Source organism: Crossiella sp. CA198, from assembly GCF_052078295.1.
In the GTDB taxonomy this organism is placed as follows: Bacteria; Actinomycetota; Actinomycetes; order Mycobacteriales; family Pseudonocardiaceae; genus Crossiella.
The window spans coordinates 57,221-239,094 of the sequence record NZ_JBQJIM010000018.1 but is presented as its reverse complement, the minus strand read 5'-3'; the positions used below and the strand labels follow the sequence as shown (position 1 = coordinate 239,094).

158 protein-coding genes, 1 pseudogene and 1 riboswitch (1 of these 160 cut by a window edge) are annotated in these 181,874 nt (G+C 71.2%); of the genes and pseudogenes, 99 read left to right on the top strand and 60 right to left on the bottom strand.

Annotated features, from left to right (window positions below; genetic code table 11):
* Positions 1 to 1,039: 1,039 nt before the first annotated feature.
* The 5 genes from ACTOWY_RS29390 to ACTOWY_RS29370 all read right to left on the bottom strand — a co-directional run bounded on the left by ACTOWY_RS29390 (position 1,040) and on the right by ACTOWY_RS29370 (position 7,901).
* Complete coding sequence (locus ACTOWY_RS29390) at positions 1,040 to 1,990, bottom strand: hypothetical protein (RefSeq protein WP_441312844.1); 951 nt, start codon at positions 1,988 to 1,990, stop codon at positions 1,040 to 1,042.
* A gap of 53 nt (positions 1,991 to 2,043) precedes the next feature.
* The gene (locus ACTOWY_RS29385) at positions 2,044 to 2,118 is read right to left on the bottom strand and encodes a putative leader peptide (RefSeq protein ID WP_374205783.1); all 75 of its coding nucleotides are present in this window, start codon (positions 2,116 to 2,118) and stop codon (positions 2,044 to 2,046) included.
* A 254-nt stretch (positions 2,119 to 2,372) separates the two neighbouring features.
* A complete protein-coding gene (locus ACTOWY_RS29380) occupies positions 2,373 to 3,899 on the bottom strand; it encodes an NPCBM/NEW2 domain-containing protein (RefSeq protein ID WP_441312853.1) in 1,527 nt (508 codons plus the stop codon).
* 175 nt (positions 3,900 to 4,074) lie between these two features.
* A complete protein-coding gene (locus ACTOWY_RS29375; RefSeq protein WP_441312843.1) occupies positions 4,075 to 6,381 on the bottom strand; it encodes a glycosyl hydrolase family 95 catalytic domain-containing protein in 2,307 nt (768 codons plus the stop codon).
* A 200-nt stretch (positions 6,382 to 6,581) separates the two neighbouring features.
* Positions 6,582 to 7,901: a DUF349 domain-containing protein gene (locus ACTOWY_RS29370; protein WP_247758751.1), complete on the bottom strand. Its 1,320-nt coding sequence runs from the start codon at positions 7,899 to 7,901 to the stop codon at positions 6,582 to 6,584.
* Positions 7,902 to 8,112: 211 nt separating this feature from the next.
* On the opposite strand from ACTOWY_RS29370, the gene ACTOWY_RS29365 reads away from it, so the two are divergent.
* The 3 genes from ACTOWY_RS29365 (at position 8,113) to dapF (ending at position 10,646) form a co-directional block, all read left to right on the top strand.
* Positions 8,113 to 8,817: a class III extradiol dioxygenase subunit B-like domain-containing protein gene (locus tag ACTOWY_RS29365; protein ID WP_441312842.1), complete on the top strand. Its 705-nt coding sequence runs from the start codon at positions 8,113 to 8,115 to the stop codon at positions 8,815 to 8,817.
* Between the two features lie 88 nt (positions 8,818 to 8,905).
* Positions 8,906 to 9,799 (top strand): tRNA (adenosine(37)-N6)-dimethylallyltransferase MiaA, encoded by an 894-nt coding sequence (gene miaA / locus ACTOWY_RS29360; protein WP_441312852.1) that lies wholly within the window; start codon positions 8,906 to 8,908, stop codon positions 9,797 to 9,799.
* A gap of 4 nt (positions 9,800 to 9,803) precedes the next feature.
* Positions 9,804 to 10,646 (top strand): diaminopimelate epimerase, encoded by an 843-nt coding sequence (dapF, locus tag ACTOWY_RS29355; protein WP_441312841.1) that lies wholly within the window; start codon positions 9,804 to 9,806, stop codon positions 10,644 to 10,646.
* Here the strand turns inward: dapF and ACTOWY_RS29350 are convergent.
* Positions 10,613 to 11,026 (bottom strand): winged helix-turn-helix transcriptional regulator, encoded by a 414-nt coding sequence (locus tag ACTOWY_RS29350; protein ID WP_441312840.1) that lies wholly within the window; start codon positions 11,024 to 11,026, stop codon positions 10,613 to 10,615. The two genes, dapF and ACTOWY_RS29350, sit on opposite strands and share 34 nt — an antisense overlap.
* A gap of 76 nt (positions 11,027 to 11,102) precedes the next feature.
* On the opposite strand from ACTOWY_RS29350, the gene ACTOWY_RS29345 reads away from it, so the two are divergent.
* From ACTOWY_RS29345 to ACTOWY_RS29330, 4 genes are all read left to right on the top strand, one after another.
* Positions 11,103 to 12,017: an NADP-dependent oxidoreductase gene (locus ACTOWY_RS29345; RefSeq protein WP_441312839.1), complete on the top strand. Its 915-nt coding sequence runs from the start codon at positions 11,103 to 11,105 to the stop codon at positions 12,015 to 12,017.
* 138 nt (positions 12,018 to 12,155) lie between these two features.
* Positions 12,156 to 13,580: a GTPase HflX gene (gene hflX, locus ACTOWY_RS29340; protein ID WP_441312838.1), complete on the top strand. Its 1,425-nt coding sequence runs from the start codon at positions 12,156 to 12,158 to the stop codon at positions 13,578 to 13,580.
* Positions 13,581 to 13,585: 5 nt separating this feature from the next.
* The gene (locus ACTOWY_RS29335; protein ID WP_441312851.1) at positions 13,586 to 14,623 is read left to right on the top strand and encodes a hypothetical protein; all 1,038 of its coding nucleotides are present in this window, start codon (positions 13,586 to 13,588) and stop codon (positions 14,621 to 14,623) included.
* Between the two features lie 125 nt (positions 14,624 to 14,748).
* On the top strand, positions 14,749 to 15,459 hold the full coding sequence (locus tag ACTOWY_RS29330) for a dienelactone hydrolase family protein (RefSeq protein ID WP_441312837.1): 711 nt from the start codon (positions 14,749 to 14,751) through the stop codon (positions 15,457 to 15,459).
* On the opposite strand, the gene ACTOWY_RS29325 is transcribed toward ACTOWY_RS29330, so the two are convergent.
* On the bottom strand, positions 15,452 to 17,479 hold the full coding sequence (locus ACTOWY_RS29325) for a neutral/alkaline ceramidase (RefSeq protein WP_441312836.1): 2,028 nt from the start codon (positions 17,477 to 17,479) through the stop codon (positions 15,452 to 15,454). The genes ACTOWY_RS29330 and ACTOWY_RS29325 overlap by 8 nt on opposite strands.
* Before the next feature lie 253 nt (positions 17,480 to 17,732).
* Between ACTOWY_RS29325 and ACTOWY_RS29320 the strand changes: the two genes are divergently transcribed.
* The 19 genes from ACTOWY_RS29320 (at position 17,733) to ACTOWY_RS29230 (ending at position 40,916) form a co-directional block, all read left to right on the top strand.
* Positions 17,733 to 19,244 carry a UDP-N-acetylmuramoyl-L-alanyl-D-glutamate--2,6-diaminopimelate ligase gene (locus ACTOWY_RS29320; RefSeq protein WP_441312850.1) on the top strand — a complete coding sequence of 504 codons (1,512 nt, stop codon included), beginning with the start codon at positions 17,733 to 17,735 and terminating at the stop codon, positions 19,242 to 19,244.
* Positions 19,241 to 20,716 (top strand): UDP-N-acetylmuramoyl-tripeptide--D-alanyl-D-alanine ligase, encoded by a 1,476-nt coding sequence (locus ACTOWY_RS29315; RefSeq protein WP_441312835.1) that lies wholly within the window; start codon positions 19,241 to 19,243, stop codon positions 20,714 to 20,716. The genes ACTOWY_RS29320 and ACTOWY_RS29315 overlap by 4 nt, the downstream gene beginning before the upstream one ends.
* A complete protein-coding gene (mraY, locus tag ACTOWY_RS29310; RefSeq protein ID WP_441312834.1) occupies positions 20,713 to 21,807 on the top strand; it encodes a phospho-N-acetylmuramoyl-pentapeptide-transferase in 1,095 nt (364 codons plus the stop codon). Before ACTOWY_RS29315 ends, mraY begins: the two co-directional genes overlap by 4 nt.
* Positions 21,804 to 23,171 carry a UDP-N-acetylmuramoyl-L-alanine--D-glutamate ligase gene (gene murD / locus ACTOWY_RS29305; RefSeq protein WP_441312833.1) on the top strand — a complete coding sequence of 456 codons (1,368 nt, stop codon included), beginning with the start codon at positions 21,804 to 21,806 and terminating at the stop codon, positions 23,169 to 23,171. The genes mraY and murD overlap by 4 nt, the downstream gene beginning before the upstream one ends.
* Positions 23,172 to 23,178: 7 nt before the next feature.
* Positions 23,179 to 24,597: a putative lipid II flippase FtsW gene (gene ftsW / locus ACTOWY_RS29300; protein WP_441312832.1), complete on the top strand. Its 1,419-nt coding sequence runs from the start codon at positions 23,179 to 23,181 to the stop codon at positions 24,595 to 24,597.
* Positions 24,598 to 24,691: 94 nt separating this feature from the next.
* Entirely contained in the window at positions 24,692 to 25,828 is a 1,137-nt protein-coding gene (gene murG, locus ACTOWY_RS29295) for an undecaprenyldiphospho-muramoylpentapeptide beta-N-acetylglucosaminyltransferase (RefSeq protein WP_441312849.1), read from the top strand.
* A gap of 71 nt (positions 25,829 to 25,899) precedes the next feature.
* Entirely contained in the window at positions 25,900 to 27,258 is a 1,359-nt protein-coding gene (gene murC, locus ACTOWY_RS29290; protein ID WP_441312848.1) for a UDP-N-acetylmuramate--L-alanine ligase, read from the top strand.
* Entirely contained in the window at positions 27,255 to 28,034 is a 780-nt protein-coding gene (locus ACTOWY_RS29285) for a cell division protein FtsQ/DivIB (protein WP_441312831.1), read from the top strand. Before murC ends, ACTOWY_RS29285 begins: the two co-directional genes overlap by 4 nt.
* Positions 28,034 to 28,549: a DinB family protein gene (locus ACTOWY_RS29280; protein ID WP_441312830.1), complete on the top strand. Its 516-nt coding sequence runs from the start codon at positions 28,034 to 28,036 to the stop codon at positions 28,547 to 28,549. Before ACTOWY_RS29285 ends, ACTOWY_RS29280 begins: the two co-directional genes overlap by 1 nt.
* Positions 28,550 to 28,794: 245 nt before the next feature.
* Positions 28,795 to 30,147: a cell division protein FtsZ gene (gene ftsZ, locus ACTOWY_RS29275; RefSeq protein ID WP_441312829.1), complete on the top strand. Its 1,353-nt coding sequence runs from the start codon at positions 28,795 to 28,797 to the stop codon at positions 30,145 to 30,147.
* 929 nt (positions 30,148 to 31,076) lie between these two features.
* Complete coding sequence (gene pgeF / locus ACTOWY_RS29270) at positions 31,077 to 31,781, top strand: peptidoglycan editing factor PgeF (protein ID WP_441312828.1); 705 nt, start codon at positions 31,077 to 31,079, stop codon at positions 31,779 to 31,781.
* Positions 31,781 to 32,521 carry a YggS family pyridoxal phosphate-dependent enzyme gene (locus tag ACTOWY_RS29265; RefSeq protein ID WP_441312827.1) on the top strand — a complete coding sequence of 247 codons (741 nt, stop codon included), beginning with the start codon at positions 31,781 to 31,783 and terminating at the stop codon, positions 32,519 to 32,521. Before pgeF ends, ACTOWY_RS29265 begins: the two co-directional genes overlap by 1 nt.
* 57 nt (positions 32,522 to 32,578) lie before the next feature.
* Complete coding sequence (locus ACTOWY_RS29260) at positions 32,579 to 33,274, top strand: cell division protein SepF (protein ID WP_441312826.1); 696 nt, start codon at positions 32,579 to 32,581, stop codon at positions 33,272 to 33,274.
* 19 nt (positions 33,275 to 33,293) lie between these two features.
* A complete protein-coding gene (locus ACTOWY_RS29255; RefSeq protein ID WP_247758730.1) occupies positions 33,294 to 33,578 on the top strand; it encodes a YggT family protein in 285 nt (94 codons plus the stop codon).
* 46 nt (positions 33,579 to 33,624) lie between these two features.
* Complete coding sequence (gene wag31 / locus ACTOWY_RS29250; protein WP_185002584.1) at positions 33,625 to 34,452, top strand: DivIVA-like cell division protein Wag31; 828 nt, start codon at positions 33,625 to 33,627, stop codon at positions 34,450 to 34,452.
* A 25-nt stretch (positions 34,453 to 34,477) separates the two neighbouring features.
* A complete protein-coding gene (locus ACTOWY_RS29245; protein WP_441312825.1) occupies positions 34,478 to 35,068 on the top strand; it encodes a hypothetical protein in 591 nt (196 codons plus the stop codon).
* 418 nt (positions 35,069 to 35,486) lie between these two features.
* Positions 35,487 to 38,615, top strand: a complete 3,129-nt coding sequence (gene ileS, locus ACTOWY_RS29240) for an isoleucine--tRNA ligase (protein ID WP_441312824.1) — start codon at positions 35,487 to 35,489, stop codon at positions 38,613 to 38,615.
* A gap of 39 nt (positions 38,616 to 38,654) precedes the next feature.
* Complete coding sequence (locus tag ACTOWY_RS29235) at positions 38,655 to 39,227, top strand: TetR/AcrR family transcriptional regulator (protein WP_441312823.1); 573 nt, start codon at positions 38,655 to 38,657, stop codon at positions 39,225 to 39,227.
* Between the two features lie 207 nt (positions 39,228 to 39,434).
* Positions 39,435 to 40,916: a potassium/proton antiporter gene (locus ACTOWY_RS29230; RefSeq protein WP_441312822.1), complete on the top strand. Its 1,482-nt coding sequence runs from the start codon at positions 39,435 to 39,437 to the stop codon at positions 40,914 to 40,916.
* Here the strand turns inward: ACTOWY_RS29230 and ACTOWY_RS29225 are convergent.
* A complete protein-coding gene (locus ACTOWY_RS29225; protein WP_441312821.1) occupies positions 40,913 to 41,353 on the bottom strand; it encodes a hypothetical protein in 441 nt (146 codons plus the stop codon). The two genes, ACTOWY_RS29230 and ACTOWY_RS29225, sit on opposite strands and share 4 nt — an antisense overlap.
* A 277-nt stretch (positions 41,354 to 41,630) precedes the next feature.
* Between ACTOWY_RS29225 and ACTOWY_RS29220 the strand changes: the two genes are divergently transcribed.
* On the top strand, positions 41,631 to 42,287 hold the full coding sequence (locus ACTOWY_RS29220) for a M23 family metallopeptidase (protein WP_441312820.1): 657 nt from the start codon (positions 41,631 to 41,633) through the stop codon (positions 42,285 to 42,287).
* Between the two features lie 58 nt (positions 42,288 to 42,345).
* Here the strand turns inward: ACTOWY_RS29220 and ACTOWY_RS29215 are convergent, their stop codons facing one another.
* Positions 42,346 to 42,930, bottom strand: a complete 585-nt coding sequence (locus ACTOWY_RS29215) for a hypothetical protein (protein ID WP_441312819.1) — start codon at positions 42,928 to 42,930, stop codon at positions 42,346 to 42,348.
* Between the two features lie 212 nt (positions 42,931 to 43,142).
* Positions 43,143 to 43,257: riboswitch (SAM riboswitch) on the top strand.
* A 35-nt stretch (positions 43,258 to 43,292) separates the two neighbouring features.
* On the opposite strand from ACTOWY_RS29215, the gene ACTOWY_RS29210 reads away from it, so the two are divergent.
* The 3 genes from ACTOWY_RS29210 to ACTOWY_RS29200 are packed head-to-tail and all read left to right on the top strand — an operon-like array spanning position 43,293 to position 46,192.
* Complete coding sequence (locus ACTOWY_RS29210; protein WP_441312818.1) at positions 43,293 to 44,660, top strand: aminotransferase class V-fold PLP-dependent enzyme; 1,368 nt, start codon at positions 43,293 to 43,295, stop codon at positions 44,658 to 44,660.
* A gap of 45 nt (positions 44,661 to 44,705) precedes the next feature.
* Positions 44,706 to 45,269 carry a signal peptidase II gene (lspA, locus tag ACTOWY_RS29205; protein WP_441312817.1) on the top strand — a complete coding sequence of 188 codons (564 nt, stop codon included), beginning with the start codon at positions 44,706 to 44,708 and terminating at the stop codon, positions 45,267 to 45,269.
* Positions 45,270 to 45,310: 41 nt separating this feature from the next.
* On the top strand, positions 45,311 to 46,192 hold the full coding sequence (locus tag ACTOWY_RS29200) for an RluA family pseudouridine synthase (RefSeq protein ID WP_441312847.1): 882 nt from the start codon (positions 45,311 to 45,313) through the stop codon (positions 46,190 to 46,192).
* Positions 46,193 to 46,199: 7 nt separating this feature from the next.
* Here ACTOWY_RS29200 and ACTOWY_RS29195 read toward each other — a convergent pair whose 3' ends face one another.
* Positions 46,200 to 46,832: a LysE family translocator gene (locus ACTOWY_RS29195; protein ID WP_441312816.1), complete on the bottom strand. Its 633-nt coding sequence runs from the start codon at positions 46,830 to 46,832 to the stop codon at positions 46,200 to 46,202.
* Between the two features lies 1 nt (position 46,833).
* Positions 46,834 to 48,339, bottom strand: a complete 1,506-nt coding sequence (locus ACTOWY_RS29190) for a DUF885 family protein (RefSeq protein WP_441312815.1) — start codon at positions 48,337 to 48,339, stop codon at positions 46,834 to 46,836.
* A 107-nt stretch (positions 48,340 to 48,446) separates the two neighbouring features.
* Here ACTOWY_RS29190 and yczR point away from each other — a divergent pair, with 107 nt between their 5' ends.
* Positions 48,447 to 49,919: a MocR-like transcription factor YczR gene (gene yczR / locus ACTOWY_RS29185; protein ID WP_441312814.1), complete on the top strand. Its 1,473-nt coding sequence runs from the start codon at positions 48,447 to 48,449 to the stop codon at positions 49,917 to 49,919.
* Here yczR and ACTOWY_RS29180 read toward each other — a convergent pair.
* The gene (locus ACTOWY_RS29180) at positions 49,916 to 50,509 is read right to left on the bottom strand and encodes a TetR/AcrR family transcriptional regulator (protein WP_441312813.1); all 594 of its coding nucleotides are present in this window, start codon (positions 50,507 to 50,509) and stop codon (positions 49,916 to 49,918) included. The genes yczR and ACTOWY_RS29180 overlap by 4 nt on opposite strands.
* A gap of 73 nt (positions 50,510 to 50,582) precedes the next feature.
* Here ACTOWY_RS29180 and ACTOWY_RS29175 point away from each other — a divergent pair, with 73 nt between their 5' ends.
* On the top strand, positions 50,583 to 51,872 hold the full coding sequence (locus tag ACTOWY_RS29175; RefSeq protein ID WP_441312812.1) for an amidohydrolase family protein: 1,290 nt from the start codon (positions 50,583 to 50,585) through the stop codon (positions 51,870 to 51,872).
* A gap of 5 nt (positions 51,873 to 51,877) precedes the next feature.
* On the opposite strand, the gene ACTOWY_RS29170 is transcribed toward ACTOWY_RS29175, so the two are convergent.
* On the bottom strand, positions 51,878 to 52,954 hold the full coding sequence (locus ACTOWY_RS29170) for an AsnC family protein (protein ID WP_441312811.1): 1,077 nt from the start codon (positions 52,952 to 52,954) through the stop codon (positions 51,878 to 51,880).
* A 156-nt stretch (positions 52,955 to 53,110) separates the two neighbouring features.
* Between ACTOWY_RS29170 and ACTOWY_RS29165 the strand changes: the two genes are divergently transcribed.
* From ACTOWY_RS29165 to ACTOWY_RS29145, 5 genes are read left to right on the top strand one after another with little or no spacing between them, the layout of a single operon-like run.
* Complete coding sequence (locus ACTOWY_RS29165) at positions 53,111 to 54,499, top strand: extracellular solute-binding protein (RefSeq protein ID WP_441312810.1); 1,389 nt, start codon at positions 53,111 to 53,113, stop codon at positions 54,497 to 54,499.
* Positions 54,483 to 55,421 carry a carbohydrate ABC transporter permease gene (locus ACTOWY_RS29160; protein ID WP_441312809.1) on the top strand — a complete coding sequence of 313 codons (939 nt, stop codon included), beginning with the start codon at positions 54,483 to 54,485 and terminating at the stop codon, positions 55,419 to 55,421. Before ACTOWY_RS29165 ends, ACTOWY_RS29160 begins: the two co-directional genes overlap by 17 nt.
* Positions 55,418 to 56,239 carry a carbohydrate ABC transporter permease gene (locus ACTOWY_RS29155; RefSeq protein ID WP_441312808.1) on the top strand — a complete coding sequence of 274 codons (822 nt, stop codon included), beginning with the start codon at positions 55,418 to 55,420 and terminating at the stop codon, positions 56,237 to 56,239. The genes ACTOWY_RS29160 and ACTOWY_RS29155 overlap by 4 nt, the downstream gene beginning before the upstream one ends.
* Positions 56,239 to 57,324 (top strand): ABC transporter ATP-binding protein, encoded by a 1,086-nt coding sequence (locus ACTOWY_RS29150; RefSeq protein WP_441312807.1) that lies wholly within the window; start codon positions 56,239 to 56,241, stop codon positions 57,322 to 57,324. The genes ACTOWY_RS29155 and ACTOWY_RS29150 overlap by 1 nt, the downstream gene beginning before the upstream one ends.
* A complete protein-coding gene (locus ACTOWY_RS29145) occupies positions 57,321 to 58,538 on the top strand; it encodes a CehA/McbA family metallohydrolase (protein WP_441312806.1) in 1,218 nt (405 codons plus the stop codon). The genes ACTOWY_RS29150 and ACTOWY_RS29145 overlap by 4 nt, the downstream gene beginning before the upstream one ends.
* On the opposite strand, the gene ACTOWY_RS29140 is transcribed toward ACTOWY_RS29145, so the two are convergent.
* The gene (locus ACTOWY_RS29140) at positions 58,499 to 61,234 is read right to left on the bottom strand and encodes a hypothetical protein (protein ID WP_441312805.1); all 2,736 of its coding nucleotides are present in this window, start codon (positions 61,232 to 61,234) and stop codon (positions 58,499 to 58,501) included. The two genes, ACTOWY_RS29145 and ACTOWY_RS29140, sit on opposite strands and share 40 nt — an antisense overlap.
* A gap of 191 nt (positions 61,235 to 61,425) precedes the next feature.
* Here ACTOWY_RS29140 and ACTOWY_RS29135 point away from each other — a divergent pair, with 191 nt between their 5' ends.
* Positions 61,426 to 62,667 (top strand): cytochrome P450 family protein, encoded by a 1,242-nt coding sequence (locus ACTOWY_RS29135; protein ID WP_441312804.1) that lies wholly within the window; start codon positions 61,426 to 61,428, stop codon positions 62,665 to 62,667.
* 64 nt (positions 62,668 to 62,731) lie between these two features.
* On the opposite strand, the gene ACTOWY_RS29130 is transcribed toward ACTOWY_RS29135, so the two are convergent.
* Entirely contained in the window at positions 62,732 to 65,371 is a 2,640-nt protein-coding gene (locus tag ACTOWY_RS29130; RefSeq protein WP_441312803.1) for a glycoside hydrolase family 97 catalytic domain-containing protein, read from the bottom strand.
* Positions 65,372 to 65,497: 126 nt separating this feature from the next.
* Here ACTOWY_RS29130 and ACTOWY_RS29125 point away from each other — a divergent pair, with 126 nt between their 5' ends.
* The gene (locus ACTOWY_RS29125; RefSeq protein ID WP_441312802.1) at positions 65,498 to 66,319 is read left to right on the top strand and encodes a hypothetical protein; all 822 of its coding nucleotides are present in this window, start codon (positions 65,498 to 65,500) and stop codon (positions 66,317 to 66,319) included.
* Here ACTOWY_RS29125 and ACTOWY_RS29120 read toward each other — a convergent pair.
* Positions 66,309 to 66,575: a YciI family protein gene (locus ACTOWY_RS29120; protein WP_441312801.1), complete on the bottom strand. Its 267-nt coding sequence runs from the start codon at positions 66,573 to 66,575 to the stop codon at positions 66,309 to 66,311. The genes ACTOWY_RS29125 and ACTOWY_RS29120 overlap by 11 nt on opposite strands.
* Positions 66,576 to 66,631: 56 nt before the next feature.
* On the opposite strand from ACTOWY_RS29120, the gene ACTOWY_RS29115 reads away from it, so the two are divergent.
* The 7 genes from ACTOWY_RS29115 (at position 66,632) to ACTOWY_RS29085 (ending at position 72,188) form a co-directional block, all read left to right on the top strand.
* A complete protein-coding gene (locus ACTOWY_RS29115) occupies positions 66,632 to 67,285 on the top strand; it encodes a Crp/Fnr family transcriptional regulator (protein WP_441312800.1) in 654 nt (217 codons plus the stop codon).
* 9 nt (positions 67,286 to 67,294) lie between these two features.
* The gene (locus ACTOWY_RS29110; protein ID WP_441312799.1) at positions 67,295 to 68,572 is read left to right on the top strand and encodes an adenosylmethionine--8-amino-7-oxononanoate transaminase; all 1,278 of its coding nucleotides are present in this window, start codon (positions 67,295 to 67,297) and stop codon (positions 68,570 to 68,572) included.
* A 48-nt stretch (positions 68,573 to 68,620) separates the two neighbouring features.
* A complete protein-coding gene (gene bioD, locus ACTOWY_RS29105; RefSeq protein WP_441312798.1) occupies positions 68,621 to 69,340 on the top strand; it encodes a dethiobiotin synthase in 720 nt (239 codons plus the stop codon).
* Positions 69,340 to 70,203: a hypothetical protein gene (locus ACTOWY_RS29100; RefSeq protein ID WP_441312797.1), complete on the top strand. Its 864-nt coding sequence runs from the start codon at positions 69,340 to 69,342 to the stop codon at positions 70,201 to 70,203. The genes bioD and ACTOWY_RS29100 overlap by 1 nt, the downstream gene beginning before the upstream one ends.
* Positions 70,204 to 70,277: 74 nt before the next feature.
* Complete coding sequence (gene bioB / locus ACTOWY_RS29095; RefSeq protein ID WP_441312796.1) at positions 70,278 to 71,318, top strand: biotin synthase BioB; 1,041 nt, start codon at positions 70,278 to 70,280, stop codon at positions 71,316 to 71,318.
* Positions 71,319 to 71,370: 52 nt separating this feature from the next.
* On the top strand, positions 71,371 to 71,565 hold the full coding sequence (gene bsaP, locus ACTOWY_RS29090; protein WP_441312795.1) for a biotin synthase auxiliary protein BsaP: 195 nt from the start codon (positions 71,371 to 71,373) through the stop codon (positions 71,563 to 71,565).
* Complete coding sequence (locus ACTOWY_RS29085; RefSeq protein ID WP_441312794.1) at positions 71,565 to 72,188, top strand: DUF2567 domain-containing protein; 624 nt, start codon at positions 71,565 to 71,567, stop codon at positions 72,186 to 72,188. Before bsaP ends, ACTOWY_RS29085 begins: the two co-directional genes overlap by 1 nt.
* 7 nt (positions 72,189 to 72,195) lie before the next feature.
* Here ACTOWY_RS29085 and ACTOWY_RS29080 read toward each other — a convergent pair whose 3' ends face one another.
* A complete protein-coding gene (locus ACTOWY_RS29080; protein ID WP_441312793.1) occupies positions 72,196 to 73,116 on the bottom strand; it encodes a LysR family transcriptional regulator in 921 nt (306 codons plus the stop codon).
* A gap of 9 nt (positions 73,117 to 73,125) precedes the next feature.
* Complete coding sequence (locus ACTOWY_RS29075; RefSeq protein WP_441312792.1) at positions 73,126 to 73,743, bottom strand: TetR/AcrR family transcriptional regulator; 618 nt, start codon at positions 73,741 to 73,743, stop codon at positions 73,126 to 73,128.
* Positions 73,744 to 73,834: 91 nt separating this feature from the next.
* On the opposite strand from ACTOWY_RS29075, the gene abc-f reads away from it, so the two are divergent.
* On the top strand, positions 73,835 to 75,454 hold the full coding sequence (abc-f, locus tag ACTOWY_RS29070; RefSeq protein WP_441312791.1) for a ribosomal protection-like ABC-F family protein: 1,620 nt from the start codon (positions 73,835 to 73,837) through the stop codon (positions 75,452 to 75,454).
* On the opposite strand, the gene ACTOWY_RS29065 is transcribed toward abc-f, so the two are convergent.
* On the bottom strand, positions 75,429 to 75,971 hold the full coding sequence (locus ACTOWY_RS29065; RefSeq protein ID WP_441312790.1) for a CGNR zinc finger domain-containing protein: 543 nt from the start codon (positions 75,969 to 75,971) through the stop codon (positions 75,429 to 75,431). The genes abc-f and ACTOWY_RS29065 overlap by 26 nt on opposite strands.
* 45 nt (positions 75,972 to 76,016) lie before the next feature.
* Here ACTOWY_RS29065 and ACTOWY_RS29060 point away from each other — a divergent pair, with 45 nt between their 5' ends.
* The 4 genes from ACTOWY_RS29060 to ACTOWY_RS29045 all read left to right on the top strand — a co-directional run bounded on the left by ACTOWY_RS29060 (position 76,017) and on the right by ACTOWY_RS29045 (position 81,060).
* Positions 76,017 to 76,640: a maleylpyruvate isomerase family mycothiol-dependent enzyme gene (locus ACTOWY_RS29060; RefSeq protein WP_441312789.1), complete on the top strand. Its 624-nt coding sequence runs from the start codon at positions 76,017 to 76,019 to the stop codon at positions 76,638 to 76,640.
* A 199-nt stretch (positions 76,641 to 76,839) separates the two neighbouring features.
* Positions 76,840 to 78,765, top strand: coding sequence for an alpha/beta fold hydrolase (locus tag ACTOWY_RS29055; RefSeq protein WP_441312788.1), 1,926 nt, complete (start codon positions 76,840 to 76,842; stop codon positions 78,763 to 78,765).
* 111 nt (positions 78,766 to 78,876) lie between these two features.
* Positions 78,877 to 79,758: a spermidine synthase gene (locus ACTOWY_RS29050; protein ID WP_441312787.1), complete on the top strand. Its 882-nt coding sequence runs from the start codon at positions 78,877 to 78,879 to the stop codon at positions 79,756 to 79,758.
* A 33-nt stretch (positions 79,759 to 79,791) separates the two neighbouring features.
* Positions 79,792 to 81,060: a Gfo/Idh/MocA family protein gene (locus tag ACTOWY_RS29045; protein ID WP_441312786.1), complete on the top strand. Its 1,269-nt coding sequence runs from the start codon at positions 79,792 to 79,794 to the stop codon at positions 81,058 to 81,060.
* A gap of 31 nt (positions 81,061 to 81,091) precedes the next feature.
* On the opposite strand, the gene ACTOWY_RS29040 is transcribed toward ACTOWY_RS29045, so the two are convergent.
* Positions 81,092 to 81,586 (bottom strand): TetR/AcrR family transcriptional regulator, encoded by a 495-nt coding sequence (locus ACTOWY_RS29040; protein WP_441312785.1) that lies wholly within the window; start codon positions 81,584 to 81,586, stop codon positions 81,092 to 81,094.
* A gap of 136 nt (positions 81,587 to 81,722) precedes the next feature.
* Between ACTOWY_RS29040 and ACTOWY_RS29035 the strand changes: the two genes are divergently transcribed.
* From ACTOWY_RS29035 to ACTOWY_RS29025, 3 genes are all read left to right on the top strand, one after another.
* Positions 81,723 to 82,766 carry an aldo/keto reductase gene (locus tag ACTOWY_RS29035; protein ID WP_441312784.1) on the top strand — a complete coding sequence of 348 codons (1,044 nt, stop codon included), beginning with the start codon at positions 81,723 to 81,725 and terminating at the stop codon, positions 82,764 to 82,766.
* Between the two features lie 1,269 nt (positions 82,767 to 84,035).
* Positions 84,036 to 85,310 (top strand): glycosyltransferase, encoded by a 1,275-nt coding sequence (locus ACTOWY_RS29030; protein ID WP_441312783.1) that lies wholly within the window; start codon positions 84,036 to 84,038, stop codon positions 85,308 to 85,310.
* Positions 85,311 to 85,343: 33 nt separating this feature from the next.
* The gene (locus ACTOWY_RS29025; RefSeq protein ID WP_441312782.1) at positions 85,344 to 86,318 is read left to right on the top strand and encodes an aldo/keto reductase; all 975 of its coding nucleotides are present in this window, start codon (positions 85,344 to 85,346) and stop codon (positions 86,316 to 86,318) included.
* A gap of 323 nt (positions 86,319 to 86,641) precedes the next feature.
* Here ACTOWY_RS29025 and ACTOWY_RS29020 read toward each other — a convergent pair whose 3' ends face one another.
* The 4 genes from ACTOWY_RS29020 to ACTOWY_RS29005 form a co-directional block, all read right to left on the bottom strand.
* Complete coding sequence (locus tag ACTOWY_RS29020; RefSeq protein WP_441312781.1) at positions 86,642 to 87,379, bottom strand: PadR family transcriptional regulator; 738 nt, start codon at positions 87,377 to 87,379, stop codon at positions 86,642 to 86,644.
* Positions 87,380 to 87,614: 235 nt separating this feature from the next.
* Positions 87,615 to 88,799: a pyridoxal phosphate-dependent aminotransferase gene (locus ACTOWY_RS29015; protein ID WP_441312780.1), complete on the bottom strand. Its 1,185-nt coding sequence runs from the start codon at positions 88,797 to 88,799 to the stop codon at positions 87,615 to 87,617.
* Positions 88,796 to 89,740 carry an agmatinase gene (gene speB / locus ACTOWY_RS29010; protein ID WP_441312846.1) on the bottom strand — a complete coding sequence of 315 codons (945 nt, stop codon included), beginning with the start codon at positions 89,738 to 89,740 and terminating at the stop codon, positions 88,796 to 88,798. The genes ACTOWY_RS29015 and speB overlap by 4 nt, the downstream gene beginning before the upstream one ends.
* A 254-nt stretch (positions 89,741 to 89,994) precedes the next feature.
* Positions 89,995 to 91,434, bottom strand: a complete 1,440-nt coding sequence (locus ACTOWY_RS29005) for a sodium:solute symporter (protein ID WP_441312779.1) — start codon at positions 91,432 to 91,434, stop codon at positions 89,995 to 89,997.
* A gap of 133 nt (positions 91,435 to 91,567) precedes the next feature.
* Here ACTOWY_RS29005 and ACTOWY_RS29000 point away from each other — a divergent pair, with 133 nt between their 5' ends.
* A complete protein-coding gene (locus ACTOWY_RS29000) occupies positions 91,568 to 93,040 on the top strand; it encodes a PucR family transcriptional regulator (RefSeq protein ID WP_441312778.1) in 1,473 nt (490 codons plus the stop codon).
* Positions 93,041 to 93,132: 92 nt separating this feature from the next.
* Positions 93,133 to 93,993, top strand: coding sequence for a class I SAM-dependent methyltransferase (locus ACTOWY_RS28995; protein ID WP_441312777.1), 861 nt, complete (start codon positions 93,133 to 93,135; stop codon positions 93,991 to 93,993).
* A gap of 2 nt (positions 93,994 to 93,995) precedes the next feature.
* Here ACTOWY_RS28995 and ACTOWY_RS28990 read toward each other — a convergent pair whose 3' ends face one another.
* Positions 93,996 to 95,348 carry a CoA transferase gene (locus ACTOWY_RS28990; protein WP_441312776.1) on the bottom strand — a complete coding sequence of 451 codons (1,353 nt, stop codon included), beginning with the start codon at positions 95,346 to 95,348 and terminating at the stop codon, positions 93,996 to 93,998.
* Between the two features lie 82 nt (positions 95,349 to 95,430).
* Between ACTOWY_RS28990 and ACTOWY_RS28985 the strand changes: the two genes are divergently transcribed.
* Positions 95,431 to 96,048: a class I SAM-dependent methyltransferase gene (locus ACTOWY_RS28985; protein ID WP_441312775.1), complete on the top strand. Its 618-nt coding sequence runs from the start codon at positions 95,431 to 95,433 to the stop codon at positions 96,046 to 96,048.
* Positions 96,045 to 96,524: pseudogene (locus ACTOWY_RS28980) on the top strand (DedA family protein); the annotation flags it as partial. The gene ACTOWY_RS28985 and the pseudogene ACTOWY_RS28980, both read left to right, overlap by 4 nt.
* Before the next feature lie 119 nt (positions 96,525 to 96,643).
* Here ACTOWY_RS28980 and ACTOWY_RS28975 read toward each other — a convergent pair.
* From ACTOWY_RS28975 to add, 5 genes are all read right to left on the bottom strand, one after another.
* Positions 96,644 to 97,582 (bottom strand): patatin-like phospholipase family protein, encoded by a 939-nt coding sequence (locus ACTOWY_RS28975; protein WP_441312774.1) that lies wholly within the window; start codon positions 97,580 to 97,582, stop codon positions 96,644 to 96,646.
* Positions 97,579 to 99,951: an FAD-dependent oxidoreductase gene (locus ACTOWY_RS28970; RefSeq protein WP_441312773.1), complete on the bottom strand. Its 2,373-nt coding sequence runs from the start codon at positions 99,949 to 99,951 to the stop codon at positions 97,579 to 97,581. The genes ACTOWY_RS28975 and ACTOWY_RS28970 overlap by 4 nt, the downstream gene beginning before the upstream one ends.
* 1 nt (position 99,952) lies before the next feature.
* A complete protein-coding gene (locus ACTOWY_RS28965; protein WP_441312772.1) occupies positions 99,953 to 101,050 on the bottom strand; it encodes an alpha/beta hydrolase in 1,098 nt (365 codons plus the stop codon).
* A 133-nt stretch (positions 101,051 to 101,183) separates the two neighbouring features.
* A complete protein-coding gene (locus ACTOWY_RS28960; RefSeq protein WP_441312771.1) occupies positions 101,184 to 104,126 on the bottom strand; it encodes a helix-turn-helix transcriptional regulator in 2,943 nt (980 codons plus the stop codon).
* Between the two features lie 102 nt (positions 104,127 to 104,228).
* Positions 104,229 to 105,242 (bottom strand): adenosine deaminase, encoded by a 1,014-nt coding sequence (add, locus tag ACTOWY_RS28955; protein WP_441312770.1) that lies wholly within the window; start codon positions 105,240 to 105,242, stop codon positions 104,229 to 104,231.
* Positions 105,243 to 105,473: 231 nt separating this feature from the next.
* On the opposite strand from add, the gene ACTOWY_RS28950 reads away from it, so the two are divergent.
* The 4 genes from ACTOWY_RS28950 (at position 105,474) to ACTOWY_RS28935 (ending at position 113,242) form a co-directional block, all read left to right on the top strand.
* On the top strand, positions 105,474 to 107,318 hold the full coding sequence (locus ACTOWY_RS28950; protein WP_441312769.1) for a Xaa-Pro dipeptidyl-peptidase: 1,845 nt from the start codon (positions 105,474 to 105,476) through the stop codon (positions 107,316 to 107,318).
* 535 nt (positions 107,319 to 107,853) lie between these two features.
* Positions 107,854 to 108,372, top strand: a complete 519-nt coding sequence (locus ACTOWY_RS28945) for a M23 family metallopeptidase (RefSeq protein WP_441312768.1) — start codon at positions 107,854 to 107,856, stop codon at positions 108,370 to 108,372.
* 206 nt (positions 108,373 to 108,578) lie between these two features.
* A complete protein-coding gene (locus tag ACTOWY_RS28940; RefSeq protein ID WP_441312767.1) occupies positions 108,579 to 111,938 on the top strand; it encodes a phosphodiester glycosidase family protein in 3,360 nt (1,119 codons plus the stop codon).
* Between the two features lie 191 nt (positions 111,939 to 112,129).
* Positions 112,130 to 113,242, top strand: coding sequence for a DUF4192 domain-containing protein (locus ACTOWY_RS28935; protein ID WP_441312766.1), 1,113 nt, complete (start codon positions 112,130 to 112,132; stop codon positions 113,240 to 113,242).
* Between the two features lie 19 nt (positions 113,243 to 113,261).
* Here ACTOWY_RS28935 and ACTOWY_RS28930 read toward each other — a convergent pair whose 3' ends face one another.
* The 3 genes from ACTOWY_RS28930 to ACTOWY_RS28920 all read right to left on the bottom strand — a co-directional run bounded on the left by ACTOWY_RS28930 (position 113,262) and on the right by ACTOWY_RS28920 (position 115,135).
* Positions 113,262 to 113,495, bottom strand: a complete 234-nt coding sequence (locus ACTOWY_RS28930) for a helix-turn-helix domain-containing protein (RefSeq protein ID WP_441312765.1) — start codon at positions 113,493 to 113,495, stop codon at positions 113,262 to 113,264.
* On the bottom strand, positions 113,495 to 114,088 hold the full coding sequence (locus ACTOWY_RS28925; RefSeq protein ID WP_441312764.1) for a DUF2975 domain-containing protein: 594 nt from the start codon (positions 114,086 to 114,088) through the stop codon (positions 113,495 to 113,497). The genes ACTOWY_RS28930 and ACTOWY_RS28925 overlap by 1 nt, the downstream gene beginning before the upstream one ends.
* 75 nt (positions 114,089 to 114,163) lie before the next feature.
* Positions 114,164 to 115,135 (bottom strand): NAD(P)H-binding protein, encoded by a 972-nt coding sequence (locus ACTOWY_RS28920; RefSeq protein ID WP_441312763.1) that lies wholly within the window; start codon positions 115,133 to 115,135, stop codon positions 114,164 to 114,166.
* Between ACTOWY_RS28920 and ACTOWY_RS28915 the strand changes: the two genes are divergently transcribed.
* Both ACTOWY_RS28915 and ACTOWY_RS28910 read left to right on the top strand, forming a co-directional pair.
* Entirely contained in the window at positions 115,121 to 115,543 is a 423-nt protein-coding gene (locus ACTOWY_RS28915; RefSeq protein WP_441312762.1) for a hypothetical protein, read from the top strand. The genes ACTOWY_RS28920 and ACTOWY_RS28915 overlap by 15 nt on opposite strands.
* 16 nt (positions 115,544 to 115,559) lie before the next feature.
* Positions 115,560 to 116,012, top strand: a complete 453-nt coding sequence (locus tag ACTOWY_RS28910) for a helix-turn-helix domain-containing protein (RefSeq protein ID WP_441312761.1) — start codon at positions 115,560 to 115,562, stop codon at positions 116,010 to 116,012.
* Between the two features lie 229 nt (positions 116,013 to 116,241).
* Here the strand turns inward: ACTOWY_RS28910 and ACTOWY_RS28905 are convergent, their stop codons facing one another.
* From ACTOWY_RS28905 to ACTOWY_RS28890, 4 genes are all read right to left on the bottom strand, one after another.
* Entirely contained in the window at positions 116,242 to 116,841 is a 600-nt protein-coding gene (locus ACTOWY_RS28905; RefSeq protein WP_441312760.1) for a flavoprotein, read from the bottom strand.
* 3 nt (positions 116,842 to 116,844) lie between these two features.
* The gene (galE, locus tag ACTOWY_RS28900) at positions 116,845 to 117,804 is read right to left on the bottom strand and encodes a UDP-glucose 4-epimerase GalE (protein WP_441312759.1); all 960 of its coding nucleotides are present in this window, start codon (positions 117,802 to 117,804) and stop codon (positions 116,845 to 116,847) included.
* A gap of 95 nt (positions 117,805 to 117,899) precedes the next feature.
* Positions 117,900 to 119,138, bottom strand: coding sequence for a galactokinase (locus tag ACTOWY_RS28895; protein ID WP_441312758.1), 1,239 nt, complete (start codon positions 119,136 to 119,138; stop codon positions 117,900 to 117,902).
* 256 nt (positions 119,139 to 119,394) lie between these two features.
* Positions 119,395 to 120,087: a metal-dependent transcriptional regulator gene (locus ACTOWY_RS28890; protein ID WP_247758661.1), complete on the bottom strand. Its 693-nt coding sequence runs from the start codon at positions 120,085 to 120,087 to the stop codon at positions 119,395 to 119,397.
* Positions 120,088 to 120,185: 98 nt separating this feature from the next.
* On the opposite strand from ACTOWY_RS28890, the gene ACTOWY_RS28885 reads away from it, so the two are divergent.
* On the top strand, positions 120,186 to 121,037 hold the full coding sequence (locus tag ACTOWY_RS28885; RefSeq protein ID WP_441312757.1) for a sulfurtransferase: 852 nt from the start codon (positions 120,186 to 120,188) through the stop codon (positions 121,035 to 121,037).
* Between the two features lie 419 nt (positions 121,038 to 121,456).
* Positions 121,457 to 122,644: an elongation factor Tu gene (gene tuf, locus ACTOWY_RS28880; RefSeq protein ID WP_441312756.1), complete on the top strand. Its 1,188-nt coding sequence runs from the start codon at positions 121,457 to 121,459 to the stop codon at positions 122,642 to 122,644.
* 36 nt (positions 122,645 to 122,680) lie between these two features.
* On the opposite strand, the gene ACTOWY_RS28875 is transcribed toward tuf, so the two are convergent.
* Both ACTOWY_RS28875 and ACTOWY_RS28870 read right to left on the bottom strand, forming a co-directional pair.
* Positions 122,681 to 124,138: an aldehyde dehydrogenase family protein gene (locus tag ACTOWY_RS28875; RefSeq protein ID WP_441312755.1), complete on the bottom strand. Its 1,458-nt coding sequence runs from the start codon at positions 124,136 to 124,138 to the stop codon at positions 122,681 to 122,683.
* Positions 124,139 to 124,225: 87 nt separating this feature from the next.
* On the bottom strand, positions 124,226 to 124,759 hold the full coding sequence (locus ACTOWY_RS28870; RefSeq protein ID WP_247758657.1) for a MarR family winged helix-turn-helix transcriptional regulator: 534 nt from the start codon (positions 124,757 to 124,759) through the stop codon (positions 124,226 to 124,228).
* 219 nt (positions 124,760 to 124,978) lie between these two features.
* On the opposite strand from ACTOWY_RS28870, the gene ACTOWY_RS28865 reads away from it, so the two are divergent.
* Entirely contained in the window at positions 124,979 to 126,322 is a 1,344-nt protein-coding gene (locus ACTOWY_RS28865) for a glutamine synthetase family protein (protein ID WP_441312754.1), read from the top strand.
* Between the two features lie 10 nt (positions 126,323 to 126,332).
* On the top strand, positions 126,333 to 127,697 hold the full coding sequence (locus tag ACTOWY_RS28860) for a pyridoxal phosphate-dependent decarboxylase family protein (protein ID WP_441312753.1): 1,365 nt from the start codon (positions 126,333 to 126,335) through the stop codon (positions 127,695 to 127,697).
* On the opposite strand, the gene ACTOWY_RS28855 is transcribed toward ACTOWY_RS28860, so the two are convergent.
* Entirely contained in the window at positions 127,647 to 129,173 is a 1,527-nt protein-coding gene (locus tag ACTOWY_RS28855) for an AMP-binding protein (protein WP_441312752.1), read from the bottom strand. The genes ACTOWY_RS28860 and ACTOWY_RS28855 overlap by 51 nt on opposite strands.
* 64 nt (positions 129,174 to 129,237) lie before the next feature.
* Between ACTOWY_RS28855 and ACTOWY_RS28850 the strand changes: the two genes are divergently transcribed.
* Genes ACTOWY_RS28850 through ACTOWY_RS28835 form a run of 4 tightly spaced genes read left to right on the top strand, consistent with a single transcriptional unit; the run spans position 129,238 to position 134,421 of the window.
* Positions 129,238 to 129,681: an ester cyclase gene (locus ACTOWY_RS28850; RefSeq protein ID WP_441312751.1), complete on the top strand. Its 444-nt coding sequence runs from the start codon at positions 129,238 to 129,240 to the stop codon at positions 129,679 to 129,681.
* Positions 129,682 to 129,702: 21 nt separating this feature from the next.
* The gene (locus ACTOWY_RS28845) at positions 129,703 to 130,911 is read left to right on the top strand and encodes an acetoin utilization protein AcuC (protein WP_441312750.1); all 1,209 of its coding nucleotides are present in this window, start codon (positions 129,703 to 129,705) and stop codon (positions 130,909 to 130,911) included.
* Between the two features lie 7 nt (positions 130,912 to 130,918).
* Positions 130,919 to 133,633, top strand: a complete 2,715-nt coding sequence (locus ACTOWY_RS28840) for a bifunctional acetate--CoA ligase family protein/GNAT family N-acetyltransferase (protein WP_441312749.1) — start codon at positions 130,919 to 130,921, stop codon at positions 133,631 to 133,633.
* Between the two features lie 20 nt (positions 133,634 to 133,653).
* Complete coding sequence (locus tag ACTOWY_RS28835; RefSeq protein ID WP_441312748.1) at positions 133,654 to 134,421, top strand: GntR family transcriptional regulator; 768 nt, start codon at positions 133,654 to 133,656, stop codon at positions 134,419 to 134,421.
* On the opposite strand, the gene ACTOWY_RS28830 is transcribed toward ACTOWY_RS28835, so the two are convergent.
* On the bottom strand, positions 134,408 to 135,133 hold the full coding sequence (locus ACTOWY_RS28830; RefSeq protein ID WP_441312747.1) for an alpha/beta fold hydrolase: 726 nt from the start codon (positions 135,131 to 135,133) through the stop codon (positions 134,408 to 134,410). The two genes, ACTOWY_RS28835 and ACTOWY_RS28830, sit on opposite strands and share 14 nt — an antisense overlap.
* A 56-nt stretch (positions 135,134 to 135,189) precedes the next feature.
* Between ACTOWY_RS28830 and ACTOWY_RS28825 the strand changes: the two genes are divergently transcribed.
* The 7 genes from ACTOWY_RS28825 (at position 135,190) to ACTOWY_RS28795 (ending at position 141,340) form a co-directional block, all read left to right on the top strand.
* Positions 135,190 to 135,771, top strand: a complete 582-nt coding sequence (locus ACTOWY_RS28825) for a hypothetical protein (RefSeq protein ID WP_441312746.1) — start codon at positions 135,190 to 135,192, stop codon at positions 135,769 to 135,771.
* Between the two features lie 91 nt (positions 135,772 to 135,862).
* The gene (locus ACTOWY_RS28820; protein ID WP_441312745.1) at positions 135,863 to 136,978 is read left to right on the top strand and encodes a TIGR03364 family FAD-dependent oxidoreductase; all 1,116 of its coding nucleotides are present in this window, start codon (positions 135,863 to 135,865) and stop codon (positions 136,976 to 136,978) included.
* Positions 136,975 to 137,652, top strand: coding sequence for a phosphonatase-like hydrolase (locus tag ACTOWY_RS28815; RefSeq protein ID WP_441312744.1), 678 nt, complete (start codon positions 136,975 to 136,977; stop codon positions 137,650 to 137,652). The genes ACTOWY_RS28820 and ACTOWY_RS28815 overlap by 4 nt, the downstream gene beginning before the upstream one ends.
* A 20-nt stretch (positions 137,653 to 137,672) precedes the next feature.
* Complete coding sequence (locus ACTOWY_RS28810) at positions 137,673 to 138,701, top strand: 2-aminoethylphosphonate ABC transporter substrate-binding protein (RefSeq protein WP_441312743.1); 1,029 nt, start codon at positions 137,673 to 137,675, stop codon at positions 138,699 to 138,701.
* Positions 138,698 to 139,768, top strand: coding sequence for an ABC transporter ATP-binding protein (locus ACTOWY_RS28805; RefSeq protein ID WP_441312742.1), 1,071 nt, complete (start codon positions 138,698 to 138,700; stop codon positions 139,766 to 139,768). Before ACTOWY_RS28810 ends, ACTOWY_RS28805 begins: the two co-directional genes overlap by 4 nt.
* On the top strand, positions 139,765 to 140,565 hold the full coding sequence (locus tag ACTOWY_RS28800) for a 2-aminoethylphosphonate ABC transporter permease subunit (RefSeq protein ID WP_441312741.1): 801 nt from the start codon (positions 139,765 to 139,767) through the stop codon (positions 140,563 to 140,565). Before ACTOWY_RS28805 ends, ACTOWY_RS28800 begins: the two co-directional genes overlap by 4 nt.
* Positions 140,543 to 141,340: an ABC transporter permease gene (locus ACTOWY_RS28795; protein ID WP_441312740.1), complete on the top strand. Its 798-nt coding sequence runs from the start codon at positions 140,543 to 140,545 to the stop codon at positions 141,338 to 141,340. The genes ACTOWY_RS28800 and ACTOWY_RS28795 overlap by 23 nt, the downstream gene beginning before the upstream one ends.
* Here ACTOWY_RS28795 and ACTOWY_RS28790 read toward each other — a convergent pair.
* From ACTOWY_RS28790 to ACTOWY_RS28775, 4 genes are all read right to left on the bottom strand, one after another.
* Complete coding sequence (locus tag ACTOWY_RS28790) at positions 141,306 to 142,454, bottom strand: MFS transporter (protein WP_441312739.1); 1,149 nt, start codon at positions 142,452 to 142,454, stop codon at positions 141,306 to 141,308. The genes ACTOWY_RS28795 and ACTOWY_RS28790 overlap by 35 nt on opposite strands.
* Positions 142,448 to 143,692, bottom strand: a complete 1,245-nt coding sequence (locus tag ACTOWY_RS28785) for an aldehyde dehydrogenase family protein (RefSeq protein WP_441312738.1) — start codon at positions 143,690 to 143,692, stop codon at positions 142,448 to 142,450. The genes ACTOWY_RS28790 and ACTOWY_RS28785 overlap by 7 nt, the downstream gene beginning before the upstream one ends.
* Positions 143,689 to 145,398 (bottom strand): hypothetical protein, encoded by a 1,710-nt coding sequence (locus tag ACTOWY_RS28780; RefSeq protein WP_441312737.1) that lies wholly within the window; start codon positions 145,396 to 145,398, stop codon positions 143,689 to 143,691. The genes ACTOWY_RS28785 and ACTOWY_RS28780 overlap by 4 nt, the downstream gene beginning before the upstream one ends.
* Before the next feature lie 282 nt (positions 145,399 to 145,680).
* Positions 145,681 to 146,097: a hypothetical protein gene (locus tag ACTOWY_RS28775; RefSeq protein WP_441312736.1), complete on the bottom strand. Its 417-nt coding sequence runs from the start codon at positions 146,095 to 146,097 to the stop codon at positions 145,681 to 145,683.
* A gap of 155 nt (positions 146,098 to 146,252) precedes the next feature.
* Between ACTOWY_RS28775 and ACTOWY_RS28770 the strand changes: the two genes are divergently transcribed.
* Genes ACTOWY_RS28770 through ACTOWY_RS28760 form a run of 3 tightly spaced genes read left to right on the top strand, consistent with a single transcriptional unit; the run spans position 146,253 to position 148,922 of the window.
* Positions 146,253 to 147,515, top strand: a complete 1,263-nt coding sequence (locus ACTOWY_RS28770) for a histidine kinase (RefSeq protein WP_441312735.1) — start codon at positions 146,253 to 146,255, stop codon at positions 147,513 to 147,515.
* A complete protein-coding gene (locus ACTOWY_RS28765; RefSeq protein WP_247758638.1) occupies positions 147,512 to 148,159 on the top strand; it encodes a response regulator in 648 nt (215 codons plus the stop codon). Before ACTOWY_RS28770 ends, ACTOWY_RS28765 begins: the two co-directional genes overlap by 4 nt.
* Before the next feature lie 10 nt (positions 148,160 to 148,169).
* Complete coding sequence (locus tag ACTOWY_RS28760) at positions 148,170 to 148,922, top strand: SGNH/GDSL hydrolase family protein (RefSeq protein WP_441312734.1); 753 nt, start codon at positions 148,170 to 148,172, stop codon at positions 148,920 to 148,922.
* 71 nt (positions 148,923 to 148,993) lie between these two features.
* On the opposite strand, the gene ACTOWY_RS28755 is transcribed toward ACTOWY_RS28760, so the two are convergent.
* The 4 genes from ACTOWY_RS28755 to ACTOWY_RS28740 all read right to left on the bottom strand — a co-directional run bounded on the left by ACTOWY_RS28755 (position 148,994) and on the right by ACTOWY_RS28740 (position 153,514).
* Complete coding sequence (locus tag ACTOWY_RS28755) at positions 148,994 to 150,187, bottom strand: RtcB family protein (protein WP_441312733.1); 1,194 nt, start codon at positions 150,185 to 150,187, stop codon at positions 148,994 to 148,996.
* A 117-nt stretch (positions 150,188 to 150,304) separates the two neighbouring features.
* A complete protein-coding gene (locus ACTOWY_RS28750; RefSeq protein ID WP_441312732.1) occupies positions 150,305 to 151,819 on the bottom strand; it encodes an aldehyde dehydrogenase (NADP(+)) in 1,515 nt (504 codons plus the stop codon).
* The gene (locus ACTOWY_RS28745; RefSeq protein WP_441312731.1) at positions 151,816 to 152,640 is read right to left on the bottom strand and encodes an NAD-dependent epimerase/dehydratase family protein; all 825 of its coding nucleotides are present in this window, start codon (positions 152,638 to 152,640) and stop codon (positions 151,816 to 151,818) included. The genes ACTOWY_RS28750 and ACTOWY_RS28745 overlap by 4 nt, the downstream gene beginning before the upstream one ends.
* A 67-nt stretch (positions 152,641 to 152,707) precedes the next feature.
* On the bottom strand, positions 152,708 to 153,514 hold the full coding sequence (locus ACTOWY_RS28740; RefSeq protein ID WP_441312730.1) for an IclR family transcriptional regulator: 807 nt from the start codon (positions 153,512 to 153,514) through the stop codon (positions 152,708 to 152,710).
* 177 nt (positions 153,515 to 153,691) lie between these two features.
* On the opposite strand from ACTOWY_RS28740, the gene ACTOWY_RS28735 reads away from it, so the two are divergent.
* The 7 genes from ACTOWY_RS28735 (at position 153,692) to ACTOWY_RS28705 (ending at position 160,869) form a co-directional block, all read left to right on the top strand.
* Entirely contained in the window at positions 153,692 to 155,023 is a 1,332-nt protein-coding gene (locus tag ACTOWY_RS28735; RefSeq protein ID WP_441312729.1) for an ABC transporter substrate-binding protein, read from the top strand.
* Positions 155,020 to 155,967, top strand: coding sequence for a carbohydrate ABC transporter permease (locus ACTOWY_RS28730; RefSeq protein ID WP_441312728.1), 948 nt, complete (start codon positions 155,020 to 155,022; stop codon positions 155,965 to 155,967). Before ACTOWY_RS28735 ends, ACTOWY_RS28730 begins: the two co-directional genes overlap by 4 nt.
* Positions 155,967 to 156,911, top strand: coding sequence for a carbohydrate ABC transporter permease (locus ACTOWY_RS28725; protein WP_441312727.1), 945 nt, complete (start codon positions 155,967 to 155,969; stop codon positions 156,909 to 156,911). The genes ACTOWY_RS28730 and ACTOWY_RS28725 overlap by 1 nt, the downstream gene beginning before the upstream one ends.
* Positions 156,912 to 156,963: 52 nt before the next feature.
* Complete coding sequence (locus tag ACTOWY_RS28720; protein WP_441312726.1) at positions 156,964 to 157,863, top strand: 5-dehydro-4-deoxyglucarate dehydratase; 900 nt, start codon at positions 156,964 to 156,966, stop codon at positions 157,861 to 157,863.
* On the top strand, positions 157,860 to 159,131 hold the full coding sequence (locus ACTOWY_RS28715; RefSeq protein WP_441312725.1) for a glucarate dehydratase family protein: 1,272 nt from the start codon (positions 157,860 to 157,862) through the stop codon (positions 159,129 to 159,131). The genes ACTOWY_RS28720 and ACTOWY_RS28715 overlap by 4 nt, the downstream gene beginning before the upstream one ends.
* Complete coding sequence (locus ACTOWY_RS28710) at positions 159,125 to 160,276, top strand: hypothetical protein (RefSeq protein WP_441312724.1); 1,152 nt, start codon at positions 159,125 to 159,127, stop codon at positions 160,274 to 160,276. The genes ACTOWY_RS28715 and ACTOWY_RS28710 overlap by 7 nt, the downstream gene beginning before the upstream one ends.
* 125 nt (positions 160,277 to 160,401) lie before the next feature.
* The gene (locus ACTOWY_RS28705) at positions 160,402 to 160,869 is read left to right on the top strand and encodes a hypothetical protein (protein ID WP_247758626.1); all 468 of its coding nucleotides are present in this window, start codon (positions 160,402 to 160,404) and stop codon (positions 160,867 to 160,869) included.
* Between the two features lie 58 nt (positions 160,870 to 160,927).
* Here the strand turns inward: ACTOWY_RS28705 and ACTOWY_RS28700 are convergent, their stop codons facing one another.
* The 3 genes from ACTOWY_RS28700 to ACTOWY_RS28690 form a co-directional block, all read right to left on the bottom strand.
* Entirely contained in the window at positions 160,928 to 162,163 is a 1,236-nt protein-coding gene (locus ACTOWY_RS28700) for a hypothetical protein (protein ID WP_441312723.1), read from the bottom strand.
* Between the two features lie 47 nt (positions 162,164 to 162,210).
* A complete protein-coding gene (locus ACTOWY_RS28695; RefSeq protein ID WP_441312722.1) occupies positions 162,211 to 163,248 on the bottom strand; it encodes a TRM11 family SAM-dependent methyltransferase in 1,038 nt (345 codons plus the stop codon).
* Between the two features lie 191 nt (positions 163,249 to 163,439).
* Positions 163,440 to 165,101, bottom strand: coding sequence for a fumarate hydratase (locus ACTOWY_RS28690; protein ID WP_441312721.1), 1,662 nt, complete (start codon positions 165,099 to 165,101; stop codon positions 163,440 to 163,442).
* A 156-nt stretch (positions 165,102 to 165,257) separates the two neighbouring features.
* Between ACTOWY_RS28690 and ACTOWY_RS28685 the strand changes: the two genes are divergently transcribed.
* On the top strand, positions 165,258 to 165,968 hold the full coding sequence (locus ACTOWY_RS28685; RefSeq protein ID WP_441312720.1) for a tyrosine-protein phosphatase: 711 nt from the start codon (positions 165,258 to 165,260) through the stop codon (positions 165,966 to 165,968).
* A 791-nt stretch (positions 165,969 to 166,759) separates the two neighbouring features.
* Here ACTOWY_RS28685 and ACTOWY_RS28680 read toward each other — a convergent pair.
* From ACTOWY_RS28680 to ACTOWY_RS28670, 3 genes are all read right to left on the bottom strand, one after another.
* Entirely contained in the window at positions 166,760 to 167,749 is a 990-nt protein-coding gene (locus ACTOWY_RS28680) for a sigma-70 family RNA polymerase sigma factor (RefSeq protein WP_246492520.1), read from the bottom strand.
* A 262-nt stretch (positions 167,750 to 168,011) separates the two neighbouring features.
* The gene (gene dtd / locus ACTOWY_RS28675; RefSeq protein WP_441312719.1) at positions 168,012 to 168,437 is read right to left on the bottom strand and encodes a D-aminoacyl-tRNA deacylase; all 426 of its coding nucleotides are present in this window, start codon (positions 168,435 to 168,437) and stop codon (positions 168,012 to 168,014) included.
* Positions 168,434 to 169,942, bottom strand: coding sequence for a DUF7782 domain-containing protein (locus ACTOWY_RS28670; RefSeq protein WP_441312718.1), 1,509 nt, complete (start codon positions 169,940 to 169,942; stop codon positions 168,434 to 168,436). The genes dtd and ACTOWY_RS28670 overlap by 4 nt, the downstream gene beginning before the upstream one ends.
* Positions 169,943 to 170,026: 84 nt before the next feature.
* On the opposite strand from ACTOWY_RS28670, the gene ACTOWY_RS28665 reads away from it, so the two are divergent.
* Positions 170,027 to 171,094, top strand: a complete 1,068-nt coding sequence (locus ACTOWY_RS28665; RefSeq protein WP_441312717.1) for a C45 family autoproteolytic acyltransferase/hydolase — start codon at positions 170,027 to 170,029, stop codon at positions 171,092 to 171,094.
* Between the two features lie 121 nt (positions 171,095 to 171,215).
* Here ACTOWY_RS28665 and ACTOWY_RS28660 read toward each other — a convergent pair whose 3' ends face one another.
* Entirely contained in the window at positions 171,216 to 172,763 is a 1,548-nt protein-coding gene (locus ACTOWY_RS28660; RefSeq protein WP_441312716.1) for a PucR family transcriptional regulator, read from the bottom strand.
* The gene (locus tag ACTOWY_RS28655) at positions 172,750 to 173,337 is read right to left on the bottom strand and encodes a CGNR zinc finger domain-containing protein (protein WP_441312715.1); all 588 of its coding nucleotides are present in this window, start codon (positions 173,335 to 173,337) and stop codon (positions 172,750 to 172,752) included. The genes ACTOWY_RS28660 and ACTOWY_RS28655 overlap by 14 nt, the downstream gene beginning before the upstream one ends.
* Before the next feature lie 40 nt (positions 173,338 to 173,377).
* Between ACTOWY_RS28655 and ACTOWY_RS28650 the strand changes: the two genes are divergently transcribed.
* From ACTOWY_RS28650 to ACTOWY_RS28635, 4 genes are all read left to right on the top strand, one after another.
* Complete coding sequence (locus tag ACTOWY_RS28650; protein ID WP_441312714.1) at positions 173,378 to 174,439, top strand: winged helix DNA-binding domain-containing protein; 1,062 nt, start codon at positions 173,378 to 173,380, stop codon at positions 174,437 to 174,439.
* 46 nt (positions 174,440 to 174,485) lie between these two features.
* Positions 174,486 to 175,043 (top strand): hypothetical protein, encoded by a 558-nt coding sequence (locus tag ACTOWY_RS28645; protein WP_441312713.1) that lies wholly within the window; start codon positions 174,486 to 174,488, stop codon positions 175,041 to 175,043.
* Between the two features lie 19 nt (positions 175,044 to 175,062).
* Positions 175,063 to 175,380: a DUF3099 domain-containing protein gene (locus tag ACTOWY_RS28640; protein WP_441312712.1), complete on the top strand. Its 318-nt coding sequence runs from the start codon at positions 175,063 to 175,065 to the stop codon at positions 175,378 to 175,380.
* 120 nt (positions 175,381 to 175,500) lie between these two features.
* Complete coding sequence (locus ACTOWY_RS28635; protein WP_441312711.1) at positions 175,501 to 176,064, top strand: DUF2017 family protein; 564 nt, start codon at positions 175,501 to 175,503, stop codon at positions 176,062 to 176,064.
* A gap of 140 nt (positions 176,065 to 176,204) precedes the next feature.
* On the opposite strand, the gene ACTOWY_RS28630 is transcribed toward ACTOWY_RS28635, so the two are convergent.
* Positions 176,205 to 177,104, bottom strand: a complete 900-nt coding sequence (locus tag ACTOWY_RS28630) for a carbohydrate kinase family protein (protein ID WP_441312710.1) — start codon at positions 177,102 to 177,104, stop codon at positions 176,205 to 176,207.
* A 1-nt stretch (position 177,105) separates the two neighbouring features.
* Entirely contained in the window at positions 177,106 to 178,017 is a 912-nt protein-coding gene (locus tag ACTOWY_RS28625) for a pseudouridine-5'-phosphate glycosidase (protein ID WP_441312709.1), read from the bottom strand.
* A gap of 52 nt (positions 178,018 to 178,069) precedes the next feature.
* Here ACTOWY_RS28625 and ACTOWY_RS28620 point away from each other — a divergent pair, with 52 nt between their 5' ends.
* Positions 178,070 to 178,318: a DUF3039 domain-containing protein gene (locus tag ACTOWY_RS28620; protein ID WP_441312708.1), complete on the top strand. Its 249-nt coding sequence runs from the start codon at positions 178,070 to 178,072 to the stop codon at positions 178,316 to 178,318.
* Positions 178,319 to 178,508: 190 nt separating this feature from the next.
* Here the strand turns inward: ACTOWY_RS28620 and ACTOWY_RS28615 are convergent, their stop codons facing one another.
* Positions 178,509 to 178,769 carry a hypothetical protein gene (locus ACTOWY_RS28615; RefSeq protein ID WP_441312707.1) on the bottom strand — a complete coding sequence of 87 codons (261 nt, stop codon included), beginning with the start codon at positions 178,767 to 178,769 and terminating at the stop codon, positions 178,509 to 178,511.
* A 149-nt stretch (positions 178,770 to 178,918) separates the two neighbouring features.
* On the opposite strand from ACTOWY_RS28615, the gene ACTOWY_RS28610 reads away from it, so the two are divergent.
* The 3 genes from ACTOWY_RS28610 to ACTOWY_RS28600 form a co-directional block, all read left to right on the top strand.
* Entirely contained in the window at positions 178,919 to 180,439 is a 1,521-nt protein-coding gene (locus tag ACTOWY_RS28610; RefSeq protein ID WP_441312706.1) for a hypothetical protein, read from the top strand.
* A 122-nt stretch (positions 180,440 to 180,561) separates the two neighbouring features.
* Positions 180,562 to 181,485 (top strand): hypothetical protein, encoded by a 924-nt coding sequence (locus tag ACTOWY_RS28605; RefSeq protein ID WP_441312705.1) that lies wholly within the window; start codon positions 180,562 to 180,564, stop codon positions 181,483 to 181,485.
* 31 nt (positions 181,486 to 181,516) lie between these two features.
* On the top strand, positions 181,517 to 181,874 hold the 5' portion of the coding sequence (locus ACTOWY_RS28600; RefSeq protein WP_441312704.1) for a hypothetical protein. The gene runs 41 nt beyond the window's last position; the window shows 358 of its 399 coding nt (coding positions 1–358); it begins with the start codon at positions 181,517 to 181,519; the stop codon falls past the right edge of the window.

Sequence of the window (181,874 nt, the reverse complement as noted above, 5' to 3'; positions counted from 1 at the left end):
GACAGACTGGTTGTCCAACGGAGTTCCTGCCGACAGTGATCTTGGTCGATTTCTGTTCTAGCAGGGACTCCGTTGGCTGTTTCACCAGGCTTGACAACCAGCCCCAAACACTAACTACGCGGCATTGCCCCTAACCCCGTACAACAACGGCCAAACCCCCGTCCCACAACGGCCAACACTCCCGGGAAATTCCTCCTCCCCGGGAGTGTTGGCCGTTGTCGTACGCCGAGTTGGCCGTTATGGACGCCGAGTTGGCCCAAGTCGTACGCCACGTTGGCCGTTGTGGGACGGCGGCGGGGCGGGGCGGAGGGGTGAAACCCCCACGACGAGGGTTCTCGTGTCTTCTCCGTACGGCCTGGAGCATGCAGACCACACCCCGATGAGCGGCCCCTGCAACCTGCGTAACCCTTGCCTCCCAACGTGACGGGGGCCGCTCATCGGGGTGTGGTTGGCTGGCGGAAGGCCGTACGGAGAAGACACGAGCCCTCGGAGCCACGCTGGAACCGGCCCCGGCAGCCCAGACCCCGCCCCGCAACCTGCTCATCCCGGGTGTTGATCTGCCCCACCCCTCCGGTGGTCTGCCCGGCCGGCGAGGCCATCCCTTTTTGATCTTCAGTTTCGTTACGAAGAGGCAAGAGCGAAGATCAAGTGCGTCCTCGCCGGACGGGCAGGAATCAAAGGATGGGGGGAAGAACAAAGTCAAGAGCAGAGAGCAGTGCTCGTGTGCGGTTCCCCATCCCCGTCAGCCCTCCGATACCAAACCACATCTCACCGAGCGGCCCCCGTCACGCTGGCCAGGATTGGCGACGGTTTGTGTTGCAGGGCCACTCGGTGAGATGCGGTGTGTCCTCTCCAGGCTGACGGGGATGGGGAACCGCTCGGGGGAAGTTTTCGAAAAGCCACCCCCGCCACCGGTTTTCGGGCTTCGCCCGGTCGCAGCTGCCTATGGCGTACAACAACGGCCAACGTGCCGTACGACAACGGCCAACTCGGCGTCCGTAACGGCCAACTCGGTGTACGACAACGGCCAACACGCTGGTTAAGGGTGGGGGATGCCGTCCCAGCGGATGGCGAGGGTGCCGGGGCCTACGTCTTGGGCGGTGGCGTGTACTGAGCCGGCGGCGGAGACGGTGAGGGCGCGGCGGCGGGTGCCGGTTGGGGAGGCCAGGGGGCTGGTTACCTGGTAGGCGCGTTGGGGGAGGGCTTCGGGGTGGAAGCGGATTTCGGCCAGGTAGTCGCGGACCGGGCGGCGGAATTTGCGGCAGAACAGGTCGCCATGGCGGGGTGGGGCGCCTGCGGGGCTGATGATCTCGAACTCCATCATCACCGTCTCGCCGCGGCTCAGCGGTTCGTCGAAGAGGAGTTCGGCGGCCATCAGGCCGGTGTCGGGGTGGACGGCGAGGTTGCCCAGGCGGCAGTGTCGCAGGGGGACCAGGTCGGCGGCGGCGCCTCGGGGGTGGCGGGGGTCGTAGACCACCAGCCAGCGGTCGGCGCCGTCGGCGTCGGCGCGCAGGACCTGTTTGACGCGCAGGCTTTGCTGTCTTCCGTCGCGGCCGACCTCGACCAGGTCGTGCTGGCTCAGGCGGGTCAGCAGTTCGTCCGAGCTGGTGTCCACTGTGGACAGTAGGGTGCCCAGGAGGTCTCGGCGGGACCAGAGTTGTTCCACCGTGGGGGTGGCGACCGGGGCCATGGCGTGTCTGCCTCGGGGGCGGGGTGGGCCGACCAGCATCCGCAGCGCCGCTTCGGGCAGGCCGAGCACGGCTTCCAGGTGGCCCAGCACCACGAAGGAGTCGTCGCGTTCTGGCTGGCGGCGGCCGGATTGCCAGTTGCTCAGGGTGGCCACGCTGACGGTGGCGCCGCGGGCGCGTAATCGGTGCTGCACCCGGTCCAGGCTCAGGCCGCTGGCCTGGATCGCGGCGCGCAGGGCGGCCGGGAAAGGGCCGGTGCTCAGCAGGGTGGTCAGGTCGGGGGAGGAGACGGCCAGCGTCATGGAGTTGGTCCCGTTGGTCTCGTAAGGGCAGGGGCGAGACGTGGCGTACGGGATCAGCGACAGGCCGCGGAGGCCACCCGGACAAGGTCGATGTGACCCCGGGTGGTCAGGATTTCCTGCGGTGCCATGGGTTGGACGCTAGGGGCGGTGGTTTCGCGCTGTCAACGGCTCTCACGTGGTGGACAGCCTCGACGCCTGGCCACGCCCCTGCTGGTTCAGGTGCGTAGCCAGGCTCGCCAGATGGCCCAGTGTGTGAGGCCCCGTCACCACTGGGAACCGCTTCAGGATTGCGGTTTCCCGTGGCGGCGGGAGACTGCAATCCTGAGCGAAGGCACCGACGATCGGTGCAGGCCATCAGAGTGATGCGGTTAGGCCATCAGCATCAGGCACAGGTGAGTTTCGCCTCGGCCCAGTCCGCGTGGTCGTAGTTGATGTTGTCGCCGCCGTCGGTGACGACCAGCCGGAGTTGTTCGGCGTCACTGACATCGGCGGTGATCGCGGTGGCGGCCCCGGCTCCGGTCAGCACTCCGGTGGCCGCTTTTCGGGTGCTGTCGGCGTGCACTTCGAAGACCACCGAGCCGTTGGCTCCGGCCACCTCGTCGTCGATGCCGACCTGGGCGGTGAAGGTGGTGCATTTGCGGCCCAGGTACACGGTGATCTCGCTGCGCGCGTGCACGCCGATGCCCTTGGGGTAGGTGACGCCGCCGATGGTCAGCGGCTTGCCGTCACCGGCGGGCTGGTTGCCGTTGCTGCGGTCCTTCTCGGCCGGGCCCCAGCCGTTGGCCACGCCCTGCCAGTCCAGGTCGGAGATCTGCGAGGTGCCCGCGGGCGGCGGGGTCTGCGCGCCGACCCGGCTGACCCGGTACATCACGGTGCCGTGTGCGGGCACCGAGGCGCTGATCGCGCCGGTGCTGGTGCGGGTGGCCTTGGACCACAGGTCCTTGAGCCGGAAGTTGTTGCCGGACAGGCCGATTTCCGCGGCGGTGGTGTTGATGGTGGCGGCCGAGCCGTTCTCGTTGAACAGCGCCACCGCGACATCGCCGTTGGCCAGGGGCTTGGCGATCACGTAGGTGCCGCCGGAGGCTTTGATCTGCTTGCCCTGCACGCCTTTGGCGTCCTGGTCGACGTCGATGACGTCCTTGTTGAGCAGGGTGGTGAAGTTCTCCTGGTTGACCTTGCGCAGGTCGGCGCCGATGAGCAGGGGCGCGGCCATGATGGCCCACAGGCTGAAGTGCGAGCGGTATTCGGTGGGGGTCATGCCGCCGTTGCCGACTTCGAGCATGTCGGGGTCGTTCCACGCGCCGGGTTTGGCGTACTGCGCGAGCGGCAGGTTCTTCTTGAAGATCTGCACCATCTTGGCCCAGGTGTCGTTGATGTCACTGGTGGTGCGCCACAGGTTTCCGGTGTCCTGGGCCCATTCCCACGGCTTGTTCTGACCCCATTCGCAGATGGAGAACACGATGGGGCGGCCGGTGGCCTTGAGCGCGTCGCGCATTTTGCGGTAGCGCATCTTGGCGTCCACGCCCTGGTTGTTGCAGTTGTCATATTTGAGGTAGTCCACGCCCCAGCTGGCGAAGAGCCTGGCGTCCTGTTCCTCGTGGTTGAGTCCGCCGGGGAAACCGGCCGTGTTGCAGGTCTTGGTGCCGGCACTGGTGTAGATGCCGAACTTGAGACCCTTGCTGTGCACGTAGTCGGCGACGAACTTGATGCCGCGCGGGAAGCGTTTGGGGTCGGGTTCCAGGTTGCCCTGGGCGTTGCGGGTGGTCTTGGCCCAGCAGTCGTCGATGTTGACGTATTGGTAGCCAACGTCCTTGAGGCCCTTGGTCACGAAGATGTCGGCCATGTCCATGACCATCTTCTCGTTGAACTCCGCACGGCAGTGCGTGGTGTTCCAGTTGTTGAAGCCCATCGGGGGTGTGCGGGCCAGGCCGTTCTCCAGTGCCTCGGCCTGTGGCGCGGCCACGGTGGTCAGCACGAGTCCGGTCGCGGCGATCACGGTGGATGCCGCGGCCAGTACGGCCGTCAGTCTTCTGCGCACGATAACTCCTTGTCCGGCAACGGGTTTCGCGGCGGCGAGGTGAGTTTTAGGACAGGCCCCATGGCTTGCCGGGGTTGCTGATCCGGACCGGTTCGATGGTCAGCTCGGGCATCGCGCCCTGCGGGTAGATCACCGCGGTGCCGCCGCGGGCCAGGTCGAACTCGGCCACGCCGCCGGGCAGTTCGCGGAAGACGATCGGCGAGCCGTCCGGGCGGCTGACCTGGATCGGCCGCTGGATGCCGTGCCGCACCTTGCACGGCGAACCCGCTTTGCTGTGCACCGACACCCACCGGGTGCGGCCGCCCTTGCGGACCGCGCTGACCTCGAAGGCGCCCTCGGTGAGGAAGCGGTCCACGGTGACATCGGCCCAGCCGCGCGGCACCGCCGGGAAGATCCGGATGAACTCGCCCCAGCTCTGCACGAGCATGTCGTGCAGGGATTGCGCCGCGGACAGCGGGGTTTCCACCACCGGGCTGCCCTCGCGGTACATGGTGTTCTCGGTGACCGGGTACCGGGTGCTGGGGTCGAAGAACTTCAGCAGGTAGGCCAGTGCCTCATCACCGCGGCCGAGTCCGGCCAGCATGGAGGCGGCGCCGGTGTAGCTGTAGCCGCGGTGCGCGCCCTGGATGGCGTGCCAGTGCTTGATCGAGGTGTCGATCAGCGTGCGCTGCGCGGGATCGTCGCCGGTGATCTCATACAGCGGGTAGACCATCAGCAGGTGCGAGTAGTGCCGGTGCGACTTCTCGTACGGCACCCCGGCGCCGATCATGAACCCGTTCTTGTCGGTCGGGTAGGGCACCAGGTCACGCAGCACCTGCCGCCACTTCGCGGCCAGCGGATCGTTCGTGCCGAGTTTCTCGTTGGCGTACAACAGGGTCCGGCAGCCCCAGCGGATCAGCGCGAGGTCGTAGTTGCAGTCCGGCGCGTTGCCGTACTCGGGGGAGTGGGTTTCCGGCAGGTGCAGCTTGCCGTCGCCGCCGGGCTTGAGGAAGTGCAGGTAGTAGTTGATGGACCGGCGCAGGATCGGGAAAATCGTGTCCCGCAGGATGGCGATGTCCATGGTGTGCCGGTAGGTCAGCCACACGTTGTGCAGGGTCCAGGTCAGGTTGCCGGTCTCCGGGCTGCCGCCGCCGTCTCCGGGGCGGGCCACGTAACTGCCCTTGAGCGTGGTCCGGTCGGTGCTGCGGCCCACGCCCGCGGAGTCGTGCTGGTACTCCGGCCGGACATTCTTGATCAGCTGCGCCTGGTTGTCCCGCAGCGTGCTGGTGATCGCGTCCAGTTCGACGTGGTTGCTGCCGTGGATGAGCCAGTATTCGAGCTGCACGTTCAGGTTCCACCACACCGCGGGCCAGCCGGTGGGCTCGAACCAGGGCCCGCAGGTGGCCATCACGGTGCCGCCTGCCCTGGTGCCGGTGGCGGTCTTGTAGAGCTGGATCCACCAGAAGCTCTGCAGCCGCTGGTCCGGCAGCGAGACGAAGCTCTTGCGGTAGAAGGCGTGCCACCACTCGCGGTGGCTGGCCACCAGCGCGGCCACCCCGAGGTCGGCGGCGTCCCGGACCAGTGTCAGCGCCTCGGCTTCGGCGGTGCGGGCCGGGAAGCTGTGCGCCACCGCCAGCAGCAGGGTGTGCTCGCCGGAGGTCCAGGCCGGGTCGCGGTAGGCGGTGGCGGTCTGCCCGCCTGCCAGCATCTCCTGGCGCACCACCTGCTCCGCGCCGTTGGTCCCGCGCACCGGCTCGGGGTTGTGGGTGTAGCCGCTGGGCGGGTCGGGCCGGGTGCTGACCGCGGGTTCGGGGTGGAAGACCCAGCGCACCCGCTCACCGCCGCTGGGGGTCACCTGGGCCAGCAGCACCGAGCGGGTGGTGTGGATGAACGCCCGCACCTTCAGCGTGCCGGCCGAGGTGGTGATGGTGCCGGTGAACTCGCCGTGCCACAGGTCCAGGCGCCAGTCCACGCCGGTGATCGTGCCCGCGGGTTCCAGGGTGAGGTGGCCGACCGGCAACCGGCACACGCCGTGCCCGCTGCCGAACTGCGGCCGGTGGTCCTGCACCTCGGCGTGCTGCACGCTGAACCGGATCGCGTTCTTGCCCGGTTCCTTGCGGATGATCGACCCGAGCCGCCCGTCCCCGAGGAAGGGCCCCTGCCACCACTCGGCGGGCAGCTTCTGCCACACCGGGTCCTGCGCGCCCAGGAACTTCGCCCAGTCCAGCTCGGACCCTCCGGCGATCCCCGGCTCCGGGGCAGGGCTCTCCGCCGGTGCGGCGGTGGCTACCGGCGCGGCGGCGCCTGCCACTCCGGCCGCCGCGGTGGCGGCCAGGAAGGTCCGGCGAGAAAGATCCCATCTCTGCTCATCCATTGATAAGCCTCTTTCGCTTCCATGGATGGGCCGATGGCGGCATTTCGACCCCGATGTCGTGCACGAAGCTAGGAGTGAAGCCCCCGGCGAGTCAATGCTCCGACAAGGTAAGAGATCGGATGTATAGGTTTTCGAACCGGGTCAGCGCGGACAAAAAAGACCCCCGGCGCGCAGTGCACCGGGGGTCTGGTTCTCGCTGGTCAGCGGCTCGCGAGGGACTCCTCGGCGGCGGCCAGCCACTCGCGCCACTGCGCGGCCTGGGCCTCGGCCTCCTTGGCCTTGCGGTCGTTGCCCGCCGAACGCGCCTTGGCCGCCTGCGACTCGAACTGCTCGACCCGCTCGCGGAACTGGGCGACCCTGGCCTCAGCCTCGGGGTCGGAGCGGCGCCACTGCGCGTCGACCGCCCCGCGCACCTTCTCCTCGACCGCGCGCAGCCTGCCCTCCAGCTCGCGCACCCGCTCCCGCGGCACCTTGCCGATCGCGTCCCAGCGTTCCTGCAGCTTGTACAGCGCGCCGCGGGCGGCCTCCAGGCCACCGGCGCCTGCCGGATCGATCTGCTCGGCCTCGGCCAGCAGCTCTTCCTTGAGCTTGGCGTTCTCGCCGAACTCCGCGTCCCGCTCGGAGAAGGCGTCACTGCGACGGGCGAAGAACTTGTCCTGCGCGCCGCGGAAACGCTGCCACAGCGCGTCGTCCGCGTCCTTGGGGGCCCGACCGGCGGCCTTCCACTCGGTCATCAGGTCCTTGTAGCGGGTCGCGGTGTCGCCCCAGTCGCCGGACTCGGCGATCCGCTCGGCCTCCTCCACGATCTCCTGCTTGCGCTGCTTCGCGGTGGACCGCTGCCGGTCCAGGTCCGCGAAGTGCGAGCCGCGCCGCCGGTTGAAGGCGTCCCTGGCCTTGGCGAAGCGCCGCCAGAGTTGCTCGTCGGTCTTGCGGTCGACCCCGCGCACGGCCTTCCACTCGTCCAGCATCTGGCGCAGCCGGTCCCCGGCCACCTTCCACTGCGTGGACTCGTTGGCCAGGCCTTCGGCCTCGTCGACCAGGGCCTGTTTCTTGGCCACCGCCTCGACCCTGGCGGCCTCCTTGGCCACCTTGCCCGCCTCGACCGCGGCCTCAGCCTTGATCACCAGCGCGTCCAGCTTCGTGGCCAGCGCGGCCAGGTCGCCGACCACATGGGCCTCGGCCAGGCTCTCCTTGATGGTGCGCACGCTGGTCAGGGCCTGCTTGGGGTCCCCGGCGCCGGAGGTCAGCCGGGTGTCCAGCAGTTCGACCTCGGTGCGCACGTCATCGAAGCGGCGCGCGAAATGCGCCAGCCCCTCGGCGGGCTCGCCCGCCTGCCATGACCCGATCGACCGCTCGCCGTCCGCGGTGCGCACATATACGGTGCCATCGGCATCGACCCTGCCCCAGCGGCCTGGATCGTCGGACGCGACCGGCACCGTTGGTGCCGGACCCGTTCCGCCTGGGTGCTGCGCCGGTGTGGCCGCAGCTACAGTCGCCAGGTTCGTGTCCTGGTCCGTCATCGCCGGCTCCTCCTTGACTGCCCGCCTCGCTCGCCCGCACCCGATCTGCGGGCGCCCCGCAGCAGCGGGGCCAGTGCACGTCGTCGAGGACCGGCACTCGCGGTCCTCGACGCCGCATTCAAACAGGTCAGGGCCGCCGGTGGTACTCCTGGGCCAGGTTGTGACCTTGCTTTTGCCTACGGTTGCCCCCGAGCGAGCCCCACTAGCCTTGATGCTCGTGATCGCCCGAGTCGCCTTCGCGCCCCATCCACCCCTGTTGGTACCCGAACTGGTGACCGGAGCCGCCACCGAGACGGAACCCCTGCGGCGGGCCTGCCGCGCCGCCGCCGCCACCCTCACCCAGATGGCCGACCACTGGTGGGTGATAGCCGTTGACCAGGCCGGACCCAAGATCATCGGTCCGGAGGCCAGGGGCACCTTCGCCGGGTTCGGTGTGCACCTGGAGGTCGACCTGGGCCGCGGCCAGGGTCCGGCCGACCCGGAGCTGCCGGTCCCGGCGCTGATCGCGGGCTGGCTGCGTGCGCACGCGGGCGCACGTTCGGTGACGGTCCAGCTGCTGCCCGCGGATCTTTCCCCGGCCGAGTGCCTGGAACTGGGGACAGCGCTGGCAACGGGACCCGAGCGCACCGCCCTGCTCGTGCTCGCCGACTCCTCGGCCCGGCTGACCCCGCGCTCCCCGGTGCCCCCGGATCCACGCGCCCCGGAGTTCGACGCCCAGATCTCCAGCGCACTGGCCACCGGCGACCCCGCCCCGCTGACCGCGCTGGACCCGGCCCTGGCCGCCGAGCTGTGGGCACACGGCCGAGCCGCCTACCAGGTCGCCGGAGCCGCCACCGCCGGCCGCGGCTGGCAGGCCGACCTCCTCTACTCCGACTGCCCCTACGGCGTCGGCTACCACGTGGCCACCTGGACCTGACCCCATCGAGTTGGCCCAACTCGTACGGCGAGTTTGCCCAAGTGGGCGTACGAGTTGGGCCAACTCGTACGCTCGGCTGGTGAGTCGTATGTGTCCCCTCGCGATCGTCGGCCCCACCGCTGCCGGTAAGTCCGGGCTTGGCGTGCGACTGGCCCGGCGACTGGGTGGCGAGGTGGTCAACGCCGATGCCGCCCAGCTCTACCGGGGCATGGACATCGGCACCGCCAAGCTCACCGAGGCCGAGCGGGACGGCGTGCCGCACCACCTGCTCGACGTCCTGGAGGTCACCGAGACCGCCGCGGTCGCGGCCTACCAGCGGCAGGCGCGGGCCAAGGTCGAGGAGCTGCTCGCCGCGGGCCGGACACCGATCCTCGTCGGCGGCTCCGGCCTGTACGTGCAGTCCGTGCTGGACGACCTGGAGTTCCCCGGCACCGACCCGGAACTGCGCGCACAACTGGAGGCCGAACTCGCCGAGGCCGGCTCCGCCGTGCTGCACGACCGGCTCGCCGAACAGGATCCCGTCGCGGCCGCCTCGATCCTGCCCAGCAACGGGCGCCGGGTGGTCCGCGCGCTGGAGGTCATCCGGCTCACCGGCCGTCCCTTCTCCGCCACGCTGCCTGTTCCCGGCCCCGCCCGCTACGGCACGGTGATCATCGGCCTGGCTCCTGACCTGCCGCTGCTGGACGCCCGGATCAACGCCAGGGTCACCGAGATGTTCGCCGCCGGACTGGTCGACGAGGTGCGCGAACTGGAGGCGATCGGCCTGCGGGACGGGCTCACCGCGTCCAGGGCCCTGGGCTACCAGCAGGTCCTGGCCGCCTTCGACGGCGCGCACGACCTGGCCACCGCCGCCGAGCTGACCGCGCAGGCCACCCGGCGCTTCGTCCGGCGGCAGCGCTCCTGGTTCCGCAGGGACAAGCGCACGCACTGGTTCGACCCGGCGGACCCCGGCCTGGACCAGGCCGTGCTGGACGTACTCTGAAGCCGTGGCCGGAGTGGAATTCCTCAAGGGACACGGCACGGAGAACGACTTCGTGCTGCTGCCCGACGCGGACGGAGAACTGGACCTGACCGACGCCCTGGTGCGCGCGTTGTGCGATCGCCAGCGCGGACTGGGCGCCGACGGCGTGCTGCGCGTGGTGCGCACCGCCACACTCACCGACGCCCCGGCCGGGGTCGAGGCGGCCGAGTGGTTCATGGACTACCGCAACGCCGACGGCTCCATCGCCGAGATGTGCGGCAACGGCGTCCGGGTCTTCGCGCACTACCTGGTGCGGCAGGGCCTGGCCCAGGCAGGCGAGTTCCCGGTGGGCACCCGGGCTGGGATCCGGCCGGTCATCGCGCACGCCGACGGCACCGTCACCGTGGACATGGGCCCGGTCACCGTCTTCGGCCGCTCCACCGCCACCCTGGGCGGCCGCGAGTACCCCGGCGTCGCGGTCGACGTCGGCAACCCGCACCTGGTCTGCCCCCTGGACGGCGGCCTGGAAGACCTCGACCTGACCAGCCAGCCCGGCTACGACCCCGCGGTGTTCCCGCGCGGGGTCAACATCGAGTTCGTGCGCACCCTGGCCCCCGGCGCGCTGCGCATGCGGGTGCACGAGCGCGGCGTGGGGGAGACCCGCTCCTGCGGCACCGGCACGGTCGCCACCGCGGCCGCCGCCCTGCACCTGACCGGCCACAACACCGGCGAGGTCACCGTGGACATCCTCGGCGGCCAGGTCAGGGTCACCGTGGAGAACCAGCGCGCCACCCTCACCGGGCCCGCCGTGCTGGTCGCCAGTGGCAGGCTGGATCAGGCCTGGTGGGACTCGTTCCGCGCGTCGTAACCGGCGCGGGCCAGGTACACGTGGTCCATGTTGGCCTCGGCCCACAGCTTGAGCTGCTCCACCGTGGCCCGCAGGCTTTTGCCCAGCGGGGTCAGCGCGTAGTCCACCCGCACCGGCACCGAGGGCGTGACCTCGCGGGTGACCAGGCCGTCGCGCTCCAGCGTGCGCAGGGTCTGGGTGAGCATCTTCTGGCTGATCCCGGCGAGCTTGCGGGACAGCTCGTTGTACCGGCGCGGCCCGTTCTGCAGCGCGCAGAGCAGCAGCGTCACCCACTTGTCGCTGATCCGGTCCAGCAGGTTCCTGGTCGGACAGGCGGCCAGGTAGGCGTCGTAGGCGTCCCGCTCGGCGGATCTGCGGTCGGCGGCGGTCTGCGTGGCCATGACTCTCCTCCCGGTGTGGTACGCACTGTGAAGTACGTACTCCCCGAGAGAGAGTAGCTCACCTAATGTCCTCCGCATGCGAGCAATTCTGATCAAGAAGTTCGGCGGCCCCGAGGTGCTGGAGGTCGCGGAGGTGCCCGTGCCCGAGGCAGGCGCGGGCCAGGTGCGGATCAAGGTCGAGGCCGCCGCGCTCAACCCGGTTGACCTGCTCAGCGCGAGCGGCTTCTTCGTGCACCTCGGGCGGCTGGCGCAACTCCCGGCCTACGGCGTGGGCTGGGACGTGGCGGGCGTGGTCGACGCGGTGGGCGCGGATGTCACCGGCTACGCGGTCGGCGACCGGGTGATCGGCATGTCCGACCAGCTGGACCGGACCCCCGACGTGCAGGCCGAGTTCGCGGTGCTGCCCGCGACCGACCTGGCGCCGTTCCCCTCGGGTAAGACCGCGGCGGAGGCGGCCAGCCTGCCGCTCAACTCCCTGACCGCCGACCATGCCATCGACCTGCTGGAACTGCCCGAGGGCGGCACCCTGCTGGTCACCGGCGCGGCCGGTGGCGTCGGCGGTTACGCGGTGGAGCTGGGCAAGCTCCGCGGCCTGCGGGTGATCGCCACCGCGAGCGCGGCCGATGAGGACCTGGTGCGTTCCTTCGGCGCGGCCGAGTTCATCCCGCGCGGCGCCTCGCTGACCACCTTCGGGCAGGTCGACGGCGTGCTCGACGCGGCCAACATCGGCGCGGCCGCGGTGGCCGCGACGCGCCCCGGCGGCGGCTTCGTCGCGGTCAACGGCAGCCAGCCGGAGACCCCCGAGGACGTGCGCGGGATCGCGGTGTTCGTCACGGCGCACGGCCCGCGGCTGGCCGAGCTGTCCGCGCTGGTGGAGAAGGGCGAACTCAGCGTCCGGGTGTCCGAGGAGCTGCCGTTCGAGCAGGTCACGCAGGCCTACACCAAGCTGGCCGCCGGCGGGTTCCGCGGCCGGATCGTGCTGGTCCCGTGAGCACCGGCTCCGGCCGGGGTCAGTCGATCCCGGCCGGAGCGTTCCGGTAGCGCCAGTGTCACCCGTACGGCGGTGGGTCGGCGAAAGTGCCCGGTCACACCGGAAATCGCTGGCGGAACGTGGGACACTGGACCCCGTATGACGGAATTCATGACACAGGCCGACGAGACGGACATCCTCTCGACCGGCGAGATGGAACTGGCCGACCGCGCCGCGCTCCGCAGGGTCGCCGGGCTGTCCACCGAACTCGCGGACATCAGCGAGGTCGAGCAGCGACAGCTCCGGCTCGAGCGGGTGGTGCTGGTCGGCGTGTGGACCGAGGGCGACGCCGAGGAGGCGGAAGCCTCGCTCGCGGAGCTGGCCCGCTTGGCCGAGACCGCGGGCGCCGAGGTCCTGGAAGGCCTCATCCAGCGCCGCCAGAAACCCGACCCGGCCACCTATGTGGGCTCCGGCAAGGTCATCGAGCTGCGCGAGTCGGTCATCGAGACCGGCGCCGACACGGTCATCTGCGACGGTGAGCTGTCCCCTGGGCAGCTCCGGCAGCTGGAGGAGAAACTCAAGGTCAAGGTGGTCGACCGGACCGCGCTGATCCTGGACATCTTCGCCCAGCACGCCAGCTCGCGGGAGGGCAAGGCCCAGGTCGAACTGGCCCAGCTGCAGTACCTGCTGCCACGGCTGCGCGGCTGGGGCGAGTCGCTGTCCCGGCAGGCCGGTGGCCGCGCCGGTGGCAACGCCGGTGTGGGTCTGCGTGGTCCCGGTGAGACCAAGCTGGAGACCGACCGCAGGCGGATCACCAAGCGGATGGCCAAGCTGCGCCGCGAGATCCGCGCGATGGGCACGGTCCGGGAGACCAAACGTGGCATGCGGGTGGCCAACCTGGTGCCGAACGTGGCCATCGCCGGGTACACCAACGCGGGCAAGTCCAGTCTGCTCAACGCCATCACCGGCGCGGGCGTGCTGGTCGAGGACGCGCTGTTCGCGACCCTGGACCCGACCACCCGCCGGGCGCTGACCCCGGACGGCCGCACCTACACCCTGACCGACACCGTCGGCTTCGTCCGGCACCTGCCGCACCAGCTGGTGGAGGCATTCCGCTCCACCCTGGAGGAGGTCGCCGACGCGGACCTCATCCTGCACGTGGTGGACGGTTCGGACCCGCTGCCGGAACGCCAGGTCTCCGCGGTGCGCGAGGTGTTCGCCGAGATCATCCAGGACCGGGACGCGCCGATGCCGCCGGAGGTGCTGGTGGTGAACAAGCTGGACCAGGCCGACGAGCTGACCGCGACCCGGCTGCGGCACCTGTTCCCGGACGCGCTGTTCGTCTCCGCGCAGACCGGCTCGGGCATGGACACGGTGCGCGACCTGCTCGCCGAGCGCATCCCGCGGCCGGACGTGCTGGTGGAGCTGCTCATCCCGTACAGCAGGGGCGAGCTGGTCTCCCGGGTGCACTCCGAGGGCCAGGTGCTCACCGAGAAGCACACCGAGGACGGCACCGAGCTGCGCGCCAGGGTGAAGCCGGAACTGGCCGGACAGCTCGGTGAGTTCGCGGACAACCGGGCGTGAGTTCGCTGACCCGCACGACAGCGCTGCTGGTGACACTGGCAGCGCTGTTGTGTGTGTCCGGGCTGCCCGCGCTGGCCGCCGAACCGCCCGCGCCGGTGGACAAGTGCCGGTACACGGACAAGCGGCTCAAGGAACTCAGCGGCCTGGCCAGTGACGGCAAGCGCTGGTACGCCATGGCCGACGGCGGCTCCCGGTTGCAGGTCCTGGTGCTCACCCCGGAGTGCAAGGTGGAGCGGGTGATCAGCAACGCCACCGACCCCTTCGACGTGGAGGACCTGGCCCGCGCGGCCGACGGCACGCTGTGGCTGGCCGACACCGGCGACAACGGCAAGAAGCGGGACAGCATCGCCCTGCACGCGTTGACGCCCAACGGAAAAGCCACCCTGTACCGGCTGACCTACCCGGACGGCCCGCACGACGCGGAAGCCCTGCTGCTGGACCGCAAGGGCACCCCGTACATCGTCACCAAGGAACCCTTCGCCCCGGCCGGGATCTACCGTCCTGGCAAGGCGCTGACCGCACCGGGCCCGACCGCGCTGGAGAAGGTCGGCTCGATCCGGATCAAGTCCAGCAGCACTCCAGGCGGCCCGGTCGCCGGGTTCGGCTCGGTGCTGGTCACCGGCGGCGCGGTCAGCCAGGACGGCACCGTGGTCGCGCTGCGCACCTACACCGACGCGCTGCTGTTCCCGGCCCCCGACGGCGATATCGCCGAGGCGTTGAAACGGGAACCGGTCCGCGTCCCGCTGCCGAATGAGACCCAGGGCGAGGCCATCGCGTTCGAGCCCGACGGCACCCTGCTGTCCGGTTCCGAGGAGATGGACCCGATCCGCGCGATCCCCGGCGCGGCCAAGCTCGCCGCCGGCGCGACCCCGGCAGGCAACCAGAACCCGGCCACGCCCGCGCCCAACGGCGGCGGCAACCAGGCCTCCGGCCAGCCCGCCGACGCGGAAGGCTCGACCTCCTGGGGCGGGATCCTGCTCGCCGCGGTCGGCGTGCTCGCGGTGATCCTGCTGGTCGGCCGCAGCAGACGGGCCAAGCGCTGAACCAGCTCCGCCGTCGAGTTGGCCAAAGCGGTACGCCCAGTTGGGCCAACTACGTGTACGACTTGGGCCAACTCGGCGTTTGGCGGGGTGCGAAGTCGTGGGTGCCGCGCGCTTAGCATGGCGAGATGACGACGCGTGTGGAGACCGTGACGGTCTCCGATGGCACCTTCGACCTCTCCGTGTGGCTGCCCGAGGCCACCACCCCGCGGCCGGGAATCCTGCTGGTGCAGGAGATCTTCGGCGTCGGCGACTACATCAGCGCGGTGGCCGCCGACCTGGCCGCGCTGGGCTACGTGGTGGCCGCGCCCGACCTGTTCTGGCGGCAGCACCGCAACTGGGCCGCCGACCACGGCGAGGAGGGCCTGAAAGCCTCCATGGAACTCGTCGGCAAGCACGACTTCCCCGGCGGCATCACCGACTCGCTGGCCGCCCTGGAAGTCCTGCGCGGCCTGCCCGAGGTCAGCGGCCGGCCGGTGGGCGCGCTGGGCTTCTGCTTCGGCGGCACGGTCACCTTCTTCCTGGCCGCGCAGGGCGATCCGGACGCGGTGGTCTCCTTCTACGGCTCCGGCGTGCCGGACAACGCCGGGCTGCTGGCCGACATCAGCGCGCCGATCCTGATCCACTTCGGCGGCGCCGACCCCTACATCCCGCGCGCGGAGGTGGCCAAGGTCGAGGCCGCCGCGCAGGGCCGGGCCAACGTCGAACTGCACGTGCAGGAGCAGGCCGGACACGCCTTCCACAACCGCAAGGCCCCGGCGTTCCACCACCCGGAGGCGGCGGCCGAGGCCTGGCGGCTGACGGAGGAGTTCCTGGCGCGGACGCTGCCGGTCAGCTGACCGTGAACTCCGGGGAGGCGCCGGTGAACGGGGTGATCTTGGTGGACAGGGCCTTCGCGTCACCCGAGTACACGATCCGGTACTTCCCCGGCTGCGCGCTCGCCGGCACATCCCAGGTCGCGGTGACCCGGGAGGCCGCGATGCCCCAGCGCGCCCAGTGGAACTTGGTGGACCAGTCGCCGTCGTCGGCGACCCGCTTCCACCGGTCGCCCTCCTGGCGCTGGACCTCCAGGTAGGACCCGCCGTGGTGCAGGTTGTTGTTCGGGTGCGCGCCGGCGAACTCGACCTTCACCTGCTGACCGCGGCTGTAGGCGGCCGCGGGCGGGGTGACGGTGTCGCCGAAGTTGTACCCGATCGGCGGCGCGTCCAGGACCACCCCGGGCTGCACGGTCCACTTCGACCCGGACAGGTCGGGGACCTGCGGACCCGGGTTGGTCGCCCGCCCCGCCTTGAGGTCGCCCGCGACCCTGGCGAACTCCTGCTGGTAGGCGGGCAGCGCCCAGCGGCCGAACATGGTGTGGCCGCCCTCGTAGTCCTGCTGGTCGTACTCCTCCGGTGTGGTCAGGTAACCCGAGTAGTCGTTGGTATAGCCGGAGACCAGCACGTTCTCCAGCGGCGCCCCGGTGGCCGCGGCCACCGTCTGGCGCAGCCGCAGCCCGGCCACGATGGTGGTCTCCTTGGACACGGTGGCCAGGTAGAACTGGCCGATCTTGAGCACCTGCACCGGCAGGATCTTCGGGGTCAGCCCGAGCGCGCCGGTGTCCAGCAGGATGTCCTTGGGGGACTGGCAGGCGCGCAGTTCCGGCGAGGCCTGGTAGCGGGCCTTGGTGACCTGCTCGATCAGCGGGTTGTTGCCGACACCCTCCTTGAAGATGTCCGGCCCCGGCCCGTCCTCGGTGCTGCCCGCGGCGAAACTCGCGCCCATGGCCGCGCCACAGGTCTTGTGCGCCTGGCCGTCCCCGGTGAACCGCTGGTCCACCGTCACGTTGCTGAGGTCCACAAAGGACAGCCGGGAGCCGATGCTGCCCGCCACCGCGGCGCCGCCGTTGTCCAGCAGGCGTTTGGCCGCGGCGAACTGGCGCTCACCGATGATCTTCGTGTTGGCGATGTGGTCCTCGGTCGGGCCGGTGCCCGGCTTCAGCGCCAGGTTCGGGCTCATGTCCCCGGCGCTGGTCTGGGCGAAGGCCGCCACGAAACCCGGTGCGCCACTGAGGTAGTCGACCCCGCTGACATCGCGCTCCCAGTGGTAGGAGGCGTAACCCTTGTTGTCACCGGAGATCAGCTTGTGGTCGCCGCGCAGGCTGGTGCCGTGGGTGGCGAAGAAGTTCAGCGCGCCGATCGGCTTGCCGCCGCGGTCGAAGCGCAGCAACGTGGTCTGTGGGTCGATGCCCTCGGGGAAGTAGGCTTTGTCCGCGGCCGGGTTGCGGTCGAAGGCCCGGCGGGACCGGTTCACGCTGGCATCCCGCAGCTCGCCCTTGCCCAGGGACACCGAGCCCGGCGCCAGGTCCTGGTGGGCCTGCTTCACCGAGGCCACGATGCCGTTGACGATCGCCTTGAAGGTGTCGTCGTGGTAGCCGAAGGTGGTGATGTTGTAGAGCGAGTAGTGCGAGTAGCCGCCCGGCCCGGAATGGGTGTGGGTGGCCGTGATGGCCAGGTTCGCGTCCGTGTAGGCCCCGCCGAGTTCCTGGCCGAGCCGCTTGAGCACGGCCTGCCGGACGCTGGCGAAGATCTGCCCGACGTCCACCGTCACCAGCGCGATCCGTTGCGTGCCAGCGGAATCGGCCACCACGAAGGCCCTGGACCGCTGCCGCTGGTGGATCCCGGCGGTCTGCTGGTCCAGCTTGGCGTAGCCCATCATGCCGCGTTCGGCCGGTTCCCCGGTCACATCGGCGATGCCCCGGCCCACCAGATAGGTGTCCGCCGGCGCGGCCGCGGCCGGGTCGAGCTGGGTGAGCAACCCGGCGCCGAGCAGTGTTGCCAGGGCGAGGGTCAGGGCAGGTCTGATGCGGTTGTGGCGCATGGCGGTAGCCCTTCCGGCCAAGGTCGGCTGTGACCTGGAACACGACAAGCGTTGGCCTGAAGGTAGCGAGACCCGAGACGAATGTGAACCCTTCTCACGTATGGCCCGGGTGGATCACGCCCAGTAGCACAGCCGGGCCGTGCTAGGCCACTCAGCGCACGCCGGTAGCCTCTCGCGCGTGCCATCAGTGGTCGCTACAGCCCCGCCTCGCCCGTCGCTGACCGAGCCGGTCCGACTGGACGAGCTAGCCGGCATGGTCGGCGCCGTTCTCGCTGGTGACAACGGCCGCGAACACGCTGCGGTCCGGGTCACCGGCGCCACCCTGCGCGCGCAGCAGGCCCAGCCAGGCGACCTGTTCGCCGGACTGCCGGGCGCCCGCGCGCACGGTGCCCAGTTCATCGCCCAGGCCGTCGAGGGTGGCGCGATCGCGCTGTTCACCGACGCCGCGGGCGCGGACCTGCCCGAGGTGCGCGCGGCCGGCCTGCCGGTGCTGGTGCACCCGGATCCGCGGGCCGTGCTGGGCGAACTGGCCGCCCGGATCTACGGCAACCCCTCCGACCGGCTCGCCATCATCGGCATCACCGGCACCTCCGGGAAAACCACGGTCAGCACGCTGATCGAGGCCGGCCTGCGGGCCGCGGGCCGCACCACCGGGCTGATCGGCACGGTGGCCACGGTGATCGCCGGGGACCGCCTCGACAGCGCGTTCACCACCCCCGAGGCCCCCGACCTGCAGGCGCTGTTCGCGCTGATGCTGGAACGCGGGGTCAGCGATGTGGCCATGGAGGTCTCCAGCCACGCACTCTCCCTCGGCCGGGTCGCGGGCACCCACTTCACGGTGGGCGCCTTCACCAACCTGTCCCAGGACCACCTGGACTTCCACGCCGACATGGACGACTACTTCGCGGCCAAGGCCAAGCTGTTCGACGGCCGCGCGGACCAGGCCGTGGTGATGGTGGACGGCGAGTGGGGCCGCAAGCTGGTCACCGAGGACACCGTCACCGTCTCCCTGGACGGCGCGGCCACCTGGCGGGCCGCCGACATCAGCACCGAGGCCACCGGCATCCAGCGCTTCCGCGCGCTCGGCCCGGACGGCATCGAGCTGCGACTGGCCATCCGGCTGCCCGGCGACTTCAACGTGGCCAACGCGCTGCTGGCCGCCGCCTGCCTGCACGCGGCCGGGGTCCCGGACGCGGCCATCATCGAGGGCCTCTCCAGCGTGGACGTGCCCGGCCGGATGGAACGGGTGGTGCGCGGCCAAGACTTCACCGCGGTGGTGGACTACTCGCACAAGCCCGGCGCGGTCGCCGCGGTGCTGGACTCGGTGCGGGAACAGGCCAAGGACAGCCGGATCATCGTGGTGCTGGGCTGCGGCGGTGATCGGGACAGCGCCAAACGCGCGCTGATGGGCGAGGCCGCCACTCGCCGGGCCGAGCTGACCATCGTCACCGACGACAACCCGCGCACCGAGGACCCGGCCGCGATCAGGGCCGCCATGCGCGCCGGCGCGCTGGCCGTGCCCGAGGCCGAGCGTGGCGAGGTCATCGAGATCGGCGACCGCGGCGCCGCCATCCGCGAGGCCGTGCGCCGCGCGGGTCCCGGTGACGTGGTGGTCGTGGCGGGCAAGGGCCACGAGACCGGCCAGGAGATCAACGGCGTCGTGCAGCCCTTCGACGACCGGCAGGTGCTGTCCGGGGCGATCGACGCGCAACTGTCCGGCAACCCCGGTGGCGCTCCAGGCGTCCACCACACGGAGGGTTCATGATTCCGCTCAGCCTGGCCGAGATCGCCGCGGCGGTCGGCGGGCGCCTGCACCGCACCGATGGCAGCCCACTGGTCACCGGCAGCGTCGAGTTCGACTCGCGCAACCTGACCGAGGGCGGCCTGTTCCTGGCCCTGCCCGGACTGAAGGTGGACGGCCACGACTACGCCGCCGCCGCGATCCAGGCCGGCGCGGCGGGCGTGCTGGCCGCGCGGGAGGTCGACGCGCCCGCGGTGATCGTGCCGCCGGTCAGTGAGGCCAACCGGGGTTCGGTGGCGCTGACCGGCGACACCGACGGCTCCGGCGCCGCGGTGCTGGCCGCGCTCGGCAAGCTGGCCCGGCTCACCGTGGACACGCTGGCGCCCAAGGGACTCACCGTCGTGGGCATCACCGGGTCCTCCGGCAAGACCTCCACCAAGGACCTCATCGCCCAGGTGGTCGAGCCGATGGGCCCGACGGTCGCGCCGCCCGGCTCGTTCAACAACGAGCTGGGCCACCCGTGGACCGTGCTGCGCGCCGACGCCGACACCCGCTTCCTGGTGCTGGAACTCTCCGCGCGCGGGGTGGGCCACATCGGCCAGCTCTGCCAGACCGCGCCGCCCCGGATCGGGGTGGTGATCAACGTCGGCACCGCGCACCTGGGCGAGTTCGGCTCCCAGGAGGCGGTCGCCCAGACCAAGGGTGAGCTGGCCGAATCCCTGCCCTCGGCGGCGGAGGGCGGCGTGGCCATCCTCAACGCCGACGACCCGCTGGTCGCCGCGATGGCGCGGCGCAGCAAAGCCAAGATCGTCTTCTTCGGGACCGACCCGAAAGCCACCGTGCGCGCCGCGGACGTCGACCTCGACGAGCAGGCCAGGGCCACCTTCCGCCTGGTCACCCCAGCCGGGGAAGCCGAGGTCAAGCTCGGTCTGCACGGCGCGCACCACGTGTCCAACGCGCTGGCCGCGGCCGCGGTCGCGCTGGAACTGGGCGCCACGCCCGCGGAGGTCGCCGACCGGCTCTCCGCGGCGCGACGGGTCTCCGCCCGCCGCATGGAGGTCACCACCCGCGCCGACGGCGTCACGGTGGTCAACGATTCGTACAACGCCAACCCGGAGTCGGTGCGCGCCGCGCTCAAGACCCTGGCCGCCATGAGTCGCACCGAGCCCCGCCGCCGCAGTTGGGCCGTGCTCGGCGTGATGGGGGAGCTGGGCGAGGACAGCATCGCCGCGCACGACTCGATCGGCCGCTACGCGGTCCGGCTCGACGTCAACCGGCTCGTCGTGGTCGGCGAGCAGGCGGGCGCGATGCATCAGGGCGCGTACCTCGAAGGATCATGGGGAGAGGAGTCCGTACTCGTGCCGGACGTCGAAGCCGCCATCGCGCTGCTGCGCGATCAGGTGCGGCCAGGGGACGTCGTGCTGGTCAAGGCCAGCAAGGTGGCCGCGCTGTGGCGGGTCGCCGACGCGTTGCTGCAGGGCGGTGACACCGCGTGAAAGGCATTCTCGTCGCGGGCGCGATCGCGCTCATGGTCTCCATCCTGCTCACCCCCTACCTGGTCAAGGTCTTCTCCCGGCAGGGATTCGGCCAGGAGATCAGGGAGGAGGGTCCCCAGCACCACAAGACCAAGCGCGGCACGCCCACCATGGGCGGCATCGCGATCCTGGTGGCCATGTGGGCCGGTTACGGCACCAGCCACCTGTTCGTCTACCTGACCAGGGGCGCCGGGGACCAGGTCGGTCCGACCGCCTCCGGCATGCTGGTGCTGTTCCTGACCACCGGCCTGGGCCTGGTCGGCTTCCTGGACGACTTCATCAAGATCCGCAAGGCCCGCAACCTGGGCCTGTCCGGCACCGCGAAGATCGTCGGCCAGGTGCTGACCGCGACCATCTTCGGCTACCTGGTGCTGCAGTTCCCGGACGCCAGCGACTACCACCTCACCCCTGCCTCGGTGAACCTGTCCTTCGTCCGGGACATCTCGATCATCTCCTTCGGCGCCATCGGGTTCATCATCTTCTGCAACCTGCTGGTGGCCGGCTGGTCCAACGCGGTCAACCTGACCGACGGCCTGGACGGCCTGGCCGCCGGCACCGCGGCGATGGTGCTGGGCACCTACGTGGTCATCTCGTTCTGGCAGTTCCGGCTGGACTGCTCCGAGCGGCTCAACCCGGCCTGCTACTACGTCCGGGACCCCCTGGACCTGGCGATCGTGGCGGCCGCGGCGATGGCGGGCTGCGTCGGCTTCCTGTGGTGGAACGCGGCCCCGGCCAAGATCTTCATGGGTGACACCGGATCGCTGGCCCTGGGCGGCCTGGTCGCGGGTCTGTCCATCGTGACCCGCACCGAACTGCTGATGTTCGTCGTCGGTGGCCTGTTCGTGGTCGAGGTGCTCTCGGTGAGCCTGCAGATCCTGGTCTTCCGCACCACCAAACGAAGACTGTTCCGGATGGCGCCCTTCCACCACCACTTCGAGCTGGCCGGCTGGGCGGAAACCACGGTGATCATCAGATTCTGGCTGCTCGGCGGCATCTGCTGCATGATCGGCCTGGGTCTGTTCTACAGCGAGTGGCTGGCCTCGGGCGGATGAGCCAGTCCCAGTTCGCCGGCGCCTCGGTCCTCGTCGCGGGGGCCGGGGTGTCCGGTCTGTCCGCCGCCCAGGCCCTGGCCGACCTCGGCGCCAAGGTCACCGTCACCGACGGCAACGAGTCGCGACTGGCCTCGATCACCGAGTACGCCACCGCGCTGTCGCTCACCGAGCCGCCGCCGGGCACCGACCTGGTGGTCACCAGCCCCGGCTGGCGGCCGGAAACCCCGCTGCTGGCCGCCGCGACCGCCGCGGGCATCGAGGTCATCGGCGAGGTCGAACTGGCCTGGCGGCTCGACCAGGAATCGGCGGACGGGCCGAGGGCCTGGCTGGTGGTCACCGGCACCAACGGCAAGACCACCACCATCGGCATGCTGGAACACATCCTGCGCGCCGCCGGGGCCGACGCGGTCGCCTGCGGCAACGTCGGCCTGCCTGTGGTGGACGCGGTCCGCGCCGGGCACCGGGTCCTGGCGGTGGAACTGTCCAGCTTCCAGCTGCACTGGTCGCCCTCGGTGCGGCCCAGCGCGGGCGCGCTGCTCAACATCGCCGAGGACCACCTGGACTGGCACGGCTCCCTGGCGGCCTACGCGCGGGCCAAGGCCGCCGTGCTCACCGGCGAGGTGGCCATCGGCAACCTGGACGACCCCCTCGTCGCCGAGCTGCTGGCCGCGTCCCCGGCGCCGCGCAAGATCGGCGTCACACTGGGCGAACCGCAGCCCGGCCAGTTCGGCATCACCGGCGGCAACCTGGTGGACCGGGTGCGGGAGGCGGTGCTCGCCGAGGCCGCCGCGATCCGTCCCGCCGGACCACCCGGACTCGCCGACGCCCTGGTCGCCGCCGCCCTGGCTCGCGCGCACGGCGTCTCCGCCGACGCCGTCCGGGACGGCCTGGCCAGTTTCCAGCCCATCGCGCACCGGGCCAGCCCGGTCGCCGAGGTCGACGGCGTGCGCTACATCGACGACTCCAAGGCCACCAACCCGCACGCCGCCGCCTCCTCCCTGCGTGCCCACGACCGGGTGATCTGGGTGGCAGGCGGACTGCTCAAGGGCGCCTCGGTGGAGGACCTGGTGGCCGAGGCCGCGCCGCGACTGGCCGGGGTGGTGCTGATCGGCCAGGACAAGGACGTGATCGCCGCCGCGCTGGCGCGACACGCGCCCGAGGTCCCCGTGCACACGGTGCCGGAGGGGGACGATAAGGCCATGGTGTCGGTGGTGAGAGCGGCGAGCGCAATGGCACGACCGGGTGATGTTGTGCTGCTGGCGCCCGCGGCTGCCTCCATGGACATGTTCACCGACTACACCCACCGCGGCCGCGCCTTCGCCCAAGCCGTCCGAGAGGTAACCCAGTCGTCAGAGGCTGGGTGAGGGCGGGATGCCGCGACGGACCCGCAGGACCGCCCGCGTCTCCTGGCGCTCGGCCCTCACCGCCTGGCTGAGCAGGCCACTGGCCGACTTCCACCTGGTGCTCGCGGTCTTCGGCCTGCTCACCATCCTCGGCCTGGTCATGGTGCTCTCCGCCTCGATCCCGGACAGCCTGAACAAGTTCAACTCCTCGTTCGTGATCTTCGCCAAGCAGCTCGTCTACGTCATCGTCGGCCTCGGGCTGTTCTGGATCGCGCTGCGACTACCGGCCAGAACCCTGCGCAGACTCAGCATCCCGGCCATGGTGATCAGCCTGCTGCTGCTCATCCTGGTGCTGGTGCCGGGCATCGGCGCCGAGATCAATAAGGCGCGTAGCTGGTTCAAGATCGGCCCGCTGTCCTTCCAGCCGGTGGAACCGGCCAAGGTCGCGCTGGTGCTCTGGGGCGCGCACGTGCTGGCCACCAAACGCGCCATGCTGCACCAGTGGCGGCACCTGCTGGTGCCACTGGTGCCCGCGGCGCTGATGATGTTCGCCCTGCTCATGCTGCAACCCGACCTGGGCTCCACCATCACCCTCGCGGTGATCGTGCTGTCCCTGCTCTGGTTCGCCGGCGCGCCACTGCGCCTGTTCGGCGTGATCGCCCTTGGCGCGGTCACCGGCGCCATCGTGCTGGCCATGACCGCGGCCTACCGGCTGGAACGGCTGACCTCCTTCTTCAACCCCGACGCCGACCCGACCGCCTCCTACCAGTCCAGGCAGGCGCTCTACGCCCTGGGCGACGGCGGCATCTTCGGCGTGGGGCTCGGCCAGGGCAAGGCCAAGTGGAGCTACCTGCCCAACGTGCACAACGACTTCATCTTCGCCGTGATCGGCGAGGAACTGGGCCTGATCGGCGCGCTGCTGGTGCTGGTGCTCTTCGGCCTGCTCGCCTACGTCGGCCTGCGCATCTCCCAGCGCAACACCGACCCGTGGATCCGGCTGGTCTCCTCCACCCTGACCGTGTGGCTGGTGGCCCAGGCCGCGATCAACATCGGCTACGTGGTCACGCTGCTCCCGGTCACCGGGCTGACGCTGCCGATGATCTCCTCCGGCGGCACCTCAGCCGCGGTGACCATGCTGGTCTTCGGCATCCTGGCCAACAACGCCCGGCACGAGCCGGAGGCCGTGGCCGCGTTGCGCACCCTCGGCCCCGGCCGGGTCGGCAAACTGCTCCGGCTGCCCGCGCCCGAGCCCTACCGGCCACCGGCCAAACGCAAGCCGGTGCGCCCGTCCACCCCACCCCGCCAGGCCGGTCGGCCGGTGCGCGCGGCCGCCCACCAGGCCGCCTCGGCCCAGGACGACCGGCGGCGCACCCGGCGCGGCACCGGCAGCCCCGATCCCCGGCGCCGGGCAGGCTACCCGAACAGCCGCGAGGGCCGGATCCGCTGATCCCCGTGCCTGGGCGCGCTGCGTAGCGCCCCGGGCGCACGCAGTGTCACAGGCGGATTTTGTTACCCTCGCGGCCATCCGATCCCCCATGACGATGCCTGGGAATCCGGGCTGGAGGACTTCCGCAGTGTCTGGTGAAACCGTCCGAAGTGGACCCTGTGTCGTCGTCGCCGGAGGCGGCACCGCCGGGCACATCGAGCCCGCGCTGGCCCTGGCCGACGCGGTGCGCCGGATCCGCCCCGACGCGCGGATCATCGCGCTGGGCACCGAGCGGGGGCTGGAGAGCAAGATCGTGCCTGCCCGCGGCTACCAGCTGGAGCTGATCCCGCCGGTGCCGATGCCGCGCAAGCCCACCCCCGAGCTGCTCCGGCTGCCGCTGAAGGTCAGGGACGCGGTCCGCCGCACCCGCGAGGTCTTCGAGCGGCACGGCGCGGACGTGGTGGTCGGCTTCGGCGGCTACGTGGCCCTGCCCGCCTACCTGGCCGCCCGCGGCCGGGTGCCGATCGTGGTGCACGAGGCCAACGCGCGCACCGGCCTGGCCAACAAGGTCGGCGCCCGCTTCGCCGCCGCGGTGGCCGCCGCCGTGCCCGGCTCCGGCCTGCCCGGCGCCAAGGTCATCGGCATCCCGCTGCGCCAGTCCATCACCACCCTGGACCGGTTCGCGCTGCGCAACGAGGCCCGCCGCTTCTTCGGCCTGCACCCCACCGCCCCCTGCCTGCTGGTGGTCGGCGGCTCGCAGGGCGCGCAGTCGATCAACTCCGCGGTCTCGGCCGCGGCCGGGATGTTCGCCGCCGCGGGCATCGGCGTGCTGCACGCGCACGGGCCCAAGAACACCGTGGCCGTGCAGCAGGTGCCGCACGCCCCGGCCTACGTGCCGGTGCCCTACCTGGAGCGGATGGACCTGGCCTACGCCGCCGCCGACGTGGTGCTCTGCCGCTCCGGCGCGATGACCGTGGCCGAGGTCTCCGCACTGGGCCTGCCCGCGGTGTTCGTGCCGCTGCCGCACGGCAACGGCGAACAGGCGCTCAACGCCAACCCGGTGGTGGACAACGGCGGCGGCATCATCATCGCCGACGGCGAACTGACCGCCCAGCGGATCGGCGAGCAGGTCATCCCGATCCTGCGTGACCCGGAGCGGATGGCCAAGATGGGCGCGGCGGCCCAGTCCGGCGGGCACCGCGAGGCCGATGTGGTGCTGGCCCGCATGGTGCTGGACCTGGTGCGCCGGTGAGCGCCCCCGAGGTCGGCCCGCTGGACGAACGCCTGGCCCGCACCCACCTGGTGGGCATCGGCGGCGCCGGGATGAGCGGCATCGCCCGGATCCTGCTGGCCCGCGGCGCGCGGGTGTCCGGCTCGGACGCCAAGGACTCGCCCACCGTGCTCGCGCTGCGCGCCCAGGGCGCGGAGATCAGCGCCGGGCACGCGGCGGAGAACCTGGACCAGCTCGACGGCGGCCCCACCGCGGTGGTGGTCTCCACCGCGATCCGGCCGGACAACCCGGAGCTGGTGGCCGCGCGGGAACGCGGGATCACCGTGCTGCGCCGGGCCGAGGCGCTGGGCGCGCTGATGGCCGGGCACCGGGTGGCCTGCATCGCGGGCACCCACGGCAAGACCTCCACCACCTCCATGCTCACCGTGGCCCTGCAGCACTGCAGGCTGGACCCCTCCTTCGCCATCGGCGGCGACCTCAACGAGTCCGGCGCCAACGCCCACCATGGCAGCGGCGGCAGTTTTGTGGCCGAGGCCGATGAGTCCGACGGCTCGTTCCTGGTGTTCAGCCCATCGGTCGCGGTGGTCACCAACGTCGAGGCCGACCACCTGGACCACCACGGCACGGTCGAGGCCTACGTGGCGGTCTTCGACGAGTTCGTCGGCCGGATCGAACCCGGCGGCGTGCTCATCGCCAACGCCGACGACCCCGGCTCGGCCGCACTGGCCCAGCGCGCCGCCGCCCAGGGGGTGCGGGTGCTGCGCTACGGCCGCGCCGAGGGCGCCGACGCGCACCTGCTCGCGCACCGGCCCACCGCGGCCGGTGGCGAGGTGGAGCTGGCGCTGAACGGGGAGAAGATCACCGTCACGGTGGCCGTGCCCGGCGAGCACATGGCGGGCAACGCGGTCGCCGCGCTGCTGGCCGGACTCGAACTGGGCGCGCCGCTGGCCGGTCTGCTGGACGGGCTGGCCGCCTTCGGTGGCGTGCGCCGCCGGTTCGAGTTCAAGGGCCAGGCCGCCGGGGTGCGGGTCTACGACGACTACGCGCACCACCCCACCGAGGTCGACGCCCAGCTGCGCGCCGCCCGCCCGGTGGTCGGTGGCGCCGGCAGGCTGATCACCGTGTTCCAGCCGCACCTGTACTCGCGCACCAAGGCCTTCTGCGCCGAGTTCGCCCAGGCGCTGGCCCTGGCCGACGAGGTCGTGGTGCTCGACGTCTACGGGGCACGTGAGGAGCCGCAACCGGGCATCACCGGCGAGCTGGTGGCCGAGAACGTGCCGCTGCCGCCCGGCCGGGTGCACTACGAGTCCTCCTTCAGCCACGCGCCCAAGCTGGTGGCAGGCCTGGTCCGGCCCGGTGACCTGGTGATCACCATGGGCGCGGGCGATGTCACCATGCTCGGCCCGGAGATCCTGAGCGAGCTGGCCGGCGGCGAGGACGCCGGACGATGAGCGCGACGCCGCAGCGCGGCAGGCGGTACAGCGACCCGCGCCGGGCCGCCCGGCCGCGCCCGGCGTCGGTGCGCGGCCGCCGTCCGGCCGCGCGGCGGCGGGTGGCCAAACTCCGCAGGCTGCTGCGGCCCTGGGTGCTCATGTCCGCGGTGACCGTGCTGGTCGGACTCGGGTACGTGCTCTATTACACCGGGCTGTTCGCGGTCAGGGAGGTGCGCTTCGAGGGCCTCAAGGCGCTCAGCGCCGAGGACATCCGCACCGCGGCAGGCGTGCCCGACGGCACCCCGCTGCTGCAGGTGGACACCGAGGAGGTGGCGGCCCGGATCGGCGCCGTGCCCAGGGTGTTCACCGTGCGGGTGGAACGCTCCTTCCCGAGCAGCCTGGTGGTCACCGTGGACGAGCGCAGCCCGGTGGCGGTCTTCGAGGGCGCCGAGGGCCCGCAGCTGGTGGACAGCACCGGCCGGGCCTACGCCACCGTGCCCAAACCACCGGACGGCCTGCCCGCGCTCAAGGTGCGCAGCGCCGCGCCGGACGATCCGGCCGCCAAGGCCGCGGTGGACGTGCTCGCCGCGGTGCCGGAGAAACTGCGGCCGGAGGTGCTGGAGGTCGCCGCCGAGGTGCCCGGCGACGTCCGGCTGAAGCTGACCGGCGGCCGCGAGGTCCGCTGGGGCAGCACCGCCGACTCCGACCGCAAGGCACTGGTCCTGGAGCCGTTGCTGGGCAGGCCAGGGAAAATATTCAACATCTCCAGCCCCGACCTGCCTACTGTCGTCTGATGACCGAGCAGAAGATCGACACCCGGCCCGAGCCACCGCTGGCCGCGGACGAACGCGCCACCCTGTCCGGCTTCCTCGACTTCCTGCGCGCCACCGTGGTCCTCAAGGCCACCGGACTGTCCGAAGTGGACGCTCGAAAGTCGTTGATCCCCAGCTCGCCGCTGATGACCGTGGTCGGACTGCTCAGCCATCTGCGCTGGGTGGAATGGGCCTGGTTCAGCAACCGGGTGGACGAGCAGCCCGGCGAACCGCCCTGGTACGGCGGCGACGAGGAGGCGGAGTTCAAGGTCCCCGCCGAGCAGTCGCTGGCCGATGTCATCGCCGAGTACGAGCGGGAATGCGCGGCCAGCCGGGAGATCCTGGCCCGAAAGGACCTGTCGGCGACATTCGCTCATCCGCGACTCGGTACCGTATCCGTGCGCTGGGTGCTGACCCACATGATCGAGGAGACCGGACGCCATGCCGGTCACCTCGACCTTATCCGCGAGCTGCTCGACGGTGTGACCGGAGAGTGACGGACAGTGGGGACGTGCCCACGGCTTTCCGCCGTGGGTTACGTGTGCGGGTTCACTCGGCGTGGCTGCTGGACGGAGAACACCGACGGTGCATAACGTCCCGTTCGATGGTCAGGGGTTGACATAACTCTCAACCGACAGTTGAGGCTGAGGGTTTCGAGACGGGGCTGGCGCCGGGTGGCGACGGTCCAGACCCGCGAGCCACAGCACTGGAACACACAGCCACGATCAGGAAGGCGGACCCGATGACGCCCCCGCACAACTACCTCGCGGTGATCAAGGTCGTCGGAATCGGCGGCGGCGGCGTCAACGCGGTGAACCGCATGATCGAGGTTGGGCTCAAGGGAGTCGAGTTCATCGCGGTGAACACCGACGCCCAGGCACTGCTGATGTCCGACGCCGACGTGAAGCTCGACATCGGCCGCGAGTTGACCCGCGGTCTCGGCGCCGGCGCGAATCCCGAGGTCGGCCAGCGCGCCGCCGAGGATCACCGCGAAGAGATCGAAGAGGTCATCAAGGGCGCCGACATGGTCTTCGTGACCGCGGGTGAGGGCGGTGGCACGGGCACCGGCGGCGCGCCGGTGGTCGCCTCGATCGCCCGCAAGCTCGGCGCGCTGACCATCGGCGTGGTCACCCGCCCGTTCTCCTTCGAGGGCAAGCGCCGGGCCAAGCAGGCCGAGGACGGCATCCAGGCACTGCGTAACGAGTGCGACACCTTGATCGTCATCCCGAACGACCGGCTGCTCCAGCTCGGTGACATCGGCGTCAGCCTGATGGACGCCTTCCGCTCCGCCGACGAGGTCCTGCTCTCCGGTGTGCAGGGCATCACCGACCTGATCACCACCCCCGGTCTGATCAACCTGGACTTCGCCGACGTCAAGAGCGTCATGTCCGGTGCGGGCAGCGCCCTGATGGGCATCGGCTCGGCCCGCGGCGAGGGCCGCGCGGTCCAGGCAGCGGGCAAGGCGATCAACTCGCCGCTGCTGGAAGCCTCCATGGAAGGCGCGCACGGCGTGCTGCTCTCCATCGCCGGCGGCTCCGACCTGGGCCTGTTCGAGATCAACGAGGCCGCGTCCCTGGTCCAGGAAGCCGCGCACCCCGAAGCCAACATCATCTTCGGCACGGTGATCGACGACTCCCTCGGCGACGAGGTCCGCGTGACGGTAATAGCGGCCGGGTTCGACGCAGGCATCCCCACGCACAAGAAGCTGGAACCGGCCCCGGTCAGCTCCCGCGCCCCGGTCGCCCCCGCCACCGCGGGCCAGCTCGGCGGCGCCCCCCAGCAGCCCGAGCAGCCGCCGCAGCCCGCCCCCCAGCCCCAGCCCACCTACCAGCCCGCGCCGCAGCCGCACACGAGCTACCAGCCCGCCCCGCAGCCGCAGCCCGCGCCCCAGCCGGCCGTCCAGCAACCCCCGGCCCCTCAGCCCCACCAGCAGCAGCCGGCCAACCCCATGAACCCGCTTCCCCCACGCACCGGCGTGCACGGCCTCCCCCCGGTCAACTCCGGCCTCGGCGGCGGCCTCCCGTCCCGCTCAGTCCCGGTAACCGACGAGCCCGACGACGACGAAGTGGACGTCCCCCCCTTCATGCGCCGCTGACCCCCAACCACCGAAAGGGCCGCCCCCCGGGGCGGCCCTTTCGTTTGCCCGCGACCCGCGTGTTGGCCGTTGTCGTACGCCACGTTGGCCGTTGTGGACGGCCCAGGCGGCGACCATCGGGAGCAGGCGGGCAAAGCCCGAGGCCGGGCGGCCGGGCGGTTTCGGGACACCGCGCCCGGGCGAAGCCCGCAACAGGCGGCGGGGCTGGCTTTTCGAAAACCTTCCCTGAGCGGTTCCCCATCCTCGTCAGCCTGGAGAGGACACACCGCATCCCAGCCAGCGGCCCCGCAACCTGCCGCCGCCCTAGCTTCCCAACGCGACCGGGCCGCTGGCTGGGATGTGGTTTGGTATCGGAGGGCTGGCGGGGATGGGGAACCGCACACGAGCACTGCTCTTTGCTCTTCAGTTCTTCCCCCCATCCTTTGATTCCTGCCCGTCCGGCGAGGACGCCCTTGATCTTCGCTCTTGACTTTCAAACCCGAAGATCAAAAAAGGATGGCCTCGCCGGCCGGGCAGACCACCGGAGGGGTGGGGCAGATCAAGAGCCGGGATGAGCGGGTTGCGGGGCGGGGTTTGGGCTGCCGGGGCCGGTTCCAGCGTGGCTCCGAGGGCTCGCGTGTTCTCCGCACGGCCTTCCGCCAGCTAACCACACCCCGATGAGCGGCCCCCGTCGCGTTGGGTTGGCCGGGCGGCGGTTTGTGTTGCGGGGGCCACTCCTCGGGGTGTGGTCTGCATGCTCCAGGCCGTACGGAGAACACGCGAGAGCCTTCGTCGTGGGGTTTTCACCCCCACCCCTTGCCCGCCCGCCCCATAACGGCCAACGTGCCGTCCGCAACGGCCAACACCCCGTACAACAACGGCCAACACACCGCCCACAACGGCCAACACTCCGTGCGGGGTGTGTGGGTGGGCGCGCTAACGTTCGGGACGTGCGCATTCGTCGTGTCATCACCACGCGCGCGGGCGGATCCTCGCGTGCGCCGTACGAGTCGTTCAACCTCGGCGATCATGTTGGGGACGCCGCCGAGGCGGTGAGCGCCAACCGTAAGCGGCTCGCCGAGGGCATCGGGCTTGGCGAGGACCGGCTGGCCTGGATGGAACAGGTGCATGGCCGCACCGTGACCACCGTGGCCGGTCCCCAGGGCAGCCCGGCCGAGGCCACTGACGCCCTTGTCACCGCGGAGCGGGGACTCGCCCTGGTCGCGCTGACCGCGGACTGCGTCCCGGTGTTGCTCGGCGATGCCGAAGCGGGCGTCGTGGCCGCGGTGCACGCGGGCCGGGTCGGCGCTCGGGTCGGCGTGGTGCCTGCCGCGTTGCGGGCCATGGACGCCGCAGGGGCGCGGATCGACCGGGTCGAGGCGTTGCTCGGGCCCTCGGTCTGCGGGGAGTGCTACGAGGTGCCGCAGGCGATGCAGGACGATGTCGGGGCGCACCTGCCCGGTTCGGCCTGCCGGACGCGCAAGGGCACCCCGGGGCTGGACCTGCGTGCGGGGCTCTGGCAGCAGCTCGCCGACGCGGGCGTGGCCAAGATCGGACTCGATCCGCGCTGCACGGTCGAGGACAAGACCCTGTTCAGCCACCGCCGCGACGGCAACACCGGCCGCCTCGCCTCGGTCGTCTGGGTGGAGGCGTGATGACCGGCGAGCTGACCAGGGAGCAGCGGCGGGCCGAGCTGGCCGCCGCGCTGACCGAGATCCGGGAGCGCATCGACGCGGCCTGTGCCAAGGCGGGGCGGGACCCGGACGAGGTCCAGCTGCTGCCGATCACCAAGAACTTCCCGGCCTCGGACGCGGCTCTGCTGGCCGAGCTGGGCCTGACCGAGTTCGGCGAGTCCCGCGAGCAGGAAGCCGCCGCCAAGGCCGCCGAACTCGCCGCGGCGGGCATCCACCCGCGCTGGCACCTCATCGGGCGGCTCCAGCGCAACAAGTCACGCGCTGTGTTGCGCTGGGCCGGCGTAGTCCAGACGGTGGACAGCGTCCGGCTGGCCGAGGCCCTCGCCGGCGCGGTCGCCAAGGCCCGTGCCGAGGGGGAGCGGGAGGCCCCCCTGGACGTGCTCGTGCAACTGAGCCTGGACGGTGATCCACACCGCGGCGGGGTTCCGCAAGATCAACTCGCTGAGTTGGTGGCAAAGATCACGCGATCGGGTGAACTGAGCCTGAAAGGTGTGATGGCCGTCGCACCCCTAGGTAGTAATCCCCATGACGCTTTCGGGGAACTCGCTGAGGTGTCCGCGCGTCTAAGGGACGAGCATCCAGGTGCCGTCATGGTGTCCGCGGGCATGAGCGGGGACTTGGAAGCGGCGATTGACCACGGCTCGACCTGTGTGCGTGTCGGAACCTCGTTGCTCGGCGGACGGCGGCTAACCTCGCCCTAAGCCGTGGAAGCGGAGGCCACGGTGGGTGAGGTCGACCAGAAGTAGGAAGGGCTGGCGATGAGCGCGCTCCAGAAGCTGAAGGCCTACTTCGGAATGGTCCCCGCCGACGAAGTCGACCGGTACGCCGCCGAAGAGGACGACCGCTACCGCGGCCGCAGCCGCGAGTACGCGGACGGATACGGCGACCGGGACTACGACGACCGCCGCTACGCCGACGCCGAGTACGAGTCCTACCCCGAGCGGGGCTCGCGCAGGCGCCGGTTCGGCACCTACCGGCCGGAACTGGTCGAGGACGTCGACGACTACGAGCCAGAGCCGGAGCCCGCGCGCACGCGCAGGCCCTGGGCGGCCGCCACGTCGGCGGCAAGCCTCTCCAGCACCCCCCAGACCCGCGGCGCGCTCGCCGTGGACTCACAGGTCCAGCACGAGCCCGCACCGCGGACCCGTGCGGTCATCGAGCACCCCTCGCACCCGCTCAGCCGGATCACCACCCTGGCCCCGCGCAGCTACCTGGAGGCGCGGACCATCGGCGAGCACTACCGCGAGGGCACCCCGGTGATCATCAATCTGACCGGGATGGCGGACGCCGACGCGCGCCGTCTGGTCGACTTCGCCGCCGGTCTGGCCTTCGCGCTGCGCGGCGACATCGACAAGGTCACGAACAAGGTGTTCCTTCTCTCACCCCCCAACGTCGACGTCACCGCGGAGGACCGCAGGCGCCTGGCGGAGGGTGGCTACTTCAGTCAGAGCTAGAAAGTGGCAGAGTGGAGGCGTGCTACCGGTCTGGGTCGTCGCCTATTACCTGCTGTTCGCCTTCTGGCTGTTCCTGACCGCCAGGGTGATCGTCGAGCTTGTCCGATCGTTCGCCAGGGACTGGCGGCCGGCGGGCGGGGTTGCGGTGACGCTGGAGACCATCTACACAGTGACCGACCCCCCGGTCTCACTGGCCCGTCGGGTGATCCCGATGGTGCGAATCGGGGGCATCGGACTGGACTTGTCGATTATGGTGCTGCTGCTGGTCGTGTTCATCCTGATGCGACTGGTGCCGATCTCGTGACGGGGACCGGGATCGAAAGGCAGCCCCGAGTGCGTGAGGTGATCTGATGGGCTTGACCCCCGCCGACGTTCATAATGTGGCGTTCAGCAAGCCGCCGATAGGCAAGCGGGGCTACAACGAGGACGAGGTTGACGCCTTCCTCGACCTCATCGAGGCCGAGCTGGCAAGGCTGATCGAGGAGAACAACGACCTGCGTCAGCAGGTCGAACAGCTCGACAGTCAACTCGGCAACGCCCGCGTTGAGCTTGAGGACGCACGGAACAAGACTGTCGCGGGCGGGCACTCCCCGGTCCGCGCGGTCGACGAGCCGCGCCGCCTCACCCCCGTGCCCCCGCCCAGCGTGATGGAGCAGACCTCCCCCGGAGGCGACCACCACGTGCAGGCCGCCAAGGTCCTGGGCCTGGCCCAGGAGATGGCCGACCGGCTCACCGGTGAGGCCAAGGCGGAGTCCGACGGCATGCTCTCGGAGGCCCGGACCAAGTCCGAGCAGCTTCTGTCCGAGGCTCGTGCCAAGGCGGACAGCATGGTCAACGAGGCGCGCACGCGTGCCGAGACCATGCTCAACGACGCGCGCACCCGCGCGGAGACCCTGGAGCGTCAGGCCAGGGAGAAGGCCGCGGCCCTGGAACGGGACGCCCAGCGCAAGCACACCGAGGTGATGGGCTCCATCACCCAGGAGAAGAACGCGCTGGAGAAGAAGCTCGACACGCTGCGCACCTTCGAGCGTGAGTACCGCACCAGGTTGAAGACCTTCCTGGAGTCCCGCCTGCAGGAACTGATCGACCAGGGTTCCGCGGCCCCCGCGGCGCCGACGGAGAGCCGGGCCAATCAGTCCGGTTACACCTTCGGCACCCGTGCGGCCGAGGCCGGCTGATCCCGGGCAGTAGGGAGTAGGTCAGGTGCTGTACCTGGTCCTGCTGCTGGTGCTGGCCGCCTTCGGGCTGCTGGTCACCGCCCTGGTCTCCGGGGTGACCGCCTGGGCGTGGGGTTCGGTCGTCGCGAGCGTGGCAGCCGCGCTGCTGCTGTTCGCGGACTGGTTCCTGCGCCGACGACGGGCGCTCGCCGCGGATCCGGACCCGGCTGCTGATGGGGAAGTCGGCCGTCCGGACGCTGGAGAACACACCGGGGCGGCTGGCGCCGCGCGGGAGAAGGTCGTAACCGGGCATGAGGACGACGAGGACGCCGGGGATGCCACTGCGAAGGTGGCATCCCCGGCTGAGCCGTCCACAGGCCCTGGCGCGTCCACGGGCGCGCCGGGCGAGGAGGACACCGACGCGGCCGATCTGCTGATCGTCGCGGCGCTGGAGTCCGAGGTCCGGGTGGTCGACGAGCACCCGCGCTACCACCTGGCCGAGTGCACCTGGCTGACCGGCTCGGCCACCTTGCGGCTGCCCGTGCGCGAAGCCCGCGAACTGGGCTTCACCCCCTGCGGGCGCTGCGGGCCGGACCGCAGCCTGGCGGCAGCACACCGGGCCGATCGCGCCCGCTGAGCCCACCGCATCGTCCAAGTCACACCCGCCTGATCAATCTCAAGTTGCCTAAGTAGTACCAACTCACCCACAGTGACCCCATTCGGGGGAGCACAACGGGTTTGGCAACCTGTATGGCCTAGCGTTCCGGCCCGAGGCGGGTGGCTGGGATCCGATTTGCCCGTCGAGTTACCCTTGACACACAGGCGCCGATCCGGACATCACCGGGGAGCCTCCGGAAGAACGGGCGGTCCGCCGCCTCAGTAGAACCGGACGGGACGGCCCGTCACAGCCGATAACGAGAGGCCGGTTCGCCAGGGAGCAGTCCCCGGTGGCCGGCAAGCGGGGTGGTACCGCGGAGCGCCGGCGACGGCGCGTCGTCCCCGTGTGGGCGTGAGCCCGTACGAGCCGACGACCGCACGCGAGGAGCATCCCCGTCATGGCCTACCCCAAGGTCGAACTCGACAGCGCGGCCGGCGTGCCAGCCCAGCCGTCCTTCCCGGTGCTGGAACAGGACGTGCTGGCCTACTGGGCCGCCGACCGGACCTTCGAGGCGAGCATCGAGAACCGCCCGGCCGGGGACGAGGGCCGCAACGAGTTCGTCTTCTACGACGGCCCGCCCTTCGCCAACGGCCTGCCGCACTACGGCCACCTGCTCACCGGCTACGTCAAGGACGTGGTGCCGCGCTACCAGACCATGCTGGGCCGCCGGGTCGAGCGCCGCTTCGGCTGGGACTGCCACGGCATGCCCGCGGAGTTCGCGGTGGAGAAGGAACTCGGCATCACGCACAAGTCCGAGATCGAGCAGCTCGGCATCGACAAGTTCAACGAGGCCTGCCGCGCCTCGGTGCTGCAGTTCACCGGCGACTGGCGGGACTACGTCACCCGGCAGGCCCGCTGGGTGGACTTCGACAACGACTACAAGACCCTGGACCTCCCCTACATGGAGAGCGTCATGTGGGCCTTCAAGTCGCTGTGGGACAAGGGCCTGGTCTACGAGGGCTTCCGGGTGCTCTGGTACTGCTGGCGCTGCGAGACGCCGCTGTCCAACACCGAGACCAAGATGGACGACGTCTACCGCGACCGGCAGGACCCCGCGGTCACCGTCGGCATGCGGCTGGAGACCGGCGAGCTGGCCCTGGTGTGGACGACCACGCCGTGGACGCTGCCGAGCAACCTGGCCATGGCCGTGCACCCCGAGGTCGACTACGTGACCGTCGAGCACGAGGGCGAGCGGTACCTGCTGGCCGAGGCCCGCTTGGCCGCCTACGCCCGCGAGCTGGGCGAGGACGCGGCCGAGCACGTGGTGGCCCGGTACAAGGGCGCTGACCTGGTCGGCCGGAAGTACACGCCGGTGTTCCCGTTCTTCGCCGGGCGCGAGCGCGCGCACCAGGTGCTGGCCGCCGACTACGTCACCACCGAGGACGGCACCGGCGTCGTGCACATCGCGCCCGCCTTCGGTGAGGAGGACAAGCTCGTCACCGACGCCGCCGGGATCGAGGCGGTGGTGCCGGTGAACAGCCGCGGCGAGTTCACCAGCGAGGTCCCGCCGTATCAGGGCCAGCACGTCTTCGAGTCGAACAAGGCGATCATCCGCGACCTCAAGGCAGCCGGGGTGCTGCTGCGGCACGAGACCTACAACCACCCCTACCCGCACTGCTGGCGCTGCGAGAGCCCGCTCATCCAGCGCGCGGTGTCCTCATGGTTCGTCGCGGTCAGCCAGTTCAAGGACCGGATGGTCGAGCTGAACCAGCAGATCAACTGGGTGCCTGGGCACATCAAGGACGGCCAGTTCGGCAAGTGGCTGGAGAACGCCCGCGACTGGTCGATCTCCCGCAACCGGTTCTGGGGCTCGCCGATCCCGGTGTGGACCTCCGACGACCCGGCCTACCCCCGGGTGGACGTCTACGGCTCGCTGGACGAGCTGGCGCGCGATTTCGGCGTGCGCCCGGACGACCTGCACCGGCCGGTGGTCGACGACCTGGTCCGGCCCAACCCGGACGACCCCACCGGCAAGTCGATGATGCGCCGGGTGCCCGAGGTGCTGGACTGCTGGTTCGAGTCCGGCTCGATGTCCTTCGCCCAGGTGCACTACCCGTTCGAGAACGCCGAGTGGTTCGACAACCACTACCCCGGCGACTTCATCGTCGAGTACACCGCGCAGACCCGCGGCTGGTTCTACACCATGCACGTGCTGGCCACCGCGCTGTTCGACCGGCCGGCCTTCCGCAACTGCCTGGTGCACGGCACCGTGCTGGGCGACGACGGCCAGAAGATGTCCAAGTCGAAGCAGAACTACCCGGACGTCCGGGAGGTCTTCGACCGCGACGGCAGCGACGCCATGCGCTGGTTCCTGCTGGCCAGCCCGGTCTCCCGCGGCGGCGACCTGAGCGTGACCGAACGCGGCATCCGGGACGCGGTCCGCCAGGCCGTGCTGCCGCTGTGGAACTCCTGGTACTTCCTCTCCCTCTACGCCAACGCGGCCGGGGTCGAAGGCACCTGGCGGGTCGACAGCGAGCACGTGCTGGACCGGTACGTGCTGGCCAAGACACACGACCTGGTGCGCTCGGTGCGCGGCGGGCTCGACGGCTACGACCTGTCCACCGCGCACCAGGCGGTCCGGGAATTCCTGGAGGTGCTGACCAACTGGTACGTGCGCCGCTCCCGGGAACGGTTCTGGGCAGGCGAACAGGACGCGGTCGACACCCTGCACACCGTGCTCGAAGTGGTCTGCCGGGTGGTCGCGCCGCTGCTGCCACTGACCAGCGAGGCGGTCTGGCGCGGCCTGACCGGGGACCGCTCGGTACACCTCACCGACTACCCCGCCCTCGCCGACCTGCCAGCCGACGACAAGCTGGTAGCAGCCATGGACGAGGTGCGGCAGGTCTGCTCCACCGCGCTGTCCCTGCGCAAGGCCAACAAGCTGCGGGTCCGGCTGCCGCTGGCCAAGCTCGTGGTGGCCGCGCCCTACGCCGACGACCTGGCCCCGTTCAAGGAACTGATCCGGGACGAGGTCAACGTCAAGGACGTGGTGCTGACCACCGACGTGGCCGCGCACGGCCGGGTCGAACTGGCCGTCAACGCCCGCGTCTGCGGCCCCCGGCTGGGCAAGGACGTGCAGAAGGTGATCAAGGCGGTCAAGGCGGGGGAATGGAGCACCAGTGCGACCGGCGCGGTGATCGCGGCCGGGATCGAACTGCTGCCTGCCGAGTACGAACAGCGGCTGGTCTCCGCCGACCCCGGCGCGGCGGCCGCGCTGCCCGGCGGCTCCGGCCTGGTCGTGCTCGACACCGAGGTGACCGAGGACCTCTCCGCCGAGGGCCTGGCCCGCGACCTGGTCCGGGTGATCCAGCAGGCCCGCCGCGAGGCCGGGCTGGCGGTCTCCGACCGGATCGCGCTGACCGTGGAGGTCCCGGCCGAGGTGATCCCGGCGGTCACCGCGTTCGTCGAGTTCATCACCACGGAGACCCTCGCGCTGTCACTGACCCACGGACCGGCGGGCGACGGCGGATTCGCGGGCAGCGTGGGTGAGGGCACTGCGGTGAAGGTCGCCGTCGCGAAGTCCTGATGGTGCTTGGCAGGCACGGCCATACGCTACCGTATGGTCGTGCCAGCCAAGATCAGGAAGACCCGCGCCGACTGGACCGCCGCCGCGCTCACCGCGCTGGCCGAAGGCGGCCTGGCCGCGGTGGCCATCGAACCCCTGGCCGCCAGGGTCGGCGCCACCAAGGGCAGCGCCTACTGGCACTTCGCCAACCGGGAGGCGCTGCTGGTGGCCACCCTGGCGCGCTGGGAGCAGGAACACACCGAAGCCGTGATCACGTTGGCGGAACAGGAACCTGACCCCGCCCGGCGGCTCCGGCTGCTCTTCGCCAGCGTGCTGGACCACCCGTGCGGCAACGCGGTCGAGCTGGCCCTGCTCGCCGCGGGCGAGGATCCGGTGATCCGGCCGGTGCTGGACCGGGTCACCCAGCGCCGGATCGCTTATCTGACAACACTTTTCGGCCAGTGCGGCTTTGTGAAGGCAGAGGCGCGGCGGCGTGCGGTGCTGGCCTACAGCGCGTACCTGGGGCACGCACACCTGTTCCGGATGGCCCCGGCCGCGATGCCCAGCACGAAACAGCAGCGCCGCGCCCACCTGGACGAGTCGATGGCCGCGTTGCTCAGCAGGCAGAATTAGCCGGAGGTTTCCCGTGGTGTGGCCAAAACCGGCCGCCCGCAAGGGTTCCGGGTCGCCGTGAACCGGCCCAGGGTGATTCCCCAAGCTTATCCCGGCGAGCACCTCCGGGCATAGAGTCATGCATAATTCATCGCAATTACCGAAAAATCGGTGCTGAGCAGCCACAATGGACACAGCAGAGCCATAATCTGAGTCCGGAGGCGCCCTATGACCGACCTGACGACCGTGCTCGGAATCGGCGCCGGGGTACTCCTGGTGGCGGTGCTCGCCGTGCGCGTGTCCGTCCGGCTCGGTCTACCGTCTTTGTTGCTGTACCTGGGAATCGGGCTCGTCATCGGCGAGGCCGGGTTCGGCATCCAGTTCTCCGACGCCGGTCTCACCCAATCCCTCGGCATCGCCGCGCTGGTGCTGATCCTGGCCGAGGGCGGGCTCACCACCCGCTGGTCGGCGGTGAAACCCGCGCTGGGCCTGGGCATCGCACTGTCCACAGTGGCCGTTGGGGTGAGCATCCTGGTCACCGGCGGGCTGCTGCACTACATCCTGGACCTGGAGTGGCGCACCGCGTTGCTGTGGGGCGCGGTGCTTTCCTCCACCGACGCGGCCGCGGTGTTCAGCGTGCTGCGCGGGGTCGGGGTGAGCAAACGGCTCGCGGGCGCGCTGGAGCTGGAATCCGGGCTCAACGACGCGCCGGTGTTCCTGGCGGTGGTGTTGCTGGCGAGCACCGATCCGTTCACCTGGTGGACCCCGGCGCTGATGATCTACGAACTGGCCATGGGCGCGGCGGTGGGCATCGCGCTGGGCTGGCTGGGCGCGTTCGCGTTACGCCGGGCGGCCCTGCCCGCCACCGGTCTCTACCCACTGGCCACGGTCGGGGTGTGCGTGCTGGCCTACGCCGCCGCCCAGGGCGTGCACGGCGCGGGTCTGCTGTCGGCCTACGTGGCCGGGCTGGTGCTCGGCAACGCCCGGCTGCCACACCGCTCGGACACGCTCTCCTTCGCCGAGGGCCTGGGCTGGCTGGCCCAGATCGGCCTGTTCGTCCTGCTCGGCCTGTACGCCTCGCCGTCCCGGCTGCTGCACGTGCTGGTGCCCGCGCTGGTGGCCGGTGGCGTGCTGCTGCTGGTGGCCCGCCCGCTCTCGGTGTTCCTCGCCGCCACCCCGTTCCGGTTGCCCTGGCGGGAACAGACCTTCCTGGCCTGGTCCGGGTTGCGCGGCGCGGTGCCCATCGTGCTGGCCATGATCCCGGTGACCCAGGGCGTGGCGGGCGCGCAGACCCTGGTCGACGTGGTGTTCGTGCTGGTCGTGCTGCTCACCCTGATCCAGGGCAGCACCCTGCCCGCGCTGGCCCGCTGGCTGGGCCTGGTGCGCCGAGGGGAGATGCAGGAGGTCCAGGTCGACGCGGGCCCGCTGGACGAGCTGGGCGCGGAGCTGCTGCAGATCCGCATCCCCGAGGGCTCCAAGCTGCACGGCGTCTACGTCTCCGAACTGCGCCTGCCCGCGGGCGCCACGGTGAGCCTGGTGGTCCGCGCGGGCAAGGGCTTCACCCCGCAACCGGTCACCCGGCTCCAGTTCGACGACCAGCTGCTGGTGGTCAGCACCGAAACGGCCAGGGACGAGGCGGAGAAACGCATCCGCGCCATCGACCGCGCGGGCCGCTACGCCCACTGGCGCGGTGAACGCGGCGAGAGTTAGCCGGTGCAGTCGGTCGGCACCCATTCCGCGGTGACGTCGGCGGCGACCACCACGATCGTGCCGGTCACGCAGCCGAACTCGTGCCGCACGCCGTGCTCGTCGGGGAGCAGCTCGTCCAGCATCAGGTCCTTGGGCAGGGTGCCAGGCGGGTCCACGGTGTACTCGGTGACGCCGGTGTAGCGCAGCACCAGGTCGGCGTCGTGTTTCCAGCAGTTGTGCCGCAGTTCGAGGACGAGGTGGTCGCCTTCGGTGCGCGGTGCGGTGGGTTTGAGGTCCTTCACGCATCGCTTGCCGAAGAAGTCGTAGTGCCCAGGGTCGGTGGCGAAGGCCCGCGCGCCGGGTGGCAGGTCGGCGGCCAGGGTCGGCAGCACGGCCAGGTAGGCCTCCGGGTCGATCCAGGAGGAGCTGTCGTCCACGGGCACGATCACGTATTTCATCGCGTTCGAGTCTGCCACCTGCGCCAACCCGGTTTTCCGCCTAGCCCTCGGCGGGCCGTTCCCGCTCCGCGGCGATCCGCACCGCCCACTCCAGGAAACGGAGCGAGACCTCGCGAGATCGCTGAACTGGATGACCTCGATCTCCCGGCCGTCGAAGGTCGGCATGGCTCTCCTTGCTCCATTTGGCGGACATCGTTTGGGGCCTGACGGTCCGCGCCCAACTGGCTACCTTCATGAACTCCTTCACCCGAAAGGGTGCCCCCTGTAAGGAGTCAACATGTCGGGGAACCGCCGTTCCACCTGGTTGCTGGCCGCGGCCGCACTGCTCTCCGGTGGGCTGCTGCTCGCGCCTGCCGCGGTGGCCGCGCCGCTGGCCGACCCGGTGCTCTCGTTGCCGTTCGCCACCGGCCAGCACACCTATTCGGCCGGGGTGCACTCGGACAACGGGCAGAGCGGGGTCAAGAACGCCATCGACTTCTCGCCCAACGATGGCATCGCCCGGTCCGCCGCGGCGGGCACGGTGCGGATGCAGCGCTGTTCCGGCGGCGACTGGGTGACCGTGGATCACTCGGACGGGTGGCGTACCGGGTACTACCACCTGGAGGGCATCCAGGTTCAGGACGGGCAGTCCGTCTCGGCCGGGACGCCGCTGGGGCGTACGGGCAACGCGTTGCCGTGTGGTGGGTCCAGCTCGGGTGCGCATGTGCACTTCACGCTGTGGCAGCTCAACGCCGCGCCGAGCGTGAGCGCGGACTGGAGCGGGCTGTCCTATGACGAGGTGAGCACCCGGGTCGCGGACGAGGTCGGGGTGCCGGTGGATGGCAAGGTGCTCGGCGCGTGGCGGTTCCGGGCCGGGGCTCAGCAGTACTCCGGGCGCGCGGAGCGGGTCGGCGACGGGTTCAGCGTGACGTTGCCGGGGCGGTTCCAGGTCTGAGCGTGGTGACCGGGACGGCCCGTGGCTGGGCCGTCCCGGTGCTGTGCGTCACTCTGGATCAGACGCGGTGGAACCATTCCTGCACTTCGTAGTCCGGTCGGTTCGGGTCGACGAAATCCGTTCGCCAGACAATCCACAGCTGGCCAGGGCGGTATTGCGACATCTTCGCCCAGACATGTCGCTTGGCGTAGCCGTGGTCGTAGAAAGCGTGGATGTGGCCGGCGGACTGGCGGAATTCGGAATTGCTCCAGCCCCAGTCGCAGTTGGTCGGTGAGCATTTCCCGAACACGCGCATGGTCCAGCCCGCGTCGTGCACGATGCGGCAGATCGAGCCCTCGCAGACGGTGACCGACTGGCAGTCCCGCAGCTCGGCCCTGGCGATGCCGGTGGCGTTCGGATCGGCGTTGTTCCAGTTGCCGTGTTCAACCGCGTGACCACTGCAAAGCAGCGGGGCGGCGACGCCGCCGGGTGCCGCGAGCTTCGCCGTGACCCCCGCCGGCGCGGTCTCGGCCGGGATCGGCTGCTCGGCGGGCGCGGCCTGCGCGGCGGCCGCCGCGCCCAGGATCGCGGTGCTCATCATCATGGTCGCCACGGCTAATCGAACAAAGCCGTGCCGGATTCTGCTTGTGTTGCTTTTCTCCATAACAGCCCCCTGCTGTGGAATTTCCGGTTCTGGTTACCGGTTCAGTCAGGCTAGACCCGGAAGAAATATCAACTCGGTGGGTGGTGGGGAATCGCCCCAACCGGTGCCCGATCAGTTGCCCGTTCGGCGGGGCCGGGCGGATCAGGCGGCTTCCCGGTATCTGGAATGGGGGCTTCCCAAGTCGCCGGGTCGTCGGCTAGCTTCGAGGCCAAGGTCATGAGTACCAGCAACAAGCCCCGGCTCGCTGGTCGGCAACCCTCCTACCGCGGTGGGGTGCTCCGGGTGAGGACCTGGTCCGTCGTGAGGTGCGACGGGCAAGCGCGGGCCTCCCAGCAGGTCCGATCCGGATCCTGGAGGCTTGTATGTCGCTCGCTGTCATCCCGGCGCAGACCACCCCCGCGGTCACCGCACCCACCGCCCCGGTCGTCCCGGCCGTGGTCGGCGCGCACACCACGGTCCCGCTGGTCACCGGGGAACGCGTGACCTACGCCAACCTCGACCACGGGGCCAGCGCGCCGTGTCTGGCCGCGGTCCGCGACGCCGTGGACGAGCTGCTGCCCTACTACGCCAGCGTGCACCGCGGCGCGGGCTTCGCCTCCCAGGTGTGCACCAAGGTCTACGAGCAGGCCAGGGACGTGGTGCGGAAGTTCGTCGGGGCGCACGCCACCGATGTCGTGGTGTTCACCCGCAACAGCACCGACGCGCTGAACCTGCTGGCCCGCAGCGTGCCCAAGGGCGCCAGCGTGGTCACCTTCGACACCGACCACCACGCCGCGCTGCTGCCCTGGCGCGGCCCCCGGGTCACCCGGATCGCCACCCCGGAGACCCCGCAGGGCGCGATCGGCGCGCTGGAGGAGGCGCTCGGGCGCACGCCCGAGGGCGCGCGGCTGGTCGTGCTGACCGGGGCGTCCAACGTCACCGGCGAGCTGTGGCCGGTGCGTGAACTGGCCGCGGTGGCCCGCCGCTTCGGCGCCCGGATCGCCCTGGACGCCGCGCAGCTCGCCCCGCACCGCCCGGTGGACATCCAAGCCCTGGACGTGGACTACGTGGTGCTCTCCGCGCACAAGCTCTACGCGCCCTACGGCAGCGGCGCGCTGGTCGGCCGGGCGGACTGGCTGCACGTGGCCGAGCCGTACCTGGTCGGCGGCGGGGCCACCAAGCACGTGGTGGACTGGGGCGATCACCTCGGCGTCGGCTGGGCGCCCGCGCCCGAGCGGCACGAGGCCGGTTCGCCGAACGTGGTGGGCGTGCACGCCTTCGCCAGCGCCTGCCAGAGCATCACCCAGCACGGCTGGGACGCGGTGATCGCGCACGAGACCGAGCTGTTCACCCGGCTGCGCGCCGGGCTCAACACCCTCCCCGGCTTCCGCGAGCTGTCCATCTTCGGCGCGGCCCAGGAGCGGGTCGGCGTGGTGAGCTTCACCCTCGACGGCCAGGACCCCGGCCTGGTGGCCACGGTGCTCTCGGCCGAACACGGCATCGGGGTGCGCGACGGCGCCTTCTGCGCGCACATCGCCACCCGGCGACTGCTCGGCCAGGCCGGGTCGGGCACCGACCGCGCGGTGCGGATCAGCCTGGGGCTGGGCACCACCGCCGAGCACATCGACCGGGTGCTGGACGCGCTGCGCGACCTGGTCGCGCACGGGCCGGGCTGGAAGTACGAGATCGTGGACGGGCGCTGGGCGCCGGTGAACGACCCGCGCCCGCTGCCGCCCTTCGTGGCGGGCTGAGCTGGCTGAGTAAGCCCTGGTCCCGGAGTGCGGGACAATGGGGCGGTGAGCACGGACGACAAGCCGCCCCGCCGCCTGGTGCCCTTCGCCCTGGTGGCGATCGCGGTCTTCGCGGCGGACCTGAGCACCAAGGACCTCGCGGTCGCCGCGCTCGACGGGCAGCCGCCGGTCCGCCTGGCCGGTGGTGCGCTCTACCTGGTGCTGCTGCACAACCCGGGTGCGGCGTTCTCGCTGTTCCCCGGACAGACCTGGCTGCTGACGATGATCACCGCGCTGGTGGTGCTGGCCATCCTGGCCTTCGCGCCGAGGCTGCGCTCCACCGGCTGGGCGCTGGGCATCGGCCTGGTGCTGGGCGGCGCCACGGGCAACCTGGCCGACCGGCTGACCCGCCCGCCCGGCTTCGGCGAGGGCCATGTGGTGGACTTCCTGTCATTGTTCGCCCCTGATGGCAGTGTGTGGCCGGTGTTCAACATCGCCGACGCGGCCATCGTCAGCGGTGGCGTGCTCCTGGTGGTGCTGGCTCTGTTCGGCGTCGATTACGACGGGCGGGTGGCCAAACACAGGACAGACGAGACGAAGGCCAAGGCCACGGTGGAGGAAAACGCGTGAGTGACCAGAGGACCCTGCCAGTGCCGGACGGCCTGGACGGCATGCGGGTGGACGCGGGCCTGGCCAAGCTGCTGGGACTGTCCCGCACGGTCGCGGCCGGCCTGGCCGAGAACGGCGGGGTCCTGCTCGACGGTGCGCCAGCCGGGAAGTCCGACCGGCTGATCGCGGGCTCGTGGCTGGAGATCACCCTGCCCGAGCCCGAGCACCCCGTCGAGCTGGTCCCGGCGGTGGTGGACGGCATGGTCGTGCTCTACGAGGACGACGACATCGTGGTGATCGACAAGCCGGTCGGCGTCGCGGTGCACCCCAGCCCCGGCTGGACCGGTCCGACCGTGGTGGCCGGGCTGGCAGGCGCCGGGATCCGGATCGCCACCTCCGGCGCGGCCGAGCGGCAGGGCGTGGTGCACCGGCTGGACGTGGGCACCACCGGGGTGATGGTGGTGGCCAAGAGCGAGCACGCCTACTCCTGGCTCAAGCGGGCGTTCAAGGAACGCACCGTGGAGAAGCGTTACCACGCCCTGGTGCAGGGCCACCCGGATCCGAGCCGGGGCACCATCGACGCCCCGATCGACCGGCACCCGCGGCAGGACTACAAGTTCGCCGTGGTCGCCAGCGGCAAGCCCAGCGTCACCCACTACGAGGTCCTCGAAGCCTTCCGGGCCGCCTCGCTGGTGGACGTGAAGCTGGAAACCGGGCGCACGCACCAGATCCGGGTGCACTTCTCCGCGCTGAAGCATCCCTGCGTCGGCGACCTGACCTACGGCGCGGACCCGGTGCTGGCCAAGCGGCTCACGCTGACCCGGCAGTGGCTGCACGCCCGGACCCTGGGCTTCCACCACCCCGCGGACGAGCAGTGGGTGGAGTTCAGCAGCGACTACCCTGCCGACCTGCAGGCCGCGCTGGACCTGCTGCGCGAGGAGTGAGGCAGGGCTACAGCTGCGCGGTGAGCACGGTGAACGCGGCCAGTCCCAAGTAGACGATCACGGCCAGATCCCGTTGCCAGCGCAGGAATCGCGGCCGCCGGGTGAGCAGCCGGTGCAGTGGCGCGCTGAGCTGGACGTAGGCCAGGTCCAGGATCAGCGCGACCACGAAACCGACCGCGCCGAGCACCAGCAGGTGCGTGCGGGTGGTGGCCGGATCGGTCCCGGCCGGCACGAACTGCGGCAGGAACGTGAGGAAGAACAGCATCACCTTGGGGTTGAGCACGTTGATCAGCGCCCCGTCCAGGAACAGCCGGACCGGCCTGGACCTGGCTCCGGTGGCCAGGTCCAGACCGGCTGGCTGGCGGTGGGTGCGCACCGCCAGGTACACCAGGTATGCCGCGCCCGCCAGGCGCACCGCGGTGAAGGCCGTCGGCGAGGCCGCCACCAGCGCGGACACCCCGGCCACGGCCGCGATCACGTGCACCAGGGTGCCCGCCTCCACGCCCAGCGCGGACAGGAATCCGGCTCGCCTGCCCTGGGTGAGCGAGCGGGTCAGGATGTAGATCAGGTTGGGGCCGGGCACCAGCACCAGCGTGACGGTGGCCGCGACGAACCCGAGCAGCACGGCGGGCGTCGGCATCTCAGCCCGCCCGCAGCGCGGTGCCGAGCAGCCCGAGTGGCGGCGAGCCGAGGCCGAGCAGCGCGGTGTGGAAGCGGCGCAACGAGAACCCGGCGCCCCACTCCTGCCGGGCCCGCTCGCGCAGGTCGCGGATGAGCAGCTTGCCCCAGGTGTAACAGATGCCGGTGGGATTCAGCACAACCCGGTTCGCCGCGATCTCCGCGGCCGGACCGGCCAGGAAGGCGTCCGTCTTGAACCGTTGCACGGCCTCCTGCTGAGTCATCGTGCCGGTGTGCAGGCCGATGACGCAGGCCATCCGGGTCACCCGCAGCAGCGCGTCCCTGGCCACCGCCGCGGCGAAGCGCGGATCGCCGCCCCGGAAGCCCTCCTCCAGGGCGAGTTCCTCCACGTAGTGCGCCCAGCCCTCGCTGAACCCGTCGTGGATCAGCGTGCGGCGCACCTCGGTGGTGGCCTCGCGCAGCGCCCGGCCGTGGGTGAAGTGACCGGGGGCGACCTCGTGCAGCGCGATCACCGGCAGCGCGTGCCGGGCGAACATGCTCAGCCAGTCCCGGCGCTGGGCCGCGGACCAGGACGGATCACCGGGGTTGACCCGGAACCAGCTCGGCCCATCCGGTTCGGCGGGGGCGGCGGCGGTCATCGTGGCGACCTGCCACGGCTGCGAGGGCGGCACCAGTCCGACCAGGCAGGTGCCGTCGGTGGGCAGGCCCAGTCCGGCTGCCCACTCCAGCACCTCCAGCACGGTGGCCCTGGTCCAGGCGGGCAGCTGGTCCGGGGTGGGGCGGTCGGCGAGCAGGGTCTTCATGGTGGCCTTGGTGCTGCCGAGCGGGTCGATGCGGCGGCAGGACTCGTCCAGCAGGGCGCGCACCCGGTGACGTTCGGCGTCGGCGCGTTCGGCCAGCTCGGTCAGGTTGACGTCGATGGCCTCATCGGCGGCGAGCAGCCGGGTCAGCGCGGGACCGCCGAGCGCGGCGGCGGGCTCGCCCTGCCCGGCCACCGCGTCCAGGTGCGCGACCAGCCGGGCGATCGCGGCCCGCGCGGGCCCGGCGCCGTGGTCGTCGTCGCGGATCAGGGCGGCCAGGCCGCGGGCGGCGGGGCAGGCGGCGCGGGCGGCGGGAGCGGTGACCCGGTCCAGGGTCTCGATGGCGACGGCCACCGCGTCCGGCCACTGCCACAGGTGGGCCTGCCGGGCGGTCCGCCGCTGCCCGGCCGAGGCGTACTCCCGCTCATATCCGGCGAGGTCGAGGTTGGCCACGTGCAGCAGCGGATCGCTCCGGTGCCGGGCCAGGTCACCGAGACGCACCCGCAGCGACTGCTCGGCCGCGCGCAGCCGGATCTCGTCGTCCGAATCGGCCGCGCGGTCCCCCTGTCCCAGGGTGGTCAGGCCGCGCCGCACCCCGGCCGCGGACAGGTCCTGCGCCCGGCCGTCGTACTCGTGCAGGCCGGCGACCTCCCTGGCCCTTGGCATGCTGAGGTCGTGCACGGCGCGTAGTCGGGCATGGATGTTCATGATCGTGATTCACCTGTCCAGATTCCAGTCCACTTCGGTAGATGGACCACTCAGGGGACTAGTCTTCGCGGCAAGCTCACCGTGTTGACCTGCCAATGGAGGCGAAAGTGGACCGTTTCGCCGATCCGGCCGAACTGGTCCGGCTGCTGGGTGACTGGACTGGCCGGAGCGGGCCGAGGTACCAGCGGCTGGCCGCGGCGATCAGCGACCTGGTGGCCGAGAGCACGCTGCCGCGCGGCACCCGGTTGCCCGCCGAACGCGGACTGGCCGGCGCGCTGGCGGTCAGCCGGGCCACCGTGGTGGCCGCCTACGACCGGCTGCGCGAGCAGGGCGTGCTGTCCAGCAGGCGGGGCAGCGGCACCACGGTCAGCCCGCACACCACCGCCAGGGTGCGGCCGGACGGGCGGGTGCGCGGCGGGCGGTCCGGACCGATGCTGGACCTGCTGGTGGACCGGCCCGGCCAGACGATCTCCCTGGCGCAGGCCATCGAACCGGCCGTGCCCGAACTGGCCGCGGCCCTGCGCGAGCTGGTCGAGGCCGATCTGCCCGCGCTGCTGGCCGACGGCGGCTACCACCCGCGCGGGCTGCCCGCGCTGCGCGAGGCCATCGCCACCCACCTGACCGGCCTCGGCCTGCCCAGCACCGCCGCGGAGATCGTGGTGACCACCGGCGCGCACCAGGCCATCGCGCTGGTCGCCGGGCTGTACCTGGACCGCGGCGCCACCGTGCTGGTCGAATCGCCCGGCTGGCCCGGCTCGGTGGACATCCTGCGGGCAGGCGGCGCGACCGTGGTGGGGGTGCCGATCGACGAGGACGGCCTGCGTCCTGACCTGCTCGCCGCCGCGGCCGCCCGGCACCGGCCGGATCTGCTGTACCTGATGCCCACCTTCCACAACCCGACCGGCGTGCTCACCTCGGCAGGCCGCCGGGCCCGGATCACCGAACTGGCCAGGGCACACGGGTTCGCGGTGCTAGAGGACAACGCCTACGTCACCGCCGGGCACGGCGACCCGTTGCCACCACCAGTGGCCGCCTTCGCACACCCCTCGGTGGAGGTGCTCAGCGTGGGCTCACTGGCCAAACCGGTGTGGGCGGGGCTGCGGATCGGCTGGGTGCGCGGACCGCGCGGCATCATCGACCGGCTCGCCAGGGCCAAGGTGCTCGCCGACATGGGCAGTCCGCTGCTGGACCAGGCCCTGGCCGCCCGCCTGCTGCCCCGGCTGCCCGAGATCGCCCAGGTCCGCGCGGTGATCCTGCGGCAGCGCCTGCGTCACCTCAGCGGCCTGGTGCGCACCCGGCTGCCGGAGTGGCGGTGGCGGGAACCGCGGGCCGGCTCGGCGCTGTGGATCGCGCTGCCAGGGGTGGACGCCGCGGTGTTCGCCCAGGTCGCGTTGCGGCACGGGGTGGAGGTGGTGCCCGGCGCGGCCATGGACCCCGACGGCGGGCACGACCACTACATCCGGCTGCCGTTCACCTTCCCGGAACCGGTGCTGGACGAGCTGGTGGACCGCCTGGAGCGGGCCTGGACCGAACTGCGCAGGCACGGCCCGGCCGACGGCGGCACCCGGCCGGTGGTCTAGGGCCGGGTGATCAGGGCCAGTGCCGCGTCCAGTCCGGCCACGATGTCCGCGGCGGGGGAGTCCGGTGCGCGGGTGAGCAGGGCCAGGCTCACGCCGTCCAGGGCCGAGCTGAACAACCGGGCCAGGGCGGCGTGGTCCTGGCCGGGCGGGATCTCGCCGGACTCCTCGGCAGCCCGGAAACTGGCCGCCAGGATTGCCTGGAACTCCGCGTCCTGGGCCTGGACCAGCCCCGCGAAATCGTTGCGGGTCATGGCTTTCGCGGTGAAGGCGTAGTACACCCGCGCCTCGATGATCCGCTGCTCGTCCAGGGGCAGCAGCTCGTCGGCGATCCGGCGTAGCGTGTCCAGCACCGGGGCGCGCTTCGGGATCCGCCGGATCCGTTCGGCGGTGGCCGCGCCGGTCTGCCGGAGGGCGGAGCGCAGCAGCTCGTCCTTGTCCGCGAACTGCCGCTGCACCATGCCCAGCGAGGTCTCGGCCTCGGTGGCCACCGCGCGCAGGCTGACGCCGTCCAGGCCGTCCCTGGCCACGATCCGGAGCAGGGCGGCGCCGATGGCGTGCCGGCGGGCCTCGGGCACGGTCAGGTTCTCCACCCCGTCAGCATAGCCGACTCTGATACGTTCGAATCGATAGCGAGTCAATTGTATCGGAGGGGTTATGTGCACGGTGGGACGACGAACGTTGCTCAAGGCCGCGGTCGCGGGTGTGGGGGCCGCCGCACTGGCGGTACCGGCCGCCGCCGACCCGGTCCGCACCGCCTTCGCGATCCGGGGCGCCCGGGTCTTCGACGGTGAGCGGGTCCTGGATGGCCTGACGGTGGTCTGCGCGGGCGGCCGGATCGCCAGCGTGACCCGCGGCCCGGCCCCGGCCGCCGGACTGGAGGAGATCGACGGCCGGGGCCGGACCCTGCTGCCAGGACTGATCGACGCGCACATCCACGACCACGGGATCCCGCGGTCGGACTCACCGCGGTTCGGCGTCACCACCGAGCTGGACATGTTCAACCTCATCCCGCGGCTGCGGGCCGACCTCGGCGACTACGTGGCCGCCCGGCAGTCCGACCGGGCCACCACGGCGGCCGATCTGTGGACCGCCGGAGCGATGATCACCGTGCCCGGCGGCCACGGTTCGCAGCTGGGCCTGCCGAAGGACTTTCCCTGGCTGCGGCCGGGAATGTCACCGGCTCAGCACGTCGACGACCGGCTGGCCGAGGGCTCGGACTACATCAAGTTCGTGGTTGAGCCGATGGTGACCAGCGACCCCTGGCCCACGATCTCTCCGGACCAGGGCAGCGCGATCATCCGGCGTGCCAGGGAACGCGGTGTGCTGAGCCTGGCGCACGTGTCCATGGCCGCGGACGCCCGCTGGCTGCTGCGGGCCGGGGTGGACGGACTGATCCACACCCCGCAGGACCGCGGGCTGAACCGGGAGGAGCTGTGGCTGGCGGCCCGCTCCGGCGCGTTCGTCACCAGCACCCTGGCCATCTTCCACTCGCTGCTCAACCAGCCCGCCTACCACCGGCGCTACACCGATCCGCGGGTCACGCCGTACCTCTCCGAGAAGCAGCGGGTCTTCGCCGATCGCCGGTTCCCGAAGGATTTCCCCGGTGACAAGCCGGACCTGGACGCGCTGAACTTCAACATCCGGGCCCTGGCCAAAGCGGGCGTGCCGATCCTGGCCGGCACCGACGGCGCCAATCCGGGCCTGCCCAACGCGATCGGCCTGCTCTTCGAGCTGGAGCTGCTGGTCCAGGCCGGGCTCACCCCGATCGCCGCGCTCACCGCGGCCACCTCGGCGCCCGCCCGGCACTTCGGGCTGCGCGACCGCGGCCGGATCAGGCCCGGCCTGCGCGCGGACCTGGTGCTCGTCGAGGGTGATCCGACCGAGGACATCACCGCGCTGCCGGGCATCGCCGCGGTCTGGCGCAACGGCTTCCGGATCGACCGCAGGCCCTGAGCCGGTCAGTCCTCGATCGCCCAGGTCAGGCTGTGCGCCTCGTCGCCGGGGTGCGGGCTCCACCGGATGTGGGTGAGCCGCAACGACTCCGGCAGCACGTACACCGTGTGCCCGCCCGCGGTCTCGCCCGGCGCCACGCCGATCCGGTGCGGCGGCCGGGAGGACAGCGCCACCGGGGCCTTGGAGATGTGCTGCCCGTCGTCGGTGACCAGCACCAGGTACAGGTCCGGCAGCGAGGCGAAGGGCACCGGGCCGCGGTTGTGCAGCTCGGTGTGCACCACCACCGAACGTTCGCCCTCTTGCAGCCGGTACCCGGCCGCGGTGAACAGGAAGTCGGCCGGATCGACCACCTCGACCAGCTGGATGACCAGGCGTTCGCCTTCCTGGCCCTCGGTTTCCAGCGCGCCGCCGACCACGCCCGTGCGGCTGTTCGCCGCCGGGGCGGTGGTCACCGTCGGCTGGTCGCCGCGGGCCCAGGCCGCCGACTGCGGCGGGCCCCAGGTGCTCATCGGATCCGCGCCGGCGGCCGGGAACGGCTGGGCGAGAGGTGGCTGGGCCGGGAAGCCGCCGCTGGGCGGGTAGGCCGGGGGCGGCGGCGGGTAGGCGCCGGTGCGATTCCCCGGTTGCTGCGCCGGGTACGGGCCGCTCGGGGTGCCGTACGGACCGCTGGGTGTCCCGTGTGGACCGGGGTAGGGGCCGCTCGGCGTGCCGTAGGGGCCGCTGGGGGTGCCGTGCGCCGGGTAGGGACCGCTGGGGGTGCCGTAGGCCGGACCGGGTCCGTTCGGCACGCCGTAACCGGGCGGGCCGTACATCGGCGCGGGCGGTGGTGCGGCGGGCGGTGGTGCGGCAGGCGGGAAACCGGTCCACGCCCCGGCCGCGGCCAGCGCGCCACGCAGGCCGTTCGGATCGAACTCCACGCCGACGATCAGCGGCAACCCGCTGGCCGACAACGCCACCAGCCGGGAGGCGGCCTCCCGCGGATCCAGACCGGCCCTGGCCGCGATCTCGTGCACGGGAGCCGCGCGCCCTGACTCGGCCAGCAGGGCGAGCAGGCGCATGTCCACGGGATCGGGCGACACCACGGACAAAAACCTACCCCGTCCCCGCGATCACCGTCGGGGCGCACCCACCGACGGAAAAACCCGAGATGTGACCCTTGTCATCTTCCGCCCGGTCTGGTGACTATTTCACCCCACGTAGATCAGCCAGGTGAACTACCGGCTCCGAGGAGGTGGCGGATGCGCAAGCTCGCGACTCCGCTCGTTGTGGTCGCGTCACTGGGCTTGCTCGCCGGATGTCTCGGCAGCCCCCAGCAGACCGACACCGCCCGCAACGCCGACGCGAAGGAGCTGACGCTCACCATCACCGGCAACTCCGTGGTCGGCGGCAAGAACGCCGCCCGCGCGGCCTGGGTCACCGAGTGGGTGATCCCGAAGTTCACCGCGGCGCAGCAGGCCAAGGGCGTCACCGTCACGGTGAAGTTCGAGGGCAGCGGCGCCGGTGACGAGGACTACAAGACCAAGGTCGCGCTGGACCTCAAGACCGGCGGCGGCGCGGACGTGCTCACCATCGACGGCATCTGGGTCGGCGAGTTCGCCGAGGCCGGGCAGCTCAAACCCCTCGACGAGCTGCTCGGCAAGGACCGGGTGGACGCCTGGGAGGGCTGGGCGCAGATCCCCAAGTCCGTGCAGGGGCTGGGCAGCTTCGGCGACCGGCGCTACGGCATCCCGGACGGCACCGACGGCCGGGTGCTCTTCTTCAACAAGAAGCTGTTCGCCCAGGCCGGACTGCCCACGGACTGGCAGCCGAAGAGCTGGACCGACCTCCTAGAGGCGGCCGCGGTGCTGAAAAAACTGCCCGGAGTGACCCCATTGCAGGTCAACGCGGGCACCGCGATGGGTGAGGCGACCACCATGCAGGGCGTGCTGCCGATGCTGGCCAGTGCCGGGAAGCCGCTGTACCGGGACGGGAAGTGGCAGGCAGGCCCGGCCATGGGCGAGGTGCTGGAGTTCTACGCCAAGGTCTACCGCGAGGGCCTCGGCGATCCGCTGACCCAGCAGGAGGCCAAGGGCCGGGACAAGTCCTTCGCCCAGTTCGCCGAGGGCAAGCTCGGCATCATGATCGAGAGCGACTACCTGTGGCGCGGGGTGGTCGAACCAACCCGCGGCGTGGCCAAGATGGCCGACCGGGACCAGGTCGTGGGCTGGGCGAAGATCCCGGCCCGGCAGCCCGGCGTGGGCGGCCGGGACTTCGTGAGCATGTCCGGCGGCGCGGTCAACGTGGTCAACCCGGCCACCAAGTACCCGCGGCAGGCCTGGGAGCTGCTGCAGTTCATGAACTCGGCCGAGTCGATCAAGGCGCGGATGGGCGGCGGCGCGCAGGTCACCGCCCGCGCCGATGTCAACGACCAGGTCCTGGCCGGCGACCCGATGCTGTCCTACGTGGCCCGCGAGGTGCTGCCGATCACCCAGTACCGGCCGCCGGTGGCCGGGTACCCGCGGGTGTCCGCGGCCCTGCAACAGGCCACCGCCGACGTCATCGCCGGGCGCAGTGTGGCCGAGGCGCTGTCGAACTACCGGGCCGCGCTGTCCAAGATCGTCGGCGAGTCCAATGTCGACGCCGGTTGACCTCACCCCCGCGGCGGAGTCCACTGTGGACACTCCGTCGCGGAAGGGCGGGATCGCCGACGTGGCCGGGCTCGGCGTGGGCCGCGCGATCGGGTTCGTGCTGCCAGCGCTCGCCCTGATCGCGCTGTTCCTGGTGTTCCCGGCGCTGTGGACGCTCTACATCGGCATCACCGACTACCAGCTCACCGGCCCGGCCGCGGCCAATCCACAGGTCATCGGCATCGACAACTTCCTCACCGCGCTGGGCGACACGCTGTTCCGCAACTCGCTGTGGCTGACCGTGCTGTTCGTGCTCGGCTCCGCGGTGATCGGGCAGAACCTGCTCGGCTTCGGCCTGGCCTGGCTGCTGCGCGGGGCCCGGCCCTGGCTGCGCAGGCTCACCGAGAGCCTGGTGCTGCTGGCCTGGATCCTGCCCAGCACGGTGGTCGCCTTCCTCTGGTTCGCCGTGCTGGACCGGGACGGCGGCACGCTGAACCTGTTGCTGGGCACCGAGGGCACCGCCTGGCTGGTGCGGTACCCGCTGATCTCGATCATCCTGTTCAACATCTGGCGCGGCACCGCGTTCTCCATGCTGCTCTACTCCTCGGCGCTGGCCGCGGTGCCGCCCTCGCAACTGGAGACCGCGAGACTGGTCGGCGCCAGCGGCTGGCAGACCGTGCGGGACGTGGTGTTCCCGCACATCCGAGGGCACGTGCTGACCAACACGCTGCTGATCAGCCTGTGGACCGCCAACGACTTCACCCCGTTCCTGCTCACCGCGGGCGGCCCCAACCACGCCTCGGAGACGTTGCCGGTGTTCATCTACCGACAGGCCCTGGAGGGCGGGCAGCTCGGCTACGCCTCGGCGATCTCGCTGCTGCTGCTGGTGGCCAACCTGGTGGTGGCCGGGCTGTACCTGCGACTGCTGCGGAGGCGCGCATGAGCGTGAAGTTCCTGGTGCGCCGGATCGGTTTCTACACGCTGATCGCGGCGGTGCTGTTCTTCTTCGCGGTGCCGATGCTGTGGCTGGCCAGCGCGCCCTTCGGCGCCCGGCCCGGCCTCGGCCTGCGCTGGCCGGAGTGGACCCTGGACAACATCGGCAAGACCCTGGAGCATCCGTACGCGCTCACCTCGCTGCTGAACTCGTTGCTGCTGTGCGGGATCGCCACCATCGTGACCACGGTGTGCGCCGCGCTGGCCGCCTACGCGCTCTCCAGGGTGCGCATCCCCGGCCGGGACCTGTTGCTGTACCTGCTGTTGCTGCTCTCCAGCGTGGTCACCGGCACCGCCGCGATGGTGCCGATCTTCGTGATGATGTTCCAGCTCGGCCTGATCAACTCCCAGTACGGCACCGCGCTGGTGATCGCAGGCGGCATGCTGCCCGCGGCCATCTTCATCCTCAAGGACTTCATGGACTCGGTGCCGCGCTCCTACGAGGAGTCGGCCAGGGTCTTCGGCGCATCGCCGGGCCAGGTGCTGCGGCACGTGGTGCTGCCGGTGGCCAGGCCCGGCATCGCGACCATCCTGGTGTGGGCCTTCGTCAACGCCTGGGGCAACTTCCTGCTGCCGTTCCTGCTGCTGCGCGAGGTCGAGGCGCAACCGGCCGCGGTGCTGCTGCGCACCCTGCAGGACGAGGGCGGCAGCGCCAACCTCACCGTGATCCCGGTGTTCTCACTGCTGTACTCGATACCGGTGGTGCTGCTGTACCTGATCGTCAGCAAACGCTACGGGTTCCGCTTCCACGGAGGGATCAAGAGCTGATGGCCGGTATCGACATCACCGCACTGTCCACTGTGTACCCCAACGGGGTGCGCGCGGTGGACGATCTCGACCTGCGCATCGCCGACGGCGAGTTCTTCGCGCTGCTCGGTCCTTCCGGCTGCGGCAAGACCACGCTGCTGCGCACCATCGCGGGCCTGGAGCAGGCCAACGCGGGCACGATCACCATTGGGGACAACAACGTCACCGCGGTCGATCCCGGCAAGCGCGGGGTGGCCATGGTGTTCCAGGACTACGCGCTGTTCCCGCACATGACCGTGGCGGAGAACATCGGCTACCCGCTGCGGGTGCGCGGGCAGAGCAAGGCAGCGCAACGCGAGGTCGCCGAGTCCACCTCGGCCGGGCTGAGCCTGGCCGGACTCCTGGAGCGCCGTCCCGCCCAGCTCTCCGGCGGCCAGCAGCAGCGGGTCGCGCTGGCCCGCGCCATCGCGATGGGCGCGGAGGTGCTGCTGCTGGACGAGCCACTGTCCAATCTGGACGCCCGGCTGCGGCTGGAGGCGCGCACCTTCCTCAAGCGACTGCAACGGGAACTGGGCATCACCACGGTCTTCGTCACCCACGACCAGGCCGAGGCCCTTGCCCTGGCCGACCGGATCGCGGTGATGGAGTCCGGGAAGATCCGGCAGCTGGGCAGCCCGCGTGAGGTGTTCCAGCGGCCGGCGAGTGTGTTCGTGGCGAACTTCATCGGGTCCACCCCGATGAACCTGCTCGACGCGGTGGTCGTCGAGGACGAGGTGGAGGTGGCAGATGCGAGGCTGGGTCGGCCCCTGGGTCTGGCCGTGTCCGACGGCGACAAGGTCACGGCGGGCATCCGCCCCGAGTACCTCCGGCTCGCCCCCCAGGGCACAGCCGGCGGGATCTCCGGCGTGGTGTCGACGGTGGAGAACCTCGGGGTGAGTTCCCTGGTGTCCCTGGAATGCGCGGGCGGCGTGCTGGTCGGCGTCACCGTGCCGGAACAGGACGAACCCCCCATCGGCAGCACTGTCACCGCGGTCCCCGAACCCGGCAGACTGCTGCTTTTCGACGCCGAGGGCTCTTTGCTGAGCCCGGAACCGGTGTCCGCATGATCATCCACAGTGGACTGATCACCCGCGAGCAGCGGTCCGCGAACCGATGGCTGGAGCTGCCGTTCGAGGTACCGCCGGGCTGTGCGGGCATCACGGTCGAACTGACCTACGCCGACCCGGCCATCCTGGACATCGGCTGCGCCGGTCCGGCGGGCTGGCGTGGCTGGTCCGGGTCGGCCCGCCGCCGCTTCGCCATCACCGCCGAGACCGCCACCCCCGGCTACCTGCCCGGCGAACCGGAACCGGGGGAGTGGCGGGTTGTCCTTGGCCTGCACCGGATCCCGCCGGAGGGCGCGCACGCCCAGGTCGAGGTCACCCTCGGCCCGGCCTTCGTCGAGGTCGCGCCGCCTGCCCCGCTCGCGCCCGCACCGCGGCCGGTGCGGCAGTTGCCGGCCACCGCGGGCCTGCGCTGGATCCCGGCCGACCTGCACTCGCACACCCTGCACTCCGACGGCAAACTCACCGTGCCGGAGCTGGCCGCGCTGGCGGTGTCCAATGGCCTGTCCGCACTGGCCGTCACCGACCACAACACCGTCGCGCACCACGCCGAACTGGCCGAGGTCGGGGACCGGTACGGCATCGCGCTGATCCCCGGCCAGGAGGTCACCACCGATTCGGGGCACGCCAACGCCTTCGGCGACATCGGCTGGATCGACTTCCGTCGGCCCCCGGCCGAATGGCTGTCCACTGTGGAGGAACGCGGCGGACTGCTGTCCATCAACCACCCGCTTTCCGGCGACTGCTCCTGGCGCGATCCGATGCCCGTCCGCCCACCACTGGCCGAGATCTGGCACTCCAGCTGGTGGAGCCCGACCTGGGGTGGCCCCCTTGCCTTCTGGCGGTCCTGGGGCATGCAGGTCACCCCGGTGGGCGGCAGTGACTTCCACGGCCGCGGTGCGGACGCCGAACCCGGCAACCCGACCACCTGGCTGGCCGTGGACGAGAACGCCTACGGCCCAGGCGAACTGGCCAAGGCCGCCCTGGACGCGTTGCGCGCCGGCCGCACCGCGATCAGCGCCAACCCGGACGCGCCGGTGCTGCTGCCGGTGGACGGCGACCTGATGCTGGTCGGTGCTTCGGGGGCGTTGCTGTACGGTCCGGACGGCAGCCGGTACGAGGCCCGGACCGAGGGCAGGCTGCCCGCCGCCGGTCCGGGCGGTCACGTGCTCACCGATCACGAGGGCGGCATGATCACCCTCTGCGGCAACCCCTGACCCAGCCGGACCGTCGCGATCTCCCAGCCCCGCAACACCAACTCCACGGAGTCGTCTGCCACATCCAGCTTTCCCACCACGTTCCCGGCCAGGTCGGTCACCCGCGCGGTGGCCAGGCCGGGCCAGCGCAGCACGGTCGGCACGGGCTTGTCGGAGTAGGCGACCAGGCGCACCTCCAGTTCGCCTTCCCGTTCCCGCACCCCGCTCACCACCGCGCCCTCGACCGCCAGGCCCACCGCGTCACCCAGGTGGCCGTGCTCCCCGGTGCCCGGCGCGCTGACCAGTGGCAGGGTGAACCGCTCCACCAGTTCCATCGCCTCGGCGTCTGATCGGGCGCCGACCGCGATGCCGAACCGGGCGGTGCGCCAGCCGAGTTCCTGCGCGCCGGGGATCGGCGTGGTCGGCCCGGCCGGTTCGGCCCGCAATGGGTGCAGGTTCCGGCTGATCGCGCCCACCGAACGCAGCAGGGTCAGCGCCAGTTCGCCGCCGGTGATCTCGTACTCGGTGGCCTGCTCCAGCAACACGGTGGCCTGCCCGGCCGTGACGAACCCCGAGGCCGGGAAGGTGGGCAGTGGCGCCTCGCCGTTGCCGCCCTCATTGCTCAACCCCCGTGCCACCACGCCGAACTGCCCCTCGGCCCGCGATCCGGCCACCTCGCCCACCGGCAGGTGCCAGCGCACCCGGTGGTCGCGGCTGCGGTTCTCGAACCGGATCTCTACCCGGACGAACGGCTCCCCGGCCCGCAGTTCCACCGCCATGGACACCTCGGTCGCGGCCGCTTTCCCCGCCCGCGCGGTTCCGGCCGCATCGGCCAGCCCGATCGGCCATTCATAGGTGCGGTACACGGTGTACCCGCCGAGCAGAGGTCCCGGCGCGTCCGGGCAGACCAGGATCGCCACCGGCTCGTGCACGAGCAGGTCGGCCACCGGCGGGCCGTAGTTGTAGCTGTCCCCGGCGTCACCGCCGTCGCAGATCCGGCCGACCCCGTCGAGCACGGCGCCGTCCGCGCCGGTGATCCGCAGGGTGCCGTCGTCCAGCACGGAGACCGAGACCAGGCCGTTGCTCAGCACACCGTCCACAAGGGACACCGGCGCGTCGGCCGGTCCGGTGGCTTCGACCGCCCGGATCCCGGTCCAGCCCAGCGGTGGCACCGGGATCACGGCCAGGAGTTCCCGCCGCGGCTCGTCCACCACCCGCAGTTCCCACACCGGATGTTCCCCGGACCGGGCCGCCGTTTCCGTGGCGAACCGCTCCACGTCGTAGGCCGGATTCCCCAGTCGTCCCACGGCGAACTCCACCACGCCCTCGCCGATCACGGCCTGCCGCACCGCCCGGTCGTACATCACCTGCCCGAAGGTCCGCCGCCGCACCGCTTCCGCGATCTCCGCGGCCGGGAACTCCGCCGACACCAGCACCCGCTCGGGCCGGTCCACCTCCTGGGCCTGCACCCGCCGCCCGTCCGGCAGCTCGAACTCCACCGCCGCCCACGCTTCCTCGGCCACCGGCGAACACCGCACCAGGTCCTGGCGTGGCCACGGACTCGGGTTCACCACCAGCACCGCGTCCCCTGGCACCCGGTTGGCGAGGGCGTCCACCACCCGGTCCCGCACCGCCGAACCGAGCTGCTCGGCCTCCGCGATCCGGCCGGCCACCTGCGCCGCGGTGCTGTCCGCGCCGCAGCCGGTGACCGAATCGTGGCAGGAGGCGTCCACCAGGCGCTGCCAGGCCATCTCCGCGAACGGGCGGGCCGCGGCCGGGAACCACAGTGCGGCAAGGGGTTCGGCGTAACGCTGCACCATCCGCTCGGCCGCGGCCATGGCCTGCTTCACCGGGGCCCGCACCGAGAGCACGCCCGGCAGCAGGTTCGCCCTGGCGTGACTGCGCAGTTCGCCGTGCACCTCAAGGAGTTCCGCGGACAGGTCCCGGCAGGCGAGCGCCTCGGTCAGGGTGGCCAGCCGCAGCATGACCGGGGAGTCGGCGGCGCTGACCGCGCGCACCTGCTCGGTCAGCGAGGGCAGCGGCCCGCCGTGATCCGCGCCGTACATGGCCAGCACCTCGTCCGCGCCGAACCAGGTGCGCATCCGCTCGGCGAAGTCCTCGGCCCGGCCCTGGGTGGCGTCCCGATCACTGAACAGCACGGCCGCGTTGCCGTAGCCGCCGGGCAGGTACTCGGTGCGCACCGCGGACCCGTCCGGGGCCACCCAGGCGAACCCATTACTGTCCACAATGGACGGAACTCCGCGCCACAGACACGCCTGGCGGAAACCGAAGCCGCGCAACACCTGCGGCAACTGGGCGGCGTGCCCGAACTGGTCCGGCAGGTAGGCCACCGGCATCGCGCCACCCAGTTCCGCCGCACGGGCCAGGCCGATCTCCAGGTTGCGCACCAGGTTCTCCCCTGAGCACAGGAAGGAGTCCGCGAGCACCCGCCACGGCCCGACCGCGAGCTGACCGCGTCGCACCAGGTCCCGGACCTGGTCGAATGCCTCGGGCCGGATCTCCAGGTAGTCGTCCACCGCCGCGGTCTGGCCGTCCAGGGTGAAGCGCAGCTCCGGATCGGCCGCCAGCCGGGGCAGCACCTCATCAAGTAGGTCCACCAGCCGCAACCGGAACCGCTGGAACGGCTCGTACCACTCGCGATCCCAGTGCGTGTGCGGGACGACATGGACGAGGCGGCGCTGTGGCGTCGTAGGCACGGTCACACGTTAGTGAGCCACGATGGTTATGTGTATACCGTTGGGAACTTTCCCGACCTGTGGCACGTTGCTCTGAACGGGTGACATTGTGCGGGTCCGGGAGCGGAGTAGGGTCGGAAATCGTTGAGTTAACGATGTTCACAATACGGTGACGTATGTGAATCCGGGACGGATTTGGGGAGAGCACCGGAATGGTCAACGACACCGCCGCGGCGGCCGAGCCGCTGCCGGATCTGGCTATGTTCGATCAGTCGTACATGCGGGATCCGTACCCGATCTACGCGAAGCTGCGCCAGCAGCTGCCCGTGCACAAGACCTCGCTGCCCAATCGCTCCTTCGACATGTGGGTGGTCACCCGCTACGAGGACGTGAAGGTGGCGCTGACCTCTCCTACGGTCAGCAAGGACTCCGCCCGGCTGCGTGAGCTGATCACCAGGACCGCGCCGGAGGGCGCGCCGCAGTTCGCCGAGGCGCTGGGCGGGCACATGCTCAACAGCGACCCGCCGCAGCACACCCGGCTGCGCAAGCTGGTGGCCAAGGCCTTCACCCCGCGCCGGGTGGAGCAGTTGCGGCCGCGGATCGAGCAGATCACCGCTGAGCTGCTGGACCAGGTGGCCGCCGGGGGCGAGGTGGTCGATCTGATGGAGACGATGGCCTTCCCGCTGCCGGTCACCGTGATCTGCGAGCTGCTCGGCGTGCCCGAGCAGGACCAGGCCGACTTCCGCCGCTGGTCCAACTCGTTGCTGGGCAACTCCAACGACCCGCAGGAGCAGGCCAAGGACAGCCAGGACCTGGCCGCCTACCTGGTCCAGCTGATCGAGACCAAGCGCATCACGCCCACCGACGACCTGCTCTCCGACCTGATCCAGGCCAGCGACGACAACGATTCGCTGACCCAGGGCGAGCTGGTCGCGATGGCGTTCCTGCTGCTGGTGGCCGGGCACGAGACCACGGCGAACCTGATCGGCAACGGGGTGCGCGCGCTGCTCACCCATCCCGAGCAGCTGGCCGAGCTGAAGGCCAAGCCCGAGCGCATCCACAACGCGATCGAGGAGCTGCTCCGCTACGACGGCCCGGTGATCACCGGCACCATCCGGATGACCACCGAACCGCTGACCCTGGGCGAGGTGACCGTGCCGGCCGACCAGCTGCTGCTGGTGGGTCTGGGCTCGGCCAACCGGGACAGCAACAAGTTCGAGAACGCGGACGAGCTGGACCTGGACCGGGTGCTGGGCGGTCACTTCGGCTTCGGCCACGGCATCCACTACTGCGTGGGCGCGCCGCTGGCCCGGCTGGAGGCGGCCACCGCGATCGGCGGTCTGCTGGCCCGCTTCCCGGAGGTGTCGCTGGCGGTGCCCGCGGCGGAACTGAACTACCGCAGCAGTGTGCTGATCCGCTCGCTGGTCGAGCTGCCGGTGCGACCGAACGGCTGAACCGCAACCCACCACAGAAGACGGTGGCGTGTCCCAGCGACGCGCCACCGTCCCATGTAGACAGTCAGCAGGACAGCCGGGCGTCGGCCCAGTCGGCGTGGTCGAAGTTCCGGCCGTCGCCGCCGTCGCTGACCCGCAGCGTCAGCGTGCGTGCCCCGGTCAGATCCACCGACAGCGGGGTCGCGGCCTGCCCGGTCCGCAGCACCCCGGTCTCCTGCCGGAGGACACCGTCGGTGAGCACGTGGAAGGCCGCGCTGCCCGGTGAAGTGGTCTCGTCGTCCAGTCCCGCCAAGGCGGTGAACCGGGTGCACCGGCCGCCCAGGTGCACCGAGATCTCACTCGGCGCGTGCGCCCCGAGCCCCCTGGCGTAGCTGATCCCGTTGATGCGCAACGGGTTCCCGTCGCCACCGGCGGAATCGTTGTTGGACCGGTCCCGTTCGACCGGGCCCCAGCCGTTGCTCTCCGCGGTGAACGGCAGTTCGCTCACCCACGGCTGCCCGGTCAGCGCCACCGCGGCCCGGACCGCCTGTCCGACGTGCATCCGCTGCCGTCCTGGCGGCAACGCCGGATCGGTGAACTCGGCGAACACCGGCAACTCCACCGGCCCGAACTTCGCTTCCGCCCCAACGGTGACCCGCCACCGGCCGCGCAACTGCCCGCCCTGGCCCAGCCGGGCGGCGGTCACCGCCGGTCCGCTCACCTGCCAGCCCGCGGGCGCGCTCACCCGCAGCTCAACCTCCCGCAGGGTCCGCGGACTGTCCACAGTGAACTCGGCGGTGACCTCGAAGCTGGTGCCCGCCACCACATCACCGGCATCGGCCGGGGTGATCGCCAGCCGGGTCAGCGGCGGCTGCGGGACCGGCTGGTGGCAGGTGCTGCGACCGGCGGTGGCCGGGCAGGCGATCGCGGCGAACCCGCCGTTACGCGGCACGTCCACCGACAGCCGGTCCCTGGACGTGCGCACCGCGGTGTCCACCAGCACATCGCCGCGGCCACCCGGGGCGTCCCGGACCACCTCGACCAGCCAGCGGCCCGGACCCAGCAGGTCCAGGCCCGCGGTCAGCGTGGCCGGATCACCGGTGGCGATGCCGCCGAAGAACCAGCGGTCGCCACCGCGCCGGGCCAGCACCGCGTCCTGACCAGGGTAGCCACCGCGGAACCGGGTCTCGTCCCACACCGTCGGCACCTGGTTCAGGAACCGCAGTGCGCGCGGGAAGCGCTGGTACGCCTCGGGTTTGTCCGCGAAGTGCTGCCAGCCCGACTCGAACACCACCGGCAGCGCGATCTCGTGCGCGATGGTCGAGGTCCGCGGACCCACCTCCAGGGACACCGGGGTGAAGTCCATCGAGCCGACCACGTTGCGTGCGAACGGATGCACCGGGTTGTCGGTGGGCTGGGGCAGCTGTTCCGCGCCGTGCACGGCTTCCATGGTCATGACGTGCGGCCAGGTGCGGGCCAGGCCGTGCGGGATGGTCGAACCGTGGAAGTTGACCATCAGCCGGTGCCGGGCGGTGTCGGCCAGGGCCTGGTCGTACCACTGGTAGCGGGACTGCGAGTCCGACTCCATGAAGTCGATCTTCACACCCTTGACGCCCCAGCCGGTCACCCGAGCGAACTCGGTGTCCCGTTCCTGCTGGGTGTCGAGGCGCTGCCAGTGGTACCAGAGCAGGATGTCCACGTTGCGGGCCCGCGCGTACCGGGTCAGCTCCGGCACCCACTGCGGGCTCCAGCCCTCATCGACGAGCACGTATGGCCAGCCGTTGCGCGCGGCGAAGTCCACGTACTCCTTTTGCCGGGCGAAGTTCGACGGACTGGAGTGCTCACTCAGCCAGGACCAGGCCACCTTGCCCGGCTTGATCCAGGAGGTGTCGCTGAACCGCGCGGGGTCGGCCAGGTCGTCGACCAGGGTGGACTCGGTCACCGCGCCCAGGTCGCCGATGATCGCGGTCCGCCACGGCGTCGTCGTGCCCGCGCCCAGCCGCACCCGCGCGTCGGCCAGTTCCACCGCGTAGGTGCTTGATCCGGCCGCGTGCGCCAACCGGCTGCCCGCGTACCGGCCGTCCACCCCGGCCTCGGTGAGCAGCACGTAGTCCGCGCCCACCTGGAACAGCGAGGGGTTGCCGAAGATCCCGGCAGGCGCGTCACCCGCCGTGGTGCGCTGCCGCCGGTTCTCGTGCTGCGGGTTGTACGGCATCAGCCAGGCCGGCGAGTCCGCGGGCAGGGTGAACGCGGAGGTCTCGCCGAGCACGATCTCCTCACCCGGCAACACATACCGGTAGGCGATCCCGTCCTCGGCCACCCGCAGCACCAGGTCCATCGCGGCGTCGCCGTTGCCCCGCAAGGAGAACCGGGTCTCGGTCATCCGGGCCACCCGGTCCAGGCGTTTGCCGGTGGTCATCCGGTACCGCTCGGTCACCGCCCGCTGAGTCTGGCTGACCAGCCACAACCCGCGGGTCAGGTCAACCCGTTCGGTGCGCAGTCCCAGCGGCGAGGGCAGGATCAGCTCCCGCCCGTTCCGCCGCACCGACAACAGCACCGATCCGTCCGCGGCGCCGAAGTCCACCCTCGCGGTGATCCCCGCGTCCGGCCCGCGTACCGAGACGCTCCGGCTCCCCTCCGCCGCCAGCGCGGGCACCCCGCCCGCCGCCACCGCGGCGAGCACCGCGACCACCCCACTGGACCATCGTCGACCTAATCGCAGCAACGGTTCTCCCAGGTAGAAGGCTCCCAGCCACTCTGCCGGCTCCCCAGATCGCCGTGTTGGCCGTTGTTGGACACCGGATTGGCCGTTCCGGACGCGCGAGCCTGCCGGGTTTGGTAAACCCATGCCGTGATCTCCACCAAGCCGCCCGGCCCGTCCATCGAGGCCAGCGAGGCCGAGCTGCGCCTGCGCTGGCTGCGTGCCCACCCCCTGCTCGTGCTCGGCTACGTGATCATCCCGGGCTTCGCCGCTGCCCTGGTGCTGACGCTGGTGATCTTCGGGCTCAGCGTCCGGAGCGACTCCGCGGTCGGTCTGGTGATCATCACCGGCGGCCCGCTGTGCGGCTACGTGTGGGGACTGACCCGCAAACCGGAGTGGTGGCTCACCCCGACGGCCTGGGCCCGCCGGGCGTTCTGGATCACCGCGCTGGTCTGCTTCGCGATGCTGCCCGCGACCGGCTACTGGTCGCCGATCCAGTGGTGGGTGTGGCCACTGGTGCTGACCCTGTGCGTGCTGCTGCCCACCCTGTCCGGGGTGCTCGCCGGTCGCGCCCGCCGCGGTTTCCTGCTGCCGTTCTCCCCGGATCTCGGCGAGTGCGGATTCGTGCTGTTCGGCGAACTCAACGGGATCGCCGGCGAGCTGCGCCTGGAACTGACCGAACTGCGCTGGAAGCAGGGCGGCTCCGGCGAGGAGGTCTCCTTGCTGCTCAAGCAGATCGAGCAGGTCACCGTGGGCGCGGTCACCAGGGACAGCACGCCGTCCCCGCGCGCGCTGGGCAAGCCGGACGGCAGCGGGGGAGCGGCCCTGCCGCCGGGCCGGGTGATGGCGGTGCAGGGCCGCAAGGGCACGATCCTGTTCCCGCTCAAGGATCCCGAGGCCTTCGCCGCGATCCTGGAACGCCGGATGGCGGCCCGGCCGCAGCTGATCAAGAACGCCCGCGTCACGATGTGAGTGTCCACAATGGACTGTATTCGCGGCGGACCCTGATGCTGACCCCGGGCGTGCGGTAGTAGGGATCGGCCGCCAGGATCTCCGCCAGCGCGGGCTCGTCGCAGTCGAAGAGCAGCAGGGCACCGGAGTCATCCGCCCACGGTCCGGCCAGCACCAGCACACCCGCCGCCCGCAACTCGGTCAGGCGGGCGCGGTGCGCGGGCCGGGCGGCCAGGCGGCGCGGGTCATCGGTGAAGACGAGTTCGACCACGATCATGGCCGCAGCCTGCGGGACGGGCGGCGTCCGGCGCTGTATCACGTGATACTGCCGCCATGACCGACCCGCTCGCCCAGGTGCCGCTGTTCGCCGGGACCGGCCCGGCCCGGCTGGCCGAGCTGGCCGCCCGCGGCCGGTCCCGCACCGCCGAGGCAGGCGAAACCCTGGCCAGGCACGGCGAACCGGCCACCGCGCTGATCGTGCTGCGCACCGGCACGCTCACCGCCACCAGGGACACCGCCGACGGCCGCCGCCTGCGCCTCGGCGAGTTCCCCGCGCCCTGCGCCGTGGACAAGACCGCGGTCCTGGACGGCGGCGGCCACACCGCCACCTGGACCGCCGCCACCCGGGTCCAGGTGCTGCTGATCCCCGCCACGGACCTGCTGACCCTGCTCGACGACGTGCCCGCGGCCCGGCGGCACGTGCTCGCCCACCTGGCCGCCCAGGTCCGGCAGGGCCAGGACGACCTGGTCCGCACGCACAGCGCCAACGCCGTGGCCCGCATCGCCTGCTGGCTGCTCAGCACCGCCGACGGCGCCACCCGGGTGCTGTTGCCCGGGGCGCAACAGGGCCTCGGTGAACACCTCGGCCTGTCCAGGGTCACCGTCAACCGGGCCCTGCGCGCGCTGGCCGCCGACGGCCTGATCGAGGTCGAACCCGGCGCCGTGCGTTTGCTCGCACCCGAGCTGCTGGCCGCCCGCGCTGGTTAGGGTGCCCGGGTGAGCCAGGAACTCCTCGACCTCGACCGCAGGCACGTGTGGCATCCCTACGGGCCGATGCCCGGCACCCAGGAGCCACTGCTGGTCGAGTCCGCGCGCGGGGTGCGCCTGACCCTGGCCGACGGGCGGGAGCTGATCGACGGCATGTCCTCCTGGTGGGCGGTCATCCATGGCCACCGCCACCCTGTCCTGGACGCCGCCCTGCACGCCCAGGTGGACAAGCTCAGCCACGTCATGTTCGGCGGCCTCACCCACGAGCCCGCGATCCGGCTCGCGCGGAAGCTGGTCGAGATCACCCCGGCCCCGCTGCAGCACGTGTTCCTGTGCGACTCCGGCTCGGTCTCGGTCGAGGTCGCGATCAAGATGTGCCTGCAGTACTGGCGTTCCCTTGGCCGCCAGGACAAACGCCGCCTGCTCACCTGGCGCGGCGGCTACCACGGCGACACCTTCCAGCCGATGAGCGTCTGCGACCCCGACGGCGGCATGCACACACTCTGGCGCGGCATCCTGCCCGAGCAGGTCTTCGTCGACGCCCCGCCGCGCGGCTTCGACGCCGATATCGACCCGGTCTACGTGCAGCACCTGGCCGATGCCATCGAGGACAACGCGGACACCCTGGCCGCGGTCATCGTCGAACCCGTGGTGCAGGGCGCGGGCGGGATGGCCTTCCACAACCCGCGCTACCTGCACGTGCTGCGCGAACTCTGCCTGGCCAACGACGTCCTGCTGATCTTCGACGAGATCGCCACCGGCTTCGGCCGCACCGGCGCGCTCTTCGCCGCCGACCACCCCGGCATCAGCCCGGACGTGCTCTGCCTCGGCAAGGCGCTCACCGGCGGCTACCTCAGCCTGGCCGCCACGCTGTGCACCGAGCGGATCGCCGAGGGCATCTCCAGGGGCGAGCTGCCGGTGCTCGCGCACGGCCCCACCTTCATGGGCAACCCACTGGCCACCGCGGTCGCCGGCGCCTCCCTCGACCTGCTGCTCAGCCAGGACTGGGCGGCCGAGGTCCGGCGGATCGAAACCGGTCTCGGCAAGGGCCTGGCCGCGGCCAGGGCACTACCCGGGGTACGCGATGTGCGGGTGCTCGGCGCCATCGGAGTGATCCAGCTCGACCATCCGGTGGACCTGCGGGCCGCCACCGCCGCCGCGGTCGCCGAGGGCGTGTGGCTGCGCCCGTTCCGCGACCTGGTCTACGCGATGCCGCCGTATGTCAGCACCGACGACGACGTCCAGCGGATCACCACCGCCATGTGCGCCGCGGCGGCCGCCGGGTAGCCCTCCCCCGATCGGGCCCGCCCGAGCGCTTGAGTAGCGTGCACAGACGTGACCGTGCTGGTGATCACTGGAACCGGTACCGAGGTCGGCAAGACGGTCGTCACCGCGGCCGTCGCGGCGCTGGCCAGGGCCGAGGGCAAACGGGTCGCCGTGCTCAAGCCCGCGCAGACCGGGGTCGGGCCGAACGAACCCGGGGACATCGACGAGGTGGTCCGCCTCGCCGGTGGCATCACCGCGCGCGAACTCGCCCGCTACCCGCAACCGCTGGCCCCGGCCACCGCCGCCCGCACGGCCGGGATGCCGCCGGTCCGGCCGGCCCAGATCGCGGCCGCCGCGACCGGGCTGGCCGCCGACCACGACCTGGTGCTGCTGGAAGGCGCCGGTGGGCTGCTGGTCCGCTTCGACACCGCGGGCAGCACCCTGGCCGATGCCGCCTGGGCTCTCGGCGCGCCGGTGCTGCTGGTCGCCTCGGCCGGACTGGGCGTGCTCAACACCGCCACGCTCACCGTGGAGGCGCTGCGCCGCCGCGGCCTGACCTGCCAGGGCCTGGTCGTGGGCAGCTGGCCGCACCAGCCCGACCTGGCCTGCCGGCACAACCTGGCCGACCTGCCCGAGGTCACCGGGGTGCCGCTGCTGGGCGTGCTGCCCGAGGGCGCAGGCAAGTACCACGAGGAGGACTTCCTGCTGCTGGCCCGGCGCTGCCTCGCGCCCGAGCTGGGCGGGGAGTTCGACGCGGCCGAGTTCACGGTCCGGCACGGGCTCACCTGATGCCCCGGCCCCCGGCCCGGAAATCACCCGGCTGCGCGGTCGTCCTGCTGCTCCTGCTCGCCGGGCCCGCCGCCTACCTGATCTGGGCCGCGGTCTTCCACAGCACCGATCCGGCCACCCGGATCTGGCAGGCCATCGGGGCCGCGGTGCTGCTGGTGGCCACGGTGGCCGGCCTGCTGGTCACCCTGGACATCGGCGACGGCAAACGCCCCGGCTACGACCTGGGCTGCGTCGGCCTCGGCCTGCCACTGCTCACCGCCCCCGGCCTGCTGCTCGCCCTGCTCGGCGCGGACACCGGGATCACCGTGGTCGGCTGGATCCTGGTGGTGGCCGGGGTCATGGTCATGTTCGGCGCCATCCTCAACCGCGGTGAGGCCGAGCCGGTCGAGCCGAGCAATGGCCAGGTCAACGGGCTGCCGCCGGGTCCGGCCAAGGCCGAGGAGCCGGTGCCCGCGGCCAACCGGATCGGCTGCTCGCTCGCCGCGATCGGCCTGCTCGCGCTGCCGGGTCTGTCCCTGCTCTGGCTGGCCGCCTTCGACCCCGGCCGCAGCCACACCGGCCGGGTCTGGTGCGCGGTCGGCGGGGCCGCGCTGCTGGCCCTGGCCGCAGCCGGGACCGCAGCCTCGCTCGGCCTCGGCGACTCCGCCCGCCGGCTGGACCTGGGCTGCCTCGGCCTGGTCCTGGTGCTGCTCATCGCGCCGGGCGTGCTGCTGCTGATCGCGGCCGACCCGCCGGGCGGGGTGCGCATCGTCGGCTGGTGCCTGCTCGGACTGGCCCTGTGCGCGCTGCTGGGCACGGCGACCCGCAGTCGGCAGGCCCGGAATCGCGGCTCCGGAACAGGCACGCCGGACCCCGGGACGTGAGGTACGCCGCACCACACCGCCGCCCCGGTAAGGCAGGATGAGCCGACCGAGCGTCCATCGGGAAGGAACACACGGTGACCACAGCCGCCAAACAGGCCACCGCGCGTGACGCGGGCGAGCGGGACATCCTCGACATCGCCCGTGAGCAGGTGCTCGAACGCGGCGAGGGGCTGACCGAATCGCAGATCCTGGCCGCCCTCCAGCTCCCTGACGAGCGCCTGGCCGACCTGCTCCAGGTCGCGCATGAGGTGCGGATGGCCTGGTGCGGGCCGGAGGTCGAGATCGAGGGCATCGTCAGCCTCAAGACCGGCGGCTGCCCAGAGGACTGCCACTTCTGCTCCCAGTCCGGCCGTTTCCCCTCGCCGGTGCGCTCGGCCTGGCTGGACATTCCCGGCCTGGTCAAGGCGGCCGAGCAGACCGCGGCCACCGGCGCCACCGAGTTCTGCATCGTGGCCGCCGTGCGCGGACCGGACAAGCGGCTGCTCGCCCAGGTCAAGGCCGGGATCGAGGCCATCCGCGCGGCAGGCATCGAGATCCAGATCGCCTGCTCGCTGGGCATGCTGACCCAGGAACAGGTCGACGAGCTGGTCGCGATGGGGGTGCACCGGTACAACCACAACCTGGAGACCGCGAAGTCGCACTTCACCAACGTGGTCACCACGCACACCTGGGAGGAGCGCTGGGAGACCCTGCGGATGGTGCGCGAGGCGGGCATGGAGGTCTGCTGCGGCGGCATCATCGGCATGGGCGAGAGCGTTGAGCAGCGCGCCGAGTTCGCCGCCCAGCTCGCCGAGGTCAACCCGGACGAGTGCACGATGAACTTCCTCATCCCGCAGCCGGGCACCCCGTACGAGAACTTCTCCATCGTGGAGGGCTCGGACGCGCTGCGCACCGTGGCCGCCTTCCGGCTGGCCCTGCCCAGGGCCATCCTGCGTTTCTCCGGCGGCCGTGAGCTGACCTTCGGCGACCTGGGCACCCGGCAGGGCATGCTGGGCGGCATCAACGCGATCATCGTCGGCAACTACCTGACCAACCTGGGTAGGCCGGCCAGCAGCGACCTGGACATGCTGGAAGAACTGAACATGCCGATCAAGGCGCTCAATGACACGTTCTGACACGCCCCCGACTGACACGCCTCCCACCACGACGGCGACGACCCCGGCATCCTTGTTCTGCGACATCTGCGGCAAACCCGAGACCGAGGGCGAGCACCGGGTCTGCCAGGCCCGGCGGGCCATCGACCCGCCGCGGTTCTGCCCTCGGTGCGCGCGCCGGATGATCGTGCAGGTCAGCCCGGCGGGCTGGTCGGCGAAGTGCAGCGTGCACGGTTCCACCGAGGGCGGCCAGGGAGGTCGGCTGTGATGAACGAGCCCCCACTGCCCGGACGGGCGGACCCGCTGCGGATCCAGCCCGGCGGCGCGGTCGGTCAGCTGCCGGAAGAGGCGTACCTGCCCTTCCCGATGCCCCGGCCGATCCCGCGGGTGGTGGTCAAGCCTGATCTGCTGCCCGCGATCAGCATGGCCTCGCTGATCTCGCTGATCGGCATCCCGGTGGCGTTGCTGTGGTCGCTGCTGGCCCCGCCGATCCAGCGGCAGGTCGCCACCAACGGCCGCACCCCCGCGCTGCCCGGCGACTCCAACCACCAGTTCGACTCGCTGGCGGTGTTCGTGCTGCTCACCCTGGCCGCGGGCGTGCTCACCGGCGCGGTGGTCTGGCTGCTGCGCCGCCGCCGCGGACCGGTGGTCATGATCGCGGCCACCGCCGGGTCGGCGCTGGCGGCCTACCTGGCCACGCTGATGGGCGGCCTGTTCACCGGCTTCTGGTACGACCTGCCCACCTCGGTGCAGCTCGGCGACGTCTACACGGTGGCGCCCGGCGCGGTGCACCTGACCGCGATCCTGGCCCAGCCACTGGCCTTCATCGTGGTCTACGGCGCGTGCGCGGCCTGGAACGGCATGGACGACCTGGGCCGCAGGCTCGGCTAGCCCCGGTTCAGCCCGCGGGGCGCAGTTCGGCCGCGCTGGCCCGCAGTTCGGCGTGGAAGGCCAGCACCGCGGGGGAGCGGCGGGCGTGCCGCGGCACCGCCAGGCACACCGCACGCCGCGGCGGATCCGGCGTGATCGGCCGCAGCACCACCTCCGCCGGGGTCCGGCCGGCCGCGATGCCGGGCACGATGGTCACCCCGAGCCCCTCGGCGACCAGGCCCAGCTTCGCGGTCCACTCGGCCACCCGCAGCGGGGTGTCCGGGGTGAACCCGGCGCTCGCGCAGGTCGCGTTCAGCGCGCCGAGGGCCTCCGGGGTGTCCGCCACGATCCAGCTCTCCCCGGCCAGCTCGGCCAGCGGCACCCGCCGCCGGCTGGCCAGCCGGTGCGTCACCGGCAACGCGACCAGCAGCGGATCCTCCAGCACCGGCAGCAGCTCCGCGCCGGGCACCTCCAGGCTCGGCCGTTTGTGCGTGCTGACCACGGCCAGGTCCAGGTCACCGGCTTCTACCAGGGGCAGCAGCCGCTCCGTGGTGCCCTCGCGCAGGGTCAGCGTGATCTTGGGATAGGCGGTCCGGAACCGGGCCAGCGCCCCGGGCAGCAGGGCCGCGTTGGCGCTGGCGAACGCGCCGATCCGCAGGCAGCCCGCCTCCAGGGTGCGCATCGCGCCCAGCGCCCTCGCGGTGTCGGTGAGCCGGTCCAGCAGCGACCAGGCATGGGGGAGCAGGTACTCCCCGGCCGGGGTCAGGCGCACACCGCGGGGGATCCGGGCGAACAGCTCCACGCCGCAGAGGTCTTCCAGCGCCGCCATCTGACGGGACACTGCTGACTGGGTGTAGCCACCGGCCGAGGCAGCTCCGGTGAACGACCCGTGCTCGACCACCGACACGAAGGTCCGCAGCGCGATCGGGTCCAACAACTCCGCACGCACTCTCCGAGGTTACGCACCTGCGGCGCTGGTGAACACGCCCGCCCTGGCCGCGGCCAGGGCGGCGGCCACCGCCTGGGCGGTCAGCGGCTCGTCCAGGGGCTCCCTGGTCACGAACAACCGGAAGTACAGCGGCGCGGTCACCGCCCGGACCAGCGCCTCGCCGTCGGTGCCCGCCGGGAGTTCACCCCGCCGGACGGCGCGCGCGACGACCTCGGCGGAGCGGGTGTGCCGGTCGGCGTAGAACCGCCGCAACGCGGCCGCGGCCCGCTCGGAGTCGAAGGCGGCCGCGACGAAGGCCGAGGGCGCGGCGGCCTGCTCCGGGTCGGTGAAGGTGCTGTGGACCTGCCCGGCCAGTTCGGCCAGGTCACCGGCCAGCGTGCCGGTGTCCGGCGGGCGCCAGTCGTCCTCGCCTGCCAGTTCCAGGGCGTCCACCACCAGTCCGTCCGGCCCGCCCCAGCGTCGGTAGAGGGTGGTCTTGTGCACGCCGGAGCGCTCGGCCACGTTCTCCACGGTCAGGCCCTGGTAGCCGTGCCGGGCCAGCTCGGCCAGGGTGGCGTCGCGGACCGCGGCCCTGGTCCGGGCGGTGCGCCCGCCGGGCCGGACAGTGCCGGGGGTGGTCTCGTCCACAGTCAAATGAAACTCCAGTTGCGTTAGTGCTCCGAAGTATGCCACTCTCCATCTAACGCAACAACAGTTGCATTTGACTCGGAGGTACTGCTTGACGAACACGACTCAGCTGACCGCCCGCCGCCTGCGCAAGTCCTACGGCGAGCGGCTGCTGCTGGACGACGTGTCCTTCTCGATCCGGCCCGGCGAGCGGGCGGGCATCGTCGGCGAGAACGGCGCGGGCAAGTCCACCCTGCTCCGCCTGCTGGCCGGCCTGGAAGCCCCCGACGACGGCGAGGTGATCGCGCAGGCCAACGGCATCGGCCACCTCGCCCAGGTCACCACCCTGCCGCCGACCGCCACGGTCGCCGCGGCCATCGACGCGACCCTGGCCGAGTTGCGCGCGATGGAATCCCGCCTCCGTGAACTGGAGTGCGATCTCAGCGCATCCGCCGCACTGGCCGAGTACGGCGACCTGCTCACCGCCTTCGAGCTGCGCGGCGGCTACGAGTCCGACGCCAGGGTGGACAAGGCCATCCACCACCTGGGCCTGGCCCAGCTCGACCGGCACCGCACCCTGGGCAGCCTCTCCGGCGGCGAACTCGCCCGCCTCGGCCTGGCCTGCCTGCTGGCCGCGGCCCCGGAGCTGATGCTGCTGGACGAGCCGACCAGCCACCTCGACGGCCAGGCCCTGGACTGGCTGGAGGACCAGCTCCGCGGCCACCACGGCACGATCGTCGTGGTCTCGCACGACCGGGTGTTCCTGGACCGGGTCGCCACGGTGATCCTGGAGGTCGACGCCGACCAGGCCAAGGTCACCCGCTACGGCCAGGACTACTCCGGCTACCTGGCCGAACGCGCCGCCGCCCGCCGCCGCTGGGAGCAGGACTTCGAGACCTGGTGCGAGGACATCCGGCAGCTCACCGTCGCCGCCACGGTCACCGCGCACCGGGTCGCCCCGGGTCGGGCGATCAAGGACGGCAACAAGATGGCCTACGACCGCGACGCGGGCCGGGTGCAAAGCTCCATCTCCAGCCGGGTCCGCAACGCCCAGGAACGCCTGCGCCGCCTGCACGAGTCCCCGGTGCCCCGCCCGCCAGACCAACTCACCTTCAGCGCCGCCCTGACCGGCGGCACCACCGGCGATCTCCTGTCTCTACAAGGAATCCGCGTCGCCAACCGCCTCCAGATCGACACCCTCACCGTCGCCGCCCAGGACCGCCTGCTGATCCACGGCCCCAACGGAGCGGGCAAATCCACCCTGCTCCGAGTCCTGGCCGCGGACCTGACCCCCGACGCAGGCCAGGTCCACCGCCGAGGCCGAATCGGCTACCTGCCCCAAGAAATCCCCACCCCGAACTCCCAAGCCACCCTGCTCGCCGCCTACGCCCAAGGCCGCCCAGGCCCCACCGAAGACCACGCGGGCCCCCTGCTCGCCCTCGGCCTGTTCCGCTCCCAGGACCTCCACGTCCCGGTGGGCGCCCTCTCCGCGGGTCAACGCCGCCGCCTGGCCCTGTCCAGCCTGCTCACCCAACCCTGGGACCTGCTCCTGCTCGACGAGCCCACCAACCACCTCGCCCTGTCCCTGGTGGAGGACCTCGAACAGGCCCTGGCCCAGTTCCCCGGCGCGGTCGTCATCGTCTCCCACGACCGCCGCCTGCGCGCCAACTTCACCGGCACTCAACGCGAACTGACCGCGGGCCGCCTCACCGCCGGTGGTAGTGCCGGCTGACCCGAGCCCGATTCCCGCAGGCAGGCGAACACCACCCCTGCCGCGGATGCGCCCGCAGGTAGTACTTCACACACCGAGGCCCCCGGCAAACCCGAAGCTCCCACCGCTCCGCGGACCCCAAGAACTCCACCGCCGCCCGCGCAAACCCATCCACCACAACCAAACCCCGCGTAGTCGCGTCCCCCGCGAACTCCACCCGCGCAACGGGTTCATCCCCCCACTCCAGCACAGTCCGGGTCGGCAACACCGCCGCGTTGATCCGCCCCACCGCCTCCGCCACCGGCAACAACCGGCTCGCATCCGGCGCGCTGGGCGGCTCCGGCGCGACCAGCACCGCGAACAGCGACCGCACCGCCCGCCGCAACCCCACCAACGCGAGCCGCCCCAGCTCATCGGCGCCCGGATCCCGCAACCAACGCCGATACCGGTCCAGGTCCCCGAGGTCGTCAGCCACCCCACCCCGCCCGTCATGCCGGATCGTGCTCGCCAGCGCCACAACCACCACACCACTGCCCACCACCCCACCCTAATGGTTAACTATCCAAAACCCATTAGGAGAGCGATGACCCCCGATCTGGTCCAGGCCCTGCACACCGCGAACAACCGCCTCCGCGCCCTGGTACGCACCGGTTTCGACACCACAGCCCCCTCCGCCCTCCCGGGCTGGACCCGCGGCCACGTGGTCGTCCACCTGACCAACCTGGCCGCCGCCTTCACCCGCCAGGCCGAATACGCCTACCGGGACGCCCAGATCGAGGTCTACGACGGCGGCCGCCCAGCCCGGGACGCCGCCATCGAGGCAGGCGCCCACCATCCGCCGGAAGTCCTGCTCCCAGCCCTGCACCAGTCCCTGGACACCCTGGGCGCCACCTGGAACAGATCCACCCCGACTGACTGGCAACGCCCGGTCACCTACCGCGACGGCACCCTGGACGACACGGCCCTGGCCTGGTGGCGCGAAACGGAAATCCACACCACAGACCTACGGCTGGACTACACCCCCACCGACTGGACCCCGGCCTTCACCACCTACCTGACCACCTACCTGCAACCCCGCCTGCCGCACCCGGTCCCCCTGCGCGGCACCCCCACCGCCATCGCGGCCTGGCTGGCCGGCCGAGTCCCACCCACCCCCGTGACCACCACCGACGGCACCCCCTTGCCAACCCTCAACCCCTGGCCCTAACTCCACCCGCTGCCCCCGCTGCCCCCGCTGCCCCCGCTGCCCCGTTGCCCCGTTGCCCCGTTGCCCCGCTGGCCCCCGGCCTGGCTGCAACCCCTGCCCCCGGCTACAACCCAGGTGCCACCCCAGACCTGGCACCCCAGGTTGACGCCCCCGCCCCCTCAGCGTGAATACCTTCCAGCCACACCAAGGGAAGGTCTCCATGCGCCCCAACACAATCCGCACAATCCTGCCCGCCACCCTGCTCGCCCTCACCCTGCCCGCGATCGCCGCAGCCGCACCGCACCCCACCGCCACCACCGTTCCCGGCCCCGCCGCCGCGAACCCCAGCTCACCCACCACCGCGGCCCCTGCCCCGTCCCCACCCACTTCTCCGCCCACCCACCCCTGCGCCACCGCCACCCAGCAGTGCGAAGGCACCCTCGAAGTCCCCCTCAACTGGTCAGACCCCACCGGCGAACGCATCCCCATCCCGTTCACCTACTACCCCCGCACCGACCAGTCCCGACCCGCGGCGGGCACCGTCCTCGCCCTGGGCGGCGGCCCGGCCTCCTCCCTCGGCGGCGCCGTGCAAGGCCACCGCCGGGCCCTGGGCGCCGAATCGGCCAACTTCGACGTCCTCGCCGTGGAACGCCGAGGCTTCGGCCAGGCCGCGCCCTTCGCCTGCCCCGAGCTGGACCTGACCACACCGCAGACCTTCACCGACTGCACCACCCGCATCGGCCCCCGGATCCAGTTCTTCACCACCGACCAGCGCGTCACCGACGTCGAAGCCGTCCGCGCCGCCCTGGGCATCCCGGCCCTGATCCCCTACGGCACCTCCTACGGCACCCGCGACGCCACCGCCTACGCCGCCCGCTTTCCCCAGCGCACCAAGGCGATCATCTCCGACAGCAGCACCCCGGTCGGCCCCGACGGCTACGCGACCGGCGAGACCTTCAACGACCGCCTCAAGATCACCGCGACCCAGCTCACCGCGATCTGCACCCCGTCACCGGCCTGCCGAGCCCTGCCCGGCACCCCCGCGAGCCGCTGGTCCGCCCTGATGACCCGCCTCCGCGCGACCCCCGACCCCAAGCTCCCGCTGTTCGCCCTCAACGACATCATCACCAAACCCGGCGAACCCTCGGTAGGCCGCGAAATCAACGCCGCCATCCACGCCTACCTCACCGACGACCCAGCCCCACTGCACCGCCTGGCCGCCACCGGCCCCACCCTCCCGCCCCGCGGATCCCCTTTCACCGCCCCGTTCTTCGCCTACTGGTGCGCCGACAGCAGCTATCCCTTCTCCCGCAACGCCACCCCGGAAATCCGCCGCGCGGAGTTGGCCCGCTACCGCCAGGCCAACCCGGAACGCCCGGTGACCGCAGCCGAGGTCATGGGCGCCTTCGGCTGGACCGAGGACTGGTGCGCCAACTGGCCCACCCCACGGCCCACCCCGCTGATCCCACCCGGCGCCACCCTCCCCAACGTCCCCCTGCTCGCCATCGGCGGCCAGCTGGACCTGGGCGGAGACCAGGCAGCCCGCACCCTGGCCGCCGCCGTCCCCCAAGGCCGGGCCCTGATCATCCCCTTCGGCCAGCACGTCCCCAGCATCACCAGCTACGCCTACACCCCCTGCGCCGCCCAGGCCGTCCGCACCTTCCTCACCAACCCGGCCAAACCCACCCCCACCTGCACCGCCGAGACCTACCAGGCCCAAGCCCACTTCCCCCACAGCACCCGAACCCTCCCCACCCCCCAAGCCCCTGTCCTCACCCGCCCCCAACGCACCGCCCTCGCGGTCGCCCTGACCACCGCCAACGACGCCCTGTCCCGCCGAAACCCCAACACCGCCCTCCAAGCGGGCCGCACACAACTCCCCGGCGTCCGCGGCGGCACCATCCACTACGAGAACCCGCGGATCCGCTTGGACAACGTCCAGCACGTCACCGACGCCGCCGTCACCGGCACGATCACCATCCCCGCCCTGAACGAAGAAGCGACCGCCACTCTCACCGTCACCCAGGGCGCCATGACCACCCAGCTCACCCTGCGCTGGAACCCCTTCCACCCCAGACTCCTGCTCACAATCTGCGGCGAGATCAACGGAACCAGCTTCACCGCGACCTTCCCGAACGCCACCTAGCCCGCCCAGTCCAGCCCCGCCCGTCTGCGCTTGTGCTCCGCCCTCCACTCCGGCCGGCACCGGAGGTTAGGGTTGGCGGGTTGGCCAGGTGGTAGTCGAGGACGGGGCTGGATGCGGCGCGGGCGGGAATCCAAGGGGCAGCGGAGCGTGGTGCGTGGCCCGGTGCCCGGTCAGTACCCGGTGCGGTTCGGCATGGCCGAGTTGCTCGCTGATCTCGACTGGCCCAATGGCTGGCTGCTCAGTGTCGACGGTGTCGCCCAGTCCTATGTGGACCTCGACGACCCGACCCACCTCGAATTCGATTACGTCCGCCGCATCGGTGACGTCATCGACTGCCTGGGCCAGCCCGAAGCCGCACTGGACGCCCTGCACATCGGCGGCGGTGGCTGCACCGTCCCCCGCTACATCGCGGCCACCCGTCCCGGCTCGCGGCAACTTGTCTTCGACGCCGACGGCGACCTGATCGACCTGGTCCGCGAACACCTCCAGTTGCGCACCGTCCCAGCCCTGCGGGTGCGGGTGTGCGACGGCAGGGAGGGAGTCACCACCCGGCGCGACGACTCGGCGGATCTTGTTGTCCTGGACGCTTTCCAAAGCGCCTCCATGCCAGGCGGCCTGGCCACCCAGGAGTTCCTCGGCGATATCGCCCGGGTGCTCCGGCCGGACGGCACCGTGATCGTCAACGTCACCGACGGCCCCGGCCTGAAGTTCGCCCGCCGCGTCGTGGCCACTCTGCGCCTGGCCTTCCCACAGGTCCTGCTGGTCGCCGAACCCGCGGTGCTGCGTGGTCGCCGCTTCGGCAACCTGGTGCTGGTCGGCTCCACCGCGGACCTCCCGGTGGCGGAGATCACCACCCGGGTGCACTCGGCGGCCTTCCCGGCACGTTGTGTGTCCGATGCCGACCTGACCAAGCTGTGCGCGGGCGCCGAACCCATCACCGACACCGCGCCCATGGTCGCCCCGGTACCGCCCAAACGAGCCTTCGGGGGTTGACCTCCAGCCCACTGGAGGTTTCATGCTGCTTGCATGAGTAGGGCTATGCGAGTTGGGGTGATCGGCGCCGAGCTGGCGCGGGGTTGGGCTACCCGCGCGCATTTCCCCGCGCTGCAAGGACTTCCCGGCATCGACCTGTTCGCGGTGGCCGATCCCGAACAGCCCGCCACCGCCGTCGCCGAGGAGTGGGGCGCCCAGCTCGCCTGCGCCAGCCCCACCGAACTGGCCACCCACCGCCAAGTCGACATCGTCACCATCGCGGGTCCGGTCCCCGGTCACGACGACCTGGTGCGCACCGCGCTGTCCGCCGGGAAGCACGTCTTCTGCGAGTGGCCCCTGACCACCAACGTCCAATCCGCCATCGAACTGCGCACCCTGGCCGCCCAATCCGGCGTCCACCACGTCGTCGGCCTGCGCGGCCGGGCCGACCCGGGCGTGCGCTTTGTCCGGGACCTCCTGGCACACGGCGAGATCGGCGAGGTGCTCGGCGTGACCCTGAGCGCCGCGCCCGCCACCTCGCCGGAATCCGCCGCCGGCAAGTCCCTGCTCACCGGCGATGGCGGCCAGGCCCTGGACATCCTCCGCTTCTGCCTTGGCGAACTCGCCGAACTGTCCGCGACCTTCGCCACCCGCTGCCCCGGCACGATCTCCCCGGACCAGGTCCTCGTCCAAGGGCTCCTGGAATCCGGCGTCGCTCTGTCCGCGCACCTGCAGGCAGGCGCACCCGGTGGCACCGGCTTCCGCATGGAGGTACAGGGCCGTCGCGGAGCACTGATCCTGGCTTGCCCAGGACGTATCGGTGAGCAGGAGTCCACCGTGCTGCTGGCCCGGGGCTCGCGTGGCGGAGCGAGCACGATGGCCAGCCGGGCACCAACCGTCTCGGCGGAGGCAAGGATCGCCTCGCCCGTCACGGCAACGGCCGAGCCGGGGGCAGGCGCGTCGCCGGATGAGAGCGAGGGGTTCGAGGCGGCCGCGTCACGGGTGACCGGAACGCGGGCCGATGGCAGGCCATCGACTGTGCTGGCTGTGCCGGGCCACCTCCCGTCGTGGGAAACGGCCGCAACACTGGAGTTGCGCTCGGCACTGGAGGTGCTTCCGGTGCCGGAGAGCTATCGGAGCGGGGTGGCCGCGGTGCCTGCTGGCCCCGCACAGGGCGTGGCCCGCCTGTACGCGGAACTTGTGCGGGCGGTGCGGACCGGGACACCGCAAGACCCGGACTTCACCACGGCGGTCGGATTGCACTGCCTGCTGGACACGGTAGCCGAAGCGGCGAGCAGCCGCCGGTGCCGCAGCTTCGGCTGACGGCAAGGCTCACTCCCGAGAGGGACCGGGTTCACCTCGCAGCGGGAGGGGTCCCGCCACGCCGATGCGAGAGTGTTGGTGGCAGGGGAGCCTGGGGGTGGGCATCCAGCAGCCCGGCCGCGGCGATCCGCTCGAACAGCGCCTGCGACTTGCCTCGGACCTGTTCCTCCGCCGTCCTCACCCGGGAATCGGCTGGCGCCTGCCTGTTCGGAGTGAACCGCCAGACGCTCCGCACCGTCACCAGGTTCGCGGTCAGCTGGTGCAAGGCGACCAGCGGCGGCGCGGTCTCCGTGCGGGCGGCATTGATCGCGTCCTCGACCTGGGCCATGATGGCGTCAATCATCGCCGCCACCAGGGCCTCCCTGGTGGCGAACCGGCGATGCACGGTCGTGCGGGCCACTCCGGCGGCGTCGGCGATCTGCTGCACCGTGGTCATCGGATCCGCGCTTAGCAAGCGATCGGCCACGCGCAGGATCGCGTGGTGGGTGCGTTCCGCGTCCGCACGTAGCGGCGGCTCCAAAGACATGGGTAGACGATACCCAGCCGTTACATCTCCCCGTGAATACGCAACATGGGTGTTGCGTATTCACGTTAAGCCGATACGGTGATGTCTCGGGTCGAGCAGATCCGCTATCCCACCACAAACTGAGGGACACAAAGACATGCGGCTGCGCACCCTCGGCGGCACCGGAATCAAGGTCAGCCCCTACTGCCTCGGCGCGATGATGTTCGGCGCCATGGGCAACGCCGACCACGACGAATCGGTGCGAATGATCCACACCGCGTTCGACGCGGGAATCAACTTCGTGGACACCGCCGACGTCTACTCCAACGGCGAGTCCGAGGAAATCCTCGGCAAGGCCCTCAAGGGCCGCCGCGACGACATCGTCGTGGCCAGCAAGGCGCACCTGCCGATGGGCGAGGACGCCAACCGACGCGGCGGCTCCCGCCGGTGGCTGGTCCGCGCCGTGGAGGACAGCCTCCGCCGGCTCGGCACCGACCACCTGGACCTGTACCAGCTACACCGGCCCGACGAGGACACCGCCCTGGACGAAACCCTGGGGGCACTGTCGGATCTGGTGCGCTCCGGCAAGGTTCGCGCGGTGGGCACCTCGACCTTCCCGGCCGAACTCATCGTGGAAATGCAGTGGGAGTCGGAACGGCGCGGCCATGTCCGGCTGCGCACCGAGCAACCGCCCTATTCGATTTTCAACCGTGCAGCCGAAACCTCCGTTCTACCGACCTGCGCTCGCTATGGAATGGGCGTGCTGACCTGGGGCCCGCTCAACCGGGGCTGGCTCACCGGCCGCTACCGGCCCGGCTACCAACTGCCCGAAGGCGCGCACCCGGTGCAGCAGCAGATGTTCCACCCGGCGATCCCCGCCAACGCGCGGAAGTACGCCGTGATCGAACAACTGCTCAAACTCGCCGCGGACTCTGGCCATTCGCTGGCCCACCTCGCCGTGGCGTTCGTGCTGTCCCACCCCGCGGTGACCTCGGCGATCATCGGCCCGCGCACCCCGGAGCAGCTCGCGGACCTGTTGGCGGGCAAGGACACCGTGCTCGAGGACGAGGTGCTGAACCGCATCGACGAACTGGTCCCGCCAGGCACGGTCCTGAACCCCGACGACAGCTTCTACCAGCCGCCGGGCATCACCGACCTGACCCAGCGCCGCCGTCCACGGGAGACCAGGGCCGCGGTCTGACCCCGGCGCGCGGCGAGGACCACGCGCCGGGGGACAGACCCGCACCGGCCAGATCGGGCAGTGCCGTGCCAGCCTTGGCCCAGCCCCCGTCCGGTCGGCCTCCACTGGGACCACTCGGGCAACACGGGATGGATCCGCTCCCGTGCTGGCCCGTGCGGTCCAGCGGAAGCCGTCGGCCGGGTTGAGGCAGTCGCGACCATGCCTCAACCCGCAGGGGCTTGCTGGGCAGTCCTCGCGGTTCGCGCCCCGGACGATCTGGCGGCTGAGCCGTCCTAGGCCGGCTCGGTGCCTGGATCGATGGGGTGCCCGCCGCGGGGACCGGCTTGGCTGACCCGGCGCGGACATGTCGTCCTGCCCGGCCTGGCCGGAGCCCGTGTTGCCTCACCTCGGACCCGAGCCCTGACCGCGGCCGCACTGGGTGCCTGACAGCACTGGGTGCCTGGCAGGACTCGCTGCCTGACAACACTGCGTGCCTGCCGGGCAACGTGCCTGGCTGGTAGCCGGAGCCGGCTGACAACTGGACCTGCTCGGACGGTCCAGTGCGCCGATGCCCCGGCGGGCCTGCCGAACCAGCGGGATGGGTTCTCCGGCTTGGCTTGCCTCCGGACTTGCTCGATGATGTCCGGAAGTTGTGCCGCGCCTGGCCGCTGTGGGCTGGTTCAGCGAGGGCCGGGCCTGCCGCGCCGAGGTTGGCCTGAAAGGAATCGACTCGACTGCGGGTGCGTGCCGCGGTGGGGATGACCGGGGTGAGACGGGTCGGGCTGGGGGTGGTGGCCTGGTGGGGATATGGGTGTGGGGACCTCCTGATTCTGGTTGACATGACGGAACCTGGGCGTGGATCGCACACACGCGGGGCAATACCGGGCTGCGTACTCGGCCCGCCTCCGGTTCGGCGGCACGGCGGGGGAGTTGCACAACGCGAACCAGACCCGGAGCTCTCGGGTCACCTGCAGCTGGTCGGCATCAGGAGCCACGCGATGCAGCAGAGGACGGAAGATACCTGGCCACCAGGGAACGTCCTCGCCATGCACAGTAGCGCCTCCGAGGGGAGGTTCCGACCAAGTCCTGGCCAAACGTAGCGAGTTCCCACGACCGTGGGATACCGCCGCCAGGGTCTGGCGGAAATGTCCGCACAATCAGTGACGTCTGGTGGTTTCGAGTACGTGAACTCGGGTCGGACTCCTACTTTGGGGGGTACCGGACAGTAGGGGGCAACCGATTGTGTTCGTCGCATTGACGGAACGACGACGCGCAAACGGGGCAACGACGATGAACGTGCTGCTGCTCGCCTATGGCTCGCTGGGGGACATCCAGCCCTTCGTCGCGCTCGGCCGCGCACTCGATCGGGCTGGTCACAAGGTGGTGCTGGCCGCGCCCGCCCGCTTCGAGTCCTACGTCGGCGAGCACGATTTGCCTTTTGCGCCGATCAGTGATGCCCTTGTCGAGCTGGCCGACAGCGCGGACCTCCGGGCTTCGCGTGAAGGCGGCGCGCTGCAATCCGGGGTGGCCTGGCTCGAAGCCCTCCGGCGCGGCGAGGACGCGGCGACCGCTGTGCTCGAGGACAGCTGGGCGGCCGCGGCGTTCGGGCCCGACCTGGTGGTGCATCATCCGATCACGGCTGGGCAGCACATCGCGGAGAAGCTTCGAGTTCCGTCGGTGCTGGCCTCGCCGCAACCTTCCTACGTGCCGACGGATGCGTTCCCCTGTTCGCTGATCTCGGTGCCGGACTGGCTGCCACCGGCGTTCAACCGGTTCACCTACACACTGCTCGCCTGGTCCGGCCGACTGCTGTCCGGACCGACCGACCGGTGGCGGGAGCAGGTGCTCGGCCTGCCTCGGCGCCGGGGAGCGCACGACCCGCTGCGCCAGTCGGACGGCAGGCACACGACGGTGCTGCACGCGTTCAGCCCGCACGTGTTCCCGCCCGCGCCGGACTGGCCGGATTCCGTGCACAGCATGGGTTACTGGTTCCTGCCCGCGGCCACGGACTGGGCGCCGCCGGGTGAGCTGGTGGAGTTCCTGGACGCCGGTTCACCGCCGGTGTGCGTGACCTTCGGCAGCACTGTCGGCGGCGATCCGCGGCGCTCGGCGCGCACCGTCCTGGACGCGGTGCGGCTGGCGGGCGTGCGGGCGGTGCTGGTGTCCGGGTGGGGCGGCTTGCAGGCGGACGAACTGCCCGCGGAGGTCTTCCAGGCCGAGCACCTGCCGTTCGACTGGCTGTTCCCCAGGGTGTCGGCGGTGGTGCACCACGGTGGCGGTGGCACCAGCGCCGCGGCCATCGCGGCTGGACGGCCGCAGGTGACCTGCCCGTTCGGGGTGGACCAACCGCAGTGGGCACGGCGGATGCATCAGCTCGGTGTGGCGCCGCCGCCGATCCCGCAGCGCACGCTGACCACGGCCGCGCTGGCCGAGGCGATCCACCTCGCCGCAACCGACGCGGCGATGGCGCGGCGTGCGCAGCGGCTCGGCAGGCTGGTGAACGCCGAGCCTGGAGCGGAGGCCGCGGTGGCGTTGCTGGAAAAACTCGTGTCGCGCAAGGGTTGACCTGGAGCGCGCTCCAGCCGACAGGCTCGGCGCATGCGAAAGATCACCCTTGGCGGCCCGGACGGACCGCGGGCCAGCGTGTTGTGCCTTGGCGCGTTGCCGTTCGGGTCCTCAGTGGACCGGGACACCTCCTTCGCCATCCTCGACCGGTTCGTCGAGGCCGGCGGGAACTTCATCGACTCCGCGAACAACTACGTGTTCTGGACCGAGAACGGAAAGGGTGACGAGAGCGAGAACCTGCTCGGCGATTGGTTGCGCACCAGGGGAAACCGGTCCGAGGTGGTGCTGGCGTCCAAGGTGGGCGCGTTGCCGGACCCGGCCAAGTCAGGCGCGTTCCCGGACAACGCGGAGGGCCTGTCCGCCGAGGTGATCAGCACCCAGCTCGACAACAGTCTGCGTCGGCTGGGCACTGACCACCTGGACGTGTACTACGCGCACATGGAGGACCGTTCGGTGCCGCTGGCCGAGACGGTCGGCGCGTTCGGCAAGGCCGTCGCGCAGGGCAAGGTGCGGGTGCCCGGCTGCAGCAATCACCCGACCTGGCGGATCGACCGCGCGCGGGAACTGGCGAAGCAGGACGGGCTCGCGCCGTATGGCGTGCTGCAGTTCCGGCACAGCTACCTCCGGCCGCGGCCGGACATCAAGCTGCCCCAGGCCGGCCACGTCCAGGCCAGCGATGAACTGCTGGACTACGTGCGCACCGAGGACAACCTGGTGCTGACCGCGTACACGACGTTGCTGTTCGGGGCTTACACCCGCCCCGACCGGCCGCTGCACGAGCACTACGACCACCCGGGCACCCAGCGCAAGATCGCCGTGCTCCAGGCGGTGGCCGCTGAACTGGGCGCCACGGTGAACCAGGTGGTGCTGGCGTGGCTGTTGCACGGCAACCCGTTGGTGGTGCCGGTGCTGGGGGTCAGCTCGGTGGCGCAGTTGGCGGAGTCACTGGACGCGGCGGAGCTGGAACTGAGCGCGGACCAGTTGGGCAGGCTGGCCGCGGCCTGCTGACTCCGGTGACTTCGGCCGGATCAAGCGAGGCTGTGCGGCCAGGCTGGGCGATGCGCCACTGGGGTGCGCGGGCCTGTCACGGCGAGCCGCTTGTCCGGCATCGAGTGCACCGCGCTCCGCACCGGTTGCTCCGCGCGAGGCGGTGTGCGCCGGGTGGGGTGAACCTGTTGGTGCGACACGGTTCTGGGGATCGGTCGCGCGAGCCGGTCTTGTGGTCTGGCTGACGCGAACCCCGGGCGACGCGAGGCTGGCTGACGTGCCGCGGTGTGATTGGCGGCGGCGTGGGACGTGACCGGAGTTCGGTCACGCCCCTGCCGGGCCGGTCACTGCTGCTCGTCCTCTTCAGCCAGGATCCGGTACAGATTTCGGCGGACCTCGGCGAGGAGCTGGCGGGCTCGGGCGGTCTGCTCCGGGGTGCCCGCGGCGGCGACCTGGAGGGCGGCCTGGTGGACCTGGCCGAGTAGCTCCTGGAGTTCGACCACCGTGGTGTCGACTCCGCCGCTGACGGTGTCCCAGACCACGGCCAGTTCGGCCTCGTTCTCGGCGACGTAGGCGCGGCCGGCATCGGTCAGTTCGACCATCTGGCGGCCACCCTCCTTCTCCGAGACGACCAGGCCTTCCTCGGTGAGCTGCTTGAGCACCGGGTAGATCGAGCCTGGGCTGGGACGCCAGAAACCGTCACTGCGTTCGGTGATGTCGGCGATGAGCTGGTAGCCGTGGGTCGGGCCGTCGACCAGTACGAGCAGCACCGCTGCCCGGACGTCGCCGCGACCGACCTTGGGGCGCTGCCAGCCGCTGCCGGGGCCGCCGAATCCGGGGGGCATGGGCGGGAACGGTACGCCGTGGCGCGGGCCGCCCGGCCCTCGGTCCGGGGTCCAGCCCCAGAAGTGGCGGTGGCCGCCTCGGCCTCGGCCGCCGTGGCCGCGTTCGCGGGGGCCGCCGCGTCGGTGGCCGCGCTCCTCGCGGTCGCCTCGGCGGTCGCGGTCACCGCGATCCTCCCGGTCGCCGCGATCCTCCCGGTCACCGCGCTCGCCGCGGCCTTCGCCGGTGTCGTTGTGCATGCCCAACATGGTCCACGGCGTCCTCCGCGTACGGGGGCCGCCGAACCAGGGGCCGAAAGCTGCTGCATGGGCAGTCATAGCGATCTCTCCTTGAACAGTCGCGACACGCTGATCGTGTCGTCGATGTGTTCACGATATATCGCGAACAGTCAGAGATGCAACCACGACTTGGGTTCGAACAGCGAAACGGCGGGTCCCCTGGACTGGGACCCGCCGTGTTTGTGCAGCTCAGAGGCTAGGTGTTGGCTGGGACACGGTGCAGGGCGCGCAGGCGGTCAATGGCGCTGTGCAGGGTGTCGGGACGTTTGGGGAAGGCGAAGCGGATGAGCTTGCGGCCCTCCTCGGGGTCGGCGTAGAAGGACGAGCCAGGGACCACGGCCACGCCCAGCTCGGTGACCAGGCGGCGGGCGAACTCGATATCGTGGCCAGCGGGATCGAGGTCCTCGGTGCCGCACAGCACGTAGTAGGCGCCGTCCGGCACGTGCAGCCGGAAGCCGATCTCGGTCAGTGCCGGGCAGAGCAGGTCCCGCAGCTCGCGGTAGTGCGCGGCCAGACCGGTGTAGTACTCCGGCGGCAGGCCGAGCGCGGTCACCGAGGCCGCCTGCAACGGGGTGGGCGCGCCAACGGTGAGGAAGTCGTGCACGGTGCGGATCGCCTTGGTCGCCCAGGCCGGGGCGATGGTCCAGCCGACCCGCCAGCCGGTGACCGCGTAGGTCTTGGACACGCTGTTGATGGTGATCGTGCGGTCGGCCAGCCCCGGCACGGTGGCCGGCGGGATGTGGCCGCCGTCGCCGAGGAAGTGGATGTGCTCGTAGATCTCGTCGGTGATGCACAGGACGTCGTGTCGCTGGCACAGTTCGGCGATCAGTTCCAGCTCGGCGCGGCTGAACACCTTGCCGGTCGGGTTGTGCGGGGTGTTCACCACGATCGCCCTCGTGCGCTCGGTGAACGCGGCGCGCAGCTCGGCCTCGTCGATGGACCAGTCCGGGCGGTGCAGCGAGACGAACCGCGGGGTGGCGCCGGCGAGTACCGCGTCCGGGCCGTAGTTCTCGTAGTGCGGCTCGAACATGATCACCTCATCGCCCGGTTCGACCAGGGCGAGCATGGTGGCGACCATGGCTTCGGTGGCGCCGCAGGTCACGCAGATCTCGGTCTCCGGGTCGACCTGCCAGCCCGGGTAGGCCCAGGCGGTCTTGGTGGCGATGGCCGCGCGCAGCCCGGCCTCGCCATAGGTGATCGGGTACTGGTTCAGGTCGGCGTCCACCGCGTCCTTGACCGCCTGCTTCAGCTCCGGCGGGCAGGCGAAGTCGGGCAGGCCCTGGGACAGGTTCACCGCGTCGTGCGCGGTGGCCAACCGGGTCATCTCCCGGATCACCGACTCGGTGAACGAAGCGACCTTGCTGCTGACCCGAGTGATCACGGGTTCTTCTCCTTGTGCATCGCGATGAGACTGATCAGTTCATAGGCCGTGTGCGCGGCGGCGATCGCGGTCAGTTCGGCGTGGTCGTAGGCCGGGCTGACCTCCACCACGTCCGCGCCGACCAGGTGGCAGCCCGCCAGGCCGCGCAGGATGCCGAGCAACTCCCGGCTGGTCAGCCCGCCCGCCTCCGGGGTGCCGGTGCCGGGGGCGTGCGCGGGGTCGAGCACGTCGATGTCCACCGAGATGTAGAGCGGGGCGTCGCCGATCCTGGCGGCGATGCGGGCCGCGATCTCGCGGGCGCTGGTCTCCTCCAGGTCCATCGAGGTGATCATCTGGAAGCCGAGTGCCGCGTCGGCGGCCAGGTCGCCGGGGCCATAGAGCGGGCCGCGGATGCCGACGTGGGTGAGCCGGGAGGTGTCGAGCAGGCCCTCGTCGGCGGCGCGGCGGAACACGGTGCCGTGGGTGTGCGCGACGCCGAAGTAGCTGTCCCAGGTGTCCAGGTGCGCGTCGAAGTGCAGCAGGGCCACCGGTCCGTGCCTGCCGGCGACCGCGCGCAACATGGGCAGCGCGACGGTGTGGTCGCCGCCGAGGGCGACCGGGACGGCGCCGGTGGCCACCAGGGCGGTGGTCGCGGCGGTCATCTGGGCCAGGGCCTCGGGGATGTCGAACGGGTTGGCGACGACGTCCCCGCAGTCGGCGACCTGGGCGCCGGCGAAGGGGGAGATCGCCAGGCCGGGGTGGTAGGGGCGGAGCAGTCGGCTGCCCTCGCGGATCGCGGCCGGGCCGAAGCGGGCGCCGGGGCGATAGGAGGTGCCCGCGTCGAAGGGGAAGCCGAGGATGCCGATGTCGCAGTGGTCGACCTCGTCGCGGCGGGGCAGCCGGGCGAAGGTGGACCAGCCCGTGAAACGGGGGACCTGGGCCGCGTCAACCGGGCCGCGGATGGCGGACTGGCCGGAGGCGGCGGGAGGGTTGGAAGTAGTGGATGGGCAGGGGGCAGCGGGAGGGTTGGAAGTGGTGGAGGGTCCGGGGGCGGCGGACGGGGCGGGGATGGCGGACGGGCCGAAGGTGGTGGAGGGGCCGAAGGTGGTGGAGGGACCGGGAGTGGTGGAGGGACCGGGGGTGGTGGAGGGAACGGGCACGGTTGGCACGCCGGGGACGGCCGGGGTGCTGCCGGTTCCGGCCGGGGCGGGGGTGGTCATGGGGTTGGCACCGGTTCGGCTGGGTTGTCCTCGCCGGCGAGTCTGCGGGTCCAGGCGGCCAGGCGGGCCGGGTCGTCCGGTGGGGTGAGCAGGCTGACCGCGACGAAGCTGATCAGGCCGACGAGCAGGCCCAGGTAGATCGGTTCCTGGGCGGAGAGGCCGAAGTAGGCCATGCAGCCGACGACGGTGAGTCCGCCCAGGGTCATCGCGGCCAGGGCGCCGGTGCGGGTGGCTCTGCGCCAGACCAGGCCGCCCAGGATGGGCACGAGCAGGCCGCCTACCAGGAGGTTGTAGGCGACGTCCAAGGCCGTGACCACGTCGGAGACCAGGCAGGCGATGGCCACCCCGAGCAGGCCCAGGACCAGGGTGAACAGCCGGGTGGTGCGCAGGTCGTCGCCCGCCGCCGGGTTGCGGCGCAGCCGGGGCCACAGGTCGTTGCCCGCGACGGTGGCGCAGGCGATGAGGGCGCCGCTGGCGGTGGACATGACCGCGGCCAGCGCCGCGGCCAGGACCAGGCCCTTGAGACCGACCGGCAACGCCTCGGTGACGATGGTGGCGAAGGCGCGGTCCCTGGACTCCAGCACGGGGTAGAGGGCCTTGGTGGCGGTGCCGATGAGGGCGCCGGCGAAGGCGTAGACCAGGCAGTAGATGCCGGAGAAGGTGCCGCCGACGCGGGCGACCTTGTCATCGCGGGCGGTGAAGACCCGCTGCCAGATGTCCTGGCCGATGAGCAGGCCGAAGAAGTACAGCAGCACGTACTTGAAGATGTTGTCGCCGCCGATGGTCCACAGCGAGAAGAACTGCGGCTCCAGCTTCGCCGCCATCGCGCTGAACCCGCCAGCCTTGATGATCGCGGCGGGCAGCAGCACCAGCAGGATGCCGACGCTCTTGACCACGAACTGCACGATGTCGGTGGCGGTGATCGACCACATGCCGCCGAGCACCGAGTACAGCACCACGATGCCGCCGCCCAGCAGCACCGACGGGATGTGCGACATCCCGAACAGCACGCCGAAGATGGTGGCGCAGGCGATGGTCGAGGTGGCCATCAGCATCAGCGAGTAGGCCCACATGACCACGCCCGAGACCGGCGCTGCCTTGCCGCCGTAGCGCAGGTCCAGCATCTCGCTGACCGTGTAGACCTTGAGCCGGGTGATCCGGGCGGCGAAGACCAGGCTCAGGCCGAGCACGCCGAGCCCGATGGTCAGCACCATCCACGCCCCGGACAGCCCGAACTGGTAGCCGAGCCCGATGCCGCCGACCGTGGACGCGCCGCCGAGCACCACCGCGGACATGGTCCCGGAGTACATGACGTAGCCGAGCCGTCGGCCCGCGACCAGGAACTCGCTCTTGTTCTTGGCCCGTCGGGCCGCCCACCAGCCGATGGCCACCATGGCCACCAGGTAGGTGATCATCACCGCCGAATCGATCGTCACCGGTCCTCCTTCGCCGCGAGTGGAACCAGGTTGGTAGGACCGTAGGGATCCGCCGACCTGCTGCGAAGTGGATGATTCGCACAATGGATGCGACAGTCCAGGATGATTCGTCCAGTAGCGGGGAGGTCGCGGCATGGCCACGGTGACCATTGGTCTGCATGAGCTGCTCGGCCGAGCCGATCTGGGGCTGACCCAGCTCAGCGGGCCGCGGGCGGACCGGACCATCCGCTGGGTGCACATCTGCGAGCTGCCGGACCCCGGGCTCTACCTCACCGGCGGCGAACTGCTGCTGACCGCGGGCGTGGACTTCCCGGACTCGCGGGCGGAGATCCACCGCTACGTGCGGCGGCTGGTCGCGGCGGGCGCGGCGGGGCTCGGATTCGGGGTGACCCCGGTGCACGACGAGGTGCCGCCGGAGCTGCTGACCGCGTGTCAGCGGCACGGGTTACCGCTGCTGCTGGTGCCCAGCCGGACCTCGTTCCTGGTGATCAGCCAGGTCGTCTCGTTGATGCTGGCCGCGCAGGAACGGGCCGGGCAGCACCGGATCTCCCTCGCGCAGGCCGCGCTGACCAGGGCGGCGGCCCGGCCGGACGGGGTGGCCGCGGTGGTCCGTCAACTCGGGGCGGCACTGGGCGGGTGGGCGGTACTGGTGGACGCCCGGCACCGGCTGACCAGCGGGGGCGCGGTGCCCGCGGACGCCGGGGAGGTCGAGGAACTCGCCGCGCGGTTGCTGGCGCCGGGCGGTCCGTCCTCGGCGACCACGCACCGGGACGGCGGCCAGGTGGTGGCCCTGGCGCTGGGCCGGACCGACCGGGTGCTGGTCGCGGGCCGGGAGCCGGCCTTCTTCACCGCGGACCGGGCGATCCTGGAGGTCGGGGTGGCCTTGCTGACCGTGCTGAGCGGGGCGGACCGGCTGCCCGCGCCGGTGGCGGAGTCGGTGACGGCGCTGCTCGCGCTGGTGCTCGACGGCCCGGCGGCCGAGGTGGAGACCCATGTCGCGGCCGCCGCCGGGGTGTCTGCCGGGGGTGCGTGGCAGGTGGTGCGGGCGCGGCGGGCCGGGGCCGCAGGGGAGATCGACCGCGCCGAGGTGGCCACCCGGCTGGGCACCCCGCTGGCCGGACTGCTCGCCGACGGCGGGGTGCGGGCGCTGGTCCCGGCGGCCGGGCCGTGCCCGCTGGCAGCGGATCCGCGCTGGCTGGTCGCGGTGAGCGCGCCGGTGCCCTGGGCCGGGCTGCCGGGCGCCGCGCGGCGGGTGGAGCGGCTGTTGCGGCAGGCGGTGGCCCAGGGCCGGTCGATCACCGAGTCGCCGCGCACCGGAGTGGACGGGCTGGTGCCGCGGGCGGAGGCGGCGGAGTTCGCCCTGGCCCGGCTGGCGCCGCTGTCCGGACACCCCGCGCCGCTGGCCGAGACGTTGCGGGCCTGGCTGGCCGGGGGCGGCAACTGGGAGACCGCGGCGGTGGTGCTGGGCGTGCACCGCAACACCGTGCGGCACCGGGTGGCCACCGCGGCGAAGCTGCTCGGCTGCGATCCGCAGGACCCGGACATCCGCGCCGAACTGTGGCTGGCCCTGCGCTGGCTACCCGAAGACCAGTCCGCTCAAACGTGAGGTTTCTCCTGGTCAGGGCCGGTTCTCTGGGTGTTTGACCCGCTAGTTTCGGCTAGGAGACAGCGGTGTCCGAGGTCATCGAAGGAGCCCGAGTGGTAGCCCGTGAGGCCGGAACCAACGGAAAACTCCTGGCCGGGAAGGCCAGTTTCGACCACATCTACGAACAGCGGGATCCGCGTGCCTACTTCAGCACGCTGGGCACGCTGGAGTACCAGATCCCGCACCATGCCCAGCGAGTCTTCCGCAAGCTGCTGGAGGCAGGCCCCCGACCGGCGGCCGAGGCCACGGTGACCGATCTCTGTTGCTCCTACGGGATCAACACCGCCCTGCTGCGGCACGACCTGGTGCTCGACGACCTCTACGTGCGCTACGCGCAGGCCGAGTCGGATTCCACCGGGGACCTCGCCGCGCGGGACCGCCGGTTCTTCCACGGCCGTCGGCGCGCCAAGGCCCCGCGCACGGTCGGCATCGACCGCTCGGCCCGCGCGGTCGCCTACGCCCGCACCGCGGGCATGCTCGACGAGGGCTTCGGCGAGGACCTGGAAAGCGCCGAACCCAGCGCCGCCCTGCGCGCCGCGGTCGCCGACACCAGCATGGTCACCGTGACCGGCGGGGTCGGCTACATCACCCACCGGACCTTCCAGCGGCTGCTCGACTGCGTGCGCCGGCCGCCATGGGTGGCCGCGTTCGTGCTGCGCGGGGTGGCCTACCAGCGCATCGCCGAGGTCCTCGGCAGGCACGGACTGGTCACCGAGAAACTGCCCGGCCGGACCTTCCGGCAGCGCCGGTTCGCCTCCGCCGAGGAGGCCAGGACCACCGTGAGCGCGCTGACCTCCGCGGGAATCCCGGTGCGGGACAAGGAGTCCACCGGCTACTTCCACACCGACCTGTACCTGTCCCGGCCCGCGGGCGATGTGGCCGCGCAGCCGCTGGACCGGTTGTTCGCCGACTGATCTCAGCCGAAGGACGCGGGATCCGCGCCCGGCCGGTGCGGCGGGGTCGCCCAGTACGGCGACTGACCGGCGATCGTGCCTGCCGGGCGCGCGTGCCGGACCCGGCCGAACGGGGTGTCCGTCTCGGTCAGCAGGTCCGTGACCTCGACCTCCGGCAGGCCGAGCCCGTCGATCCGGCCCAGTCCGTCCAGCCAGGCGCCGGTGCGAGCCAGGGAGACCTCGGCGTGCCAGGAGTCGCCGTGCTGGGCGCGGCGGCGCAGTCCTTCGATAGCGGCCAGCGCGGCGAGGTGGCCGGTGGCGTGGTCGAGCAGCTGTGCCGGCAGCGGCACCGGGACGGCGGACTCGGCGGCGGTGGCCGTCTCGTGGGTGAACCCGGTGGCCACCTGCACCAGGCTGTCGAACCCGCGCCGCCCCGACCACGGACCGGCCTGGCCGTAAGCGCTGATGGACACCGTGACCAGGCCGGGGTTCAGCGCGGCGCAGTCCGCCACGCCCAGCCCCAGCTGGGCCAGCGCGCCGGGCCGGAACGCCTGGAGCAGCACATCGGCCTGCCGGATGAGCGCCCGCAGGCTGTCCCGGCCTGCCGGGGTGCGCAGGTCCAGGTGGCAGAAGCGTTTGCCGAAACCGGTGTCCACCACCAGCGCGTCCACCAGCTCCAGGTGGTCGGCGCCCACCCGCAGCACGTCCGCGCCGTGGGCGGCGAGCGTGCGCCCGGCGACCGGTCCGGCGATCACCCTGGTCAGGTCGAGCACCCGCACCCCGGACAGTGGGCGCTGCGCCGGGCCCAGCGGACGGCGCGGGGTGTCATAGCGGCTGGTCAGCTCCACCAGCGGCACCTTGGCCAGTGCTCGGGCCTGCGGCGTGGCCAGCCACTCGCTGCGGCTGCGCTGGGCGGCGGCCGCGCCACCGGCGGCCAGCACCGCCTCCTCCACCGCCACCGCCGAGGCGGTGCGCAGCGTGCGGGCCACCGCGGACTCGGGCACCGCCAGCGCGCGCAGCACCGCCCGGTAGTGCGCCGGGTAGTTGCCGTGCAGCCGCACCCAGCCGTCCGCGGTTGGATAGTCCCCGGACAACGGCCCCCACACCGGCGGCGCCACGCCGTCCACCCGCAGGTGCCGCTCACTGCGGAACGCGGTCACCGCGGCCCGGCCGTCCACCACCACCTCGGGGGCCGGACCACTACGGGTGTGCCACAACCTGGCCGCGGCCAGCGTGCTCGCGGCCACCGCCGCGGTGGCCGCCTCAGTCACCTTGAAGATCGACGGGAGGATCTCATCCGGGCTGGTCACGGTGACCGAGGTCAGGTCGGCGGGCCTGCCGCCGATCGCGCCCCACACCTGTTGGAGAGCGTTCATGAATCGACGCTAGCCCTGAAAAAGCCCTGAGATCGGACATCCCCATGCACATCACACCCGGCTGATAAGGCAGTCTGGTCGGGTGACATCCGCACCCCCACCACGCAACTCGCTGGCCGTGTTCGTCTCCGCGGTCCTGCGCCAGCCGAGCCTCATCGGCGCGGTCGTGCCCAGTTCCCCCGCGCTGGCGGCCCGGCTCGCCTCGGTCGTGCCCGGCCAGGGTGAGCCGCTGGTGGTCGAGCTGGGCGCCGGGACCGGTGCGGTCAGCGGCGCGATCGAGGCGCGGTTGAATGGCCGGGGCCGCTACCTGGCCATCGAGCTGGAGCAGGACCTGGCCCAGCACGTGCAGGCGGCCTACCCGGCGATCGAGGTGGTCAACGCCAACGCGGCCGACCTGGACAAGGTGCTCGCCGACCGCGGTCACGGCGAACCCGGCTCGGTGGACGCGGTCATCTCCGGCCTGCCCTGGGTGCTGATCCCGGAGCAGGTGCAGCGGCAGATCATCGGCCACGTCGCCGACGGCATCGGCCAGACCGGGGTGTTCACCACCTTCGCCTACGTGCACGCGCTCGGCATGGTCGGCGCGCGCAAGTTCCGCTACCTGCTCGAATCAGTCTTCGACGAGGTGCTGCTCACCCGGGTGGTCTGGCGCAACGTGCCGCCTGCCATCACCTACGTGTGCCGGCGCCCGAAGACATGATCGAGTTGCTGCGGGAGCACCTGAGCGGGCTCCCGCCGCTGCTGATCTGCCTGGCGGTCGGGCTGCTGCTCATCGCCGAGGCCGCGCTGGTCATCGGCGTGATCCTGCCAGGGGCCAGCGCGTTGCTCGTCTTCGGTTTCCTCACCCAGCTCGGCGCGGTGCCGCTGGCCCCCGCGATGATCACCGCGGGCGCGGCGGCGCTGATCGGCTCGCAGCTGGCCTACTGGCGCGGCCGCAGCCTCGGCGGCACCGGTGACCTGCCGCGGAGCTGGACGGTCCGCCGGATCGGGGCGCGTCGCTGGCAGTGGATCAGCGGTCTGGTCGGCGATTTCGGCGAACGGGCCGTGCTGCTGGGTCAGTGGGTGGTCGGCGCGCGCACCCTGGTGCCGCGGCTGGCCGGCATGGCCGGGTTGCCGTATCACCGCTTCGCCCGGTGGAACGTGCCGGTCGCGCCGGTGTGGGGCGCGCTGTGGGTGCTCGTCGGCTGGGCCGCTGGCCGTTCCTACGAGCTGGTGGCCACCGTGTCCAGCTGGGTCAGCCTCGGTCTGCTCGGGGTGTTGCTGCTGATCGCGCTGGTAGTGGCCTGGCGGCGGCGTCAGCCGAGCAGTTCGAGGGCCCTGGACCGGCCGTGTTCGGCGACCGCGCGGGCGGTGTCCGGGGAGAACCGGACGAACCCGGAGATGCTGAAGTCCGCGCTGGGCTCCACCAGCACCAGCTCCACCTGACGTTTCTCGGTCGCCCCGGCCTTGGCGAGTTCGTTGACCGTCTGCGCGTGCCGGAAGTCCTGCTCCACCGCGAACCGCGCCACGTTGGCGAAGAGCAGCCCGAGCGCCTCGTCCAGGGAGTCCGGCCGGTCCGTGGCCTGCCGCCGGGAGGAGGCGGCCACCACCACGGTGTCCGGCTCGTAGGCCAGCGCGGGGGACAGCGGCGTGTTCGCGACCAGTCCGGCGTCGGTGTACTCCACCCCGTCGATCTCCACCGGCGGGAACAGCACCGGCGCGGCCGCACTGGCCAGCAGGTGGTCCACGGTCAGCTCGACCTGCCGGTACCGGTCGGTGCGGCGGTGTTCCGGCGGCAGCGTGTTGGTGAACCGGGTGACCAGCCCGGTGGCGTGCTCGACCGCGGAGACCACGGCCACCACGTCCTCCCGGATGGACAGCCGGTCGCCGTCGAGCACCTTGGCCAGGGTCTTGCGCGCGGGGGAGGTGTCCAGCAGCCAGGTCCAGCCGATCACGCCCAGCGCGTTGCTCACCAGGTCATCGGCCAGCCGCAGCAGCTGCCAGGGCCGCAGCAACCGGTACAGGTCGGCGCGGAAGCGGTAGACGTCGGAGGAACCCAGCTCGGCCCACAGGTGGGTCAGCGCGTCCGGTGTCATCCCGCCGGCCAGCAGCCCGATGTTCAGCGCGCCTGCCGAGGTCCCGGAGTAGATCCGCGGCGCGCGCCCCAGCTCGGCCAGACCCTGCGCCACCCCCGCGCCGAAGTAGGCCGCCTGCGCCCCGCCCCCGGAGAGCACCAGCGCCAGTCCGCCGCTCATTCCTCGTCCTCCGGTCCGCGCGGGCCGTAGATCTCCCACAACCTGCCCAGGAACATCCGGCCGAACCGCTCCACCGAACCCAGCGGATCCGGCCCGGTGGCCCGGATCGTGGTGAGCTGCTGGAGGAAGTCCCGCTTGCGGATGTGCAGCACGCCCGCGCCGATCGGCTCGCCCGGCTCGTCGTCCTCGTAGACGTGCCCGGAGTACATCCGCACGTACAGCGTGGTGGTGTCCGACCACAGGTCAGGGCCCGCGTCGTCGTGCAGGTCCTTGTGCCCGGTCAGGGTCAGCGGGTTGCCTGCCAGGTCGTCCAGGTGCAGCCGGTAGTACATGTGCCGGGTGTCCGTTGCCGAGCCCGGCACCAGCAGGTTGAACCGGCCGAAGGGCACCGCGAGCCTGCCGCCCAGGTCGTCGCAGTGCAGCCAGCCGGTGGCCTTGGCCAGGTGACCGGGGTCGTCCAGGAACCGGTCCAGATCCTCGATGGCGATGGTGAGGCGGAAGGAGAGCCCGCGCTCGTCCCGCCGTCCGACCAGCTCGCCCTGCCTGGGTTCGGTCTCGCCGAGGGCGAAGGAACCGGTCATCTCCTCGGTGAAGGACAACCCGGCGGAGCCGGCCGGCCCCCCTCGGCCGGCCGGCTCCCCGGGGACCCGCACCGCTCCCTCCGAACAGTGCGGATCTGTGGGCTCGACCGTGGATCCATAGTCGGACTCCCCTCCCCCGAGGAGCCGATCACAGAGGCGGTCCGCCCAGGCCGCGATGGTCATGGAGGGGTTCGGGCCGACCGGGCCCGGCATGGCCGAGCCGTCGGCGACGTAGAGCCCCGGGTACCCGTACACCTCGCCGTAGGGATCGCACAGGCCCTCCCCGGAGTGCCGCCCCATCGGCGCCCCGCCCAGCGGGTGCACGGTGATGATCCGCTTGGTCAGCCACATCGGGTTGTCCCGGTACTCCCCGCCCAGCACCTCCGACACCCCGCGCATGGTGGCGCGCACCCCGCTGAAGTACTCCTCGCTGGTCTCGGTGGTCCAGTCGATGTCCAGCCAGCCCTCGCGCATCCGGACCACCCCGTCCGGCACGTCCCGGCCCATGCCCAGCAGCGGCACCGAACTCTCGGTGAACACACCGTCGTCGAGCAGCTCGGACAGGTCGTGCGAGAGCGAGGTGCTCGGCGACCGGTCGATCGCGTTGAGCAGCCGCTTGGCCGCGAACCCGAAGATCCGGTTGAGCTGACTGGGCGCGTTGGCCGCCTCCACCAGCCAGGCCACGAAGCTCGGGTAGCCCGCGTCCTGGATGTAGTGCCCGCGCCCGGTGATGCCCTCCCCGTCCACCGCGTCCGGCACCCGGATCGCGCTGGTGATCACCGGTCCGCGGTTGGCCTCCAGATCGCGCACCCCGTCGCGGTCCTTGGCCTTGAGCAGGAAGGTGAGCAGGTCGCCGTTGCCGGTGAACCGGGTGCCCAGGGCCCGGCTCAGCCGCGGCAGCCGCGGCCGGTTGCGCAGCAGCAGGTGCAGGGTGCCGAAGGTGCCCGCGCCCAGCACCAGCCGGTCGCAGCTGATGGTGCGCGCCCTGGTGACCCCGTCCGGCTGGTGCTCCCGGTAGCCCACCTCGTAGCCGCCGCCCGGCAGCGGGCGGATCAACCGCACCTCGCACATGTCCCTGATGTCGGCGTCGTAGTGCTGCGCCGCGGACAGGTAGGTGTGGTCCAGGCTGTTCTTGGCGCCGTCGTTGCAGCCGATGTTGCACTCGCCGCACAACCGGCAGGTCCGGCGCTGCTCCCCGTGCAGGTTGCCGTAACCCGCCTCCTCGATCGGCAGCCCGGTTCCCGGCTCGCCCCCTGGCCGAGCCGCGAACCGGACTGCCAGCGGCGGTCGTTCGAACTCCAGGCCGAGCGCGGTCGCCGCCTCGCGCATGGCCTTCGTCCTCGGCATATCCGAGAAATCCGGGTGGTCCAGCGGGTACGGCGCCGGGGTCAGCATCCGTTCCACCGCGTCGTAGTGCGGGTCCAGCTCGGCCCGGCTGATCGGCCAGGTCTCGTAGCCGCCGCCGCGCAACGGCTCGTCGTGCACGAACCAGTTCTCGTCCTTGCGCTTGAGCACGTTGGCGTAGATCAGCGAGCCGCCGCCGACCCCGGCGGAGACCACCGAGGCGAAACCGCGGAAGCTCCACACGTCGAACAGCCCGTACTGGCGCCGCGCCGGGTCCCAGAAGTTGTTGCGCATCTCCGCGGGGGAGCGGGCGAAGGAGCCGGGCGGGTACTTCCGGCCCCGCTCCAGCACCACCACCGACTTGCCGGCCTCGGCTAGTCGATAGGCGCTGACGGAACCGCCGAATCCGGTTCCGACCACCACGACGTCGACGTGTTCGGCCATCTCAGCCGGCCTGTCGCTTGATGAAGTCGAGCAGGTGCGGGAAGACGTCCATGTCGGCGTGCTCGCCGATGAACGGGTCCAGGTGGCCGTAGCCGGGCAGGATGCGGAACTCGTGCCGCCCCGGCGTCATCTTCTCCAGCTTGCGGTAGCAGATCTCGTTGGAGTCGCCGAAGACCTTGTTGGCATCGCCGGTGGTCAGCAGGATCGGGGTGTCCACACTGGCCGCGTTGCCGAGGTAGTCATTCGGCAGTTCCTCGTGCCGCTCGTCCTTGACGTCGTACTTCACCGCGCGCCCGGCCAGGTACATCTTGCGGACGTGCCGGTAGTAGTTCATCCCGCTGCCGCCGCACAGGTCGCCCAGCCTGCGGTGGGTGACCTCCAGCAGGTTCTCGTGCCGGTACATCGCAGGCCAGCCCGCTCCCCACAGGTGGCTCAGGATGTGACAGGCGGACACATCGCATTCGCGGTGCATCGCCGAGATGACCTTCGCGGCCAGCCACGGCCTGGTGAACCGCGGCGCGTCGCCCCAGCGCGGGTCCATGTACTCAAAGCCCAGCACGTACTCGAACAGCTCCGGCTCGACGGCGATCTTGGCCGCGGAGTAGGTCGGCAGGTTCGGGGTGAGCGCGACGCTATTGGCCACCACGCTGGTGATGCCCTCGACCACTCCGCCGAACAGGCTCATCAGGAAGGACACCGCGCCCAGGCAGTGCGAGATGACGTGCAGCCTGCGGTCAGGGCCGATCGAGCGCCGGATGGTCTCGATCGCCGCGGCGTTGTCCCAGTGCGCCACGTCGTCGAGGGTGTAGCGGTGCATGCCCTGGTTGTACGGGTGCCGGTTGCTGAGCCGGCTGTCCAGCGTCCACACGTCGCCGTAGCCGTTGTCCAGCAGGTAACTGACCAGGTTGCGGTGCTCGGGCATGATGTACATGTCGCTGGACTGGGTCAGTCCGGGGATGAGCAGCACGACGTCCTGGCTCTCCGCGCGCCGGAATCGCAGCAGGCTGAGGCCGAGGCCGTCCTCGGTGGTGAACGGGTGCGTGGACACGTCCGCGTCGCGCACGCCGTCGAGCGTGTACAGCGGGATCTCGCGTTTCATGGGTCCTTCACCTGACCATCGTGTGTGTGTCCACCTTGGCCAGGACGCGTGGTCCCTGCCATCGTGGGAATCACTGACATCTTCATCCGGGTCGGGCCGCTGAGCTGCCCCGACCCCGATGCCGACGGTCGGTTCAGCCCTTGTCGTGGGCGTCCAGGGCGGGCCCGAGCACCCGGCCGACGCTGGCCCGCGAGGTCACGCCGAGCTTGGTGAACACGTGTGACACGTGGGTCTCCACCGTGCGGATGCCGATGAACAGCTTCTCAGCAATCTGCTGATTGGTGTGCCCGTCGAGCACAAGTCGGGCGATTTCGAGTTCTCGCGGTGACAATCCGAACGGCCCGCTCTGCTTCGGTCCACCTGGGACGGCCACCCGCACGCCGAGGCGACGGGTGGCGCGCAGGGCCTCGGCCCGCAGCGATTTCGCCTTGCAGGCGGCGAAGGCATCGGCCGCGGTCGCCAGTTCGGGCAGCGCCCTGACCCGGTCTTTCGCCGCGGTGAAGGCGAGTCCGGCGCGCAGCCGGGCGCGGGCGGCGTCCAGTTTGAGCCCGGCCTGTTCGAGCACGGCGGCCGAACGCAGCGCCAGTTCGGCGGCTGCGGCCGGATCGGTGCCGGTCAGCGCGTGCGCCCGGACCGTGCCTGCCAGCGCCCGGTTGATCTCCAGCGCCGGATCGGCGATCCGCTCGGCGCGGTCGGCCCAGGCGGCGGCCTCGGCCCAGCGGCCGGCGCCGGCCAGCAGGTGCGCCATGGCCTCGCAGCAGAACAGCAGCATCGGCTGGTCCCGCTGCACCGACTCCAGCAGATCGCACACCTCGTCCGCGGCGGCCCCGTCCAGGTCGCCGGAGCAGGCCACCGCGATGGCCTGGGCGACCCGGGCCCGCAGGCCCCACCACTCGGGCACCAGGCCACCGGCCTCGGTCGCCTCGGCGGCCACCCGCAGCGCCTCGGTGTGCTCGCCGGACCAGGTGAGCAGCAGTGAGCGGGAGCCCAGTGCCATCGCCATGGACTGCTGCGAGCCGCCGACCCTGGCCATGTCGATGGCCTCCTCGGTCAGCGTGAACGCCTCGTCCATGTCACCGAGCACCGCCGCCGCCTGGGCCTGGCCGACCAGCAGCGGGGGGAGGATGTAGTTCTGGCCGGTGTTGCGGGCGATCTCCACCACCCGCTCGAACCGGGGCAGCGCGTTGCGGTAGCGGCCGGTGAGCAGGTCGCTGAAGCAGAGCCAGGTGAAGGCGTCCAGCCAGGGCGCGAGGTCGGTGGCGGTGGCGGTGGCCAGCACCCGGTCGGCCTCGTCGAGCAGGGCCAGGCCGCGCGCGCCGTCCCCGCCCGCGATGGCGGGCATCGGCCGGAGCGCGGCCACGGCGTAGGCGATCGGCTGCGGCACCGCGTCGGTGGGCACCTGGTCGAGCAGCCGGGTGGACTCGGCGTACTCCGCGGACCAGATGGCCTCCACGGCCAGGCGCAGATGCAGGGGTCCGGCGTGCTGGATGGCCTCGGCCGGGACCGCGCGCAGCTCTCGCTGGAGCAGGGCACGTGCCTCGACCGCCCGGCCGAGCAGCCGGGTCACCCTGGCGTAGATGTTGCCCGCGACCATCGCCCGCTGCTGGTAGGCCTGCGCGGGCAGCCGTTCCAGCACGTCCAGCGCGGTGCCGCTGGCCTCGGTGAACTGGCTGGTCACGCCCTGGGCCGCGGCCAGTTCGATGAGCAGCTGGATCCGGTCGCCGGTGTTGGCCGGGATGTCCGGCAGCAGCCGCAGCGCCTGGGTGAGCCAGTAGGAGGCGGTCATCGGCGCGCGTGGCGCGACCGAGCGGGCGGCCTGGGTGAGCACGCCGACCGCGTCGACGTCGCCGAACCCGGCCGAGCGGACCACGTGCCGGGCCAGCTGCGGCGCCGGCGCGTTGAGCTGCTGTAGGTAGGCCGCGACCCGGCCGTGGGTGGCCATCCGCCAGCCCGCCGAGGCCGAGGTGTAGGCGGTGTGCCGGACCAGCGGGTGCCGGAAGCGGAAGCGGCCAGGGGTCGGCGCGATCCGCACCACGTCCCGGCCGACCAGCTCGTCCAGCACGGTCAGCGCCTCGGCGTCGGACAGCTCGGCGGCGGCCGCGGCGGCGGCGGGCTCGAACTCATCGCCCACCACGGCGGCGGCGTGCGCGATCAGCAGCGCCTTGGAGGAGAGCTGACCCAGTTCCACCTGCAGCGCCGAACGCACCGCGTCCGGCACATCGCGCAGCGTGTCCTCGGCCAGGTCGCCGGTGATCTGGGACAGCGGGTTGCCGTTGCCGTTCTCCGCCCTGGACAACGCCTCCAGGTAGAACGGGTTGCCGCCGCTGGACTCGTACAGCCTGCGCCGCTTCGCCTGGCTCATCCCTGGACCGAGGAACTCCTCGGTCTCCTTCTGCGACAACGGACTCACCGTCACCCGGGTGCCCTGACCCGCGGGCACCTGGGACAGCGCGGTGCGCAGCCGGGCGGAGACCTGCGCGGGCCGGTAGGCCACCGCGATGACGACCTGCCCGCGCGGGGGATGCCGCACCAGGTAGTCGAGCAGTTCGATGGTGGCCTCATCGGCCCAGTGCACGTCGTCGAGCAGCAGGGTCAGGCCGGAGGACTCGGCGAGCACCTCCAGCAGCGTGCGCACCGCGCGGTGCAGCCGGTAGCGCGCGCCACCGGCCCCGGCCGGGATCGGCACCTGCGGCAGGTCGATGGTCAGCCCGGGGAAGACCGAGGACAGCAACCGCGCCTCGGGCAGCGGCAGCCGCCGGGTCAGCAGGCCGATCTGGGATTCGAGGTGGTCGTCCAGGGCGTCCACCACCGCGGCGAAGGGCGCGTCCTGCTCGAACTCGGCCGCCCGGCCGGCCAGGGTGGCCATGCCCAGCTCGCGGGCCTGGTTCGCCACCTCGGTGACCAGCCGGGACTTGCCAACGCCGGGCTCGCCGACCAGCTCGACCAGGAAGAAGGTCTTGCGGGTGGAGCGCTTGAGCGTGTTGCCGAGGACCTTGAGCAACGGCTGCCGACCGACCAGCGGACGCAGCGTCGGGTCTGCCGTCGGGGTGATCTGCTGATCCCGCCGACCGGACATCGTTTCCGAACCCCCCACCCACATCGCCGCCGCGAAGTGATTATGCCAGTCCCGCGGCGGCGACGCGGAGCCGTCCGATGGGGGGTTCTCCAGAGAAGGGCGTCAGCCGGGCAGCGTGACCGAGTCCAGTTCGGCCAGCAGCCGGGCCTTGGTGGCCGCACCCGCGAAGGACACCTCGACCCCGGTGCGCGCGATCTCGACCAGTTGTTTCGCGGTCAGGCCCATCTTCTCGTGCGCGGCCAGGTACTCGCGGTTGAGGTCGGTGTCGAACATGCCGGGATCGTCGGTGTTGAGCACCACCGGCACGCCCGCGGCCAACAGTTTTGGCAGCGGGTGATCTGCCAGGTCGAGCACCTCGCGGGTGCGCAGGTTGGAGTGCGGGGAGATCTCCAGCGGGATGCGGTGCTCAGCCAGGTAGGCGACCAGCTCGGGGTCCCGCACCGAGTGGATGCCGTGCCCGATCCGCACCGCGCCCAGGTCGTGGATCGCCGACCACACCGTCTCCGGGCCGGTGGTCTCCCCGGCGTGCGGCACGCTGGGCAGTCCGGCCTCGCGGGCCAGGTCGAACATGGGCCGGAACTGGCCCCGGGGCACGCCGATCTCCGGCCCGCCCAGACCGAAGCCGACGGTGTGCTCGGGTTTGTGGTCCAGGTACCAGTTGACGGTCCGCCAGCCGGCCTCGACGCCCTGCTCGCCGGGGATGTCGTAGATCCAGTTCAGCTCGACGCCGTGTTCGGCCTTGGCCCGCTCCCGGCCGGTGACCAGCGCCCGGACCAGCTCCTCGTCGCCGATGCCCGCGTTGAAGAGGTTGACCGGGGTGACGGTGACCTCGGCGTAGCGGACCTGGTTGGCGGCCAGATCGCGGGCCAGGCCGACCAGCAGGGTGACCACGTCGGCCTCGGTGGTGACCAGCCTGCCCAGCGCGCCGATGACCTGGATGAAGTGCGCGAAGTCGGTGAACTCGTAGTAGGCGGCCAGTTCGGCCCGGTCGGTGGGCACGCCGCGGTGCGGGTGCCTGCGGGCGAGTTCCAGCACGGTGTCCACCGAGGCGGCGCCGACGAGGTGCACGTGCAGCTCCGCCTTGGGCAGGGCGGCGACGAAGGAACGCATGTCCATGGGATGACCTTTCGGTTGGGGTGCGTGGGTGGAGGGCGGAAACCGCCGCTACCAGGCCAGGTCGCCCCGAGAGTGATCGCTGCCGTACAGCGGCAGCAGCGCATCGGTCACCAAGGTCACGCGGTCAGTCTTGACCATCGGCTGGGACCAGGTCAACGGGCTATTGACACGCGCCACACCTCGGGAAAGGGTGCCGGTGCCAACCAGCACACAAGATCACCAGGAGTGCCCATGAGGCGTGCTCGCAGTGTTCCGTTGACCGTGGCGCTCGCGCTGGCCGCGCTGCCGCTGACCGTGGCCCCCGCCTCGGCCGCCCCGCCGAGCGGTCCGGTGTTCGCCGACGGCGCGGCCCAACCGGTGTTCGACCCGAAGGACGTGTTGCGGGAGAACGTCTGGGTGCGCGCGCCGGTCGACTCCGACCGGGACGGCAAGGACGACGAGGCGCACGCGCTGGTGGTCCGGCCCAAGGTGACCACGACGGGCCTGAAGGTGCCGGTGGTCTACCTGCCCAGCCCCTACTACGCGCCGACCAACGACGTGCCCAACCACAACGTCGACGTCGAGCTGCACGTGCCCAAGCGTCCCGGCCGCGACGGCGCGGTCACCAGCGCCCGCACCGACGAGCGGGTCGAGGCCGCGGTGGGCGGACCGCGGGAGAAACCCATCCCGGTGTCCCGCTACGAGGAGTACTTCACCTCCCGCGGTTTCGCGGTGGTCTACGGCGAGTCCCTGGGCACCGGCGAGTCCAGCGGCTGCCCCACCACCGGCGGCCGCAACGAGACCATCGGCGCGAAGTCCATTGTGGACTGGCTCAACGGCCGCGCCCCGGCCAGGGACGAGAAGGGCGCCGCCGCGACGGCGACCTGGAGCACCGGCAAGACCGGCATGATGGGCGTGTCCTACAACGGAACCCTGCCCAACGCGGTGGCCAGCACCGGGGTCAAGGGCCTGGAGGCCATCGTCCCGATCGCCGCGATCAGCAGCTGGTATGACTACTACCGCGCTGACGGCGCCGTGGTCGCACCCGGCACCTACCAGGGCGAGGACGCCGACGTGCTCGCCGAGTACGTCCACACCCGCACCGACCGCGAGATCTGCAAGCCGATCATCGCCGAGGTCGCCGCCGCCCAGGACCGGATCACCGGCGACTACAGCGAGTTCTGGGACGAGCGCAACTACCTCAACGACGTCCGCAAGGTGAAGGCCGCGACCCTGGTCGTGCACGGCCTCAACGACTGGAACGTCAAGACCAAGCACGCCGCGCAGTGGTACGAGCAGCTGCGCAAGCAGGGCACCCCGCACAAGATCTGGTGGCACCAGTCCGGCCACTCCGACCCGTTCAGCCTGCGCAAGGACGAGTGGCTCAAGACCCTGAACCGCTGGTTCACCCGGTACCTGTACAGCCAGCAGAACGGGGTGGAACAGGAACCCCGCGCCACCCTGCAGCGTGAGGACAAGAGCTGGGTGCAGGAGGCCGAGTGGCCCGCCCCCGGCACCCGCGAGGTCGGCTTCCACCCCCTGCCCGGCGGCAACACCACCGGCGCCCTGAGCCACATCGACGGAGTCCACGGCCGCCCGGTCCTGGAGAACATCGTCGACGACGCGACCAAGAAGGCGGAGGACCTGACCGCGGCCGCCGAGTCCCCGCACCGGTTGTCCTACTTCAGTGGCCCGGCCGCGGCCCCGCTGCGGGTGTCCGGCACCGTCGGCGTGGACCTCAAGGTCTCCTTCACCCGCCCCGCCGCCAACCTCACGGCCCTGCTGGTCGACCGAGCCCCCGACGGCAAGAACCACATCATCACCCGAGGCTGGACCGACCCCCAGAACCGCACCAGCGAGGACCGCACCCAGCCGCTGCGCCCGGGAGTGCAGTACCGGGTGAACATCGAGATGCAGCCGGACGACTACGTCCTGCCCGCAGGCCACAAACTCGGCCTGGTCCTGCTCTCCAGCGACTACGACTACACCCTGCGCCCCAAGCCCGGCGCCGGCCTGTCGGTCAACCTGAACCAGTCGGAGTTCACCCTCCCAATCGTGGGTGGCACGCCCGCCGTCCGAGCTGCCTTCGGCTCCTAGCCCACACCCTGACCACCGGCGGCCCGGAGCCCAGCTCCAGCCTCCGGCGGCCCGGGGCCCAGCCGCAACCAGCGGCAGCCCGGGGCTCAGCCCAGCCGACAGCGACCCGGGGCTCAGCCCAACCAACAGTGACCCGGGCCCAGTCCCTACCAACGGCGGCCCGGGGCCCAGCCCTACTAACAGCGACCCGGCGCCCAGCCCAACCAACGGCGACCCCGCTGGTTCAGCCCCAACCAACGGCGGTCCAGCCGCTCAGTCCCAACCACCGAGGCCCTCGAGCACCCACGCTCGGGGGCCTCGGCCTGTCCCGCCCTGCTCCCGGTTCCTGTGCCTCGACCAGCGTCGCCTGGCCCTGCCTCTTCTCGCCCCATCCGCCCCCTCTGGGCCGTTCCAACGTCGCCACCAGTCGTGATCAAGTCACCTGAACCGATTTCGAGAATTCTTAACCAAGTGCCGCCGCAGTTTGTATATGGTTTGTAGGCGGGTTGTACAAGCCGCTGCTGTCCTGTGACCTCCTCATCCCTGCGGAGGTCACATGCCCAGCAAGCGTCTTGTCGCGGTGCTCGCCGGAGTCGTCGTCGCCCCTGTGCTGACCGTCGTGGTCGGCACGGGTTCGGCGAGTGCCGCACCCGCTTTCCAACTGCCGTTCCCCTGCGGGCAGGTCTGGTCCGGACAGACCCGCACCAACCACAACCCGCAACTGTCCATCGACTTCAACCGCGCCAACGACGAGGGGGACATCGTGGACGCCTCGGCCGCCGGCACGGTGACGGTCGTCGGCAACCTCGGCTCCACCAGTTACGGACGGTGGATCGAGATCGACCACGGCGCGGGCTGGCGCACCCGCTACGCCCACCTGTCGGCGCAACGGGTCAGCGTCGGCCAGCGGGTCGCCCGCGGTCAGCAGATCGGCAATGTCGGCAACACCGGTGGCTCCACCGGCGCACACCTGCACTTCGAGCAGCGCCTCAGCGGCGCAGCCGTCCGCATCGCGTTCAACGGCGCGGCCGCCCTGTACTACGGCACCCGGAACTACACCAGTCAGAACTGCTGACCCCTGACGTGGCGCGCCAGATCGCCCCCCCAGTGGCGCGTCACCCACGGACCTCCCGGTCTCACCCCCCTGGGCCGGGAGGTCCGCTTTTTCCTGGGCGTGTCATCCGGCGTCCATCTGGCGGCTAGTCAAACTTCCCCCAGGTGCGTTGTGCTTTCTGTTGGCAATTCACCAAACTGGATGTCCGTCCTGATCCGGAGGTCGCCGTGCGAACCCTGCGCGCCACCGTCGCCCTGCTGTCGGTCCTCGCCCTCACCGCCGCCGTCCCCGCCCCGGCCCTGGCCGAGCGACACGGCGTCACCGCGCCGCTGGGCCCACGTCCGATCGAGGACGCCCCAGCCGCCTCCGCCGCCGATGGCGCCGTCGCCACGCTCGCCACGGCGGCGCCCCGCGTGGACGCCCTGCCGGTGAGCGAGGTGACCTCGCCGGTCGCCCCCGGCCTGGACCTGACCGAGTTCGACCGCCTGGACGCCCGCGGCTGGATCCGCGGCGACGTCCTCACCGCCGACCTGGGCCGTGGCACCCTGCGCCCCGCCTACCTGAGCCCAGGCGTGGTCGCGGCCCGCAGCCCGTTGTCCGAACAGGCCGCCGCCCGAGGCGTGGTCGCCGGGGTCAACGGCGACTTCTTCGACATCAACGCCACCGGCGCCCCGCTCGGCGTCGGCATGGACGCTGGCGCGCTGCGCCACGCCCCCGCCGCCGGCCACAACCTCACCGCGGCCATCGGTCCCGCCGATCTGGGACGTCTCGCCGAGGTGTTCCTCGATGCCACCATCACCCTGCCCGGCGGCATCCGCCTGACCGGCACCAACCTGAACTCACCGGTCGTCGCGGCCAACGGCGTCGGTGTGTTCACCGCGCTGTGGGGCCACGCGTCCCGCCGCACCGCCATCGGCACCGCAGTCAAGGCGACCGAGGTGGAACTACGCGACGGCGTGGTGACCGCGGTCCGCCCCGCACCGGGTGAGGGGCCGATCCCGGCCAACACCGCCTACCTGCTCGGCATCGACGCGGGCGCCGATCGCCTCGCCGGTCTCGTCCCGGGCCAGCGGGTCGAGGTGGCCTACCAGCCGCGTACCGACGGCCCGGTCCCGCTCGCCGCGGTCGGCGGCAACCGGGTCCTGGTCAGGGACGGTGTCGTCCAGAACCTCGACGACACCACCATGCATCCGCGTACCGCCGTCGGCTTCTCCGCCGACGGCCGTCGCCTGTGGATGGTGACGGTCGACGGCAGGCAGGCCGACAGCCGAGGCATGACCGAACGCGAACTCGCCGAACTGCTGCGCTCTTTCGGTGCCGACGACGCCCTGAACCTGGACGGCGGCGGCTCGTCCACACTGCTGGCCCGCCGTCCCGGCGACAGCGCCGCCGGCGTGCACAACCAGCCCTCAGACGGTGGCGAACGCTTGGTGCCCAACGGGATCGGCCTGACCGCGAATCGCGGCAGCGGTCGTCTGACCGCCTTCCGCGTGGAACCGGCTGTCCGGGCCGGTGCGGCCGACCGAGTGCTTGCCGGTCAGACCCGAGTCGTGACTGCCCATGGTCACGACGAGACTGGTGCCCCAGTTCCCGGTGAACCCACCTGGCGTGTTGCCCCAACACGAGCAGGGAAGGTGTCCCGGGGTGTGTTCCACGCTAGCACTTCCGGGAAGGCGACTGTGACCGCTTCCCGGGGTTCTGCCAGGGGATCGACGACTTTCACCGTATTGGGTAAAGCCACCCGGATCGACTCCGACACCGAGCGCGTCTCGCTGTCCGGCCTGGGCGCCCGCGGCCGGTTCCAGATCCTCGGGCAGGACGCCGAGGGCTTCAGCACCTGGCTCGAACCCGCCGACGTGACCCTCGAATACGACCAGCGCGTGGTGCAGATCAGCAAGGACCGCAACGGTTTCGTCGCCGCGGCCGTCGCCGGATCCGGCGCCACGGTGGTCAAGGCCAAGGTCGGCGATCTGACCACCCACCTGGGCGTCACCGTCGGTGTCAGTCCCCGCGTTGTGTCCACAATGGACGATCTGACCGGCTGGCGGACAAGCGTGTTCCCCGCCGTGGTCGGCGCCGCGATTTCCCTGGTGCCAGGCCGAAACGGCGGCAAGGCGATCGGTCTCGACTACCGGCTGACCGGCACCACGGCGACCCGTGCCGCCTACCTGAACGCAGAACCGCCCGCCGTGCTGCCCCCTGGCACCCAACGGCTTGGCGTGTGGGCACACGGCGACAACAACAAGGCGTGGCTGCGCATGACCCTGCTGGACGCCGCGGGCACGCCCACCGTCGTCGACCTCGCCCGCCAGGTCGACTGGACCGGCTGGCGCTACGTCGAGGCCCCGATCCCGGCCGCGCTGACCGGCCAGCTGCGCCTGCAACGGCTCTACCTGGTGGAAACCGACCGCGAACGCCAGTACGAAGGCAAGATCGCCTTCGCCGAGCTGACCGCGCAGGCCGCCGTCCCGATCACCGTGCCCGGCGATCCCGCGGCCCAGGACCCGGCGATCATCCGCACCGGCACGCTGGAACCCCGTCCGGGCGCGGTGCGGGTGGCGGTGGTCAGCGACGCCCAGTTCACCGCGGACGCGCCCGAGGGTCCGCTGGTCGCACAGGCCCGGCGCACCCTCCGTGAAGCATTGGCCGCCAGGCCTGACGTCCTGCTCATCAACGGCGACCTCGTCGACCGAGCCCTGCCCGCCGACATGGCCCTGGCACGTCAGATCCTGGACAGCGAACTGGGCGACCGCGTTCCCTGGTTCTACCTGCCCGGCAACCACGAGACCTACGGACCGGGGGACACCTCCGAGTTCCGCAAGCACTTCGGCGCGACCCACCGGGTGGTCGACAAGAACGGCCTGCGCCTGATCCTGCTCGACTCCGCACTGGGCTCACTCCGCGCGGGCGGGTTCGACCAGGTGCGCGCGCTGCGCACCGCGCTGGACACCGCGGCCACCGATCCGAACGTCAAGTCGGTGCTGGTCGCGATGCACCACCCGGTGGACGATCCGACTCCCGCCGCCGCCTCCGAGCTGTCCGATGCCAAGGAGGCCACCCTGCTGACCACCTGGCTGGCCGAATTCCGGGCCAGGAGCGGGAAACCGGCCGTGTCGGTGGCCGCGCACGCCGGCCTGTTCCACGCGACCAGGCGCGACGGCGTCCCCTACCTGATCAACGGCAACTCCGGGAAGGCGCCGGCCGCGGCCCCGGCCGACGGCGGGTTCACCGGTTGGACGCTGCTCCGGGTCGACCCCGCCGCCGGGAATCCCGTGCAGGCCGAGCAGCGCCCGCACGTCGACGGCCTGACGCTGGACATCCCGGCCACGCTGGCCCCCGGCGCAGGCCATCGGCTGACCCCGACCGTGCGGCAGGGCATCCGGACGTTCCCGATCGGCTATCCCATCGCGGCCACCTACACCGCGACCGATGCTCTGCACCTGGGCCCACCGGCCACCGCCGCCCCGGCGCACATCGCCGCCTTCGACCCGGCGACCGGGGTGCTCACCGCCCTGAGACCCGGCACGGCCACCCTCACGCTGGCCGTCAGCAACACGGCCACCAGCGCACCCGTCACCGTCCGCTGACCTGCGGCGGAATCCGAAATCCAGGAGGCGGGCCCGGCGCCCACCCCGCCGGGCCCGCCTTATACACCACCCCGCAGCCACCCCCGCCTGAAACCGCTCTCAAGATCGCGACCTATCCACAACAAGGCACCTGTCCACAGCTGACCCACGTGCCGATTCCCTCCCCGCCCCCGCCCCGCCAAGCTCGACCCATGACCACAGCCACGGCCACCGCCGCCCCGCCGCGCCCACCCCGGCAGACCGTCCACCTCTGGGAACCCGGCGACGTCATCGCCGCCCTCCCACCCCTGATCGGCTTCCACCCAACCGATTCGCTGGTGATCCTCTACCTCGTCGACCGCGCCAGACTGGAGATCCAACGCGTTCTCCGCGCCGATCTGCCCTCGCCAGCGGGCGAGGAGGAGTTCATCGCGTTCGCCTGCGACAACATCCTGGCGAGCGGAGCCACCTCGGTGCAGCTCTGCGTCATCGGCGGCGACACGCGAACATCCGCCCAGCCGGAGGAATCCGCCACCGTCGTCGCCCTGCCCACCCGGCCGCCGCGGCGCGCGCTGGTCCTCACCCTCACCCAGGTACTCCGCAAGCAAGGCATCGAGGTCATGGAATCGCTGTGGGCCGAAAGCACCCGGCACAACGCTTCTTGGCAGGACTACGAACACCCGGAGAACACCGGTGCCGTGCCCGATCCGGATGCCTCGCTGCTGACTGTGGCCACCGTCGCCGCGGGCGGTATCACCTACAACTCCCGCGAGGAGCTGGCCAAGAACCTGGAGGGTGAGGAACAGGCGCTGAACAGGCGGAGTTGCCGGCTCGACTGGCACGCGGACCACACGATCCCCGGCGGCGGCCCGACCCCCGCGGCCGGCATCCGCGCCATCCAGGCCGAGCTGAAGAACATCGCGGACGGCTCCTTCACGGTGACCGACAACCTCATCGTCCGCCTCGCGCTGACCCTCAACGACCACCGGGTCCGGGACGTGGCCTTGACCATGACCCTGCGCGAGGACGCCGGCGACGCCGCCGAGCGGCTGTGGCTGGAACTGACCCGCGAGACCCCGGCGCCGGAATGCGCCGAACCGGCCACCCTGCTCGCCTTCGCCGCTTACCGCCGGGGCGACGGGGTGCTGGCCAACATCGCCCTGGAACACGCCACGAAGGCGCAGCCGAGCCACACGCTGGCCTCGCTGCTCGGCCGGGCCATCGACGCCGGACTGCCGCCGAAGGACGTGCTGACCGCGGTCAACAACACCCACCGGCTCGGCATGGACATCGTCATCCCCCAGCAGTCGACCCCGGTGGACTGAACCGGGAGACCCCCGCCGGTCAGTCCGACCGGTACCGCAACAGCTCGCCCGGCTGACATCCCAGTGCGTCGCACAGCAGGGTCAGCGTGGAGAACCGCATGGCCTTGGCCTTGCCGGTCTTGAGAATGGAGAGATTCACGATGCTGATCTGAACCCGATGGGACAGCTCGGTGAGCGTCATGCCCCGGCGCTCCAGGAGTTCGTCCAGCAACACCTCGATGCGATGTCCCTCGATCAGCTCGACCGGCGACATCAGACGGTGCCCTCCAGTTCATCCCGCAACACCACGCCGCGCCGGACGATCTCCGACCCGGCCAGCGCGGCCAAACCGACCAATGCCCAGGTCAACGCACGACCGTCCGGCCACTGGAACATCCCGGGGCCGGTCAGCACCACCTCGGTGAGCCCGGACCGCGCCACGGAGTCGAGCACCCCGGCGGCCAGGTTGCCGAGCAGTAGCAGAAACCCGATGTGCCGCAACGATCTCACGGTGGTCGCGGCGAACATCGGCCGCTCACCCACATTGATCCGACGCATCACCCGAGCCACCAGGAGCAGTGCCACCACATCGATCAGCGCGTAAGGCAGCCAGGTCAGCAGCACCAACCAGAAGAACTCCGCCGAACCATCCCGAGCGAGGAAGGTGACGATCCCGCCGCCGACACGAAACCCCGGCGCCAGAGCCTCCGGCGCGGTCGCGGACATCGCCAGTCCGACGGACTGCTGCCCCACGGTCAGTCTGATCCCCATCTCGATCAGGCGGAGGATCCCCAGGAACGCGGCGACCACCGCCAGCCACCGCAACCACCGGGTGGGCGTCCCGGCCCCCAACACAGCATGTTCCATAGTTCCCCCGAACTTCGGTCTTATCGAATAACGATAAGTCGTCCGCCGCTGATCGGCTACCCCCGATCCTGCCGCTCAGCCACTGAACTCCCGGAGGTGATCCCGAGCCCACGACTCGAATCCCGTCGCGGCCCGCCCCAGCGCTCGCGACACGTCCTCGGTCACCACGGCGTTGTGCCCCCGCCGTGCCCAGGACGCCCCGGCGACGATCGCGTCCACGATCGCCGTGCCCATCCCCCGCTCAAGCAACCGAGCCCATGCCTCCGCCGGCGGCAGATTTTCCGTCGCCACCGGACGGTTCAGCAGCTTCGCCAGGACCGCCGCCTGGTCCGGCACGCTGAGCGGCTCGGGGCCGGTCAACGTATAAGTCTGTCCATTGTGGAGGGAAGAGAGGAGGGTCTCCGCCGCCACCGCGGCCACGTCCCGCGGATCGACCACACCCTGGGTGGCCGTGCCGGTCATGTTCGGCGCCGGTGCACCGGCCCGGAGCAGATCGGCCCGGCCCAGTGTGTTCGAGGCGAAGCTCGACGGCCGCAGGATCGTCCAGTCCGGCACGCTGTCGCACACCGCCCGCTCCGCCTCGGCGTGCCAGTGACCGATCACGGTGTCGCCGTCGCGTTCGCCCGAGCCGATCGCGGACAGCTTCACCACTCGCCGCACCCCGCCCGCCGCGGCGGCCGCCACCAGTGCTCGGTCATGGTCGGCGGTCGGCGCAGGCGGGGCGGTCAACAGGAACACCGCGTCGACACCCTCGACCGCGGTGGCCAGGGAAGCCGGGTCGTCGTAGTCGGCCCGCACCACATCGACCTTGGGAAAGGAGGGAACTCGAGCCGGATACCGGGTCATCGCCCTGACCGGTTCACCTCGCGCAGCGAGCAACCGCAGCACCTGACTGCCGATGACGCCGGTGGCACCCGTGATCAGCTTCATCCCGATGATGCTGCCGCCGCGGCGCGCGTGGTCGCTTGGAGGTTTCGGCACACCTGCGCCGCGACGGTCCGTTGCCGGGTCGCGGCCACCTACGGTGGTGTCGTGGCGGACCGACAACGCGCGCTCCCGGTCGCCGCCGACCTGCTGCCCTGGATCGCGGGCATCGGGATGGCGGAGCTGGGCACTGCCGAGGTGGCACCGGCACTGACCACGGCGCCGGACACCGCGGCGAGCCTGGTGTACCGCGCCGAGGCGAGTGGCCCCGGTGAGCTGATGGTGCTGGGGCCGCGGACCAAGGCTGCCTACTTCACGCGCGATCCGGGCACGTGGTGTCTGAGCCTGAGCATCCGTCCGGGCCGTGGCCAGTTGCTGTTCGGCCGGTCGGTGCGCGTGCTGACCGACCGCGCGGTGCCCTTGCGGGCGTGGTGGGGTGGGTCAGTGGACGACCTGGTCGCCGACCTGGCGGGCCTGGCCGCGGAACCACTCGCGGAGCCTGGCACCGGCGGTGCTGGCCAGGCTCGCTGATCTGGGTGCCGACGAGGTGGCCCACAGCGACCTGGCGAGCAACGCGGCCACCGCCCTGTCCGGGCCTGGACACGACCGGATACCGGACGCGTGGCAGGCGGGCGCCGGGAGACGGGACGCCGTGCCGGCCGGTGGGGTGCGGGCGACCGCGTTGCGCTTGCACGTCAGCGAACGGCACCTGCGGAACGTCTTCAGTGACGCCGTCGGGTTGTCGCCGAACAGGTTCGCCCGTATCGACCGGGTCCGGGCGGCGTTGTCGGCGGCGGACACCGGGCTGCGGTGGGCGTCGATCGCCAGTGCGGCCGGGTTCTACGACCGGGCGCACCTGACCGCGGAGTTCCGGGCGCTGATGGGTGTGTCGCCGGGTGCGTTCCGGGCTGGGCGGTTGCCCGCGGCCGGGCAGTGCGGGATGACCGTGGTGCGGGACTTGGCCGCGGAGCCCAGGGCGAGAGCGGGCGTCGCCGCGTAGCGGGGTGCGCTGGTGCGGAGCCAGTGCCCTCGCGGGTGTTGTGGCGTGTCCGCGGTGACGTCGGCGGACGGCCTCGCGGCGGGCTTGGCGTGGTGGCCTGGCGGGCGGACGGGTGCTTGTGCCCGGCGGCTGGGCTCCGTGCGCGGTGGGCCGCGGGCGTGCTGGACTGCGGCCGTGGTGGGCTGCGGGTGCGGGTGCGGTGGACTGCGTGTGTGGTGGGCTCGGCGGGTTAGCTGAGTTCGTCCGCCACCGCTGCCAGGACCTGTTCCCAAGGGATGGTGGGGCCGCTGGTGGTGGGCAGGATGCGGACGCCTGCGTCGCGGAGGCGTTCCAGGTGGCCGGGCCAGGCTGGGTGGCGGGTGGAGTCCGGGGAGACCCTCGGGAGCAGGATGACCGGGGTGTTGGGCATGCCCAGGGCTTCGCACAGGTGAGTGAGGGCCTGGTTGTCGGACAGGCCGAGGGCGAGTTTAGCGATGGTGTTGGCCGTGGCGGGGGCTACCGCGTAGCAGTCCGCGGGCGGGTGTGGCTTCGGTTCCGTGGGCAGGCGGGGGGCCCAGCGGACCGGCAGGCCGGTGAGGTCTGCCAGGGGCGTGACCAGGTCGGCTGCCTCGAACCAGCGGGCGGCGGTGGGGGTCAGGGTGATGGCCACCTGCCAGCCCTGGGTGACGGCGGGGCGGACGAAGCCGTCGAGGAGTCCCTCGGCCCCGCCTGCCCCGGAGACGACCAGGCCGACCACCGGAGCGGCCGGGTCGACCACCGGAGTGGTCGGGGCGCTCGGCGGGGTGGCTGAGGTGGCCGCCGGGGCGGCGGGGGCGGGGGTGTCAGGCATGGGTCAGTTGGTCCTGGCCTTGGTGAACTCCCAGGCGTCGGCGACGATGCCGGCCAGGTCGGCGCGCTGGGGCTTCCAGCCCAGGTCCTCGCGGGCGCGGTCGCTGGCGGCGATCAGCACCGCGGGGTCGCCTGCGCGGCGAGGGGAGATCTTGGCGGGGATGGGGTGGCCGGTGACCGTGCGGCAGGTCTCGATGACCTGCTGGACGGAGAAGCCGGTGCCGTTGCCCAGGTTGAAGATCCGGTGTGCGCCCGCGGTGGCGTGCTCCAGGGCGAGGAGGTGGGCGTCGGCCAGGTCGACGACGTGGATGTAGTCGCGGACGCAGGTGCCGTCCTCGGTGGGCCAGTCGTCGCCGAAGACCTGGATCTGCTCTCGCTGGCCCAGGGCGACCTGGAGCACCAGCGGGATCAGGTGGGTCTCGGTGGCGTGGCGCTCGCCGAACTGGCCGTAGGCGCCGGCCACGTTGAAGTAGCGCAGGCTCACCGCGGCCAGGCCGTGGGCGGCGGCGTAGGAGGTCATCGCGTGGTCGATGGCCAGCTTGCTCGCGCCGTAGGTGTTGGTCGGGCTGGTCGGCGCGGTCTCCTGGATCGGGACCTCCTTCGGCTCGCCGTAGGTGGCGGCGGTGGAGGAGAAGACCAGGCGGGGGGTGCCGTGTTCCTTGATCGCGTCGAGGAGCTTCAGCGAGGTCACCACGTTGCCCTGCCAGTACTTGGCCGGGTCGACCATGGATTCGCCGACCAGGGACTTGGCGGCGAAGTGCAGCACGCCGTCGAAGCCCTCGGCGAGCAGGGTGCCCGCGACCTCGCCGATGTCGCCCTGCACGAACCGGGTGCCCGCGGGCACCGCGTCGGCGTGGCCGGTGGACAGGTCGTCCACCACGGTCACCTCATGTCCGGACTCCACCAACCGGGCAGCGCACACACTGCCCACGTATCCGGCGCCGCCCGTGACGAGAAGCCTCACTACGTCCAACCTTCCTGTGGGAGAAAAACTGCTGGTCAGCGCCGCCGCGAGGGAGATCCGCGGCGGCCATTGACCGGGTCAACCTAGCGAAACGGCTACTTGTCCCGGCCGGCACCCGCTGCGGGCACCCCGCTGAACAGGCGCGGCGGGGTCAGCTTGCGTTCGGCGAAGGCCGCCGTGACCTCGGCGCGGACCCGCTCGCCCAGTTCGACCGGGACCAGGGCGATCGCCGAGCCGCCGAAACCGCCGCCGGTCATCCGGGCGCCGAGGGCGCCCGCGGCCAGGGCCGAGTCGACGGCGACGTCGAGTTCCAGGCAGGAGATGCGGTAGTCGTCGCGCATGCTCGCGTGCGAGGCGGTCAGGATCGGGCCGATCGCGGCGAGGTCGCCCGCGCGCAGGTGGTCGACGGTGGCCAGGACCCGGGCGTTCTCGGTGACGATGTGCCGGACCAAGGGACGCAGGTTTTCCGGGAGGGCGGCTTCGGCCGCGGCCAGGCCGTCCAGGGAGACATCGCGCAGGGCCGGGATGCCGAGCAGTTCGGCGGCCTGTTCGCAGCCGGCGCGGCGGGCGGCGTAGCCGCCGTCGGTGTGCGAGTGGCTGGCCCGGGTGTCGATGACCAGGATTTCCAGGCCGTGGGCCGCGGCGTTGAAGGGGACCTGCTCGGTCTCGCCGGAGCGGACGTCCAGGAACAGGGCGTGGCCTTCGACGCAACGCAGGGACGCGGTCTGGTCCAGCAGGCCGGTGGGGGCGCCGACGAACTCGTTCTCGGCACGCTGGATCCAGCGCGCCAGGGTGGGCAGGTCGGGGGCGATGGTGCCGGCGGACCCGGGCCGGCCAGGGGCGTCACCGGAGGCGGCGGGGCTGGCCGTGCCAGGGGCGGGGACGGCGGGGTGGCCGGAGAGGTCCAGCAGGGCCAGGGCGGTGGCGCATTCCAGGGCGTGGGAGCTGGACAGGCCTGCGCCGGCGGGGACGTCGCCCGCGATGAGCAGGGTGGCGCCGGTGACCGGGATGCCGTTCTCGCGCAGGGACCAGGCGACGCCGCTGGGGTAGGCGGGCCAGCCGGAGAGCAGGCCGGGGGTCAGGGCGGCGACCGGGACGGGGTCGGCCTGGTTGAGCTTGCTGTCATCGCCCAGAGTGGCCACGGAGAGCAGGCCGTCGGTGCGGGGGGCGGCGGCCACGGCGATGCGGTGCGGGATGGCGAAGGGGAGCACGTAACCGTCGTTGTAGTCGGTGTGCTCGCCGATCAGGTTCACCCGGCCGGGGGCCGACCACACGCCAGTGGGTTCGCCGATGCGCGTGCGGAACTCCTCCGCCGCCCGTTGGGCCTGGTTCACACGTACTCCATTGGTGGGATAGCGGCGGCGGATGGTGAGCAAGCCGGTGGTGCGGCGCCCGGGGGATGGGCTGGCGGCGAGGCATGGGCCGTGCGCTGAGCGTGCGGCGGCGGGGCCGCCGGCCCTGGGGCCGGGGCCGGGGTGCCGGGTGCCGCCGGAGCCGGGGCTGCCGCGGCCGCCGGAGCCGGGTGCCGCGGGTGGCCCGCACCGGGGCGCCGCCCGGACCCGCTGCTGGTGGCCAGCGGGTCGGGCGGGTTCAGCTGGTTCGGACGAGCACCGCGTGCGCGATGTCGTAGGTCAGCTCGGCCGAGGCGGAGTCGCCGGTGACGCGCACGGGCTGGCTGGCGCCGGACTGGTGCACCCGAACCGTGCCGCCGGGGGTGATGCCCGCCGACTTCAGCTCGTTCATCAGGTCCGGGTCCGACTGGACGTGTTCGGCGATGCGGCAGACCTCCACCTCACCACCGCCCGCCCTGGCGATGTCGGTGAGCCGGCGCAGGTCCAGGTCCGCAGGCGGGGCCGGTTCGCCGACGCCCAGGCGGTCCAGGCCGGGGATGGGGTTGCCGTAGGGCGAGGTGGTGGGGTGGTTGAGGAGTTTGACGAGCTTGCGCTCGACGGCCTCGCTCATCACGTGTTCCCAGCGGCACGCCTCGCTGTGCACGTGCTCCCACTCCAGGCCGATGACGTCGACCAGCAGGCGTTCGGCGAGCCGGTGCTTGCGCATCACGGCGATCGCCCGGCTGCGGCCGGCGTCGGTCAGCTCAAGGTGCCGGTCGTCGGCGACAATGAGCAGGCCGTCGCGCTCCATCCGCGCGACGGTCTGACTGACCGTCGGCCCGCTCTGTTCCAGGCGCTCGGCGATGCGGGCGCGCAGTGGAACCACGCCCTCTTCCTCAAGCTCGTAGATGGTGCGGAGGTACATCTCGGTGGTGTCGATGAGGTCGTTCACACGCGCTCCCCTTCGTCGTGGGCAATGTTAGTCCTACTGGCTGACATCCATGGCGTTCACCCGGTGTCAGGAGTAGTGCGGGCGGGCAGTATGGGGTGGTGCATCCGCTGATCACTCCCGCCGCGCTGGCCGAGCTGCTCACCACTGACCGCCCGCCGGTGGTCCTCGACGTGCGGTGGCGGCTGGCCGGGCCGCCGGCTCGCGCCGACTACGACCGCGACCATCTGCCGGGCGCGGTCTTCGTCGACCTCGACGCCGACCTCTCTGCAACGCCGGGACCCCTCGGTCGTCATCCCCTGCCCGGCACAGATCACCTCCAGGCCGTGCTGCGCGCGGCCGGGGTGTCCGCCGGGACCTCCGTGGTGGCCTACGACGCGGGCGACGGATCGGTGGCGGCGCGGCTGTGGTGGCTGCTGCGCTGGGCCGGGCATCGCGAGGTCGCCGTACTCGACGGAGGTTACGCTGGGTGGACGAAGGCTGGACACCCGGTCACCGCCGAAGTTCCGTCGCCACGGCCGGGTGACATCGTGGTCGAACCGGGCCAGTTGCCGGTGCTGGACGCCGAGCAGGCCGGGAAGTGGGCGCGGGAGGCGTTGCTGCTGGACGCCCGCGCGCCGGAGCGCTACCGCGGCGAGGTCGAGCCGATCGACCCGGCGGCCGGGCATGTGCCGGGGGCGGTGAACGCGCCGTTCTCCGGGCACATCGGGCCGGACGGGTCCTGGCGCACCGCCGAGGAGCTGGCGGCGCGGTTCCGGGAGCTGGGGGTCGCGGCGGGGCGGCCGGTGGGGGCCTACTGCGGGTCGGGGGTGACCGCGTCCTCGATCGTGCTCGCGCTGGAGGTGTCCGGGCTGACCAGTGCGGCGGCGCCGGCCGCGCTGTACGCGGGGTCGTGGTCGAACTGGTCGGCGGATCCGAGCCGTCCGGTTGCCACCGGTGAGCTGCCGGGCTGATTCGGCGGGTGCGGGCGGGCTGACCGGCTGACTCGGCGGGCGCCGCGAGGAGGCGGGGCGCGGCCAGACAAGGCGGGTGCCGCCCGGAATGGTGGGGCGCTGCCCGGAAAGCTGGGTGGCGTAAGGAAAATCGGATGACAGGGCCAGCCCTGCCCTGTCATCCTTCGCGGCATGTTCGGGACCGTCCACAGCGCATCGCTCGCAGGCCACTGCCTGCCGGGCGCGCTGTCGGCCGTCTCAGCCTGGCTGTCCGGCGCGCGAAGCTGACCCTCCTCCCGCTGTGGAGAACCGAAGGAGGAGGGTGGCCCGCCCCGGCGGCCCCCACTCCTTGCGAGTAGCCGGGGTCGTTGGTCGGTTCTCGCTTGACCCTCACCGAACGTGAGGGTCGAGCCTGGTCTCATCCGACCCGAGGAACAGTCATGAGCAAGCAGCAGTACACCCGGACCAAGCCGCACCTCAACATCGGCACCATGGGCCACGTCGACCACGGCAAGACGACCCTGACCACCGCGATCACCAAGGTGCTTGCCGAGCAGGCCGGGTCCACCACCGACTACGTCGCCTTCGACCGGATCGACAAGGCGCCGGAGGAGATCGAGCGCGGGATCACCATCAACATCGCGCACGTGGAGTACGAGACGCCGACCCGGCACTACGCGCACGTGGACATGCCGGGGCACGCCGACTACGTGAAGAACATGATCACCGGCGCGGCGCAGCTGGACGGGGCGATCCTGGTGGTCTCCGCCGAGGACGGGGCCAAGCCGCAGACCAGGGAGCACATCGTGCTCGCCCGGCGGATCGGGGTCGAGCACCTGGTGGTGGCGCTGAACAAGGCGGACCTGGTGGCCGATGAGGAGCTGCTGGACCTGGTGGAGCTGGAGATCCGGGACCTGTTGTCCCGGTACGGCTTCGACGGGGACGCGGTGCCGGTGATCCCGGTGTCGGGGCTGCGTGCGCTGGCGGGCGAGGAGCGCTGGGTGAACAGCGTGCTCGACCTGCTGCGCGCGGTGGACGAGCACGTGCCGGAGCCGGTGCGCCGCCTCGACCTGCCGTTCCTGATGCCGATCGAGAACGTGCTGACCATCACCGGTCGCGGCACCGTGGTGACCGGGGCGGTGGAGCAGGGCTCGATCGCGCTCGGCGACGCGGTGGAGGTGGTCGGGCTGGAGCCGACCTTCGGCAGTGTGTGCACGGGGCTGGAGACCTTCGGCAAGTCCCTGGACCGGGCGCAGGCCGGGGACAACGCGGCGATCCTGCTGCGCGGGGTGAAGCGGGAGCAGGTGCAGCGCGGGCAGGTGCTGGCGCTGCCCGGCAGCGTGCGCCCGCACACCGCGTTCACCGCGCAGGTGTACGTGCTCTCCACCCAGGAGGGCGGTCGCCGGACGCCGTTCCACGCCAACTACCGGCCGCAGTTCCACTTCCGCACCGCGGACGTGGTGGGCGAGATCGAGCTGCCCGAGGGCGTGGTGGTGCGTCCGGGCGACTCGGTCGAGCTGACCGTGCGGCTGGGCAAGCCGGTCGCGATGGGCGCGGGCCTGGGGTTCGCCATCCGTGAGGGTGGGCGGACCGTGGGCGCGGGCACCATCAGCGAGTTGCTCGACTGAAGCACCGGACTGACCCCGCGACATCGCGTCGCGGGGTCAGTCCAGCAGGCCGTCGGGGGCGAAGACGGTGTTCTTGAGGTCGCAGTAGAAATCGAAGCTCCACTGGCCGCCGCCGCGTCCGATGCCGGACTGCCGGGATCCGCCGTAGGGCGCGCGCAGGTCGCGCACCGCGCCGCAGTTGACCCACACCGTCCCGGCGACCAGGTGTGCGGTGACCCGGCGGGCGCGGTCGGCGTTGCCGGTGAACACGGTCGCGGCCAGGCCGTGCCTGCTGTTGTTGGCCAGGGACAACGCCTGCGCCTCGGTGTCGAAGGTCTGCAGGGTGAGCACCGGGCCGAGGATCTCCTCGGTCAGGATCTCGCCGCCGGGCGGCGGATCGGCGAGCAGGGTGGGCCGGTAGTACAGGCCGCCGAGGCGTTCGTGCCGGGAGCCGCCCAGCAGCGGCCGGGCGCCGGCGGCCAGCGCGCGGGTGACGAAACCGTCGATGCTCTTGAGGTGTGCGCGGTGGATCTGCGGGCCGATGTCGGTGCGCACATCCCGCGGGTCGCCCTGGCGCAGGGCGGTGGCGCGCACCAGGAACCGGGTGGTGAACTCCTCGGCCACCCGCCGCTCCACCAGCAGCCGCCCGCCCGCGTGGCAGAACTGGCCCGCGTGGTCGAACTGCTCCACCGCGACCGCGGCGGCCCGGTCCAGATCGCTGTCGGCGAAGATGATGACCGGCGATTTTCCGCCCAGCTCCAACGAAACCGGGGTCAGCGTGGCACCGGCCGCGGCGGCCACCCGGCGACCGGCCGGCGCGGATCCGGTGTAGGCCAGCCGGGCCAGTCCGGGATGCGCGGCCAGTGCGGCGCCCGCCTCGCTTCCGCTGCCCTGCACCAGGTTCAGCACCCCGTCGGGCAGGCCGGCCTCGGCGGTGATCCGGCACAGCAGCGCGGCGGTCAGCGGCGCCCACTCGGCCGGTTTCAGCACCACCGTGTTGCCCGCGGCCAGTGCCGGGGCGAGCCGCCAGCTCGCCTGCAGCAGCGGCGCGTGCCAGGGCGTGATCAGCCCGCACACCCCGGCCGGGTCCCAGCTCACGTGGTTGCGGTGCGCGCGCAGGTGGAAGTCGGGGTGGTGCAGCTCCAGCAGCCGGTCGGCGAAGAACCGGAAGTGGTGCGCGACCCTGGGCAGGGTGGCGCGCAGGTGGGTGCGCAGCAGGCCGCCGTTGTCCACCGTCTCCACCGCGGCCAGGTGGTCCAGCCGCACCAGCACCTCATCGGCGATGGCGTGCAACAGCTCGGCGCGTTCCTCCCTGGTGGTGCGGGAGAAATCGCGGAAGGCCCTGCGGGCGGCGGTGACCGCGGCGTCCACCTCGGCCGGGCCGCCGCGGGCCAGTTCGGCGATGGGCTGCTCGTCCAGCGGCGAGAGATCGGTGAACCGGCGGGCCGAGGGGACCCAGGCACCACCGATCCAATGCTCCTCGGGGATGCGCACCCCCGCCACGGTCGCGACCATTCCGCCCCCTGGCTTGTTCGGTTCCAAACAAGTTAGGTCGCGGCCGCAGGCGGGTCAACCGCCTGCCGGGCATGATGATTGGGCCGATCAGCCCTGTTCACGCAGGGCGGCCCGGCGCGGTTCGCCCTCGCGTTCGAGGTGTCCGATCAACCCGCGCAGGGTGGTGGCCAGCTGCTGGCGGCGCGAGCTGGACAGCTCGTCGACCACGAAGGACTCCTCGGCGTTGAAGGCCGGGAACAGCTTGCGCATCAACCGCTTGCCCTTGGTGGTCAGGTGCAGCACCACCAGGCGGCCGTCCGCGGCGTGCTCGCGCCGTTCGACCAGGCCGCTCTGCTCCAGGGTCTTGACCACCCCGGTGAGCGTGCCCTTGGTGATCCCGGCCTCCGCGGCGACGTGCCTGGTCTCCATATCGCCCCAGATCCAGACCACCCAGAGCACCACGAACCCGGTCCAGGTCAGCCCGGCCGGGCGCAGGATGACGCTTTCCATGTGATTGCGCACCGCGACCGCGGCCCGGTGGATGTTGGCGACCGCGGCCATCGCCTCGAAGTCCAGCGGCAGGTCGCCGAGCCGCTCCCGGACCGCGTGCTCGGTCTCCTGGACGGTGCGCTGTGTCCTCACGCGATCATTGTGCGGGTAACCGGGCGCGCCGACCGAGTGAACGTGTCAGGCGTGCCCAAATCGTTTGCTTCCTTAATAGTGGACCAGACCGCTCAGTCGGTCGGTGCATGCGCATGCAAATGGGCACCAAAGTTCATTTGGTGCCAAACGATTGACCCTTGTGTGCCGTGCGCCGCCGACTTATTGTTCGGATCCAAACAACTTTCCGGAGGGTCGGGTATGGCCGAAAGTGCGGGTGAGCGGGCCGCGGCGGTCGCGTCGGCGCTGGCCGCGGGCGGCGTCGACCTGATCCGGGTGCTCTTCCCCGACCTGCTGGGCATCCCGCGCGGCAAGGAGATCCCGGTCCGGCTGCTGCCCGAGGTGGCCGAGCGCGGACTGTCCTTCTGCCGGGGCGTCTACTACACCAGCGCGCGCGGCGAGAACATCCCCGCGCCCACCGCGCTGGCGGCCGGACTGCCCGATGTGGTGGCCCGGCCGATCCTGGACACGGTGACCCGGTTGCCCTGGGCCGACGGACTGGCCTGGTGCGTGGCCGAGGTGTCCGAGCCGGGCGGGTCGCCCGCGGTGGAGGATCCGCGGGCGGCCCTGCGCCGGGTGCTGGCGCACTTCGCGGCCGACGGGCTCAGCCCGGTGCTCGGCCCTGAGCTGGAGTTCTTCCTGCTGGAGGAGGCCGATGGCGCGGTCCGCCGGTACGGGCCCGGGCTGGGCAACGTCTACACCACCGGCCTCAAGGGCGATCCGCGCGGACTGCTGCCGCACTTCCTGCGCGGGCTGAGCGGGCTGGGCCTGGACATCGTCGGCGGCAACCACGAGTTCGGCTCCGGCCAGTTCGAGATCAACCTTGGCCACACCGGCGCGCTCGCCGCCAGTGACGCCTGCTTCGGCTTCAAGCTCGGCGTGCGCGAGCTGGCCGCCACCCAGGGGCTGCACGCGACGTTCATGGGCAAGCCGTTCAACGACGACGGCGGCTCCGGCTTCCACCTGCACCTGTCCATAACGGACGGTGCGGGGGTGAACCTGTTCGACGATCCGGACGGCCCGCACGGACTCTCCGGGCTGGCCCTGTCCGCGGTGGCCGGGATCCTGGCGCACGCGCCCGCGCTGACCGCGCTGCTGGCGCCCACGATCAACGCCTACCGCCGGTTGCAGCCGGACACCCTGGCCCCGTTCCTGGTGGACTGGGGCCTGGACAACCGCTGCGCGCTGGTGCGGATCCCGCCGGAACGCGGCGGCGGGGCCCGGCTGGAGGTGCGGCTGGGTGATGCCGCGGCCAACCCATACCTGGGCGCGGCCGCGGTGCTGGCCGCCGCCCACCTGGGCATCGCCGGGAAACTGCGGCCGGGTGACCCGCTGATCGGCTACGGCTACGACCCGGCGAAGGCGGGCGCGTTGCCGGGTGATCTGGGCGCCGCGGTGGACGCCCTGGTCGCCGACACCGCGCTCACCGAGGTGCTCGGCCCGGGGCTGGTCGAGGCCTTCGCCGCGGTCAAGCGGTTCGAGGTGGCCGAGTTCGCCCGCTATGTCACCGACTGGGAGTTCCGCGAGTACGCCTACCACCTGTGAGGAGCTGACGGTGAATCTCCGGCACTGGCTGAGCGCCGCCGTTGACCAGCACGAGTCCTGGGCCAAGGGGTTCGGCGACTTCACCCCGCATCCGGCGCTGCAGGTGGACGAGACCCGCTTCGGCGAGGCGCTCGGCGAGCTGGGGGAGCGGCTGCGGGACAACTACCCGTTCTTCCACCCGCGCTACGCCGGCCAGATGCTCAAGCCACCGCACCCGGCGGCCATCGTCGGCTACCTGGCCGCGATGCAGATCAACCCGAACAACCACGCCCTGGACGGCGGCCGGGCCACCGCGGAGCTGGAGAAGGAGGTGATCGCCCAGCTGGCCGGGATGTTCGGCTATGGCACCCACCTGGGCCACCTCACCAGCAGCGGCACCATCGCCAACCTGGAGGCGCTGTTCGTGGCCAGGGAGACCCACCCTGGCAAGGTGGTGCTCTACAGCGCGGACGCGCACTACACGCACAGCCGGATGTGCCAGGTGCTCGGCATCAGCGGTGAGGCGGTGCCGTCCGACGCCGGCGGGCGGATCGACCTGGACGCCCTGGAAACGCGGCTGCGGCGCGGGGACGTCGGCACCGTGGTGCTCACCCCGGGCACCACCGGACTCGGCGCGCTGGACCCGATCCACGAAGCCCTCGCGCTCAAGGACACCTACGGCGTCCGGATCCACGTGGACGCGGCATACGGCGGGTTCTTCTCCCTGGTCGCGGGGGAGTTCGGCATCCCGGCCGCACCGTTCCGGGCCATCGCGCGCTGCGATTCGGTGGTGGTCGACCCGCACAAGCACGGCCTGCAGCCCTACGGCTGCGGCGCGGTGCTCTTCGCCGATCCCGCGGTCGGCCGCTTCTACCGGCACGACTCGCCCTACACCTACTTCACCTCCGGCGAACTGCACCTGGGGGAGATCTCCCTGGAATGCAGCCGGGCCGGCGCCGCCGCGGCCGCGTTGTGGCTGACGCTGAAGGTGCTGCCGCTGACCAGGAACGGACTCGGCGAGGTGGTGGCCGCCGGACGCCGGGCCGCGCAACGCTGGACCGAGCTGATCGAGGACTCGGCGGAGCTGACCCTGTACCAGCGCCCCGAACTGGACATCGTCAGCTATTTCCCCACCAGGCCAACACTGTCCGAAGTGGACAGTGTCAGTGCGGGGACGATGGACCGGGGCATGACCAGCCAGACCGACCCGGTGTTCCTGGCCACCTACACCGTCACTCCCGAGGCGCTGCGCCAGCGCGGGCACCGGCTCACCGAGGACGCCGCACAGGCGCGGATCCTGCGCAGCGTGCTGATGAAACCCGAGCACGAGTCCACTGTGGACTGGCTACATGCCAGGGTGGAAGGTCTGGTCCGCGGCGGCGATCCGCTGGCGTAGCAGGTTCTTGCGCACCTTGCCCATCTCGTTGCGCGGCAGCTCGGCCACCAGCTCCAGCCGATGCGGCTGGTACCACTCGGTCATGCCGCGTTCGGTGAGGTAGGCGCGCAACTGGCTCAGCGTCGGTGGTGGACCGGCGGGCACCACCACCGCGCAGGCCAGCTCGCCCTGGAACCGGTCGGAATAGCCGACCAGCGCCACCTGGTCCACCGCCGGATGCCCGGCCAGCTCGTCCTCGACCTCCTTGACCAGGATCATCGAGATGCCGCCGATCCGGTCCACCCCGCGCCCGGTGACCCGGATCCCGCCGTGCCCGTCGGCTCGGGCCAGATCGCCGGTGTCGTACCAGCCGTGCTCGGCCAGCACCCGGACCGCGCCGGAACCGGTGTCCAGGGTGGCCAGCGCCGCCGCCGCGCCGCGGATGAACAGCCGGGACTCCTCCGCGCTCGCGCCCGGCGCCAGCTCGAACTCCAGGTGCGGCCCGAACCGGCCGTCGCTGTAGGTGGCGGCATCGGCCGGGTCGTCGGCCCTGGTCCAGCTGAAACCGCCCTCGGTCATCGCCCACAGCGCGCGCAGCGGCAGCCCGTACTGCTCGGCCACCTCACCGGGCAGCTGGCGGGGGATCGGCATGCCACCGGCCAGCACACACCGCCAGGACAGCGGCAGCGGCTCGGCCCGGTGCGCGGCCAGCAGCGCGGTGAGGAACGGCGGCGCGGCGGCCAGCACGGTGGCGCCCTTGGCCGAGATCAGCCGGTTCAGTCCGGCCGGATCCCACTCGTCCTGGTAGAGCGCGGTGCCGCCGCGCAGCAGCGGTAGCAGCACGCCGAAACCCAGTCCGGCGATCCGGGACAGCGAATGCGGGGTCACCGTGATCACCGGATCACCCAGGTCCTCCTCGGCGGCGAAGCCGGCCAGGTTGGCGTGCAGGGTGTTGTGGCTGTGCAGCACGCCCTTGGGCTCGCCGGTGGTGCCCGAGGTGAACAGCACCAGGAACACCCGGTCCGGATCATCCGCTGATCCGTCGTCCGCACCGGTCCAGTCGCCGTCGAGGAAATAGGGCAGGTCCTCGGCCAGCACGCAGGTGCGCGCGCCGGTCCACTGCTGGAATTTGGCCCGTTCCCTCGGCCCCATGCTGGCCATGATCGGCGCGGCGATGGCGCCGACCACGGCGCAGGCCAGGGTCAGCGCGGCGTTCTCCCACCGGTTGGGCAGCTGGTAGGACACCACCGCACCAGGCCCGACACCCCGCGCCCGCAACGCGTCGGCGAACCGGAACACTTGGCGGTGCAGCTCGCGATAGGTCAGGCGCACCGGTTCCGCCTGCCCGGCGACCTGCGCGACTATCGCGTGGCGCGCCGGAAAATCCGCCACCGCCCGGCGTAGATCGGACAACACGGTCGTGTCCCGCCACCCGCCGAGCGCGCGGTAGTGGTTGGCAAGCTCTCGATCCGGGGCGGAAATCCGAGGAATAGCCACGATGCACGATCGTGCCGGGGCACCATGGGCGCGTAAACACCCAGAACGAGCAAGGAGTGCCAAGGTGTCGGTGAACTCGGAGCTGCGCGCCACCCGTGAGTCGATCGTGCGGGAGCACATGGAGTCGGAGAATCGGCACGAGTTCGACGTCACCCTGGGCACCTTCGAGCACCCGCGCTACGAGATCGTCGCCACCGGGGACGTCTACGACGGCGCCGAGGCCGTGAGCAGGTATTTCGACGAGAGCCGGACCGCGTTCCCTGACCAGCGCAACGAGCTGCTCGCGCTGCACCACGCCGACGACGCGGTGATCGTGGAGTTCTTACTCAAGGGCACCCACCAGGGCCCGTTGCGCGGCATCCCGGCCACCGGCCGCGAGTTCACCGTGCGGGCCACCGCGTTCTTCGTCTTCGAGGGCGCCCACCTGGTCTGCGAGCGGGTCTACACCGACATGCTGAGCATCCTGATCCAGCTCGGGCTGGCCCCGATCCAGGGCTTGTCCGGCTGAGTTCGAGGTAGGTTTCACCTCATGGGTGACCGGGTCGCAGTCGTGTGGGACGAGTCGTTTCTGAGCTACGACCTCGGCGGGGACCATCCGCTCAACCCGGTCCGGCTCGACCTGACCGTGCGGCTGGCCCGGTCGCTGGGCGTCCTGGACGGGGTGCCACTGCACCTGCCGGTGCCCGCCACCGAGGCCGAGCTGGAACGGGTGCACGAGCCGAGCTACCTGGCCGCGGTGCAGGCCGCGCCGACCTCGGCCTGGGACGTCGGCCACGGCCTGGGCACCCCGGACAACCCGGTGTTCGAGCACATGCACGAGGCATCGGCGCTGGTCGCGGGCGGTTCGCTGGTCGCGGCCCGTGCCATCGGGGAGGGCAGGGCGGACCGCGCGGTCAACCTGGCAGGCGGCCTGCACCACGCGATGGCCGGGCACGCGGCCGGATTCTGCGTCTACAACGACTGTTCGGTGGCCATCGCCGACCTGCTCGCCCAGGGCGTGGAGCGGGTCGCCTACCTCGACGTGGACGTGCACCACGGCGACGGCGTGCAGGCGGCCTTCTACGACGACCCCCGGGTGCTCACCATCTCGCTGCACCAGCACCCGCTGACGCTGTGGCCGGGCACCGGCTACGCCCGGGAGCTGGGCGTCGGGGACGCCGAGGGCACCTCGGTCAACATCGCGCTACCGCCGAGGGCCACCGACGCTGGCTGGCTGCGCGCTTTCCACGCCACGGTGCCCTCGCTGCTCAAGGCGTTCCGGCCGCAGGTGCTGGTCACCCAGTGCGGCGCCGACACCCACCGCGAGGACCCCCTGGCCGACCTGTCGCTGTCGGTGGACGGGCACCGGGCCACCTACCAGGCGCTCCGCGAGCTGGCCGAGACCTACGCGGACGGCAAATGGCTGGTGCTCGGCGGCGGAGGCTACGCGCTGATGCGAGTGGTCCCCCGATCGTGGACGCACCTGCTGGCCACCGTGCTCGACCGCGACCTGGACCCCGACACCAGCCTGCCCGCGGACTGGATCGCGCACACGGCGCGACTCGCGCCACACGTGCCGCTGCCGACGACCATGACCGATGAGTGCGACCCTTCCTACGTGCCATGGGACAACTCCACCGAAGACCCGCTAGCGGGGTCGAGCATCGGCTCAGGGGACGCGGTGGATTCCGCTATCCGGGACACCCGCCGAGCGGTGTTCCCCTTGCACGGCCTCGACCCCGATGATCCACGCGACTGAGGGACCGATGAGCGAGCCCGAGCCGGATCCGTACGACTACCCGCGCCACTGGGAAGCCGACGTCGTGCTCTCCGACGGCGGCACGGTGCACCTGCGGCCGATCACCCCCGACGACGCCGAACGCCTGCGCGCCTTCCACGGCAGGCTGTCCGAGCGCACCCGCTACCTGCGTTACTTCGGCCCGTACCCGCGCATCCCGGACCGCGACCTGAAACGGTTCACCACCGTCGACCACCAGCACCGGGTGGCCCTGGTCGCGCTGCTGGGCGACGACATCCTGGCGGTGGGCCGGTTCGACCGGCTCAGTGGCACCGGCAAGGCCGCGCTGATCAAGTCCCCGGTCACCGCCCAGTCGCCCGACGGCGAGGTGGCCGAGGTCGCCTTCGTGGTGGAGGACCCGCACCAGGGCCGCGGCCTGGGCTCGATCCTGCTCGAACACCTCACCGCGGCCGGCCGCGAGGTCGGGGTGCGGCGGTTCGTGGCCGAGGTGCTCGCGGAGAACCGGCAGATGGTCCGGGTGTTCCGGGAGGCCGGGTACGCGGTGAGCCGGGCCTTCGACGAAGGCGTGCTGCACCTGGAATTCGCCATCGACGCCACCACCGAATCACTCGCGGTGGCGCACTCCAGGGAACAGGCCGCCGAGGCACGCAGCGTGCACAACCTGCTGCACCCGCGTTCGGTCGCGGTGATCGGCGCCTCCACCGACCACGCCAAGGTCGGGCACGCCGTGCTCAGCAACCTCCTGGTCGCCGACTTCGCCGGACCGGTCTACCCGGTCAACGCCGAGCACCGCTCGGTGCGCGGCGTGCGCGCCTACCCCACGGTGCTCGACATCCCCGACGACGTGGACCTCGCGGTGGTCGCGGTGCCCGCAGCCAAGGTCGGCGAGGTGATGGACGCCTGTCTGGCCAAGGGGGTCAAAGCCCTGGTCGTGGTCAGCTCCGGGTTCGCCGAGACCGGCGCCGAGGGCGCCACCCGGCAGCGCGAGCTGGTCACCGAGGCCCGTGCGCACGGCATGCGGGTGGTCGGACCCAACGCGCTCGGCGTGGTCAACATGGACGCGACCGTGCGGCTCAACGCCAGCCTCGCGCCCACCCTGCCCGGCCGTGGCCGCACCGGCTTCTTCTGCCAGTCCGGCGCACTCGGCAGCGCCATCCTGGCCACCGCCGCCGACCGCGGACTGGGGCTGTCCACCTTCGTCTCCGCCGGCAACCGGGCCGACGTCTCCGGCAACGACCTGCTCCAGTACTGGGAGACCGATCCGGCCACCGATGTGGTGCTGCTGTACCTGGAATCCTTCGGCAACCCACGCAAGTTCGGCAGGCTGGCCCGCAGGCTCGGCCGGTCCAAACCGATCATCGCGGTCAAGTCAGGGCGGCACGCGGTGCGGCCAGGACTGGCGCTCACCTCGGTGGCGGTCGACGAGGCATCCGTGCAGGCGTTGTTCGAGCAGGCCGGGGTGATCCGGGTCGAGTCCCTGGCCCAGCTCTTCGACACCGCACTGCTCTTCGCCCACCAGCCGCTGCCCGCCGGACCGAGGGTGGCCATCGTCGGCAACTCCTCGGCACTGGGCATGCTCGCCGCCGACTCCGCGCTCGCCCAGGGCCTGGAACTGGCCTGCGAGCCCATCGACGTCGGCCCGTCAGCCGCGCCGGAGGTCTTCGCCGAGGCCATCCGCGAGGCGGTGTGCCGGGACGATGTGGACGCCCTGGTCGCGGTGTTCGCCCCGCCGGTGGCGGTGCCGGGCACCGCCTACGCGCGAGCGCTGCGGGAGGCGGTCTCCGAGGGCTGCGGGGCGCGAAAGCCTGTGGTGTCCACGTTCCTGGCCGTGGAAGGCGTGCCCGCCGAGCTGGCCGTGCCCGGACCGGACGGCTCGCCGGGACCCGGCTCACTGCCCTCCTACCCGAGCCCGGAACGCGCGGTGCTCGCCCTGTCCAGAGCGGTCCGGTACGCGCGGTGGCGGTCCGCGCCCCAGGGCCACTTCTCCCGCCCGGCGGACATCGATCCGGCGCGGGCCCGCGCGCTGGTGGACGAGTGGGTGAGTGCCGAGGAGGTGCCGCTCACCGACGAGCAGGTGCTGGACCTGCTGGGCTGCTACGGCATCCGGATCGTGCCTTACCGGGTGGTGTCCGATGTGGACACCGCGATCGAGGCCGCAACCGAGATCGGTTACCCGGTGGCGCTCAAGTCCGCCAGCGCCCGCCTGCGGCACCGCGGCGACCTGGTCGGCGTGCGCCTGGACCTGCCCGGCCGGTACGCGGTGCGCTCGGCGTATGAGGACCTGCGCGAGGTCTCCGCCAACGACGAGGTCTACGTGCAGGCCATGGCCCCCAAGGGCGCCTCCTGTGTGATCGGCCTGCAGGACGACCCGTCCTTCGGCACCCTGGTCTCCTTCGGACTGTCCGGAGTGGTCAGTGACCTGCTCGGCGACCGCGCCTACCGGGCCGTGCCGCTCACCGACGTGGACGCGGACAGCCTGGTCCGCGCGCCCAAGGCGGCCCCGCTGCTCACCGGCTACCGCGGCGACGTGCCTGCCGACCTGGACGCCCTAGCTGGGATCGTGCTCCGGGTGGCCGCGCTGGCCGAGGACCTGCCGGAGGTCCGATCGCTTGCCCTGGAACCGGTGCTGGCCTCCGCCGCGGGCGCGTTCGTGACCAGTGCCCGCGCCTGCCTCGGCCCGCCACCGTCCCGACCGGACAGTGGACCGCGCCGACTTCGCTGACTGGACATATGGTTGATCACATGCCACCTGCCCAGCCTGCCCACCGCGCCGGGGAACCGGTTCGCGACGGGATCCCCGAACACGGGCGGATCCCTCGTTACTACGCGGTCAAGGTCCAACTGCGCGCGGTGATCGAGGAGCTGGGCCCCGGCACCATGCTGCCGAGCGAACGCGAGCTGGCGGAACGGTTCGGCGTGTCCAGGGTCACCCTGCGGCAGGCCGTGGGGGAGCTGGTGCTAGAAGGAAAACTGCAACGGCGGCACGGCAGCGGCACCAGCATCGCGCCGCCCAAGCTGAGCCAGCCGCTGTCGCTGTCCAGCTACACCGAGGGCATGCGCGCCCAGGGCGTGCGGCCAGGGCGCAACCTGATCACCCTGGAACGGCTCACCGCCGACGCCGGCCTGGCCATCGACCTGCTGGTCGAGCTGGGCGCGCCGGTGATCCACATCGAGCGGGTGCTGCTGGCCGACGACGAGCGGGTCGGCCTGGAGTCGACCTACCTGCCCGAGCAGCGTTATCCCGGGCTGCTGGAGGTCTTCGACCCGGCCGAATCGCTCTACGCCTGCCTGCAACAGCAGCTGGGCGTGATCTTCGCCGAGGCGGAGGAACGAGTCGAGACGGTCCTCGCGACCCCGCGGGAGGCGTTGCTGATCGGCACCAACCCGGCCCTGCCCATGCTGCTGCTGCACCGGATCTCCCTGGATCAGCACGGCAACCCGATCGAACGGGTCCGCTCACTCTTCCGCGGCGACCGGTTCAGCTTCGTCACCCACCTCAGACCGCACTGAGGAACCCGAGCACCTCCGCCGCCCAGGCCGCGCCGTTCTCCTCGGCCACCGCGTGCCCGCCGTCCAGCTCCACCAGCCGCGCCCCGGGGATGCCCGCGGCGAGCACCCGGGAATGCCCTGGCGTGCACAGCACATCGCCGCGGGCCGGGAGCACCAGCGTGGGCACCCGGATACCGGGCAGGTCGGGCCGGACGTCGACGTCGAGGGCCATCTCCAGTTGCGCGATCGCGCCCGGGATCGGGTCCTCGGCCAGCCACTTGGTCAACCCGGCCACCAGCTCGGGCACATCGGCGGTGGCCAGGTAGCCGGTGCTGTGGCACATCAGGGTCAGGTACTCGGCCAGCGCGGCCTGATCGCCGGACTCGATCAGCCGCCGCCAGAGGTTGATGGCCAGGCGGAGATGCGGCTCGGGGTAGCCGAAACCGGCGGTGAGGATCAGTCCGTTGACCCGGTCCGGGTGCCGGGTGGCGATGCGCACGGCCACCGCGGTGCCGGTGGAGAAACCGAGCACGGTGAACGGGCCCTCGACCCCGGCGACCAGGCGGTCGGCCAGGCCGTCCAGGGTGAGCGGTTCGGGCGGAGTGGTGCCGGAGCCGGGGTAGTCCTGGGCGATGACGGTGTGCTCGCGGGAGAGGGTGTCCAGGATCGGGCCGAAGCTGTCCTCGACGGTGCTGCCGACGCCATGGGCCAGCAGGACGGTGTGGCGGGTCATGATCGCGACGGTAAATCCTGACATCGATGTGAGGGTCAAGTCGCATACTGGCCGGTGTGATCGACTGGACTCAGGCGCGGGTGATCCGGGTCAGGCGCGAGGCGGACGAGCGCGGACTGCTGCTGGTCCGCGGCCCCGAGGCGGCCGGGTGGGGCGAGGTGCTCGCGGTGCGGCCGGGCGTCGAGCCCTGCTACTGCATGTGCGCGGGAGACCTGACCATCCTGGTGCAGGACCAGGCCAAGCGGCTGCTCGGCGAGCTGCGCTGGCATCACTTCGACGCGCTGAGCGCGGGCGCCGGGACGCGGCCGCTGGTCGATCCGGACCGGCTCATCCGGCAGCTGGTGCGAGCCAGGGTGCTGCTCGTGCGGGATGGCGAGCCGGAGTGGCTGCCGCGTGAGCGGTGGGGTGTCCCGGACGTCGTGGAGATCCGGGTGCGGGCCGGGTTCTGGGCGCTGGTCAACGCGTTCGCGCTGGCCTCATGGCAGGTGGGGTACGGCGACCGGGAGTGCCGGGTGCGGGGTGACGGAGTCGTGGCGGTGCTGCGCCAGGACGGGGACGAGGTGCTGATCTCGGCGCGGCTGGGCGGGTCGCCGGAGGCGCGGTTCCGGGACACCGTGCGGCGTTTGATAACGGACTGATAACTGGTCTAGTTCATCTTTACCTGGGAGTTCACCCTCGGTTGGGCTGATGGTCCCGGGCTGTTCGGTTGCGCCGACAACCGTGTGCCCGGTGCGAGTACTGATCGTGGGCGGCGGCGTGCTGGGGACCATGCACGCCTGGCAGGCCCTCTCCCGAGGCCATGACGTCATCCAGCTCGAACGCGAGCCCGAGGCCAGGGGCGCCTCGGTGCGCAACTTCGGCCTGGTCTGGGTGAGCGGGCGGTCCGAGGGCGCCGAACTGGCCACCGCGCTGCGCGCCCGCGAACTGTGGGAGCAGCTGGGCGCCGAGGTTCCTGGGCTCGGGTTCCGGGCCGCCGGATCGCTCACCGTGTTGCGGACCGACGCCGAACTGGCCGTGGCCGAGGCGTTCGCCGCCTCCGCCGCCGCGGCCCAGCGCGGCACCACCCTGCTCGACCCGGAGCAGGCCCGGCTGCGCAACCCGGCGCTGCGCGGGGAGTTCCTGGCCGCGCTGTGGTGCGAGAAGGACGGGGCGGTCGAGCCGCGGACCGCGCAACCCGCGCTGCGGCAACACCTCCAGGCCACCGGGCGCTACACCTGGCTGCCCGGCCGCGAGGTGCGCGAGCTGACCGGCACCGGGGTCCGGGACGATCACGGGCAGCGGCACGAAGCCGATCTGGTGCTGCTGTGCACCGGCGCGCAGCTCGGCGGACTGGCCAGGGAGGTGGCCGGGGAACTGCCGTTGCGGCGGGTGCGGTTGCAGATGATGCAGACCGAACCGCTCGGCGCGGACTTCCCGACCGCGGTGGCCGACGCGGACAGCCTGCGCTACTACCCGGCCTACGCCGGACCCGCGCTGGAAGCCTTGCGCGCCAACCAGCCCCAGGCGCCGGTGGCCGCCGAACACGCCATGCAGCTGCTGGTCGTGCAGCGCCGCGACGGCGGGCTGACCATCGGCGACACGCACGGGTACGAGGAACCGTTCCCCTTCGACACCGACGAAGCACCGTATGAGTACCTGCGCGAGGTCACCGAATCCCTGCTGGGTCAACAGCTTCCGCCGATCCGGCGGCGCTGGGCCGGGGTGTACGCGCAGAGCCTGACCGGCGAGATCGTGCACCGGGCCCGGCTCACCGACCGGGCCTGGGTCATCGCCGGACCCGGCGGGCGGGGCATGACCTGCTCGCCCGCGATCGCCGAAACCACCGCGCTGGAGGCCGGACTGTGACGATCACCTTGGCAGTGCTGGACATGGCGGGCACCACCGTGCTCGACGGCGGACTGGTCGAACGCGCGTTCACCGCCGCGGTCGGCGCGGTCGGCGTCGAACCGGACGCGCCCGCCTACCCCGGCATGCTCGACTACGTGCGCCGCACCATGGGCGAATCCAAGATCACCGTCTTTCGCGCGCTGCTCGACGGCGACGAGGATCGTGCCCAGACCGCCAACCAGGCCTTCGAGCAGGCCTACGCCGACCTGGTCGACGCCGGGCACTGCGACCCTGTTCCGGGAGCCGCGGCGGCCATCACCCGCCTGCGGGACAACGGGATCAAGGTCGCCCTGGGCACCGGATTCGCCGCGCCCACCCGGGACCGGCTGCTGGCCGGACTGGGCTGGGCCGGCCTGGTCGACCTCAGCCTCACCCCCGCCGAGGCCGGGCGCGGACGGCCGTATCCCGACCTGGTGCTCACCGCCGTGCTGCGGCTGGGCATCGAGGACGTCCGCCAGGTCGCCGTGGTCGGCGACACCACCGCAGACGTCCACAGTGGACTCCGCGCGGGTGCGAGCGTGGTGGCCGGGGTGCTCACCGGCGCGCACGACCGCGCGGCACTCACCGCCGCCGGTGCCACGCATGTGCTTGAGTCTGTCCGCGAGCTACCCGACCTGCTGATCAAGCCATAAAGCCGTTGAGGGAGAACATCATGCGCCGGTTGCTGGCCGCCGCCATCACCCTGACCCTGCTCGCCGTCGGTAGCGCCTGTGGCGGCACCGCGGGCGGCAGCGGCACTGACACCGTCGTCGTCTACAGCGCCGACGGCCTCAAGGACTGGTACGCCAAGCGGTTCGCCGAATTCACCAAGAAGACCGGCATCGCGGTCAACGTGGTGGAGGAGGGCTCCGGCGGGATCGTGTCCCGGATGGAGAAGGAACGCGCCAACCCCCAGGCCGACGTGCTGGTCACGTTGCCGCCGTTCGTGCAGCGCGCCGCCCAGCAGAACCTCCTGGCCGAGCACCGGATCCCGGGCGCGGACCAGGTCCCGGCCGGCGCCCGCGACCCGGGCAACCGGTACGCGGCGATGATCAACAACTACCTGGTCATGGTCTACAACCCCGACCACGCCAAGCCCGCCCCGCGCACCTGGGACGACCTCCTCGACCCGCGGTTCAAGGGCAAACTCCAGTACTCCACCCCCGGCCAGGCCGGGGACGGCACCGCGGTGCTGCTGCAACTCCAGCACGTGCTCGGCGACCAGGGCGCCCTCGACTACCTCAAGCGCCTGGAAGCCAACAACGTCGGCCCGTCCTCCTCCACCGGCAAGCTGCAACCCAAGGTGGCCAAGGGCGAACTGCACGTGGCCAACGGCGACCTGCAGATGAACCTGGCGCTGATCAACAACGACAAGGCCAACATGCGGATCTTCCTGCCAGCCGACCACGCGGGCAAGCGATCCACCTTCGCCATCCCGTACCACGCCGGGCTGGCCGCGCAGGCCCCGCACAGCGAGTCCGGCAAGAAACTGCTGGAGTTCCTGTTCTCCGCCGAGGTGCAGCGCACCGCGCCGGAGAGCTTCGGCACGCCGGGGCGCGCCGACATCAAGGCCGAGGGCGAGCTGGCCAACCGGATCAGCGCGGAACTGGACGGCGTCGAGATCTGGCAGCCGGACTGGAACACGGTGCTGACCCGGCTGGACGCCGACCTGGCCGCCTACGGCAAGGCAGTCGGCCGATGAGCGCGGTCCGCCTTGAGCAGGTGAGTGTCCACTTCGGACGGACGGTGGCGCTGGCCGGACTCGACCTGGAGGTCGCGGTCGGCGAGACCCTCGCCCTGCTCGGCCCCTCCGGCTCGGGCAAGTCCACCGCGCTCAAGGCCATCGCCGGATTCCTGCGGCCCAGCGGCGGCCGGGTCTTCCTCGGCGGCGAGGACGTCACCGACCTGCCGCCGCACCGGCGCGGCCTCGGCGTGGTGGTGCAGAGCTACGCGCTGTTCCCGCACATGCGGGTCTTCGACAACGTGGCTTTCGGCCTGCGCGCCCGCCGCGCCGGACGCAAGGAGATCGAACGCCGGGTCACCGAGGTCCTCGATCTCGTGGGGATGGCTGGCTTCCGGGACCGCTATCCGCGTGAACTCTCCGGCGGGCAGCAGCAGCGGATCGCCATCGCCCGCGCGCTGGCCATCCGGCCGCCGGTGCTGCTGCTGGACGAACCGCTGTCCGCGCTGGACGCCGCACTGCGCGAGGACATGATCGCCGAACTGCTGCGGCTGCGCGCCGAACTGCCGGACACCGCGATCATCCACGTCACCCACGACCAGGGCGAGGCGCTCGCGCTGGCCGACCGGATCGCGGTCATGCGCGATGCCAGGCTGGTCGACATCGGCCCGGCCCGCGAGCTGTACCAGCGGCCGCCCTCGGCGTTCACCGCCTCCTTCCTCGGCTCGGCCAACCTGCTCCCGGTGCGGGTGCTCGACATCGGCGCGGACGCCGGCGCCGAGGTCCGGCTGGGTTCGCTGACCCTGCGCGCGGAGACCACCGGCGCGGTGCTGGCCGGCCAGGAGGCCACCCTGGGCGTGCGCCCGCACCGGATCGCGGTGCACGCCGAGTCCGCCGGTGGCCTGCCCGCCCGACTGGTCGGCGTGCAGTGGCGCGGCAACGGGTTCCGGCTCGACCTGGAACTCGACGGCCTCGGCCCCGCCCGCGCCGAAGTGTCCACAATGGATGGACTGCCCGCGCTGGGTGAGCGGGTCGGGGTGACCGTGGCCGACGGCTGCCCGCTGGTCCCGGCCGGAGGCGCCGGGTGAAACGGTTGCTGTGGCTGTTGCCGCCGCTGCTGGTGGTGCTCGGCTTCTTCCTCTACCCACTGGTGCTGCTGGCCCAGCAGTCCTTCACCGGTGACGCCTGGGCGGAGGTGTTCGCCTCCGCCGAGTTCGGCCGCGCGGTGTGGCGGACCGTGCTGCTCGCGGTCTGCGCCACCGCGGGCTGCCTGCTGCTGGGCACCTTCCTGGCGCTGGTGCTGGCCTTCGCGCCGTTCCCCGGCGCCGGACTGGCGGCGCGGCTGGTGGACGCGGTGCTCGCGTTCCCGTCCTTCCTGATCGCGCTGTCCTTCACCTTCCTCTACGGCAGCGCGGGCGTGCTCAACGCGATCCTCGGCCAGGGCACCCTGGATTTCCTGTACACGCCCTGGGGTGTGCTGCTCGCCGAGATCACCTTCTACACCCCGTTCGTGCTGCGGCCGGCGCTGGCCGCGTTCCGGCAGATCTCCGGCGCGCAGCTGGACGTGGCCGCCAGCCTGGGCGCGCGGCCGTGGCGAGTGCTGTGGCGGGTGGTGTTGCCCGAGGCCCGGCCCGCTCTGGCCGCCGGGGCCTGCCTCACCCTGCTGCTCACCATGAACGAGTTCGGCATCGTGTTGTTCGTCGGCGCCAAGGACGTGGTGACGCTGCCGATGCTGGTCTACACCAAGGGCATCGTCACCTTCGACTTCCCGCAGGCCAGCGTGGTCGCGGTGGTCAACGTCGCACTTTCCCTTGCCCTGTACGGGCTGTACCGCTGGGTCTTCAGCAGGACGGGGGCGGACCGTGTTGGTCTGGACAAGGCGTAGCCGGATCATCCTGTGGCTGCTGTTCGCCGTGCTCTTCGGCGTGATCGTGCTCGCGCCGCTGGCGATGATCGCGCTGGCCGCGATCGCGAGCAGCTGGAACAGCGTGCTGCCGGACGGCTACACCGCCGGGCACCTGGCCACCGCGGTCTCCGGCGACGGACTGGCCAGTGCGGTGGTGAGCCTGCAGACCGCGGCACTGGCCTCGCTGGCCGCGGTGCTGCTGGGCACCTGGGGCGCGGTCGTGGTGCGGAGTCTGCCGCGGATCCCGCGCCGGATCGTGGACCTGGTGCTGCACCTGCCGATCGCGGTGCCCTCGGTGGTGGTCGGCCTCGCCTTGCTGGTCGCGTTCAGCAGGCAACCGTTGCTGCTCAACGGAACCCGGTGGATCGTGCTGATCGCGCACCTGGTGATCGTGCTGCCCTTCGCCTACAGCATGGTGGCCGCCGCGCTGGACCGGGCCGATCCGGCGCTGAACCAGGTCGCGGCGAGCCTGGGCGCGCGGCCGGGCCGGGTGCTGTGGCGGGTGCGGTTGCCGTTGCTGCTGCCCGCGATGTCCGGCGCGGCCGGGCTGGGCCTGGCGCTGTCCATGGGCGAGGTGGGCGCGACGATCATGCTGTACCCGCCGGACTGGCGCACGCTGCCGGTGAGCATCTTCGCGCACACCGACCGCGGCGAGGTGTTCCTGGCCGCGGCGAGCACCATGCTGTTGCTGGCACTCACCGTGGCCGGGCTGTTCGGGCTCAGCGCGGTGAAACCCCGTGGCGCGGAACGCTGATCCGCCCGGACAGCAGGAACAACCCGGTCACCGCGGCCAGCGCCAGCATCAGCCCGTCCGGCCGCAGCAGCTCCACCGCGAGCCCGCCCAGCGGCGGTCCGGCCAGGCTGCCGAGGCCCCAGACCGTGGTGGCGCAGGCGTTCGCGGTGACCAGGTCCGCGCCCCGGAACCCCTCGCCGATCCGCACCAGCCCGAGGGTGTAGACCCCGCCCGCCGCACCACCGAGCAGCACCAGCGCCGGCCACAGCAGCACCGGATGCGGCATCAGCACCGGCAAACCCAGCGCCAGCGCCAGCACCACCACCCCGCAGGCCAGGTGCAGCCTGCCCCGGTCCACCCGATCGGCCAGCCAGCCCAGTGGCACCTGGAGCAGCGCGTCCCCGGCGAAGACCGCGCCGACCAGCAGCACCGCGATCTGTTCCGGGTGCCCGTAGGCCATGCCGTACAACGGGAACAACGCGAGCACCACGCTGTCGAAGAAGGAGAACATCAGCACCGCCAGCACGATCACCGGCGCCGCGCGGGCGAAGCCCAGCAGCCCGAACGACCGTTCCTGGTGCCCGACGCCGACCTCGCACCGGGTCAGCGCGAGCAGCAGCACCCCGGGCAGGTGCGCGGCCACCGTGATCAGGATCGGCCCGGACCCGCTGGATCCCAGCCAGGCCAGCAATCCCGGCCCGGAGACCTGGCAGAGGGTGAACACCGAGGTGTACACCGCGACCCAGCGCCCGCGCACACCGTCCGCGGCCACCTCGTTGATCCAGGTCTCGCCCAGCGCCAGCAGGATCCCGGCCGCCGCGCCCACGGTGAACCGCAACACCAGCCAGGCGGACAGCTCCGCGGTCGTGGTGAGCAGCAGCAAACTCAGCGCGGAGAGCGCCAATGCGCCCAGCAGCACCGTTTTCACCGGCCACCGCCGGGTCAATGGACCGGTCAGCGGGGCCGCGCACAGGATGCCCAGCGCGGGCAGCGCGGCGGCCGCGCCGATCACCGTTCCCGACGCGCCGGCCGCGGCCAACCGCAGGGACACCAACGGGATCGCCAGTCCGGTGGCCAGGCCGACCACCGCGACCGTGCTGACCGCGGCGATCGGTTCCCAGCGGCGGCTCAGCATGCCAGCCGCGGCGCCACGAGATGCTGGTAGATGTCTCGCTGCGGCGAGGTCGCGCCCGGCACCCGTTCCCCGTCCACATACCGGCAGGAGGCGGCCGGGCCCTGGCCGCCGTAGGGCAGGTAGCCCTTCTCGGTCAGGTGCAGATCGGTGTCGCGCAGGATGGAATCCGGTTCGTGCAGCGGGGTGTCCAGCAGCGAGTCCACGTACGGGCTGGCGCCGAACAGTGAGATGTACATGGCGTTCTGCCGGTAGCGGTGGTCGGTGAAGTAGCGCGCCAGGCCGGCGTCGGAGTCGTAGGGCTGGAGGTAGAACACCGGGGCGAAGAACTCCTGGAAGTTGCCGCCCAGCGCGAGATCCTTCTCGAACACCGTCGGCCGGATCATCCCGCTCACCGGGTTGACCTCGCCGCCGTACACGCAGAACTCCCGGTCCTCCTTGAACATCCGGATCAGCTTGAGCGGGTGGTCCGGATCGCTGTTGGGACCGACCAGGTTGTCCGGATCGGCGTAGGGGCCGACGCGGTGCTCCAGACCGCGCAGCCGGAGCACCAGCGCTGACCGGAACTCGGCCAGCCGGTCCCGGTGCACCAGGATCGCGTTGGGGCCGGCGCAGTCCTGGCCCTGGTTGTAGAGCACCACCCGCAACGCGCTGTCCACCGCGCGTTCCAGGTCCGCGGACTCGGTGATCACGAGGGGGTTGTGCCCGGAACCGTTGAGGATGAACAGGGTTCGCTTCAGGAAGAGCCGCCGGACCTTGGCCGCGTTGTCCGGGGAGCCGGTGAACACCACCGCGTCGGTGCGCCTTGCTCGCTGCGCCACGAACACCTCACGGTCCTGATAGGACACTCGCAGGTTGGGGAAATAACGCGGCAGGTCCAGGACGTCGGCGAGTTCGCGGTAGTGCGGGTGCATCACCGTCGGCGGGCGCAGCGCGGCGTCCTCGGCCAGCAGCGAGGGGATCACGCCGAAGCACACGGTGGCGTACAGCGGCTGGTTGAGCGGCAGGAAACTGGTCACTCCCTGGATCCGGCCCTGGAAGTACTCGCGGTTGTGGTGCAGGTTGTCCAGGAACTCCACCGAGCGCTCGATCTCGTCCAGGGCGACGTTCGCGCACTGGTAGCCGGACAGGCTGCGCACGATCTCCTCGGTGCGCTCGCGCAGGTCGGCGGCGAAGGAGGCGGCGCGCTGCCGGATCTCCGGGAAGTCCACAGTGGACACTGGGGCAGTGGTGACGGTCACGGCGAACCACCTTGTTCGGTGCGGGCGAGGGTCTCGCGCAACAGCCGGAGCGTGCGCTTGGGTCCGGTGATCCGGATCCAGGTGGCCAGGCGTGGGCCGTGCGGCCGGCCGAGCAGGGCCAGGTAGAGGGTTCGGCAGGCGGCGGGCTTGCCGAGCGGGGAGACGGTGAGCAGCAGCCGGAGGCGGATGGCGAGTTCGGCGGGCGGGGCCAGCTCGATGACCTCGGCGACGCGCTGGAGCAGGGCGGTGTGGGCGGGAGTCGGCAGCCAGGGGAGTGGAGCGGCATCGCGCGGGCGAGGTGCGGTCGGGGTCGCCTCGCGCGGGCGGTCGGTGGGCGGGGCGGCGTTGGCCGGGCGAGCGATGGCCGGGCGGTCGGCGGTTCCCGGGGCCGGGGCGAGTGGGCGGCGGGCATCGTGGAAGTTCCACGCCTTCACCAGCAGCTCGTGGTCCACCTCGGCGAAGTACCGCCGCGCGAACTCCACCGCCGCCGCGAAATCCACCGGCGCGCAGGCATCGAGGACCCGCACCAGCTTCCCGAACCCCGGCCCGCACGCCGCCGTCCCCGCACCGATCCGGTGCAGCCGCACCCGGGCCCCCGCGCCACGCTCAGGATCGGCCGCGCGCCGGAGTTCGTGCCGCACCGCGTCGTTGATCCGCGCGGCCAGTGCCGGGGCGAACCGCCGGGGCCGCCGCGGTTTCCGGTACAGCAGCAGGCGCAGGGCCTCCCGGGTGAGGTAGTCCTGGGCCTCGGTCAGCGAGAAGCCGTTGCCGCGGGACTTGCTGATCTTGTGGCCGCGTTCGTCGGTGAACAGGCCGTAGCCGAACAGCACCGGTGGCTCGCGGCGCAGCCGGGCGAAGATCCGGCGGACCACCTGGGCCGAGGCGGCCAGGTCCTCGCCGTGCATCTCATAGGCCACGCCGCGGGCGAGCAGGCGCATGGCCCAGTCGGCCTTCCACTGGAGTTTGCAGGCGCCGCCCAGCGCGGACACCGTGATCGGCTCGCCGATGGGCTCGCCCGCGTAGTACTCCTGCGGCTCGACGCCGTAGTCCAGGCCAGGGCGCTGAATGATCACATCGGCCGGGATCTCGTAGGTGAGCGAGCCCACGACCGGATCCACCGAAAGGACCCTGGTGTGTTCGATGACGCGGCCGGTATAAGCCGAAACCGGCATCAGGATGCTGTACGAACCCCGGCGTACCGGCCCCACCGAGGCACCCACCAGTTCGTTGCACCCGGCCAGGTCCGTGAGTAGCTCCCGGATCGTGTCATTGTACTTACCAGATGCATACGCGGCCGAGCTGCACACCAGGTCGTACTCGACCTCGAAGGTGTCCAGCACCCGGCGCAACCGGGCGTTGATTCCGCTGGAAAGGCTTTCATCCTGTTCGAATGGATCCGGCACCCGATGCAGTGGCAGACCCAGGTGCCGGGTCAGCAGTTCCCGGTTCGGAAAGCCGTCCGGGACTGTGCGCAACGCGTCCACGTCATCGGAGACCAGGACCAGCCTGGTCGGCCTGCCGGTGGTCTCGGCGAACGTTCGCTGAACGAAGCTTGTGCGCACTACCTCGCACAACGTGCCGATATGCGGTAACCCGGACGGTCCGAAACCGGCGCCGAAAAGGACCTCGCCGGTGGTGTCCCCGCGCGTTTCCAGCAACGCGCTCACTTTCGCTGACTCGGTTACACACCAGTCTCGTGGCGGCATCGGACCTGCTCCCCGGAATTGTGCGATGGGGTGATGGGATGTCTCAAAACCTACGCAGCGGGAACCGGTCCTGTCCATGACGTCCCACTAACGGTGTAAGCCGTGCGGCGGGTGTCGCGGAACCGGAAAGGTAATGAACTGGTATAAGAAATCCACCCGTCATCCCACGGTGATCCGGACGAAATGGAACGGATCGCCGCGAATCGGGCGGATCGTCCGTGGAAAATCTGTGAAGATCGCGTAAGGAGCCAGAATTGCTTTAGTCGGCTGCTGTGAAACGACTCACCGCGGGCGGCGGTGCAGCAGCCCGGTGGTGGCCAGCAACAGGCCCATCACCACGAACCAGGCGGTCTGCCACGGATCCGATCTGGTCGAGCCGAACACCCCGTACCCGGCCTGGGCCAGGGCCAGTGCCGCCCCGGTCCACACCACGGTCAGCAGCAGCGGCCGGGGGAAGTTCGCGCCCCACGGCTGGGTCAGTGCCAGCGCGATCACCCCGCCGGCCGGGATCAGCAGGCTCGCCGCGAGCTGGAGCAGCCACAACGTCGGCGAATCGCCGGTGGGCAACAGGGTCAGGCCCCAGCCGCCGCGCTCGGGCTGGTCGGTCAGGAACACCATCACCGCGAACCCGAGCGCCCACACGCAGGCCGCGTAGCCGAGCCACGCGGTGCCACGGGTCGCGCGCTGGGACGTCGGCATGATCGGCACCTCCGGCTCGTAGTGTGCCCCCAGCCTGCCGCAGCCCCTGGTCCGGGGCATCCCGCCGCCGGTCCACCGAACTCCCCCACACGGGGGAAGGCCGCGCCTCCCCGGAGTGAGCCCGCGCGGGCGGCGGACCTGTCAGGATCGTCCGTGTGCCCGGTGTCCTCGGCAAGCTGCTCGCCCCGCTGACGAGCAGGTCCACCCTGTTGCGGTGGATCTACCTCGTGCTCGGCGGCGCGTTGCTGACCCCGTACTTCATCGCGGGCACCGCGGTGGCCGAGCTGCTGCGCGACTTCGTGGTGCTGCCGATCCCGCAGGGCTGGACGCTGGCCACCCTCTCGGTCTTCTTCGCCATGGCGACCCTGCTGCTGACCACGCTCATCCCGGCGCTCGGCGTGCTGGAGACCACCGCGGTGCGCACCCTGCTCGGCATCCAGGTCACCGACCTCTCCAGCGGGCTGCGCTCGCCGTGGGCGCGGCTGCGGGTCGCGGGCTGGCTGCTGATCCACCTGATCACCGGATTCCTGGTCAGCCTGCTGACACTGATCATCCCGGTGTTCCTGGTCGGCGCGTTCACCCTGCCGTTCAGCCGCTACTCCACCTACCTCATCCTCGACGTGATCCCGCTGCAGGGCGGCCCGGACAAGTGGTGGGCGCCGCTGGTCGCGCTCGGGCTGGCGCTGATCGCGGTGTACCTGGTGGCCGGGGTCGGCGAGATCATGGCCCGGCTGGCCGGGTTCTTCCTCGGCCCGACCCCCGCCGAGCGGCTGGCCGAGCTGGAGCGCACGGCCGAGCGGCTGGCCCAGCGCAACCGGCTGGCCCGCGAGCTGCACGATTCGGTCGGGCACGCGCTCAGCGTGGTCACCATCCAGGCCGCGGCCGCCGGGCGGGTGCTGGACACCGACCGGGAGTTCGCCAGGGCCGCGCTCGGCGCGATCGAGGAGGCCGCCCGCAGCGCGCTGGCCGACCTGGACCACGTGCTGGGCATCCTGCGCGAGGAATCCGGCGGCAGCACCGCGCCGCAACCCACCCTGGCCGACCTGGACGGTCTGCTGCGCAGCACCCGGCTGGCCGGGGTGGACATCGACGCCCGACTCGAACCCGACCTGGACCGCGTGCCCAAAGCCGTGTCCAGGGAGGCGTACCGGATCGTCCAAGAAGGACTCACCAACGCGATGCGGCACGCCGGCAAGGTGCCGGTCACCCTGCGGCTGCTCGTGCGCGCGGACAACCTGGAGCTGGAGATGACCAACCCGTTGGGGGAGCGGCCGTCCGGTCGCGGACACGGTGGCGGGCGCGGCCTGCGCGGTATCGGGGAACGGGTGACCGTGCTGCGCGGCACCCTGACCGCGGGGGAGTGCGACGGGCTGTGGCGGGTCGCGGCCACCCTGCCGATGCGGGCGGCCACCTCATGACCGGGGTGCTGCTGGTCGACGACGAGGACCTGATCCGGGCCGGACTGCGCGCGATCATCAACGCCGAACCCGATCTGGAGGTGCTCGGCGAGGCCGCCGACGGGGCCGAGGTGCCAGGACTGGTGCACCGGCTGCGCCCGGACGTGGTGCTGATGGACGTGCGGATGCCCGCGGTGGATGGCATCCAGGCCACCCGGCACCTGCTGGACACGGTGGCCGAACCACCCAAGATCCTGGTGGTCACCACCTTCGAGAACGACGAGTACGTCTACGACGCGCTGCGGGTGGGCGCCAGCGGCTTCCTGCTCAAGCGGGCCCGGCCGGAGGAGATCGTGCACGCGATCCGGATCGTGGCGGGCGGGGACACCCTGCTGTTCCCGACCGCGATCCGGGCCCTGGCCGCCGAGCACCACAGCAGGCGGGCCGAGGACACCCTGGCCAGGGCGCAGCTCACCGAGCGCGAGGAGGCGGTGCTGCGGCTGATGGCCACCGGGCTGTCCAACGCCGAGATCGCGGAGAAGCTGTTCGTCGGGTTGCAGACGGTGAAGACCCACGTCGGCAACGTGCTGGCGAAACTGCAGGCCAGGGACCGCACCCAGGCGGTGATCGCGGCCTATGAGTCCGGGTTCATCACCCCGCGCTAACGTGGAGCGCGTGGTGTGGCAGAGGTTCGTCGCCGTGGGCGACAGCGTGACCGAGGGACTCGGCGACCCGGACGGCGACGGTGGGTTCCGCGGCTGGGCGGACCGGCTGGCCGAGGCGATCGCGGTCCGGCAGGGCGAGGTGCGCTACGCGAACCTGGCCGTGCGCGGGCTGACCACCCGGCGCATCCTGCACAGCCAGCTCGCCGCGGCCCAGGAGCTGCGGCCGGACCTGGTGACCGCGGTGGTCGGGATGAACGACGTGATCCGGCCCGGCCTGGACCCACTGGAGTTCGCCGCCGACCTGAACGCGCTGTTCAGCGGGTTGCGGGTGACCGGGGCGGTGGTGCTCACCTCGACCATTCCCGCGCCTGGCCTGTTCGCGCCGCTGCCGCAGGCGCTGCGTCGGCGGATGGACACCCGGATCACCCGGATGAACGCGGTGATCACCGCCGCGGCGCACCGGCACGGCCTGCTCTGCCTGGACCTGGCCGCGATGACCCCCGCCGGCATGGCCGCCTGGGCCGAGGACCGGCTGCACCCAGGGCCGATCGCGCACGAGGCGATGGCCGCGGCGGCGCTGGCCGCGCTGGACGGACTGGCCCCGGCGATGGCGGTCGACGGCGCCGAGCAGCCCGACCCGGACCACCTGCGCTGGCTGCGCACCTTCCTGCTGCCCTGGCTGATCCGCCGCTTGCGCGGCCAGAGCAGCGGCGACGGCCGGGTCGCCAAACTCCCGGCCTACCGCCTCCTCCCCGCCACCTGACCGTACGAGTTGGGCCAACCGGTACGCCCACTTGAGCAAACCGGGCGTACGAGTTGGCCCAACTCGGTGGGTCAGCCCTTGATGCAGATGATCTGGCGGAGCTTGGCGACCACCTCGACCAGGTCGGCCTGGTTCGCGATGACCTTGTTGATGTCCTTGTAGGCCGCCGGGATCTCGTCCACCACGCCGGAGTCCTTGCGGCACTCCACGCCCGCGGTCTGCTCGGCGAGGTCCTTGGCGGTGAACCGCTTGCGCGCCTGGTTCCGGGACATCCGCCTGCCCGCGCCGTGGCTGGCCGAGCAGAACGAGTCCGGGTTGCCCAGCCCGCGCACGATGTAGGAACCGGTGCCCATCGAACCCGGGATGATGCCCAGGTCGCCCTGGCCCGCCCGGATCGCGCCCTTGCGGGTCACCAGCAGGTCCGCGCCGAAGTGGGTTTCCTCGGCGACGTAGTTGTGGTGACAGGAGATCGGCTCCTCGAAGGCGACCTGCGGGAACTGCTTGGCCAGCACGGTGCAGGCCAGCCGCATCATCACCGAGCGGTTCCGGCGCGCGTAGTCCTGCGCCCAGTACAGGTCGTGCCGGTAGGCCGCCATCTCCGGGGTCTGGGCCAGGAACACGGCGAGGTCCGGGTCCGGCAGCTCGGCGTTGTGCGCGAGCCCGCGCGCCACGCTGATGTGGTACTGCGCCAACAGGTTCCCGATCCCGCGTGAGCCCGAGTGCAGCATCAGCCAGACCTGGTCGTCCTCGTCCAGGCAGACCTCAAGGAAGTGGTTGCCGCCGCCGAGGGTGCCCATCTGCAGCAGCGCCCGCTTGGTCTCGGCCTTGACCGCCTCGGTCAGGTTGTCGAAGCCGGACCAGAACGAGTCCCAGTCCGTGGCGTCCTGCTCGCCGAAGGCGATGTCGCGGTGCATGCCGAAACCGACCGGCACCACCTTCTCGATCCCGGAACGCAGTGCACGGAGGTCGTCGGGCAGATCGTTGGCACGCAAGGAGGTTCGGACCGCGGTCATCCCGCAGCCGATGTCCACGCCCACCGCCGCCGGGGACACCGCGCCCTGCATGGCGATGACCGAACCGACCGTGGCGCCCTTGCCATAGTGCACATCCGGCATCACCGCGACGTGCTTGAACACCCAGGGCAGCGCCGCGATGTTCTGCAGCTGCTGCATCGCCTGGCCCTCGACCTCATTGGCCTTGGTCCACATGCGGATGTCGACCTGCTTACCAGGGATCACGTCTCCCTGGAACGACTTCTGTGCCATGCGCCCAGGCTAGGGGCGGCGTGGCGAAACCGCTCCCGAATAAGTGAAAGGCCCGGTTCGCGCGGGGTCGGGGTCACCGCGCGAACCGGGCCTGGCTCACTGTGTTCAGTGCGTGGTTCAGTGCGTGCCGAGCACTCCGTCCCGGCGGCGCGGGATGCCCAGCGGGTTGGCGTCCTGGAGTTCCACCGGCAGCAGCGCGTCCGGCCAGGACTGGTAGGTCACCGGCGCGATCCAGCGGCGGATCGCGGTGGCGCCCACCGAGGTGTGCAGCGCGGAGGTGGTGGCGGGCCACGGACCGCCGTGGTGCTGGGCCCAGCTCACCGCGACCCCGGTCGGCCAGGCGTTGAACACCAGGCGGCCGGCGATCCGGGCCAGCACCGCGGACAGCGTGCCTGCCGCGTCGTGGTCCTCCTCGGCGGCGTGCACGGTGGCGGTGAGGGTGCCCTCCAGCTTGGCCAGCACCGGCAGCAGTTCGGCCGGGTCGGAGTAGGTGACCGCGATGGCCGCCGGGCCGAAGCACTCCTCGCTCAGCTTGGCCTGGTCGGCGGCGAAGTTCGCCACCGTGGTGCGGTACAGCCGCGGCGCCACGGTCCAGCCACCTTCGGGCGCCTCGCCGACCGCGACCAGCTCGACCGCGTCCCGCGCGGACAGTCCGTCCACAGTGGACTCATAGGAGTCACGCATGCGGGCGGTGAGCATGGCCCCGCCGTTGGCCCCGCCGACCGCCTTGCCGAGTGCGTCCACAATGGACTCCGGCACGAACACCAGGCCCGGGTTGGTGCAGAACTGGCCCACGCCCATGGTCAGCGAGGCGGCGAAGCCGGTGGCCAGCTCCTCGGTCTGCCCGGCCGCCGCGCCCGGCAGGATCACCGTCGGGTTCACGCTGCCCAGCTCGCCGTAGAACGGGATCGGATCCGGCCGCCCGACCGCCAGGTCGAACAGCGCGCGCCCGCCGCCGGTGGACCCGGTGAAGCCGACCGCCTTGATCGCGTGCTGCTTGACCAGCTGCGAACCGGCCGGGGTGCTGTAGACGATGTTGAACACCCCGGCGGGCAGCCCGGCCGCGGCGATGGTCTCGATCAGCACCGCGGCAGTGGCCACCGAGGTGTTGGGGTGCGCCGAATGCGACTTCACCAGCACCGGGCAGCCCGCGGCCAGCGCGGAGGCGGTGTCGCCACCGGCCACCGAGAAGGCGAACGGGAAGTTGCTGGCGGAGAACACGCCGACCGGGCCCAGCGGCTGCAGCATCCGGCGCAGGTTGGGCCGCGGCGGGATGATGTCCGGGTTGGGCGAGTCGATGGTGGCCTCGGTGTAGCTGCCCTCACGCAGCACCTCGCCGAAGAGGCGAAGCTGGTTGGTGGTGCGCTTGAGTTCCACGGTCAGCCGGGGCACGCCGAGCGCGGTCTCGGTGTCCGCGATCTCGATCAGCGTCTCGCTCTTCGCGTCGAGCGCGTCCGCGATCCGCTCCAGCAGTTCGGCCCGCTTGGTCAGCGTCAGTCCGGACAGCACCGGGAACGCCTCGGCCGCGGCCTTGGCCAGCCGGTCCACCTCGGCCTCCGGGGTGGCCGGCACCGGCTCGCGGTAGGTCCCACCGGTCCGTGGGTTGTAGCCCTGCACGCCCTGGACGGTCACCGTCCGGCCTCCTTCTTCGCGGTGTCGTAGTCGGGCGAGCACCAGATGCCGCCGACGAGGTGGTGCGGTGACGCGCTGACGTCCGGCTCGCCGTGCTCGGCGATCAGTTCGGCCGCGTGCGCCTCGGAATCGTCTTGTGAGACGTAGCCGATCTCCTTGGCCTCTTCCAGGGAGAACCAGCGGCGGGTGTTGTCCGAGACGCCCCACAGCACCCGGAAACCGGGGTCCGGAGTGGACAGACACGCCTCGAAAAGCCTTGCCCCGTCAGCGGGGGAGAGCCAGGTGGAGAGCATGCGCAGGTCCTTCGGCCGCTCGAAGCAGGAGCCGATGCGCACGCACAGCACGTCCAGGCCGTACCGGTCGGCGTAGTGGCTGGCGATGGCCTCGCCGGCCACCTTGCTCACGCCGTAGTTGGTGTCCGGGCGCGGGAACGCGTTCCCGGCCACCTCGCCGTCAGCCCGCGGCGCGAAGCCGACCGCGTGGTTGGAACTGGCGAAGACCACCCGCGGCACGCCCTGCCGCCGGGCCGCCTCGAACACGGTGTAGGTGCCGTTGATGTTGACATCGAGGATGTCCGCCCACTCCCGCTCCAGGCTGTGCCCGCCGAGGTGGATCACCGCGGACACGCCTGCGCAGGCCGCCTCCATCGCCGCCATGTCGGTCACCGAGGCCGTCACCAGCTCGACCGCCTCACCCGCACCCGCCGGTGGCAGTTCGGCGATGTCCAGTAACCGGAGGATGCGGCCGTCGCGGGCCAGGCGGGGCCGCATCAGCGTGCCCACACCGCCGGCCGCGCCGGTGATCAGAATGCGTTCGGTCACTCCGAGACCCTTCGTGCGTCCTGTTTCTGACTGTCCAAAATGGACTGCGTGCCGGTGGCGGTGTGGCTCACAGCGGCGTGAGGCCGGGCTGGCGGAGCAGCTCGGTGAGGGTGCGGGCCGCGCCCAGCAGCGCGTCCACGATCTGCTTCTCGTGCTCGGGGGTGAGCCGGGCGACCGGCACCGAGCAGCTCATCGCGTCGGTGACCGGGTTGCGGTAGGGCAGTGCGACCGCGAAGCAGCCCAGGCCGGGGGTGTTCTCCTCGCGCTCGAAGGAGTAGCCGACCCGGCGGAAGTCCTCCAGCTGGGCCAGTAGCGCGTCCCGGTCGGTGACCGTGTTCGCGGTCAGCGGGGCGATCGAGTCCGGCACCAGCGCGGCGGCGTCGGCGGCCGGGCGGGCCGAGAGCAGCGCCTTGCCCAGCGCGGTGCTGTGCGCGGGCAGCCTGCGGCCGACCCTGGAGACCACCCGCAGGTGGTGCTCGGACTCGCGGCTGGCCAGGTACACCACGTCGTCGCCCTCCAAGCGGGCGAGGTGGACCGTCTCGTTGATCTCCTGCCGCACCTGCTCCATCACCCGGATGGCGGTGCGCACCACGGGATCGTGATCCAGGTAGGAGGTGCCGACCAGCAGTGCGCGCACGCCGATCCCGTAGGTGCCGCGGTCCGGTTCCACCTCGACCCAGCCGCGCGCCACCAGCGTCTGGAGCAGCATGTACAGGCTCGATTTGGGGTAACTCAGCTCGCGGTGTAGCTCGGTGAGCGTCAGCCTGCGGTCGAAGGAGGCCAGGACCTCCAGCAGCTCCACCGTGCGGTCGGCGGACTTGACCGCCGCCGGTCGGGTGGGGGCGACCGCGGCGTCCTTGACGGCTTCCGTCATCTCGGCCTCCAGGTCCAATCGGGTTCTTCTCCCGTGCCGCCCTCTTGACAGGGGCACGGCCTGATTTTTACAGTCCCGCAACAAGGTTCACAAGTACGACTCAGATTCACATATCTGAACGAATCTGTCCAGAGGGCAGTTCGGGTGAACCCACCGCCGAAGTTGAGGGAGCCGGGCATGCAGCGTCGTACCACCAGAACCCGCACCGCGTTACTCGCGGGTGCGGTGGCCGTCGGGCTGGTCCTGTCCGCCTGCTCCGGCGGGGCCCCGCAGGGCGACCCGAACGCGCCGATCGAGGTGTGGACGCGCAGCCAGGACGACACCAAGAAGGTCTACGAGAAGATCTTCAAGGCGTTCACCGACAAGACCGGCATCCCGGTCAACTACAACCCGCCGCCGTTCAACGACTTCGACAAGCGGGTGCAGGAACGCGCCCAGTCCAAGGACCTGCCGGACCTGGTGATCACCGACACCGGCTCGCTCGGCCCATACCGCAAGCAGGGCTTCCTGGTCGAGGTCGACCGCAACGCCTTCGCCGGCCAGGGCGACCTGGTCGAACGCGCCTGGAACAACGGCAAAACCGCCGACGGCAAGTACTTCGCGGTGCCCTTCTCCACCCAGGCCCAGGTGCTGCTGGTGCGCAAGGACTGGCGGGAGAAGCTGGGCAAGCCGATCCCGAAGACCTGGGACGAACTCGCCGCGCTGGCCAGCGACTTCACCACCAAGGACCCTGACGGCAACGGCGACGCCAAGGACACCTTCGGCATCGTCGCGCCCGGCTCCACCGACCGCGGTTACCTGGCCTGGTGGGCGGCCAACTACATCTGGCAGGCCGGCGGGGACATCCTCAGCGAGTCCGGCGGCGAGTACAAGGTCGCGGTGAACTCCGCGCAGACCACGCAGGCGGTGAACTGGCTCAAGGGCCTGTTCTGTGACACCAAGGTGACGCTGCCCAACTCGCTCACCATGGTCACCAACGACGCGCACAACTACTTCGAGCAGGGCAAGGCCGGCATCTACCTGACCGGCCCGTACATGTTCTCCCGCTTCGACAAGGCGCCGGGCAAGGACAAGTACGAGGTCATCCCGTCCCCGGCGGGCCCGAGCGGCTCCACCGTGCTGGGCGAGGGCGAGGTCATCTACCAGATGGCCGGTTCGGCCAAGACCGCCGAGCAGAAGAAGCTGGCCGAGTTCCTGGTGTCCCCGGAAGCCCAGCAGCTGGGCATGAAGCCGGACGCCGGACAGCGCCCGGTGGTGCGGCTCTCGGTCAACAGCAAGGTCGACGTCAAGGCGGTCTACAACGATCCGCGCTGGGACACCGTGGCCAAGGTCTACGCCGAGAACGCCCGGCCGTTCCCGAACGTGCCCAACTTCCAGCCCTTCCGGCAGCAGACCGCGGAGACGCTGAACAGCCTGTTCGTCAAGTGCGGCAGCGATGTCTCCGCCGAACTCGGCAAGCTGGCAGGCAACCTCGACAAGGAACTGAAGTCGCAGAAGGCGGCTCAGTGACCCTCACAGACGTGGGCTCGGCGGCTAGTGGCGGCGGTGCCGTCGAGTCCCACTCCGCGAGGCGGCGCCCTCCTCGGCGCCGCCTCGCGGTCACCATCATCCCGTGGCTGTTCCTGCTGCCCGCGCTGTTGTTGTTCCTGGTCTTCAAATACGTCCCGATGGCAGAGGGCATCCGGCTCAGCCTGTTCGAGGTGCGCCCGTTCCTGGGTGATCTGTGGGTGGGCCTGGACAACTACGCCAGAGTGCTCGGCGACGAGCGCTTCCACAACGCGCTGAACAACACCATCATCCTGGCCGTCGGGCAGACCGCGGGCGCCATGCTCATCGGCTTCGGCCTCGCACTTCTCCTTGAGGGCACGGCACGTTCGCTGTGGTTCGTGCGCTCGGCGGTGTTCCTGCCGGTGGTCGCGGCCACCGCGGTGGTCGGCGAGATCTGGCGGCTGCTCTACTACCCGGCCGAGGGCGGCTTCCTCAACTCGCTGCTCTCCTGGGTGGGCCTGGGCCCGTCCACCTTCCTGGACCACCCGGACACCTCGCTGTGGTCGGTGATGGCGGTGGGCATCTGGAAGGGCGCCCCGTACGACATGGTGATCCTGCTGGCCGGACTGGCCGGGATCGACCGCCAGCTCTACGAATCCGCCGCGATCGACGGCTGCACCACCTGGCAGCGCATCCGCTACATCACGCTGCCCGCGCTGCGCCCCGCGATCACGATTCTCCTTACCCTGGCCTCGATCCGCGGTCTGCGCGTGTTCACCGAGGTCTACGTGCTCACCGGCGGCGGCCCGGCCGGTTCCACCGACGTCTGGATGACCCGGGTGTTCTCCCTCGGCTTCGAGACCAGCGAGCTGGGCGTGGCCTCGGCCGGTTCGGTGGTGCTGTTCCTGGTGACCCTGCTGCTGACCCTGGGCGTGCAGCTGCTGCGCCGACGGCGGGAGGCCTGATGACCACCACCGAACTCCGACCCGCCACACCGTCCACTTCGGACCGGCCGGGCGCCGGGCGCAAGCCCGTCGGGGTCGCGCGGCAATGTGAGACCGCGCTGGGCTGGGCCGGCGTGCGCGCCTCTCCGGTGGGCGCCACCGGCCGGATCCTGTTGTGTGTGGCGGTGTTCCTGTTCTTCTGCGGGCCGTTGATCACCGTGGTCTCCGGCGCCTTCGACTTCAGCCCGGACCCGACCAAACTCTCCGTGCTGCCCAACCGCCCCTCGCTGGTCAACTTCGACGTGGCCACCCAGAAGGGCATCTGGGGCTACCTGCTCAACTCGCTGATCATCGCCGGTGGCGGGCTGCTGCTCCAGGTCAGCGTCAGCGTGTTCGCCGCGTACGCCTTGGCCCGCAAGAAGTTCCGCGGCCAGGCCATCGTGATGCTGGCCATCCTCACCACCATGATGCTGCCCGAGGAGGTCATCGCGATCCCGCTGTCGATGGTGATCGGCGACCTCCCGCTGCTGGGCATCAGCCTCAAGGGCACCCTGCTCGGCGTGATCCTCCCGTTGGGCGCCTGGGGTTTCTCCATCTTCGTGATGACCGAGTTCATGCGGGAGATCCCCCTCGAACTGGAGGAGGCGGCCCGCGTCGACGGCGCGGGCGAACTCCGCATCTTCGCCCAGATCGTGGTGCCGCTGTGCCGGCCCGCGCTGGGAGTCGTCGCCGTGTTCGGCTTCACCATGATCTGGGACCAGTACCTGTTGCCGTTGATCGTGGCCACCGATCCCGGCGACTACACGCTCACCGTCGCCCTCGCCACCCTGCGCTCCGACGATATGGTCGGACCGGGTGTGGTGCTGGCGGGTGCGCTGCTCGCCCTGGTACCGAGTTTGATCGTGTACCTGTCCTTGCAGAAATCGTTCCTGCGCGGCATCACCAGTGGTGCTGTGAAGGGATAGGGAACCGCGTGCGGTTCCCGCCATCGCCGGTCTCGACGTCGTGAGGTCTGACATGCAGCTGGATGGAGTCTTGTTCTTCCCGGTGACCCCGTTCACCGGGACCGGCGAGGTGGCCGAGGACGTGCTCGCCGAGCACGTCAAGCGTGGTGTGGACGCCGGACCCGGCGGCGTCTTCGTGGCCTGTGGCACGGGTGAGTTCCACGCACTGGAACCCGGAGAGTACGAACGCGTGGTCGCGGTCGCGGTGGAGGCCACCGCCGGCCGGGTCCCGGTGCTCGCCGGTACTGGCGGCGCGCTACCCCTGGCCAAGCAGTTCGCCGCGGCGGCCAAGCGGGCCGGCGCGGACGGCCTGCTGCTGCTCCCGCCGTACCTGGTGGGCTCGCGGCCGGAGGGCCTGCTCGACTACGTGCGCCAGGTCGCCGGCAGCACCGATCTGCCGGTGATCGTCTACCAGCGCAACAACGCGCTGTTCACCCCGGAGACCGCGGTCGAGGTGGCCAAGCTGCCCAACGTGGTCGGCTTCAAGGACGGCCTGGGCGACCTGGACCTGATGCAGCGCATCGTGCTCGCGGTCCGGTCCACTGTGGACAAGCCGTTCCAGTTCTTCAACGGCCTGCCCACCGCGGAGATGACCCAGCCCGCCTACCGCGGCATCGGCGTGGAGCTGTACTCCTCCGCGGTGTTCTGCTTCGCCCCGGAGATCTCCCTCGCCTTCTACCGCGCGGTGGACGAGGGCGACACGGCGAAGGTCGACGCGCTGCTGCACGGCTTCTACGGCCCACTGGTGGCGTTGCGGGACAAGTCCCCCGGCTACGCGGTGTCGCTGGTCAAGGCCGCGGTCAAGCAGCGCGGCCTGGACTGCGGCGGCGTGCGCGCCCCGCTGACCGACCCGACCCCGGAGCACCTGGCCGAACTCGAACAGATCGTGGCCGCGGGTCTGGAGCTGGTGTGAGCACCGGCACCCGGATCCAGCGGATCACCATCACCCCGATCGCCTTCCGGGACCCGCCCCTGCTCAACTCCGCCGGGGTGCACGAACCCTGGGCGCTGCGCTCGATCATCGAGGTGCTCACCGAGGACGGCGTGCTCGGCCTCGGCGAGAGCTACGGCGACACCGGACACCTGGCCCGGATGGAATCGGTGGTGCCGGGTCTGATCGGCCTGGATGTCTACGCGCTCAACCAGATCCACGCCAAGGTCGCCGAGGCGCTCGGCGGCGTGGCCGGATCGGACAAGCACGGGCTCACCGGCGACTTCACCTCCGGCGGCACCGTGGACCGGGTGTTCTCCCCGTTCGAGGTGGCCTGCCTGGACATCCAGGGCCACCTCCTGGGCCGCCCGGTGCACGACCTGCTCGGCGGCAAGGTCCGCGACGCGGTGCCCTACAGCGCCTACCTGTTCTACAAGTGGGCCGGGCACCCTGGCGCCGAGGCCGACGAGTGGGGCGAGGCGATCGACCCGGCCGGAATGGTCGAGCAGACCCGGAAGATGGTGCGGGAGTACGGGTTCGGCTCGATCAAGCTCAAGGGCGGGGTCTTCCCGCCCGAGCAGGAGATCGCCGCCATCCACGCCCTGCGCGAGGCCTTTCCCAGTCACCCCTTGCGGATCGACCCGAACTGCGCCTGGTCGGTGCCGACCTCGCTGCGGGTGGCCAAGGAACTGGACGGGGTCCTGGAGTACCTGGAGGACCCCACCCCCGGCATCAACGGCATGTCCGAGGTGGCCAAGCAGGCCTCGATGCCGTTGGCCACCAACATGTGCGTGGTCTCCTACGACCAGCTGCCCGAGGCCATCGCCAAGGACGCGGTGCAGGTCATCCTCTCCGACCACCACTACTGGGGCGGTCTGACCCGCTCCCGGCACCTGGGCGTCATCTGCGACACCTTCGGCATCGGGCTGTCCATGCACTCCAACTCGCACCTGGGCATCAGCCTGGCCGCGATGACCCACCTGGCCGCGGCCACCCCGAACCTGTCCTACGCCTGCGACACCCACTACCCGTGGAACGCCAAGGACGAGGTGATCGAACCCGGCGTGGTGTCCTTTGTGGACGGTGCGATGTCAGTGCCGGTCACCCCGGGCCTCGGGGTCAGCCTGGACCGGGACCAGCTGGCCCGCCTGCACGAGAACTACCGCACCTGCGGGCTGAAAGTGCGGGACGACACCGGCTACATGCAGAAGTTCCAGCCCGACTACGAGAGGAAGCGGCCGCGGTGGTGAAGTCCGTCGCCCACGTCTACCCGTGGGACATCATCGGCGATCCCGGTGCGGTGCAACGGATCGTCGACCTCGGCGTGGACGCGGTGGCCCTCGCGGCCTCCTACCACACCGTGCGGGCCGCCACTCCGCTGCACCCGGAGCACCGGCTGATCGACGCCCGGCACGCCGCGCTGTACCTGCCGGTGCGGCCGGAGGTCTGGGAAGGGCGCAGGCTCACCCCGGCCGAACCGTCCTGGGTGGACGGTGCCGACTCCTACGGTCAGGCCCGCGACGCGCTCAAGGCCGCCGGACTGCCGGTCTACGCCTGGACCGTGCTCACCCACAGCAGCCGCCTTGGCGACCTGGCGCCGGACCTGGTGGTGCGCAACGCCTTCGGCGACCGCTACCCGTACGCGCTGTGCACCACCCAGCCGGAGGTCGCCGAGTACGCGCGCACCCTGGTCCGCGAGATCGTGACCCAGGGCCGGCCGGACGGCGTGGTGCTGGAGGCATGCGGGCCGCTGGGCTTCTTCCACGGCGGGCACCACGAGAAGACCGAGGGCGGTGACTGGGGCAAAGTCCGCCAGGCATTGCTGTCACTGTGCTTCTGCGGAGCGTGTTCGGCTGGTTACACCGAGGCGGGCATCGCGGTGGACGCCTTGCGCGCGCGGGTGCGCGCGGCCGTGGACGCGGGCGAACCGGACAGCGTGGAATCGGCACTGGGCGCGGAACTGGCCGCACAGGTCGCCGCCGTACGGACCAGTGCGGTGGCGCGACTGCGCGCGCTGCTGGTCGGCGAGATCCGCCAACTGGCCCCGGAAGCCAGGGTCATCGTGCACGCCAACGCCGACCCGTGGGCCACCGGACCCTTCGCCACCGCGGCGCCCGAACTGGGTGTGGAGGTCGACGCGATCGTGGCGATGTGCTGGCCGGGACCGGAGGCCAGCATCCCCGGTATCGAGGCCCTGCGGAAGCTGGCCCCGCAGACCAGGATCGCCGGGTACGTGCTCGCCCTGCCGCCCAAACCGGTCGACTCCTCGGCCATGCGGGCCGAACTGACCGCGCTCTCCGCGGCCGGGGTCGAGGAATTCCACCTCTATCACGCCGGACTCGCCTCCGGGGCACGATTGGCGATGATCCGATCAGCACTGGACTCACTGGGGTAGCGCCCGACGTCTCCCCTGGTGATGCCGTGGGATCGACCTCTCCTACCGGGAGGTCGATCCCACGGCTGTTTTTCTGTTTAACCCGCGCGTGCAACCCGCCGTGGCTACCGTTCCGTCCTGTGCACATGAGACGTCTAGCTACCGTGGTCAGCGCCGGGGCGGCGCTGGTGCTCGCGTTGAGCGCCTGTGCGGAGCCCACGGCTGGTTTTGGCGGACAGCCGACCCCGCCTCCTTCGTCCGCTCAGCCGACGCCGGAACCGGGTCCGGAGATGGACCCGCCCGCCGGCGGAAAACCGTTGGCGAAGAACAAGGCCGACCTGTCGGCATTGCCCGCGGACTTCCCCAAGCGGGTGTGGACCGAGGGTGACGGCACCGTGGTCGGCACGTTCGGCAAGGAAGGCGGCTGCAGCAAGGTGCGCGCCGACCTGACCGAGCAGACCGACACCGGCGTGAAGATCACGCTGGTGGAGACCACCCCGGCCAACAGCGAGGCCTGCACCATGGACCTGCGGTTCCCGCCGGTCACCGTGAAGCTGGCCAAACCGTTGGGGGAGCGGACGGTCGCCGTCACCGCCAAGCAGGAGACCAAGTAACCCGACCAACCGAATGCGGCGCCCCGGCAGGCGCGGAACCCAGCCGGGGCGCCGACACTTATCCGTCCAACCAGGAACTGAACGCCGCGCCCGCGCAGATCGAGAATCCGTAGCAGGCAACCAGATTCGCCCGGTCCAGCAGGTTCCAGCGCACCCGGCCGGGCGCCCAGGTCAGTCGCTGGGCCGCTGATTCCGTTGGCACGCCGAGACTTCCCAGCAGCGGTCGCAGCGGCCGATCTGTCGAATCGGTCGCGGTGGCGGCCAGCAGCAGACCGGTGTACGCGGTGCCGGACAGTTCCGGCCACGCGCCAGGGGTCAGCTCCGGCGGGTGCCCGGCCGCGCTGATGTTGTCCAGCCGCGACAGCCAGCGCTCTGTCCACTCCGGACTGACCGGGGTGACCACGTCCCGTTCCTGTTCCCAGGCCAGATCCCGCGCACCCTGGGCGAGCAGTTCCGCGCGCAGCACCGCGATCCGCGCCGGCGCCAGCATGGCCCGCACCTCCGCGGGCGGCAGGGTGTCCAGAATGGACGGCCAGCCGCGCGGCAGACCCAGATCCAGCACCAGATCCACCTCACTCGGCTGGGCGTGCCCGGCGAAGGCCGCCTCCAGCCGGTGCGCCGGCGCGGCCCCGACCCTGGCCAGCGCGCGCACATCGTCGTAGCCGACCCTGGTCACGTTCGGCCCGTGCCGCTGCACCGGCAGCCGGTCCCTGGCCACCCCGAGCCAGCCGAACGGCAACAGCCCGGTCCCGGACTCGTCGGACAGCTCATAGCCGTGCACCGCGAACGCGGCCCGCTCATCCCGCAGCAGGTAGCCGCTCTCGCCGGTGCCGTACTCGAATTCCTCGTCCTCGTCCCAGTCCGCCACCGAGGTCGTCTCGGCCAGCCCGGTCGCGTCCAGGAACCGGGCGTGCGCCGCGGTGGCCGCGGTGGCCCAGGACCGCTGGACGAGCTGGATCTCACCCGACCGCAACCAGGTCACCACCCCGGGCGCCGGTCCGGTCCGGTCCTTGTCCCCGGAGTCCACCCGGCCGAGCCGCGTCGGCTGCCGGACCAGCCAGCTGGTCGGGTACTGCGGCCGCTGCGCGAACCCGAACCCCAGCGTGGCCCACACCGCCAGCCCGGCGCCGATCAACAGCCAGGCCCAGCGCGGCAGCCACATCGGCACGGCCATCAGCACCAGCGCGGCCACGCCGAGAGTGAGGTAGCGACCGGCCGGTCGGGCGTGCGGCTCGCCCAGGTTGAGCGGGAACGCGCCCTCGGGCAGCCAGCGGTAGCGGGTGAAGGTGCTCACCGCGACAGTATGCGTCCCCGCCCCGCCGTGGGCAGTCGGATATCGGCTCAGCCGGGTTTCCGCGCCACCACCAGATCGCGGATGATCGACTGGTCCACCCGGTGCTCGAACTCCCGCCACGGACCGTCATCGAGCGGCTGCAACCCGTTGTCCGCCAGGATCTTCACCAGATCGTCCCGGCCGGCCACGTGCGTGTTCCAGGAAATGCCGATGGCGCCGCCGGGCCGCAGGATCTGACTCCACCCGGGCACCGCGTTGTACAGCAGTTCGAGTGGGCTGCGGGACAGGTGTTTCTGGGTGGGCCGGGAACCGTGCTGCACACCGTAGGGCGCGTCGGTGACGATCGCGTCCACGGTCTCGGCCCGGAAGAACTCCCGGCTGCGCACGGTGTCGGCGTTGACCACCATGAGCTGGTTCGCCTCGCCCGCCTTGTACAACTCCTTGGTCAGCCCCAGTTTCACGCTGAGCCGCTTGCCGATCAGCGCCTTGTCCCGGCGGATCGGCGTGACCTCGTGCTGGTGCTTGATCCGGTGGTTCTTCAGCCAGGTGGCCAGGAAGTGCGCGTAGGCGTCGAAGTCCTTGCCGTCCAGGTCCATGCCGAAGGCGTCGTGCCCGTACATCAGCGCCTGGTTCAGCGTGGTGCCACGCCCGCACATCGGGTCGAAGACAGCGAGCTTTTTCTCCATCAGCTCGCCGGGTTCGGCGCGGGCGAGCAGGGTGATGTTGAGCAGCAGCTTGGTGAAGTGCTCGTTGGTCTTGCCCGAGTACTTCTGGATGGTCAGCAGATCGCTGCTGAACTTGTCCAAAGGGGACACTCGCAGCGGCCGCAGCAACTCGCCCTCGACCGCGAACAACGCGTACACCGAGGACAGGTTGGACAGCACCGAGATGTCGTACTCGTCCAGCGCCCCGGACTCGAACGTCACATACGGCACCCCGCCGATCTCCGTCTCGGCGACGTCGGCGACCTCGGTGTGCAACGCGGTCTCGCTGAACACCGCCAGCTCGGTGCGGGTCAGCCGGACGGCCGACTCCCCGTACACCCGGTTGAACGCGGGCAGAATCAGCAGCGCGTACCTTGCCATGTGCTCACAATCGTTGCGGAGTAACAATTCAGGTCTTGTGTGGTGGATCTTGCACGCCATCGTCGGGCCCAGCCCGCCCCTGGCAGCACCGCCGGGGCGGCCACGTACAACCCGGTACGCGGCCACCCCTGCGGCACCGCCAGGAACGACCTGGACGCCGACGCTCACGCACAAGATCCACCACACAAGACCTAGCGTCGGAAGGACACCTGCAGCGTGGGCTGGCTGGTGCCCGCGAAGAAGTCGTTGCCCTTGTCGTCGACCACCACGAACGCGGGGAAGTCCTCGACCTCGATCTTCCACACCGCCTCCATGCCGAGTTCGGCGTACTCGAGCACCTCGACCTTGCGGATGCAGTCCTGGGCCAGCCGGGCCGCCGGACCGCCGATGGAACCGAGGTAGAAACCGCCGTGGCTCTGGCACGCCTCGGTGACCTGCTTGGACCGGTTTCCCTTGGCCAGCATGACCAAAGAGCCGCCCGCGGCCTGGAACTGCTCCACATAGGAGTCCATCCGGCCCGCGGTGGTCGGCCCGAACGACCCGGAGGCGTAGCCCTCGGGCGTCTTGGCCGGACCGGCGTAGTAGACGGGATGATCACGCAGGTACTGCGGCATGCCCTCGCCCGCGTCCAGCCGCTCCTTGATCTTGGCGTGCGCGATGTCGCGGGCCACCACCAGCGGACCGGTCAGCGAGACCCTGGTCTTCACCGGCAGCTGGGACAGCGTGGCCCGGATCTGTTCCATCGGCAGCGTGAGGTCGATGTTGACCACCTCGTCGGACAGCTCGCCGTCGCCGATCTCCGGCAGGAACCGGGCCGGATCGCGTTCCAGCTGCTCGATGAACACGCCCTCGGGCGTGATCTTCGCCCGCGCCTGGCGGTCCGCCGAGCAGGACACCGCCACGCCGACCGGGCAGGAGGCGCCGTGCCGGGGCAGCCGGATCACCCGCACGTCGTGGCAGAAGTACTTGCCGCCGAACTGCGCGCCGATGCCGAACTGACGGGTCAGTTCCAGCACCTGCTGTTCGAGGTCGACATCGCGGAAGGCGTGTCCCAGCGGCGATCCCTCGGTGGGCAGCTCGTCCAGGTAGCGGGCCGAGGCCAGCTTGGCGACCTTGAGGTTCTGCTCCGCGGACAGACCGCCCACCACCACCGCGAGGTGGTACGGCGGGCAGGCCGCGGTGCCCAGGCTGCGCAGCTTCTCGTCCAGGAACTTGGCCAGCCGCACCGGGTTCAGCAGCGCCTTGGTCTCCTGGTACAGGAAGGTCTTGTTCGCGCTGCCGCCGCCCTTGGCCATGAACAGGAACTCGTACTTGGGCTCGGCGCCGGGCTTGGTGAACACCTCGATCTGCGCCGGCAGGTTGGAACCGGTGTTCTTCTCGTCCCAGAAGGTCACCGGCGCCAGCTGCGAGTAGCGCAGGTTCAGTTCCTGGTAGGCGTCGAAGATGCCGCGGGAGAGCGCCTGCTCGTCCGCGCCGCCGGTGAGCACGGTCTCGGTGCGCTTGCCCATCACGATCGCGGTGCCGGTGTCCTGGCACATCGGCAGCACCCCGCCCGCGGCGATGCAGGCGTTGCGCAGCAGGTCCATCGCGACGAACCGGTCGTTGCCGCTGGCCTCCGGGTCGTCGATGATCGCGCGCAGCTGGGCGAGGTGCGAGGGCCGCAACAGGTGCTGGATGTCCTTGATCGCCTCCCGGGCGAGCAGGGTCAGCACCTCGGGGTCGACCTCAAGGAAGCGTCGTCCCGCGGCCTCGACCAGCCGCACGCCCTCGGTGGTGACGAGGCGGTACTCGGTCTGGTCCGGGCCGAGCGGCAGGACGTCGGTGTACTCAAACGCCGTGGTGGTGGCAGTCACGCGGGCTCCCTTGCCTGCGATTCGGGTATCTGATGAAACTACCGCGTGCGCTCCGGCGGCCTGGCGCTGACCGGGTGTGATCCCCGTCCGGATCGAGCAGGGCGGGACCCCCGCGTAGGTTTGGACTGGCAATTCAACTCAGTCGAGGGGGACATGGTGACCACGGGACTCGTCAACGGCCGCGACCTGGGCGGGCTGCGCACAGCCGACGGCAGACTGACCCGGCACGGTGTGCTGCTGCGCAGCGAGGCCCCCCTGGCCGGCGACCCCATCCCCGACCTAGCGGGCTGGCCACCGGCGGTGGTGCTCGACCTGCGCGGCAGCAAGGAAGGCCACGCCGAGCACCCCCTGCAGGTCAACGGCACCGAGGTGCACCGCATCCCGATGCTGGACCTGATCATGGCCGCCGCGGCCACCGACCCCGGCGCACTCGACCTGGGCAAGCTCTACCTCCAGCTGCTGGAGGAGTCCGCGGAGGGCCTGGTCGAGATAGTCCGCCTGGCCGGCGCCGCCGACGGCGCGGTCCTGGTCCACTGCTCAGTCGGCAAGGACCGGACCGGCGTGTCCGTGGCCCTGCTGCTGCGGGTGGCCGGGGTCCCCAGGGAAACCGTCATCGCCGACTACGTGCGCACCGAAGCCAACATGACCGGCGTGATCCGCCGAGTGGCCACCAGCCTGGGCCGCCCAGAACCCACCGAAGCCCAGCTCGCCACCATGAAACACCTCCTGGCCGCCCCCGCCCCCGCCCTCGAAGGCGTCCTCAACGCCCTGGACGCCCACGAGAACGGCCCCCGAGGCTGGCTACTCGCCCACGGCGCCACGGAGGAAGAGATCGCCCGCTGGACCACCCGCTTCCTGACCCCGTAGCCCCACCCACAACGGCCAACACCCCGTACAACAACGGCCAACACCCCGTCCAGAACGGCCAACACGCCGGCGGGGTTTTCAACCTCCGCGAGTGTTGGCCGTTGTCGTACGCCACGTTGGCCGTTGTTGCACGCCATAGGTGTCTGCGACCGTACGAGCACTGCTCTTCGCCCTTGACTTTGACTTTCCCCCCCATCCTTTGATTTCTGCCCGTCCGGCGAGGACGCCCTTGATCTTCGCTCTTGCCCCTCAGCAACAGAGCCGAAGATCAAAAAAGGATGGCCTCGCCGGCCGGGCAGACCACCGGAGGGGTGGGGCAGATCAAGAGCCGGGATGCGCGGGTTGCGGGGCGGGGTTTGGGCTGCCGGGGCCGGTTCCAGCGTGGCTCCGAGGGCTCGCGTGTTCTCCGTACGGCCTTCCGCCAGCCAACCACACCTCACCGAGCGGCCCCGGTCGCGTTGGGAGGCTAGGGCGGCGGCAGGTTGCAGGGGCCGCTCGGTGAGGTGTGGTCTGCATGCTCCAGGCCGTACGGAGAACACGCGAGAACCCTCGTCGTGGGATTTCCACCCCCAACCCCCACCCCCGTCCGCGCTCCGCGCCATCTCGCGATACCGGGTCTGGACATGTCGGAAGGCCGGACCCGCCCCCGACGGGTCCGACCTCCCGGGGTGTGCAATCCGGCTGTAGTGGTACAGCCGGACTGCGCAGTCTGTGTTGTCTTGGAGAACCGTGCCGTGAGGCAGGTCACAAGTCAACGCTGCTATCTGGGTGAGGCGGGGGACTACTCAGCGTCAGCTCGCGTACGCGCGCAGCCGCTCGGCCCGGTCGCCCTGCCGCAGCTTGGACATGACCTCCCGCTCGATCTGGCGGACTCGCTCGCGCGAGAGGCCGAACCGGCGGCCGATCTGGTCCAGGGTCCGCGGCTGGCCGTCGTCCAGGCCGTAGCGGAGGCGGATGACGTGCTGTTCGCGGTCGTCCAGGGTGGCCAGCACGCGGCGAAGGTCGTCCTGGAGCAGGCCCGAGATGACCGCGCTTTCGGCGTCGGTGGCCTCGGAGTCCTCGATGAAGTCGCCAAGCGGGGCGTCTTCCTCGGCGCCGACCGGCATGTCCAAGCTCACCGGGTCGCGGGCGTGGTCGAGCAGGTCGGAGATCTTGTCCGCGGGCAGGCCCGACTCGGCGGCCAGCTCCTCGTGCGTGGCCTCACGGCCCAGCTGCTGGTGCAGGTCGCGCTTGATCCGGGCCAGCTTGTTGACCTGTTCCACCAGGTGCACGGGCAGCCGGATGGTGCGGCCCTGGTCGGCCATGCCGCGGGTGATCGCCTGCCGGATCCACCAGGTCGCGTAGGTGGAGAACTTGAAGCCCTTGCTGTAGTCGAACTTCTCCACCGCGCGGATCAGCCCGAGGTTGCCCTCCTGGATCAGGTCCAGCAGCGGCATACCGCGTCCGGTGTAGCGCTTGGCGAGACTGACCACCAGGCGCAGGTTCGCTTCCAGCAAATGGTTCTTGGCGGTGTGCCCGTCACGAACCAGAGTCTTCAGGTCGGCTCGGCGCTGCGGGGAAAGCGACTTCGCCTCGTCCAGCATGTGGCGGGCGAATACCCCCGCTTCGATGCGCTTGGCGAGATCGACTTCCTGCGCCGCGCTCAACAACGCGGTGCGGCCGATTCCGTTCAGGTAGACTCGAACCAGGTCAGCCGCCGGGCTCTGCGCGTCGAGGTCGTGCGCCTCGATCTGTGCAGCTTCCTGCGGCTCCTGCTCGGTAAGTTTCAGTAGGGCGGTCATCGGAGCTCCCTCCCTGGTCGCGGGCAAACGGCGTCGTGCGGGCATGCGTCACCAAGCCGACGCCCCGTTGCGCGGCGGCCCCTTCAGTGCGGGGGTTCCGTCCCTGTGCGGTTTCCCCGCCCCGTCCTGGCTGGACACTTGGATAACGAAGCCGATCTCGGTTTCGTTCCCGGTACCCACTCTCAATTAGCAAGACGTCAGGCTGACCTGCGGGGTTGCTTCCGCAGGCTGAGGATTCGCTGAGAAGGCGTAAAGAGAACCCTTAAAGATCGACCAGCACGGTGAATGGCCCGTCGTTCACGCTTTCCACCGCCATGGCCGCGCGGAACCGCCCGGTTTCCACCCGCGCACCCCGGTTAAGCAGGGCTTCTACCACCGCGGTAACCAACGGCTCGGCCACCTCGGGACGGGCCGCCCCGGTCCAGGACGGGCGCCTGCCCTTGCGGGTCTGGCCGTAGAGCGTGAACTGGCTCACTACGAGCAGCGGCGCGCCGGTTTCAGCGCAGGACCGCTCCTCCCGCAGGATGCGCAACTCGTGCAGTTTCCGGGCCATGGTGGCCGCGGTCACCTCGGTGTCGGTGTGCGTGACGCCGAGCAGCACCAGCAGTCCGGGCTCCTCGATCGCGCCGACCACCTCGTCCTCGACGGTGACGCTGGCCCGGGTGACCCTGGAGACGACCGCCCTCACGCCACGACCCAGTCGGCGGGCACCAGCATCCCGTGCTTGATCAGGTTGCGCACCGCAGGCAGCGCGCCCATGACCAGCACCTCCGTCGGCAGGCCGTGCGCGGCGGCGAGCAGCCCGAGCAGGTCGCCCAGGTCCAGGTGCCCTCGGCAGCCTGCCAGCAGCGCGGCGGCCAGATCGTCCAGGTCGTGCTGCCAGCCCGGCCCGTCCTGCCGGTGCAGCCTGCGCACCACCGAGGTCCAGCCGTCCTCGGCCGGACCGGAGATCTCCTCCAGCGCGACCGAGGCGGGCACGGTGAGCCGGGCGGCGAGCAGGTCCTCGTCCGCACTGTGCTGACGCAGCCAGGCCACCCGGTCCAGCCAGCCAGCGGTTTCCGGGCCCAGCGGGTCGTCATAGGCCTGGCGCAGGTCCTCACAGACGATGTCGGCGGGCCCGGTCTGGGTGTGCCGCAGCGTCACGAAGCCGAACCCGATGCCCTCGACCTGGTGCTCCGCGAACCAGTCCAGCCACCGCCCGGCCTGTTCCCGGCCTGCCTGCGACCGCGGATCCACGCCCGCGTCGCGCAGCCAGGTGCCGACGTAGAGCGCCGGATCGGCCACATCGCGCTGCACCACCCAGGCGTCCATGCCCTGTGCGGGCAGCCAGGAGGCGACCCGCTCGCTCCAGTCCTGGCCCTTGACGTGCAGCCAGGAGGCGAGCAGCTGCCCAACCCCGCCGTCGGCGAGGTGCTCGGGCAGCTGCCGGATGACCAGTTCGCTGGCGCTGTCCCCGGACAGCCCGGAGTCGCGGTAGACGTAGTCCACCCGCGGCGGCCCGACCACGAACGGCGGGTTGCACACGATCTGCTGGAACCGGCGGCCGGCCACCGGCTTGAACCACTCGCCGCGGCCGAGTTCCACATCGAGCTGGTTGAGCCGGAAGGTGGCCGAGGCCAGCGCCAGCGCCCGCCCGGACAGGTCCGTGGCGGTGACGTTCTCGGCGTGCCTGCTGGCGTGCAGCGACTGCACCCCGCAGCCGGTGCCCAGGTCGAGCAGGGCGCCGACCGGGCGGCGGGCGGTGGCCCTGGCCAGGCTGAGCGAGGCGTGCCCGACGCCGAGCACGTGATCGGCGGGCACCGGGCCGCCGCGGGCGTCGGAGTCCAGGTCGGAGAGCACCCACCAGGAGCCCTGGTCATCGCCGTAGGGCCGCAGGTCCAGCGCGGCCCGCGCGGACTCGCCGTCGGTGTGCAGCAGCCCGGCCCGGACCGCGTCGGCCAGCGGCAACGGCCGCAGCGCGGCGGCCAGCTCGGCCTCCGGCACCGGCTCGTTGAGCAGGAACAACCGGACCAGGGCGCCCAGCGCCCCGCCGTCGGCGCAGGCCCTGGCAGCAGGCTCCAGCTCCCCGCGGCCCAGCGCGGCGTGCGCGGTGGGCCCGAGCAGTTCGAGCACTCCGTCCGCGTGGTAGTCCGCGGACAGGAAAGCCGTCCGCAACTGGTCGCATACCTGGTCATCGATCGCTACGCCGAACACGCGAAGATCCTCACACGTTTCGCCGATCCCCACTTCTCCGCCCGTCCGCCTATGTTGAGAACGCACGGAGAAGGGGGTCATCCCATGTCTGTCGCGGTCACGGTCGCCGAGCTGGACGGGCTGCGCTGGGCCGGTCTGTGTGGCCCCCGGCTGGAGGTCTTCCGCGCGCTCGGCGAGCGGTTCCGGGCCGAGATCACCGAGGCCGTGCACACCCTGCCCGAGTGGCCGGCGCTCAACGACTACGCGCGCACCGACCAGGGCCTGGTCCGACTGTCCAGACTGAGCGCGCTGACCAGGACCAGACACCCCCAGGAATATGCCGAACTCCGCGCGATGGCCACCGGCGCGAACCTGCCTGAGCAGACGTTGCTGCTGGTCAACCTGCGTGGCGACCTGCCGCCGCCGTCCACAACGGCTGGCTGTTCGGACCTGGCCTGGCCGGGCCGGGCGCTGGCGCACAACGAGGACGGCGGGGCCGGGCTGATCGGCCGCCTGCTGCTGCTCACCCTGCACTGCGACGGGGACGTGCCGGTCACCGCGCTCTGGTATCCGGGCATGCTGCCCAGCAACGCCTTCGCGCTGACCGGGCACGGCCTGGCCGTCGGCCTGGACCACCTGCCGGTGGCCGAACCGGCCATCGCCCCCGGCCGCCATTTCGTGGCCCGCGCCCTGCACCGGGCGCGTGATCTGGACGAGGCGATCCGGCTGCTCACCACACTGCCCTCGGCGGGCGGTTTCGCCTACAACCTGGCCGAGCTGAGCACCGGCCGGGTCGTGCAGGTGGAGGCGGTGGCCGGGGCCAGCGCGGTCCAGGAGGCCGGGGCCGAGCCGCTCTGGCACACCAACCACCTGCGCCACCTGACGCTGCCCGAGCTGGTCACGCTGTCCAGCCGGGAACGCGCCAAGGTCCTGGACAGCCTGGACCCACCCGCCGAACCGGGCATCGACTGGTTCCTGGACGTCCTGACCAGCGCGCACCCGCGCGGCGTTGGCCGCCCGCCGGGTGCCGACGATTCGGCCACGCTGTGCACCTGCGTGGTGGACCTGGCCGCGGCCGAGTTCACCGTGCTGCCGCGTGGCGGCACCCGCTTCACCTGCTCGGTGGCCGACGCGCTGGCCGGACCGCCAGCCGGGTCTGCACCGCGCGGATGACCAGGGCCAGGAACACGAAGCCGCCGATCAGCACGAGCGTGTAAGGCAGGTTGGCCATGATCGGAATGGTCGGGCCGCCGACCGGTCGCCGACCACCCCCGTTCACGCCTCCTTGACGCCGCTACCAGCGATCTTTACGCGTTCCTTGCGCCGGTAGCGCGGCCAGCGCGACGGTCAGCGCGAGTCGCTGGTCCGGATCGTCCAGGCGCAGCGCGGTGAGCGCTTCGATCTTGCGCAGCCGGTAGCGCAGGGTGTTGGGATGCACGGCGAGTTTGCGCGCGGCGGCCTTGCCGTCGCCACCGGCGGCCAGCCAGGCACGCAGGGTGGCCAGGTACTCGGTGCCGTGCCCGGTGTCCTGGCGGAGCAGGTCGGCGACCGGGCCGCGGGTGGGCAGCCTGCCTGCCTCGGCGGCGGTGCGCAGCCGGAGCAGCAGCACCGCGGCCCAGTGCTCGTCGTAGTCCACGGTGTCCGCCTCGACCAGTCCGGCGACCCGGGTGGCCAGGCATTCCTCGGCTTCCAGACGGCTGGCCGGCAGGTCGGCGGGGGAGGCCCGGCCGCCGATCCCGGCGTGCACGGCCACGTCGGGGGGCAGTTCGCGCAGCAGGGAACGCAGCCAGTCGCGGGCGGGGTTGTCATCGGGCAGCACGGTGTAGAGCACGTTGCCGAGCAGCGCGCTGCGGCCGGGCCGGGACCAGCCGAAGCCGGAGGTGGCGCGTTCGAAGGCGAGCAGCGCGGCGCCGTGTTCGTTCATCCCGGCGTGCGCGTGCAGGGCGACCACGCGCAGTCCGGCGGCGGCCAGGCCGAGGCGGGACAGCGTGCCGGGCGCGTCCGCGGTGCCGTCCAGCAGGCTGAGCACGGCGTCGGCCTCGGCGCGGCGTTCCAGGTCAGCGCCCGCGCGGGCGCGCAGCAGGTGCAGGGCGGCGGTGCGGGCGCCGTCGACCATGGCCGAGTAGGCCTGCGGCCGGACCGGCGGGGTGACCTCGACCCAGACCGAGCCCAGGAGTTCCCGCCCGGCCCGGATGGCCACGATCAGGCGACCCAGCAGGCCGGGGGTGAGCGCGGGGACCAGCAGTGGTTCGTCGGAGTTGGCCAGGTGTTTGAACACGCCGTGGTCGGCAAGGGCCTTGAGCACATCGGGCGGGACCCGGCGGCCGAGGATGGTCTGCACCCGGGCGGCGTCCACGTCCTCCTGGCGGTTGGAGTAGGCCAGCACCCTGGACTGGAGGTCCTCGATGGTGACCGGCCCGCCGACCACCGCGGCGATCGCGTCGGCCACCGCGAACAGGTCGCCTGGCACGTCCCGGCTGGGGCCCTGGCCGCTGAGCACCAGGGTGTGGATCAGTCCGGCGAGGTGGCTCCAGGGCACCGCCGGGTCGACCATGAGCACCGCCGCGCCGGAGCTGCGGGCGGCGGCGAGCACGCGTTCGTCCAGCTCAGGCGGCCCGTGCAGGAGGACGGCGGCGGCGGTGGTGCCGCGCACGAGGCGGGCGGCGGCGGTGACCGAGCCGGTGCCGATGCCCAGCAGCACGTCGGTGGGGCTGGTCGGGTGGGTTTCGGTGGGATCGTGCAGGGAGAGCCCGCGCAGTTCGACGTCCCGGCCGCGCGGCGCGCAGCACAGCCGGGTGCCCAGGCCGCCGAGCACGTCGACCAGTCGCTCAAGCGTGACCACGGGCCGCCTCCTGCCGGACGCGCTGCTTGGCCCGGTTGCCGCAGCGCTGCATCGAGCACCAGCGCCGGGCGCCGGGGCGTGAGGTGTCCACGAAGAGAAGACGGCAGTCCGCCGCGGCGCAGTGCCGGACGCGGTGCCGGTACGGCCCGCCGAACAACTCGATGGCGTCCCTGGCGAACGCGGACAGCAGCGCCGCGCCATTGATCGGTTCCCGCCAGCGCCGCCCCTGGCCGGTCAGTTCGGGCACCGGCGGCGGGGCCTGGGCGAGCCGGTTCCAGTCCTCGAACGCACCGGGGGCTTTGCCACTGGCGACCCGGCTCGCGCTGAACCAGATCGACTCGCGCAGCACCTTCAACTCGGCCAGCTCCGCGGCGCTCATCCTGATCCTGGCCGGGCCGAACCGGGTGTGCGTCAGCCACTGCCGCAGGTCCTGCACCCGGTGCAGCGCCTCCCACTCCGCCCGCTCGCCCTCGCCGCCGCTGACCAGCAGTTCCAGGCACAACGCACCCGGGTTGAACCGGTAGTGCTGCCCGTCGTGCCCGACCATCGGCAACCCGGCCGGCTCCTCGCCCATGACACCACTATAACCGGTGCACACCGGTTATAGTGGTGTCATGGAGCTGGGGGCGGACCAGGCGCTGGCCTGGCGATTGCGGCGGCAGGAGCTGATCAACCCGGCCGGGCTGGACGCGGTCGCGCTGGCGGATCGGCTGTGCGGGGTGCAGGCCCAGGTGCCCTCGGCGGCCGAGCTGGCGGTGCGGATCCGCCAGGTCAAGCCCGCGCCGGGGGAGATCACCCGGGCGCTGATCACCGACCGCACGCTGGTCCGGATGTGGGCGGCCAGGGGCACCCTGCACCTGCTGCCCGCCGGGCTCGCGCCGAGTTTCGTGGCCGCGGTGGGCGCACTCCGGTTCTGGGAGAAGGGCAGCTGGCAGCGCGGCCACGGCATCACCGCCGAGGAACTGACGAGGGTGCTCGCCGCGCTGGCCGAGGTCCTGGACCACCGGCTGCTCAGCCGGGAGGACCTGGTCGCCGAGGTGCTGGACCGGGTCGGCTCGGCCCGGCTGGCCGAGCCGCTCGGCTCGGGCTGGGGCGCGCTGTTCAAACCCGCCGCCTACCTGGGCCTGCTCTGCCACGGCCCGGCCGAGGGCAACCGGGTCACCTTCACCAGCCCGGCGCACTGGCTGCCCGGCTGGACCGTGCCGGACCCGGAGCAGGCGGGCCAGGACCTGGTTCGCGCCTACCTGCGCGCCTTCGGCCCGGCCGGGCACGACGAGTTCGCGCAGTGGTTGTTCCGCAACGGCAAACCCGGCCTGACCAAACGCTGGTTCGCCGCGGTCCGGCCCGAGCTGACCGAGGTCAGCGTGGCGGGCAAGCCCGGGTTCGTGCTCACCCAGGATCTGGCCGAGCTGCGTCAGACCAAGCCGTCCAAGGCGGTCCGGCTGGTGCCGGCCTTCGATCAGTACGTGGTGGCGGTGTCCAGGGACCTGATCCCGAAGCAGCACCTGAGCAAGGTCAGCCGGGCCGCGGGCTGGATCTCGCCGGTGGTGCTGCACGGCGGCCGGGTGGCCGGGGTGTGGCGCCGCGACAACGGCGTGATCAGCACCGAACTGTTCGCCGAACTGCCCGTAAGGGCACTGTCCGCGGAGATCGAGCGGGTCGGCGCGCTGTGCTGACGCGCCCGCCGACCGGACCGGCCGGGTCCGGGCCTACTGTCGCGGCATGACGCAGGTTCCGCTCTGGGTGCCGGTGGCCGTGGGGCTGCTCGGCTTCCTCGGGGTGCTCGGCGCGCAGTTCATCGCGGCCTGGCGGGAGGACCGCCGGTGGAACCGGGAGAAAAGCCGCGATGAGGACAACAAACGATTTGACGCGCGGCGGACCGCCTATGCCGAGGTGATCGGCGCGCTGGAGTCCTGGGACTGGGTGCTGCACCCGATCAAGGACAAGGCGCGCGGTAAGGACTTGGAAATCGGCGAACCAGAACTTGTCGATCTGCGCACGGCCTGGATCGAAGCCAAGAATGTGCTCGGACCGATCAATCTGGTGGCGACCACGGAGATTCGCGATTTGTTGCGCACCGCAATGATCGCACGGTCCCGGCTCTCCCGGGAACTGACCGCTGACGGACCCGAGAACGCGCGGTTGGAACTGGTCGAGAAGCACTGGGCGCAGGCCCAGGATGCCTATGCGCGACTACGCAATGTCATGCGACGGGATCTCGGCTTCGAACCTGTCGATCCCCAGCACTCTCCCGCCCAGCCCCGGCAGGTGGAAAGATGAGGAAAGGAGGTGGTGTCGGATGACCACACAACGGGACGGCACCCCGGTCCTGATCACGGAGGCGCAGCAGTCGTACGAGGACCAGCTCGCCACCCGCAAGCGCAAGTACATGCTGATGATGTCGCTGCGTATCCCGTGTCTGGTGGCGGCGGCCGCCTGCTACCAGATCCCGTGGCTGGCCATCGGTCTGGTGCTGTTGTCGGTGCCGCTGCCGTGGATGGCGGTGCTCATCGCCAACGACCGTCCACCACGAAAGGCGGAGAAGGTGAACAGGTTCCGCCGGGTGCGTGACGATACCGCCATCGAATCGAAACAACATCCTGTAATCGAGGGCTGATCTCCACCCGGAGTGGCGGTATGGTTACGTTCCGCTCAATCACAGGGGGCTCAGGTGGACGGTGCGGAAACTCGCCCAGTAGTTGTCGGTACGGGAACTGGTCAGAGTCCGAGGTCAGGGATGTGCGGAGCGATCCATTGGGACCGGGCCAACGAGCTGGTCGTCGGGAACTTCACCTCGGCCCAGGCCAGTTGGCTACGGCGGCACCTCTCCGGTTTCGCCTCCCTTGTCCAGTGGCGAATGGACCAGTACCACACGGACTATCCGCTCGGGGCTGAGCTGGGTCTGCCGCTGCCGACCGAGGCGACCGAGGACCGCAGGCTGAACGCGATCCTGGACTGGCACTGTTGTGAGGAAGAGTCCGAGGAGGTCCGCCTCTGGCACGAACCGGATCTGTTCGCCGGTCTGTACAAGGACATCAACCTGGTCTGGGCGACCCTGCCCGAACGCGGCGGCATGGTGGTGCTGCGCGAGGAACGGCAGATCCGCGCCTGGTTCCGGGTGCTGCTGGACTACCGGATCACCGCCGCGATCAGCTGGCGGGTGCCCGATGCCATCTACGACCTGCGCCGGGAGCAGCCCGAACCCGGCGACGAACTCGGCCGCGCCTTCTACCTGACCACCTGGCTGTGGGATGTGGCGCACGAACTGGCCGAGATCAGCAAGATCACCGTTTCCCGTTAGGCCGACAGCGGATTCTCCGCCCGGGTATCCGCCGTCGTTGTTTCCCAGTACGTGGTTGCACCGCACGACGCGGCCGTGCGCTCGATGCCCCGAGGACACCGAGCGCCGCCGCACCCCTGACTTCTTCCTCCGCGGGTTGATCAGCCCCGCACGCTGAGCGGACTCGGCGGCTGCGCGCCGACGAGTTGCACCGCCCGTGCCCCCGCGGAGACCCCCGCCGCCAGCGCGGCGCCGATCTCCGCCCCGCCCCGCCAGGCCGCGAGCAGTCCCGCGTTGAAGGCGTCGCCTGCCCCGGTGGAGTCCACGCAGTCCACCACCGGCGCGTCCGCGTTGACCGTCGCGCCGGGGGACACCCAGTGCGCGCCGCCATCGCCCGAGGTCACCGCGACCGCGCCGACCACGGAGAGCAGTTGCCGCGCCGACTCCGGATCGGTGGACCCGGTGAGCACGGCCAGCTCGTCGGCGTTGGGCAGCAGCAGGTCCACCCCGGCCACCAGGTCCAGGAACTCGGTGGTGCCCAGTCGCGCGATCAGCGTCGCGGCCTGCGGGTCCACCGAGGTGGTCAGCCCGGCCGCGCGGGCCGCGGCCAGCGCCGCCACTCCGGCCGGGCGGGAGCCCTCGTCCAGCAGCACGTAGCCGGACAGGTGCAGGTGATCCGCGCCGAGCAGCGCTTCGGGGGCGATGTCGGCCGGGCAGAGCCGGGCGTTGGCACCGCGGTCGGGCAGCATCGTGCGCTGGCCCTGCGCGTCCACCAGGACCACCACACAGCACGTGGGAGCGCTCTCGTCCACCACCAGCGCGGCGGTGACCCCCGCCGCGTCCAGCTCCGCGCTGACCCGGTGCCCGGCGATGTCCCCGCCGATCCGGCCGACCAGCACCGCCTCGGCGCCGCAGTGCGCCAGCCAGGCCGCGGTGTTCGCCCCCGCGCCGCCGACCACCATGCGCACCGCCGAGCGGGTGTCGCCGCCGTGCACCAGGGGCCCGTCGTGCCGGGCCACCACGTCCAGGCCGGCGTCCCCGACCACCACGATCCGCGCCATCTCAGTTGGCTCCGCTCAGCTCGACCGCCACCCGCGCGGCGAGGTCCGCGTTGGATCGCACCAGCGCCGCGTTCGCGTCCAGACTCACACCCGCGCTGGCCTGGTGGAAATGGGCCAGAAGCACGGGAGTGACGTCCTTGCCCCGCACCTTCCGCTCGGCGAGCAGGGCCAGCCCCTCGGCCAGCAGCCGGTCGTGCAGGTCGCGGTCCATCTCGGCCTCGGCCGGGATGGGATTGGCCAGCAGCACCCCCGCCGAACCAGGCACCTGGGCCCGGTGCGCGGCCACCACGGCGGCCGCCTCGGCGGGGGAGTCCACCCGCCACGGCACAGCCTGGTCAGATTCCCGCAGGTAGAAGGCGGGGAATCGGTCGGTCCGGTACCCCAGCACCGGCACCGAGGAGGTCTCCAGCAGCTCCAAGGTGGCCGGGATGTCCAACACCGACTTCACCCCCGAACACACCACCAGCACCGGCGTCTCGGCCAGCACCGCCAGGTCGGCGGAGACATCCCAGCTCTCCCGGGCCCCGCGATGCACCCCACCCAGCCCTCCGGTGGCGAACACCCCGATCCCCGCGACCTGGGCCAGCGCGGCCGTACTGGCCACCGTGGTCGCCCCACTACGCCCAAGCCCAATGGCCGCGCCAAGATCACGCCGAGACAGTTTGACCAGCTCAGCGGCCGGATCACAGACCCGCTCCAGCTCCGCGGCGGACAGCCCCGCCACCGCCTCGCCGTCCAGCACCGCGATCGTCGCCGGCACCGCGCCCGCCGCGCGCACGATGTCCTCCAGCTCCCTGGCCACGGTGAGGTTGCGACCCGGCGGCAGCCCGTGCGCGAGGATCGTGCTCTCCAGCGCGACCACAGCGCCCCCGTCCGCCAGCGCCGATCGCACCTCGTCACTCACCCGCAGCACCGCTGCCTCCTTCTCGCTGAAGTCCATTCGTCCGTGAGGCATCATGGTGCACGTGAGCACCCAGACTCTTCCCGAGGTCGACACCACCCCGGACGCCACGGACAGCACCAGCGACGACTCGCCGAAGATGTTCCACTACGTGCGCAAAGCCAAGATCGCCGAAAGCGCGGTCATGGGCACGCACGTGGTGGCGCTCTGCGGCGAGGTCTTCCCGGTGACCAAGTCGGCCAAGCCCGGCTCCCCGGTCTGCCCCGACTGCAAAAAGATCTTCGAGAGCCTGCCCCCCGGCGGCGGCGCCTGACCCGAGTGTTGGCCGAACTCGTACACCGAGTTGGCCGTTACGGACGCCGAGTTGGCCCAAGTCGTACGGGTAGTTGGCCCAACTCGGCGTACCAGTTGGGCCAAGTCGACCGCCGTGTGTCCGTAACGGCCAACGTGGCGTCCATAACGGCCAACGTGGCGTACGACAACGGCCAACACGCCGGGTGGGGTTAGGCGCGGAGTAGGACGCAGGCTGCGGTGCCGGTGGCGAGGAGGGTGGCGCCGAGCACGGTCTGCCATTGGCCGCGGATCGGGTCCAGCAGGGCGGCCGAGCCGAACAGGACCGCGGCCACGCCGCTGGTTCCGCCGGCCAGTGCTGCCGCCAACGGGCCCGTCAGGCTCGCGGTGATCGCCAGTAACACCCCGAGCACGACCACCGACCACGCCCAGGCGCGCACCGGGCGTCCCGGCACGCTGATCAGATCGTCCACCGGGCCGAAGGTAGTCCTCGAACACGCTGTGGCGTCACCACTTCAGGGATTCCGCACGCCTGGCCGGGATCTTTGCCCGATCGGTGACTCAATCGTTTCCCCGCCGGTGCCGATGGTGATCAACATCGGTCTGCGGAAAGGAGACGTGGATGTCTGCCCGTCGTGCTGTGCCCGCCCTGCTCGGTGCCGTGGTGCTGGCCACGTCCCTGCTCGACGCGCCACCAGCGGCCGCGCAGACGCGTGACTTCCACCTGGACTGTTCGGCTGCCTGGCCCGGTACCGGGGCACCGGACTCGCCATGGCAGCGGTTGGACCAGGCCAATGGGTTCACCTTCCTGCCGGGGGATCGGTTGTTGTTGCGCCGGGGCACCGAGTGCGCGGGGGTGCTCAGCCCGCGGGGGTCGGGCGCGCCGGGGCGGCCGGTGCAGCTCGGCGCGTACGGCGAGGGCGGGAAGCCGCACATCGCGGGCGGTGGCGCGCGGGCCGCGGTGCATCTGCGCAACGTGCAGTACTGGGAGATCCGGGACATCCGGGTGAGCAACTTCGGGCCGCCGCCGGGGCCGGAGGAGCGGCGGGCCGGGATCTACGTGACGCTGACCGACTTCGGCGTCGGCCACCACTACGTCGTGGCCGATGTGGAGGTGCACGACGTCAACGGCTCCGACCACAAGGACCCCGACCCCAGCGGCGGCATCCTCTTCGGCGCGCTGGGCGCGTTGCGGCCGACCCGGTTCCAGGACATCGTGATCGAGCGCAACCGGGTCAGCCGGGTGGACCGGACCGGGATCGGCACCATCTCGCACTGGGCCCGGCGGGCCGAGCACCCCAACGGGCCTGGCAGTTCGTTCGCGCCGATCCGGGACCTGGTGGTGCGGGACAACGCGATCACCGACGTCGGCGGCGACGGGATCGTGCCGCAGAACACCCTGGGCGCGCTGGTGGAACGCAACCGGGTGCACCAGTTCAACATGCGCTCGGCCGGCTGGAACGCCGGGATCTGGCCGTGGAACTCCGATGACACGCTGATCCAGTTCAACGAGGTCTCCGGCGGGTTCGGCACCAGGGACAGCATGGCCTTCGACTTCGACGGCGGCTCCAGGAACGTGCTCTACCAGTACAACTACAGCCACGACAACGACGGTGGCGCGCTACTGGTGTGCAACGACAAGGACATGGTCAACGACGGCGGCGTGTTCCGGCACAACATCAGCCAGCACGACGGGCACCCGGACGTCGCGGTGATCTCCATCGGCTGCGCGCGGGCGACCAATGTGCGTATCCACCACAACACCTTCTTCACCGGCCGGGACACCCGGCTGGTGGCCAACTACACCGACACCCAGATCGTGGCCGCCAACAACGTCTTCGCCCGCGCGGGCGGCAGCTCGATGATCCAGGACTCGCACGGGCGTTACCAGGCCAACGCCTACTTCAACATGCCGGTGCCGGAGCGGGACGGCCGCGCGGTCACGGCGGATCCGCAGCTGCTCAACCCCGGCTCGGCCAGCGGACTCCTCGACCTGGGCGGCTACCGGCTGCGCGCGGGCTCGCCCGCGCTGCGGGCCGGGGAGCCGGTGCCGGGGGCGGGCAACCGGGACTTCTTCGGCAACCCGATGCCCAGCGTGCCCAATATCGGCGCCTACCAGGGGCCGGGCGAACTCGCCGACTGAGCAGTACTGGGCAGGACTGGGCAGTGGATGAGCAGTGGACCGGTCTGGGAAATGAGCAACGCCCGATCCCATGATTCCCTCACCCCGGCCAGCGCGCCGGGCGAGGAATCAGGGAGATCGAAATGGGTTCCATTCCGAGGAAGCTGACCGCGGCCCTGCTCGGCGCCGCCGCCATGGGTGGCGCTTTGTTGCCGGCGGCCACCGCACAGGCTGCCCCGGCGTCACCGGAATCGGCGATGGCGGCCGTGCGGGCGGCCGGGTTCAGCATTGACGTGACCAAGAGCGTCGTGGACATCACCAACCGGCTCTACGACATCATCAGCAATTCCATCGCGCACAACCAGAACCGCTCCGGTTTTGTGAACGGCATCATGGAGGGTTCCTTCTACGACGCCGGTCAGCGGTACAACGTGATGGTCACCAAGCAGAACCACCCGTACACGGCGAATCTGCACAACATCGTCTACGACGCCATCGTGCACAGCGGCTACCCCGATTTCCGGGTCATCGTCTTCGAATCCGGCACCTTCACCAATCGCGGCGACGGCGGGCACATCAACTGGGCCTTCCGCGGCTGGTTCACCCGCGAGGGCATGACCGTGCACTTCCGCAAGCCCGGCGCGGCCGCCCGGTCCGCCGTCCCGGCCGAGACCGGCTCGGCCGGGACGGCATCCGTACAGGGTGCCTCGGGCGCCGGGGTCACCATCCACCTGGACAACGGGGCCAACGGTTTCCAGGTGGCCAACGCGATCAGCAACATCAACGAGGACAACCGGGGCAAGTTCGTGGCGAAGGCGGTGGACGCCGCGTTCGAGGTGAGCGGCGGCCGCTACAACGTCGTCATGATGAACCTCAGCCAGGGCTATCACGAACGGCTGACCGGCAAGAAGCTGTACGCGAATGTCCGCTACGGGCACGTGAACTACGGCCTGTGGATCAGTGAGGCCGGGCAGTTCACCAACAACGGTGACGGCGGCTGGATCAACTGGGGCATGCGCGGCTGGTTCGACCGCGATGGCAAGACCGTCAACTTCCGCCGCCCCTGACCTTCCGCTCTGGTGTAAAGGACGACAAGACATGAGTATTCGGCAGAAAGTGGCCGGTTATGGCGCGGCGGTGCTCGCCATGGTCGGTGCGTTGAGTGTGGCGGCCCCGCAGGCCGCGCTGGCCGATGTCAACCCGTGCGATCTGGGCGCGAAGGTTCAGGAACTGCGCGGCTGGGACGCCAATGACCAGTACAACATCGTGGTGTGGAAATCGACCGCGCGGGAATCCAGCCATTTCAACGGGATCGCGCTCCAGGGGCATGAGACCGCGCAGGAGTGCAAGGGATTCTTCGGCAACACGGTGCACATCTTCTGGATGGTGTTCAAGGACGGCCATTTCACCCGCAAGGGCGATGGCGGTTACCGGAACTGGGCGTTCAGCGGCCGGT

What these genes read in the sequence shown, in the direction of transcription:
- ACTOWY_RS29390 (WP_441312844.1), bottom strand. Translation starts at nt 1,990, where the DNA reads ATGACGCTGGCCGTCTCCTCCCCCGACCTGACCACCCTGCTGAGCACC.
- ACTOWY_RS29135 (WP_441312804.1), top strand. Translation starts at nt 61,426, where the DNA reads ATGGTCAACGACACCGCCGCGGCGGCCGAGCCGCTGCCGGATCTGGCT.
- ACTOWY_RS28975 (WP_441312774.1), bottom strand. Translation starts at nt 97,582, where the DNA reads ATGAGCGGCGGACTGGCGCTGGTGCTCTCCGGGGGCGGGGCGCAGGCG.
- ACTOWY_RS28610 (WP_441312706.1), top strand. Translation starts at nt 178,919, where the DNA reads ATGTCTGCCCGTCGTGCTGTGCCCGCCCTGCTCGGTGCCGTGGTGCTG.
- ACTOWY_RS28810 (WP_441312743.1), top strand. Translation starts at nt 137,673, where the DNA reads ATGCGCCGGTTGCTGGCCGCCGCCATCACCCTGACCCTGCTCGCCGTC.
- ACTOWY_RS28605 (WP_441312705.1), top strand. Translation starts at nt 180,562, where the DNA reads ATGGGTTCCATTCCGAGGAAGCTGACCGCGGCCCTGCTCGGCGCCGCC.
- ACTOWY_RS29260 (WP_441312826.1), top strand. Translation starts at nt 32,579, where the DNA reads ATGAGCGCGCTCCAGAAGCTGAAGGCCTACTTCGGAATGGTCCCCGCC.
- ACTOWY_RS29230 (WP_441312822.1), top strand. Translation starts at nt 39,435, where the DNA reads ATGACCGACCTGACGACCGTGCTCGGAATCGGCGCCGGGGTACTCCTG.
- ACTOWY_RS29000 (WP_441312778.1), top strand. Translation starts at nt 91,568, where the DNA reads ATGGCCACGGTGACCATTGGTCTGCATGAGCTGCTCGGCCGAGCCGAT.
- ACTOWY_RS29220 (WP_441312820.1), top strand. Translation starts at nt 41,631, where the DNA reads ATGTCGGGGAACCGCCGTTCCACCTGGTTGCTGGCCGCGGCCGCACTG.
- ACTOWY_RS28695 (WP_441312722.1), bottom strand. Translation starts at nt 163,248, where the DNA reads ATGGCAAGGTACGCGCTGCTGATTCTGCCCGCGTTCAACCGGGTGTAC.
- ACTOWY_RS29115 (WP_441312800.1), top strand. Translation starts at nt 66,632, where the DNA reads ATGACCGACCCGCTCGCCCAGGTGCCGCTGTTCGCCGGGACCGGCCCG.
- ACTOWY_RS28765 (WP_247758638.1), top strand. Translation starts at nt 147,512, where the DNA reads ATGACCGGGGTGCTGCTGGTCGACGACGAGGACCTGATCCGGGCCGGA.
- ACTOWY_RS28740 (WP_441312730.1), bottom strand. Translation starts at nt 153,514, where the DNA reads ATGACGGAAGCCGTCAAGGACGCCGCGGTCGCCCCCACCCGACCGGCG.
- ACTOWY_RS29350 (WP_441312840.1), bottom strand. Translation starts at nt 11,026, where the DNA reads ATGGCCACGCAGACCGCCGCCGACCGCAGATCCGCCGAGCGGGACGCC.
- ACTOWY_RS28775 (WP_441312736.1), bottom strand. Translation starts at nt 146,097, where the DNA reads ATGCCGACGTCCCAGCGCGCGACCCGTGGCACCGCGTGGCTCGGCTAC.
- ACTOWY_RS28945 (WP_441312768.1), top strand. Translation starts at nt 107,854, where the DNA reads ATGCCCAGCAAGCGTCTTGTCGCGGTGCTCGCCGGAGTCGTCGTCGCC.
- ACTOWY_RS29285 (WP_441312831.1), top strand. Translation starts at nt 27,255, where the DNA reads ATGAGCGCGACGCCGCAGCGCGGCAGGCGGTACAGCGACCCGCGCCGG.
- ACTOWY_RS28875 (WP_441312755.1), bottom strand. Translation starts at nt 124,138, where the DNA reads ATGGTCGCGACCGTGGCGGGGGTGCGCATCCCCGAGGAGCATTGGATC.
- ACTOWY_RS29045 (WP_441312786.1), top strand. Translation starts at nt 79,792, where the DNA reads ATGAGTAGGGCTATGCGAGTTGGGGTGATCGGCGCCGAGCTGGCGCGG.
- ACTOWY_RS29120 (WP_441312801.1), bottom strand. Translation starts at nt 66,575, where the DNA reads ATGATCGTGGTCGAACTCGTCTTCACCGATGACCCGCGCCGCCTGGCC.
- ACTOWY_RS29210 (WP_441312818.1), top strand. Translation starts at nt 43,293, where the DNA reads ATGTCGCTCGCTGTCATCCCGGCGCAGACCACCCCCGCGGTCACCGCA.
- ftsW (WP_441312832.1), top strand. Translation starts at nt 23,179, where the DNA reads ATGCCGCGACGGACCCGCAGGACCGCCCGCGTCTCCTGGCGCTCGGCC.
- ACTOWY_RS29085 (WP_441312794.1), top strand. Translation starts at nt 71,565, where the DNA reads ATGAACGAGCCCCCACTGCCCGGACGGGCGGACCCGCTGCGGATCCAG.
- ACTOWY_RS29365 (WP_441312842.1), top strand. Translation starts at nt 8,113, where the DNA reads ATGCTCGTGATCGCCCGAGTCGCCTTCGCGCCCCATCCACCCCTGTTG.
- ACTOWY_RS29315 (WP_441312835.1), top strand. Translation starts at nt 19,241, where the DNA reads ATGATTCCGCTCAGCCTGGCCGAGATCGCCGCGGCGGTCGGCGGGCGC.
- tuf (WP_441312756.1), top strand. Translation starts at nt 121,457, where the DNA reads ATGAGCAAGCAGCAGTACACCCGGACCAAGCCGCACCTCAACATCGGC.
- ACTOWY_RS28805 (WP_441312742.1), top strand. Translation starts at nt 138,698, where the DNA reads ATGAGCGCGGTCCGCCTTGAGCAGGTGAGTGTCCACTTCGGACGGACG.
- ACTOWY_RS29195 (WP_441312816.1), bottom strand. Translation starts at nt 46,832, where the DNA reads ATGCCGACGCCCGCCGTGCTGCTCGGGTTCGTCGCGGCCACCGTCACG.
- ACTOWY_RS28935 (WP_441312766.1), top strand. Translation starts at nt 112,130, where the DNA reads ATGACCACAGCCACGGCCACCGCCGCCCCGCCGCGCCCACCCCGGCAG.
- ACTOWY_RS29030 (WP_441312783.1), top strand. Translation starts at nt 84,036, where the DNA reads ATGAACGTGCTGCTGCTCGCCTATGGCTCGCTGGGGGACATCCAGCCC.
- ACTOWY_RS29165 (WP_441312810.1), top strand. Translation starts at nt 53,111, where the DNA reads ATGCGCAAGCTCGCGACTCCGCTCGTTGTGGTCGCGTCACTGGGCTTG.
- ACTOWY_RS29040 (WP_441312785.1), bottom strand. Translation starts at nt 81,586, where the DNA reads ATGTCTTTGGAGCCGCCGCTACGTGCGGACGCGGAACGCACCCACCAC.
- ACTOWY_RS29370 (WP_247758751.1), bottom strand. Translation starts at nt 7,901, where the DNA reads ATGACGGACCAGGACACGAACCTGGCGACTGTAGCTGCGGCCACACCG.
- ACTOWY_RS29345 (WP_441312839.1), top strand. Translation starts at nt 11,103, where the DNA reads ATGCGAGCAATTCTGATCAAGAAGTTCGGCGGCCCCGAGGTGCTGGAG.
- ACTOWY_RS28720 (WP_441312726.1), top strand. Translation starts at nt 156,964, where the DNA reads ATGCAGCTGGATGGAGTCTTGTTCTTCCCGGTGACCCCGTTCACCGGG.
- ACTOWY_RS29155 (WP_441312808.1), top strand. Translation starts at nt 55,418, where the DNA reads ATGAGCGTGAAGTTCCTGGTGCGCCGGATCGGTTTCTACACGCTGATC.
- hflX (WP_441312838.1), top strand. Translation starts at nt 12,156, where the DNA reads ATGACGGAATTCATGACACAGGCCGACGAGACGGACATCCTCTCGACC.
- ACTOWY_RS29145 (WP_441312806.1), top strand. Translation starts at nt 57,321, where the DNA reads ATGATCATCCACAGTGGACTGATCACCCGCGAGCAGCGGTCCGCGAAC.
- ACTOWY_RS29160 (WP_441312809.1), top strand. Translation starts at nt 54,483, where the DNA reads ATGTCGACGCCGGTTGACCTCACCCCCGCGGCGGAGTCCACTGTGGAC.
- ACTOWY_RS28680 (WP_246492520.1), bottom strand. Translation starts at nt 167,749, where the DNA reads ATGACCGCCCTACTGAAACTTACCGAGCAGGAGCCGCAGGAAGCTGCA.
- ACTOWY_RS29035 (WP_441312784.1), top strand. Translation starts at nt 81,723, where the DNA reads ATGCGGCTGCGCACCCTCGGCGGCACCGGAATCAAGGTCAGCCCCTAC.
- ACTOWY_RS28735 (WP_441312729.1), top strand. Translation starts at nt 153,692, where the DNA reads ATGCAGCGTCGTACCACCAGAACCCGCACCGCGTTACTCGCGGGTGCG.
- ACTOWY_RS28655 (WP_441312715.1), bottom strand. Translation starts at nt 173,337, where the DNA reads ATGGGCGAGGAGCCGGCCGGGTTGCCGATGGTCGGGCACGACGGGCAG.
- ACTOWY_RS28905 (WP_441312760.1), bottom strand. Translation starts at nt 116,841, where the DNA reads ATGCCTGACACCCCCGCCCCCGCCGCCCCGGCGGCCACCTCAGCCACC.
- ACTOWY_RS28755 (WP_441312733.1), bottom strand. Translation starts at nt 150,187, where the DNA reads ATGGCACAGAAGTCGTTCCAGGGAGACGTGATCCCTGGTAAGCAGGTC.
- ACTOWY_RS28725 (WP_441312727.1), top strand. Translation starts at nt 155,967, where the DNA reads ATGACCACCACCGAACTCCGACCCGCCACACCGTCCACTTCGGACCGG.
- ACTOWY_RS29100 (WP_441312797.1), top strand. Translation starts at nt 69,340, where the DNA reads ATGCCCCGGCCCCCGGCCCGGAAATCACCCGGCTGCGCGGTCGTCCTG.
- ACTOWY_RS28950 (WP_441312769.1), top strand. Translation starts at nt 105,474, where the DNA reads ATGAGGCGTGCTCGCAGTGTTCCGTTGACCGTGGCGCTCGCGCTGGCC.
- ACTOWY_RS28965 (WP_441312772.1), bottom strand. Translation starts at nt 101,050, where the DNA reads ATGAAACGCGAGATCCCGCTGTACACGCTCGACGGCGTGCGCGACGCG.
- ACTOWY_RS28845 (WP_441312750.1), top strand. Translation starts at nt 129,703, where the DNA reads ATGGGTGACCGGGTCGCAGTCGTGTGGGACGAGTCGTTTCTGAGCTAC.
- murD (WP_441312833.1), top strand. Translation starts at nt 21,804, where the DNA reads ATGAGCCAGTCCCAGTTCGCCGGCGCCTCGGTCCTCGTCGCGGGGGCC.
- ACTOWY_RS28790 (WP_441312739.1), bottom strand. Translation starts at nt 142,454, where the DNA reads ATGCTGAGCCGCCGCTGGGAACCGATCGCCGCGGTCAGCACGGTCGCG.
- ACTOWY_RS29190 (WP_441312815.1), bottom strand. Translation starts at nt 48,339, where the DNA reads ATGAACATCCATGCCCGACTACGCGCCGTGCACGACCTCAGCATGCCA.
- ACTOWY_RS28835 (WP_441312748.1), top strand. Translation starts at nt 133,654, where the DNA reads ATGCCACCTGCCCAGCCTGCCCACCGCGCCGGGGAACCGGTTCGCGAC.
- ACTOWY_RS28970 (WP_441312773.1), bottom strand. Translation starts at nt 99,951, where the DNA reads ATGGCCGAACACGTCGACGTCGTGGTGGTCGGAACCGGATTCGGCGGT.
- ACTOWY_RS29380 (WP_441312853.1), bottom strand. Translation starts at nt 3,899, where the DNA reads ATGGGCTTCAACAACTGGAACACCACGCACTGCCGTGCGGAGTTCAAC.
- ACTOWY_RS29330 (WP_441312837.1), top strand. Translation starts at nt 14,749, where the DNA reads ATGACGACGCGTGTGGAGACCGTGACGGTCTCCGATGGCACCTTCGAC.
- ACTOWY_RS28780 (WP_441312737.1), bottom strand. Translation starts at nt 145,398, where the DNA reads ATGCCGCCACGAGACTGGTGTGTAACCGAGTCAGCGAAAGTGAGCGCG.
- wag31 (WP_185002584.1), top strand. Translation starts at nt 33,625, where the DNA reads ATGGGCTTGACCCCCGCCGACGTTCATAATGTGGCGTTCAGCAAGCCG.
- ACTOWY_RS29060 (WP_441312789.1), top strand. Translation starts at nt 76,017, where the DNA reads ATGACCCCCGATCTGGTCCAGGCCCTGCACACCGCGAACAACCGCCTC.
- ACTOWY_RS28650 (WP_441312714.1), top strand. Translation starts at nt 173,378, where the DNA reads ATGGAGCTGGGGGCGGACCAGGCGCTGGCCTGGCGATTGCGGCGGCAG.
- miaA (WP_441312852.1), top strand. Translation starts at nt 8,906, where the DNA reads ATGTGTCCCCTCGCGATCGTCGGCCCCACCGCTGCCGGTAAGTCCGGG.
- ACTOWY_RS29280 (WP_441312830.1), top strand. Translation starts at nt 28,034, where the DNA reads ATGACCGAGCAGAAGATCGACACCCGGCCCGAGCCACCGCTGGCCGCG.
- ACTOWY_RS29265 (WP_441312827.1), top strand. Translation starts at nt 31,781, where the DNA reads ATGACCGGCGAGCTGACCAGGGAGCAGCGGCGGGCCGAGCTGGCCGCC.
- ACTOWY_RS29025 (WP_441312782.1), top strand. Translation starts at nt 85,344, where the DNA reads ATGCGAAAGATCACCCTTGGCGGCCCGGACGGACCGCGGGCCAGCGTG.
- ACTOWY_RS29320 (WP_441312850.1), top strand. Translation starts at nt 17,733, where the DNA reads ATGGTCGGCGCCGTTCTCGCTGGTGACAACGGCCGCGAACACGCTGCG.
- ACTOWY_RS28830 (WP_441312747.1), bottom strand. Translation starts at nt 135,133, where the DNA reads ATGACCCGCCACACCGTCCTGCTGGCCCATGGCGTCGGCAGCACCGTC.
- ACTOWY_RS28990 (WP_441312776.1), bottom strand. Translation starts at nt 95,348, where the DNA reads ATGAACGCTCTCCAACAGGTGTGGGGCGCGATCGGCGGCAGGCCCGCC.
- ACTOWY_RS29200 (WP_441312847.1), top strand. Translation starts at nt 45,311, where the DNA reads ATGCGGGTGGACGCGGGCCTGGCCAAGCTGCTGGGACTGTCCCGCACG.
- ACTOWY_RS28645 (WP_441312713.1), top strand. Translation starts at nt 174,486, where the DNA reads ATGACGCAGGTTCCGCTCTGGGTGCCGGTGGCCGTGGGGCTGCTCGGC.
- ileS (WP_441312824.1), top strand. Translation starts at nt 35,487, where the DNA reads ATGGCCTACCCCAAGGTCGAACTCGACAGCGCGGCCGGCGTGCCAGCC.
- murG (WP_441312849.1), top strand. Translation starts at nt 24,692, where the DNA reads ATGCCTGGGAATCCGGGCTGGAGGACTTCCGCAGTGTCTGGTGAAACC.
- ACTOWY_RS29055 (WP_441312788.1), top strand. Translation starts at nt 76,840, where the DNA reads ATGCGCCCCAACACAATCCGCACAATCCTGCCCGCCACCCTGCTCGCC.
- ACTOWY_RS28960 (WP_441312771.1), bottom strand. Translation starts at nt 104,126, where the DNA reads ATGTCCGGTCGGCGGGATCAGCAGATCACCCCGACGGCAGACCCGACG.
- murC (WP_441312848.1), top strand. Translation starts at nt 25,900, where the DNA reads ATGAGCGGCATCGCCCGGATCCTGCTGGCCCGCGGCGCGCGGGTGTCC.
- ACTOWY_RS29050 (WP_441312787.1), top strand. Translation starts at nt 78,877, where the DNA reads ATGCGGCGCGGGCGGGAATCCAAGGGGCAGCGGAGCGTGGTGCGTGGC.
- ACTOWY_RS29020 (WP_441312781.1), bottom strand. Translation starts at nt 87,379, where the DNA reads ATGCACAACGACACCGGCGAAGGCCGCGGCGAGCGCGGTGACCGGGAG.
- ACTOWY_RS29150 (WP_441312807.1), top strand. Translation starts at nt 56,239, where the DNA reads ATGGCCGGTATCGACATCACCGCACTGTCCACTGTGTACCCCAACGGG.
- ACTOWY_RS28865 (WP_441312754.1), top strand. Translation starts at nt 124,979, where the DNA reads ATGGCCGAAAGTGCGGGTGAGCGGGCCGCGGCGGTCGCGTCGGCGCTG.
- ACTOWY_RS28630 (WP_441312710.1), bottom strand. Translation starts at nt 177,104, where the DNA reads ATGGCGCGGATCGTGGTGGTCGGGGACGCCGGCCTGGACGTGGTGGCC.
- ACTOWY_RS28705 (WP_247758626.1), top strand. Translation starts at nt 160,402, where the DNA reads ATGAGACGTCTAGCTACCGTGGTCAGCGCCGGGGCGGCGCTGGTGCTC.
- ACTOWY_RS29375 (WP_441312843.1), bottom strand. Translation starts at nt 6,381, where the DNA reads ATGGATGAGCAGAGATGGGATCTTTCTCGCCGGACCTTCCTGGCCGCC.
- ACTOWY_RS29325 (WP_441312836.1), bottom strand. Translation starts at nt 17,479, where the DNA reads ATGCGCCACAACCGCATCAGACCTGCCCTGACCCTCGCCCTGGCAACA.
- ftsZ (WP_441312829.1), top strand. Translation starts at nt 28,795, where the DNA reads ATGACGCCCCCGCACAACTACCTCGCGGTGATCAAGGTCGTCGGAATC.
- ACTOWY_RS28635 (WP_441312711.1), top strand. Translation starts at nt 175,501, where the DNA reads ATGTGCGGAGCGATCCATTGGGACCGGGCCAACGAGCTGGTCGTCGGG.
- ACTOWY_RS28840 (WP_441312749.1), top strand. Translation starts at nt 130,919, where the DNA reads ATGAGCGAGCCCGAGCCGGATCCGTACGACTACCCGCGCCACTGGGAA.
- ACTOWY_RS28930 (WP_441312765.1), bottom strand. Translation starts at nt 113,495, where the DNA reads ATGTCGCCGGTCGAGCTGATCGAGGGACATCGCATCGAGGTGTTGCTG.
- ACTOWY_RS29225 (WP_441312821.1), bottom strand. Translation starts at nt 41,353, where the DNA reads ATGAAATACGTGATCGTGCCCGTGGACGACAGCTCCTCCTGGATCGAC.
- ACTOWY_RS28640 (WP_441312712.1), top strand. Translation starts at nt 175,063, where the DNA reads ATGACCACACAACGGGACGGCACCCCGGTCCTGATCACGGAGGCGCAG.
- ACTOWY_RS29215 (WP_441312819.1), bottom strand. Translation starts at nt 42,930, where the DNA reads ATGGAGAAAAGCAACACAAGCAGAATCCGGCACGGCTTTGTTCGATTA.
- ACTOWY_RS28925 (WP_441312764.1), bottom strand. Translation starts at nt 114,088, where the DNA reads ATGGAACATGCTGTGTTGGGGGCCGGGACGCCCACCCGGTGGTTGCGG.
- ACTOWY_RS28665 (WP_441312717.1), top strand. Translation starts at nt 170,027, where the DNA reads ATGTCTGTCGCGGTCACGGTCGCCGAGCTGGACGGGCTGCGCTGGGCC.
- add (WP_441312770.1), bottom strand. Translation starts at nt 105,242, where the DNA reads ATGGACATGCGTTCCTTCGTCGCCGCCCTGCCCAAGGCGGAGCTGCAC.